165 protein-coding genes and 1 riboswitch (1 of these 166 running past the window's edge) are annotated in these 189,715 nt (G+C 72.0%); of the genes, 104 read left to right on the top strand and 61 right to left on the bottom strand.

All coding sequences use genetic code 11. From position 1 onward, the window contains the following. The 3 genes from IO24_RS0107405 to truA form a co-directional block, all read left to right on the top strand. Positions 1 to 318: DNA-directed RNA polymerase subunit alpha C-terminal domain-containing protein (locus IO24_RS0107405; RefSeq protein WP_030173928.1), on the top strand; the 318-nt coding region annotated here is incomplete at its 5' end. A 182-nt stretch (positions 319 to 500) separates the two neighbouring features. Beyond that, positions 501 to 986, top strand: a complete 486-nt coding sequence (rplQ, locus tag IO24_RS0107400) for a 50S ribosomal protein L17 (RefSeq protein WP_031133136.1) — start codon at positions 501 to 503, stop codon at positions 984 to 986. A 143-nt stretch (positions 987 to 1,129) separates the two neighbouring features. Beyond that, on the top strand, positions 1,130 to 1,984 hold the full coding sequence (truA, locus tag IO24_RS0107395; protein WP_031133134.1) for a tRNA pseudouridine(38-40) synthase TruA: 855 nt from the start codon (positions 1,130 to 1,132) through the stop codon (positions 1,982 to 1,984). Positions 1,985 to 1,991: 7 nt separating this feature from the next. On the opposite strand, the gene IO24_RS0107390 is transcribed toward truA, so the two are convergent. After that, complete coding sequence (locus IO24_RS0107390) at positions 1,992 to 2,861, bottom strand: hypothetical protein (protein WP_031133132.1); 870 nt, start codon at positions 2,859 to 2,861, stop codon at positions 1,992 to 1,994. A gap of 74 nt (positions 2,862 to 2,935) precedes the next feature. On the opposite strand from IO24_RS0107390, the gene IO24_RS0107385 reads away from it, so the two are divergent. The 4 genes from IO24_RS0107385 to glmM all read left to right on the top strand — a co-directional run bounded on the left by IO24_RS0107385 (position 2,936) and on the right by glmM (position 5,989). Further along, a complete protein-coding gene (locus tag IO24_RS0107385) occupies positions 2,936 to 3,247 on the top strand; it encodes a hypothetical protein (RefSeq protein WP_031133130.1) in 312 nt (103 codons plus the stop codon). 217 nt (positions 3,248 to 3,464) lie between these two features. Further along, positions 3,465 to 3,908, top strand: coding sequence for a 50S ribosomal protein L13 (rplM, locus tag IO24_RS0107380; RefSeq protein ID WP_010036634.1), 444 nt, complete (start codon positions 3,465 to 3,467; stop codon positions 3,906 to 3,908). A gap of 43 nt (positions 3,909 to 3,951) precedes the next feature. Beyond that, on the top strand, positions 3,952 to 4,464 hold the full coding sequence (rpsI, locus tag IO24_RS40400) for a 30S ribosomal protein S9 (RefSeq protein WP_031133128.1): 513 nt from the start codon (positions 3,952 to 3,954) through the stop codon (positions 4,462 to 4,464). Positions 4,465 to 4,630: 166 nt separating this feature from the next. Next, positions 4,631 to 5,989: a phosphoglucosamine mutase gene (gene glmM, locus IO24_RS0107370; RefSeq protein WP_031133126.1), complete on the top strand. Its 1,359-nt coding sequence runs from the start codon at positions 4,631 to 4,633 to the stop codon at positions 5,987 to 5,989. Between the two features lie 79 nt (positions 5,990 to 6,068). Here glmM and IO24_RS0107365 read toward each other — a convergent pair whose 3' ends face one another. Together IO24_RS0107365 and coaA are read right to left on the bottom strand one after the other, a co-directional pair. Then, positions 6,069 to 7,007: a DUF389 domain-containing protein gene (locus IO24_RS0107365; protein WP_031133124.1), complete on the bottom strand. Its 939-nt coding sequence runs from the start codon at positions 7,005 to 7,007 to the stop codon at positions 6,069 to 6,071. Between the two features lie 31 nt (positions 7,008 to 7,038). Then, complete coding sequence (gene coaA / locus IO24_RS0107360) at positions 7,039 to 8,007, bottom strand: type I pantothenate kinase (protein ID WP_031133122.1); 969 nt, start codon at positions 8,005 to 8,007, stop codon at positions 7,039 to 7,041. A 209-nt stretch (positions 8,008 to 8,216) separates the two neighbouring features. On the opposite strand from coaA, the gene glmS reads away from it, so the two are divergent. Continuing rightward, the gene (gene glmS / locus IO24_RS0107355; protein ID WP_031133120.1) at positions 8,217 to 10,064 is read left to right on the top strand and encodes a glutamine--fructose-6-phosphate transaminase (isomerizing); all 1,848 of its coding nucleotides are present in this window, start codon (positions 8,217 to 8,219) and stop codon (positions 10,062 to 10,064) included. 121 nt (positions 10,065 to 10,185) lie between these two features. Here the strand turns inward: glmS and IO24_RS0107350 are convergent, their stop codons facing one another. Continuing rightward, on the bottom strand, positions 10,186 to 10,536 hold the full coding sequence (locus tag IO24_RS0107350; RefSeq protein WP_031133118.1) for a hypothetical protein: 351 nt from the start codon (positions 10,534 to 10,536) through the stop codon (positions 10,186 to 10,188). Positions 10,537 to 10,691: 155 nt separating this feature from the next. On the opposite strand from IO24_RS0107350, the gene IO24_RS0107345 reads away from it, so the two are divergent. Beyond that, complete coding sequence (locus IO24_RS0107345) at positions 10,692 to 11,063, top strand: holo-ACP synthase (protein WP_031133117.1); 372 nt, start codon at positions 10,692 to 10,694, stop codon at positions 11,061 to 11,063. Between the two features lie 103 nt (positions 11,064 to 11,166). Here the strand turns inward: IO24_RS0107345 and IO24_RS0107340 are convergent, their stop codons facing one another. Beyond that, the gene (locus tag IO24_RS0107340) at positions 11,167 to 12,321 is read right to left on the bottom strand and encodes a right-handed parallel beta-helix repeat-containing protein (protein WP_031133115.1); all 1,155 of its coding nucleotides are present in this window, start codon (positions 12,319 to 12,321) and stop codon (positions 11,167 to 11,169) included. Positions 12,322 to 12,497: 176 nt separating this feature from the next. Here IO24_RS0107340 and IO24_RS0107335 point away from each other — a divergent pair, with 176 nt between their 5' ends. The 6 genes from IO24_RS0107335 to IO24_RS45575 all read left to right on the top strand — a co-directional run bounded on the left by IO24_RS0107335 (position 12,498) and on the right by IO24_RS45575 (position 18,524). Next, a complete protein-coding gene (locus IO24_RS0107335; RefSeq protein ID WP_031133113.1) occupies positions 12,498 to 13,928 on the top strand; it encodes a bifunctional ADP-dependent NAD(P)H-hydrate dehydratase/NAD(P)H-hydrate epimerase in 1,431 nt (476 codons plus the stop codon). Positions 13,929 to 14,245: 317 nt separating this feature from the next. Next, positions 14,246 to 15,133: a L,D-transpeptidase gene (locus tag IO24_RS0107330; protein ID WP_031133111.1), complete on the top strand. Its 888-nt coding sequence runs from the start codon at positions 14,246 to 14,248 to the stop codon at positions 15,131 to 15,133. 38 nt (positions 15,134 to 15,171) lie between these two features. After that, positions 15,172 to 16,341, top strand: a complete 1,170-nt coding sequence (gene alr / locus IO24_RS0107325; RefSeq protein WP_031133110.1) for an alanine racemase — start codon at positions 15,172 to 15,174, stop codon at positions 16,339 to 16,341. Between the two features lie 125 nt (positions 16,342 to 16,466). Beyond that, the gene (locus IO24_RS0107320; protein WP_031133109.1) at positions 16,467 to 17,726 is read left to right on the top strand and encodes an alpha/beta fold hydrolase; all 1,260 of its coding nucleotides are present in this window, start codon (positions 16,467 to 16,469) and stop codon (positions 17,724 to 17,726) included. Then, positions 17,695 to 18,213 (top strand): tRNA (adenosine(37)-N6)-threonylcarbamoyltransferase complex ATPase subunit type 1 TsaE, encoded by a 519-nt coding sequence (gene tsaE / locus IO24_RS0107315; protein WP_031133108.1) that lies wholly within the window; start codon positions 17,695 to 17,697, stop codon positions 18,211 to 18,213. Before IO24_RS0107320 ends, tsaE begins: the two co-directional genes overlap by 32 nt. Before the next feature lie 143 nt (positions 18,214 to 18,356). Beyond that, positions 18,357 to 18,524 carry a hypothetical protein gene (locus tag IO24_RS45575; protein ID WP_167551593.1) on the top strand — a complete coding sequence of 56 codons (168 nt, stop codon included), beginning with the start codon at positions 18,357 to 18,359 and terminating at the stop codon, positions 18,522 to 18,524. A 22-nt stretch (positions 18,525 to 18,546) separates the two neighbouring features. Here the strand turns inward: IO24_RS45575 and IO24_RS0107305 are convergent, their stop codons facing one another. Beyond that, positions 18,547 to 19,113, bottom strand: a complete 567-nt coding sequence (locus IO24_RS0107305; RefSeq protein ID WP_031133105.1) for a hypothetical protein — start codon at positions 19,111 to 19,113, stop codon at positions 18,547 to 18,549. Between the two features lie 113 nt (positions 19,114 to 19,226). On the opposite strand from IO24_RS0107305, the gene tsaB reads away from it, so the two are divergent. From tsaB to IO24_RS0107285, 4 genes are read left to right on the top strand one after another with little or no spacing between them, the layout of a single operon-like run. Continuing rightward, the gene (tsaB, locus tag IO24_RS0107300; RefSeq protein WP_031133103.1) at positions 19,227 to 19,880 is read left to right on the top strand and encodes a tRNA (adenosine(37)-N6)-threonylcarbamoyltransferase complex dimerization subunit type 1 TsaB; all 654 of its coding nucleotides are present in this window, start codon (positions 19,227 to 19,229) and stop codon (positions 19,878 to 19,880) included. A gap of 29 nt (positions 19,881 to 19,909) precedes the next feature. After that, on the top strand, positions 19,910 to 20,383 hold the full coding sequence (gene rimI, locus IO24_RS0107295) for a ribosomal protein S18-alanine N-acetyltransferase (protein ID WP_037667514.1): 474 nt from the start codon (positions 19,910 to 19,912) through the stop codon (positions 20,381 to 20,383). Next, on the top strand, positions 20,376 to 21,467 hold the full coding sequence (gene tsaD / locus IO24_RS0107290; protein ID WP_031133099.1) for a tRNA (adenosine(37)-N6)-threonylcarbamoyltransferase complex transferase subunit TsaD: 1,092 nt from the start codon (positions 20,376 to 20,378) through the stop codon (positions 21,465 to 21,467). The genes rimI and tsaD overlap by 8 nt, the downstream gene beginning before the upstream one ends. Beyond that, a complete protein-coding gene (locus IO24_RS0107285; RefSeq protein ID WP_031133097.1) occupies positions 21,464 to 21,721 on the top strand; it encodes a hypothetical protein in 258 nt (85 codons plus the stop codon). Before tsaD ends, IO24_RS0107285 begins: the two co-directional genes overlap by 4 nt. Here the strand turns inward: IO24_RS0107285 and IO24_RS0107280 are convergent. Then, the gene (locus IO24_RS0107280) at positions 21,672 to 22,202 is read right to left on the bottom strand and encodes a hypothetical protein (RefSeq protein WP_031133095.1); all 531 of its coding nucleotides are present in this window, start codon (positions 22,200 to 22,202) and stop codon (positions 21,672 to 21,674) included. The two genes, IO24_RS0107285 and IO24_RS0107280, sit on opposite strands and share 50 nt — an antisense overlap. A gap of 45 nt (positions 22,203 to 22,247) precedes the next feature. After that, positions 22,248 to 24,557 carry a beta-xylosidase/alpha-l-arabinosidase gene (locus IO24_RS0107275; protein WP_031133093.1) on the bottom strand — a complete coding sequence of 770 codons (2,310 nt, stop codon included), beginning with the start codon at positions 24,555 to 24,557 and terminating at the stop codon, positions 22,248 to 22,250. A gap of 137 nt (positions 24,558 to 24,694) precedes the next feature. Between IO24_RS0107275 and IO24_RS0107270 the strand changes: the two genes are divergently transcribed. The 5 genes from IO24_RS0107270 (at position 24,695) to IO24_RS0107250 (ending at position 30,184) form a co-directional block, all read left to right on the top strand. Next, positions 24,695 to 25,759, top strand: coding sequence for a LacI family DNA-binding transcriptional regulator (locus IO24_RS0107270; RefSeq protein WP_031133091.1), 1,065 nt, complete (start codon positions 24,695 to 24,697; stop codon positions 25,757 to 25,759). An 87-nt stretch (positions 25,760 to 25,846) separates the two neighbouring features. Continuing rightward, positions 25,847 to 27,199, top strand: coding sequence for a glycoside hydrolase family 10 protein (locus tag IO24_RS0107265; protein WP_031133089.1), 1,353 nt, complete (start codon positions 25,847 to 25,849; stop codon positions 27,197 to 27,199). Positions 27,200 to 27,272: 73 nt separating this feature from the next. Continuing rightward, the gene (locus IO24_RS0107260) at positions 27,273 to 28,322 is read left to right on the top strand and encodes an LCP family protein (RefSeq protein ID WP_031133088.1); all 1,050 of its coding nucleotides are present in this window, start codon (positions 27,273 to 27,275) and stop codon (positions 28,320 to 28,322) included. 129 nt (positions 28,323 to 28,451) lie between these two features. Next, a complete protein-coding gene (locus tag IO24_RS0107255; RefSeq protein ID WP_031133086.1) occupies positions 28,452 to 28,808 on the top strand; it encodes a YciI family protein in 357 nt (118 codons plus the stop codon). 113 nt (positions 28,809 to 28,921) lie between these two features. After that, entirely contained in the window at positions 28,922 to 30,184 is a 1,263-nt protein-coding gene (locus tag IO24_RS0107250) for an RNA polymerase sigma factor (protein WP_031133084.1), read from the top strand. 3 nt (positions 30,185 to 30,187) lie between these two features. On the opposite strand, the gene IO24_RS0107245 is transcribed toward IO24_RS0107250, so the two are convergent. After that, on the bottom strand, positions 30,188 to 31,357 hold the full coding sequence (locus IO24_RS0107245; protein WP_031133082.1) for a THUMP-like domain-containing protein: 1,170 nt from the start codon (positions 31,355 to 31,357) through the stop codon (positions 30,188 to 30,190). Between the two features lie 119 nt (positions 31,358 to 31,476). On the opposite strand from IO24_RS0107245, the gene IO24_RS0107240 reads away from it, so the two are divergent. The 5 genes from IO24_RS0107240 to IO24_RS45570 all read left to right on the top strand — a co-directional run bounded on the left by IO24_RS0107240 (position 31,477) and on the right by IO24_RS45570 (position 36,608). Beyond that, positions 31,477 to 32,415 carry a polysaccharide deacetylase family protein gene (locus IO24_RS0107240; RefSeq protein ID WP_167551592.1) on the top strand — a complete coding sequence of 313 codons (939 nt, stop codon included), beginning with the start codon at positions 31,477 to 31,479 and terminating at the stop codon, positions 32,413 to 32,415. After that, complete coding sequence (locus IO24_RS0107235) at positions 32,412 to 33,161, top strand: polysaccharide deacetylase family protein (protein WP_037667462.1); 750 nt, start codon at positions 32,412 to 32,414, stop codon at positions 33,159 to 33,161. The genes IO24_RS0107240 and IO24_RS0107235 overlap by 4 nt, the downstream gene beginning before the upstream one ends. Positions 33,162 to 33,330: 169 nt before the next feature. Next, on the top strand, positions 33,331 to 33,639 hold the full coding sequence (gene groES / locus IO24_RS0107230) for a co-chaperone GroES (protein WP_003974211.1): 309 nt from the start codon (positions 33,331 to 33,333) through the stop codon (positions 33,637 to 33,639). 121 nt (positions 33,640 to 33,760) lie between these two features. After that, positions 33,761 to 35,386, top strand: coding sequence for a chaperonin GroEL (gene groL, locus IO24_RS0107225; protein WP_031133076.1), 1,626 nt, complete (start codon positions 33,761 to 33,763; stop codon positions 35,384 to 35,386). A 172-nt stretch (positions 35,387 to 35,558) separates the two neighbouring features. Continuing rightward, positions 35,559 to 36,608 carry a hypothetical protein gene (locus IO24_RS45570; protein ID WP_031133074.1) on the top strand — a complete coding sequence of 350 codons (1,050 nt, stop codon included), beginning with the start codon at positions 35,559 to 35,561 and terminating at the stop codon, positions 36,606 to 36,608. A 323-nt stretch (positions 36,609 to 36,931) separates the two neighbouring features. Here IO24_RS45570 and IO24_RS0107215 read toward each other — a convergent pair whose 3' ends face one another. The 3 genes from IO24_RS0107215 to IO24_RS0107205 form a co-directional block, all read right to left on the bottom strand. Continuing rightward, a complete protein-coding gene (locus IO24_RS0107215; RefSeq protein WP_031133072.1) occupies positions 36,932 to 37,639 on the bottom strand; it encodes an ester cyclase in 708 nt (235 codons plus the stop codon). A 110-nt stretch (positions 37,640 to 37,749) separates the two neighbouring features. Beyond that, positions 37,750 to 38,523, bottom strand: a complete 774-nt coding sequence (locus tag IO24_RS0107210) for an SDR family NAD(P)-dependent oxidoreductase (RefSeq protein ID WP_031133070.1) — start codon at positions 38,521 to 38,523, stop codon at positions 37,750 to 37,752. A 94-nt stretch (positions 38,524 to 38,617) separates the two neighbouring features. After that, positions 38,618 to 39,286, bottom strand: coding sequence for an MOSC domain-containing protein (locus tag IO24_RS0107205; protein ID WP_031133069.1), 669 nt, complete (start codon positions 39,284 to 39,286; stop codon positions 38,618 to 38,620). Between the two features lie 80 nt (positions 39,287 to 39,366). Between IO24_RS0107205 and IO24_RS0107200 the strand changes: the two genes are divergently transcribed. Further along, the gene (locus IO24_RS0107200; RefSeq protein ID WP_031133068.1) at positions 39,367 to 40,263 is read left to right on the top strand and encodes a LysR family transcriptional regulator; all 897 of its coding nucleotides are present in this window, start codon (positions 39,367 to 39,369) and stop codon (positions 40,261 to 40,263) included. A gap of 64 nt (positions 40,264 to 40,327) precedes the next feature. Here the strand turns inward: IO24_RS0107200 and IO24_RS0107195 are convergent, their stop codons facing one another. Next, positions 40,328 to 40,657 carry a WhiB family transcriptional regulator gene (locus tag IO24_RS0107195; RefSeq protein ID WP_031133066.1) on the bottom strand — a complete coding sequence of 110 codons (330 nt, stop codon included), beginning with the start codon at positions 40,655 to 40,657 and terminating at the stop codon, positions 40,328 to 40,330. A gap of 380 nt (positions 40,658 to 41,037) precedes the next feature. Here IO24_RS0107195 and IO24_RS0107190 point away from each other — a divergent pair, with 380 nt between their 5' ends. The 4 genes from IO24_RS0107190 (at position 41,038) to IO24_RS0107175 (ending at position 45,610) form a co-directional block, all read left to right on the top strand. Beyond that, positions 41,038 to 41,649, top strand: coding sequence for a response regulator transcription factor (locus IO24_RS0107190; RefSeq protein ID WP_003948568.1), 612 nt, complete (start codon positions 41,038 to 41,040; stop codon positions 41,647 to 41,649). 484 nt (positions 41,650 to 42,133) lie between these two features. Then, positions 42,134 to 42,721 carry a sigma-70 family RNA polymerase sigma factor gene (locus IO24_RS0107185; protein ID WP_031133064.1) on the top strand — a complete coding sequence of 196 codons (588 nt, stop codon included), beginning with the start codon at positions 42,134 to 42,136 and terminating at the stop codon, positions 42,719 to 42,721. A 155-nt stretch (positions 42,722 to 42,876) separates the two neighbouring features. Further along, positions 42,877 to 44,382, top strand: coding sequence for an IMP dehydrogenase (guaB, locus tag IO24_RS0107180; RefSeq protein WP_031133062.1), 1,506 nt, complete (start codon positions 42,877 to 42,879; stop codon positions 44,380 to 44,382). A 103-nt stretch (positions 44,383 to 44,485) separates the two neighbouring features. After that, positions 44,486 to 45,610: a GuaB3 family IMP dehydrogenase-related protein gene (locus tag IO24_RS0107175; RefSeq protein ID WP_031133060.1), complete on the top strand. Its 1,125-nt coding sequence runs from the start codon at positions 44,486 to 44,488 to the stop codon at positions 45,608 to 45,610. 542 nt (positions 45,611 to 46,152) lie between these two features. Here the strand turns inward: IO24_RS0107175 and IO24_RS0107170 are convergent. Beyond that, entirely contained in the window at positions 46,153 to 47,361 is a 1,209-nt protein-coding gene (locus tag IO24_RS0107170; RefSeq protein ID WP_031133058.1) for a nucleotide sugar dehydrogenase, read from the bottom strand. A gap of 269 nt (positions 47,362 to 47,630) precedes the next feature. On the opposite strand from IO24_RS0107170, the gene IO24_RS0107165 reads away from it, so the two are divergent. Next, on the top strand, positions 47,631 to 49,337 hold the full coding sequence (locus IO24_RS0107165; RefSeq protein ID WP_031133055.1) for a glycerol-3-phosphate dehydrogenase/oxidase: 1,707 nt from the start codon (positions 47,631 to 47,633) through the stop codon (positions 49,335 to 49,337). 73 nt (positions 49,338 to 49,410) lie between these two features. On the opposite strand, the gene IO24_RS0107160 is transcribed toward IO24_RS0107165, so the two are convergent. Beyond that, on the bottom strand, positions 49,411 to 50,454 hold the full coding sequence (locus tag IO24_RS0107160) for a serine hydrolase domain-containing protein (RefSeq protein WP_031133053.1): 1,044 nt from the start codon (positions 50,452 to 50,454) through the stop codon (positions 49,411 to 49,413). Between the two features lie 171 nt (positions 50,455 to 50,625). Between IO24_RS0107160 and IO24_RS0107155 the strand changes: the two genes are divergently transcribed. From IO24_RS0107155 to IO24_RS0107120, 8 genes are all read left to right on the top strand, one after another. Then, on the top strand, positions 50,626 to 52,671 hold the full coding sequence (locus tag IO24_RS0107155; RefSeq protein WP_031133052.1) for a serine/threonine-protein kinase: 2,046 nt from the start codon (positions 50,626 to 50,628) through the stop codon (positions 52,669 to 52,671). Between the two features lie 153 nt (positions 52,672 to 52,824). Continuing rightward, positions 52,825 to 55,305 carry a protein kinase gene (locus tag IO24_RS0107150; RefSeq protein WP_063768066.1) on the top strand — a complete coding sequence of 827 codons (2,481 nt, stop codon included), beginning with the start codon at positions 52,825 to 52,827 and terminating at the stop codon, positions 55,303 to 55,305. 167 nt (positions 55,306 to 55,472) lie between these two features. Then, positions 55,473 to 57,212, top strand: a complete 1,740-nt coding sequence (locus tag IO24_RS0107145; protein ID WP_031133049.1) for a serine/threonine-protein kinase — start codon at positions 55,473 to 55,475, stop codon at positions 57,210 to 57,212. 92 nt (positions 57,213 to 57,304) lie between these two features. Further along, positions 57,305 to 58,477 carry a serine/threonine-protein kinase gene (locus tag IO24_RS0107140; protein WP_031133047.1) on the top strand — a complete coding sequence of 391 codons (1,173 nt, stop codon included), beginning with the start codon at positions 57,305 to 57,307 and terminating at the stop codon, positions 58,475 to 58,477. Positions 58,478 to 58,596: 119 nt separating this feature from the next. Continuing rightward, complete coding sequence (locus IO24_RS0107135) at positions 58,597 to 60,252, top strand: serine/threonine-protein kinase (protein WP_031133045.1); 1,656 nt, start codon at positions 58,597 to 58,599, stop codon at positions 60,250 to 60,252. 71 nt (positions 60,253 to 60,323) lie between these two features. Then, the gene (locus tag IO24_RS0107130; protein WP_031133043.1) at positions 60,324 to 62,192 is read left to right on the top strand and encodes a serine/threonine-protein kinase; all 1,869 of its coding nucleotides are present in this window, start codon (positions 60,324 to 60,326) and stop codon (positions 62,190 to 62,192) included. A 137-nt stretch (positions 62,193 to 62,329) separates the two neighbouring features. Next, complete coding sequence (locus IO24_RS0107125) at positions 62,330 to 63,967, top strand: succinic semialdehyde dehydrogenase (protein WP_031133041.1); 1,638 nt, start codon at positions 62,330 to 62,332, stop codon at positions 63,965 to 63,967. An 81-nt stretch (positions 63,968 to 64,048) separates the two neighbouring features. Further along, a complete protein-coding gene (locus IO24_RS0107120; RefSeq protein WP_031133039.1) occupies positions 64,049 to 65,836 on the top strand; it encodes a GMC family oxidoreductase N-terminal domain-containing protein in 1,788 nt (595 codons plus the stop codon). Positions 65,837 to 65,926: 90 nt separating this feature from the next. Here the strand turns inward: IO24_RS0107120 and IO24_RS0107115 are convergent, their stop codons facing one another. Beyond that, positions 65,927 to 66,907: an LAETG motif-containing sortase-dependent surface protein gene (locus IO24_RS0107115; RefSeq protein ID WP_031133037.1), complete on the bottom strand. Its 981-nt coding sequence runs from the start codon at positions 66,905 to 66,907 to the stop codon at positions 65,927 to 65,929. 213 nt (positions 66,908 to 67,120) lie between these two features. Here IO24_RS0107115 and IO24_RS0107110 point away from each other — a divergent pair, with 213 nt between their 5' ends. Continuing rightward, positions 67,121 to 68,263 (top strand): hypothetical protein, encoded by a 1,143-nt coding sequence (locus tag IO24_RS0107110; protein ID WP_031133035.1) that lies wholly within the window; start codon positions 67,121 to 67,123, stop codon positions 68,261 to 68,263. A gap of 517 nt (positions 68,264 to 68,780) precedes the next feature. Here the strand turns inward: IO24_RS0107110 and IO24_RS0107105 are convergent. Continuing rightward, positions 68,781 to 69,068: a chorismate mutase gene (locus IO24_RS0107105; RefSeq protein ID WP_267886809.1), complete on the bottom strand. Its 288-nt coding sequence runs from the start codon at positions 69,066 to 69,068 to the stop codon at positions 68,781 to 68,783. 340 nt (positions 69,069 to 69,408) lie between these two features. Here IO24_RS0107105 and guaA point away from each other — a divergent pair, with 340 nt between their 5' ends. Next, positions 69,409 to 70,989 carry a glutamine-hydrolyzing GMP synthase gene (gene guaA / locus IO24_RS0107100; protein WP_031133031.1) on the top strand — a complete coding sequence of 527 codons (1,581 nt, stop codon included), beginning with the start codon at positions 69,409 to 69,411 and terminating at the stop codon, positions 70,987 to 70,989. Between the two features lie 9 nt (positions 70,990 to 70,998). On the opposite strand, the gene IO24_RS0107095 is transcribed toward guaA, so the two are convergent. Continuing rightward, positions 70,999 to 71,472, bottom strand: a complete 474-nt coding sequence (locus IO24_RS0107095; protein WP_031133029.1) for a pyridoxamine 5'-phosphate oxidase family protein — start codon at positions 71,470 to 71,472, stop codon at positions 70,999 to 71,001. A 189-nt stretch (positions 71,473 to 71,661) separates the two neighbouring features. Between IO24_RS0107095 and IO24_RS0107090 the strand changes: the two genes are divergently transcribed. The 3 genes from IO24_RS0107090 to IO24_RS0107080 all read left to right on the top strand — a co-directional run bounded on the left by IO24_RS0107090 (position 71,662) and on the right by IO24_RS0107080 (position 74,730). Next, positions 71,662 to 72,456 (top strand): class II aldolase/adducin family protein, encoded by a 795-nt coding sequence (locus IO24_RS0107090; RefSeq protein WP_031133027.1) that lies wholly within the window; start codon positions 71,662 to 71,664, stop codon positions 72,454 to 72,456. Positions 72,457 to 72,681: 225 nt separating this feature from the next. Then, the gene (locus tag IO24_RS0107085; RefSeq protein WP_234335148.1) at positions 72,682 to 74,058 is read left to right on the top strand and encodes a hypothetical protein; all 1,377 of its coding nucleotides are present in this window, start codon (positions 72,682 to 72,684) and stop codon (positions 74,056 to 74,058) included. A gap of 141 nt (positions 74,059 to 74,199) precedes the next feature. Next, positions 74,200 to 74,730 (top strand): DoxX family protein, encoded by a 531-nt coding sequence (locus IO24_RS0107080; protein WP_037667456.1) that lies wholly within the window; start codon positions 74,200 to 74,202, stop codon positions 74,728 to 74,730. 14 nt (positions 74,731 to 74,744) lie between these two features. Here IO24_RS0107080 and IO24_RS0107075 read toward each other — a convergent pair whose 3' ends face one another. Continuing rightward, complete coding sequence (locus IO24_RS0107075) at positions 74,745 to 74,969, bottom strand: hypothetical protein (protein ID WP_031133023.1); 225 nt, start codon at positions 74,967 to 74,969, stop codon at positions 74,745 to 74,747. Next, positions 74,956 to 76,329, bottom strand: coding sequence for a PspC domain-containing protein (locus IO24_RS0107070; protein WP_031133021.1), 1,374 nt, complete (start codon positions 76,327 to 76,329; stop codon positions 74,956 to 74,958). The genes IO24_RS0107075 and IO24_RS0107070 overlap by 14 nt, the downstream gene beginning before the upstream one ends. Before the next feature lie 176 nt (positions 76,330 to 76,505). Between IO24_RS0107070 and IO24_RS0107065 the strand changes: the two genes are divergently transcribed. Continuing rightward, a complete protein-coding gene (locus tag IO24_RS0107065) occupies positions 76,506 to 77,798 on the top strand; it encodes an ATP-binding protein (RefSeq protein ID WP_031133019.1) in 1,293 nt (430 codons plus the stop codon). Continuing rightward, on the top strand, positions 77,795 to 78,535 hold the full coding sequence (locus tag IO24_RS0107060; protein ID WP_031133017.1) for a LuxR C-terminal-related transcriptional regulator: 741 nt from the start codon (positions 77,795 to 77,797) through the stop codon (positions 78,533 to 78,535). The genes IO24_RS0107065 and IO24_RS0107060 overlap by 4 nt, the downstream gene beginning before the upstream one ends. A gap of 9 nt (positions 78,536 to 78,544) precedes the next feature. On the opposite strand, the gene IO24_RS0107055 is transcribed toward IO24_RS0107060, so the two are convergent. After that, on the bottom strand, positions 78,545 to 79,603 hold the full coding sequence (locus IO24_RS0107055) for a C40 family peptidase (protein ID WP_031133015.1): 1,059 nt from the start codon (positions 79,601 to 79,603) through the stop codon (positions 78,545 to 78,547). Between the two features lie 421 nt (positions 79,604 to 80,024). Here IO24_RS0107055 and IO24_RS0107050 point away from each other — a divergent pair, with 421 nt between their 5' ends. Further along, positions 80,025 to 80,378, top strand: a complete 354-nt coding sequence (locus tag IO24_RS0107050; RefSeq protein WP_031133013.1) for a membrane protein — start codon at positions 80,025 to 80,027, stop codon at positions 80,376 to 80,378. Here IO24_RS0107050 and IO24_RS0107045 read toward each other — a convergent pair. Further along, a complete protein-coding gene (locus IO24_RS0107045) occupies positions 80,356 to 81,297 on the bottom strand; it encodes an SLAC1 family transporter (protein WP_031133011.1) in 942 nt (313 codons plus the stop codon). The two genes, IO24_RS0107050 and IO24_RS0107045, sit on opposite strands and share 23 nt — an antisense overlap. 78 nt (positions 81,298 to 81,375) lie before the next feature. Then, positions 81,376 to 82,554: a C40 family peptidase gene (locus IO24_RS0107040; protein ID WP_031133009.1), complete on the bottom strand. Its 1,179-nt coding sequence runs from the start codon at positions 82,552 to 82,554 to the stop codon at positions 81,376 to 81,378. Positions 82,555 to 82,562: 8 nt separating this feature from the next. After that, a riboswitch (cyclic di-AMP (ydaO/yuaA leader) is annotated at positions 82,563 to 82,735 on the bottom strand. Positions 82,736 to 83,049: 314 nt separating this feature from the next. On the opposite strand from IO24_RS0107040, the gene pcrA reads away from it, so the two are divergent. Beyond that, a complete protein-coding gene (gene pcrA / locus IO24_RS0107035; protein ID WP_031133007.1) occupies positions 83,050 to 85,527 on the top strand; it encodes a DNA helicase PcrA in 2,478 nt (825 codons plus the stop codon). Between the two features lie 101 nt (positions 85,528 to 85,628). After that, entirely contained in the window at positions 85,629 to 86,162 is a 534-nt protein-coding gene (locus tag IO24_RS0107030) for a GNAT family N-acetyltransferase (protein ID WP_031133005.1), read from the top strand. A 28-nt stretch (positions 86,163 to 86,190) separates the two neighbouring features. Here IO24_RS0107030 and IO24_RS0107025 read toward each other — a convergent pair whose 3' ends face one another. Both IO24_RS0107025 and IO24_RS0107020 read right to left on the bottom strand, forming a co-directional pair. After that, positions 86,191 to 87,729, bottom strand: a complete 1,539-nt coding sequence (locus IO24_RS0107025) for a M23 family metallopeptidase (protein WP_078898869.1) — start codon at positions 87,727 to 87,729, stop codon at positions 86,191 to 86,193. Positions 87,730 to 87,948: 219 nt separating this feature from the next. Continuing rightward, positions 87,949 to 88,812, bottom strand: coding sequence for a lipase family alpha/beta hydrolase (locus IO24_RS0107020; protein ID WP_031133001.1), 864 nt, complete (start codon positions 88,810 to 88,812; stop codon positions 87,949 to 87,951). 524 nt (positions 88,813 to 89,336) lie between these two features. Here IO24_RS0107020 and icmB point away from each other — a divergent pair. Then, positions 89,337 to 89,753 (top strand): coenzyme B12-dependent isobutyryl CoA mutase small subunit, encoded by a 417-nt coding sequence (icmB, locus tag IO24_RS0107015; RefSeq protein WP_031133000.1) that lies wholly within the window; start codon positions 89,337 to 89,339, stop codon positions 89,751 to 89,753. Positions 89,754 to 89,923: 170 nt separating this feature from the next. On the opposite strand, the gene IO24_RS0107010 is transcribed toward icmB, so the two are convergent. Both IO24_RS0107010 and IO24_RS0107005 read right to left on the bottom strand, forming a co-directional pair. Next, complete coding sequence (locus IO24_RS0107010; protein ID WP_031132998.1) at positions 89,924 to 91,603, bottom strand: DUF5691 domain-containing protein; 1,680 nt, start codon at positions 91,601 to 91,603, stop codon at positions 89,924 to 89,926. 136 nt (positions 91,604 to 91,739) lie between these two features. Then, entirely contained in the window at positions 91,740 to 93,095 is a 1,356-nt protein-coding gene (locus IO24_RS0107005; RefSeq protein WP_031132996.1) for an SWIM zinc finger family protein, read from the bottom strand. A gap of 145 nt (positions 93,096 to 93,240) precedes the next feature. On the opposite strand from IO24_RS0107005, the gene IO24_RS0107000 reads away from it, so the two are divergent. The 6 genes from IO24_RS0107000 to sucD all read left to right on the top strand — a co-directional run bounded on the left by IO24_RS0107000 (position 93,241) and on the right by sucD (position 102,098). After that, positions 93,241 to 94,371 (top strand): ATP-binding protein, encoded by a 1,131-nt coding sequence (locus tag IO24_RS0107000; protein WP_031132995.1) that lies wholly within the window; start codon positions 93,241 to 93,243, stop codon positions 94,369 to 94,371. 85 nt (positions 94,372 to 94,456) lie between these two features. Then, positions 94,457 to 96,853, top strand: coding sequence for a DUF5682 family protein (locus IO24_RS0106995; RefSeq protein ID WP_031132994.1), 2,397 nt, complete (start codon positions 94,457 to 94,459; stop codon positions 96,851 to 96,853). A gap of 139 nt (positions 96,854 to 96,992) precedes the next feature. Then, the gene (locus tag IO24_RS0106990; protein WP_031132992.1) at positions 96,993 to 98,159 is read left to right on the top strand and encodes a VWA domain-containing protein; all 1,167 of its coding nucleotides are present in this window, start codon (positions 96,993 to 96,995) and stop codon (positions 98,157 to 98,159) included. 888 nt (positions 98,160 to 99,047) lie between these two features. After that, entirely contained in the window at positions 99,048 to 99,497 is a 450-nt protein-coding gene (locus tag IO24_RS45115; RefSeq protein WP_157851238.1) for a hypothetical protein, read from the top strand. 516 nt (positions 99,498 to 100,013) lie between these two features. Then, entirely contained in the window at positions 100,014 to 101,192 is a 1,179-nt protein-coding gene (gene sucC, locus IO24_RS0106980; protein ID WP_031132988.1) for an ADP-forming succinate--CoA ligase subunit beta, read from the top strand. Positions 101,193 to 101,213: 21 nt separating this feature from the next. Further along, a complete protein-coding gene (gene sucD / locus IO24_RS0106975) occupies positions 101,214 to 102,098 on the top strand; it encodes a succinate--CoA ligase subunit alpha (RefSeq protein WP_031132986.1) in 885 nt (294 codons plus the stop codon). A gap of 108 nt (positions 102,099 to 102,206) precedes the next feature. On the opposite strand, the gene IO24_RS0106970 is transcribed toward sucD, so the two are convergent. Continuing rightward, on the bottom strand, positions 102,207 to 103,472 hold the full coding sequence (locus IO24_RS0106970; protein WP_031132984.1) for a helix-turn-helix domain-containing protein: 1,266 nt from the start codon (positions 103,470 to 103,472) through the stop codon (positions 102,207 to 102,209). 96 nt (positions 103,473 to 103,568) lie between these two features. Between IO24_RS0106970 and IO24_RS0106965 the strand changes: the two genes are divergently transcribed. Beyond that, a complete protein-coding gene (locus tag IO24_RS0106965) occupies positions 103,569 to 105,452 on the top strand; it encodes a cell division protein PerM (RefSeq protein WP_031132982.1) in 1,884 nt (627 codons plus the stop codon). Positions 105,453 to 105,456: 4 nt separating this feature from the next. On the opposite strand, the gene IO24_RS0106960 is transcribed toward IO24_RS0106965, so the two are convergent. Next, positions 105,457 to 106,260, bottom strand: coding sequence for a hypothetical protein (locus IO24_RS0106960; protein ID WP_031132981.1), 804 nt, complete (start codon positions 106,258 to 106,260; stop codon positions 105,457 to 105,459). A 305-nt stretch (positions 106,261 to 106,565) separates the two neighbouring features. Between IO24_RS0106960 and purN the strand changes: the two genes are divergently transcribed. Then, complete coding sequence (purN, locus tag IO24_RS0106955) at positions 106,566 to 107,204, top strand: phosphoribosylglycinamide formyltransferase (protein ID WP_031132979.1); 639 nt, start codon at positions 106,566 to 106,568, stop codon at positions 107,202 to 107,204. Continuing rightward, complete coding sequence (gene purH, locus IO24_RS0106950) at positions 107,201 to 108,763, top strand: bifunctional phosphoribosylaminoimidazolecarboxamide formyltransferase/IMP cyclohydrolase (protein ID WP_031132977.1); 1,563 nt, start codon at positions 107,201 to 107,203, stop codon at positions 108,761 to 108,763. Before purN ends, purH begins: the two co-directional genes overlap by 4 nt. A 39-nt stretch (positions 108,764 to 108,802) precedes the next feature. Here purH and IO24_RS0106945 read toward each other — a convergent pair whose 3' ends face one another. The 5 genes from IO24_RS0106945 to IO24_RS0106925 all read right to left on the bottom strand — a co-directional run bounded on the left by IO24_RS0106945 (position 108,803) and on the right by IO24_RS0106925 (position 114,406). After that, positions 108,803 to 110,548, bottom strand: coding sequence for a protein kinase domain-containing protein (locus IO24_RS0106945; RefSeq protein WP_078898871.1), 1,746 nt, complete (start codon positions 110,546 to 110,548; stop codon positions 108,803 to 108,805). A gap of 229 nt (positions 110,549 to 110,777) precedes the next feature. Then, positions 110,778 to 111,386: an ALF repeat-containing protein gene (locus IO24_RS0106940; protein WP_031132973.1), complete on the bottom strand. Its 609-nt coding sequence runs from the start codon at positions 111,384 to 111,386 to the stop codon at positions 110,778 to 110,780. A 97-nt stretch (positions 111,387 to 111,483) separates the two neighbouring features. Further along, a complete protein-coding gene (locus IO24_RS0106935; protein ID WP_031132971.1) occupies positions 111,484 to 112,833 on the bottom strand; it encodes a serine/threonine-protein kinase in 1,350 nt (449 codons plus the stop codon). Next, positions 112,830 to 113,570, bottom strand: coding sequence for a hypothetical protein (locus IO24_RS0106930; protein ID WP_031132969.1), 741 nt, complete (start codon positions 113,568 to 113,570; stop codon positions 112,830 to 112,832). Before IO24_RS0106930 ends, IO24_RS0106935 begins: the two co-directional genes overlap by 4 nt. Positions 113,571 to 113,827: 257 nt before the next feature. Next, on the bottom strand, positions 113,828 to 114,406 hold the full coding sequence (locus tag IO24_RS0106925; protein WP_031132968.1) for a hypothetical protein: 579 nt from the start codon (positions 114,404 to 114,406) through the stop codon (positions 113,828 to 113,830). A gap of 278 nt (positions 114,407 to 114,684) precedes the next feature. Between IO24_RS0106925 and IO24_RS0106920 the strand changes: the two genes are divergently transcribed. The 9 genes from IO24_RS0106920 to IO24_RS0106880 all read left to right on the top strand — a co-directional run bounded on the left by IO24_RS0106920 (position 114,685) and on the right by IO24_RS0106880 (position 126,750). After that, positions 114,685 to 115,539: a bifunctional methylenetetrahydrofolate dehydrogenase/methenyltetrahydrofolate cyclohydrolase gene (locus IO24_RS0106920; protein ID WP_031132966.1), complete on the top strand. Its 855-nt coding sequence runs from the start codon at positions 114,685 to 114,687 to the stop codon at positions 115,537 to 115,539. Positions 115,540 to 115,648: 109 nt separating this feature from the next. After that, a complete protein-coding gene (locus IO24_RS0106915) occupies positions 115,649 to 116,074 on the top strand; it encodes a DUF3017 domain-containing protein (protein WP_045295962.1) in 426 nt (141 codons plus the stop codon). Positions 116,075 to 116,458: 384 nt separating this feature from the next. Continuing rightward, the gene (locus IO24_RS0106910) at positions 116,459 to 117,769 is read left to right on the top strand and encodes a helix-turn-helix domain-containing protein (RefSeq protein WP_234335149.1); all 1,311 of its coding nucleotides are present in this window, start codon (positions 116,459 to 116,461) and stop codon (positions 117,767 to 117,769) included. A 349-nt stretch (positions 117,770 to 118,118) separates the two neighbouring features. Further along, positions 118,119 to 119,108 carry a malate dehydrogenase gene (locus IO24_RS0106905; RefSeq protein ID WP_031132963.1) on the top strand — a complete coding sequence of 330 codons (990 nt, stop codon included), beginning with the start codon at positions 118,119 to 118,121 and terminating at the stop codon, positions 119,106 to 119,108. Between the two features lie 463 nt (positions 119,109 to 119,571). Continuing rightward, positions 119,572 to 121,092, top strand: coding sequence for an aldehyde dehydrogenase family protein (locus IO24_RS0106900; protein WP_031132961.1), 1,521 nt, complete (start codon positions 119,572 to 119,574; stop codon positions 121,090 to 121,092). A 115-nt stretch (positions 121,093 to 121,207) separates the two neighbouring features. Beyond that, positions 121,208 to 122,740: a GMC family oxidoreductase gene (locus IO24_RS0106895; RefSeq protein ID WP_031132959.1), complete on the top strand. Its 1,533-nt coding sequence runs from the start codon at positions 121,208 to 121,210 to the stop codon at positions 122,738 to 122,740. Between the two features lie 32 nt (positions 122,741 to 122,772). Next, entirely contained in the window at positions 122,773 to 123,843 is a 1,071-nt protein-coding gene (locus tag IO24_RS0106890; RefSeq protein ID WP_045295963.1) for a quaternary amine ABC transporter ATP-binding protein, read from the top strand. Beyond that, on the top strand, positions 123,843 to 125,792 hold the full coding sequence (locus IO24_RS0106885; RefSeq protein WP_031132955.1) for an ABC transporter permease: 1,950 nt from the start codon (positions 123,843 to 123,845) through the stop codon (positions 125,790 to 125,792). The genes IO24_RS0106890 and IO24_RS0106885 overlap by 1 nt, the downstream gene beginning before the upstream one ends. A gap of 1 nt (position 125,793) precedes the next feature. Next, positions 125,794 to 126,750 carry an ABC transporter substrate-binding protein gene (locus IO24_RS0106880; RefSeq protein WP_031132953.1) on the top strand — a complete coding sequence of 319 codons (957 nt, stop codon included), beginning with the start codon at positions 125,794 to 125,796 and terminating at the stop codon, positions 126,748 to 126,750. Between the two features lie 6 nt (positions 126,751 to 126,756). Here IO24_RS0106880 and IO24_RS0106875 read toward each other — a convergent pair whose 3' ends face one another. From IO24_RS0106875 to IO24_RS0106865, 3 genes are read right to left on the bottom strand one after another with little or no spacing between them, the layout of a single operon-like run. Then, a complete protein-coding gene (locus IO24_RS0106875) occupies positions 126,757 to 127,476 on the bottom strand; it encodes an isocitrate lyase/PEP mutase family protein (RefSeq protein ID WP_031132951.1) in 720 nt (239 codons plus the stop codon). Then, positions 127,473 to 127,919 carry a carboxymuconolactone decarboxylase family protein gene (locus IO24_RS0106870; RefSeq protein WP_031132949.1) on the bottom strand — a complete coding sequence of 149 codons (447 nt, stop codon included), beginning with the start codon at positions 127,917 to 127,919 and terminating at the stop codon, positions 127,473 to 127,475. Before IO24_RS0106870 ends, IO24_RS0106875 begins: the two co-directional genes overlap by 4 nt. Next, positions 127,916 to 128,425 (bottom strand): carboxymuconolactone decarboxylase family protein, encoded by a 510-nt coding sequence (locus IO24_RS0106865; protein ID WP_031132947.1) that lies wholly within the window; start codon positions 128,423 to 128,425, stop codon positions 127,916 to 127,918. Before IO24_RS0106865 ends, IO24_RS0106870 begins: the two co-directional genes overlap by 4 nt. A gap of 47 nt (positions 128,426 to 128,472) precedes the next feature. On the opposite strand from IO24_RS0106865, the gene pdxR reads away from it, so the two are divergent. Both pdxR and IO24_RS0106855 read left to right on the top strand, forming a co-directional pair. Next, positions 128,473 to 129,861: a MocR-like pyridoxine biosynthesis transcription factor PdxR gene (gene pdxR / locus IO24_RS0106860; protein WP_031132945.1), complete on the top strand. Its 1,389-nt coding sequence runs from the start codon at positions 128,473 to 128,475 to the stop codon at positions 129,859 to 129,861. Between the two features lie 49 nt (positions 129,862 to 129,910). Further along, entirely contained in the window at positions 129,911 to 130,378 is a 468-nt protein-coding gene (locus IO24_RS0106855; RefSeq protein WP_031132944.1) for a carboxymuconolactone decarboxylase family protein, read from the top strand. A gap of 59 nt (positions 130,379 to 130,437) precedes the next feature. On the opposite strand, the gene IO24_RS0106850 is transcribed toward IO24_RS0106855, so the two are convergent. The 7 genes from IO24_RS0106850 to IO24_RS0106820 all read right to left on the bottom strand — a co-directional run bounded on the left by IO24_RS0106850 (position 130,438) and on the right by IO24_RS0106820 (position 139,568). Then, entirely contained in the window at positions 130,438 to 131,238 is an 801-nt protein-coding gene (locus IO24_RS0106850; protein WP_031132942.1) for an aminotransferase class IV, read from the bottom strand. 13 nt (positions 131,239 to 131,251) lie between these two features. After that, positions 131,252 to 132,430: an FAD-dependent monooxygenase gene (locus IO24_RS0106845; protein WP_031132941.1), complete on the bottom strand. Its 1,179-nt coding sequence runs from the start codon at positions 132,428 to 132,430 to the stop codon at positions 131,252 to 131,254. Continuing rightward, positions 132,427 to 133,986, bottom strand: coding sequence for a class I adenylate-forming enzyme family protein (locus IO24_RS0106840; protein WP_031132939.1), 1,560 nt, complete (start codon positions 133,984 to 133,986; stop codon positions 132,427 to 132,429). The genes IO24_RS0106845 and IO24_RS0106840 overlap by 4 nt, the downstream gene beginning before the upstream one ends. Before the next feature lie 23 nt (positions 133,987 to 134,009). Continuing rightward, on the bottom strand, positions 134,010 to 135,533 hold the full coding sequence (locus tag IO24_RS0106835; protein ID WP_031132937.1) for an AMP-binding protein: 1,524 nt from the start codon (positions 135,531 to 135,533) through the stop codon (positions 134,010 to 134,012). Then, positions 135,530 to 137,986 carry a chorismate-binding protein gene (locus IO24_RS46215; protein WP_045295950.1) on the bottom strand — a complete coding sequence of 819 codons (2,457 nt, stop codon included), beginning with the start codon at positions 137,984 to 137,986 and terminating at the stop codon, positions 135,530 to 135,532. Before IO24_RS46215 ends, IO24_RS0106835 begins: the two co-directional genes overlap by 4 nt. Positions 137,987 to 138,016: 30 nt before the next feature. Next, positions 138,017 to 138,595, bottom strand: coding sequence for an antibiotic biosynthesis monooxygenase (locus IO24_RS0106825; RefSeq protein WP_031132933.1), 579 nt, complete (start codon positions 138,593 to 138,595; stop codon positions 138,017 to 138,019). 127 nt (positions 138,596 to 138,722) lie between these two features. Next, the gene (locus IO24_RS0106820; protein WP_031132931.1) at positions 138,723 to 139,568 is read right to left on the bottom strand and encodes a DMT family protein; all 846 of its coding nucleotides are present in this window, start codon (positions 139,566 to 139,568) and stop codon (positions 138,723 to 138,725) included. A 124-nt stretch (positions 139,569 to 139,692) separates the two neighbouring features. Between IO24_RS0106820 and IO24_RS0106815 the strand changes: the two genes are divergently transcribed. From IO24_RS0106815 to IO24_RS0106795, 5 genes are all read left to right on the top strand, one after another. Next, entirely contained in the window at positions 139,693 to 140,004 is a 312-nt protein-coding gene (locus tag IO24_RS0106815; RefSeq protein ID WP_031132929.1) for a hypothetical protein, read from the top strand. Between the two features lie 16 nt (positions 140,005 to 140,020). Beyond that, positions 140,021 to 141,196: a glutathionylspermidine synthase family protein gene (locus IO24_RS0106810; RefSeq protein WP_031132927.1), complete on the top strand. Its 1,176-nt coding sequence runs from the start codon at positions 140,021 to 140,023 to the stop codon at positions 141,194 to 141,196. Between the two features lie 265 nt (positions 141,197 to 141,461). Further along, on the top strand, positions 141,462 to 142,910 hold the full coding sequence (locus IO24_RS0106805; protein ID WP_031132925.1) for a glycine hydroxymethyltransferase: 1,449 nt from the start codon (positions 141,462 to 141,464) through the stop codon (positions 142,908 to 142,910). A 137-nt stretch (positions 142,911 to 143,047) separates the two neighbouring features. Then, positions 143,048 to 144,061, top strand: coding sequence for a tryptophan--tRNA ligase (gene trpS / locus IO24_RS0106800; RefSeq protein WP_031132923.1), 1,014 nt, complete (start codon positions 143,048 to 143,050; stop codon positions 144,059 to 144,061). 139 nt (positions 144,062 to 144,200) lie between these two features. Continuing rightward, positions 144,201 to 144,779: a 2'-5' RNA ligase family protein gene (locus IO24_RS0106795; RefSeq protein WP_031132921.1), complete on the top strand. Its 579-nt coding sequence runs from the start codon at positions 144,201 to 144,203 to the stop codon at positions 144,777 to 144,779. Between the two features lie 12 nt (positions 144,780 to 144,791). On the opposite strand, the gene dprE2 is transcribed toward IO24_RS0106795, so the two are convergent. Both dprE2 and dprE1 read right to left on the bottom strand, forming a co-directional pair. Further along, positions 144,792 to 145,547: a decaprenylphospho-beta-D-erythro-pentofuranosid-2-ulose 2-reductase gene (dprE2, locus tag IO24_RS0106790; RefSeq protein ID WP_031132919.1), complete on the bottom strand. Its 756-nt coding sequence runs from the start codon at positions 145,545 to 145,547 to the stop codon at positions 144,792 to 144,794. Positions 145,548 to 145,569: 22 nt separating this feature from the next. Further along, entirely contained in the window at positions 145,570 to 146,952 is a 1,383-nt protein-coding gene (gene dprE1 / locus IO24_RS0106785) for a decaprenylphosphoryl-beta-D-ribose oxidase (protein ID WP_031132917.1), read from the bottom strand. A 133-nt stretch (positions 146,953 to 147,085) separates the two neighbouring features. On the opposite strand from dprE1, the gene IO24_RS0106780 reads away from it, so the two are divergent. The 4 genes from IO24_RS0106780 to IO24_RS0106765 are packed head-to-tail and all read left to right on the top strand — an operon-like array spanning position 147,086 to position 149,910. Beyond that, positions 147,086 to 147,607, top strand: coding sequence for a phosphatase PAP2 family protein (locus IO24_RS0106780; RefSeq protein ID WP_031132915.1), 522 nt, complete (start codon positions 147,086 to 147,088; stop codon positions 147,605 to 147,607). Further along, entirely contained in the window at positions 147,600 to 148,544 is a 945-nt protein-coding gene (locus tag IO24_RS0106775; protein ID WP_031132913.1) for a decaprenyl-phosphate phosphoribosyltransferase, read from the top strand. Before IO24_RS0106780 ends, IO24_RS0106775 begins: the two co-directional genes overlap by 8 nt. Beyond that, positions 148,541 to 148,993: a GtrA family protein gene (locus tag IO24_RS0106770; RefSeq protein ID WP_045295951.1), complete on the top strand. Its 453-nt coding sequence runs from the start codon at positions 148,541 to 148,543 to the stop codon at positions 148,991 to 148,993. Before IO24_RS0106775 ends, IO24_RS0106770 begins: the two co-directional genes overlap by 4 nt. Beyond that, on the top strand, positions 148,981 to 149,910 hold the full coding sequence (locus IO24_RS0106765) for a YihY/virulence factor BrkB family protein (RefSeq protein ID WP_031132911.1): 930 nt from the start codon (positions 148,981 to 148,983) through the stop codon (positions 149,908 to 149,910). The genes IO24_RS0106770 and IO24_RS0106765 overlap by 13 nt, the downstream gene beginning before the upstream one ends. Here the strand turns inward: IO24_RS0106765 and IO24_RS0106760 are convergent. After that, the gene (locus tag IO24_RS0106760; protein WP_031132909.1) at positions 149,846 to 151,222 is read right to left on the bottom strand and encodes a D-alanyl-D-alanine carboxypeptidase family protein; all 1,377 of its coding nucleotides are present in this window, start codon (positions 151,220 to 151,222) and stop codon (positions 149,846 to 149,848) included. The genes IO24_RS0106765 and IO24_RS0106760 overlap by 65 nt on opposite strands. A 91-nt stretch (positions 151,223 to 151,313) precedes the next feature. Here IO24_RS0106760 and IO24_RS0106755 point away from each other — a divergent pair, with 91 nt between their 5' ends. The 3 genes from IO24_RS0106755 to IO24_RS0106745 all read left to right on the top strand — a co-directional run bounded on the left by IO24_RS0106755 (position 151,314) and on the right by IO24_RS0106745 (position 155,010). Then, positions 151,314 to 151,553 (top strand): SCO4848 family membrane protein, encoded by a 240-nt coding sequence (locus IO24_RS0106755; protein ID WP_031132907.1) that lies wholly within the window; start codon positions 151,314 to 151,316, stop codon positions 151,551 to 151,553. Between the two features lie 29 nt (positions 151,554 to 151,582). Further along, positions 151,583 to 153,265, top strand: a complete 1,683-nt coding sequence (locus IO24_RS0106750; RefSeq protein ID WP_051905865.1) for a metallophosphoesterase — start codon at positions 151,583 to 151,585, stop codon at positions 153,263 to 153,265. Between the two features lie 191 nt (positions 153,266 to 153,456). Next, positions 153,457 to 155,010: an ABC transporter substrate-binding protein gene (locus tag IO24_RS0106745; RefSeq protein ID WP_031132903.1), complete on the top strand. Its 1,554-nt coding sequence runs from the start codon at positions 153,457 to 153,459 to the stop codon at positions 155,008 to 155,010. A 17-nt stretch (positions 155,011 to 155,027) separates the two neighbouring features. Here the strand turns inward: IO24_RS0106745 and IO24_RS0106740 are convergent, their stop codons facing one another. The 8 genes from IO24_RS0106740 to IO24_RS0106700 all read right to left on the bottom strand — a co-directional run bounded on the left by IO24_RS0106740 (position 155,028) and on the right by IO24_RS0106700 (position 161,495). Further along, entirely contained in the window at positions 155,028 to 155,774 is a 747-nt protein-coding gene (locus IO24_RS0106740) for a TetR/AcrR family transcriptional regulator (protein WP_031132901.1), read from the bottom strand. 32 nt (positions 155,775 to 155,806) lie between these two features. Further along, positions 155,807 to 156,301 (bottom strand): thiol-disulfide oxidoreductase DCC family protein, encoded by a 495-nt coding sequence (locus IO24_RS0106735; RefSeq protein WP_031132899.1) that lies wholly within the window; start codon positions 156,299 to 156,301, stop codon positions 155,807 to 155,809. 27 nt (positions 156,302 to 156,328) lie between these two features. Beyond that, positions 156,329 to 156,736 (bottom strand): hypothetical protein, encoded by a 408-nt coding sequence (locus tag IO24_RS0106730; RefSeq protein ID WP_031132897.1) that lies wholly within the window; start codon positions 156,734 to 156,736, stop codon positions 156,329 to 156,331. 644 nt (positions 156,737 to 157,380) lie between these two features. Next, entirely contained in the window at positions 157,381 to 158,160 is a 780-nt protein-coding gene (locus IO24_RS0106720; RefSeq protein ID WP_031132895.1) for a succinate dehydrogenase iron-sulfur subunit, read from the bottom strand. Continuing rightward, on the bottom strand, positions 158,160 to 159,914 hold the full coding sequence (gene sdhA, locus IO24_RS0106715; protein ID WP_031132893.1) for a succinate dehydrogenase flavoprotein subunit: 1,755 nt from the start codon (positions 159,912 to 159,914) through the stop codon (positions 158,160 to 158,162). Before sdhA ends, IO24_RS0106720 begins: the two co-directional genes overlap by 1 nt. 19 nt (positions 159,915 to 159,933) lie before the next feature. After that, the gene (locus IO24_RS0106710) at positions 159,934 to 160,416 is read right to left on the bottom strand and encodes a succinate dehydrogenase hydrophobic membrane anchor subunit (RefSeq protein WP_031132891.1); all 483 of its coding nucleotides are present in this window, start codon (positions 160,414 to 160,416) and stop codon (positions 159,934 to 159,936) included. Between the two features lie 5 nt (positions 160,417 to 160,421). After that, positions 160,422 to 160,802 (bottom strand): succinate dehydrogenase, cytochrome b556 subunit, encoded by a 381-nt coding sequence (gene sdhC / locus IO24_RS0106705; RefSeq protein ID WP_031107855.1) that lies wholly within the window; start codon positions 160,800 to 160,802, stop codon positions 160,422 to 160,424. A 201-nt stretch (positions 160,803 to 161,003) separates the two neighbouring features. Further along, positions 161,004 to 161,495, bottom strand: a complete 492-nt coding sequence (locus IO24_RS0106700) for a 2-oxo-4-hydroxy-4-carboxy-5-ureidoimidazoline decarboxylase (protein ID WP_037667442.1) — start codon at positions 161,493 to 161,495, stop codon at positions 161,004 to 161,006. Positions 161,496 to 161,785: 290 nt separating this feature from the next. Between IO24_RS0106700 and IO24_RS0106695 the strand changes: the two genes are divergently transcribed. The 4 genes from IO24_RS0106695 to IO24_RS0106680 all read left to right on the top strand — a co-directional run bounded on the left by IO24_RS0106695 (position 161,786) and on the right by IO24_RS0106680 (position 165,202). Next, positions 161,786 to 163,387 (top strand): beta-N-acetylhexosaminidase, encoded by a 1,602-nt coding sequence (locus tag IO24_RS0106695; RefSeq protein WP_031132886.1) that lies wholly within the window; start codon positions 161,786 to 161,788, stop codon positions 163,385 to 163,387. A 95-nt stretch (positions 163,388 to 163,482) separates the two neighbouring features. Then, entirely contained in the window at positions 163,483 to 163,989 is a 507-nt protein-coding gene (locus IO24_RS0106690) for a hypothetical protein (protein ID WP_031132884.1), read from the top strand. 108 nt (positions 163,990 to 164,097) lie between these two features. Continuing rightward, positions 164,098 to 164,652, top strand: a complete 555-nt coding sequence (locus IO24_RS0106685) for a hypothetical protein (protein ID WP_031132882.1) — start codon at positions 164,098 to 164,100, stop codon at positions 164,650 to 164,652. 154 nt (positions 164,653 to 164,806) lie between these two features. Beyond that, on the top strand, positions 164,807 to 165,202 hold the full coding sequence (locus IO24_RS0106680; protein ID WP_078898877.1) for a hypothetical protein: 396 nt from the start codon (positions 164,807 to 164,809) through the stop codon (positions 165,200 to 165,202). Between the two features lie 2 nt (positions 165,203 to 165,204). Here the strand turns inward: IO24_RS0106680 and IO24_RS0106675 are convergent, their stop codons facing one another. After that, positions 165,205 to 166,386 carry an N-acetylmuramoyl-L-alanine amidase gene (locus tag IO24_RS0106675; protein ID WP_045295952.1) on the bottom strand — a complete coding sequence of 394 codons (1,182 nt, stop codon included), beginning with the start codon at positions 166,384 to 166,386 and terminating at the stop codon, positions 165,205 to 165,207. A 217-nt stretch (positions 166,387 to 166,603) separates the two neighbouring features. On the opposite strand from IO24_RS0106675, the gene IO24_RS0106670 reads away from it, so the two are divergent. The 4 genes from IO24_RS0106670 (at position 166,604) to IO24_RS0106655 (ending at position 170,224) form a co-directional block, all read left to right on the top strand. Continuing rightward, positions 166,604 to 167,221, top strand: a complete 618-nt coding sequence (locus IO24_RS0106670; RefSeq protein WP_031132877.1) for an RNA polymerase sigma factor — start codon at positions 166,604 to 166,606, stop codon at positions 167,219 to 167,221. Between the two features lie 153 nt (positions 167,222 to 167,374). Continuing rightward, a complete protein-coding gene (locus IO24_RS0106665; RefSeq protein WP_031132876.1) occupies positions 167,375 to 168,154 on the top strand; it encodes a hypothetical protein in 780 nt (259 codons plus the stop codon). 382 nt (positions 168,155 to 168,536) lie between these two features. Then, on the top strand, positions 168,537 to 169,211 hold the full coding sequence (locus tag IO24_RS0106660; RefSeq protein WP_031132874.1) for an RNA polymerase sigma factor: 675 nt from the start codon (positions 168,537 to 168,539) through the stop codon (positions 169,209 to 169,211). Continuing rightward, on the top strand, positions 169,211 to 170,224 hold the full coding sequence (locus IO24_RS0106655) for a hypothetical protein (RefSeq protein ID WP_051905863.1): 1,014 nt from the start codon (positions 169,211 to 169,213) through the stop codon (positions 170,222 to 170,224). The genes IO24_RS0106660 and IO24_RS0106655 overlap by 1 nt, the downstream gene beginning before the upstream one ends. A gap of 202 nt (positions 170,225 to 170,426) precedes the next feature. Here IO24_RS0106655 and IO24_RS0106650 read toward each other — a convergent pair whose 3' ends face one another. Beyond that, a complete protein-coding gene (locus IO24_RS0106650) occupies positions 170,427 to 171,275 on the bottom strand; it encodes a L,D-transpeptidase family protein (RefSeq protein ID WP_031132870.1) in 849 nt (282 codons plus the stop codon). A gap of 140 nt (positions 171,276 to 171,415) precedes the next feature. Between IO24_RS0106650 and IO24_RS0106645 the strand changes: the two genes are divergently transcribed. Together IO24_RS0106645 and leuE are read left to right on the top strand one after the other, a co-directional pair. Further along, on the top strand, positions 171,416 to 172,996 hold the full coding sequence (locus IO24_RS0106645; RefSeq protein WP_031132867.1) for an acyl-CoA mutase large subunit family protein: 1,581 nt from the start codon (positions 171,416 to 171,418) through the stop codon (positions 172,994 to 172,996). Between the two features lie 62 nt (positions 172,997 to 173,058). Further along, on the top strand, positions 173,059 to 173,706 hold the full coding sequence (gene leuE / locus IO24_RS0106640; RefSeq protein ID WP_031132865.1) for a leucine efflux protein LeuE: 648 nt from the start codon (positions 173,059 to 173,061) through the stop codon (positions 173,704 to 173,706). Positions 173,707 to 173,772: 66 nt separating this feature from the next. Here leuE and IO24_RS0106635 read toward each other — a convergent pair whose 3' ends face one another. From IO24_RS0106635 to IO24_RS0106620, 4 genes are all read right to left on the bottom strand, one after another. Next, entirely contained in the window at positions 173,773 to 174,693 is a 921-nt protein-coding gene (locus tag IO24_RS0106635) for a class I SAM-dependent methyltransferase (protein WP_031132863.1), read from the bottom strand. A gap of 63 nt (positions 174,694 to 174,756) precedes the next feature. Further along, positions 174,757 to 175,911, bottom strand: coding sequence for an acyltransferase family protein (locus tag IO24_RS0106630; RefSeq protein WP_031132861.1), 1,155 nt, complete (start codon positions 175,909 to 175,911; stop codon positions 174,757 to 174,759). A 169-nt stretch (positions 175,912 to 176,080) separates the two neighbouring features. After that, the gene (locus tag IO24_RS0106625; protein ID WP_031132859.1) at positions 176,081 to 177,412 is read right to left on the bottom strand and encodes an alpha-2,8-polysialyltransferase family protein; all 1,332 of its coding nucleotides are present in this window, start codon (positions 177,410 to 177,412) and stop codon (positions 176,081 to 176,083) included. Then, on the bottom strand, positions 177,412 to 178,398 hold the full coding sequence (locus IO24_RS0106620) for a glycosyltransferase family 2 protein (protein WP_031132858.1): 987 nt from the start codon (positions 178,396 to 178,398) through the stop codon (positions 177,412 to 177,414). The genes IO24_RS0106625 and IO24_RS0106620 overlap by 1 nt, the downstream gene beginning before the upstream one ends. 198 nt (positions 178,399 to 178,596) lie before the next feature. Between IO24_RS0106620 and IO24_RS0106615 the strand changes: the two genes are divergently transcribed. From IO24_RS0106615 to IO24_RS0106580, 8 genes are all read left to right on the top strand, one after another. Then, positions 178,597 to 179,943: a DUF6716 putative glycosyltransferase gene (locus tag IO24_RS0106615; RefSeq protein WP_031132857.1), complete on the top strand. Its 1,347-nt coding sequence runs from the start codon at positions 178,597 to 178,599 to the stop codon at positions 179,941 to 179,943. Positions 179,944 to 179,987: 44 nt separating this feature from the next. Then, entirely contained in the window at positions 179,988 to 181,235 is a 1,248-nt protein-coding gene (locus IO24_RS0106610; RefSeq protein WP_031132855.1) for an acylneuraminate cytidylyltransferase, read from the top strand. A gap of 13 nt (positions 181,236 to 181,248) precedes the next feature. Beyond that, positions 181,249 to 182,187, top strand: a complete 939-nt coding sequence (locus IO24_RS0106605) for an N-acetylneuraminate synthase family protein (RefSeq protein ID WP_031132853.1) — start codon at positions 181,249 to 181,251, stop codon at positions 182,185 to 182,187. A 46-nt stretch (positions 182,188 to 182,233) separates the two neighbouring features. Continuing rightward, on the top strand, positions 182,234 to 183,448 hold the full coding sequence (locus IO24_RS0106600; RefSeq protein ID WP_078898879.1) for a ferritin family protein: 1,215 nt from the start codon (positions 182,234 to 182,236) through the stop codon (positions 183,446 to 183,448). Between the two features lie 417 nt (positions 183,449 to 183,865). Then, positions 183,866 to 185,098, top strand: coding sequence for a M20 family metallopeptidase (locus tag IO24_RS0106595; RefSeq protein WP_031132850.1), 1,233 nt, complete (start codon positions 183,866 to 183,868; stop codon positions 185,096 to 185,098). A 1,193-nt stretch (positions 185,099 to 186,291) separates the two neighbouring features. Further along, the gene (locus tag IO24_RS0106590) at positions 186,292 to 187,335 is read left to right on the top strand and encodes a BMP family lipoprotein (protein ID WP_031132848.1); all 1,044 of its coding nucleotides are present in this window, start codon (positions 186,292 to 186,294) and stop codon (positions 187,333 to 187,335) included. A gap of 283 nt (positions 187,336 to 187,618) precedes the next feature. Continuing rightward, entirely contained in the window at positions 187,619 to 188,668 is a 1,050-nt protein-coding gene (locus tag IO24_RS0106585) for a BMP family lipoprotein (protein WP_031132846.1), read from the top strand. Positions 188,669 to 188,878: 210 nt separating this feature from the next. Next, positions 188,879 to 189,715, top strand: partial view of an ABC transporter ATP-binding protein gene (locus tag IO24_RS0106580; RefSeq protein ID WP_031132844.1) — the 5' portion only. Its footprint extends 735 nt past the window's final position; 837 of the gene's 1,572 nt are visible here — the first part of the coding sequence; it begins with the start codon at positions 188,879 to 188,881; the stop codon falls past the right edge of the window.

The following is a 189,715-nucleotide window of genomic DNA, read 5'->3' as shown; positions in this document are numbered from 1 at the left end:
CCGTCCCCCACGGACGCCGCCCTGGCCGCCGATCTGGCGCTGCCGATCGAGGAGCTCGAGCTCACCGTTCGGTCGTACAACTGCCTCAAGCGTGAGGGCATCCACTCCGTGGGTGAGCTCGTCGCGCGTTCCGAGGCGGACCTGCTCGACATCCGCAACTTCGGTGCGAAGTCGATCGACGAGGTCAAGGCGAAGCTCGCGGGTATGGGCCTCGCGCTCAAGGACTCGCCTCCCGGGTTCGACCCGACCGCCGCGGCGGACGCGTTCGGCGCGGACGACGACGCGGACGCGGGCTTTGTGGAGACCGAGCAGTACTAAGAGCTCGGGCCATCCGGTCCGTTCTCGGGTGCGGGAGCGCTGTGCTTGATCGCGCAGTTTCCCGCGCCCCTTCCGGACGGGCCCCTGCGGGGGCCTCGTCCGGATCTCCGACGGGCAACCGCCTGCTCGGATACTGACCCCGGTACCTGATACGGCCGGGGCAGACACCTAGGAGAAACACCATGCCGAAGCCCACCAAGGGTGCCCGTATGGGCGGCGGCGCCGCGCACGAGAAGCTGCTCCTCGCGAACCTCGCGAAGGCGCTGTTCGAGCACGGTCGCATCACCACCACCGAGGCGAAGGCCCGCAGGCTGCGGCCGTACGCCGAGCGTCTGGTCACCAAGGCGAAGAAGGGCGACCTTCACAACCGCCGTCAGGTGCTCCAGGTCATCACGGACAAGAGCATCGTGCACACGCTCTTCACCGAGATCGGCCCGCGCTACGAGAACCGTCCGGGTGGCTACACCCGCATCACCAAGATCGGTAACCGCCGTGGCGACAACGCGCCCATGGCTGTCATCGAGCTGGTCGAGGCGCTGACCGTGGCGCAGGAGGCGACGGGCGAGGCCGAGGCCGCGACGAAGCGTGCGGCGAAGGACAGCGAGGCTGTCGAGGCTCAGGTCGACACGACCAAGGCTGATGACGCCGAGGAGTCCAAGGACGCGTAAGCGTTCTGCCGGGGGCTTGCGCTTGCGGCTGCGGGTTCGCCGTGGCTTGTCACGCAGTTCCCCGCGCCCCTCGAAGGGCGTTGGCGGGTCCGTTCCCTTTGGGGGGAGCGGGCCCGCCTTTGTGTTGGTGAGAGGATCCTGGGGTGAGTGACGAAGTAGAGGCCGGCCACGTCCGGGTCCGGCTCGATCTGTCGTACGACGGGAGTGAGTTCTCCGGGTGGGCCAAGCAGGCCGGGGGGCGGCGGACCGTGCAGGGGGAGATCGAGGACGCCCTGCGGACCGTGACGCGGTCGCGGGAGACCCACGAGCTGACCGTCGCGGGGCGTACCGATGCGGGCGTGCACGCGCGGGGGCAGGTCGCTCATGTCGATCTGCCGCGTGAGGTGTGGGCCGAGCACCACCAGAAGCTGCTCAAGAGGCTCGCGGGGCGGCTGTCCCGGGACGTACGGGTCTGGGCGCTGAGGGAGGCGCCCAGTGGGTTCAACGCCCGTTTCTCGGCGGTCTGGAGGCGGTACGCGTACCGGGTCACCGACAACCCGGGGGGTGTCGATCCGCTGCTGCGCAGTCATGTGCTGTGGCACGACTGGCCCTTGGACGTGGACGCCATGAACGAGGCTGCCCGGGGGCTGCTGGGCGAGCACGACTTCGCCGCCTACTGCAAGAAGCGGGAGGGCGCGACCACCATCCGCACGCTCCAGGAGCTGAGCCTGGTGCGGGGGGACGACGGGATCATCACCGCCACCGTGCGGGCCGACGCGTTCTGCCACAACATGGTGCGCTCGCTCATCGGGGCGTTGCTGTTCGTCGGGGACGGGCACCGGCCCGCCGACTGGCCGGGGAAGGTGCTGGCAGCCGGCGTACGGGACTCGGCCGTGCACGTCGTACGGCCGCACGGGCTGACGCTGGAGGAGGTCGGCTACCCGGCCGACGAACTGCTCGCCGCGCGCAGCAAGGAGGCGCGGAACAAGCGGTCGTTGCCGTCGGCGGGCTGCTGCTGACGTCCGGTCATCCGTCGGCCGCGGCCGAGGCCTGGACCTCGCCGCGGCGCCGGATCTGGTCGAACGTGAACTGGGCCAGGTCGTCCCCGGTCTTGTAGACCGGAATGTCCTTGGGCGTGACGTCCTTGCCGTTGGTGAAGCCGGCGTTGGTGAAGTAGGCGTAGCGGCCGTAGGAGTTGCTGGTCGTGCGGCAGAACCCGGATTCGCAGAAGGGCTTCACGCCGCCGCCGGAGAGCGACTTCACGAAGCTCTTCTTGGTGGACTGGCCCTTGGCCTTCACGGCCTGTGCCTCGGTGTCGAAGACGGCCACGCCGACCGTCACCGCGATGCCGTCCTTGACGTAGGTGGCGCGTATCAGGCGCGTGCAGTCGTTCGCCGTGAGGATCTTGGGGAGCGTGCCGCCGGCCGCCGAGGCGCAGTTGCGGGTGTCGGCGGTGGGGCCCTTCTTGTACACCGTCCCGGCCTCGGTCAGCTGGGTGCCCGGGAAGAAGGTGGCCGGGCTGAGCGGGGCCTTGTCCTTCTTCGCGCTGGCGATGAAGTCCTTCGGGTCCAGCGGCGGAGGGGCGCTGGTCGGGGCGAACGACGGGGCCGAGGCGGACTGGCTCGGGATGTCGGCCGACGGCAGGGAGGCCGGGTTCCCCTGGTTGTCGCCGCCCGCCGAGACGACGGCCACTGCGACGGCGGTGCCGATCGCGACGGTGGCGAACGCGCCGCCGCCGATCAGCAGCAGCCGGCGTCGCCTGTTGCGGGCCTCGGAGGCTTCAGCGAGCGCTGCCCAGTCCGGAGACTGGCCGCCCCCGCTGTTCCAGGGCTGCTGCGACTGCGGTTTCCAGGGATCCCACTGGGACTGAGGTCCCCCCTGCTGCCCAAAGCTCATGGGCCGCATCTTAGACGGGACAAGGGGCGTGCTGGTCCGCCCGGATCGGCTCTCCAGCCCCTAGCGTTCCTCCCATGCGCACGGGCAAAGGGGACATCTTCGGGTGGTTGGGGCGACTGCTGCCGACGCTGGTGCTGCTGGGGTGCCTGCTGTCGTGGCCGGCCCCCGCGGCCGGGGTGTGGCCGTCGGTCGTGGTGGGGGCGCTGGGGGCGTGCCGTCGTCCGCGCGGTGGCCGGTCCGTGGTGCGGTGGGGCGCCGCGGCTGCCGTCGATGTGGCTCTCTCGTCGGTGTTCCCGTATGCGCGCCCGCTGCGGCGGCGGGTACTGCGGAAGGCCGTCACGCTCTGTGCCGTCCTGTACGTATCGGTGACCGAGCGGCTGCGGTGATACCGCGTTTTGACCCTTGTGGTGTACCCCGGTATTCTGCTTGTTCGTTGTGTATTGGCTTGCTCATTCTCACGGGACGGGCCCTTACACCGGTCCACCGGGCCGATGACCAGCGACCCCACGTACGCGGTATGCGTCGCCGCAGTGCGGTCCAGGCTGTCGTGATCGTTTCGGTGACCAGTTATGGACCATTCACTCGAAGCGAAGGCTACGAACCGTGCGTACGTACAGCCCCAAGCCCGGCGATGTGACGCGCCAGTGGCACGTCATCGACGCTCAGGACGTTGTCCTGGGTCGTCTCGCCACCACTGCCGCGACGCTCCTCCGGGGCAAGCACAAGCCGATCTACGCGCCGCACGTCGACGCTGGTGACTTCGTCATCATCATCAACGCCGACAAGGTGCACCTCTCCGGCAACAAGCGGACCCAGAAGATGGCGTACCGCCACTCCGGCTACCCGGGTGGTCTGCGCTCCGTCCGTTACGACGAGCTGCTGGACAAGAACCCGGAGAAGGCCATCGAGAAGGCCGTCAAGGGCATGCTCCCCAAGAACACGCTGGGCCGTCAGATGCTCTCGAAGCTGAAGGTCTACAAGGGTGACCAGCACCCGCACGGCGCGCAGCAGCCGCAGCCGTACGAGATCACCCAGGTCGCGCAGTAAGTCCGGCCACCACCCCTAGACCGAACAGAATCTGAGGAGAATCGTGGCCGAGACCACTGCCGAGCAGCCGCTCGAAGAGCTTGACATCGACAGCTACACCACCGAGTCCGAGGCCCCCGTCGAGGGTGAGTACACCTCGGAGTCGATGGCCTCCCGCTTCGGTGAGCCCCAGCCGGCCGCCGGCCTGGGCCGTCGCAAGAACGCCATCGCCCGCGTCCGGATCGTCCCGGGCACCGGCAAGTGGAAGATCAACGGTCGCACCCTCGAGGACTACTTCCCGAACAAGGTGCACCAGCAGGAAGTCAACGAGCCCTTCAAGGTGCTCGAGCTCGACGACCGCTACGACGTCATCGCCCGCATCTCCGGTGGCGGTGTCTCCGGTCAGGCCGGTGCGCTCCGTCTCGGTGTCGCCCGTGCGCTGAACGAGGCGGACGTCGACAACAACCGCGGCCCGCTGAAGAAGGCCGGCTTCCTCAAGCGCGACGACCGTGCGGTCGAGCGCAAGAAGGCCGGTCTGAAGAAGGCCCGCAAGGCCCCGCAGTACAGCAAGCGCTAATCGCGTCGCCCGTCCTTGCGACTGGCTTCGCAACGATCGCCCCGGCGGCACGGACTGTGCTGCCGGGGCGGTCTGTTTACACAACCCCTACAGCTCCCGGACAGTCTCAGGGGATGTACTCGGGGATGTGAGCCGCATTCTCTTCAGCAATTCGGAGGACACCACTGTGGGACGACTCTTCGGCACGGACGGCGTGCGCGGTGTGGCCAACGCGGATCTGACGGCGGAGATGGCCCTGGGCCTCTCCGTGGCCGCGGCGCACGTACTGGCCGAGGCGGGCACGTTCGAGGGGCACCGGCCGAGGGCCGTGGTCGGGCGTGACCCCCGTGCGTCCGGGGAGTTCCTGGAAGCCGCCGTGGTCGCGGGTCTCGCCAGCGCCGGCGTGGACGTCCTGCGGGTCGGCGTGCTGCCGACGCCCGCCGTGGCCTACCTGACCGGAGAGCTCGGCGCCGACCTCGGTGTGATGCTCTCCGCGAGCCACAACGCCATGCCCGACAACGGCGTCAAGTTCTTCGCCCGCGGTGGGCACAAGCTCGCCGACGAGCTGGAGGACCGGATCGAGTCCGTCTACGAGGAGCACCGCACCGGCGCCCCGTGGGACCGGCCGACCGGGTCCGGGGTGGGCCGCGTGCGCGCGTACGAAGAGGGCTTCGACCGGTACGTCGCGCATCTGCTGGGTGCCCTGCCGAACCGGCTCGAGGGGCTGAAGGTCGTCCTCGACGAGGCGCACGGCGCCGCCGCCCTGGTCTCGCCCGAGGCGTTCCAGCGGGCCGGTGCCGACGTCGTCACGATCGGGGCCGAGCCGGACGGGCTCAACATCAACGACGGGTGCGGTTCGACGCACCTGGACAAGATCAAGGCCGCGGTCATCGAGCACGGGGCCGATCTCGGCATCGCGCACGACGGTGACGCCGACCGGTGCCTCGCCGTCGACCACACCGGCGCCGAGGTGGACGGGGACCAGATCCTCGCGGTGCTCGCGCTGGCGATGCGGGAGCGCTCCGCGCTGCGGGCCGAGACGGTCGTGGCCACGGTGATGTCGAACCTCGGGTTCAAGCTCGCCATGGAGCGCGAGGGCATCCGCCTGGTGCAGACCGCTGTCGGTGACCGGTACGTGCTCGAGGAGATGAAGGAGCACGGGTTCGCCCTCGGGGGCGAGCAGTCCGGGCACGTGATCATCCTCGACCACGCGACGACCGGGGACGGGACGCTGACCGGGCTGCTGCTGGCGGCCCGGGTGGCGCAGAGCGGACGCACGCTGCGGGAGCTCGCCGCCGTCATGGAGCGGTTGCCGCAGGTGCTGATCAATGTCCCGGATGTCGACAGGACGCGGGTGGGGACGTCCGCGGAGCTTTCCACGGCCGTCGCGGATGCGGAGCGGGAGCTCGGGGCGACCGGGCGGGTGCTGCTGCGGCCCTCCGGGACCGAGCCGCTGGTCCGGGTGATGGTGGAGGCCGCTGACATCGAGCAGGCTCGGTCTGTCGCCGGGCGGCTGGCCGATGCCGTGAAGTCCGCGCTGGGCTGATGAACGGGCCGGGGGCGGGGACTGCGGTTGTTCGCGGGCCGCGGGTCGTGTGCGGCTTGGCGCGCAGTTCCCCGCGCCCCTAGGGCTTGATCGTCTTCTGGCGTTGTTGCGACCAGAGCCGTTTCTGGACCAGCAGGGTCGCTGTGCCCGCGATGATGATGCCCAAGAGGTTCAGCAGGAGCTGCTCCGTGGAGCCCCAGGTCTGCTTCATGTCGCCGTAGCTCAGGGCTACGGCCGCGTTCGCGGCGGCCGGGATCGTGGTGACCGAGATGGCCACGCCGACCAGGGCGCCCGACTTGGCCGAGGTCAGGGAGAGGGTGCCGGCGATGCCGGCCAGGACCGCCACGACGAAGGAGAACCAGTCGGGGGCGTAGATGAAGCCCGTGTTCGGGCGGTCGGCACTGAGCTGGTGCTCGCTGAACAGGTCGACGGCGTCCATGAAGAGGCTGAAGGCGACCGTCACCGCCATCGCCGCCGCGAAGCCCGCCAGCAGGGCGATCAGTGAGCGCAGGGCGAGGCGGGGGCGGCGCCGGACGATCGCGGTGCTGAGGCCGGCGAGCGGGCCGAACTCCGGGCCCACCGCCATGGCGCCCACGATCAGGATCGCGTTGTCCAGGACCACACCGCAGGCCGCGATCATCGTGGCGAGCGTGATGAAGGCCAGGTAGGTGACGGAGAGGGTCGACTCCTCGTGCGTCGCCTCCGTCAGCTGTTCCCACAGGACCGCGTCCGCGCCCTCGCCCGGGGCGTCCGCCTCGGCCTTGTCGGCCCGCTCCGACAGGGACAGGTCGATGGACTCGACGGCGATGGAACCGGTGGTGTCGATGCCCAGTTCCCGCAGACCGGCGAGCAGTTCGTCGCCCGCCTCGCGGGCCACGTCGCACATCACCACGTCCCCGGCGGGGTCACGGGCGGCGTCCGGCAGCACGACGAGGTGGGTGGTGCCGACCGTCTTCCCGATCAGCAGGACGACCTCGTCGGTCCGGTCGGATGGTGTGATCAGACGCAGATGGAGCATGGCGCCCATCTAACCGCCCATTCTCCCGGCGTCACAGCTTGCGCAGACTGAGCCGCTGCACCTTGTGGTCCGGGCCCTTGCGCACGACCAGGGTGGCGCGGCCGCGGGTGGGGGCGATGTTCTCGACCAGGTTGGGCCGGTTGATCGTGCGCCACATCGTCCGGGCGTAGTCGAGGGCCTCCTCCTCCGAGACCTGCGTGTACTTGCGGAAGTACGAGGACGGGTTCTGGAAGGCGGTCGCCCGCAGCTTGCGGAAGCGGTTGAGGTACCAGGTCTCGATGTCCTCGACGCGGGCGTCGACGTACACGCTGAAGTCGAAGTAGTCGGCGAGTCCGACGCGGGTGCGGCCGTCCTTGCCGGGCAGGGCCGGCTGGAGGACGTTCAGGCCCTCGACGATCAGGATGTCGGGGCGGCGGACCGTCAGCCTCTTGTCGGGGACGATGTCGTAGATCAGGTGGGAGTAGACGGGCGCGGTGACCTCGTCCTTGCCGGCCTTGATGTCGGCGACGAAGCGCGTCAGGGCGCGGCGGTCGTAGGACTCCGGGAAGCCCTTGCGGGACATCAGGCCGCGGGCCCGGAGTTCCCGGGTGGGGAGCAGGAAGCCGTCGGTGGTGACCAGCTCGACGCGCGGGTGTTCGGGCCAGCGTGAGAGCAGGGCCTGGAGGAGGCGGGCGACCGTCGACTTGCCGACGGCGACCGAGCCGGCCACGCCTATGACGAACGGGGTGCCCGACTGGGAGCCCTGTTCGCCCAGGAACGTGTTCAGCGCGCCTCTGAGGCCGTCGGTGGCGCCGACGTAGAGGTTGAGAAGCCGGGACAGCGGGAGGTAGATGTCCCGCACCTCGTCGAGGTCGATCACGTCGCCGAGACCGCGCAGCTTCTCGACCTCCTCGGCCGTCAGCGGCAGCGGCGTCTTGTCACGCAGCGCGCTCCACTCGGCTCGGGTGAGGTCGACGTAGGGAGTCGCCTCCGGGCGGGGCCGGTGGGCGCTCCGGGGCATCGAGGAGACCGGAGAGATCACAGTCCATTGTTACGGGCGTACGAACGGATGGTGAGGTGGGATCCGTCACGCGGCGGCTTTACTCGTCACTGTTCGGGCGGAACCCGGCCAAGCCTCCCCGGCTCCGGGCTTCGTACCCCGGTGGGAATTTCCGATTTCGGGCACGCTTTGGCCGGTTCGGTACGGGAATCGACCCTAAGCTGCCGCCCATGTGTGGAATCGTGGGATACGTGGGGCCGCAGTCCGCGCTCGAGGTCGTGATGGCCGGGCTGAAGCGGCTGGAGTACCGGGGCTACGACTCGGCGGGCGTCGCCGTCCTGGCCGACGGCGGGCTGGCGACGGCGAAGAAGGCCGGCAAGCTCCTCAACCTGGAGAAGGAGCTGGACGGCAGGCCGCTGCCGGCCGGCGCGACGGGCATCGGGCACACCCGCTGGGCCACGCACGGCGGGCCGACGGACACCAACGCCCACCCGCACATCGACAACGCGGGGCGGGTCGCGGTGGTGCACAACGGCATCATCGAGAACTTCGCCCTGCTGCGGGCCGAGCTGGCGGAGCGCGGCCACGAGCTGTCCTCCGAGACGGACACCGAGGTCGTCGCGCATCTGCTCGCCGAGGAGTTCTCCTCCTGCGCGGATCTCGCCGAGGCGATGCGGCTGGTGTGCCGGCGGCTGGAGGGCGCGTTCACGCTGGTCGCGGTGCACGCCGACGAGCCGGACGTGGTGGTGGGCGCGCGGCGGAACTCGCCGCTGGTGGTCGGCGTCGGCGAGGGCGAGGCCTTCCTCGCCTCGGACGTCGCCGCGTTCATCACCCACACACGCTCGGCGATCGAGCTCGGCCAGGACCAGGTGGTGGAGCTGCGCCGGGACGGCGTGACGGTGACGGGCTTCGACGGCCGCCCGGCCGACGTGCGGTCCTACCACGTCGACTGGGACGCGTCGGCCGCCGAGAAGGGCGGCTACGACTACTTCATGCTCAAGGAGATCGCCGAGCAGCCCAAGGCGGTCGCCGACACGCTCCTGGGCCGGATCGACGGTTCCGGTTCGCTGAGGCTGGACGAGGTGCGGATCCCTGCGGGGGCGCTGCGGGAGATCGACAAGGTCGTCATCGTCGCGTGCGGCACGGCCTTCCACGCCGGGATGATCGCCAAGTACGCGATCGAGCACTGGACGCGGCTGCCCTGCGAGGTGGAGCTGGCGAGCGAGTTCCGCTACCGGGACCCGATCCTGGACGCGCAGACGCTCGTCATCGCCATCTCCCAGTCCGGCGAGACCATGGACACGCTGATGGCGCTGCGGCACGCCCGCGAGCAGGGCTCCAGGGTGCTGGCGATCTGCAACACCAACGGCTCGACGATTCCGCGCGAATCGGACGCGGTGCTGTACACGCACGCCGGTCCCGAGGTGGCCGTCGCCTCCACCAAGGCGTTCCTGACGCAGCTCGTGGCGTGCTACCTCGTCGCCCTGTACCTGGGCCAGGTGCGCGGCACGAAGTGGGGTGACGAGATCCGGGCGGTGATCCGCGACCTGTCCTCGATCGCCGGTGCGGTGGACCGGGTGCTGGGCACTATGGAGCCGGTGCGGGAGCTGGCACGCACGCTGGCTTCGAAGAAGACGGTGCTGTTCCTCGGACGGCACGTGGGGTATCCGGTGGCGCTGGAAGGTGCGCTGAAGCTCAAGGAACTCGCCTACATGCACGCGGAGGGGTTCGCGGCCGGGGAGTTGAAGCACGGGCCGATCGCCCTCATCGAGGAGGACCTGCCGGTGGTCGTGGTGGTGCCGTCGCCGCGTGGGCGGTCGGTGCTGCACGACAAGATCGTGTCCAACATCCAGGAGATCCGGGCCAGGGGGGCGCGGACGATCGTGATCGCGGAGGAGGGCGACGAGGAGGTCGTGCCGTACGCGGATCACCTGATCCGGATTCCCGCCACACCGACCTTGCTGCAGCCGCTCGTCGCGACGGTTCCGCTTCAGGTGTTCGCGTGTGAGCTGGCGACGGCTCGGGGGAACGAGGTGGATCAGCCCCGGAACCTGGCCAAGTCGGTGACCGTGGAGTGAGGGCGGGGATGTGAGCGCGGGGGAGTGAGCGGGCCGCGTTGCCCGGGCGCGTGCGAAGGGGCGAACGGCTGTGTTCCGTTCGCCCCTGCGGTCAGCCGGCCGGGCCGTCTGGTGCTCCGGCTCAGATGGGCAGGCAGGTCGCCGGGACCCAGCCTTCCTTGCTGGTGCTGTTCGGGCCGCCGAAGTACCACTTGTTGCTCGTCTTGCCGCAGGCCGTGTAGCTGCCGCCCGTGGTGGGCTTGCCGTCACCGAAGCAGACACCGCCCTTCTGGCCCTTGCCCCAGGTGCCGAGAGCCGTGGAGCTCGTCTTGGGCGCGCTGCGGAGGTTGACGGTCGCCTTGGGCTTCACGTTGACCAGCGCGCTGCTGCAGTCCGGCTTCGTCGCCGCGGCGGCGGTGCCGGCGGTGCCGGTGAGGGCCGTGGCGAAGAGAGCTATGGCGGTGGCCGCGGTCCCCAGCGACGTGAACTTCATGGTCGGTGTCCTCCCGTATGTGCGATGCGGTTTGCTCATCGCGGTCAGCGCGAACTCTATAGAGGGGAGGTGGAGTTGAGGATCACGGGGTCGCCCGGGCGGTGCATCGGGCGCCGTTGCCGCCGGATCCCGCCCGTCACCGTAGGGTGCTGCCCATGAGCATCATCGGGGTCGGCATCGACGTTGCCGAGATCGAGCGGTTCGCGGCTTCACTGGAGCGTACGCCCGCGCTGGCCGGTCGGCTGTTCGTGGAGCGGGAGCTGCTGCTGCCCAGCGGGGAGCGGCGGGGGGTCGCCTCGCTCGCCGCGCGGTTCGCGGCCAAGGAGGCGCTGGCCAAGGCGCTCGGTGCGCCGCCCGGGCTGCTGTGGACCGACGCCGAGGTGTGTGTCGAGGACAGTGGGCGACCCCGGCTGCGGGTGACCGGGACGGTGGCCGCGCGGGCCGCCGAACTCGGGGTGCGGACGTGGCATGTGTCGCTGAGTCATGACGCGGGAGTGGCCTCGGCCGTGGTGATCGCGGAGGCGTGAGAAGTGCCCCTGCACAGACCCCGGGCGCGGGGCCGCGGCCGGAACCCCGAAGCCCCCGGCCGGGGGCCGAGGGCTTCGGAGCATGGGGGCTCGGGGGCTCCGGTCAGCAGATCGACTGGCTGCTGTTCACCCGCGTGATGTTCCGGAACGTGGTGTTCTCACCGCACGGGCTCTCCCTGATGGCCGAGTTGGTGACCGTCAGGTTCTGGATGGTGATGTCCCTGTTGTTGGGGAACTCCGAGCGCGCGGCGAGGCGCAGTTCGCCGCCGCCCGTGATCGTGCCGCTCTGGGCCGCGAGGTTGACGTTGTAGCAGTTCTCGATCAGGACCGAGTTGTTGCCGGTGCTGGACAGCGTCACCTTGTCGATGACGGCCCCACCGCTCTCCGAGACGCAGAACACGCCGCGTCCGCCGCCGCGCGCGACGACCTCGCCGACGCGGATGTTGGTGGGGTAGCCGCTGCCGACCCGGCCGTTGCGGTTGGCCATGCGGAAGGCGGCGTAGCCGGTGCCCGTGCCGGCGTTCTCGGCGTCCACCTTGGTGACCCGGGCGTTGATGGTCTGGTTGAGCAGCAGGCCCGACTCGCCGACGTTGCGGGCCGTCACCGTGCCGATGGTGAGGCCGTCGACGCCGTAGGTCTCGACCGCGTGGCTGGACGCGCCGGAGACGTAGACGTTGTCGATGCGGACGTTGCGCGTCCACTGGCTGGTGTCGCCGCGGTTGTCGATGCGGACGCCCAGACCGCGGGAGAGGCGCATGTCGATCTGGCCGAGCACCACGTTCTGGACGTTGCGCAGGAAGATGCCGTACAGCGGGGTGCCGGTGAGCTTGAGGTTCTGGACCTCGACGTCGCGGGTGCCGCGCGAGTAGACCGGCGCCTGGTCGCCCGAGCCGCTGCCGGTGACGTTGATCGTGCCGCAGACGTCGAGGACGGTGTAGCTCGGCAGCGAGATGCGTGAGCCCGCCGAGACCGAACCCGAGCCGCGGACTACGACCCGTTCCTTCGATGTGCGCCCGGACGTGAGGCTGTTGACGGCCGCCTGGACGGCCGCGCGCATGTCGGTGCCCGTGTAGACCGTGCTGCCGCCGCGCCGGGCGGTCCAGTTGCCGCCGCTCTGCACGGCCTCGGCCTGGTAGGAGCCGTCTCCGCAGGCCAGTGCTCGCGTGGGGGCGGCCGTGGCGGGGGCGGTCAGGGTGCCGGCGGCGGTGAGGAGGGCAGTGGCACCGGCGGCGGCCAGTAATGCGGCTCTGCGTCCCATGGGGGGCCTCGGTTTCGTCGAACGTGGGGGAGTGTGCAAGCGCTTTCTGCGCGGCCGGGAGTCTGGCAAAGGCACGGCAGAGCGTCAATGGATGCGACACGGTTCGCAGATGAGGGAGATGCGGGTAACGCGTGTGAAGGGGAGTGGCCCCGCGGTCGTACGGGAAACTCGACCGCATGCGTACTGCGTACAGCGTGGAGACGGTCCGGAACGCCGAACGGGAGCTGATGGCGCGGCTGCCGGAGGGGGCGCTGATGCAACGCGCCGCCGCCGGGCTCGCCGCGGCCTGCGCCGACCTGCTGGGGCGGGTGTACGGGAGCAGGGTCGTACTGCTGGTCGGCAGCGGCGACAACGGGGGTGACGCCCTGTACGCCGGGGCCCGGCTGGCCCGCCGGGGGGCCGGGGTCACGGCGGTGCTGCTCGCGCCGGAGCGGACGCACGCGGCCGGACTCGCGGCGCTGCGGCGGGCCGGCGGGCGGGTCGCGCGGACCGGCGAGGGCGAGGCACTGGCCGAGGACGCGGACCTTGTCGTCGACGGGATCGTCGGGATCGGGGGGAAGGGCGGCCTGCGGCCGGAGGCGGTGCCGCTGGCGGCCGCCGCCGGGCGGTCGCGGGGGGCCGTCGTCGCCGTCGATCTGCCGAGCGGTGTCGACGCCGACACCGGGGAGGTGCACGGGGTCGCCGTGCGGGCCGACCTGACCGTGACGTTCGGGACGCACAAGCCCGGGCTTCTGATCGATCCCGCGCGCGAGTACGCGGGGTCGGTGCGGCTGGTCGACATCGGACTGGAGCTGCCGGCCGAGCCGGAGCTGGAGGCGTTGCAGCACCACGATGTGGCTCGGCTGCTGCCGGTGCCGCGGGCGGAGAGCGACAAGTACCGGCGGGGCGTGGTCGGGATCGCCGCCGGGTCGGCGCGGTATCCCGGGGCCGCTGTGCTCGCCGTCTCGGGGGCGCTGCGGGGCGGGGCCGGGGCCGTGCGGTACGTCGGGCCGGCCGGGGACGCGGTCATCGCGCGGTTTCCCGAGACGCTCGTGTCGGATCAGGGGCCGAAGCATGCCGGGCGGGTCCAGGCGTGGGTCGTCGGGCCGGGAGCCGGGGACGACGCGGCGACGGTGCGGGAGGCGCTGGCGGCGGAGGTGCCGGTACTGATCGACGCGGACGGGCTGCGGCTGGCGGACGCGGAGGCCGTACGGGGGCGGCGGGCGCCGACGCTGATGACCCCGCACGCGGGGGAGGCGGCGGCACTGCTGGGTGTGGAGCGGGGGGAGGTCGAAAGGGGCCGGCTGACCGCGGTGCGGGAGCTGGCGCGGCGGTACGGGGCGACCGTGCTGCTCAAGGGGTCCACGACGCTGGTGGCCGACTCGGGGGGCGGTGCGGTGCGGGTGAATCCGACGGGGACGGGGTGGCTGGCCACGGCCGGGAGCGGGGACGTGCTGTCCGGGCTGGGCGGGTCGTTGCTGGCGGCGGGGCTGTCCGCGGTGGATGCGGGGAGTGTCGGGGCGTATGTGCACGGGCTGGCCGGGCGGTTGGCGGCGGAGGGGGCGCCGGTGGGGGCGCACGATGTGGCCGCCGCGGTTCCGGACGCTTGGCGGAATGTTGTGGGGTGAGGGGCGGGGCTGGGCTGGGGCTGATCGCGGGCGCGGGGCGATGGGGGTGGCTGGGGGAGTGTGTCGCCCCCTCCGCTCCTTCCCGTCCCGACTCCGGAGGCTGCCGCCCCCCGGGGCCCCCGCTTCGGCCTGAACGGCCTCGTCCTCAAGCGCCGGACGGGCTGGTGGTGGCTGGACGGTGTCGTCGGGTGCGGCAGCCTGGTGGGTGGCCGGGCGGTGCCGTCGGGTGCGGCAGTCGGGCTGTGGCTGATGCCTCCGGGTGACCCCGGCCGCGCGGCAACACCGGCCCGGCCCGTGCCCCGCGCTTGTCTGGGCGCATGAGCCGCAGACGTACCGCCGGGCGGGTCCTCGCCCTCCTGCTCGCCGCTGTCGCCGTGCTGCCCGTCGGGGTCGCCGGGGCCGCTCCCGTGCCGCCGGCTCCAGGGCCCCCGGCCGAGCTGGTGCCCGGAGTCGCGCCGGGGCCCGCGCAGCCCTGGTCGCTCGACACGCCCGACCAGGCTCTGCCGCCCGTGGTGTACACGCCGACCGCCGAGGAGGATGCCGTCGAGCCGCGGAGCGCGGTGGCGGGGACGTACGCGCTCGTCGAGTACGTGCCGCTGGGTGAGGCGGTCGCGCAGGTGAGCTGCACCGCGAAGACGGGGCCGTACCAGCGGCAGGTCGAGCGGTGGCTCGGGCTGCGGGTCGACGGAAGGCAGTCGGCGGGCGACTGCCGGGTCATCCGGGCGTTCCAGGTGAAGCAGGGGATCAAGCCGGCCATGGGGTTCGCGGGGCCGGTCACGTGGTCGCGGATGCGGTATCTGTCGGCCCGCCGGAATCCGAACGCCGCCGGGAACTGCCCGGTGCGGACCCACCCCGTGGCGTGTGTGGATCTCAGCCGTCAGCTGATGTGGGTGCAGAAGGGCCGGCAGGTCGTGTTCGGGGCGGTGCCCATCCGCAGCGGGCGGGCCGGGTACCGGACCAGGGCCGGGTGGCACAAGGTCTACTGGCGGCACAAGAACCACTGGTCGACGCTGTACAACACGCCCATGCCGTACTCCCAGTTCTTCAGCGGCGGGCAGGCCTTCCACGGCGTCTACGGCTCTCTCCACACCGCCGTCGGCTCGATGGGCTGCGTCAATCTCACCGTGGGTGACGCACGGCGGCTGTGGGGGGTGCTCAGGAAGGGCGACCGGGTGTTCGTGTGGGGGCGGCGGCCCGGGACGTAGCCGACCTGCCGCCGGAGCCCTCTGAGACACTGGGCGCGATGAGCGAGAGAACAGCCCCGCGGGCCGCGCCCCTGCGGGCCCGTGCCGAGATCGACCTGGCCGCCCTGCGGGCCAATGTGCGGGTCCTGCGTGCCCACGCGCCGGGCGCGGCCGTGATGGCCGTGGTGAAGTCCGAGGCGTACGGCCACGGGGCTGTGCCGTGTGCCCGCGCGGCCGTCGCCGCGGGGGCGAGCTGGCTGGGCACGGCCACGCCCGAGGAGGCCCTCGCCCTGCGGGCCGCCGGGCTGCCGGGCCGCATCATGTGCTGGCTGTGGACGCCCGGCGGGCCGTGGCGCGAGGCCATCGAGGCCGAGCTGGACGTGTCCGTCAGCGGGATGTGGGCCCTGGCGGAGGTCGTCGAGGCGGCCAGGGGAGCCGGCCGGCCCGCTCGCGTGCAGCTCAAGGCCGACACCGGGCTCGGGCGCAACGGGTGCCAGCCCGGGGACGACTGGGCCGCGCTGGTCCGCGAGGCGCTGCGGGCCGAGGCCGAGGGGCTGCTGCGCGTCACGGGGCTGTGGTCGCACTTCGCCTGCGCCGACGAGCCCGGGCACCCCTCCATCGCCGCCCAGCTCGCCGTGTTCCGGGAGATGGTCGGCTATGCCGAGGGGCAGGGCGTGCGGCCCGAGGTCCGGCACATCGCCAACTCTCCGGCCACGCTCACGCTCCCCGAGAGCCACTTCGACCTGGTCCGCACGGGCATCGCCACCTACGGCATCTCGCCCAGCCCCGAGCTCGGCACCCCGGCCGACTTCGGGCTGCGCCCGGTGATGACGCTGTCCGCCTCACTGGCCCTGGTCAAGCACGTCCCGGGCGGGCACGGCGTCAGCTACGGCCACCGGTACGTGACACCCGGCGAGACCACCCTCGGCCTGGTGCCGCTGGGCTACGCCGACGGCATCCCGCGGCACGCCTCCTCGGCCGGGCCGGTCCTGGTCGAGGGCAAGTGGCGCACGATCGCCGGGCGGGTCGCCATGGACCAGTTCGTGGTGGACCTGGGCGGCGACGAGCCCGCGGCGGGGGCCGATGCGGTCCTCTTCGGCCCGGGGGACCGGGGCGAGCCCACCGCGGAGGACTGGGCCCAGGCGGCCGGAACCATCGCCTACGAGATCGTGACCCGGATCGGAACGCGTGTTCCTCGCGTCTATGTGAATGAGGAACAGGACGGGTAACTCGCACAGGGAACCCGTCACGCGAGGAACAACAGACACCCGGGCAACAGCGGCACCATCCGGCCCACCGATTCACCCGACCCGGTGAGTCACCCGACCAGCACCCCGGCGAAGAGGAGCGGTACGTGAGCGAGAGCAGTGCGGAGGTCGTCGCGGACGTCGCCTCCGCGGCCGTCGCGGCCTCCGCCGCGGGGGCGGCGGGAGGCTGGCGCCGGGCGACCGGTCTCGCCGGTGTGGCGATAGGCGTGGTGGCCGCGGGCGCGGCCGCCGGTGTCGCCCTGGAGCGGATGACGGTCGGCCGCGGCATGCGTCAGAAGGCCCGGCTAGCCCTGGACTCGGCGGGGCCGTACGGCTCGCTGCGCGGCATGCCCGGCAAGGCGTTCTCGGACGACGGCACGGAGCTGTACTACGAGGTCGACGACCTCGACCCGGAGGCCGCCCCGGCGGCCATCGGCCCGCGCCGCCGCAGGCTCTTCGGCCGCAAGTCCCCCGCGCCGGTCACGGTCGTCTTCAGCCACGGCTACTGCCTGAGCCAGGACTCCTGGCACTTCCAGCGGGCGGCTCTGCGGGGCGTCGTACGGACCGTGCACTGGGACCAGCGCAGCCACGGCAGGTCCGGGCGGGGCGTGGCCCAGGGCCGGGACGACGAGCCGGTGACGATCGAGCAGCTGGGCCGGGACCTGAAGGCCGTCATAGACGCGGCCGCGCCCGAGGGGCCGCTCGTGCTCGTGGGGCACTCCATGGGCGGCATGACGGTGATGGCGCTGGCCGACCAGTACCCCGAACTGATCCGGGAGCGGGTCGTCGGGGTCGCCTTCGTGGGGACGTCCTCGGGGCGGCTCGGCGAGGTCAACTACGGCCTGCCCGTCGCCGGGGTCAACGCGGTGCGGCGGGTGCTGCCCGGGGTGCTGAAGGCACTGGGGCAGCGGGCCGAGCTGGTGGAGAAGGGGCGCCGGGCCACGGCCGACCTGTTCGCCGGGGTCATCAAGCGGTACTCGTTCGCGTCCCGGGACGTCGACCCGGCCGTCGCCCGCTTCGCCGAGCGGATGATCGAGAGCACGCCGATCGACGTGGTCGCCGAGTACTACCCGGCGTTCAACGACCACGACAAGACCGAGGCGCTCGTCCACTTCACGGACATGCCGGTGCTCGTCCTGGCCGGGGTGCAGGACCTGGTCACGCCGAGTGAGCACAGTGAGGCCATCGCCGATCTGCTCCCCGACGCCGAACTGGTGCTGGTGCCGGACGCGGGGCACCTGGTGATGCTGGAACACCCGGAAGTGGTCACCGACCGCCTCGCCGACCTGCTCACCCGCACGGGTGCCGTGCCCGCAGGAGCTACCGTGAAGGGCTATGGAAGCACCAGTACCGCACAGCCCGGCTGAGCCCGGATCCGTCCAGATCGTCGTCACGTCCCCCGAGCAGATGCGGGAGCTGGGCCGCCGGCTCGCGAAACTGCTGCGCGCGGGTGACCTGGTGATGCTCAGCGGGGAGCTCGGCGCGGGCAAGACGACGCTGACCCGTGGGCTGGGCGAGGGGCTCGGCGTGCGCGGGGCCGTCACCTCGCCGACGTTCGTGATCGCCCGGGTGCATCCCCCGCTGGGCGACGGGCCGCCGCTCGTCCATGTCGACGCCTACCGGCTCTCCGGCGGTCTCGACGAGATGGAGGACCTCGACCTCGACGTCTCGCTGCCCGACTCCGTGGTCGTCGTGGAGTGGGGTGAGGGCAAGGTCGAGGAGCTGACGGAGGACCGGCTCCAGGTCCTGATCCACCGGGCGGTGGGCGACACGACCGACGAGGTCCGGCAGATGACGGTCACCGGTGTGGGGGAACGCTGGGCCTCGGCGGACCTGAGTGTGCTCGCCGCCTGAGCCCTGATGTGCGCTCATTTGATGAACGTTCCGACAAGACGTCGGCAAGATGTTGCGTTCGGCGTCTCGTGCGTGGTCACATGGTATCCAGTTCGAAGTTAGGTGTACCTAACTTCTTTGCCCCGGCCCTTCGGGAGGCGTCCATGTCGGCTACAGAGAGCAAGGGGCCGCCGCAGCGGTTCGCGGTCGCCGGGGTGTCGATGCGCGACCTGCTGGCGGCCGGTGAGGCGGCGGCGCTGATCTCCACGCCCCCGCGCCCTCCCGAGCCGGAGTTCTCCGAGCGGGCGCCCGAACATCGCGAAGCGGCCTGAGGCCTGCCGTTCGGAGCGGGCGTCAGCGGACGACCACGACCTTGCGGCCGATCGTCGCGAACGTCCACATCGCGTCACCGTCCGCGCGGGACTCGCGGATGCCGCCCGTGCGGACCTTCGGGGTGGGGGCGGGGGCGGGGGCGGTCGAGCCGTCCACGGCCGCGCTGAAGCCGATGACCACACCGTCCACCGTGGCGAAGCGCACCACGTGTTCGACCGGGACGCCGTCGGACCCGGTGACCGTGTTCGAGCGGGACGTCACCGAGTAGCTGCCCGGGGCCGGGTCCACCGTGCTCGGGTCGACCTCGAACGTGCGGCTGACCGCCTCGTCCGCGGCGACCAGCCACACCCGGTCGCCACGCAGTGAGTACACGACCCGGGCGCCCTTGCCGGAGTCGCCGGGCAGCGCGGCGGGGTCCTTCCGGACCTGGGGCGCCTTCGACGTTCCGGCCGCCGGTGTCACGCCCGCCGGCGCCGCCCCGCCCAGGCCGGCCGGGAGGGTCTGGGCCGCCTGGTGGGCGAGGTAGCCGACCGTCGCGAGGGCCGCGGCGGTGAGCCCGGCCACGATTCCCGAGCTGCTAGCTGCCACCGGCGTCCACCTCACGTCGTACATCCCTGTCGTGACGGTAGGTGACGGTAGCAGCAGGTGACGGCCCGACAGGCGCGACCGACACGGGCCCCGGAGAGCCGTAGGCTGTTTGCGTGCTCTTGCTCGCTCTGGATACCGCCACGCCCGCTGTCACCGTCGCCCTGCACGACGGACGCGATGTCATCGCCTCGTCGAGTCAGGTGGACGCGCGGCGGCACGGGGAACTGCTGCTGCCGGCGATCGACCGGGTGCTCGCCGAGGCCGGTCTGCGGCTCGACGCCGTCACCGGGGTCGTCGCCGGGATCGGTCCGGGACCGTACACCGGGCTGCGCGTCGGTCTGATGACCGCGGACACCTTCGGGCTCGCGCTCGGCGTCCCCGTGCACGGCGTGTGCACGCTGGACGGCCTCGCCTACGCCGCCGGCCTGGAGGGCCCGTTCGTCGTCGCGACCGACGCCCGCCGCAAGGAGGTCTACTGGGCCCGCTACACCGACTCCCGCACCCGGGTCACCGAACCGGCCGTGGACCGGCCCGCCGACATCGCCGAGCAGGTCGCGGGACTGCCCGCGGTCGGCGCGGGCGCGCTGCTGTACCCGGAGACCTTCCCCAAGGCGCACGAGCCGGAGCACGTGTCCGCCGCCGCCCTCGCCGGGCTGGCCGCGGAGAAGCTGGCGTCCGGCGAGGAACTCCCCGCGCCCCGGCCGCTGTACCTGCGCCGCCCCGACGCGCAGGTCCCCAAGAACTACAAGGTGGTCACCCCCAAGTGACCGAACCCGAGACGTGCGCGCTGCGCGAGATGCGCTGGTGGGACATCGACGCCGTGCTGGGTCTGGAGCGGGACCTGTTCCCCGAGGACGCCTGGTCCCGGGGCATGTTCTGGTCCGAGCTGGCCCACGCGCGCGGGCCCGAGGCCAACCGGCGGTACGTGGTCGCCGAGGCCGGCTCCCGGATCGTCGGGTACGCCGGTCTGGTCGCCACCGGTGAGCAGGCCGACGTCCAGACCATCGCCGTCTCCCGCGACCTGTGGGGCACCGGCCTCGGCGGACGGCTGCTGGCCGAACTGCTGCGGGCGGCCGGTGCCTTCGAGTGCGCCGAGGTGATGCTGGAGTGCCGGGTCGACAACGTCCGCGCACAGAAGCTGTACGAGCGCTTCGGCTTCGAGCCCATCGGTTTCCGGCGCGGCTACTACCAGCCGGGGAACGTGGACGCCGTGGTGATGCGCCTGACCGCCCCCGAGAACTCCGTACAAGGAACCGAGATCAATGGCTGACGAACCCCTCGTGCTGGGAATCGAGACCTCCTGCGATGAGACGGGCGTCGGCATCGTGCGGGGCACCACCCTGCTGGCCGACGCCGTCGCCTCCAGCGTCGACGAGCACGCCCGCTTCGGCGGTGTCGTCCCGGAGGTCGCGAGCCGCGCCCACCTGGAGGCGATGGTCCCCACCATCGACCGCGCCCTGAAGGAGGCGGGCGTCACCGCCCGCGACCTCGACGGCATCGCCGTCACCGCCGGTCCCGGTCTCGCCGGTGCCCTGCTGGTCGGCGTCTCCGCGGCGAAGGCCTACGCGTACGCGCTCGGCAAGCCCCTCTACGGCGTCAACCACCTCGCCTCGCACATCTGCGTGGACCAGCTGGAGCACGGCGCGCTGCCCGAGCCGACCATGGCCCTGCTGGTCTCCGGCGGCCACTCCTCGCTGCTGCTGTCCTCGGACATCACCTCCGACGTCCGCCCGATGGGCGCCACCATCGACGACGCGGCCGGGGAGGCCTTCGACAAGATCGCCCGCGTGCTGAACCTCGGCTTCCCGGGCGGGCCGGTCATCGACCGGTACGCGAAAGAGGGCGACCCGAACGCCATCGCCTTCCCCCGGGGTCTGACCGGCCCGCGCGACCCGGCCTACGACTTCTCCTTCTCCGGGCTGAAGACCGCCGTGGCGCGCTGGATCGAGGCCAAGCGGGCGGCGGGGGAGGAGGTGCCGGTGCGGGACGTGGCGGCCTCCTTCCAGGAGGCGGTCGTGGACGTGCTGACCCGCAAGGCCGTCCGCGCCTGCAAGGACGAGGGCGTCGACCACCTGATGATCGGCGGCGGCGTGGCCGCCAACTCCCGGCTGCGCGTCCTCGCCCAGGAGCGCTGTGAGGCCGCCGGGATCCGGCTGCGCGTGCCGCGGCCCAAGCTGTGCACGGACAACGGCGCGATGGTCGCCGCCCTCGGCGCCGAGATGGTCGCCCGGAACCGGGCGGCGTCGTCCTGGGACCTGTCGGCCGACTCGTCCCTGCCGGTGACCGAGCCGCACGTGCCCGGGACCGACCACGACCATGTGCACGAGGTCAGCAAGGAGAACCTCTACTCGTGACGGTCGCGTTGATGTGGGAGGCCCGGGCGTCCGAGGGGCGGGGCGAGGAGCTGCTGGCCTGGGCGCGCGCCCAGGAGCTCCCCCGTGAGCCGCTGCGCCGGGAGACCCTGCGCGCTCCCGGGGACCGGGTCCTCGTCATCACCTGGTGGGACGCCCCCTACGACGCCGAGCTGCCCGAACTGCCGGAGCCGGACGGGGAACTCGTCACGCGGGCTGTGCACCGGTGGCGGTTCGAGTCGGTGGACGCCGGCTGACCGAGAGCTCCCAGGGCCTGCTCCCGACCCGTCCCCGCCACAGCAGCACGCCGTGTCTGCGCTCCCAGCGGGCGGCGATCGCGGCCTGGCCCAGCCAGTCGAGAGCCGACCACAGGGGCAGCACGGCCGCCCACGGTTCCCACAGGGACAGGGGCACCGTGAACAGCAGGTACAGCACGAAGAGCCGCGGGCTGAACGGCTGGTCGCGCAGGAAGCGCTCGGCGGGCAGGGCCGGGCCGGTGCCCTCGACGGGTATCGCCTTCTCGAAGTCCCGTACCTCGCCGACCCACTTGAGCCTGGTCGCCTTCAGGAGCGTCCAGAGCAGCAGGAACGCGAGCACGCCGGCGGCATGGAGGCCGAGCCGGCCGGGTTCGGACGGCGCGGCGAAGCCGCGGACCAGGCCCACGGTCGTCAGGGCCAGGGCCGTGGCGGCCAGGACCGACACGACGGCCCGCAGTTCGTGGTGCACCAGCCTGTCCATGCGTCCCCCGCGTCCCCCGCGTCCCCCGAGTTCCCGCACGGCGCCTCACACCGCCCCCGACACCTCCGTCTCGCACCGCAGCCGCCGGTCGGGGCCGGCCTCGCGGACCGGGCCCGTGAGCGTGAGGTGCGCCGTGTGGCGTACGTCCGTGCTGGACGCCGCCAACCGTAGTTCCAGGGCGCCCGGTTCGACCACCCTGCGGCCGGAACGGTCGGTGAACGCCGAAAGGTCCGTGTGGAAACGGAACGTGACCCGGGCCGCCTCGCCCGGGGCCAGCTCCACCCGCTGGTAGCCGATCAGCCGGACGTCGGGGCGGGTCACCGAGGCCACCGGGTCGTGCAGGTACAGCTGCACGACCTCCGCGCCCCCGTGCCCGCCCGTGTTCCGGACGGTCACCGACACGTCGTAGGAGCCGTCCGTGCCGAGCTCGGCCGGTTCGGTCGCGGTGCAGTCCTCCCAGGTGAACGCCGTGTACGAACGGCCGTGGCCGAAGGCGTACAGCGGGGTCGGGTCGAGGCTGCTGACCTCGCCCGCCAGGCCCAGGGGCGGCTGGAGGTAGGTCCAGGGCTGGCCGCCGGGGACCTGCGGGACGCTGACGGGCAGGCGGCCCGAGGGGTTCACCCGGCCCGCCAGGACGCCCGCGACCGCCGGCCCGCCCTCCTCGCCCGGGAAGAACGCCTGGACGGCCGCGCCGAGGCGGCCGTGCCAGCGGCCCAGGGCGTAGGGGCGGCCGGTCAGCAGCACCAGCACCACGGGGACGCCCGTGGCGACCAGCGCGTCCAGCAGCTCGCCCTGGGCGCCCGGCAGGCCCAGGTCCGTCGCGTCGCAGCCCTCGCCCGAGGTGCCGCGGCCGAACAGGCCCGCCCGGTCGCCGAGGACCGCCACGCACACGTCCGCCTCGGCGGTGCGGGCGACGGCCTCCTCGAAGCCGGCGGTGTCCGGGTCCGTCACGTCGCAGCCCTGTGCGAACGTCACCTTGGCGTCGGGGAGTTCGGTGCGCAGGGCCTCCAGCACCGTCGGGATCTCGATGCCGGCCGGCACCCCGGGGTGGTGGGTGAGGACGTGGGACGGGAAGGAGTAGCAGCCCAGCATGGCCAGGGCGTCGGCCGCCCGGGGCCCGACGACCGCGATCCGGGTGTCGGGGGCCAGCGGGAGCAGTCCGTCGGGGTTGTCGAGCAGGACCACCGACTCCTCGGCCAGGCGGCGGGCCAGGATGCGGTTGCCCGTGGAGTCCAGGTTGATCGTGGTGGCCGGCTCGGGGGTCCAGTCCTCGTCCAGCAGGCCCAGTTCGCACTTCTGGAGCAGGACGTGGCGGGCCGCCCGGTCCACGAGTTCCTCGGGGACCTCGCCCGAGCGGACCGCTTCCAGCAGCGGCCGGCCGTAGCACTTGACGGTGGGGAGTTCGACGTCGATGCCGGCGCTGAGGGCCGCGTGGGCAGCCCCGGCGGGGGTGCCGGCGACGCGGTGGAGGGTCTGGAGGAAGCCGATGCCGAAGTAGTCGGCGACGACCGTGCCGGTGAAACCCCACTCCTCGCGCAGCAGACGGGTCAGCAGTGCGGGGTCCGCGGAGGCCGGGACGCCGTCCGTCTCGGTGTAGGCGGCCATCACCGAGCGGGCGCCGCCCTCGCGCAGGGCCATCTCGAAGGGCGGGAGGGTGACGTCGGCGAACTCGCGGACGCCGGCCCGTACCGGGGCGAGGTTGCGGGCGCCGGCCGAGGAGGCGTACCCGGCGAAGTGCTTGAGCGTGGCGATGACACCGGCCGACTCCAGGCCCCGCACATACGCGGTGCCGACCGTGGCGACCAGATACGGGTCCTCGCCGATCGTCTCCTCCACGCGGCCCCAGCGCGGATCGCGTACGACGTCCAGGACGGGCGCGAGGCCCTGGTGGACGCCGGCCGAGCGCAGGTCGTCGCCGATACGGCGGGCCATCTCCTCGACCAGCGGCGGGTCCCAGGTCGCGCCCCAGGCGAGCGGAACCGGGTAGGCCGTGGCCTGCCAGGCGGTGAAGCCGGCCAGGCACTCCTCGTGCGCGATCGCCGGGATGCCGAAGCGGCCGGCCTCGGTGATACGGCGCTGGGCGCGGGCCAGGGCCTGCGCGCCCAGCGCCGGGTCCACGGGGGCGGTGCCGAAGGAGCGCGTCAGCTGGCCGAGACCATGGGTGATCAGCTCGGCCCAGTCGTAATCGACGGTCATGTCGTGCTGGTGCGGAGCGACTCCGTCGCCGTCCGTCGCGGCGCCCACCCACACGCCGTACAGCTGGGCGGTCTTCTCCTCCAGGGTCATCCGGGAGAGCAGGTCGTCGACGCGGGCGGCGGCGGGCAGCGCGGGGTCACGCCAGGGCACGGTGGTCATGAAGCTCCTGTCGGGTGGACGGACGGCCCTCTGACGAACGTTCTTACGAATGTTTCGTTATAAACTTCGAATGTTCCGGGAACCTATGGCGGTGCGAGGACTTCGTCAAGGGGGCCCGCAGGGTTACGATCGCCGCCATGACATCCCCGGAGCCCGTTGAAAGCCGGACGCAGACCCGGACGCAGGGGCGCACCGCGCAGACCGCGACACTTGCCGAGATCGCCCGCGAGGCGGGCGTCTCGGCACCGACTGTTTCGAAGGTCCTCAACGGCCGGGCCGACGTCGCCCCGGCCACCCGGTCCCGCGTCGAGGACCTGCTGCGCGCCCACGGCTACCGGCGCCGCCGTGCCGAGGCGACCCGTTCACCCCTGATCGACCTGGTCTTCCACGAGCTGGAGAGCGCCTGGGCGATGGAGGTCATCCGGGGCGTGGAGAACGTGGCCCGGGACGCCGGGCTCAGTGTCGTGCTGTCCGAGAGCGCGGGGCGGCTCACCCCCGGGCGTACCTGGGCCGACCAGGTCGCCGCTCGCCGGCCGCACGGTGTGATCCTGGTGCTGTCCGGGCTGGACGAGTCGCAGCGGGCCCTGCTGACCAGCCGCTCCATCCCGTTCGTGGTGATGGACCCGGCCGGCGACCCCGGCGCCGACGTGCCGTCGATCGGCGCGACCAACTGGCAGGGCGGTCTCGCGGCCACCCGGCATCTGGTCGAGCTGGGGCACCGCAGGATCGGTGCGATCAGCGGGCCCTCGCAGATGATGTGCAGCCGGGCCCGGATCGACGGCTACCGGGCCGCCCTGGAGACGGCCGGTCTGCCCGTGGACCCCGCGCTGATCGCGACCGGCGACTTCCACCACGAGGCCGGCTACCGGCGGGGCCTGGAACTGCTGCGCCGCCCGGACCGGCCGACCGCCGTCTTCGCCGGGAACGACCTCCAGGCGCTCGGGCTCTACGAAGCCGCGCGTGAGCTGGGGCTGCGTATCCCCGAGGACCTGAGCGTGGTCGGGTTCGACGACCTGCCGGTGGCGCCCTGGGTCGGGCCGCCGCTGACGACCGTACGGCAGCCGCTCACCGAGATGGCCGAGGCGGCGGCCAAGCTGGTCCTCGACCTCGGGCGGGACGGGGGCACCCCGGCGGCGACCCGGGTGGAGCTGGCGACGAGCCTGGTGGTGCGCAGCAGCACGGCGGGACCGGCGGACGACTAGGTGCTGTATTGACGGGTGTTGCGGACGCCTCCACACTGCACCGAAGCCAATCGGTTGCACCACCGAAACTTTCGGAGGCACCCGCACATGAGATCCCTGAGATCCGGCTTACTGACATCCCTGCTGGCCTCAGTCGTCACGGCCGGCTCCCTGCTGCTCGCGGCCCCCGCCTCGCACGCCGCCGACACACCCCTGCGCGGCCTCGCCGAAGCCAAGGGCAAGGTCATGGGCACGGCCGTCACCGGCTCCAAGCTCACCGGCACCTACGGCGAGATCGCCGGGCGCGAATTCAACTGGCTCACCCCCGGCAACGCCATGAAGTGGGCCTCGGTCGAGCCGAGCCGGGGCAGCCACAACTGGGGCGAGGCCGACCGGATCGTGAACTTCGCCGAGTCGCACGGCCAGCAGGTCCGCGGCCACACCCTGCTCTGGCACCAGCAGAACCCGGACTGGCTGACGAGCGGCAGCTGGACCCGGGACCAGCTCAGCGCCATCGTCCAGGACCACATCGCCACCGAGGTCGGCCGCTACAAGGGCCGGCTGGCCGCCTGGGACGTGGTCAACGAGCCCTTCAACGAGGACGGCACCCACCGCCCGACCCTCTTCCACGACACCCTCGGCCAGGACTACATCGCGCAGGCCCTCACCTGGGCCCGGGCCGCCGACCCGAGCGCGAAGCTGTACATCAACGACTACAACGTCGAGGGCGTCAACGCGAAGAGCACCGCCCTGTACAACCTGGTCAAGTCCCTGAAGGAGCGAGGGGTTCCGATCGACGGGGTCGGACTGCAGGCCCATCTGATCGTCGGCCAGGTGCCCTCGACGCTCCAGCAGAACATCCAGCGCTTCGCCGACCTGGGGATCGACGTGGCGATCACCGAGCTCGACATCCGGATGCAGCTGCCGTCGACCCAGGCGAAGCTGACCCAGCAGGCCGCCGACTACCAGGCCGTCATGAACGCCTGTGTCGCGGTCGCGCGCTGCACCGGCGTCACCGTCTGGGGCTTCACCGACTCCGACTCCTGGATCCCGGACACCTTCCCCGGCCAGGGCGCGGCCACGCCGTACGACGAGAACTACCAGCCGAAACCGGCGTACCACGCCATCGCTGAGGCGCTCGGCGGGACGACGACCCCGCCGCCGACGGACGCCTGCACGGCGACCTACGGCGTCACCAGCCAGTGGAGCGGCGGTTACACGGGCCAGGTGCGGATCGCCTGCTCGGGCGCCTCGCTGTCGTCATGGAAGGCGAACTGGACGTTCGGCGCCGGGCAGCGCATCACCCAGGCCTGGAACGCGAACTGTACGCAGTCGGGCGCGGCGGTCAGTTGTACCAACGCCCCCTACAACGGCTCCGTGCCGGACGGTGGTTCCGTGACGTTCGGGTTCAACGCCTCGTGGAACGGGAGCAATCCGGTGCCGGTGGTGACGCTGGGGTGAGTCACGGTCCTGAAATCTGAGAATTTCCGAAGAAAAGGCGCCCTGAGCTCCCTGCCCGTAATAATTCGGACTTATGTTCCTGCCCGTGACGGGACACCACGGGGACGAGGGCAGTGAAGTGGGCCGGCGGTCGAGAGCGCTGAAGATCGCCGGCCTCGCCCTGGCGGGGACGCTGGTGCTGGGCGCCGGTGCGGCGGGCTGGGCCTACTGGCACCTCAGCGACAACATCACCGGCGTCGACATCGACAACGCGCTGGGCGACGACCGGCCGCCGAAGCCGGTGACGACACCGTCGCCCTGGGCCCCGGCCCTGCCGAGTGAGGCCCTCAACATCCTGGTCCTCGGCTCGGACTCGCGCAGCGGCAAGGAGAACCGCAGGCTCGGCGGCGGCGACAGCTCCGGCGCCCGCTCCGACACGGCGATGGTCGTCCACCTCGACGCCGGGCGGACCAGCGCGACGGTGGTGAGCATCCCCCGCGACACCCTGGTCACCCGCCCGTCCTGCCCGCGCCCGTCCGGCGGGTCGACGGCAGTCGCTCACCGCTCCATGTTCAACAGCGCGTACGACGTGGGCGGCCCGGTGTGCGCGGTGAAAACGGTCGAGGCGATGACGAACGTCCGCATGGACCACTACCTCGAGATCGACTTCTCCGGCTTCGCCCGGCTGGTCGACGCACTCGGCGGTGTCACCGTCACCACGGACGAGGACATCGCCGACGAGGACAGCCGTCTCCGGCTGAAGGCGGGCACCCACCATCTGGACGGCACCCGGGCACTCGCCCTCGCCCGTACCCGGCACGGCATAGGCGACGGCAGTGACCTGGGCCGCATAGGCCTCCAGCAGAAGCTGGTGAAGGCCCTGCTGGAACAGATCGCCTCCCAGGACCTGCTCACCGACCCGGCCAGGCTGTACCGCGTCGCGGACACGGTCACCGCCGGCCTCACCACCGACACCGGCCTGGACTCCCTCACCGAACTGACCCGGCTCGGACAGAGCCTGAAGGGCCTCTCGGCGAGTGGGGTGCGGACGGTGATGATGCCCGTGGTGCGGGCGCCGTCGGACCCCAACCGGGTGGTGGCGGAGGAGCCGGAGGCGGGGAAACTGTGGGAGTCGCTGCGCTGACCTGCGCAAACGAGGCGCCGAAAAATTCCCCGAAGAAAATTCCGCGAGCATGTCGATCCGGCCGTCTCCCGATCGACGCAGGGGTGAGAGCGGGGAAGAGCCCCGCCTGGAAGACCCCGAGGAGTCACCATGCCGCGCTTTCTCACCCTGATCCGCATCGACGAGAAGAACGCCCCCGCCGAGGGACCGAGCCCCGAACTCATGGAGCGGATGGGCAACCTGCTGGAGGAGATCACCAAGGCGGGCGTCATGCTCGACACAGCAGGGCTCACGCCGACCTCGGACGGCAGCCGGGTGACCTGGGAGGGCGGGCAGCTGTCCGTCACCGACGGGCCGTTCACCGAGTCCAAGGAAGTCATCGGCGGCTACTCGATCAGCCAGTGCAAGGACAAGGCCGAGGCGATCGAATGGACCAAGCGGTTCCTGTCCCTGCACGAGGACTACTGGACGATCACCGCCGAGGTCCGGCAGATCACCGAGGACTGACCGGTCCCGCTTGGCCGGGCGGCACCACGGGTGTCTGATGGTGGGCTGTGACCCCGCAGCCCACCCCGGCCGCCCCGCAGCCGACCCCGGATCCGCAGCCGACCCAACCCCCTATGCCCCGGCCCGACCGGGCCGTCGAGGCCATCGAGACCGTCTTCCGTATGGAGTCGCCCCGGATCATCGCCGGCGTCACCCGGGTCGTCCGGGACGTCGGCATCGCCGAGGAACTCGCGCAGGACGCGCTGGTCGCGGCGCTGGAGCAGTGGCCGCGGGACGGGGTGCCCGAGAACCCGGGCGCCTGGCTCATGACGACCGCCCGCCACCGCGCCGTCGACCTGGTCCGGCGCCGGGAGAACTACGCCCGCAAGCTGGCGGAGATCGGCCGGGACCTGTCGGCCACGGCTCCCCCGGAGGAGCCCGGGGTTCTCCATGACCCTGACGGCATCGACGACGATCTGCTCCGCCTGGTCTTCACCGCCTGCCACCCGGTCCTGTCCACCGAGGCCCGCACCGCCCTGACGCTGCGGCTGCTCGGCGGCCTGACCACGGCCGAGATCGCCCGCGCCTTCCTGGCCCCGGAAGCGACGATCGCGCAGCGCATCGTCCGCGCCAAACGCACCCTCGCGACGAGGAACATCGCCTTCGAGGTGCCCCACGGCCCCGACCGCGAGGCCCGCCTCGGCTCGGTCCTCGACGTCATCTACCTGATCTTCAACGAGGGGTACGCCGCCACGGCCGGCGACGACTGGCTCCGCCCGTCCCTGTGCGAGGACGCGCTGCGTCTGGCCCGGGTGCTCTCGGCCCTCATGCCGAAGGAACCCGAGGTGCACGGCCTCACCGCGCTCCTGGAGCTGCAGGCGTCCCGTACGGCGGCCCGCACCGGCCCCTCCGGCGAGCCGGTCCTCCTCAAGGACCAGAACCGCTCCCGCTGGAACCGCATGCTCATCGCCCGCGGCATCGCCGCACTGGGCCGGGCCGAGGCCACCTCCTCGGGCGCCCCGGGCCCGTACCTCCTCCAGGCGGCCATCGTCGCCTGCCACGCGTACGCGTACACGTACGAGGAGACCGACTGGTCCCGCATCGCCACCCTTTACGGCCTCCTGGCCGCCCGCTCCCCGTCCCCGGTCGTGGAACTGAACCGCGCGGTGGCCGTCTCGATGTCCGAGGGCCCGGCCGAGGCCCTCCCCCTGGTCGACGCCCTGGCCGGCGACCCCGCCCTGCGCGACTACCACCTGCTGCCCAGCGTCCGCGGTGACCTCCTCGCCCGCCTCGGCCGCTTGGCAGAGGCCCGGGCCGAGTTCGAACGGGCGGCGTCCCTGACCCGGAACGAGCGGGAGCGGGAACTGTTGCTGAGGCGGGCGGCGGAGCAGTCCTGACGGCTACGCCCGGGCCGGGTGCCCGATGAGCATCGCCGGTGCTCCCGCGACCCGGGTCAGGAACACCGTGGCCGCGTGCGGGCCCTGCGGCTTGACCTTCTTGCGGAGCTCCTCCGGCTCGACCGCCGAGCCCCGCTTCTTCACGGTCAGCGTGCCGACCTGCCGCTCCCGCAGCAGCGCCTTCAGTTTCTTGACGTTGAAGGGCAGATGGTCGGTGATCTCGTAGGCCGTGGCGTACGGGGTCGGGTGCAGGGTGTCGGCCGTGACGTACGCGATGGTCGCGTCGAGCAGCCCGCCCTCGACCTGGTCGGCCACCTCGGCCACCAGGTGGGCGCGGATGACGGCGCCGTCGGGTTCGTAGAGGTAGCGGCCGGGCGGGCGGACCTCCGGGTCGGGCAGGCCGCGGGAGAGCAGGGTACGGGGGCCCGGCAGGAGGGTCGCCCGGACAGCCCCCGGCTCGGTGCCGAACCACAGCACCGCCTCCTTGACGTCCCCGCCGTCGGAGATCCACTCGGCCTCGGCGTCCTCGGGGACCGCCTCGTGCGGGACGCCGGGGGCGATCTTCAGCGCGGCGGCCCGGGAGGCCCGGCGGGCGGCGGAGACCGCCCAGGACAGGGGCGGTGAGTAGGCCTCGGGGTCGAAGATCCGGCCGCGGCCGCCACGCCGGGCGGGGTCGACGAACACGGCGTCGAACCCGGCCGTGTCCACGTCCGTGACGTCCGCCTCGCGCACCTCGACGAGGCCGGCCAGCCCCAGCGCGTCGGCGTTGGCCCGCGCCGCTGCGGCCGTCCGCGGGTCCCGGTCCACGGCCAGTACCCGGATTCCGGCGCGGGCCAGCGCGATCGCGTCGCCGCCGATGCCGCAGCACAGGTCGGCGACCGAGGTGATGCCCAGGTCGGCCATGCGACGGGCCCGGTAGGCCGCGACACTCGCCCGGGTCGACTGCTCGACCCCGTTCGGCGTGAAGAACATCCGGGCCGCGTCCTCGGCCCCGAACTTCACCACCGCCCGCTGCCGCAGCCGCGCCTGGCCCAGCGCCGCCGACACCAGCTCGGCGGGGTGCTCGCGGCGCAGCCGGGTCGCGACGGCCAGCTCCTGCGCCGGGTCGGTGTCCCGCACCTCGTCGAGGAGGGCGCGGCCTTCGGGCGTGAGGAGGGGAGCGAGGTCGTTCACCGGATCATTGTCGGCCACGGCGGCGGGCGGGAGGCGTGTGGGCCAGTCGGTGGATGGTGGGGCACCGGCCGCGGTGTCGGGCCGGGTCCGGCGGGAGGGGGCTGCGAGGATCCGGCATCATGCGAGCAGTCGTACAAAATGACAAAAGCCGGGCATCGGGGCGTGTGCCCGCAGGCGTACGGATCGGCGTCGCCGTGCTCGTCCTCGCCGCCATCGCCTCCGGCTGTGCGCAGGACGGCGGCAGCGACCAGGTCGCCCCGGCCGGCGGCCAGCAGCCCCTCGACGCGCCCCCGGCCCGCGCGCTCGACTCCTACGCCACCAAGCTGCGCGCCGCGCACGCCGCCCGGGTCGCCGCCGCGCACCGCTGGGACCTGCGCAAGGTCCCGCTGGCCGCGCCGCCGGCCCCCGCGAGGAAGCCCAGGATCAAGACCCGCAAGGGGTTCGAGGTGGACGGCCACCGGGAACGGAAGCTCCCGCCCGTCTTCACCACGGTCCCCACCCGGGACAAGGTCGTCTTCCTCACCATCGACGACGGCGCCGAGAAGGACCGGGCGTTCCTGCGGATGATGAGCGACCTGGACATCCCGTACACGGCCTTCCTCAGCGGCTACCTGGTCAAGGACGACACCCGCTACTTCCGGAAGATGCAGTCCAGGGGCGTGGTCCTGAACAACCACACCCTCCATCACCCCAACCTGCGCGGCCTGTCGTACCGCGCGCAGAAGCGTGAGATCTGCGGCATGCAGCGCTACATGCAGAAGCGGTTCGGCAAACGCCCCGCCCTCTTCCGTCCGCCCTTCGGCAGCTATGACCGGGCGACCCTGCGCGCGGCCAAGGCCTGCGGCATCACGCACGTGCCCCTGTGGAACGAGGAGGTCTTCGCCGACCGCTGGGAGTACCGCGAGGCGGACCGCAGGCTGCACCCGGGCGACATCGTCCTCACGCACTTCCGCGGCCGCGACCAGTGGAAGGGCTCGATGGCCGACATGATCCGCCGCTTCCTGAACAAGGTCACGGCTCAGGGGTACGCGGTGGGACGGCTGGAGGACTACCTGTGAGGCGGCCGGCCGCCGCCGCCCTGTGCGCGGCTCTGCTGGCCGGCTGCGCAGGCGCGGCGGGGGAGCGGCCGGGCGTCGCCGACGGCCGGGCGCAGGACCCGGCACGCGTGGTGGGCGATCCCCGCCGGCTGCCGCCCGTCGTGGACCGCGTCCCCACCCGCGACCCGGTCGTCTTCCTCACCTACGACGACGGCGCCGAACGCGACCCCCGCTTCGTCGGCCTCGTCCGCGAACGGCGGCTCCCGGTCAGCATGTTCCTCACGGACAGCGTCGTGGGGCCCGGCTACGGCCACTTCGCCCGGCTGCGCGCGGTCGGGGTGTCCATCCAGAACCACACCCTCGACCACTCCGCCCTGCGCGGCCTGCCCTTCGCAGGGCAGCGTGCGGAGATCTGCGGCCAGCAGCACAAGCTCCGCTCCCGCTTCGGCATCAGCCCCCGCCTCTTCCGCCCGCCCTACGGCACCTACGACACGACGACCCTGCGCGCCGCCGCCGACTGCGGCATCACCGCCGTCGTCCTGTGGCGCGCGTCCCTGAACGCCGCCGGAGAACTGACGTACACCCGGGGCGAGCCCGGCCTGCGCCCCGGCGACATCGTCTCGGTGCCGTCCGCCGAGACCGGGTCCCTGACCCTGACGGAACGGACCGAACGCCTGCTGCGGGTGATCGGGAAACGGGGGCTGCGGGTGGGGCGGCTGGAGGACCACCTGGAGAGAAGACCTGGCCGACGCGCGGGCGGCAATTAGCAGTCCGCTTGACCGAGTGCTAATCGCAGTCATAGTCTCGGCTCTGGCACTCCCCACTGGAGAGTGCCAACACAGCGACGGGCAGGTCCGGCACCCGCGACGACGGATCCACCTGGTCGCCACCTCAGACAGTTAACCCCGTGAGATCTCCGAAGGGGGAGGTCGGATCGTGACGACCACCAGCTCCAAGGTTGCCATCAAGCCGCTCGAGGACCGCATTGTGGTCCAGCCGCTCGACGCCGAGCAGACCACCGCCTCTGGCCTGGTCATCCCGGACACCGCCAAGGAGAAGCCCCAGGAGGGCGTCGTCCTGGCCGTGGGCCCGGGCCGGTTCGAGGACGGCAACCGTCTTCCGCTCGACGTCTCCGTCGGTGACGTCGTGCTCTACAGCAAGTACGGCGGCACCGAGGTGAAGTACAACGGCGAGGAGTACCTCGTCCTCTCGGCCCGCGACGTGCTCGCGATCGTCGAGAAGTAATTCACCCGGCATCACCAGCATTGCAGCGAACTGCGCCCCTGGCCCCCGCGACCTTATGAAGCCGGGCGTCGGGGGCGCGGTTCGTTTCACCCACGTTTTCCGAGAGGGCTGAACCGCTCCCATGGCGAAGATCCTGAAGTTCGACGAGGACGCCCGTCGCGCCCTCGAGCGCGGCGTCAACAAGCTTGCCGACACGGTCAAGGTGACGATCGGCCCCAAGGGCCGCAACGTCGTCATCGACAAGAAGTTCGGCGCTCCCACCATCACCAACGACGGCGTGACCATCGCCCGCGAGGTCGAGGTCGAGGACCCGTACGAGAACCTCGGTGCCCAGCTGGTCAAGGAGGTGGCGACCAAGACCAACGACATCGCGGGTGACGGTACGACCACCGCGACCGTGCTCGCCCAGGCGCTCGTACGCGAGGGCCTGAAGAACGTCGCCGCCGGTGCCTCCCCGGCCGCCCTGAAGAAGGGCATCGACGCGGCCGTCGCCGCGGTCTCCGAGGAGCTCCTCGCGACCGCCCGGCCCATCGACGAGAAGTCCGACATCGCCGCCGTCGCCGGCCTGTCCGCGCAGGACAGCCAGGTCGGCGAGCTCATCGCCGAGGCGATGGACAAGGTCGGCAAGGACGGTGTCATCACCGTCGAGGAGTCCAACACCTTCGGTCTGGAGCTGGACTTCACCGAGGGCATGGCCTTCGACAAGGGCTACCTGTCGCCGTACTTCGTGACGGACCAGGAGCGCATGGAAGCCGTCCTGGACGACCCGTACATCCTCATCACGCAGGGCAAGATCTCCGCCATCGCGGACCTCCTGCCGCTGCTGGAGAAGGTCATCCAGTCCAACGCCTCCAAGCCGCTGCTGATCATCGCCGAGGACGTCGAGGGCGAAGCCCTGTCCACCCTCGTCGTGAACAAGATCCGCGGCACCTTCAACGCCGTCGCCGTGAAGGCCCCCGGCTTCGGCGACCGCCGCAAGGCGATGCTGCAGGACCTGGCGGTCCTCACCGGCGCCACGGTCGTCTCCGAGGAGGTCGGCCTCAAGCTCGACCAGGTCGGTCTCGACGTCCTCGGCTCCGCCCGCCGCGTCACCGTCACCAAGGACGACACCACGGTCGTCGACGGCGCCGGCAACAAGGACGACGTGCAGGGCCGCGTCGCCCAGATCAAGGCCGAGATCGAGTCCACCGACTCCGACTGGGACCGCGAGAAGCTCCAGGAGCGCCTCGCGAAGCTGGCCGGCGGCGTGTGCGTCATCCGCGTCGGTGCCGCCACCGAGGTCGAGCTCAAGGAGCGCAAGCACCGTCTGGAGGACGCCATCTCCGCGACCCGCGCCGCGGTCGAGGAGGGCATCGTCTCCGGTGGTGGCTCCGCGCTGGTCCACGCCGTCAAGGTCCTCGAGGGCAACCTCGGCAAGACCGGCGACGAGGCCACCGGTGTCGCGGTCGTCCGCAAGGCCGCCGTCGAGCCGCTGCGCTGGATCGCCGAGAACGCCGGCCTGGAGGGTTACGTCATCACCTCCAAGGTCGCCGAGCTCGACAAGGGCCAGGGCTTCAACGCCGCCACCGGCGAGTACGGCGACCTGGTGAAGGCCGGCGTCATCGACCCGGTCAAGGTCACCCGCTCCGCCCTGGAGAACGCCGCCTCCATCGCCTCCCTCCTCCTCACGACCGAGACCCTGGTCGTCGAGAAGAAGGAAGAGGAGGAGCCGGCCGCCGGTGGTCACAGCCACGGCCACGCGCACTGACGCATGACGGCTGAGGGCTGACGACGTCAGCTCGCCCGAGCCCGAGCGAAGGCCCGGCACCCCGAAGACGGGGCTGCCGGGCCTTCGCCGTGCCGTCCCGCGCCGGTCAGGGAACCGCACCGGGGGCGGCGGCGGTCTACCCACACAGCAGTCGGATCATGAGGGGGTAGGGATGAACCAGGTGCTCTACGGGGAACGGTCCCGCAACCCGCTGGCGCGGACGGTGCGGCTCACCGAGGACGGACTGCGCAGAGGCGGCAGGACGACCCTGCTGGACGAGCTGAACCTCGCCGCCATGGCAGAAGCGTTCCTGCGGGGCTGCTGGCTCGGCGGCGGGGGCGCCGAACGCCCCTTGGGCGCGTTGCCGCAGGGCCCCGGCGTCGTCCCGGTCACCCGCGTGACCGGCACCACCACCCCCCTGAAAGCCCGTCAGGCTGCCGACTTCGCCCACGCGCTGGGCGAACTGGCGGTGCGCAGGTGCGGCGGGCCGGACCACGTGGCCGACCTCGCCGCACGGGCGCAGGCGGAGGGCGTACCGCTGTGGATCGCGCGCCGCCACGCGCCCGGCCCTGCCGGACGGGTGACCGTCGCCGTGGACCGGCGCTCGGTACGCGTGGACGTCTGGGGCCCGCACGCCCCCGCCGTGCGCCTGTGGGCGCCGTACGGCTACCGCCCCGACACCGCCGACCCGGCCAACGGCCTGGTCATGGCCGTCGGTGACGTCACCGCACGGCTCGAACTGCGCAAGAAGGTGCGCAAGTCCAAGAGCAAGGTCGAGATCCGCCTGCCGGGCCTGCTCTGGACCCTGCGCCGCGAGAACGCCGAGAGCTCGTGGCTGCTGCGCGACGACCAGCGGGTCGCGCTGCTGACCCGCCCCTCGCGATGGCCCGGCCCCCCGCCCGGCTCGGTGCTGCTGCCGCTGGCCGACGTACGCCACGAGAGCCCCGACCCCCTGGACGCCGTGATGGCCCACGCGGTCGCGGTGTCCTTCGGCCTCGGCGACACGACGGGCCTGGCCAGGTTCCGCGCTGTGAGCTCCCGCCGGAACACGGGCGACGACACCTGGGAGCGCCCCTGGTTCAGCAACCTCGGCAGGGACCGCGACGACAACGAACCCGGCGGCGGCGACGGCTGGGGCAGCGACGGCGGGGACGGGGGCGACGGGGGCGGCAGCGACGGCGGTGGTGGCGGGGACGGAGGAGGCGGTGGCGGAGGCGACTAGGCACGAGACGCCGTCCCCGTCAGGACCGGCGTCGGTGAGGCGTCGCTGCCATGGTTCGGTGATGCCGGGCGGGATTTCTGATCGGTGACGTGTACGCGGCGCGTGGTGCCTCCGAACCGGAGGGTGAAGTCCCGATCCTCGTTGCCGTCCGCCCATGGGTCGCCGCCTGCCCGCCCTCCACCGGCTGCGGCGGGACGACGACGGGATGCGGAGGTGGCCCCGTCCGGCTCGCTGACCCACAGGTCCCGGGCCCGGCCGCGGACTGCCGCGGCCGGTCGGTGGCTGGCTGCACATGGACCGAAAGGGGCTTGTGGGCCGCGGGGTCAGAGCTCCGTAGGCTCCAGCGCCCCGAGCTGCTGCATCAGCCCCAGCCGGTCGTACTGCCACCAGCCCTCGGCGATCTTCCCGTCCGGCGTGCACCGGTGAATGGTCGTCCCGGTCATGGTGACGTCCTGCCCGGTCGGCGGGATCCCGAGGAAGTCGCCCGTGTGGCGCCCGTGGAAGGTCCACCGGGTGCACACCCGGTCGCCCTGCGCCATCTGGTCCTCGATGGTGAACGAGAAGTCGAACCCGCCCCGCCACTCCTCCACCTCGCGCCGGACCGCGTCCAGCCCGATGACGTCCTGCACGTTGGCGGGATCGTGGTCGTGGTAGTCCTCGATGAACACGTCGTTCATCGGCGGCGCGTCACCCTGGCCGGGCGCGAGCTCGAAGAACCTGCGCGCGGTGGCCGTGTACAGCTGCTCGTCCCGCACCACGTCCAGGTCCGTGAAGGTCGGCGTCTCGTCACAGAGCGCCACCATGTCCTGGAAGATCCGGTCGGTCTCCGGCAGCCCGGAGTTGCGCATCGCCTCCTCGTACGACGGGAACTCCACGATCTCGACGATGTGCGAGCCGTCGGAGCGGTCCTTCGCCACGACACTGTGCGACGCGGTCCGCTTCCCCTTGGTCTGCTCGACCCACCGGTCCATCAGCCGGTTCATCTCGTCGAGCCGGCTGGTCCTGCATTCGATGAGCTGTACGAAGGTCATGGCCTCGCCTCCGGCCCCTGGGTCCGGCTGAACAGCTCCATTGTCCCAAGGGGAAAGGACGGGTGCCTCCCGGCGGGCCGGCGAGAGCGGGCCGGGCCGGCCGCCCGCCCCTACTGCGGCCCGTACTTCCGGCCCGTCCTGGACGACACCGCCCCGAGCATCCCCCGCGGCACCAGCTTCGCCGCCCCCATCAGGGCCTTGTAGCGCGGGTCCGGGATGGACAGCGTCTTGCCGCGCGCCAGATCGTGCAGCGCCGCCGCCACCAGCTTGTCCGCGTCGAGCCACATCCAGCCCGGGATGGTGTCGGTGCCCATCCCGGCCCGGTCGTGGAACTCGGTGCGCACGAACCCCGGGCAGAGCGCCATCAGCCGTACGCCGCTGCCGGCCAGGTCGCGCGCCGCGCCCTGCGTGAACTGCACGACCCAGGCCTTGGACGCGCCGTAGGTGCCCCGGGGGACGAAGGCGGCCACCGAGGCGACGTTGACGACGCCGCCGCGGCCGCGCTCGCGCATGGCCGCGGTCGCCGCCGACGTCAGCCGCAGCACCGCCTCGCAGTGCACCTTCAGCATCCGCAGCTCGTCGGCCATGGAGACGTCGAGATAGCGGCCCTTGTTGCCGAAACCGGCGTTGTTGATCAGGAGGTCGACGGCGTTCTTGCGGTCGCCGAGGCGTCCGGCCACCGCCTCGATGCCCTTGTCCTCGGCCAGGTCGGCCGTCAGCACCTCCGCCTCGATGCCGTGCCGGTCGTGCAGCTCGGTCGCCTGTTCCCGAAGCCGCTTGGTGTCGCGGGCCACCAGCACCAGGTTGTGTCCGTCGGACGCCAGTCGCCGCGCGAACGCGGCCCCGATGCCTGCCGTCGATCCCGTAATCAGAGCCGTTGTCATGGCAGAAGGTTAGTGACCCGGACGGTGTGCATCCGCTTCCCCGTGGGGCCGGCCGTGGTGAAGGGTCGGTGGAGACGGGCGTGGTGAGCGGCCGTCAGGCCCCGTACTCCTCCTCGTACTCCCGTGCCGTCCTCAGCAACTCCGGATGCAGGGCATCGCCCGCAGCCAGCAGCCGCGGCAGCAACGTCCGTTCGGTCGTCACCGCCCGGAACTGCAGGGCCACGGTCACGTCGTGGCCGGGCCGGTGCACGATCTCGACGGCATCGCCCGCGCGGATCTCCCCGGGAGAGATCACCCGCAGGTACGCCCCCGGCGCGCCCCGCTGCGTGAACCGCTTCACCCAGCTCTTCTCGTCCATATGGCCCTGGAACGTACGGCACGGGATCCGCCCGGAGGTGACCTCCAGCACCACCTCCGGCCCGATGCGCCAGCGCTCCCCGATCAGCGCCCCGGAGACGTCCAGGCCCCGGGTGGTGAGGTTCTCGCCGAAGGCGCCGTCGGCCAGTGTGCGGCCCAGCTCGCGCTCCCACTCGTCCAGGTCCTCACGGGCCATGGCGTACACGGCCTGGTCGTCGCCGCCGTGATGCTCCAGCTTGCACACCGCGTCACCGGCCAGCCCGCTCCCGCCGACGCCCTTGGGCCCGGGCGCGGACACCCGCACCGGCCCGACCACCGGCCGCTTGTCGATCCCGGTCACGCCCTCCGGGTTGTCCGTGTACGGCACGGCCTCGGCACGGCCCAGATTCACTGACAGAAGCTTCATGCCCGCACGGTAGGCGACCGGTCCCCAAAGCGTCGACGCAATATTGGGAGCGGTATCAAAGGGTCCCTTATCCTCGAAGGGTGATCGAAGCTCGTCATCTCCGCGTCCTGCGCGCCGTCGCGACCACCGGCTCCTTCTCCGCCGCGGGCCGCGAGCTGGGCTGCACCCAGCCCGCCGTCAGCCAGCAGATGAAGGCCCTGGAAACCTCCGTCGGCACGCCTCTGCTCATCCGCACCGGACGGGAGATGCGCCTGACCCAGGCCGGCGAGGCCCTGGTGCGGCACGCCGCCGGGATCCTCGCCGGGCTCACGGCCGCGGAGGAGGAGGTCGCCGCCATCGCCGGGCTGCGCGCGGGCCGGGTCCGGCTCGTCTCCTTCCCCAGCGGCAGCTCCACCCTCGTCCCCACGGCCCTCGCCGCCCTGCGCGAGGCGCACCCCGGCACCCGCGTCTCCCTGGAGGAGGCCGAGCCGCCCGCCTCCGTCGGCCTGCTGCGGGAGGGCGACTGCGACGTGGCGCTCGCCTTCCGCTACGAGGGGGCGGCGGGCGCCGAGGAGTGGGACGACCTGGTCGTACGGCCGCTGCTGTCGGACCGGCTGGTCGCACTCGTGCCGGAGCGGCACCGGCTCGCGGGCGCGGAGTCCGTCGACATCGGTGAGCTCACCGAGGAGCCGTGGATCGCGGGCTGTCCGCGCTGCCGCGGACAGCTGGTCGAGGTGTGCGCGGCAGCCGGCTTCACCCCGCGCATCGACTTCGCGACCGACGACTACCCGGCCGTCGTCGGCCTCGTCGGCGCCGGTCTGGGCGTGGCCGTGCTGCCCCAGCTGGCCGTCGAGTCGGTACGGCCCCGGGGGGTGCGCACCGTGCGGCTCGAACCGGCGGTGCGGCGGGAGATCGTCGCGCTCACCCTGCCCGACCTCGCGCAGGTTCCGGCCGTGGCGGCGACGCTCGACCAGCTGGCCCGGGCCGCCCGCCGCTAGCGCGGCCCACGCGCGCCAAAAACCAACGGCACGCGTGCGCGTGCCTGTTCGCAGAAACGTTCCTTCAGTTGTTCGAGGCGGTGTGCCCGCTCGATGCCGACGCCGACACCAGCCGGTTGCGCGCCCGCCCCATCAGCTCTTCGCGCTCGTCCTCGGTCAGCCCGCCCCACACGCCGTACGGCTCACGCACCGCCAGCGCGTGGGCGGCGCACTCGGCACGGACCGGGCACCTCATGCAGACCTCTTTGGCCGAGTTCTCACGAGCGCTCCTCGCCGCACCGCGCTCACCCTCCGGATGGAAGAAGAGCGAGCTGTCCACCCCGCGACAGGCAGCCAGCAGCTGCCAGTCCCACAGGTCCGCGTTCGGTCCGGGAAGGCGGGAGAAATCTGCCATTGCGTGACCCCTTGTAGCCGTTTTGGGCGGATCCGGTGTCTACGACCGTACAACTACGATCTAAGGAGATGAAAATATGACTCATTGCGAATCTAGCCCCAGACACCGGCAAAGCGGAAGAAATGGGTCTGAATGGGGCATAGGTTGTGATGAAAGTTCGAGGGTCCGTTGCGCATGTCTGCACCGTGTCCGCCCCCTCACGTAGAGTGCCGAAGATGGCAGCCGCCCCCGTAACTCTTTCGAGTGACCGTCGTTGAGAGTGTGAGGCGGTTGAAGGAACAAGTGCTCGGGCGGGCGTCCGAGCCGGTCGACCGCACAGGTGACGATTTCGTACCAGCCTGGAGGCTCAAGGTGACGCGCATCAGCTGCGGAGGGCGGTCATGACATCCGTCCTCGTCTGCGACGACTCCCCGCTTGCCCGAGAGGCGCTCCGTCGTGCGGTCGCGACCGTGCCCGGCGTAGAGCGCGTGACGACGGCGGCCAACGGCGAGGAAGTCCTCCGCCGCTGGGGGGCCGACCGCTCGGACCTGATTCTGATGGACGTACGCATGCCCGGCCTGGGCGGCGTCGAGACGGTCCGGCGGCTGCTGTCCGCCGACCCCGGTGCGCGCATCATCATGCTCACCGTCGCCGAGGACCTGGACGGCGTGGCCCTCGCGGTCGCCGCCGGTGCCCGCGGCTATCTGCACAAGGACGCCTCCCGCGCGGAACTGCGCGCGACGGTGACCCAGGCCCTGGCCGACCCGACCTGGCGGCTCGCCCCGCGCCGGCTGCGCTCGGCCGAGATGGGTGCGGCGCCCACGCTCACGGCGCGTGAGATCCAGGTCCTCGAAGGCATGAGCCACGGCCGCTCGAACGCGGAGATCGGCCGTGAGCTGTTCCTCTCCGAGGACACCGTCAAGACACACGCGCGGCGCCTGTTCAAGAAGCTCGGCGCCTCGGACCGGGCCCACGCCGTGGCGCTCGGCTTCCGGTGGGGTCTGGTGCGCTAGGGCCTGTCGTTCGGATCGCGCCCGTCCTTCGGACCGGGCCGGCTTCGACGCGCGGCCCGCGGCCAGGGCCGGAGGGCGGGGGCATGCGGATGTCCCCGCGCGAGCCGCACCCGCGTGGACCGAAGCCGACGGCGGGCGACAGTGCCGTCAGGGATCTGCCCCTGCCCGAGCCAGGCCGAGAGCTCGGGAGGGCGCAGGCGGGGATCCACATCCCCGGGATGATCCGAACGGCAGGTCCCAGCGGTCGAGGTGAGGGCACGGAAAGCCAGGTGGGCGCGGGTGCACCGGGGGGCCACCGGGTGCCCGCTGCTCGTTTCGCCGCGGATGCCGCATCCTTGAGGGTGTGGAGTTCCTCGGGGACGAGTCGGTCGAGCGGAAGGGGAGGGCGCAGGGGATGAGTGCCGGCGCACCTGCTCATAACGCTTCGGTGCACAACAACGGGCGCGGTGCCGCGGAGCCGGCGGCCGCAAGGCACCATGGACCGATGCGCGACGACGAGGCGGCCCAGGCCCAGGGCGCGATCGGTGCGCTCGTCCACCGCGCGGTCGACGGGGACGAGCAGGCGACGCACGACCTGCTCGCCCATGTCCACCCCCTGGCCCTGCGCTACTGCCGCACCCGTCTGTCCCGTCTCCCGGGCGACGCCCGGCACTTCGTGGAGGACCTCGCCCAGGAAGTCTGTGTGGCGGTGCTCCTCGCACTGCCCCGCTACCGGGACACCGGCCGCCCCTTCGAGGCGTTCGTCTTCGCCATCGCCGCGCACAAGGTCGCCGACCTGCAGCGCGCGGCGATGCGCCACCCCGGCTCGACGGCCGTCCCCTCCGACGAGATGCCCGAGCGCCCGGACGACTCCCTCGGCCCGGAGGAGCGCGCCCTGCTCAGCAGCGACGCGGAATGGGCCAAGAAGCTGCTGGCCAACCTCCCCGAGAACCAGCGGGAGCTGCTGCTGCTGCGGATCGCGGTGGGACTGACGGCCGAGGAGACCGGCCAGATGTTGGGAATGTCACCCGGAGCGGTCCGGGTGGCTCAGCACAGGGCGCTGAGCCGGCTGCGCGCGCTGGCCGAGCAGTAGCCCTGTGCTTGAACAACCCCTCAGTTGAACAGGCGGTGCGCCGCTTCCGTACGAACATACGAGGCCCGGAGCCGGGCGGAACCGTGGAATGAGACAGCCGTGCTTCCCGTTAGCATGGACATCCGCACCGATCAAGGCCATTTGGGGAAGGTGTCATGACTGCCAACGTCGACGGAGTGCCCGGTAAATTCGCGACACTCGGGCTGACCTACGACGACGTGCTGCTGCTGCCGGGTGCATCCGAGGTGCTCCCCAACGCGGTCGACACCTCGTCCCGCATCTCCCGCAACGTCCGGGTCAACATCCCGCTGCTCTCGGCGGCGATGGACAAGGTGACCGAGTCCCGCATGGCGATCGCGATGGCCCGCCAGGGCGGCGTCGGCGTGCTGCACCGCAACCTCTCCGTCGAGGACCAGGTCAACCAGGTCGACCTGGTGAAGCGCTCCGAGTCCGGCATGGTCACCGACCCGATCACGGTGCACCCCGACGCGACGCTGGGCGAGGCCGACGCCCTGTGCGCCAAGTTCCGCATCAGCGGCGTCCCCGTCACCGACGGCAACAAGAAGCTGCTCGGCATCGTCACCAACCGTGACATGGCCTTCGAGACCGACCGCACGCGTCAGGTGCGCGAGGTCATGACCCCGATGCCGCTGGTCACCGGCAAGGTCGGCATCTCCGGCGCCGACGCCATGGAGCTGCTGCGCCGCCACAAGATCGAGAAGCTTCCCCTGGTCGACGACGCGGGTGTCCTCAAGGGCCTCATCACGGTCAAGGACTTCGTCAAGGCCGAGCAGTACCCCAACGCGGCGAAGGACGCCGAGGGCCGGCTGCTGGTCGGCGCCGCGGTGGGCGCCAGCCCCGAGGCACTGGAGCGCGCCCAGGCGCTCGCCGGTGCCGGTGTGGACTTCCTGGTCGTCGACACCTCGCACGGCCACAACAGCAACGCCCTCAGCTGGATGGCGAAGATCAAGTCGAGCGTGGGCGTCGACGTGATCGGTGGCAACGTCGCCACGCGTGACGGCGCCCAGGCGCTGATCGACGCCGGTGTCGACGGCATCAAGGTGGGCGTGGGCCCCGGCTCCATCTGCACCACCCGCGTGGTCGCCGGTATCGGCGTCCCGCAGGTCACCGCCATCTACGAGGCGTCCCTCGCGGCCCGTCCGGCGGGCATCCCGCTGATCGGCGACGGCGGCCTGCAGTACTCCGGCGACATCGGCAAGGCCCTGGCCGCCGGCGCCGACACGGTGATGCTGGGCAGCCTCCTCGCGGGCTGCGAGGAGTCCCCGGGAGAGCTGCAGTTCATCAACGGCAAGCAGTTCAAGTCGTACCGCGGCATGGGCTCGCTCGGCGCGATGCAGTCCCGCGGCCAGGGCAAGTCGTACTCCAAGGACCGCTACTTCCAGGCCGAGGTCGGCGCCGACGACAAGCTCGTGCCCGAGGGCATCGAGGGGCAGGTGCCCTACCGCGGTCCGCTGGCCAACGTCCTGCACCAGCTCGTCGGCGGTCTGCGCCAGACGATGGGCTACGTGGGCGCCGCCTCCATCGAGGAGATGGAGACCAAGGGCCGCTTCGTGCGCATCACGTCGGCCGGCCTCAAGGAGAGCCACCCGCACGACATCCAGATGACGGTCGAGGCGCCGAACTACAGCCGCAACAAGTAGGCCCGGCCTTCCGAGGGCGGCTCCGGAGCATCCGGGGCCGCCCTCGCCGTGCCCGTCGGCGATACTGGAAGACGCTGCAACGCATCAGGGAAAGGCCACAGACGTGACTGAGATCGAGATCGGGCGCGGCAAGCGCGGCCGCCGGGCGTACGCCTTCGACGACATCGCCGTCGTCCCCAGCCGCCGTACGCGGGACCCGAAGGAGGTCTCGATCGCCTGGCAGATCGACGCCTACCGCTTCGAGCTGCCCTTCCTGGCCGCCCCCATGGACTCGGTCGTCTCCCCGGCCACCGCGATCCGCATCGGCGAGCTCGGCGGCCTCGGCGTGCTGAACCTCGAAGGCCTGTGGACGCGCTACGAGGACCCGCAGCCGCTGCTCGACGAGATCGCGGAGCTGGACTCGGAGACCGCGACCCGCCGCCTGCAGGAGATCTACGCGGCCCCCATCAAGGAGGAGCTGATCGGGCAGCGCATCAAGGAGGTGCGCGACTCCGGCGTCGTCACCGCCGCCGCGCTCTCCCCGCAGCGCACCGCCCAGTTCTCCAAGGCCGTCGTGGACGCGGGCGTGGACATCTTCGTCATCCGCGGTACGACGGTCTCGGCGGAGCACGTCTCCGGCGCGCACGAGCCGCTGAACCTGAAGCAGTTCATCTACGAGCTGGACGTCCCGGTGATCGTCGGCGGCTGCGCCACGTACACCGCCGCCCTGCACCTGATGCGCACCGGCGCGGCCGGTGTGCTGGTCGGCTTCGGCGGCGGCGCGGCACACACCACGCGCAACGTGCTGGGCATCCAGGTCCCCATGGCGACGGCGGTCGCCGACGTGGCCGCGGCGCGCCGTGACTACATGGACGAGTCCGGCGGCCGGTACGTGCACGTGATCGCGGACGGCGGTGTCGGCTGGTCCGGCGACCTGGCCAAGGCGATCGCCTGCGGCGCCGACTCCGTCATGATGGGCTCCCCGCTCGCGCGGGCGACGGACGGCCCGGGCAAGGGCCACCACTGGGGCATGGAGGCCGTGAACGAGGAACTCCCGCGCGGCAAGAAGGTCGCCCTCGGCACCGTCGGCACGCTGGAGGAGATCCTCACGGGCCCGTCCCACACTCCCGACGGCTCGATGAACCTCTTCGGCGCCCTGCGCCGCGCCATGTCCACGACCGGCTACAGCGAGCTCAAGGAGTTCCAGCGCGTCGAGGTGACGGTGGCGGACTCACAGCACCGGCGGTAATCCGTCTCGACGCTGAGAAGGGCCTGGTCACTCGGGGGAGTGGCTGGGCCCTTTTGCATGTCCACCGGCTTGAGGGGCGCGTGTTGCCGTCGGGGGGCGCTCGGATGCCTTCAGGGCGGTTGACCCCGTTGAGGGCGGTTTCGAGGCGCTAGTGTCCTGATCGGCGCCCAGATTCTTCTGGGTGCCCCCTTCCAAGGACACGGTCCGGACCCCGCCCTCGGGGCCCGGACCGAATTCCGACGTGCCGTCCACCGGGTCAATGGGCGGCGTCGTGGAAGGGGGCGCCCATGGGACGTCACCGCAAGCCCACCCGCTGGGACCGATGCCGTCTTCGGATGGTGCAGTGCCGGAGGAGGTGGATCTTGCGGATTTTCGGATGGTGAGTGTCCGCCCCCAGAAGACGTAGGGGCGGACACTCCGTGATCCATCCAGGAGCCTGCCGCAGTGACCGCTGAGGTGGGCTCCACCTGCTTCCGTAAGGTACCCGCGCCGTGCGTCGCATGCCACCAGCCCAAGGGTTCACGCACCCCGCGCGCCCCCCTTCACAACCGATGCGCCGCCCCAGTAGGGGCTGCCCCCCGCGTGTCCAGCAGCAGCTGGGCCTTCACCGACAGGCCCTGCAGGTCGTACGTGCGGTGCTGCTGGAGCAGGATGGTCAGGTCCGCGTCGGCCGCTGCCTCGTAGAGGGAGTCCACGCGGGGGATGGGGCGGTCGAGGACGCTCCAGGCGGGGACGTACGGGTCGTGGTAGCTGACCGCCGCGCCCAGTTCCATCAGGCGCAGGGCGATCTCCTGGGCGGGAGTGCCCTGGAGGTCGGCGAGATCGGGCTTGTAGGTGACGCCGAGGAGGAGCACGCGCGCGCCCCGGGCCGACTTGCCGTGTTCGTTGAGGAGTGTGGCGGCGCGCTGGACGACGTAGCCGGGCATGCGGCTGTTGACCTGCTGGGCCAGTTCCACCATGCGCAGGCCGCGGCCGCCGGGGGTGGTCATGTCCTGGGGGACGGAGTGGCCGCCCACGCCGGGGCCCGGGCGGAAGGCCTGGAAACCGAACGGCTTCGTCTCCGCGCAGCGGATGACGTCCCAGAGGTCGACGCCCAGGTCGTTGCAGAGGACGGCCATCTCGTTGACGAGGGCGATGTTCACGTGCCGGTAGTTGGTCTCCAGCAGCTGCACGGTCTCCGCTTCGCGGGGTCCACGCGCGCGTACCACCTTGTCGGTCAGCCGTGAGTGGAACGCGGCGGCCGACTCGGTGCAGGCCGGGGTGAGGCCGCCGATGACCTTGGGGGTGGTGGCGGGCGTGACGTCGCGGTTGCCGGGGTCGACGCGGCTGGGGGAGTACGCGAGGTGGAAGTCGCGGCCGGCGCGCAGGCCGGAGCCCTCTTCGAGGAGCGGACGCAGGAATTCCTCGGTCGCCCCCGGGTACACGGGTGACTCCAGGATCACCGTGGTGTGCGGGCGCAGGTGGGCGGCCAGAGTGCGGGCGGCTGTTTCCAGCTGGCTCAGGTCGAGCTCGCCGTCCGCCCCCCGCGGGGTCGGTGCGCAGATGACCGCGGTGCGCACCCGGCCGAGCTCGGCCGGGTCGGTGGTCGGCCGGAAGCCCCCCGAGAGCATCCGGCGCAGTTCGGCGGGGCTGAGCGAGCCCGCCTCGGGTCCGGTCCGGTAGCCGATGGTGGGGATGCCGGCGGCGACGGCGGCCTGGGCCAGGGGCAGGCCGTACGCGCCGAGTCCGATGACGGCGAGATCTGCGGGCATGGCGGCCGTCCTTCCCGATAGCCGAAGTGGGACAGGTGCGCAAGCCCTGTGGACAGGACAGGCGAGCGCAATGTCAGACTAGGAGTAAATATGACCGATATGCGGGATTGCCTGGCCGAGTTTCGGTGAGTGTTCCGTGAGCGTTGTCCACAGGCTGCGGGCCCGTGGTGGCTGAAGTCGGGCAACCCGGTCAGAATCTGGGCAGGGGGAAAGGGACGAGGCCGCACCCGACGGGCGCGGTCGGCGTGACCGACGAGCGGGAGGCAGCGGTGAGGACAGCGACACTCGGACCGGCGCAGCGCGCCGAGTCACTCGCATCTATGGCCGAGCGCGAGCTGGACGTGCTGGTCGTGGGTGCAGGCGTGGTCGGTGCGGGCACCGCGCTCGACGCGGTGACTCGGGGTTTGTCCACCGGTCTGGTCGAGGCGCGTGACTGGGCGTCCGGCACCTCCAGCCGGTCCAGCAAGCTCATCCATGGCGGGCTGCGCTATCTGGAGATGCTCGACTTCGCGCTGGTCCGCGAGGCCCTGAAGGAGCGCGGCCTGCTGCTGGAGCGGCTCGCCCCGCATCTGGTGAAGCCCGTGCCGTTCCTGTACCCGTTGCAGCACAAGGGCTGGGAGCGGCTGTACGCGGGTTCGGGCGTCGCGATGTACGACGCCATGTCCATGGCGCGCGGTCACGGCCGGGGTCTGCCGATGCACCGCCACCTGACCCGCTCTCACGCCCTGCGCGTGGCCCCCTGCCTGAAGAAGGACGCCCTGGTCGGGGCGTTGCAGTACTACGACGCCCAGATGGACGACGCCCGGTACGTGACGAACCTGGTGCGCACGGCGGTGGCGTACGGCGCGAAGGCCGCCAACCGCGCGCGGGTGACGGGCTTCCTGCGTGAGGGCGAGCGGGTCGTCGGCGCGCGGGTGCAGGACGTCGAGGCGGGCGGCGAGTACGAGATCCGCGCCAAGCAGGTCGTCAACGCGACCGGCGTGTGGACGGACGACACCCAGGCGATGGTCGGGGAGCGCGGCCAGTTCCACGTCCGGGCGTCCAAGGGCATCCACCTGGTCGTGCCGCGCGACCGGATCCACTCCACGACCGGCCTGATCCTGCGCACGGAGAAGTCGGTGCTGTTCGTCATCCCCTGGGGCCGGCACTGGATCGTCGGCACCACGGACACCGACTGGGACCTCGACAAGGCCCACCCGGCCGCGTCCAGCGCGGACATCGACTACCTGCTGGAACATGTGAACTCGGTGCTCTCGGTGCCGCTCACGAGGGACGACGTCCAGGGCGTGTACGCAGGGCTGCGACCCCTGCTCGCGGGCGAGTCGGACGCCACCAGCAAACTGTCGCGCGAGCACACCGTGGCGCATCCGGTGCCCGGGCTGGTCGTCGTGGCGGGCGGCAAGTACACGACGTACCGGGTCATGGCCAAGGACGCGGTGGACGCGGCGGTGCACGGGCTCGACATGCGCGTCGCCGAGTGCGTCACCGAGGACGTGCCGCTGCTGGGCGCCGAGGGCTACCGGGCGCTGTGGAACGCGCGGGCGCGGATCGCCGCCCGGACCGGACTCCATGTGGTGCGCGTCGAGCACCTGCTGAACCGCTACGGGACGATGACCGAGGAGCTTCTCGCGCTCATCGCCGAGGATCCGTCGCTGGGCGAGCCGCTGGTGGCGGCCGACGACTATCTGCGCGCCGAGATCGTGTACGCGGCCTCCCATGAGGGGGCGCGGCACCTGGACGACGTGCTGACCCGCCGGACGCGCATCTCGATCGAGACCTTCGACCGGGGCGCCCGCAGCGCACGCGACGCCGCCGAGCTGATGGCGCCCGTGCTCGGCTGGGACAAGGACCAGATCGAGCGCGAGGTCGAGCACTACCAGAAGCGGGTGGAGGCCGAGCGGGAGTCACAGCGGCAGCCGGACGACCTGACGGCGGACGCGGCGCGGCTGGGGGCGCCGGACATCGTGCCTCTCTGAGCGTGCCGGGTCCGGCCGGACATCACCCGAACGAGTGTCTGGAAACGGGATCTCCGTCCGGAACCCGGTCGTTCTACGAGGTGCGGGGGCAGAACTCGGCGGCGAGCACCGCGGGTTCGAGACCGGGATCTGCGATCGCGTCCGTGTTCACGCGGAAGGTGAGGACACGCCGGCCGTCGACGGTGGCTGCGGTGCGCACGTAGCTGCCGGATATGTGCCCGTTGTGCCCCCACACCGTCGTGCCGCACGGAAGCTTCTCGGGAAACAGGCCCATGCCGTACGCGCCGTGTGCGGCTCGGGTGTCGAGCATCTCCCGCAGCCGGCGCGGGGGCAGCAGCCGGCCGCCGAGCAGGGCCTTGTAGAAGTGGTCCAGGTCGGCGAGCGTGGTCACCAACTCGCCCGCGGCGCCGGCCGCCCGCGGGTCGAGTTCGGTGACGTCGGTTCCGTCGGCGGCGTAGGCGCGGCCGTGCGGAGAGGGCAGCGAGGAGCGGGATCCGGGGAAGGAGGTGCCCGTCAGACGCAGGGGAGTGATGATGCGGCGCTCCGCCTCCGTGGCGTACGAGTGGCCGGTGACCTGCTGGATGACCATGCCGAGCAGGACGTAGTTGGTGTTCGAGTAGGAGAAGCGGCCACGTTCGGCCGGGGGGTGGGTGAGAGCGATGTTCACGGCCTGACGGGGCGTGACGGGTGCGGTCCCGTCGGTGGCCGCGGTGAAGTCGGGCAGGCCGCTGGTGTGGGTGAGCAGGGAGCGCAGGGTCAGCGCGCGGCCGTCGTTGCCGGCTCCCCGCACCAGGCCCGGCAGGTGCTGCTCCACCGTGTCGGACAGCGACAGCCGGTGCTCGGCGTCCAGTTGCAGCACGACCGTCGCGATGAACGTCTTCGTGATGCTGCCGGCGCGGAAATGGTCCGGCCGGGCGATTCCCGAACCGGCAGCGGCATAGTGGGTGGTGGCGCCCTCCCGGGCCAGCAGGGCCGCGGCCGGGGCTCTGCCCTGGGTCACCATCAGCCGCAGCACCGCGTCGGTGGGCGGCATCGAGAGGGCGGACGAGTCGGCCGGCGGCAGACCGAGGAGGGCGACGGCCACCGGCAGGGCCAGCGATGTCCGAAACGGCGGCATGCGGGTTCCTCCCTGGTCAGGGCCCATCATGCAAGGCCTCGTGGGGCGGGCCGCACCCGGGTTGCCGGGGGGCGGTGCCGCGGGCGCACGCCAGGGGGCCCCTGGGCACCGGGCACTTGTCGGGTGAGAGACAATGGAGGCTCTGTCAGGGCGGGTTGCATGAGGGGACGCATGTCGGAGGCGGAGCGGGCGGGCACATCTCGTCAGGACACTCGTCAGGACAACAGGGAGCGTCTCCTCGCGGGGCGTTACCGGCTGGGCAACGTACTGGGCCGCGGAGGCATGGGCACGGTGTGGCGGGCCCAGGACGAGACCCTCGGGCGGACGGTCGCCGTCAAGGAGCTGCGGTTCCCGACGAACATCGACGAGGAGGAGAAGCGGCGGCTGATCACGCGGACGCTGCGCGAGGCCAAGGCGATCGCGCGCATCCGCAACAACAGCGCCGTGACGGTCTTCGACGTCGTCCAGGAGGACGACCGGCCCTGGATCGTCATGGAACTCGTCGAGGGCAAGTCGCTCGCCGAGGTCATCCGGGAGGACGGCCTCCTCGAGCCGAAGCGCGCCGCCGAGGTCGGGCTCGCCGTCCTCGACGTGCTGCGGTCGGCCCACCGCGAGGGCATCCTGCACCGCGACGTGAAGCCGTCGAACGTGCTGATCGCCGAGGACGGCCGGGTCGTGCTCACCGACTTCGGCATCGCCCAGGTCGAGGGCGACCCGTCCATCACCTCGACCGGCATGCTCGTCGGCGCGCCCTCCTACATCTCCCCGGAGCGGGCGCGCGGGCACAAGCCGGGCCCGGCGGCCGACCTGTGGTCGCTCGGCGGGCTGCTGTACGCGGCGGTGGAGGGTGCGCCGCCGTACGACAAGGGGTCGGCCATAGCGACCCTCACGGCCGTGATGACCGAGCCGCTGGAGGAGCCGAAGAACGCGGGCCCGCTGAAGGACGTCATCCACGGGCTGCTCACCAAGGACCCCGCGCAGCGGCTCGACGACGCGGGGGCCCGGGCGATGCTGAACTCGGTCCTGCACGCGCGCGAGACGGCCGAGCCCGAGCCGATGGACGCGACGAAGGTCGTGCCGCTGCCGGCGCAGCCGGACAGGTCCTCGGGCAAGAGCGGTTCCTCCGGGTCCGGGGGCAAGCGGGGCGAGGAGGCCGGGGAGCGGTTGCGCGGCGCGCTGCGTTCCGTGCGCAAGGCCGCTTCGGGATCGGTTGCCGCGGGATCGGCCGCCGCTGCCGAGTCCGGTGCCGGCAAGGGCTCTACAGGACCGGCGGACACGGCCTCCGCCGAGTCGGACGGCGGCGCGGGCCGGGCCGGGGCCGCGGGTGCGTCCGGGGCGAAGTCGGGCTCGGCGGCTGCCGGCGCCGGTGGGCGGAGTGGGTCGGAGGCCAAGACGGCATCCGGGGGGCGCAGTTCGGGATGGCCCGTCGTGCCGCCGCCGGACCTGCCGCCGAGGCCGGTGCCCCGGGCGCCGCTCACCGACGTGGTGCCGCGCCGGACATTGATGATCATCGCGGTGGTCGTGGTGCTCGCCGTGATCGGCACCGTGCTCGCCATCGCGCTCAGCGGTGACGGCAATGACGCCGAGGGGGCCTCCGGCAAGGGCGGCGGGAAGAGCGTCGCCACGGCGTCCGGCAGCGCCGACACCAAGGGCGACGATGCCGACGGCACCGGCACGGACGGCGGGGAGACCCGGTCCACGCCGTCCGACCCCGCCTCGGACAGCACGCCGAGCGGCCAGGCGAGCGGTTCTTCGGGCGAGGGCGGCTCCGGCGCCAAGGGCACCGCGGCGGAATCGACTCACCAGGGGAACCAGGGGTACTCGATAGGCCTGCCGAAGGGGTGGAAGTACCAGTCCACGGGTGCGGCGGGCGACCGCTTCACCGGGCCCGACGGGCAGAAGCTGCTCATCGCCTGGACGTCCACGCCCAAGGGCGACCCGGTGGCGGACTGGAAGAGCCAGGAGCGCTACATGGTGCGCGCGCAGTACAAGAAGATCCGCATAGAGAAGGTGGACTACCGAGGCTGGAACACGGCCGACTGGGAGTTCACCTACACGGAGGGCGGCACCAAGTACCGGACCATCGACCGGGGTTTCGTGGTCGACGACCGGCAGGGGTACGCGCTGATGTACACGGCGAAGGCGGCCGGCTGGGACGGCGAGTCGCGCAAGGAGACGTGGCGCACGCTGACGAAGACCTTCGAACCCAAGTCCTGAGCATGAGGCGCCCCGGGTTTGGGGAGTGAGATCTGGCATCCCCGCAATGCGGGTTGCCTGCGGCACGTATCGTAAATGTTTGCGGACCGTGCGCAGCCGGACCGGACCGCGGGGCGAACGGATGTGACCGACCGGGCTGCCGGGGGAGGCAACGTGGACGACTACGCGGGCCGGGTACTCGCCGACCGCTACCGCCTGCCGCTGCCGCCGTCCGACGAGTACGAACTCACCGAGACCCGGGCCTTCGACACCTACAGCGGACAGGAAGTCCTGGTCCGGCAGGTGCCGTTGCCGGAGGTGGTCGAGGCCGAGGTCCTCGACGCGGAGGGGCTGCCCGACGGTTTCACGGCACGTGACGGCGGCGCGCGGCGGCCCGGCGGCCGCGCGGGCACCCGGCGGCCCGCGGACCCGGTGGTGCGACGCGCGGTGGAGGCGGCCCAGGCCGCTGCGGCCATTCCCGACCACCCCCGGCTCGACCAGGTCTTCGACGTGTTCGCCGAGGGCGGTTCGCTGTGGATCGTCAGTGAGCTGGTGGCCGCGCGCCCGCTGGCGGCGCTGCTCGCCGAGAAGCCGCTGACGCCGTACCGGGCGGCAGAGGTGGCCTCCGACGTCCTGATGGCCCTTCGGGTGCTGCATGCGCACGGCTGGGTGCACCGGAACATCACCGCGCGGACGGTGCTCGTCTGCGACGACGGCCGGGTGATGCTGACCGGGCTGGCGGTGGGCGCGGCGGAGGAGGCGTTGTGCGGGTACGACCCGGTCCCGGAACCGCTCTTCGAGGAGTCCGGGCAGGAGGGCGGCGGCCCGGCGGGTCCCGGGACGGCCGGTGGTGTCGGTGGCGCGGGTGACCCCGAGGCCGCGCGGCGCGCTGCCATAGAGGCGCGGGAGTCCAGGGGACTGCCCTCGGCAGCGGGCGAGACCGCGGGCGGTGGCCAGGTGGTGCCGGCGCGCGGGCCGGTGGACGAGAGCGGGGACCCGCGGGCGGCGCGTGCCGGGGCGATCGCGGCCTACCGGGCCGGTGCCCGGGCTGCCGCACGGGTGCAGGAGGCGCAGCAGGGCGGGCGGGCGGCCCTGCCCGGAGCCCGCCCCGCCCCGGACGGCGGCGCCGCGCCCTACGGCGACGGGTCGGCGCAGTCGCCGTACATCCCCGCGCAGGGCACCGCCCCCGGTGCCGTACCGCCCGGGCGGATCGCGGACCCCTACGGTGTGGGCGGCAGCCCGCGGACGACGGCATGGCATGGTGCCGCGCCCCGCGGCAGGACCGGCGGGGCACCGGCCCCGCACAGCGGGGAGCAGGCGGCGCTTCCCCCGGCCCCGGACACCGCGGCCCACGGCGAGCCCACCCGCTGGGACGACCTGGTCGCCGACACCCCCGCCCCGCGGCGCGGTCCGGCCACGGCGCTGGCCGCCGAGCGGGCGCGGCAGGCGCGCATGGCCGTGGTCGGGCCCGTGACCGAGCGCTGGGCGCCGGAGCAGGCCGGACCCGTGCACGAAAACTGGCAGTTGGCTGCGCCGATCGGTCCCGCGACCGACCTGTGGGCGCTCGGCGCCCTGCTCTTCAGGGCCGTGCAGGGGCATGCGCCCTACCCGGAGGAGTCGACGGCCGAGCTGGTGCAGATGGTGTGCGCGGAGCCGCCCGCGTACGCCGAGGAGTGCGGGCCGCTGCGGCCGGTCGTGGAGTCGCTGCTGCGGCAGGACCCCACCGAGCGCCTCGACTTCGAGGAAGTGCGCGGCTGGCTGCGCTCGCTGGTGCGCTCGGCACCCGAGCCGGAGGCCGGGGTGCATGTCGTCCCGGCGCCGCCCGTGGACGCCGGCCGGCTGCCCGTCGTACGGCGCCGGGGTGAGCTCGTGCGCCGGCGGAAGGCCGGGCTGCCCGCGCATCACGGGCGGCACAAGCGGGCCAGGAAGGAGACCGGTTCGCCGCACCGCCTCGGCCGCACCCTGCTCGTGCTGATCCTGCTCGCGATGGCCGCGGCGATCGCCTACGCCATGCTCTTCATGCCCAAGTCGGGGAGCGAGGGCGCGGGCGGCGCGGACCGCACCGGTGCCGCCGGTGAGGTGGGCGAGGCGCCCGAGCCGGACGCCAGCAGCGAGCCCCGGACCGACCAGACGTCGCCCGAGCCGGAGAAGAGCCCCTCGTCGTCGGCCGGCACCGCCGAGACGCAGACCACCGGCCCGGACGTCGCCGACGGTTTCACCCTGCGCAAGGACTCGGCGGGCTTCCGGGTCGCCGTCGCCAAGGGCTGGGACCGCACGCCGCGCAATGGCAGCGGCCAGGTCGTCTACTCCAAGGGCGACTTCGAACTCATCGTCGTGGCGGGCCGGGACAGCGCGTCGGAGTTCGGCAGTGACCCGATGGCCTACCAGCGGGAGCGGGAGCGCGAGTTGCAGCCGTACCGCGACTCCAGCTGGGCCACCTCCACCGGGTTGAAGACGATCGAGGTGGGCGGACGGACCATGGCCGAGGGGCAGTTCACGTGGACCGGCGACGGGGGCGAGCTGTACGTCCGCAACCTCGCGATGCTGGTCGACGGGCGCTACCACGTGGTCCAGGTGCGCGGCCCGGAGTCCGAGCGGGACGAGGTGACGCGGCTGTACGAGCAGGCGGCGGCGACCTACAGGGCGACGGGGTGAGCGACCGGCGCGCCGCCTGTACGCCACGGTTCACACTCTGGTCTCCTCCCGTCTCGGCAGACGACAACCGTCACAGTGCGGTCACCGTGGTACCCCGCTTGTTCCCCGGGTGAGGGCGGGTCCTTACGCTGACCCTGTCAAGACCATTGCGGGGCAACGTGAATCAGATGCAGGGCCTGCTCGTCGCGGGCCGCTACCGGCTGGCCGAATCCATCGGCAGTGGCGGCATGGGCCGGGTCTGGCGTGCACATGATGAGGTGCTGCACCGGTCCGTCGCCGTCAAGGAGTTGACGGCCGCCCTCTACGTCTCCGAGAGCGAGCAGGCGATCCTGCTGGCGCGCACCCGGGCGGAGGCCAGGGCAGCCGCGCGGATCAACCACTCCGCGGTCGTCACGGTGCACGACGTACTGGAGCACGACGGCCGCCCGTGGATCGTGATGGAGCTGGTCGAGGGCCGCTCCCTGGCCGACGCGGTCAAGGAGGAGGGGCGCGTCGAGCCGCGCGAGGCCGCGCGCATCGGCCTCTGGGTGCTGCGGGCCCTGCGCGCCGCACACACCGCCGGAGTCCTGCACCGCGACATCAAACCGGGCAACGTCCTCCTCGCCCGGGACGGACGCGTGCTGCTCACGGACTTCGGCATCGCCCAGATCGAGGGCGACACGACCATCACGCGTACCGGAGAGGTCGTCGGCTCGGTCGACTACCTGGCGCCCGAACGGGTGCGCGGCCACGACCCGGGCCCGTCCTCCGACCTGTGGGCGCTCGGCGCGACGCTCTACACGGCGGTGGAGGGCCGGTCGCCGTTCCGCCGCACCACACCGCTGAGCACCATGCAGGCCGTGGTGGAGGAGGAGGCCGCCGAGCTCCGGCACGCCGGTCCGCTCGCGCCCGTCATCACCGCCCTGCTGCGCAAGGACCCGGCCACCCGGCCCGACGCGTCCGCGGCCGAGCAGATGCTCGCCGAGGCCGCGGAGGGGCGGCGGCCGAACCGGGCGCAGGCGTATGTGCCGACACAGTACGGGGGGACGACGCCGTACCGGGACGCCCACAGCGGTACGGGCACGGGGACGGCCGCCGCAGGTACATCCGGTAGCGGCTCGGCCGGTACGGGTCCGGTCGGCACCGGGTCGGGGTCGCACACCGGGACGCCGCTCCCGCCGCTGGCCGGCACCCCGGGCACCGGGGCGTCCACGGCCGGCACTCCGCCCTACGGCCCCATCGGCCCGACCGTCGTCGGGCCGATGGCGACGGGTCCGCAGCCGGCCGGTTCGGGCAAGCGCCGCCGACTGCGCACCCTCGCTCTGGTCGTCGCGCTCGCGGCCATCATCGGCGGGGGCACGGCCGTGGTGCTCCAGCAGTGGAACGAGAGCCGGCAGTCGCAGGGCGGATCCGGCTCGCCGACGTCCGAGGGCACGGAGCGGCCCGGCGGGTCGGTTCCGGCCAGCTGGACCCGCTACGACGACCCCGCGGGGTTCAGCCTCTACCTGCCCAAGGGCTGGAAGCGCAAGCCGTACGGCCCGCAGGGCGAGCTCAAGCAGATCGACTACTCACCGGACGGCGGGCGGCACTTCGTCCGCATCGCCATCGACGCGTCACCGGACTTCGCCGACCCCTACGCGCACCAGCTCGACCTGGAGCAGCAGATTCAGGGGCTGGTCGCCTACAAGCGGATCGGGCTGGAGCGCAACGTCTTCCGCGACCGGGAAGGCGCCCTCTGGGAGTACACCTGGACCGCCCAGGCCAAGGACACGCCGTTCCCCGGCCCGCGGCGGGCCATCGAGGAGACGTACGTCGCCCGCGACGGCACCGAGTACGCGCTCTACATGTCGGCCCCCGCCGCGGACTGGGCGACGGCGCGCAAGCAGTTCACCTCGCTGCTGCAGGGCTGGCAGGAGAAGACCTCCTGAGGCGCGGGCACTTCTGACGAGGGGTTGTCTGTTTCGGCCACCCGCACCTCGCCGCCCCGGAGTGGTTCCGTCCGTTGGGGCATGATTGCCGTATGGGGACCGAGGGGCACACCAGCCGTGTCATCGCGGGCCGTTACCGGCTCGAGGAGAAACTCGGTCGCGGTGGCATGGGTGTGGTCTGGCGGGCGACCGACCAACTGCTCGGCCGGAGCGTGGCCGTCAAGGAACTCCCCTACGACGAGACGCTCTCCGCGGCGGAGGCACGCCGGCAGCGGGACCGTACGCTGCGCGAGGCCCGGGCCGTCGCCCAGCTGAGCCACCCGCACATCATCGTCGTCCACGATGTCGTCGAGGACGACGAACGCCCCTACATCGTCATGGAGCTGATCGAGGGCGGCTCGCTCGCCGACCGGCTCGGCCAGCGGCGCCCGGTCGACGCCGCCGAAGCGGCCCGCATCGGCATCGCCCTGCTCGGCGCTCTGGGCGCCGCGCACGCCGCCGGGGTGCTGCACCGTGACCTCAAGCCGGACAACGTGCTGCTGGAGAGCGGCACCGACCGGGTCGTCCTCACCGATTTCGGCATCGCCCAGGTCGCGGGCGCCCCCACGCTCACCGAGAGCGGCGGCTTCGTCGGATCGCCCGAGTACACCGCGCCCGAGCGGATGTCCGGGGTGAGGACCGGGCCCGAGTCCGACCTGTGGTCACTGGGCGCGCTGCTGTGCGCGGCCCTCAGCGGGGAGTCGCCGTTCCACCGCGACTCGCTGGGCGGCATCCTGCACGCGGTCGTCGTGGGCGACATCCAGCCGCCCGCGCAGGCCGGGCCGCTCCTGCCCGTCGTACGCGGCCTGCTGGAACGCGATCCGGACCGGCGGCTGGACGCGGACCGGGCGGAGCGGATGCTCCGGGCCTTCCGCGACACGGGCCGGACCCCGCTGTCGCCGCCGCCGGGATACGCACCGACGGTGGGGGACGTACCGGGCCGACGGCCGCAGAGCCTCCCCGGCCTGCGATCGCCCGTGCCGCCGCTGGACCCGCCCGGCCGGGACCGGGCGGAGGAACCCTTCCTCCGGCAGCCCACGCGGCGCGTGCTCATCGCGGCGCTGCTGGTCGCCGCGATGGCGGGGGCGGGCGTGTCCGCGGCGGCGCTGCTGAGGGAGGAGAGCACCGGCGACGGCGGCCCCACGCCGACGAGTTCCGCGACGACGACGGTGAAGACGCCGACGACCCGGCAGGCCTCCCCGAGCACCTCCGCGCCCGGCCCGTGACCGCCGGAGCCTCGAACCGCCATAAAGAGGGAGAACAGCCCCACCTCGAAGTCACGGGTCTGTGACCGGCTCGCGTCCTTTGTGGATCCACGGGCGGTTGGCGCGATATGGATGAGCCCATGAGCAATGACGGGGGAGCCCGATCCGGGGCCGACGAGCCGACGAGTTTTGTACTGCAACCACCGAACCAGCAGGCACCGGTACCGGGCAACCCGTACGCGGCGCCGGCCGCGTCACCCACCCGGTTCGTGCCGGCCCAGCCGGCCCAGGCGCCCGAGGTCCCCGGTGCCGGGCGGCTCATCGCCGGTCGCTACCGGCTTCTGGCCAAGCTCGGGCACGGCGGCATGGGCACGGTGTGGCGGGCCAAGGACGAGGCGGTGGACCGGGAGGTCGCCGTCAAGGAGCCCCGCGTCCCGGATCATCTTCCCGAACGCGAACGCTCCAACGCCTTCGAGCGGATGCGTCGCGAGGCCCGTGCGGCGGCCCGGCTCGACCACCCGGCGGTGGTCGACGTGCACGACGTCGCGGTGGTGGAGGGCAAGCCCTGGATCGTGATGGAGCTGGTGCGGGGCCGCTCACTGGGCGACGCGCTCCAGGAGGGCACCCTGTCCGCGCGCGAGGCAGCCCGCATCGGCATGGAGGTGCTCGGCGCGCTGGAGGCCGCGCACGCGGCGGGCATACTGCACCGTGATGTGAAACCGGACAACGTGCTGCTCGGCCGGTACGACCGGGTCGTCCTCACGGACTTCGGCATCGCCCAGATCGAGGGCGAGACCAACCTGACCGACACCGGCGGCTTCGTCGGCTCGCCCGAGTACATCGCGCCCGAGCGCGTGCTGGGGCAGCGCCCGGGCCCGGCCAGCGACCTGTGGTCCCTCGGCGTGGTGCTCTACGCGGCGACGGAGGGCGTCTCGCCGTTCCGCCGCAGCAACACCCCCGCCACGCTCCAGTCCGTCCTCAACGCCGCGCCCGCGCCGCCCGCCACCGCCCAGGGCCCGCTCGCCGAGGCCATCAACGGTCTGCTGGACAAGGACCCGGCCCGCCGCCCGGATGCCGCGCGGGTGCGGGTTCTGCTGGAAGCGGCCGCGAACCCGCCCGCCACCCGGCCCACGCAGGTCGTCCAGGCCTTGGGCCAGGGCGGTGACGGCCGGGGCATCCGGCTGGGCCGCAAAACCTGGACCGCGCTGGGCGCCGCGATCGTCGCGGCGGCGGTGACGGCGTACCTGGTGATCGCGAACCCGTTCGCCGGGCCACTGCCCGAGGGCTGGGAGATCAAACAGGAGAAGGAACTCGCCGCGTCGCTCGCCGTCCCCGCCGAGTACCAGCGGACCGTGCCCGACCGGGAGTCCGACCAGGGGCACTGGGTCAGGTACACCGACTGGAGCGGCAGCATCTGGATCGGCCTGTCCCTGGAGAAGAAGGCAGAGGACACCGGCGGCAACATCGCGGGCTCCGCGGCCGCCGAGATGTACGACGACGACACACGGTTCAAGGAGAGCGGCAGCTACGAACTGGACATGGACGAAGGGCCGAAGAAGACGGACCCCAGGGAGACCACGTACAGAGACAAGGAAGCGGCCCGGAACACCGTCCCCTTCACGACCGACGACAGCGAGAACCCGCGCCCCCGGGAGGTTCAGATCTTCTACTACCGGGCCCCCGGCGGCGACATGTACAAACTCACCGTCAGCTACCCGGGCAAGGGCGACTTCACGGCCCGTGGACGCGAGGTGGCGAGCGCGGCGATCACGAACCTCGACATCGACAAGACCTGATCCCGCCGGTCCAACTCCCCCGGAAACGATCCGCGTCGACAAGGCCCCGCCTCGCGGGGTACTGATGGGTCATGAGCAACGACGGGGGCGGGACGGACGACACCCGGGGCCGGCTGGTCGGCGGGCGTTACCGGCTGATCGAGCGCATCGGCTCCGGTGGGACGGGCACCGTCTGGCGGGCCCGCGACGAGCTCGCGCAGCGTGAGGTCGCCGTGAGACAGCCCCGGTTGCCGGGCGACCCGGACGACGAGAGTTACCGGCGGGCCGCCCACCGGCTCCACCGCGAGGCCCGGGCCGCCGCCCGCGTCGATCATCCCGCTGCCGTCGCCATCCACGACGTGGTCGTGGAGGCCGAGCAGCGGGACGAACGCCCGGGCCCCATAGGCCCCGACGAGCTCGACGCGGCCGAGGCGCTGGACGGACTCCCTTGGATCGTCATGGAGTTGGTGCCCGGCGAGTCCTTGCAGGCCAGGCTCCGGCGCGGCCCGGTCGACGTGCCCGAAGCCGCCCGGATCGGCCTCGCCGTGCTCGGTGCCCTGCGCGCCGCGCACTCCGTCGGCATCGTGCACCGGGACGTGAAGCCGGCCCATGTGCTGCTCGGTCCGCACCGGCGCGTCGTCGTCACCGACTTCGGCATCGCCCATGTGCAGGGCGAGGACCTGCCCACCGCGAGCGGGGAGTCCGCTGCCGGCGCGCTGGAGTTCGTCGCCCCCGAGCGGATGACCGGCCGCATCGCCGGGCCCGCCTCCGACCTGTGGTCCCTGGGCGCCCTGCTGTACGCGGCCGTCGAGGGCTCGTCCCCGTTCCTGCGGAGCACGCCGGAGGCCACGCTCGCCGCGATCCTCGCCGCCGAGCCTCCCGAACCGCCCGAGCCGGCCCGGGCCGGCCCACTCGGGCCGCTGATCGCACGGCTGCTGGTGCCGGACCCGGGCCGGCGGCCGGACGCGGAGGAGGTCGCGAAGGAGCTGGAGGCGGTGGCCGGGCCCACACCGGCCGGGGCCATCCCAAAGCCCGACGACCAGACCGCACCACAGCCCGGCCAGGTGTCCGGCGCCGAGTCCGCTGCCGCGCTCGCGGCGCAGTCCGGCCCGGTGTCCGGTGCCGCGTCCGGCCCGGAGTTCGCGGCGCAGTCCGGCCCTGGGACCGGCGCCCTGCCCGGTCCCGCGCTCGCAGCACGGCCCGGCCAGGTGTCCGGCGCCGAGTCCGCTGCCGCGCTCGCGGCGCAGTCCGGCCCGGTGTCCGCCGCCGCACCATCCGCTTCCGGGCCCGCCACCCCATCCACCCCGGGACCCGCCGCACAGCCCCGCCCCCTGTCCGCCACTCCACCCGCACCCCAAGCGCAGCACGACCCCATACCCCCCAAACGCCAAAGCCTCTTCCGCCCTGGCCCCCTCGCCCTCCTCTCCGCGCTGCTCGCCGGGGGCATAGGGGCCGTCACCCAGCTCGCCGACACCAGCAGCGCGGAGAGCGCCGGGCAGGCTGCCGACGCGACCGACGACTGGAGCCCGCATCCCGAGCCGGACATGGCGGCCGTCCTCCACCTGCCGCGCCACTACCACCCGCTCGGCCGGACCGGCAGCGCGGCCGTCCAGCCCCGCACGGTGCTCTACGGCGACGAGCGGACCGGCACGATCCAGGTCGGTCTCCTCTCCTGGGACAGGGCCCCGGCCTCCCCGATGGACCAGGCCGGCGAGGTGCCGGGCGCCGGGGGAGAAACCCGGTACACCCGCACCGGCTTCCAGGGCCACGAAGCCGCCCTCGCCGACACCACGTACCGCCGGGGCGAGGTCACCAGGCGGCTCATGCGGCTGGTGATCCGCACCGATGACGACCGCATGTACGAACTGCGCGCCGACATGCCCGAGGGCACACCGGAGGAGGAAGAGGGCACCTCGGTGTTCGAGGGGGCCCGGGACCGGCTGGGGATCGTAAAAGGCTGAATCACCCTCACGGGTCACCGCACAACGTCCTGATCAGCGCGTTTGTTGCCAGCAGTCACTGGCGTCGTGTGTGCACTCGGTGAAGCCGTATTACCGACGGGTACCCAAAGGCTCCGCCGCGGCATACCCTGCGCCTCATGACGGACGCGCAGGCCGCCGAGAAGACGGCAGAGACCGGCACGGCACAGACCGGCACGAACCCCCTGGCCCCCGCCCCGGAGGGCGCCCGCACCGCCGCGGACGTGGTCACGCCCGAGCTGGTCGCCCAGCTCACCAAGGGCGTGGCAGGCTCCGGCCGGACCGCCAACCACACGCCGTTCACCGGCGAGAAGCTGGCGGACCTCCCCGAGTCGACGCCCGAGGACGTGGCCAAGGCCTTCGAACTGGCCCGCGCCGCCCAGGCCGTGTGGGCGCAGACTCCCGTACGGCAGCGCGCCGCCGTCCTGCTCCGCTTCCACGACCTGGTGCTGGAGCGCCAGGCCGAGGTGCTCGACCTGATCCAGCTGGAGACCGGCAAGGCCCGCCTGCACGCCCACGAGGAGGTCCAGGCCGTCGCGGTCGCCGCCCGGCACTACGGACGCAAGGCCCCCGCCTACCTCCGGCCGAAGCGGCACGCGGGTGCCATGCCGACCCTCACGAAGGTCACCGAACTGCGCCACCCGCGCGGGGTCGTCGGCCAGATCGCCCCCTGGAACTACCCCCTGGAGCTGTCGGTCGGTGACGCGCTCCCGGCTTTCGTCGCGGGCAACGCCGTCGTCATGAAGCCGGACACCGAGACCTGCCTGACCGCCCTGTGGGCCCGTGACCTGCTCATCGAGGCCGGGCTGCCCGCCGATGTCTTCCAGGTCGTCCTGGGCGACGGCCCGGTCGTCGGCCCGGAGGTCGTCCGGCACGCCGACTACGTCTCCTTCACCGGCTCCACCCGCACCGGCCGTGAGGTCGCCCAGGGCGCCGCCGCGCGGCTGGTCGGCGTCTCGCTCGAACTCGGCGGCAAGAACGCCATGCTGGTGCTGGAGGACGCCGACATCGAGAAGGCCGCGGCCGGAGCGGTCCGCGCCTGCTTCTCCTCCGCCGGCCAGCTCTGCATCTCCATCGAGCGGCTCTACGTCCACGAGTCGATCGCGGACACGTTCCTGGAGCGCTTCGCCGCCCGCACGAAGGCCATGCGCCTCGGCACGTCCCTGGCGTACGGCGCCGACATGGGTTCCCTGGTCGGCGAGCGGCAGCTCGAGACGGTCACGCGGCACGTCGAGGAGGCCGTCGCCAAGGGCGCGAAGGTCGTCGCGGGCGGCGTGGCGCGCCCGGACATCGGCCCGTACTTCTTCGAACCCACGATCCTCGACGGGGTCGCCACGGACATGTCCGTCTGCGGGGAGGAGACCTTCGGCCCGGTCGTCTCGGTCTACCGCTTCACCGACGAGGACGAGGTGATCGAGCGTGCCAACGCGACGGCGTACGGCCTGAACTCCTCGGTCTGGACGAGGAACGGCCGCCGCGGCCAGGAGGTCGCCGCCCGTCTGCGCACCGGCACGGTCAACATCAACGAGGGCTACGCCCCCGCCTACGGCAGCGTCCAGTCGCCCATGGGCGGCATGAAGGAATCGGGCCTGGGCCGCCGTCACGGCTCCGAGGGCATCCTCAAGTACACCGAGGCCCAGACGGTCGCCCACCAGCGCGTGCTCCCCATGGCCCCTTCGCTGGGCATGGACGATGAGAAGTACGCCCAGTTCATGAGCAGGAGCCTGCGCCTGATGAAGGCGTTCCGCTTCCGCTGACCGACGTTCTTCCAAGGGGCGCGGGGAACTGCGCGAGCAACCACACACGGCCCGCACGGACACTCAAAGGGGAGACGGCACGTGCCCAAGGACGCTTACGACTACGACGTCATCGTCGTGGGATCCGGCTTCGGCGGCTCCGTAACCGCCCTTCGCCTCACGGAGAAGGGCTACCGCGTAGGCGTCCTGGAGGCCGGCCGCCGCTTCACCCGCGAGACCCTCCCCAAGAACTCCTGGGACCTCAAGAACTACCTCTGGGCCCCGAAACTCGGCATGTACGGCATCCAGCGCATCCATCTGCTGGGCAACGTCATGGTCCTGGCCGGCGCGGGCGTCGGCGGCGGCTCCCTCAACTACGCCAACACCCTCTACGTCCCGCCGCAGCCGTTCTTCGAGGACCCCCAGTGGCGTGACATCACCGACTGGCAGGACGAGCTGGCGCCGTACTACGACCAGGCCCGGCGCATGCTCGGCGTACGGCTCAACCCGACCATGACCCCCTCTGACGTCCATCTGAAGGCCGCGGCGGAGCGGATGGGCTGCGGCGACTCCTTCCACCTGGCTCCGGTCGGCGTCTTCTTCGGCGACGGCGAGGACGCCGACGGCACGGCGAAGGCCAAGCCGGGTCAGGAGGTGCCCGATCCGTACTTCGGCGGGGCGGGCCCGTCCCGCAGGGCCTGCGCGGAGTGCGGCGAGTGCATGACCGGCTGCCGCCACGGCGCGAAGAACACCCTCAACGAGAACTACCTCCACCTCGCCGAGAAGGCCGGTGCGGTCGTCCACCCCATGACGACGGTCGTGTCGGTCACCGACGACTCGCGCGGCGGCTACGCCGTCGCCACCCTGCCCACCGACGGCCGCGGCAGGAAGAAGGGCCGCACCTACACGGCCCGCCGGGTCGTCCTCGCGGCCGGCACCTACGGCACCCAGACGCTGCTGCACCGCATGAAGGCGGGCGGGCAGCTGCCGTACCTCTCGGACAAGCTGGGTGAGCTGACCCGCACCAACTCCGAGGCACTGGTCGGCGCCCAGACCGACGACCGGCGCTACCGCAAGGCCCACGGCGCACCCAAGGCCGACTTCACGCGGGGCGTGGCCATCACGTCCTCGATCCACCCCGACGCCAGCACCCACATCGAGCCGGTCCGCTACGGCAGGGGCTCCAACTCGATGGGCAGCCTGTCCATCCTCCAGGTCCCCTACGCCGGGAGGAACTCCGGCACGTCACGGGTGCTGGGCTTCCTCGCCCACGCGGCCAGGCATCCCCTGCTCGTGCTGCGCTCCCTGTCCAACCGCCGCTGGTCGGAGCGGACCATCATCGGCCTGGTGATGCAGTCGCTGGACAACTCCCTGACGACGTACGTGAAACCATCGGGTGTCGGCCGGGGCCTGCTCACCGCGCGCCAGGGCCACGGCGCCCCCAACCCCAAGCAGATCAAGGCCGCGACGGAGAGCGCGTCGGCACTCGCCGCCGAGATCAACGGCTTCGCGGGCTCCAACGTCGGCGAGTTGATGGGCACCCCGCTCACGGCCCACTTCCTGGGCGGTTGTCCCATCGGCGACTCCCGCGAGACCGGGGTGATCGACCCGTACCACCGCCTCTACGGCCACCCCGGCATCTCGGTCGTCGACGGCGCCGCGGTCTCCGCCAACCTGGGCGTCAACCCGTCCCTCACCATCACCGCCCAGGCGGAGCGGGCGATGTCGTACTGGCCCAACAAGGGCGAGCCCGACCCGCGCCCCCAGCAGGGCACGGCCTACGCGCGTCTCCAGCCGGTCGAGCCGAAGTCCCCGGCGGTGCCGGCGGAGGCGTTCGGCGCGCTGCGGCTGCCGTTCCTCGGCATGCCGGCGGTACCGCCGAAGACCTGAGCGTCAGCGGATACAGAAGAGGGACCTGCGCCCCCCTCCGAGCGCAGGTCCCTCTTCTGCTTGGTGCAACGGCCCGGCGGCCGCTATGGCTTACGCCTGCACGCCGGCCTTGCGGCGACGGACGACGAAGATCGCACCGGCACCGGCGACGACCGCGGCACCGCCGACCAGGCTGATCATCGGCAGGGCGGAGCTGGAGCCGGTCTCGGCGAGGCTGCCGGTGACCTCCGGCGTGTCGCCGCTCGGCTTCTCGTCGGTGACGGGCGCCTTGCCGCCTTCCTGCGGCTTGGTGCCGTCGGTGTCCGTACCGGCGGAGACGATCTGGAACTTGTACGACACGTCACCGAAGCCGACGCACTCGCCGTCGCTGTCACCGTAGATCGTCGCGCCGAGCGAGAAGCCGGCGCCGACCGGGGCGGACGGCTTGACGTTGAGGCGCAGCGGGATGTTCACCTCGTACTCGGGCTCCAGCTCGTCGGTGTAACCGACGTAACCGACCGCGAGGCCGCCCTCGTTGAGGTCGACCCAGATCTTGTCCTGGGGGTCCCAGGCCTGGAGCTGGACCTGCTTGCTGGTGAACAGCTCCTCGCCGTTCTTGTCGGGGGAGGCCCCGGCGAAGAAGTCGAGGTCGTTCAGCGTGGAGTCGGAGTTGTTCGCCACGTTCAGCGAGAACTTGTGCCAGCCGCTGCCCGCCGCGATCTTGCCGGGCAGGCCGGAGATGCTGACGTCGACCTTGGTGTCCTCACACACGGAGGGCTCGGGGTCCGGGGACTCCGACTCCTCGGGCTCGGATGCGCTGGGCGCGGGGGAGGACTCGCTCGCGGACGCGCTCGGCGAGGGAGACGTCTCGGGAGCGGACTCGCTCACCGACGCGCTCGGGCTCGGCGGCGCCTCGGGCGTGGATTCGCTCACCGACGGCGAGGGAGACGTCTCGGGAGCGGACTCGCTCACCGACGCGCTCGGGCTCGGCGTCGTTTCGTCGGTCGCGTACGCGGCCGGTGCCGCGAGCAGTGCCACCGGGGCTATGACCGCCGTAGCGGCCGCTGCTGCCATGGCGCGGCGAAGCTTCATGAAGACCTCGGAGAGTCCGGCGTACCGCGGGCTGCGGTACGAACGTTGGGGGAGGCCTCCGCGTGTGGGGCGCGGGAGTGGCCCTTGGTTCGCATGTTTGATCCGTGAAACCTGTGAATGGTTGTACTGGCATTCACAGAATCCTTATGTGGGCTGAGTCACATCCATGACCTTCTTGTGAAGGCGCTTTCCACCCGCTTAGATCTTTGCTTCGTGTCTGAAAAGCCGTCCGACGATCAGCCGTCGGCCCCGCAGATCCCCGACGACGTCTGGGAACAGTTCACCCGCGACACCGAGCGGGACATCCGTTCCTCCGCCCCGAAGGAGCCGTCCGCGCGGGCCCGCATGGTGACCGAGCGGCTGCGCGAGCAGGAGGCCCGGGGCGAGCTGCCGCCGGGGTGGCGCACCGGACCCGCCTGGCAGGAGATGAACGGCCGTGCGGCGCGCCGCCGCAAGCTGTGGGCGATCCTCGGTGTGCCCGTCGCGGTGGCCGTGGCCCTGGTGGCGCTGAAGCCGTCGCTGCTGCCCGGCGACCCTTTCGGCACCGGGGAGTCCCGGGCCGCCGAGGCCTCACCGCTGCCCGAGGAGACGGCGGCACCCACCGCCGCGCCAGGGGCGTCCGACCCGGAAGAGCCCACTCTCGACCGGCCGTTCGCCGGTTCCCCGGCCCTGCGCTGGGCCGACGGTGAGGCCGGCATCGTCCTGCCCGAGGCCGAGGCGGTCGGCCCGGTCTCCGCGGATCGAGTGGAACAGGCACTGAAGCTGACGAAGAAGCTGCTGGTGGGTGCCAACCTCGATCCGAAGACCGTGCGCGGGGCCCGGCCCGCGGCCGCGCTGTCCGTGCTCGATCCCCAGCAGCCCGAGCTCCTCGACGAGCTCGACACCGGACTGCGCTCCCCGGGCAGGGAGCACGACCCGGTGACGCTGTTCAGCCGCTTCGACCCCGACGAGGTGCGGCCGGTCGGCGACGTGATCAAGACCCGCGGGCGCATGACGTTCAAGAAGGGATCGCACGGAGGCGTGGCGGTGCGCGCCGACTACACCTTCGTCTACCCCGTGGTGCGGGCCGACGGCCCCACCGAGGTCACCCGCACCATCGTCCGCCGGGTCCTCGACGTCGAACTCGCCGACCCCACCCGGTACCGGGTCACGCCGGGCCGGCTGCTCCTGCTCGACTACGACCAGGAGATAGGCAACTCCTCCTGCTTCGTCTACGACGGCTACCTGCACCCGGAGTTCTCCTCGAGCGCGTCCGCGGGTCCGTCCCCGAGCGGCCCGGCGACGGACCCGTACGACCGCAGCAAGGACATCGACCAGGGCGACGATGACGACTGCGGCACGGTGACCCGCACCTGAGCAGAGCGAAGGGCCCCGCGGGGTGGAGCCGCGGGGCCCTTCTTCTCGTCAGCACCGACGTCAGGGCAGCGTCGGTGCCTGGAAGCGGTGCCGGGGGGTTGCACCGCTGGGTCTGTACCTCTGGCAGTGGGGCAATGCGGGTACCCGCGGGGGGACTTGGACTGTGTACGCATCGTGCTGGATGAACGCGGCACCCGCAACCGTTTGACCCAGACTTGTGCATTTATGCAAGGTCCGCCGGTCGGCCCCGGGCGTCCCCGGAGCCGACCGTTCTCTTGGGTGACCGGGCTGCTGTCCCCTGCCGTCCGGTCACTTCCCTGGAGCGAGGTCCCACGACACACGGCACGATCCGTGCGTCTCATCGCCCCAGTGAGCCACGCGTGGTTCTTTCGGGCCCGCCCCTGGCTGGCACGGACACCGGGACCAACGAGGCAGCGCGGAGGCGGTCACGCGCCGTACGGGTGAGAGGGATGCGCACGTCTGTCCCGGGAACACCGGCCCCGGCCGCGGGGCGGCGTCAGATCTTGCCGCGGCACAGTTCCAGCAGGGTCATCGCGAGCGCGGTGCCCGGCTTGCCCAGCGCCTCCCTGTAGTGGCCGAGGACGTCCATCTCGCGGGACAGGTTCACGCGCCGGCCGCCGGAGGTGATCCGCGCCTCCTGGATGACGGCGGAGACGGCCACCCGTTCCTGGATCAGGCCGATGATCCGGTCGTCGAGCGTGTCGATCCGCTCGCGCGCGCCGGTGATCACGTCGGCGGCCTCGGGGGTGCGGGCGCCGGTCACGTCGGTGGCGGTCATGTCGATGGCGGTCACAGGGGGCTCCTCGTCGTCGGGGGGGCTGCCCCGGGGCGGCACGGCCCGGACGACGACAGGCGCCCCGGGCCTTGTCGGCCCGGGGCGCCTGGGAAGTCGCTTGTCAGTAGCTCAAGCAGCACGACCATGGCGTCCGGCGGGCCGGATGCCATAGGTAAAGACGAACGTCTGGTGCTTGAACATGGGGCCAAGTATGCACCGCGTCCCCGGGGCGTCCAAGCCGGTTCGCATCCTGAGACGGGGCGGGTATCCGGCACACGGAAACAGCCGCACGACCCCCCGGTAGAATCGGTTGGCACAAGACCCCCGCCCCACCGCCGGAAGGCACCCCGTGTCATCAGCGACTCCCGCTGCCACCGCCGCCGACACCGTTCTGGTCGTCGACTTCGGCGCGCAGTACGCCCAGCTCATCGCCCGTCGTGTCCGCGAGGCGCGGGTCTACAGCGAGATCGTGCCGAGCACCATGCCGGTCCAGGAGATGCTCGCCAGGAACCCCGCGGCGATCATCCTCTCCGGCGGCCCCTCGTCGGTCTACGAGGAAGGCGCGCCCAGCCTGGACCGCGCCCTCTTCGAGGCCGGCGTCCCCGTCTTCGGCATGTGCTACGGCTTCCAGCTGATGGCGCGGACCCTCGGCGGCACCGTCGACAACACCGGCGCCCGCGAGTACGGCCGCACCGACCTGCACGTCTCCAAGGTGTCCTCCACCCTCTTCGAGGGCACCCCCGCCGAGCAGGCCGTCTGGATGTCGCACGGCGACGCCTGCTCCGCCGCCCCCGAGGGCTTCTCCGTCACGGCCTCCACGGACGTCGTACCGGTCGCCGCCTTCGAGAACGACGAGAAGAAGCTGTACGGCGTCCAGTACCACCCCGAGGTGATGCACTCCACGCACGGGCAGCAGGTGCTGGAGCACTTCCTCTACCGGGGCGCGGGCCTGACGCCCTCCTGGACCACGGGCAGCGTGATCGAGGAGCAGGTCGCCGCCATCCGCGAGCAGGTCGGCGACCGGCGGGCCATCTGCGGCCTCTCCGGCGGCGTGGACTCCGCGGTCGCCGCGGCCCTTGTCCAGAAGGCCATCGGATCCCAGCTGACCTGCGTCTATGTCGACCACGGCCTGATGCGCAAGGGCGAGACCGAGCAGGTCGAGAAGGACTTCGTGGCCGCGACCGGCGTGCAGCTGAAGGTCGTGGACGCGGAGGAGCGGTTCCTCGAGGCGCTGGCCGGGGTCTCCGACCCCGAGGAGAAGCGGAAGATCATCGGCCGCGAGTTCATCCGGGTCTTCGAGCAGGCCCAGGCCGAGATCATCGCCGACCAGGGTCCCGCCGTGGAGTTCCTCGTGCAGGGCACGCTCTACCCGGACGTCGTCGAGTCCGGCGGCGGCACCGGCACGGCCAACATCAAGTCCCACCACAACGTGGGCGGCCTGCCCGAGGACCTCGAGTTCCAGCTGATCGAGCCGCTGCGCAAGCTCTTCAAGGACGAGGTCCGCATGGTCGGCCAGGAGCTCGGCCTGCCGGAGGAGATCGTCCAGCGCCAGCCGTTCCCCGGCCCGGGCCTCGGCATCCGGATCGTCGGCGAGGTCACCAAGGACCGGCTGGACCTGCTGCGCGAGGCCGACGCCATCGCCCGCGAGGAGCTGACGGCGGCCGGCCTCGACCGCGACATCTGGCAGTGCCCGGTGGTCCTGCTGGCGGACGTCCGCAGCGTCGGCGTCCAGGGCGACGGCCGCACCTACGGCCACCCCATCGTGCTGCGCCCCGTCTCGTCCGAGGACGCCATGACGGCCGACTGGTCGCGCCTGCCGTACGAGGTCCTCGCCCGGATCTCCACGCGGATCACCAACGAGGTGAAGGACGTCAACCGCGTCGTCCTCGACGTCACCTCGAAGCCGCCGGGGACGATCGAGTGGGAGTGACCCCCGTGCCTACGTGCGCTTGATCGTGCGCAGGGGCTCGCCGGGCGTCCAGACCTGGACGACGAGGTACGTGTCGTCCTCGACGTAGGTCCGTACGACCTCCGTCAGCTCGGTGCGGAAGAGGTGGAACGGCTCCGGCGGCTCCACCTCTTCGACGTATCCGGCCTTGGTCTCCACATCGTCGACCTCGAGCGCCCGGCCGCTGATCCGGACGTCGCCGCCGCCCATGCCCGTGCCCTCCCCGGGGTTCGCCTGGAGGGCGAAGCGCGGATCGCGGCGCAGGTCGAGGGCCTTGACCGAGGCCGGCATCATGCCGAGCCACAGTTCGCCGTTCAGGAACCGCACCTCCAGGCCGCTGGTGCGGGGCGAACCATCCTTGCGGAGGGTGGCGAGGATGTGGTGGGTGTAGGCGCCGAAGCGCTTCTCGACGGTGCCGGCCAGATCCGGTTCGGCGGTGGCGAAAGCCGCCCAGTTCGCTGTCATGGGGAGAGTGTCGCGCCGAACCCCGACATCTTCTGTCGGCTATTCGTGGGGTTGGGGAGCCAGGGGGCACACGAGTGGGCACAGGGTGCTCACAGGGGCGCTCGGGTCATCTTCACGAAACGCTTCTGTTCTTCCCGGTCTCACGGACGGTAACTTCCGCCCGTACGCAGAACCAGTGCTGGAGGACCTATGCACGGGCCCACCCCGCCCCTGCCGTTGCCCACCGACCGGCTGCAATTCGCCATGCCGCCGATGCACGAGTCGGTCGAGGACGAGCGCCGGCACCGCAAGGAGCGGCTCGCGGGCGCCCTGAGGATCTTCGGGCGGCTCGGCTTCGAGGACGGCGTGTCCGGGCACATCACCGCCCGCGACCCGGAGTTCAGCGACTGCTTCTGGGTCAACCCGTTCGGGATGCCGTTCCGGCACGTCACCGTGAGCGACCTGGTGCTCGCCAACCAGGACGGCCAGGTCGTCGAGGGCCGCTACCACGTCAACCAGGCGGCCTTCACCGTGCACGCCCAGGTCCACGCGGCCCGGCCCGACGTGGTCGCCGTCGCCCACTGCCACTCCGTGCACGGCCGGGCGCTCGCGGCGCTCGGCGAGCTGCTGGAGCCGATCACCCAGGAGAGCTGCGCCTTCTACGAGGATCACGCCCTCTACGACTCGTACACCGGCGTCTCCGTCGACGCCGAGGAGGGGCGGCGCATCGCGGCCGTGCTCGGCTCCCGCAAGGCGCTCGTGCTGCGCAACCACGGGCTGCTGACCGTCGGCGACTCGGTGGACGCGGCGGCCTGGTGGTTCGTGTCGATGGAGCGCTCCTGTCAGGTGCAGCTCACGGCCCAGGCGGCCGGGCGGCCGGTCCGGATCGATCACCGGATGGCGGTGGCGACGCGGGAGCAACTGGGCGGAGACCTGGTGGCGTGGATCAACTACCAGCCCATGTGGGAGGACGTCAGCCGGAGCGAGCCGGGTCTGCTGAGCTAGCCACTCGCCCCGCACCGGGTCGCCCATGGTGGTGATCCGCAGAGGGACATCTCCCGGCCGGGTCAACAGGACACGCCGAAGTTCACCCGTGTTGACCAGACCGGGCAGACGCGAACCGGGTGGTATAGGGCACAATTCGCTGTCGTCGCACGGGAGTTGCGCAGCGGTGTTTCCGGGGTCCGGAAGACCGGCGGTGGTTGGGTCGCGGGAAGGCGGGCGTCGGACGTGGCGGTGCGGGAGGCGGGACAGGGCGGCGCGGACGCGGGCGGGTACGCGGGTGCGCATGCGGGTGCCTACGCCGAGGGGTACGCGGGCGGCTACGCCGGTGGTCACACCCGTGGGCACCCGGGCGGACCCGGAGGCGCCCACGGGGGCGGGTGCGCCTGCGGGGACTGCCCGCACGGGGCGCGCGAGGGACACCGGCGGGCCGTCGCCGCGTTCCTGCGCCTACGGGACGGGTTCGCGGCGGGGCAGGGGCTGCCGGCCGCGGTGGCCCACTCCGCGTCGGCCTCCCGCCAGTGGGTCTCCGAGGAACTGGCCCAGTCCGCCGAGCACGTCGCCGAGCGGGGGCGGGCCGAGGGGCAGGCCTGGCTGACGTGCCTGTGGCGGCGCACGGCGGGTGTCGTGTGGGCCGCCGTGGTGCTGTTGCTGCTCGGGCAGGCACTCACGGCGGTCGGTGCCGGCTGGACGGCGGCCCGTTCGGCCGCGCTGGCCGCGGCGCTGGTGCTGGCCTCGTCGCTGACCGCCGCCTCGTGGTTCCACCGGGCGAAGGGCGGAGTGCTGGCACCCCTGATCGGCGAGGACAACCGGCTGTCCACGTCCCGCACGGTCGCAGCGGCGTGGGTACTCTTCGTGGCCTACTCGGTGCTCGTCCTCGCGGGGCGGCTGGCCGCCGCCTCCCGGCATCAGGAGCGGGACGCGCTGATCTCCGGGCTGGGACTCGCCCGGGGCGCCGGGGCCGTGACCGTGCTCGCCGTGCTGTGCGGGATCGCCGTGCTCGTGCGGCGGGTGGTCGGGCTCCGGGTGCTGGGGCAACGGCTGCAGAAGGTACCCGCCGACCGGCCCCGGGCCGCCGACCTGCTGACCGACGACGCGGGGCGGGGCACCTTCGCCGACATCCAGTACGTCGTGGTCAGCTCGGTCGCCCTGGTCTTCGCGGCGGTACGGCTGGCCAGGCGGCCGGAGCAGCTGCCGGACCTGCCGTGGGGGCTGGCGGTGGTGGTACTGGTATCGGCGGCGACCTATCTGGCCGGCAAGTACGCGGAGGGCGGCCGGCCGGTCATCCTCTCCGTGGTCCGGGCCCGGGAGGCGGGTGACCTGGACGGGCCCATCCGCACGGGGGACGACATCGAGATCCGGGGTGCCGGATTCGTGCCGCCGGGGGCGCAGGGGGCCGATCGGCTGGCCCGGATGGTCGTGCGCGTGGGCGCGGTGCATGTCCACGTGCCGCTGGTGCCCGTGCCCGGGGGATTCCGCAATCCCACCGACACGCTGCTGACGGTGCCCGTGCCGGCGGATGTGGAGCCGGGAAGGGTGGAGGTGCAGGTGGTCACGGCGGCCGGGGTGGAGACGAACCGGTACGCGGTCGACGTGACGGAGTGAGCGACCGCGCCCCCGAAGGCACCCCGCACCACCGGCGTGACGGACAAAAGCGGGCCGCGCAGGATTGAGCGCGGTCCGTTTGTCGTACGTATGGTCTGTTGAGGGGGTCTCGGCACCGGCGGCGAGAGGCGGCTAGCAGCGATGACTCACGGTATGCGCACGGACACGCACACCCCCCACTTCGGCGACGGGGGAGGCTGGCGGGACAACGCCACCCGCTACGCCCTGCTGCCGCTCCGCATCTTCCTCGGCGTCACCTTCATCTACGCCGGCCTGGACAAACTCACCGACAGCGGTTTCATGAAGGACTCCGGTGCCGGGTCGATCGGCGACATGATGCGTGCCGTACGTGACTCCTCCGCCATCCCCGCCCTGGTCGACCTCTCCCTCAAGAGCCCCGCCGGTTTCGGCTACGCCATCGCCTTCGGAGAACTGGCCGTCGGCATCGGCACGCTGCTCGGGCTGTTCGCCCGCCTGGCCGCACTGGGCGGCGCGCTGATCTCCCTCAGCCTGTGGCTGACCGTGAGCTGGGCCTCCGACCCGTACTACTACGGCAACGACCTCGCCTACCTCATGGCCTGGATCCCCCTGATCCTGGCGGGCGCGCCTCTGCTGTCCCTCGATGCGGCGCTACGGTCGCGCCGACGGCAGCGGAGCGGCGGCTACCGGTAACGGGCCGCTCACCGTCACGCCGGGTCCGCGCCCGTACGACCTCTCCGGCGGCGTCGGCGTACGCGGCCCGTCAGGAGTGCCACCGCACCCGCCAGGCACAGCCCGCCCGTGACGAGGGGGATCGCCACGAACCACGGGATCTCCCAGGCGCCGCCCGCGTCACCGGCGTAGAGGACGCCCGCCAGGATGAGGACGGGGCCGGCGATCAGCTTTCCGGGCTGGAATTCATGACGTGGCACGGGTCACCTCCGCCTGTCCCATGCCGACCTGGAGATCCAGGTCGATGGTGCCGGACTTCTCGGTGCCCTCGGCGGGGGCGAGGGTGATCTTCTTGTGCCGGCCCGGCTGTACGTCCACGTCCTTCGGGTCGTCGCCCGGCAGCTGGAGGTCGCCCACGCCCACCTCGACGTTCAGCCGCACGGTCACGTCCTCGGGTACGAGGACCCTGATCCGGCCCATGCCGACCTCCGCCCGTGTCGTGACCGTCTGCTTCCCGGACACGTCCAGCTTGCTCAGATCCAGGGTGCCCACGCCTGTCCCCAGGTCGTAGCGCTGCCGTACGTCCGCCGCGGTGGCGGGCCGCCAGGTGGTGCGCGCCCAGTGGGTGTCGATGTCCTTGGGCAGGGCCGCCGCCCCGGCGAGCAGGCCGGCCGTGATGATCGCCAGGAAGATCGAGCCGGCGCCGGTCCGGCCCAGGAAGGCGCTGACGGCTATGCCCAGACCGATGACGGCGAGCGCACAGGACAGGCCGGTCTGCAGGCTGGTGCCGAGCGGATGCCCGTCCCATGTGCGGCTCGTGCCCAGGGCCCCCGCGAGCAGGGCCAGCAGGAAGACCCAGCCGCCGATCGAGCGCGGGTTACGCGGCCGGGGGTGCCGGGCGGGCCGGTCCTCGCGGGTGCCGGACTGCGTGCCGAGGCTGATGTCGACGGCGGCGGCGACATCCAGGTCGTGGGTGTCGCGCGGGCCCCACAGGTAGCCCGTGCCGCCGATGTGGGTGCCGTCCTTCACGATCGGGTCGCGCCACCAGGAGGGGGAGGTGAGGAGCACCGGCGGCGCCTGGGGCTCCGGCGGGGCGTCCGCGGCGGCCTGGGCGGCCAGAGGGTCGGGGCTGGGGGTGCCGCGCTGGCGCGACCAGTAGCCGGCGCCCGCGAGGAGGAGGGAGAGGACGACGGCGAAGGTCAGCACCCCGCCGTTGTTCAGCATCGTCAGAAACACCCCGCAGCCGACCAGCGCGAACAGCACGGCTGCCAGGGCCTGGCCGTCGACGCGGCCGGTGAGCAGTTTGCGGACCTCGTTCTCCTCTTCGTCGTACGGCACGAAGAGCCAGGCGAAGCCGTAGAAGATGAGGCCGATGCCGCCGGTGGCGGAGAGCACGGCGAGGGTGATGCGGAAGATCACCGGGTCCATGTCGCACTGCCGGCCGAGTCCCGCGCAGACGCCGGCCAGGGTCTTGTGGCGCCGGTCGCGGCGGAAGGCGTGGGGCGGCCCGGGCGGGACGGTCTCCTCGGCCGGGGCGGCCGTACCGGGTGCTCCTCCCCGCTCGTGTGCCTCCGCCCGCCCGGGTCCCGGACCCGTCGCGGCGTGCTGGTGATCGGTCATGGGTCCATGGTGACGGGCGCGGCGCCCCGGCGGGAGTCCGAACGACCCTGGCCGGACCCTGATATCGGCCCTGAGGGGCGGTTCGGGAAGCGTTCGAGGGGCGGGCCGGGGAGATCAGGGAAGCCCTAGGGTCGACCCTGATGCTCCGGGCTCCCGCACATGTGACCATCAATGGCATGTCGGAAGCCGCAGCAGCGCCCCTCGCCGATCCGCGGCCGCCGCGCAAGCTCTACCGCAGCAGTGACGGACGCTGGCTCGGGGGCGTGGCGCGGGGCCTCGCCGGACACCTCGGGCTGCCCGTGATCTGGGTACGGCTCGTCTTCGTCGGCCTGTTCATGGCCGACGGCCTCGGCGCGCTGCTGTACGCCGCGTTCTGGTTCTTCGTCCCGCTCGGCGTCGGCGGTGTCGAGGCGCAGAGGCCGCCGTCGCCGGTGACCGCGGAGACCTCGCCCGACGGACGCCGCAGACGCGTCGCGCGCAGGCCCGACAAGGGCCAGATCGTGGCCCTGCTCCTCATGGTCGTGGTGGCCATGGTCTTCGTGGGCAATGTGAACCTCAGCGGCGGAGCCAGGGTGTACCTCTGGCCGATGGTGCTCGTCGGCGCGGGCGTCGCCCTGGTCTGGCGGCAGGCGGACAACGCCCGCCGGGCCCGCTGGGCCGAGGTCGGCCGCCGCCGGCGCACGGTCACGCTGCTGCGCTCGGTGGGCGGGGTGCTGCTGGTGACGGCCGGCGTCTCCGGCATCTTCGTCCTGCAGGGTTCCGCGGCCCACCTCGGCTCGGTCCTGCAGGCGGCCCTCGCGGTCCTCGTCGGGACAACGCTGCTCGCCGGGCCGTATCTCGTCCGCATGACGCAGGACCTCTCCGAGGAGCGCCTGATGCGCATCCGTGCCCAGGAGCGCGCGGAGGTCGCCGCCCATGTGCACGACTCGGTGCTGCACACCCTCACGCTGATCCAGCGCAACGCGGAGAACGCGAGCGAGGTCCGCCGCCTGGCCCGCGCCCAGGAGCGCGACCTGCGCACCTGGCTCTACAAGCCCGAGGGCACCGGCAAGGACGAGGCCGACGAACCCGCCACCCTCGCCGACGCCGTCCGGCGCAACGCGGCCGAGGTGGAGGACAAGCACGGTGTGCCCATCGAGGTCGTGGTCGTGGGGGACTGCCCGCTCGACGAGGGGATCGCCGCACAGATGCAGGCCGCGCGCGAAGCAATGGTGAACGCCGCCAAGTACGGTGGCGAGGGCGGCGCCGTACAGGTCTTCGCCGAGGTCGAGGGGAAGACGGTCTTCGTGTCCGTCCGGGACCGCGGCCCCGGCTTCGACCTCGACTCGATACCCGCCGACCGGATGGGTGTCAGGGAATCGATCATCGGCCGTATGGAACGCAACGGCGGCACGGCGCGGCTGCGCGCGGTGCCGGACGGCGGCACGGAGGTCGAGCTGGAGATGGAGAGGGCGGAGAAGACGTCATGAGCGACCCGACCGAGGCGAACGGTACGACGGGACCGGCGGAGGCGGCCGGGCCCGCGGCGTCGGGCGGTGGCCCCGGGCGTCATGCGCGTGTGGTCCTCGTGGACGACCACCGCATGTTCCGTACGGGGGTCCAGGCCGAGATCGGGCAGACCGAGCAGACCGGTGTGGAGGTCGTCGGCGAGGCCGCGGACGTCGACCAGGCGGTCACGGTCATCACCGCGACCCGGCCCGAGGTGGTCCTCCTCGACGTGCACCTGCCGGGTGGGGGCGGCGTCGAAGTGCTGCGGCGCTGCGCCCCGTTGATGGGCGACACCGAGCAGCCGGTCCGCTTCCTCGCGCTGTCCGTGTCGGACGCGGCGGAGGACGTGATCGGCGTGATCCGCGGCGGGGCCCGCGGATACGTCACCAAGACCATCACCGGCACCGACCTGGTGGACTCGATCTTCCGCGTCCAGGAGGGCGACGCGGTGTTCTCCCCGCGGCTGGCCGGGTTCGTCCTGGACGCCTTCGCCTCCACGGACGCGCCGCCGGTCGACGAGGACCTGGACCGCCTGACCCAGCGCGAGCGTGAGGTGCTGCGGCTCATCGCGCGGGGCTACGCGTACAAGGAGATCGCCAAGCAGCTGTACATCTCCGTGAAGACGGTCGAGTCGCATGTCTCGGCGGTTCTGCGCAAGCTCCAGCTCTCCAACCGGCACGAACTGACGCGGTGGGCGACGGCTCGCCGGCTGGTCTGACGGCGGCGCTCACACCACCCGCGTCGCCCCCGCGTACGGCATCTCGTCGAGCGGGGCGACGCGTACCGGCGCCGAGGAGTTCGGCGCGTGGATCATCCGGCCGTTGCCCACGTAGATGCCGACATGGCTGATGCCGGCGTAGAAGAAGACCAGGTCGCCGGGGAGGAGTTCGGAGCGGGAGACGCGGCGGCCCGCGGCGATCTGGGAGTACGTCGTGCGGGGCAGGGAGACGCCGGCGGCGCGGTACGCGGCCTGGACGAGGCCCGAGCAGTCGAAGGCGTTCGGGCCGGTGGCGCCCCAGACGTAGGGACTGCCGAGCTTCTGGTACGCGTAGGCGACGGCGGCGGACGCACGGGAGCTGGGCGCCTGGGACGGGGCGGCGCCGGGGGCCGTCAGGGTGTCCCGCGGGCCCGTCGAGCGGGTGGCGCGGTCCGGTGACACGCCGGGCCGGGAACGTTCCTGCGGGTCCAGCCGGGACAGCAGCTGCCGGGCGGAGCCCAGCTTGCCGGTGATGGTCTTCTTGTGCTGCTTCAGCTCCGTCCGGCGTGACTTCAGGGAGGTCAGCTCGATGTGGGCGGCCCCGCGCAGCTGCTCGATCTCCCGGAGCTGCTCGCGTACGCCCGCGACGGTGGCGTTCTGCCGGTTGCCGGCCCGCTCGACGAACTCGGCGTTCTCCAGGTAGCGGTCGGGATCGTCGGACAGGGCGAGCTGCATCGCGGGGTCGAGGCCGCCGGCGCGGTACTGGGCGGCGGCGACCGAACCCAGGGCGTCACGGGCGGAGTTGAGCCGCTCTTCCTTGCGTGCCGCCTGGTCCTGGAGGTCCTTCAGCCGCTGCCCGGCCGCTTCGGCCTTCTCCTTCGCGCCGTTGTACTTCTCGGTGGCGGCCTCAGCCTCCTGGTACAGCTTGTCCACCTTGGCCTTGACCTGGCCGGGGGTGAGCTGTGGTTCGGCGTGTCCGGTTCCGTCGAAGCCCGTCGCCGTCGCCGCGCCCGCGAGGGCGATCGTGGCGGCCGTACGGGCCTTGCCGCCACCCGTCGAGCGCTGTCGGGGCTTGCGGTGCGCTGCCACCTGGAGGCCACGTCCTTTCCTCGACCGCCGACCGGTGCGTGCGGCCGCCGGGGGAGCGGACGGGCGGCCTGCGCGTCCGGCGACGGCCCGCACCGGGGGGAGCGGATCGCCGCCGGACTTTTCGGCGGTGGTGTCCGACTGCCGCCCCTGGCCCGGGCGGCGGTGGGGAGCCGGGCACCTGGTGGAGGACGCTAAACCTCGCCGTGGCGGGCCGGTGGCAGGTGTGCGGAAGTGTCTGGAGAGGACCGGCGGTGACCGTATGCGACCGTGGTCCCGCACCGGCGCCGTCGACTTCACTCAGCGTGATGACCGATGCGCCGAACCCTGGGCGAGTGACCGTGATCGGGTGCTATGGGGCGCATATATGCATCACCGGGCCGGTGTCGGGTGGCCTCGGAGCCGCTGATTAGGCTCCGGCCTCATGGACGTACTCATCCACCTCTTCGTCGGCCTTCACATCATCGGCATCGCCGCGCTCCTGGGCGGCTTCCTCACCCAGATGAAGGCGATGGGCGAGGGTACCGCCCGCTACACCCCCGCGATGCTGCACGGCGCGCTCACGATGCTGGTCACCGGCGTGATCCTGATCGGTCTCAACCAGGCCGGCGACCAGTCGGTGAACAACATCAAGATCGGGGTGAAGCTGGCGCTGCTGATCGTGATCCTCGGCCTGGTCTATGTGAAACGGGACGACGAGAAGGTGGACAAGGGCCTCTTCGGCCTGGTCGGTCTGCTGACCACGGCGAACATCTTCATCGCCGTGCTCTGGACCTGACCCGGGGGCGCCCGGCGCCGGCCCGGGCCGAGGCGAGGGCCCAGGCGGTGCACCCGAGCCAGGCGGCCACCGCGATCCACAGCAGCGCCTGCCCGGCGACGTCGAGCCAGCGGGCGTCCAGGGCGTCGGCCACCGCCAGGGCGGCCGCGGCCGTCACGGCCGCGGCGAACACGGTCGCCCAGCGCCGCACGTCGTAGTGGTGCCGGGGCCAGAAGAGCTCGGCGAGGAGCAGGGCGACGCAGGCGATCAGCGCGAGCACGAGCAGCGTGACGGTGGTCGTGCGCAGGGCGCCGGTGTTCTCCTCGTTCCACAGATACAGGCGTGCGCTGTCGGCGCTGAGGAGTTTCGCCCCGGCCAGTGACGAGACGGCGAGGGCGCCGGCCGCGAGCCAGTGGTCGCCGCGGCCCTCCTCCACCTGCCGGGGCTGGAAGCGGAACAGGGCGAAGCCGTAGAGCGCGAGGCCCAGCCAGAACAGCACCAGGGCCGCGTGGGCGAGCCAGGCCGCCGCCTCGGCCGCGGCGAGCGTGGCGCCGAGCACGGCGAGCCCCTGGGTGGCCACACAGCGCAGGAACACCGTTCCGCGCCGCCCCCTGTCCTCCACGGTGAGCAGCACCGCCCAGAGCAGCAGGGCGAGAGCCAGCAGCGCCCCGGCGAGGGAGTGCCGGCCGGCCGCGGAGAAGCCGGTGCCGAGGACGGCGGCCGCCGCCACGGTGGTGAGCGCGGCCGGCGTCTCCGCCCGCCATCCGCCGGGCGCCCGCCGGGCGAGGCCCGCGGCCGCCGCCGGCCAGGCCGCGCAGGCCGGGACGAGAGCGATGCGGGAGAGGACCTCGTGGCCCGCCGAGTCGAGACCGACCGACACGATGCCGGTCGCCAGCGCATAGGTCGCCCACCAGGCGGCAAACGGAGAGGGACCGGACATAGCGCCGATGCTAGAGAGCGCCGCACGCGTTACGAGAGGGGCACGCGCGCGTGCCCCTCAAAATCGCAACGAGACCGCTCAGGCCGGGCGTACCACGCTGTGGATCGCCGACTCGCCGTCGTAGTAGATCGACTCCTCGCGCACATACGTGCCGGGCTTCGGGGCGTGGATCATCATGCCGTTGCCGATGTAGACCCCGACGTGGGTGACATCGTCGTAGAAGAAGACCAGGTCACCGGGCTGGGCCTGGGAGAGCGGGACCGTGGTGCCCGCGTTCACCTGGTCGTAGGTCGTGCGCGGCAGGGTGACGCCCGCGGCCTTCCAGGCGGCCTGGGTGAGGCCCGAGCAGTCGTAGGAGCCGGGGCCGACGGCGCCCCACACGTACGGCTTGCCGATCTGGGCGCGGGCGAAGGCGAGCGCCTTCTCGGCCTTGGTGGCGTACGAGGAGTCGGCCGGGGGCGTCGAGGAGGACGAGCCGGTGCCGGACGACCCCGACGACGATGATCCGCTGTCCTGCTGCCGGGCGGCCTCGTCCTGCGCCCGCTGCTGCGCGGCCTGCTGCCGGGCCAGCTCGTCGGCCTTGCGGGCGGCCTCCTCCCGCTTCTCCTTCTCGATCGCCGCGAGCCGGGCCTTCTCCTCGGCGGTCAGCTTCGACATCAGCTCGCGCGCGTCGGCGAGCTTGCGCTGGACGGTGGCCTTCGCCGTCTTCAGGTCGCCCTGCGAGTCGGTGAGCGTCTCGAGGCTCTCGGTGGCCTCCTGGCGCTTCTCCATCGTCTCGGACTGCTGCGTGACGTAGTCGTCGACCGCGACCTTCTGACGGCCCGTCATCCGGTCCATCAACTGGGTCTGGTCGAAGTAGTCCTGCGGGGTGTCGGCGAGCAGGAACGTCGCCGTGTCCGGGGCGGCGACGCCGGTGCGGTACTGGGCGGAGGCGAAGGAACCCAGCTGCTCGCGCGCCTCGTTGAGCTTCTGGGTGCGCTGGGCGACGTCGTCGAGGAGGGCGTCGGCGCGCTTGCGCTGCTTCGCGGTCTTCTCCTTGGCCGCGTTGTACTTGTCGGTCGCCGACTCGGCCTGGCGGTACAGGTCGTCGACCTTCTTCTCGACTTCCTCCAGGCTGGGCTTGTCGTCGGCCTCGGGGGCGGCGTTGGCCGACTGGGACAGCAGGGCCACGGACGTGAGGGCCGCCGTTGCGAGGGCGGGGGTCCGTATGCCTGCCACGCGCGTACCCGTAGGACGCGACTTGCGGTGCGACGCCAAGGGAGGCGACTCCTTCCATGTTCCGCCTACCGGGTTAGCTGTCGGGTTCGGGCGGGTGGTTCGGAAGGTTTGCCCTACGGCCTTCTCCGCGCAGGGAGTCGGGCCGATTCACCCCAGGTTCACGGTTGGGTCCCCGGCTCCGGCTGCCGCTGCGGCACGCCGGACTCGGCGGAGGCCGCGCGGCCCGGCGACGTTCGCCGGTGGGGGTCATGCGGCCTGGTCGCACCGTAGCCAATTCGTGTGGCCTCTGTGAAGGTTGATGGGTGATATGCCCGATACATTTTCGTGACCTTGCTCATGAGCATTGCAGAGGGTGAACAATCGAGGGGGGTTGGTCCTGGAAGATGCATGAATGCGGGGGCTGTAGCAGGGCGTGATCAGGTGGTCATGGACGGCGACAATGCGCCGCCCGGCGGGCGGCGTGATCCCTGGCGCGGGGCGATGTTCTCAGGGCGGCGGCGGGCTGTCAGTGGGGCGCCCTAGACTCGGAGAGCGATGAGCAGCCTCTTTGACGACAGCTTCCTGGCGAACCTCCAGGCCCAGCGGGGCCCCGCGGACGAGCCCCCGCCGCCACCCGAGGACGAGCACGTACCGGAGCCGATTCCGGACGATCTGTTCGGCGGGAAGTTCGACGCGCCCCCGGACCGGGACGCCTACTACCGGGACGGCGCCCCGCGCCCGGTGGTGGACACCGCCGCCCTCCTGCAGGGGCTGAACGACAACCAGCGCGCCGCCGTCGTCCACTCCGGCTCCCCGCTGCTCATCGTGGCCGGCGCCGGCTCCGGCAAGACCCGGGTGCTCACGCACCGCATCGCCCACCTCCTCGCCGAGCGGGACGTGCACCCGGGCCAGATCCTCGCGATCACCTTCACCAACAAGGCCGCCGGCGAGATGAAGGAGCGCGTCGAGCAGCTCGTGGGCCCGCGCGCCAACGCCATGTGGGTCATGACGTTCCACAGTGCGTGCGTGCGCATCCTCCGCCGGGAGAGCAAGAAGCTCGGCTTCACGTCCTCCTTCTCGATCTACGACGCCGCCGACTCCAAGCGCCTGATGGCCCTGGTCTGCCGCGACCTGGACCTCGACCCCAAGCGCTTCCCGCCGAAGTCCTTCAGCGCCAAGATCAGCAACCTGAAGAACGAGCTGATCGACGAGGAGGACTTCGCCGCCCAGGCCGCCGACGGTTTCGAGAAGACCCTCGCCCAGGCCTACGCGATGTACCAGTCACGGCTGCGCGAGGCGAACGCCCTCGACTTCGACGACCTGATCATGACGACGGTCAATCTCCTGCGCGCCTTCCCGGACGTCGCAGAGCACTACCGCCGCCGCTTCCGGCACGTCCTCGTGGACGAGTACCAGGACACCAACCACGCCCAGTACGCCCTCGTGCGGGAACTCGTCGGCACCTTCGAGCATCCCGTCGACGTACCGCCCGAGGCCGAGGTCCCGCCCGCCGAGCTGTGCGTGGTGGGTGACGCCGACCAGTCGATCTACGCCTTCCGTGGCGCGACGATCCGCAACATCCTCCAGTTCGAGGAGGACTACCCGGACGCGACGACGATCCTGCTCGAGCAGAACTACCGCTCCACCCAGACGATCCTCAGCGCGGCCAACGCGGTCATCGAGCGCAACGAGTCCCGCCGCCCCAAGAACCTGTGGACCAACGCGGGCGCGGGCGCCACGATCACCGGCTACGTCGCCGACACCGAGCACGACGAGGCGCAGTTCGTCGCCGACGAGATAGACCGCCTCACGGACGCGGGCGAGGCCAAGGCCGGCGACGTCGCCGTCTTCTACCGCACCAACGCCCAGTCCCGTGTCTTCGAAGAAATCTTCATCCGCGTCGGCCTGCCCTACAAGGTCGTCGGCGGTGTCCGCTTCTACGAGCGCAAGGAGGTCCGGGACGTCCTGGCCTACCTGCGCGTGCTGGCCAACCCGGAGGACTCGGTGCCGCTGCGCCGGATCCTCAACGTCCCCAAGCGGGGCATCGGCGACCGCGCCGAGGCGATGATCGACGCCCTGTCCCAGCGGGAGAAGATCAGCTTCCCGCAGGCGCTCAAGCGCGTCGACGAGGCGTACGGCATGGCCGCGCGCTCCACCAACGCCGTCAAGCGGTTCAACACGCTGATGGAGGACCTCCGCACCATCGTCGAGTCCGGCGCCGGACCGGCCACGGTGCTGGAGGCCGTCCTGGAGCGCACCGGGTACCTCGCCGAGCTGCAGGCCTCCACCGACCCGCAGGATGAGACCCGGATCGAGAACCTCCAGGAACTCGCCGCCGTCGCCATGGAGTTCGAGCAGGAGCGCGGCGAGGGGGAGCAGAGCACCCTGTCCGAGTTCCTCGAACAGGTCGCGCTGGTCGCCGACTCCGACCAGATCCCCGACGAGGAGGACGGCGACGGCGTCATCACGCTGATGACCCTGCACACCGCCAAGGGCCTGGAGTTCCCCGTCGTCTTCCTCACCGGCATGGAGGACGGCGTCTTCCCGCACATGCGCGCCCTCGGGCAGGCCAAGGAGCTGGAGGAGGAGCGGCGCCTGGCCTACGTCGGCATCACGCGCGCACGGGAGCGGCTGTATCTGACGCGGTCCACGCTGCGCAGCGCCTGGGGCCAGCCGTCGTACAACCCGCCCTCCCGGTTCCTGGAGGAGATCCCGCCGACCCACCTGGAGTGGAAGCGGACGGGAGCGACCTCGCCCGCGTCCTCCGGGCCGGTCTCGGCGGTGGCGGCCTCGCTGTCCTCGTCCCGCTCACGCTCGTCGGCGTCGGGAGCCTCCGGTTTCGCCACGCGCCGCTCCTCCGAGAAGCCGGTGGTGTCCCTGGCCGTCGGGGACCGGGTCACGCACGACCAGTTCGGGCTCGGGACCGTCGTCGCGGTCAAGGGGACGGGCGGGAACGCCGAGGCGACGATCGACTTCGGCGAGACCAAGCCGAAGCGGCTGCTGCTGCGGTACGCGCCGGTGGAGAAGCTGTAGTTCTGTGAGGTGAGCCCCGGACGGCACGGGAAGGAAGACCGGTCGCCGGTTGAGGCTTACGGAGGTGACAACGCCCGAGGCCATACGCGACGCTCGTCGACATGGAGATCAGAACGGGTACGCGGGGCGATGTGGAACAGATCGCGGCGCTTCACGCGGAGAGTTGGCGTACGGCGTATGCGGGGATCATGCCGAGTAGTTTCTTGAGCGGCCCCCTGCTCGAGGACCGGCTGGCGCTATGGCACGGACGAATTCTGGAGCCGCAGCCGGCTGCAGGACTGTTCGTGGCCGTGAGCGGAGGCGAGATGGACGGTTTCGCGTACCTCGTTCCGCGCCCCGACGGCCGCATCCTTCTCGACAACTTGCATGCCCGGCCAGGCCGTACGGGTTCCGGCATCGGCGGCCGACTGCTCCGGCACGCTCTCGCGTGGGCTGCCGCCGAGCATCCCGGGCGGGATGTCTGTCTGGAGGTACTGCGCGCCAACACACACGCCATTGCCTTCTACGAGCGACACGGCGCTCTGCGTACCGACGAGCGCGTCTGCCTGTTCGAGCAGGGCTTTGCACTGCCCGAGTTCGAGTACACCTGGGCGGCCGGGTCCGTGCCTATGGCTTCGGGCCCGTTGTCACAGTAATCGCGTCCCACATCAGGAGCGATGGGCGTTACGCCGGGTCGACGCCGTGGCTGCGCAGCCACGGGAGCGGGTCGATCGCCGATCCGCCGGCCGGGCGCACCTCGAAGTGCAGGTGCGGGCCGGTGGAGTTGCCGGAGTTGCCGGAGCGGGCGATGGGATCGCCGGCCTTCACGGTCGTACCGGAGGGGACCGTGTAGGTGGAGAGATGGCAGTACCACGTCTCCGTGCCGTCCTTCGCGGTCACGATCATCATGTTGCCGTACGCGCTGTTCCACTGCGTGCGCACGGTGCCGTCGGTCGCGGCCATCACGGTCGTGCCGTACGAGACGGGGAAGTCGATGCCTGTGTGCAGGGACATCCAGTTGATGCCGGACTGGCCGTAGTAGGCGCTGAGTCCGTGCCGCGCGACCGGCAGGGCGAACTTGGGGCGCAGCCGCTCCTTGCGGGCCGCCTCCTCCGCCGCGCGCTTCTTCTCGGCCGCCTGCTGGGCCTTGAGGTCGATGCGCTCCTGCGTACGGCTGGCCCGGTCGGCGAAGTCGTCGGCGCCGGCGGCGAGGCTCTGCAGCTGTGTGTCCAGCCTGTTGTTGGCGGCGGCCGGCTTGACCGGCTGCGCGTCCGCCGCGGTCGTCTGCGCCTCCGCGGCACTGTCTTCGGCGAAACTGCCGACGGAGGCGGCGGCGATCCCGGCGACACCCATCACGCACGCCGACGGCACCGCGATGGTCATCAGTGCCGAGCGCTTGGGGGGCGTACGGCGGCGGGAACGGGACCCGGCGCGTGAGGCCGCTCGGGAGGACGGTGCGGCAGCGACGTCCTCCTGACCGTCCAGGAGCGGGGCAACGACGGGCAGTTCACCGGTGGCGGCCGGCTCCCCGCCGTCCGCGGCGGGGTCGTGGTAGCCGGCCCCGTCGGATGCGTGGTACGTGACCTGGTCGAACGTCGCGGTCTCGTGCTGGTCGATGGTTTCGGCGGGGTGCTCGTACGCCTCGGGAGCCGGTGCGGCGGTGCCGTCGGAGTTCCACTGCGTGGCGTCGTAGGCACCCGTGTCGAACGTCTGCGTGCCCCATTCCCACTGCTGGGTGTGGTCGGCGGGGTTGCCGGACTGGTCGGGCTGGAGCCAGGAACCGGCCTCCCACTGGCCGGTGGCCTCGGGAGACGGGGCCTGGGACGGGATGACCGGCATCGGCTGCTGCTCGGCCGTCCAGGAAGTCGTGTCGTAGACGCCGGTGTCGTAGGCGGCGTGGTGCTGGGCCGCGTACGCGTCGTAGTGCACGTTCTCGTGCGTGCCGGTGGGCCAGTGGCCGGTGTCGTAGGTTCCCGTGTCCTGGCCGCTGCCCGGCATGTCCCCGAAGAGGGGGTCGGTCGCGAAGCTCGCGGTGGCGTGCCCGGTGGCATCGAAACCGGTGCCGTGTGTACCGGTGGAGTCGAATCCGGTGGCGGCGTAGTCGCCGTACGTGGTGAAGTCGCCGTACTGGGCTTCCTGGGTGCCGTACGGCGCGCAGGGCGCGGAGGCGGCGTCGGAAGCCGGAGCCGGGGTCATGGTCCCCGACGGGTGACGGTCGTTCACCAACTTCTCTTTCGCCTCGACAACAGGGGCTGCCAGAGCAGTGCGGCGACTGTACCCGGCGGTACGCGGGCACGACAATCTTCCGCAGGTTTCGCGCACGCAGGAAACGGGCATTCGGCCGTGTTTCGGCGGACGGCGGGCACGGGTTTGGCCCTGTGTTCGAAGTTTGTTCGAAGTTGATCGGTACTTCGGCGTGGAGTGATCGCTGTATGACGAGTCTCAGGCGACCGTCAGACCATTGGTGTGTTCAACGGACGGTTCACCCGGCTGGGCCGTGTCGAGGACCTGCCGTATGCCGTTCGCGACGGCGGGGTGCACGGGCAGCGCGAGATGGCCGATGCCGGTCACGCGCACGTTCTGCGCCGTCAGATCGGGATGGTCGATGCAGGCCGTCTCCGGTGGGTCCATCACATGGTCCAGATCGCTCCAGAAGCTGACGAAGTGCGTACGGCAGTCAGGGGCGGGCGCAGTGAGCTCCTCGAGCACCGATGAGCCGGGGCGCATCTGGCGCACGATGGGGTGCGCGTTCGCCACGGGCATCACTCGGGTTCCGGAGTGCGGCGTGCCGAGCGTGACAAGGGTCCGTACGCGTGTGTCGCCGCCGAGCCGCTGCACGTAGTAACGCGCTATCAGGCCGCCGAGGCTGTGCCCGACGACATCGACCCGGTCGGCCCCCGTGCGCTCGCAGATCTCCTCGACGCGCCGGCCGAGCAGCTCGGCGGCGGCGCGCATGTCGCAGGTCAGCGGCGAGTAGTTGAGGGACTCGATCTGCTGCCTGCCGTGCTGGGCGAGGCTGCGGCGCAGCAGGACGAAGACCGAGCGGTTGTCGATGAACCCGTGCAGCAGGAGGACCGGCGGCTTGGCCTCCGTGGGCAGTTGGGCGGTGCCGTCCGCGGGCAGCGCCGGGACGGGGGCGCGCCGCTCCTGGGTGATGCCGGACGGGTAGAGGAGGAGATGCCCGGCCAGGATCGCGATCTCCAGGGCGGTGGCCTTCAGCAGAGCCATGGAGAGTCCGGCCAGTCTGCCCGGCAGCAGCCGCTCGCAGAACGGAAGAAAGGGCAGAGCAGCCCTGGTGACCTTCATGGCCGACCTCCTGTCGGCACGCGGGAGGACGGCTCCGCCCCCCGTGTGCCCTCGTGGAAAGCAGCTGCGAAGACGGCCGGCCGAGACCGCGAAAGCGGCGTGAGCCGCGTGAGCTGCGGGGGCAGAGCGCGGCGTGTGGCGTGTGTGACGCCGGTGGTGCGACGGAGGTCCCCGATCGGTGGGGTGACGAGGCTCCCCGATGGTGCGCCGTGTCTGCCCTGCATGCCGTGCGTGCGGTGCTTGCCCTGCGTGCCTTCGCGGAGGTGTCCGACCGCCGCAGTGTGTGGTGGACGGCGCGGCGGTACGGCAACCTCGGTGCGGCTCCCCTTGCGCTTGTCCCATCGTGTGATTTCCCCCTCGGTATGCACCCCGAAACTGCCGGTTGCGGGATGCTGGAGATAACGTTCGTTCACTTGCCCGGACGGTTCGGGGCGGGGTGTCCGTGCGGTGCGGCGTGTACGGCTTGCCCGATGTGTGCGGTACTTGTCGGTACGGATGGATGTAGTCGCTTCATGGAGGCAGTGATGGGTGTGGCAGCCGGTCCGATCCGCGTGGTGGTGGCCAAGCCGGGGCTCGACGGCCACGATCGCGGGGCCAAGGTGATCGCGCGGGCCCTGCGCGACGCCGGTATGGAGGTCATCTACACCGGGCTTCACCAGACTCCCGAGCAGATCGTCCACACGGCGCTCCAGGAGGACGCCGACGCGATCGGGCTGTCCATCCTCTCCGGAGCGCACAACACGCTCTTCTCGGCGGTGATCGACCTGCTCAAGGAACGGGACGCGGAGGACATCCTGGTCTTCGGCGGCGGGATCATCCCCGAGGCGGACATCCCCCTGCTGAAGGAGAAGGGCGTCGCGGAGATCTTCACTCCGGGCGCGACGACGGCATCCATCGTGGACTGGGTCCGGACCAACGCGCGCCAGCCCGCGGAGGCGTAGCCCTCCGGCGTCTCGGCCCGGGGCACCTTGTCCGGCCGGGACCGGCGCCTTCTCGCGCCGGTGGAGATCTTCCGGCGGGACGGCTGCCCCCGGAGGCCGTCCCGGCCGCCGGCACGCCCGGCGGCAGCCGGTTGCCGGAGGGCACCCGTCGCCGGACGGGCGGACAGGGGTCAGGCCGCTCCCAGCTCCTCCGCCATCGCCGCGCGCAGACGCAGGGTCGTGACCAGGCGCTGGAAAGCCTCCGCCCAGTAGCCGCCGGCTCCCGGGGACGCGTTCTCCGGTTCGTCCGGCACGGCCAGCAGGGCGTCGAGCCGGGAGGCCTCGGACGGGTCGAGGCAGCGCTCGGCCAGGCCCATGACTCCGCTGAAACTCCATGGATAACTCCCCGCGTCCCGAGCGATGTTGAGCGCGTCCACCACGGCCCCGCCGAGCGGCGCTGTCCACGGCACCGCGCACACCCCGAGCAGCTGGAAGGCCTCGGACAGGCCGTGCGCGGCGATGAAGCCGGCCACCCACGCGGCCCGTTCGGCGGCGCCCAGTGTGCCGAGCAGCTTGGCGCGTTCGGCCAGGGACACCGCACCCGGACCGCCCGCCTCCGGTGCCGACGGATCGCCGAGCAGCGCGCGTGACCACTCGGCGTCCCGCTGGCGCACCGCCGCCCGGCACCACGCCGCGTGCAGTTCACCCTGCCAGCCGTCCGCCACCGGCAGCGCCACGATCTCCCGGGGCGTGCGCCCGCCGAGCCGCCGCGACCAGGTCCCGAGCGGCGCCGCCTCCACCAGCTGACCGAGCCACCAGGACCGTTCACCGCGCCCTGCCGGGGCCTTCGCCACGACGCCGTCGCGTTCCATGCCCGGATCGCACTCGTGCGGCGCCTCGACGGCGATCGTCGGGGTGGTCTTCGTGGTTCCCCCGGCTCGCCCGTACTCGATGCCCGTCCCCGGCGACTGCGCGCCCTGAAGGTGGTCGATGGCGACACACGCCTCCGCCCTGACCGCCATCCGCGCGGCGAGCGCCGAACCGGGCAGGGCCGACAGCAGTTCCGCCGCCGTCGCCCGGACGTTGCGGCTGCGGTCGGCCAGGGCCTGTTCCAGGAACGGCTCGTCGTCCGGGCCCAGGCCCGCGCGCAGGGAGTCGAGGAACATCAGCCGGTCCTCCGCCCGTTCCGTCGCCCACGTCGTCGCGAGCAGGTCGCGTGCGGCAGCCGGTTCGCGCGAGCGCAGGGCGGACAGCAGGGCGACGCGTTCGGCGAACAGGCCCTCCTGCCACAGCTGCTGAATCCCGTCGTCGTCCTCGAGGTGCGGCAGGGCCGCTCCGCCGCCCGGGGTCGCGCGCAGGGCGAACCGCCAGTCCGGGTTCAGCCGGGCCAGCCACAGGGCGCGCGGGCCCGCGAACTCCAGCGCCGCCGGACGCAGGTCGGTACGCCCCCGGGCCGCGTCCAGCAACGCCGGAAGCACCTGCGGAGGCGGTGCAAAACCACGGGCGTTCGCCGCCGCCAGCCACTGCGGCAGCAGCTCCGTCAGGTCGGGCGCGGCGCCCCGCCGGCCGCCGCCGGAGGGGCCGGGGCGGTCGGCGAGCAGCATGGCGAGCCTGCGGGCTGCCGCCGGCGGCAGCGCCGGTCGCGCGTCCCCGGGGGCCGGCTGCGGACGCTCGGCCGCCCGCACCGGGCGCAGACCGGCCCGCCGTCGTACGGTCTCCACGGCCGCCGCGTCCAGCAGGGCCACGGGGGCGTCACGGCCCGGCGCCGTGACGGGCGGGGTGCGCCGGTCGGTGCCCAGCAGCGCGGTGGTGACGAGCTCCTCCCAGGCGTCCGCGCCGGGCGCGGCCACAGAAGCGGAGGTCCTGGTCATGAGCTTCCTTTCCGCGGGGCGCCCGGTTGTTGAAGGCTCGCCCTTACCGGTTGTCCCGTGATGCCTGAAAGATTCGTGGACCTGTGGGGTGGGCGGGGCAGGGCGAACTCCCGTGGGCGGGACCGCTGTCGCCGGCTCAGCACAGCGCGACCGCGTCGCCCGGGCCCTCGGGCCAGGCCGTCAGTGGGGTGAAGCCCTGGTGGCCGCATTCGCCGAAGACCCTGACCGGGGCCCCGCCCGACAGGGCGACGAGCTGCCACAGGCCCGCCCGGGAACGCGCGGCGGGCGTGAGCGGCAAGGCCGCGTCCTCGTCGGCGTCCGCCAGCAGCCAGGAGTCGCCGTCCGGGATGGGAACGACCCGGTCCAGGGTCACCGGCACGGACTCCAGCCACGGATCCTCGCGCAGTGCGTCGCCGTAACGGGCCGCGGCTCGAGACGTCGTCATCCCCGGCGGGCGTATCGCCGCGGGCGTGGGCGGGGCGAACTGTTCGCCCAGGGCCACTCGCGGCTGCCCGGCGCCGGGGTACGCGGACACCTCGGCCTCCAGGCTCAGGCCCACCGGCAGCGCCAGCTCCGGGGCGCGGCCCGCGGCGCCGTAGGAGAGGAGCAGCACGGTGCGGTGCGAGGCGGCGCCGTGCAACCAGATCCGGCGGGTCGTCAGACGCGGGTCCGTCGTGTCGTACTGGGCGAGGACCAGCCAGTGATCGCGCAGCGGCGGGCCGTCCGCGGAGGCCGGGAGGCCCATGCGGGAGCGGACCGTGGCGGCGAGGCCGTCCGGGAGCCGCTCGCGGCGCAGCCAGCCCCGGCCGAGGAGATGCAGCAGCGCGCACTCCTCCAGCAGCCGCACCGGCCAGCCCGGGCCTGTGGACGGGACCGCCCCCAACTCCCGCACCCGGCCCGCCAGCCCCTGGGCCTGTGCGTCGACCATCCTGGCCGCCGTCTCCTCCCACAGGCCGTACCCCGCCTGCTCCGCGGTCGCCAGGCCGCCGCGCAGCAGATCGACCAGGCGCTGCTCCAGCTCCACCGCGCCCGCCGTGACCCGCTCGGCGCGGCGCTCCGCCCGGCGTCGCGCCGCCTCCGGATCAGCGGACCCGGACGGCGCACCGGCGCCCTCCCCGGCCTCCTTCTCCTCTGTGCGCCTGCGCCGCCCCGCTGTCCACTGCGCGGCCCACCCCGGCGCCTGCCCCGACGGCACCGCCGCGTCGTCGGCGGCCCAGAGCAGCAGCAGCCCCAGCGCGTGCTTGCACGGGAACTTGCGGCTCGGGCAACTGCACTTGTACGCGGGCCCGGCGGCATCCGCGATGTCCACGACCGTCTGATACGGCTTGCTTCCGCTGCCCTTGCACAGCCCCCACACCGTCCCCTCGTCGGCACACCCCGCCTCGGACCACGGCCCCGCCGCGCCGAGTTTGCTTCCCGCTTTGCGTGATGCCGCGTCAGGCGCCAGTGCCAGTACCTGGTCCGCGGTCCAGCGCACCCCCTGCTGAGTCATGCCACCGAAGGTAGATCCCACCACTGACAATCGGGTCCGCGAGCGCCTCCGGCAGGGCGTTTGCGCAGGTCGGAACGCATTGTCAGTGGTGTGGTGCAACGTTGGTGCCAGATCCGAACCGGCTGAGCTGGAGGGGGACTTTGCCATGACCGTGTCCGTGGAGCCGACGTCCGTCGAAGCGGGGGAGACGGAAGCGAGCGAGGCGTTGCGACCGCACGCCGAGGACGCCTTCGCTCATGAACTCGCCGTGCTGGCCGCGCAGGACGACCGGCCGCGCCCGGCCCGCTGGAAGCTGTCGCCCTGGGCCGTCGCGACGTACCTGCTCGGCGGCACCCTGCCGGACGGCACGGTGATCAGTCCCAAGTACGTCGGCCCGCGCCGCATCGTCGAGGTCGCCGTCACCACGCTCGCCACCGACCGCGCCCTGCTCCTGCTCGGCGTCCCGGGCACGGCGAAGACGTGGGTGTCCGAGCACCTGGCCGCGGCGGTCAGCGGCGACTCCACGCTGCTGGTGCAGGGCACCGCCGGCACCCCGGAAGAGGCCATCCGCTACGGCTGGAACTACGCGCAGCTGCTCGCCCACGGCCCGAGCCGCGACGCCCTCGTGCCCAGCCCGGTCATGCGGGCCATGGCCGAGGGCATGACGGCCCGCGTCGAGGAACTGACCCGGATCCCGGCCGATGTGCAGGACACGCTCATCACGATCCTGTCGGAGAAGACCCTGCCGATCCCGGAACTGGGCCAGGAGGTGCAGGCGGTCCGCGGCTTCAACCTGATCGCCACGGCCAACGACCGCGACCGCGGGGTCAACGACCTGTCCAGCGCCCTGCGCCGCCGCTTCAACACCGTGGTGCTGCCGTTGCCGGAGAGCCCCGAGGCCGAGGTCGACATCGTCTCGCGGCGGGTCGACCAGCTCGGCCGCTCCCTCGACCTGCCGGCCGCGCCCGAGGGACTCGACGAGATCCGCCGGGTCGTCACGGTCTTCCGTGAGCTGCGCGACGGGGTCACCGCCGACGCCCGGACGAAGCTGAAGTCGCCCAGCGGCACGCTGTCCACGGCGGAGGCGATCTCCGTCGTCACCAACGGGCTCGCCCTGGCCGCCCACTTCGGCGACGGCGTGCTGCGGCCGGGCGATGTGGCGGCGGGCATCCTCGGCGCGGTGGTCCGCGACCCGGCGGCGGACCGGGTCATCTGGCAGGAATACCTGGAGACGGTCGTCCGCGAGCGCGACGGCTGGAAGGACTTCTACCGGGCCTGCCGCGAGGTGAGCGGGTGAGGGACGCGGGGCGGCGGCCTCGGGTGGTGCGGCGGCGGTCGCCGGCGGGTTCGGGGCGGGACGTGCGGGACGGGAGGGGGATGAAATGACCGGTGTGGAAAGGGCCGCGGGCCAGGGGGCCGGGTCGGGGCCGGTGCTGCTCGGGGTGCGGCATCACGGGCCGGGCTCGGCGCGGGCGGTGCGGGCGGCGCTGGAGGAGGTCCGGCCGCGGGTCGTGCTGATCGAGGGACCGCCCGAGGCCGACGCCCTGATCCCGCTCGCCGCCGACGAGGAGATGCGGCCGCCGGTCGCCCTGCTCGCCCACGCCGTGGACGAGCCCGGCCGCTCGGCGTTCTGGCCGCTGGCCGGTTTCTCCCCGGAGTGGGTCGCCCTTCGCTGGGCCCTGGAGCACGACGTCCCGGCCCGCTTCATCGACCTGCCGGCCACCCACACGCTGGCGTGGGGAAGGCAGCAGGACGAGGCAGAGGCAGAGGGCGAACGCCCGCTGGACGCCGAGACGGCGGCGGACGGGGACACCGGGTCCGGCTCCGCCGGCCTGCGGATCGACCCGCTCGGTGTGCTCGCCGACGCCGCCGGTTACGACGACCCGGAGCGGTGGTGGGAGGACGTCGTGGAGCACCGGGGCGTGGGGGAGGGTGACGCGCTCGCGCCGTTCACCGCGCTGGAGGAGGCCATGGGCGCGCTGCGGGAGACCTACGGCAGCGGGGGCCACGACCGGGACCGGGTGCGGGAGGCCTGCATGCGGCTCCAGGTGCGGGCCGCGCAGCGGGAGTTCGAGGGCGGCGTGGCCGTCGTCTGCGGGGCCTGGCACGTGCCCGCCCTGCGGCAGAAGACCACCGTCGCCGCCGACAAGGCGCTGCTCAAGGGCCTGCCCAAAGTCAAGACGGACATGACGTGGGTGCCGTGGACCCACCGCCGGCTGTCCCGGACCAGCGGGTACGGGGCCGGCATCGACTCCCCGGGCTGGTACGGGCACCTGTTCAGCGCCCCGGACCGGCCTGTGGAGCGCTGGCTGACCAAGGTGGCGGGGCTGCTGCGCGCAGAGGACCGGATGGTTTCCTCCGCGCATGTCATCGAGGCGGTGCGGCTGGCCGAGACGCTCGCTGCGATGCGCGGCCGTCCGCTGCCCGGCCTGAGCGAGACGACCGACGCGGTGCGGGCGGTGATGTGCGAGGGCTCGGACGTGCCGCTGGCGCTGGTGCGGGACCGGCTGGTCGTGGGGGACGTCCTGGGGGAGGTGCCGCCGTCGGCGCCGGCGGTGCCGTTGCAGCGGGACCTCACCCGGCTGCAACGCCGGCTGCGGCTGAAGCCGGAGGCGCTGGAGCGGGAGCTGGAGCTCGACCTGCGCAAGGAGAACGACGCCGCCCGCAGCAGGCTGCTGCACCGGCTGCGGCTGCTCGGCATCGCGTGGGGTGACCCGGCCGTCTCGCGGGGCAGCACCGGCACCTTCCGGGAGACGTGGCGGCTGCGCTGGGAACCCGAGCTGTCCGTGCGGGTCGCCGAGGCCGGAGTGTGGGGGACGACCGTCCTGTCCGCCGCGACCTCCAAGGCCGAGGCCGACGCCGTCACCGCGGACGGCCTCGCCGACGTCACCGGGCTCGCCGAGCACTGCCTGCTGGCCGAACTGCCCGACGCGCTGCCCACGGTGATGCGGGTCCTCGCCGACCGGGCGGCTCTCGACACGGACGTCGGCCAGCTCGCCCAGGCGCTCCCGGCCCTGGTCCGCTCCCTGCGCTACGGCGACGTGCGCGGCACGGACACCGGCGCCCTGGCGGAGGTCGCCGTGGGGCTGGCCGAGCGGGTCTTTGTCGGCCTCCCCCCGGCCTGCGCCGCGCTCGACGCGGACGCCGCCGAGGAGATGCGGCGCCATGTGGACGCGGTGCACGGGGCCGTCGGCCTCCTGGGCGACGCCGCCGCGGCGGGACACGGCCAACTGAGAGGCCGCTGGCAGTCGGTGCTGCGGGTGCTGTCCGGGCGGGACACCGTGCCCGGGGTCATCCGGGGGCGGGCCGTGCGGCTCCTGCTCGACGACGGGGAGCTGGCCCAGGACGAGGCGGCACTGCTGATGGGACTCGTCCTGTCACCGGGCACACCGCCGGCGGACGCGGCCGCGTGGATCGAGGGCTTCGTCGGAGGGGGCTCCGGGGGCGGAATGCTCCTGGTGCACGACGAACGGCTGCTCGGCCTGGTCGACGCGTGGCTCACCGGGGTGCCGGCCGAGGCGTTCACGGACGTACTGCCCCTGCTGCGGCGGACGTTCTCGGCGTACGAGCCCGGAGTGCGCCGGACCCTCGGCGAACTGGTCCGGCGTGGGCCGGGAGCCGGTGGCGGCGCGACAGCCTCCGGCTCCGGGATACCCGGCTTCGCGGCCGACGTCGACCTGGTGCGCGCGGACGCCGTGCTGCCGGTCGTGCGGTTGCTGCTCGGGCTGGACGAAGTGGACGAGAACACCGGCAACGACATGGCGGGGGTGACGGGATGACGACCGAGGCACTGAGGCAGCGGACGACGGCACCGGAAACGGGAGCCACCGTGACGGGGCGACTCCGGGCGGAGCGTCCGCCGTCGACGACCGTGCCGGTGATTCCGCTGTGGGAACGGCCGCGCAAGGGAGGACGGGGATGACGTCCGGGATCACGGACCCGGCGCAGGAGCGGTTGCGGCGCTGGCGCCTCGTCCTCGGGGGCGACACGGCGGACGGCACCGGCTGCGCGCTGTCGGGGCAGGACGCGGCGATGGACGGAGCGCTCACCGCGCTCTACGGCAGGAAGGACGGCAGGTCACAGGGGGGCCGGGACCGTTCGGCGGGGCTCGGGGCGTCGGCACCGTCGGTGGCGCGCTGGCTCGGGGACATCCGGACGTACTTCCCCTCCTCCGTCGTGCAGGTCATGCAGCGCGACGCCATCGACCGGCTCGGCCTCGCCGCGCTGCTGCTGGAGCCGGAGATGCTGGAGGCGGTCGAGGCCGACGTGCACCTCGTCGGCACGCTGCTGTCACTCAACAAGGCGATGCCGGAGACGACGAAGGAGACGGCCCGGGCCGTCGTGCGCAAGGTCGTCGAGGACCTGGAGAAGCGGCTCGCCACCCGCACCCGGGCCACTCTCACCGGCGCGCTCGACCGCAGCGCCCGGATCAGCCGGCCGCGCCACCACGACATCGACTGGAACCGCACCATCGCGGCCAACCTCAAGCACTACCTGCCCGAGTACCGAACGATCGTGCCGGAGCGGCTCATCGGGTACGGGCGGGCGACCCAGTCCACGAAGAAGGAGGTCATCCTCTGTATCGACCAGTCGGGATCCATGGCGGCATCGGTTGTGTACGCCTCGGTGTTCGGGGCGGTGCTCGCCTCGATGCGGACGATCTCCACGCGACTCGTCGTCTTCGACACGGCGGTCGTCGACCTCACGGACCAGCTGGACGACCCGGTCGACGTGCTGTTCGGCACGCAGCTCGGCGGTGGCACGGACATCAACCGGGCACTCGCGTACTGCCAGTCGCAGATCACCCGGCCCGCGGAGACGGTGGTCGTACTGATCAGCGACCTCTACGAAGGCGGCATCCGCAACGAGATGCTCAAGCGGGTCTCCGCGATGAAGGCGTCGGGCGTGCAGTTCGTGACGCTGCTGGCGCTGTCGGACGAGGGGGCACCGGCGTACGACCGGGAGCACGCGGCCGCGCTCGCGGCGCTGGGGGCACCGGCGTTCGCCTGCACGCCCGACCTGTTCCCGGAGGTGATGGCGGCGGCGATCGAGAAACGGCCGTTGCCGGTACCGGAGGCGGCGTGAAGCGCCTGGCGTGAAGGGACGGATGACGACTTGTCGCCGTGCCGCGGTCCGACGTGGAGCAGCAAAACGGACATGACGGTCCATCGGTAAGCAAGGGCTTGCGCAACCTCCGCACTCCCGTGCGAGGATCGGCGCCTGCTCGGCCGTGCGTGTGCCGGCCGGGCAGTACCGCTTCCGTCGCACGGGAGGAAGCTTCCCCCCTTGAGCTGGTCAGCAGCCCTGCCCGATGCCGCGTTGCGCATGCCGCGCACAGCGGCCGGGCGGCGTGCGCTTCAAGTAGCCCTGCTGTTGAGCGGGTTGCTGGCCATCGGACTGCTGTGGGGGGAACGGGCCCACGCGACTGACGGTGCAGGGGTGGTGCCGGAGGGGCGGGCCGGGCAGGCCGTCAGTGGCCAGAGGCTCGTTCGGGCTGCCGGTGACGTGGAGGAGACGGCGAGCGGGGAGTCGGCGGGCACCCGTGTGAAGGTGTCGCCGTCCTCGTCGTCCCCGCGGTCGCACTCGCCCCAGCGGCTCCGGGAGCAGCCGACGCTGCCCAAGCCCCCCGCGCACCCGGCGCTGCCCGACCTCCCGGTTCCAGCCGGCTCGCGGGCCTTGCCCACTTGGCCGGAGCAGCCGGAGCAGCCGGAGCAGCCGGCGCCGCCCTCCTCGTCAGGGCTGCCGGACGCACCGCTGCCCGCCTTGCTCGAGCTGCCCAACCCACCCGCGTTGCCGGACCTCCCCGGCCTGCCGGACCTCCCTGGCGTGCCGGACGTTTCCCCGTTCCCCGTCGGTGACGCCCCGCTCCCGGGAACGCCCGCCCTCCCCACACTTCCCGCTCTCCCCAGCCCCGTGACGCCTCCGAGTCGCCCGTTCCCCACCCCGGTCACGGCTGAGCCGCAGCCTGGCGGGGTGGCGGTGCCGGCGGACAAGACCGGCTCTCCGCGGCAGCCCCGCACGTCCGGCCCCGCGGCCCACGGCAGCGAGCCCCACACCATCCACGCAGGCCCGATGGTCCCCGGCATTCACGCGCACCACGTCAGACACCTACACCGCCGCCTCGGCCACGCACACCACCCCAGCCACGCCAGCCACCAGCCCGCCCACGCCGGCCACCCCAGTCACCCCGGCCCGTCCCCGCACGCCGGACACCCCCCGGCCGGCCACTCGCCCGGCGGCCGTCCCGACGGCGTGCTCGGCAACCGGTCCATGGCGGACAGCGGCTCGTCGCGGCACGGTGACGCCCATGCCGTCACCCTGAGCCTCGCGGCTCCGCTCACGCTCATGCCCGGTGCCGGGGCCCCGGCCCTCGCGGCCGGTACCGCGTGCGGCCACCGGGACATCCCCCTCTTCCCCGGCTAGCACGGACAGACCGCCGAGGCTTCCCGTCGTGGGCCCGCCCCGAGGGCGGACGCCCGGGGTGCCTCACCGCCCCCTCCCATGCTTCACGAGGCGTCACGCCCGGACGGCCGAAAGCCGTCGGTGGTCCGCGGCCGCACCCTCGTGGATAGGGCGGGTGGTCCCCATCGGGGTGGGGACCACCCGGCCCGCGCCCCGGAGAGCCGGGCCCTGAACAGGGCTTTCGTGCTCCTTCGGGGGTGCCCTGGGGGCCTCACCGGGTCAACCCCAGCCCGGTGAGGCCCCTCACCCCCGGCACGCCGTGCCAGAGAGCGCGGCATCATGTGACAGGTATCACCGCTCAGGTGTGACCCTCGATTTAGAGGCCCCCCGGAAGCAGCGATAACCTGCGAGACGGACATGCCGCGCGCTCGGACACCGTGTGCGCCTCCCTTGTGACAGACAGCGGACGTCACGTTGCCCTCGCGGCACGCCCACGCAGACAACGAACCGCGAGATCACTGATAGGGACGGAAGCGCGTGGACCTGTTCGAGTACCAGGCGAGGGACCTCTTCGCCAAGCACGATGTACCGGTGCTGGCCGGTGAAGTCATCGACACGCCTGAGGCGGCCCGCGCAGCCACCGAGCGCCTCGGTGGCAAGTCCGTCGTCAAGGCCCAGGTGAAGGTCGGCGGCCGTGGCAAGGCCGGCGGCGTGAAGCTGGCGGCGACCACCGACGAGGCGGTCGAGCACGCGACCAACATCCTCGGCATGGACATCAAGGGCCACACGGTCCACAAGGTGATGATCGCCGAGACGGCTCCGGAGATCCTGGAGGAGTACTACGTCTCCTTCCTCCTGGACCGTGCCAACCGCACCTTCCTCTCCATCGCGTCCGTCGAGGGCGGCATGGAGATCGAGGAGGTGGCGGAGACCCGCCCCGAGGCCGTCGCCAAGACGCCGATCGACGCCAACGAGGGTGTGACCCCCGAGAAGGCCCGCGAGATCGTCGAGGCCGCGAACTTCCCGGCCGAGGTCGCCGACAAGGTCGCGAACATCCTCGTCACCCTGTGGAAGACCTTCGTCGAGGAGGACGCCCTCCTGGTCGAGGTCAACCCGCTGGCCAAGGTGGCCTCCGGTGACGTCATCGCCCTGGACGGCAAGGTCTCCCTGGACGAGAACGCCGAGTTCCGTCAGCCGGAGCACGAGGCCCTCCAGGACAAGGAGGCGGCCAACCCGCTCGAGGCCGCCGCCAAGGAGAAGAACCTCAACTACGTCAAGCTCGACGGCGAGGTCGGCATCATCGGCAACGGCGCGGGTCTCGTCATGAGCACCCTGGACGTCGTCGCGTACGCCGGTGAGGCGCACGGTGGCGTCAAGCCCGCCAACTTCCTCGACATCGGCGGTGGCGCCTCCGCCGCCGTCATGGCGAACGGCCTGGAGATCATCCTCGGCGACCCGGACGTCAAGTCCGTCTTCGTCAACGTCTTCGGTGGCATCACCGCCTGCGACGAGGTCGCCAACGGCATCGTCCAGGCGCTGCAGCTGCTCAAGGACAAGGGCGAGGACGTCACCAAGCCCCTCGTCGTCCGTCTGGACGGCAACAACGCGGAGCTCGGGCGCAAGATCCTCTCCGACGCCAACCACCCGCTGGTGCAGCGTGTGGACACCATGGACGGAGCGGCCGACAAGGCCGCCGAGCTCGCGGCTGCGAAGTAAGGGACGAGGGACTAAACAGCCATGGCTATCTTCCTCAACAAGGACAGCAAGGTCATCGTCCAGGGCATGACCGGTGCCACGGGCATGAAGCACACCAAGCTCATGCTGGCCGACGGCACGAACATCGTCGGTGGCGTGAACCCCCGTAAGGCGGGCACGTCGGTCGACATCGACGGCAACGACATCCCGGTCTTCGGGACGGTCGCCGAGGCGATCGAGAAGACGGGCGCGAACGTGTCCGTCCTCTTCGTGCCGCCGGCCTTCGCCAAGGCCGCCGTCGTCGAGGCCATCGACGCCGAGATCCCGCTCGCGGTCGTCATCACCGAGGGCATCGCCGTCCACGACTCGGCCGCGTTCTACGCGTACGCCGTGTCCAAGGGCAACAAGACCCGGATCATCGGCCCGAACTGCCCCGGTCTCATCACGCCGGGCCAGTCCAACGCCGGCATCATCCCGGGCGACATCACCAAGCCGGGCCGTATCGGCCTGGTGTCGAAGTCGGGCACGCTGACGTACCAGATGATGTACGAGCTGCGGGACATCGGCTTCTCCTCCGCCGTCGGCATCGGTGGCGACCCGGTCATCGGGACGACCCACATCGACGCCCTCGCCGCGTTCGAGGCCGACCCCGACACCGACCTGATCGTCATGATCGGTGAGATCGGCGGCGACGCCGAGGAGCGGGCCGCGGCCTTCATCAAGGAGAACGTGAAGAAGCCGGTCGTCGGCTACGTCGCGGGCTTCACCGCGCCCGAGGGCAAGACCATGGGCCACGCCGGCGCCATCGTCTCCGGCTCCTCCGGCACGGCCGCCGCGAAGAAGGAGGCCCTCGAGGCCGCCGGCGTCAAGGTCGGCAAGACCCCGACCGAGACGGCCAAGCTGGCGCGCGCCATCCTCGGCAGCTGAGGACAGCCTCCCCGGCTGAACCGGCTGAACCGACGCCGTAGCGCAGCACCGGTGGGCCCGCTTCCCTCATGGGGAGCGGGCCCACCGCCGTGTCCGCCCGGTCACCCGTCACCGTGGTTGCGGCAGCAACCGGTCCGGTCCCTTCTGCTCCTCCTTGCGCAGCTTCGCGCGCAGGTCCCGCTCCGACTCCGACAGCGGGCCGGGCGCGACCGGTGGCGGCACACCCTGAACCGTTTCTCCCGCCGGCACCGGCGGCTCGTAGCGGGTGGGGGCCGTGCGCACGGTGAGAGCCGTCGTGCCGATCAGGACGACCGTGAAGGCGATGGCGGCCCGGGTCCAGAAGCGGGCCCGGCGTTCCCCGCCCTTCCGTACGACCAGCGGCTTGGCGGCCCGCAGCCGCTCGGTGGAGGCCAGTTCGACCAGCCGCCAGTGCAGCGTTTCGGGGTCCGCCAGCTCCGGCAGCCGCTCCGCGACCGCCTCGCGCGCGTGCGCCAGCCGGTTCACGGCCGCGCGGGTGCTCGCCTCCGTCTCCGCCGCCGTCTCGGGCAGGCCGAGCCCGACCCCGTCGTGGAGCACCAGCGTGCGGCGGTAGGACGGCGGGAGCTTCAGCAGGGTGTCCATCAGCGCGCGGTCGAACGCGTCCGGTGGCGGCGGCTCGGGGTGCCGGTAGCGCGGCCGGAAGCGGTGCCACGGGGAGAGCGCGCACTCGTAGGCCATCGCGCGCACCCAGCCCGCCGGGTCGCGGTCGCGGGCCACCTCGGGCCAGCGCTGCCAGGCGATCTGAAAGGCCCGCTCCACCGACTCCCGGGCCACTTCACGGCGGCCGGTCAGCAGATAGGCCTGCCGGACGAGCGCGGGGGCGCAGAAGGCGTACAGCGCGTCGAAGGCCTGATCGGGAGTCAGGGCGGCGATGGCGTCCTCAGGCCGGTACGGGGGCTTCGTACGCGGGCGCTCGGTGAGGATGACGCGGTGCCCGTGCGGGGCGGGAGTGCGGCTCCGGTCGGGGACGGTGACGGGGCCGCGGCCACGGTCCTTCGCGGCGGGTCGTTTCCGGTCGGTGGCGGCGGTCTTGCGCCGGGCCCGGGCGGCTCTGTGCGAGGCCGCCGCCCCGGGCGCCGGTTCCGGGTCGTCGGAGTCGGCGGCACCGTCCTGAAGGGGCGTCATCCCCGCCTCGTCGTCCAGCGCGACGAGCAGCTTCGCGTACTTCTCCCCTTTGCGGCCGCGCGGCGTGGAGCGGCCGGTCTCCCACGCGCGCACCGTCTCGCTGGTGACGCCCACCCGGGAGGCCAGCTGAGCCCGCGTCAGCGAGGCGGCCTCGCGCAGGCGTCGGCGTTCCTTGGGTGGGGGGAGCGGGATGGCAGGGCTCTGTGTCACAGGGCGCCCCTCCGTCCGGAAAAGTACATAAACGTATATTGAGCGACACAGCGATGGTTCGCCTGTTACGACGGGAAAGCGCGTGTCGTTGGGAGCATGGCGGTCGTGATCGAGATGACCGCTCGCAGACATTCGCCGTCGCCCCTGCTCACCCCGATGCGCGACCGTTCGCCCGGACTGGTCGGCGGCCTCATGGGTGGTGCGTTCGCGGCGGGCCTCGGGCTCGCGTCGTTCGCCGTGCTCGTGATGCTGCTGTGGATCAGCTCGCCCTACCCGGACAGCGGGCCCGGTGGCGCCCTGCACGTGGCGGCGGCGCTGTGGCTGCTGTCGCACGGCGCCGAACTGGTCCGCACCGACACGCTCTCCGGCGTCCCCGCCCCCCTCGGCCTTCCGCCCCTGCTGCTGCTCACGCTGCCGGTGTGGCTGCTGCACCGGGCGGCGCGGGACGCCACGGACGGCGGGGGAGGAGACGCGGACGACGACTTCGAGGACGGCTTCGAGACGGTCGCGAGCCCGCCCCTGGTCTCCCCTCGCGTCGCGTGGACCGGCGTCGTCCTCGGCTACCTCGCCGTCGCCGCGCCCGCCGCTCTGTACGCCGCCGGCGGTGTGCTGCGGCCGTCGTGGCTGTGGACGGGGGTGTCGGTCCCGCTGATCGCCGTCGTGGCGGCGGGGGCGGGTGTGTGGTCGGCGTACGGACGTCCCGGCCGGCCGCTGCGGCGGCTGCTGGGCGTGCTGCCGGGGGGAGTCCGTCCGCTGGTGCTGGGCCCGGACGGGTGCCCGGGTGTCGCGGCCCGGGCCGCGGCCGCCGGGGTGGCGGTGCTCCTCGGGGGTGGTGCGCTGCTGGTGATGGTGTCGCTCGTGGGCCATGGTGCGGCGGCCCAGGCGTCGTTGCTCCGGCTGACCGAGGGGTGGTCGGGGCGGTTCGCGGTACTGCTGCTGTGCGTGGCCCTGGTCCCGAACGCGGCGGTCTGGGGCGCCGCCTACGCCCTCGGCCCGGGCTTCGCCCTCGGCGCCGGCCACGCGGTCGGCCCGCTCTCCTCGGCCCCGGCTCCGCTCCTGCCGCCGTTTCCGCTGCTGGCGGCGGTGCCGGAGGCGGGGAAGGGGGTGCCGGTGCACTGGGCGGCCGGGGCGGTGCCCGTGGTCGCCGCGGTGGTCATGGGCTGGACGGTGGCCCAGGGCGCGGCATCCGCGGAGCGTGGCGGGACCGGCCCGGGCGGCACGCGGGCCGAGGTCTGGACGGCCGGCCGCACCGCCCTTGCCGCCGCACTGGCTGCGGTGCTGTGCGCGGTCGTGCTCGCGGGGCTGGCCGCCCTGTCGGGCGGTCCCATCGGTTCTGCCGTGCTGTCCCGCTTCGGCCCGGTGTGGTGGCAGGTCGCCGCCGCGACGCTGGCCTGGCTGGGGCTGCTGGCGGTCCCGACGGCGGTGGGAGTACGGGCCCGGCGGCGCCGCTCGCCCCGGGCGGAGGTGCCGGAGAACGGCATGCGGCGGGAGGAAACGGCCGGGCGGCCGCGCAGGGGGGCCCGGGCCGGCCGCGGTTGGTTCACGCGTACCGGAGTCGCCGGAGTCGCGGGGGTGGCCGGGGGCGCCGGGGCCGTCGACGGCACCCGGGGCGATGGGCGAGCCGGGGGTGACCGGGGCGGCCGAGCCGCCGGGGGCACCCGGGGTGCCGGACGAGCCGGGAGCGAGGAGGACACCGGAGGCTTCCGGGGGGAGGAAGATCGCGGCGTCGCCTGGGGCGCCGGGGACGTCGCACGTACGGGGCACGACGCCTCACCGGCGGACGGCACCCGGGCGGCTCACGCCTCGGCCGGCCCGGACACGTCCTACGCGCCCTTCGAGCACAACGCCCTGTACGGCCTGCGCGACCAGGGCCGCGGGACGGACTTCGAGCTCTACGACTTCCTGCCGTCCGACCCGGCCCGTGAACCGTACGAGGCGCCGGCCCCGCCCTACCGGCCCGCCCCGCCGGAAAGCCCCTGAACCGTCAGCCGTCCGTCTCCAGGAACCCCCGGAGCTGCTCCGGCAGAAGCTCGGAGCAGGACTGCTTCGCCTGGTTCGTGAGGGCGTCGTTGGTGCACGTGTAGTAGTCGCGGTAGACCAGCTGCGCCGTGAAGGACGCGGCGACCAGGGCGATCGCCAGGGACGCCGTGACCAGGCCGCTCACCGCCGCCGTCGTCTGGGGGCGGCCGCCCTGCTGTTCCGGGGCCGGGGTGTCCGGGTCGGCGGCCCTGCGGGGCTTGGCACGCAGGGAGCTGATGGCCCAGTAGAGAGCGAGCGCGCCGAGCAGCAGGGCCACGTACGGCCAGCTGAAGAGGGCGAAGAAGAAGGCCCACATGCCCGACAGCAGGGCGTAGCGCGCCCGGCGCTGCGCGGGATCCGTCGGGTCCCAGCGCCCGTTCGGGCCGCCGCCCTGGGGGCCGCCCTGGCCCTCGGGCCCGCCGCGGGGGCGATTCCCGAAGCCGTCGGGGGAGCGGCCGGGCTGCTGGTCGCTCCACTGGCTGCCCCAGGGCGAGCGGCCGCGCCCGCCACCGTCCGGAGAGTCCGGGGAGTCCTGGGAGTCGTCACCCGACGGGCGCCGCGGCTGCCAGGGCCGGTCCGGTGTGCCCTCGGGCGGCGGGGCGAAGGGGTTGTCCTCCTGGGGCCCGCGCCCCCGCTCCTGGCCGCCGTCGCCGCCCGAAGGTGCGTCGGGCGGTGAGCTGGGGCGCTCCCGCAGCAGCACGGCGCCGCGCTCCCCTCCCTGCGTCGACAGCTGGGGGAACGTGAGGAGTCGCAGGCTGCGGTCCGGCATCAAGTGAGCGTCTTCCCGTTGGTGAGGAGGAATGGGTGGACAGAACGGAACGGCGTCGGACCCGGGTCCGTCACCTCCTGAACGCACCACGTCCGGACGTCGTTCCCGAACCGGCTCCGCCCAGACGCTACCTTCCGGCCGTGCCCCCGTCCCGTGGGGGCCGCCCGGTGTGCCGGTATCGTTGCTGACGGCCGGCCGGTTCGTAGGCTTCCCCGTATCCGGGGACGCAAAGCATTCGTATGAATGTACAAAACGTCAAGCGCCGGCCACCTTGGACAGACGCTCCCCCGAGAAAGGCCCCCACCGTGGCCGCCAAGCCCGTGGCCCCGCGCGCCAAGCGCCTCGTCGTGCTGGTCTCCGGATCCGGCACCAACCTGCAGGCGCTGCTCGACGAGATCGCCGCCGTCGGCGCGCAGGAGTACGGGGCCGAGGTCGTCGCCGTCGGCGCGGACCGCGAGGGCATCGAGGGGCTGGCGCGTGCCGAGCGGGCCGGGCTGCCGGTCTTCGTGTGCAAGGTCAAGGACCACGGCAGCCGCGAGGAGTGGGACGTCGCCCTCGCCGAGGCCGTGGCGGCCTTCGAACCCGACCTCGTCGTCTCCGCCGGCTTCATGAAGATCGTCGGCAAGGAGTTCCTCGCGCGGTTCGGCGGGCGGTTCGTCAACACGCACCCCGCCCTGCTGCCCAGTTTCCCCGGAGCTCACGGCGTGCGGGACGCGCTCGCGTACGGCGCCAAGGTCACCGGCTGCACCGTCCACTTCGTCGACGACGGCGTCGACACCGGGCCGATCATCGCGCAGGGCGTGGTGGAGATCCGGGACGAGGACGACGAAGGCGCTCTCCACGAGCGCATCAAGGAAGTCGAGCGAAGGCTGCTCGTCGAGGTCGTGGGGCGCCTCGCCCGCAACGGCCATCGCATTGAGGGACGAAAGGTAGTTATCCAGTGACCGCCGACAGCAACAAGCGGCCCCTTCGCCGGGCGCTCGTCAGCGTCTACGACAAGACCGGGCTCGAGGACCTCGCGCGCGGGCTCCACGAGGCCGGGGTCGAGCTCGTCTCCACCGGCTCCACCGCCGCGAAGATCGCCGCTGCCGGCGTCCCCGTCACCAAGGTCGAGGAGCTCACCGGCTTCCCCGAGTGCCTGGACGGCCGCGTCAAGACCCTGCACCCCCGGGTCCACGCCGGCATCCTCGCCGACCTGCGCCTGGAGGACCACCGGCGGCAGCTCGGCGAGCTGGGTGTCGAGCCGTTCGACCTCGTCGTCGTCAACCTCTACCCGTTCCGCGAGACCGTCGCCTCCGGTGCCACGCCCGACGAGTGCGTCGAGCAGATCGACATCGGCGGGCCGTCGATGGTCCGGGCCGCCGCCAAGAACCACCCGTCGGTCGCGGTCGTCACCAGCCCCGCGCGCTACGCCGACGTCCTGTCCGCCGTGCAGAACGGCGGCTTCGACCTCGCCACCCGCAAGCGGCTGGCCGCCGAGGCCTTCCAGCACACGGCCGCCTACGACGTCGCCGTCGCCTCCTGGTTCGCCTCCTCCTACGCGCCCGTCGACGAGTCGCGGTTCCCCGACTTCCTCGGCGCCACCTGGGAGCGCGAGCACACCCTGCGCTACGGCGAGAACCCGCACCAGCCCGCCGCGCTCTACGTCTCCGGCACGGGTGGCCTCGCCCAGGCCGAGCAGCTGCACGGCAAGGAGATGTCGTACAACAACTACACGGACACGGACGCCGCCCGCCGTGCCGCGTACGACCACGCCGAGCCGTGTGTCGCGATCATCAAGCACGCCAACCCCTGCGGCATCGCCGTCGGCGCGGACGTCGCCGAGGCCCACCGCAAGGCGCACGCCTGCGACCCGCTGTCGGCGTTCGGCGGCGTGATCGCCGTCAACCGCCCGGTCAGCAAGGAGATGGCGGAGCAGGTCGCGGAGATCTTCACCGAGGTCATCGTCGCGCCCGGCTACGAGGACGGGGCCCTGGAGGCCCTCACCAAGAAGAAGAACATCCGCGTGCTGCGCTGCGCCGACGGCCCGGCCGCCCCCGTCGAGGTCAAGCCGATCGACGGCGGCGCGCTGCTCCAGGTCACCGACCGCCTCCAGGCCGACGGCGACGACCCGGCCAACTGGACGCTGGCGACCGGCGACGCGCTGAGCGCCGACGAGCTGGCCGAGCTGGCCTTCGCCTGGAAGGCCTGCCGCGCGGTGAAGTCCAACGCGATCCTGCTCGCCAAGGACGGTGCCTCGGTCGGCGTCGGCATGGGGCAGGTCAACCGGGTGGACTCCGCGAAGCTGGCCGTCGAGCGGGCGGGTGCCGAGCGCGCCGCGGGCGCGTACGCCGCGTCCGACGCGTTCTTCCCCTTCCCGGACGGCCTGGAGATCCTCACCGAGGCCGGCGTGAAGGCCGTGGTCCAGCCCGGCGGTTCCGTCCGCGACGAGCTGGTCGTCGAGGCCGCGCAGAAGGCGGGCGTCACGATGTACTTCACGGGGACGCGGCACTTCTTCCACTGACGGGCACCTGACCCGGGTGGCGCCGCGCCGGATCGGCACTCACGTCGAACTGCGCAGCGCCGCCCAGGTGCCGGGTCCCACCTTGCCGTCCGCGGCGAGGCCCTTGGCCCGCTGGAACTTCTTGACGGCGGCCAGCGTGCCGCCGCCGAACTGTCCGTCCACGCCCGCGTCGCCGACCTTGAAGCCGCGCTGGGTGAGCATGCACTGCACCTGGACCACGCGCTGCCCCTTGTCGCCGCGGACGGTGAGCTCGGTGCCGGAGTAGTGCGTGCACCGCGAGTTCCAGGGAGGGCCTGCGGGCGTGGTGGCCGTCTTGCCGGGCGAGGCGGCCGGAGGGATGCCCTCGTCACTGCCGCCGCCCTCGCCGTTCTCCGGGGCGGCGGTGGGAGTGGTCTCGTCTCCGTTCGTCCTCGGGTCAGGTGACGCCTCGTCCGCTGCCGCCCCCGAGGTGGCTGCCTTCCCCCGCCCGCCCTCCTCCTTCGTCTTCTCCCTGTCGTCGGCGCCGGAGGGTGAGGCGGAGGAACCGGGAACAGGAGAGGTCCGAGCGCCGTCGCGGGCGGTGCCGCCGGCCACCGTCGGTGCGGCCGAGGCGGTTCCGCCGACGGACGGACGGGTCAGGAAGAAGGTTCCTGCAACGACGGCGCACGCGGCGAGACCGGCGGCAAGGGCGAAAAACACCTTCCGCTTCCCGCGCCCGGCGCCGCTCTCGCGGGCGGGACCCCGCGCGGGGCCGGCGGCCGGGGCGGCCGAGCCCTGCGCGGGCGTACGTAACCGGCCGGTCTCCTGGACGGCCTCCTGCACGACCGACCCTTCCAGTACGTCGCAGGCCTGCCGCCGGGCGAGCAGCCGGCCGCCCAGCGGCTCGTGCCAGCAGGGGGAGTGGCGGCCCCCTGCGGCCTCGGCGGCCTCGGTCAGGTGCCGGGGAGTGGGGCGGCCGGCGGGATCCTTGGAGAGACAGGCGGACAGCAGCGCGGCCAGTCCGGCGTCCCGAGCCGCGAGCCCGGCCATGATGCCGGGTCTGGGTTCCTCGAACGCGACACGGTGCATCACGTCGACACCCGTCCCGTCACCGAAGGGCGCGTGTCCGGTGGCGGCGTAGATCAGGCTCCCCGCGAGCGAGAAGACATCGGAGGCGGTGTCGCAGCGGCCCTCGCGCAGATGCTCGGGCGCCATGAAGGCGGGCGTGCCGACCCGGCTCCCCGACGCGGTGATCGCGCTGCTGTCGGTGGCCTGCGCGATGCCGAAGTCGATGACGTGCGCGCCCTGCTGGGTGAGGACCACGTTGGACGGCTTGAGGTCCCGGTGCACGATACCGGCGACGGCCAGTGCCGACAGGGCTCGCCCGAGATCGGAGACCAGCCGCCACACCCCGGCCACGTCCAGCGGGCCGCACTCGCGGACGGCGTCGGCGAGGTTGAGGCCGGGCAGGTACTGCGTCGCCATCCACAGTAAGGAGTCGTCGAATCCGGTGCCGAGCAACTGCGGCGCCCTGGCGCTGCTCACCCGGCCGTGCAGCGATGCCTCCCGCTCGAAACGCCGCCGGAACCGGGGGTCGTCGGCGTACTCGGGGCGGATCACCTTGACGGCGGCGAGGCCCGGGGTGCGGTCGGCGGGGCGGGCGAGGTAGACACGGCCCATGCCGCCGCTGCCGAGCCGTCCGAGCGGTACGTACGGTCCGATGCGCCCCGGATCCGGCGGCTGGAGGGGTAACGCCCCCACCTGCCTCACAGTGGCGTCACCGGACGCCGGGGTGTACGACGGCATGGGCTGCCGCTGGTCTGTCATCGATCCCCCGAGTGCCGTCTCTTCCCAACACGCTGCCGTACCGAGTCAGTTGGGTGAGGCTATCGCGTGGGGCGAGGGAGTGACCCGATGTTCCGGTTCAGCCGTTCTTCGGATACACGATGTACGCGCAACAGTCGGCGCACCCCTTGACCAGCGCCTTGCCGAACTCGCCGCCCGGGGCTGGTGAGGGTCACCTGCCCCGGGCGGCCGCCAGGTGGATCAGCAGCTGTCAGCCGTCCACCTCGTACTGACCCACCTCGAGGAAGTACCGCAACTCCTCCGGCGTCCCGTCGACGGCGTCCTCCGCCGCGGCCCGCAGCGCGTCGCTGATCGTCGGGTCGGCGAGGATGCGGGCGATACGGACGCGGTCGTCCTCGGCCCGGGCGAGGCGGTGACCGGTCTCCAGGAACGCGCGCAGCGTTTCCGGGGTGTTGGCGTCGAGGGCCTCGTTGGCTTCCCGGATGACCGCCCTGTCGGACTTCGGATCGGCGGAGGCGAGGATGCGGGCGATGGCGACGCGGTCGTCCTCGGCCTGGGCTGTCCGGCGCCCTGTCTCCAGGAAGTACCGCTGGTCCTCGATGGTGCCGTCCATGGCCTTCTGGGCGGCGGCGTAGACGGCCTTGCCGGTGTTCGGATCGGCGATGATGCGCATGATCGCGACCCGGACGTCGTCGTCGGACATCTCGTCGACGCTCGAACCGGCCGGGTCGGTCGCGGTCGCCACGGCGACGGCGGACGATGCGGCCGGGCCGGCGGCGAAGGCCGGGCCGGTCAGCAGGAGCGCCGGGGCCAGGGCGGCGGTTGCCACGAGAGTCAGGGCGGTACGGGTCGGTCTCATGTGTGAACCTTCCTTGGACTTGATCACGTCAGGTGCCGGTGGGCGTATCCTCCCCGCGGCCGCGCCGGCGAGCACCCCAATATCCAAGTCCCGCGGGTCACACCTCCCCGCCCTTGCGCAGCGCCTCCCACGTGCCCGGACCCACGACTCCGTCCGCGTCCAGCTTCGCCCGCTTCTGGAAGGTGACGACCGCCCCGTGCGTCATCGGGCCGAAGTCGCCGTCCACTTCGCCGACCTCGGTGATGCCGTGCAGATGCCGGAGCAGGCACTGGGCCTCACGGACCTGGCTGCCGCCGTCACCCTGCTTGATGGTGAAGTCCCACGTGCTGTTCCAGCCCGCGGTGTAGCCGCGGCCGTGGGTCTCGTCCTCGTACACCGCCGGCTTCTCGCAGCTGGGAGGCGCCGCGGTGGCAGGGGGCTCGTCGCGCAGTGCGTACGTCACCGCCGTCGCGCCCAGCAGCGCCGTCGCCACGAGCGCCGCGGCGAGCACCGGACGCCGCCACCGCCGGGGCCGCAACCTCGGCAGACGGGCCGACCGGGAGGCCCCGGCCGCGTCCTCCACCCGGCGCAGGAGCGCACCGGTGTCAGGGATCCGGGCGGCGCGTTCCGTGTGCGTGGGGGCCAGGCAGTCCCGGACGATCTCCCGCCAGGTCTCGGGGAGTTCGGGGGACAGGCGCAACTCCTCGGCGCCGCGCGCGTAGCGCGTCGCGGCGTCGCTTCGCGCCTCCGTGCTTCCGCCCGGCAACGGAAAGGAGCCCGTGAGGGCGACATGGGCGAGGACGCCGAAGGCCCAGACGTCGGCGGAGGGGCGGATGCGGGTGCCCCGCTCGTCGATCTCGGGCCACAGCAGTTCCGGCGGGGTGTAGTCGGGCGTGGCGAAGGCGGGTGCGTAGGCGTGGGTGCCCTCCAGCTCGGCGGCCATGTTGAAGTCGGCCAGGCGTACCGAGCCGTCCTTCAGCAGCAGCACGTTGGCGGGCTTCAGGTCGCCGTGCACCCAGCCGGCGTGGTGCAGCTGGTGCAGGCCCTCGCAGATCTGGGCCAGCAGGGCGGGGCCCGACTCCGGCTTCGGCGAGTGTTCCAGTACGACGTCCAGGGAGCCCTCGGCCTGCTCCAGCACGAGCACGGTGGCACCGTCCAGCTCCGGGTGCCCCGGATCGTCGACCGTCAGGGTGTCGTACATGCGGATCAGCCGGGGTGCGCGCAGGCGGCCAAGCAACTCCACCTCGCGCTCGGCGAGTTCGCGCATGTGCCGCAGCTGCCGAGGTGTGCGGGTGCCGGTGGGCAGGAACTTCAGGGCGGCCCGGCCGGGCATCTCAGGGTCCCCTTCCCCGACGAGCCGCGCCGCGTACACGGTGGCGAACGCGCCGGAGGCCAGAGCCTCGCGCACCTCCCACGGGCCGACCCGGTAGCCCTTAGGGACGGGGACGGCGTACGACCGGCCGGTCACCGGACCATCTCCCCCGCCGGGGTGGCCAGCACCACCAGGTCGTCCTCGCGGACCAGGTCGAAGCGGAGCGCGAGTGAGACCAGCGACTCCTTCTTGCCGTTGACGCGCAGGCCGGGTGCGGCGGTGTCGGGGCCGGGGCGCAGCCGGAGTTTGAGGGCCAGGTAGTCGATGTTCCAGTAGACGGACGAACGGCTGACCGCCGGCCAGACCGGGTGCAGCCGCTGCACCAGCTGTTCCACTGCCGGAAGCGGCGCGTGCGGTTCCCCGCGCAGCCGGGGCTCGCACAGGGCGGCCAGCACCGCGAAATACCGGCTGGTGCGGTCCAGAGCGAACGCCGGTGCCGTGGCGGCGCCGGGGAGCGAGCGGCGGTCGGCGCTGCGGAAGGCGTGGCGTGGCGCCCAGACATCGAAGGTGAGCAGGTCTCCCGCGGCGGGCAGCACCACCCGCGAGAACTCGAACGGTACCGGGGCTTCCATACGGCCAGGCGCGATCTTGAGGTGCTCTCCCGCGCCCTCCGGGTTCTCCACCACGTAGGTCTGGTCCTCGCTGAGGTTGCTCAGCAGCCAGAAGGACCGGTGTGCGGTGATCTCCCCGGCGGCCCGGGGCACCCCCGAGTGGTCGATGGTGAGTCCGCCGCCGGTCCCGGCCCTGCCGAACGCCAGCCGTTCGCCCGCGGCGATCCTGACCTGCCCCTCCGTGCTGCCGCACGTCGGTGGTACGACGATGACGCTGTACATGGAGTGGTCCCCCTCCTCCTGTGAGGCTCGGGGCGCAGCCCCCGGGCCGACGAGAGGCAGGGTATGGGACGTTTTCGAACGAGTACGAAGCATCGCGCCTGATACGGCGCGTCTGTGAAAGCTTTGTGAGAAAAGGCCGGGGCGGCCGGGGCACCGCAGGCCTCGGGGTCACGCACCAGGGCCGTGCCCCCCTTGTTCGGGTGAGGCACGGCCCTTGGCAGCGATCGGTGTGAACCGGTCCGGTGGACCGGGTCCGTTCAGTAACGGGGACGGTTGAACCAGGCCTTGCCGTTGGCGTTGCCGACGAAGACGGCCACCAGGATGGCGAGGACGGTGTGCACCAGGCCCACGATGACGAACGGGTAGATGCCGAGGACGGCCGTGATGATGGCGAAGACCAGGATGGTGATCCGGGCGCCGTTGCCGCCGTTCTTGAACTTCGTCGCCAGGACGGCCGCGAACACCAGCCAGGCCAGGCCGAACACCACGTAGCCCCAGATCAGGCCGGTCGAATCGCCGACCAGGTCCTGAAGAGCGGGGTTGTCCTGCACGGTCGCGTCGTCCTTCGCGGCGTTGATGGCCGCGGCGCCGATCCCGAGGATCACCACGGCGACGACCTGCAGACCGACGATGACCCACATCATCACGCGGGCCGCGCTCACCGAGCCGGGCATCGTGGTCGGCGCGGCGGGGCCGCCGTAGGGGGAGACCGGAGGGGCCTGCGGATAGCCGTAACCGGGGGCCTGTCCCTGGTCCTGCGGGTATCCGTAGCCCGGCTGCTGCGGCTGCTGCCCCTGGGGAGCGCCGTAGGGGTTGTTCGGGTCGCCGTAGCTCATAGGGGACTTTCCTCCGTTGAAATCCGAGTGCGGGGACGACGCGTGACATCCGCACGGAGGAGAGTTCTTCAGTATTGCGACCGTCCCCCCGTTGAGCTGTCCGCGGCACTTGTCAGGTCATCGTTCTTCACCACTGACCGGCTTGTCCAGCCGCATTCCCGATGTGTTGTGCAAGTGCAACATCGCTGATCATGGGCGGATACGGGAGGACGGGCCCCCCGGTGCCCGGATTGCGGCCGGATTGGAACCGTGGCGGGGTCATCCGCGAGGATGGGGCCATGACCGCCCAGATTCTCGATGGCAAGGCCACCGCAGCCGCGATCAAGTCCGATCTGACCGCCCGCGTGGCGGCGCTGAAGGAGAAGGGCGTCACGCCCGGCCTCGGCACGATCCTGGTCGGGGACGACCCCGGCAGCCAGAAGTACGTCGCCGGCAAGCACCGCGACTGCGCGCAGGTGGGCATCGCCTCCATCCAGCGTGAACTGCCCGCCACGGCGACCCAGGAGGAGATCGAGCGGGCCGTCCGCGAGCTGAACGAGGACCCGGCCTGCACCGGGTACATCGTGCAACTGCCGCTGCCCAAGGGCATCGACGAGAACCGCATCCTCGAGCTGATGGACCCCGACAAGGACGCGGACGGGCTGCACCCGATGAACCTGGGTCGCCTCGTCCTCAACGAGCCCGCCCCGCTGCCCTGCACCCCGAACGGCGTGCTGACGCTGCTGCGCCGCTACGGCGTGGAGATCAAGGGTGCCGAGGTCGTCGTGGTCGGACGCGGTGTGACCATCGGCCGGCCGATGCCGCTGCTGCTCACCCGCCGCAGCGAGAACGCGACCGTGACCCAGTGCCACACCGGCACCCGTGATCTGTCGGCGCATCTCAAGCGCGCGGACATCATCGTGGCCGCCGCCGGTTCCGCCCATCTGATCCGCGCCGAGGACGTGAAGCCCGGCGCGGCCGTCCTCGACGTCGGTGTCTCCCGCAGCGCCGAGGGCAAGATCGTGGGCGACGTCCACCCCAGCGTCGCCGAGGTCGCCGCCTGGATCTCCCCGAACCCGGGCGGAGTCGGCCCGATGACCCGTGCCCAGCTGCTCGCCAACGTGGTCGAGGCGGCGGAGCGCAGTGTCGGCTGAGCACCGGACCCCGAGGGGGCACGAGGCGCCGGGCGGGCATGAGACGCCGAGCGGGCCCGAGACGCCGAGCGGGCCCGAGGCGCCCGAGGACCTCACCGTCCGGGACCCCATCAGCGCGCCCGACGCCGAAGGGCGGCCGCGGCGGGTCACCCGGCGCTTCCCGCTGTTCACCCGGGACACCGCACGGCCCGAGGGCGGTGGCCGGGCAGCGTCCGGGGACGCTCCCGCTCCCGCGCGGCAGTGGCCCGTGCTCGCCGTGCTGGGGCTGGCCGGGCTCGGGCTGCTGATCACCGCGTTCGGCCAGTTCCGGCTGGGGACGCTGCTGATCGGCGTCGCCCTGCTGGGCGGTGGCGCGATGCGCTGGCTGTTGCCGGACGTCGGCATGCTCGCCGTCCGCTCCCGCTTCACGGACATCGTCACGTACGCGGTGCTGGGGCTGGTGATCGTCATGCTGGCGCTGATGGCACAGCCGGAACCATGGCTGCAGATCCCGTTCCTGAAGGACACCCTGCACTTCACGGTCACCAACGAATGAAGAGACGACGGCCCGTCCCCTCCCCCGAGGAAGGACGGGCCGCCGTCACGCGCCCCACCCTCCTGCACGGCGAACGGCCTGTTCAACGGCTGTCAGTGCGCTGTGGCACGGAAGTGACGGTTCCGGTACGTCTTGCTTCCGATATCGCACAAAGTGGTGCGACAGCGGGGTTGGCAGGGACAATCAGGACGGTCCAGGGTGTATCGCGCGCGGTCACCATGCTCCTGTGCGCCCCCCTTCAGGGAACTGAGATCCTGAGTGGGCGCATCCCTGTGGGTATCCAGAACGGGGACTCGGCCAAGGCCGCCACGCGCGGGGCGAACAGCGCGAGAAATATCAGCACGACCGGGGGGAAGAGGGGGAGCAATGCCTCGTTGGAGGGCCTTGCCGGATGAGCTCGATCCGCAGATCAGGGAGTTCACCAGCCAACTGCGCAGGCTCGTGGACCGCAGTGGTCTGAGCATCGCGTCGGTGGCGGACCGCACGGGTTACAGCAAGACGTCGTGGGAGCGTTACCTGAACGGCCGGCTGCTCGCGCCGAAGGGCGCGATCGTGGCCCTGGCCGAGGTGACCGGCACCAATCCGGTGCACCTGACCACGATGTGGGAGCTTGCCGAGCGCGCCTGGAGCCGCTCGGAGATGCGGCACGACATGACGATGGAGGCCATCCGGATCTCCCAGGCGCGCGCCGCGCTCGGGGAGTTCGGCGGGCAGGACTTCACCGACCCCTCGGCCGGTGGCAAGGCGGCCTCGGCGGGTCAGGGCAGAGCGGCCTCCGCGGGCAGCGGCAAGCCCGCCCGCCGGAGCGGCAGCACCACGGTCACGCCGGGCATCGCCGGGCCGGCCGGTGTGGCCCCGACCGTGCCTCCGCAGCCGACGGCCCCCGAGGTCCAGGACTCCACCACCGGCGCGGGTGTGCGGGAGGAGAGCGGCCGGGCCGCCGAACCCGAGGTCAACTCGTGGGGAATGGCCGGGTACCAGGGCCCGTCGTCGACGGGCGGGCGCTCCGCCGGACCCGGCACCGGCCGGGGGTCCCGGCCCGGTTCGGCTCCTGGGACCCCCGCCGGGTCGCCCGGCGGCCCCGGCTGGACTCCCGGCGCCGGGTCGGACCCGTACGGCGAGCCGCAGGACGCCGTCCCGGCACGGGCCGGTGGTGCCGGTGCGGGTGGCGCCGGCGGGACCCGCCGCGCCTCCTCCGCTTCCGCGGGCAAGAAGCGGACCGCGACCTTCCTTGCGGGCGTCGTGGGCGTGCTCGTGGTGATCGCCGGCGCGTTCTACCTCACTGGCGGCGGTGGCGACGAGACCGAGGGCGGCGCCAAGTCCCCCTCGCCGACGGTCAGCACCGATCCGAAGCTGCCGCCCGGTGTGAAGTGCAGCGGCGACAGCTGCACCGGCAAGGACGCCGAGGCCATGGGGTGCAGCGGTGACCTGGTGACCACCGCCCGGACCGCGACCGTCGGCACGACCGCCGTCGAGGTCCGCTACAGCGAGACCTGCAAGGCGGCCTGGGGGCGTATCACCCAGGCGGCACAGGGCGACGAGGTCCAGATCAGCTCGGGCAAGGCGAAGCAGACCGGCAGCATCACCGCGGCCGGAGACACCATCGCCTACACCCCGATGGTGGCCGTGAAGAGCGCGGCCGACGCCAAGGCCTGCGCGACGCTGACGGCCGGGCAGCAGGGCTGCACCGACTAGGAGGCCGAGAGGTCCGCCCGGGACGGGGGAAGAATTTCCGAAGGGGAGGAATGCCCGCCGGAAACGGGGGCACGCGAACCGTACCCCCACGGGAGTCCGGCACGGTCGGTATCCCCCAGGCGGCCGCCTTCGTCCTCCTCTCCCGGACGGGCGGCCGCCTTTTGCGTCGGGGCTGGAACGCGCGTGCGGGCGGGGTCGGGGTTGTGGGCTGGGCCACACCGACCCGGACGTCCGGGATCCCGGATGCGCGGTAGCCTGACGGCTGGATGGATCTCTTGATGCCAAGAGATCGATCAAACGTCCGGGGCAGGGACTCCGCCCCACCGCCAGCTGTCATACGGAGAACGCCATGACCCGCACTCCCGTGAACGTCACCGTCACCGGCGCGGCCGGCCAGATCGGTTACGCCCTGCTCTTCCGCATCGCCTCCGGCCAGCTGCTCGGCGCGGACGTGCCGGTGAAGCTGCGCCTGCTGGAGATCACGCCCGCCCTGAAGGCGGCCGAGGGTACGGCCATGGAGCTGGACGACTGCGCGTTCCCGCTCCTGCAGGGCATCGACATCACGGACGACCCGAACGTCGCCTTCGACGGCACCAACGTCGGCCTGCTCGTCGGCGCCCGCCCCCGCACCAAGGGCATGGAGCGCGGCGACCTGCTGGAGGCCAACGGCGGCATCTTCAAGCCGCAGGGCAAGGCCATCAACGACCACGCCGCGGACGACGTCAAGATCCTGGTGGTCGGCAACCCGGCCAACACCAACGCCCTGATCGCCCAGGCCGCCGCGCCGGACGTACCGGCCGAGCGGTTCACCGCGATGACCCGCCTGGACCACAACCGCGCGCTGACCCAGCTCGCGAAGAAGACGGGCTCCACGGTCGCCGACATCAAGCGCCTGACCATCTGGGGCAACCACTCCGCCACCCAGTACCCCGACATCTTCCACGCCACGATCGCCGGCAAGAACGCCGCCGAGGTCGTGAACGACGAGAAGTGGCTGGCCGAGGACTTCATCCCGACCGTCGCCAAGCGCGGCGCCGCCATCATCGAGGCCCGTGGCGCCTCGTCGGCCGCCTCGGCCGCCAACGCCGCCATCGACCACGTCCACTCCTGGGTCAACGGCACCGCCGACGGCGACTGGGTCTCCATGGGCATCCCCTCGGACGGTTCCTACGGCGTGCCGGAGGGGCTCATCTCCTCCTTCCCCGTCACCACCAAGGACGGCAAGTACGAGATCGTCCAGGGCCTGGAGATCAACGAGTTCTCCCGCGCCCGGATCGACGCCTCCGTCAAGGAGCTCGAGGAGGAGCGCGAGGCGGTCCGCGGCCTCGGCCTCATCTGACCGGAGCCGCACAGAACTCCGTACGCGGGCCCCGCACCGGCTTTCCGGTGCGGGGCCCGCGCGCTTTCCAGGGGCCGGCAACGCCCGTTGCGTCAATGGGCCACCCCGGCCGGCTCGCCGCGTTCACCACCCGTGACGGGCGCTTCCCGGGCGTGCGGCGTGTTCTCGGCGGCCTGATCGGGGAGTACGCCGGGCACGCCCGGCCACGCCGATCCGCCGCGCGGGACGATCGCCGGGAGGGTGGGGGAGGACCCGCCCGAAAGCTTCAAGCCACCGGCATCCTGACGCCGACGACCACATCTCCGTACGTTTCGTTCCGATTTGCCCGCATCTCCCGTGACACAGCGCACTTTCGGCCACGGACGCGCATGCATCCGGGGGAGTCGGGCAGGCGAACTCGGTCTCTTAGTGACACGTGTGTGACACAGGGGCGCTGATCAGGAACGGAAGGCGAAGAGCGATCATGGCGGAAAGTACCGAACTTCAGGCGCGTGAAACCATCCATGCGGGAGGAGTGTGGCGTGCGGCCACCTCCGGGGCCACTCGCGAGATCCTCGACCCCGCGGACGCCCTGCCCTTCGCCGTGGTCGCGGAGGGTGACGAGAAGGACGCCGATCTGGCGATCGCCGCAGCCCGGCGCGCCTTCGACGAGGGGCCGTGGCCACACACGCCGGTCACCGAGCGGGCCGCGCTGCTCAGGCGCGTCGCCGACCTGCTCGTGCGGGACCGCGAGGAGCTGGGCCGGCTGGAGGCCCAGGACGCGGGCAAGACCGTCGAGGAGGGCCGCGTCGACATCGACTGCGTCGCCGACGCCTTCCGCTACTTCGCCGACCTGGTCGCCGGCGAGGCCCCCGGCCGGGTCGTGGACGCGGGCTCGACCGACATCCACAGCGTCGTCGTGCACGAGCCCGTCGGCGTCTGCTCGATGATCACGCCCTGGAACTACCCCCTGCTTCAGGCCAGCTGGAAGATCGCCCCCGCCCTCGCCGCCGGCACCACCTTCGTCGTCAAGCCGAGCGAGATCACGCCGATGACGACGATCGCGCTCATCGAGCTGCTCGTCGAGGCCGGACTCCCCGAGGGCGTCGCCAACATCGTCACCGGCCCGGGGCATTCGGTCGGCGCCCGCCTGTCCGAGCACCCCGACGTCGACCTGGTCTCCTTCACCGGCGGCCTGGTCAGCGGCACCAAGGTCGCCCAGGCGGCAGCCCCGACCGTCAAGAAGGTCGCCCTCGAACTCGGCGGCAAGAACCCCAACGTCGTCTTCGCCGACGCCTGCGCCACCGAGGAGGGCTTCGACACCGCCGTCGACCAGGCCCTCAACGCCGGCTTCATCCACAGCGGCCAGGTCTGCTCGGCCGGCGCCCGCCTCATCATCGAGGAGTCCGTCCGGGACCGCTTCGTCACCGAACTCGCCCGGCGCGCCGAGAAGATCCGCCTCGGCCGCGGCACCGAGGACGGCGTCGAGTGCGGCCCGCTCGTCTCCGAGCAGCAGCGCGCCAAGGTCGAGATGTACGTCGAGTCCGCCCTGAAGGAGGGCGCGGTGCTGCGTTCCGGCGGCAAGCGTCCCGAGCCGTCCCCGCAGCGTCCGGAGAACGGCTACTTCTACGAGCCGACCGTCCTCGACCACTGCCACCGCGAGATGCGCGTCGTACGGGAGGAGGTCTTCGGGCCGGTCCTCACCGTCGAGACCTTCCGTACCGAGGACGAGGCCGTCGCCCTCGCCAACGACACCGAGTACGGACTCGCGGGGGGTGTCTGGACCTCCGACGCGGGCCGCGCCCGCCGCGTGGCCGGGCGGCTGCGCCACGGCACGATCTGGATCAACGACTTCCACCCCTACCTGCCGCAGGCGGAGTGGGGCGGATTCGGCAAGAGCGGAGTGGGCCGCGAACTCGGCCCCGCCGGGCTCGCCGAGTACCGGGAGACCAAGCACGTCTACCAGAACCTCGCTCCCCAGCCGGTGCGCTGGTTCGCGGGCTGACCCCCGTCCCCTGCGGGGCTGCCGACCCCCCATCCCGGGCTGACCCCCACACCCCGGGCTGGCGTCCTCCTCCCCGCGAGCCCGTCCACTTCATCCCCACTGGAGCAAGCACGCCATGTCCCACACCAGTCATGAGTACGACTATGTCGTGATAGGCGGCGGAACCGCAGGTTCCGTCATCGCCTCCCGCCTGACCGAGAACCCGGACGTCACCGTCGCCGTCATCGAGGGCGGCCCCAGCGACGTCGGCCGCGACGACGTGCTGACCCTGCGCCGCTGGATGGGCCTGCTCGGCGGCGAGCTCGACTACGACTACCCGACCACCGAACAGCCACGCGGAAACTCGCATATCCGGCACAGCCGGGCCCGCGTCCTGGGCGGCTGCTCCTCGCACAACACCCTGATCGCCTTCAAGCCGCTGCCGGCCGACTGGGACGAGTGGGAGGCCGCCGGCGCCAAGGGCTGGGGCGCGGTGCAGATGGAGGCGTACTTCGCCCGGCTGCTCAACAACATCGTCCCGGTCGACGAGAAGGACCGGAACGCCATCGCCCGCGACTTCGTCGACGCGGCCCAGGAGGCGCTGGGAGTGCCGCGGGTCGACGGCTTCAACAAGAAGCCCTTCACCGAGGGCGTCGGCTTCTTTGACCTCGCCTACCACCCCGAGAACAACAAGCGGTCCTCGGCGTCGGTGGCCTACCTCCACCCGGTCATGGAGGAGCGGCCCAACCTGACGATCCTGCTGGAGACCTGGGCGTACAAGCTGGAGCTGGACGGCAACCGCGCCGAGGGCGTGCACGTGCGGACCAAGGACGGCGAGGAGATCCTCGTCAAGGCACGCCACGAAGTGCTGCTGTGCGCCGGAGCCGTCGACTCGCCCCGGCTGCTGATGCACTCCGGCATCGGCCCGAAGGCGGACCTGGAGAAGCTCGGCATCCCGGTGGCGCACGACCTGCCGGGCGTCGGCGAGAACCTGCTCGACCACCCCGAGTCGGTCATCGTGTGGGAGACGAACGGCCCCATCCCGGAGAACTCCGCGATGGACTCCGACGCCGGCCTGTTCGTGCGCCGCGATCCCGAACTGGCGCACCCCGACCTGATGTTCCACTTCTACCAGATCCCGTTCACGGACAACCCGGAGCGACTGGGCTACCAGCGGCCGGAGTTCGGCGTCTCGATGACCCCGAACATCCCCAAGCCGAAGAGCCGCGGCCGGCTGTACCTGACCAGCGCCGACCCCGAGGCCAAGCCCGCGCTGGACTTCCGCTACTTCACCGACGAGGACGACTACGACGGCAGGACCCTCGTCGACGGCATCAAGATCGCCCGCGAGATCGCCAAGACGGAGCCGCTGGCCGGCTGGCTCAAGCGCGAGGTGGCCCCCGGCCCGGACGTCACCAACGACGAGGAGCTGGGCGAGTACGCCCGCAAGGTCGCGCACACCGTCTACCACCCCGCCGGCACCTGCAAGATGGGCGGCGCCGACGACCGGCTGGCTGTCGTCGACCCCGAGCTGCGCATCCGAGGCCTGGAGGGCATCCGCATCGCCGACGCCTCCGTCTTCCCCACCATGACCACCGTCAACCCGATGATCGGCGTGCTCATGGTCGGGGAGAAGGCCGCCGAGCTGATCGGTGGTGGTTCCCAGTGACCGCGACCCTCGAACCCCCCACGGAGCAGACCATGGACACCACGCCCGTCTTCTCGGTGGAGGGACTGTGGAAGGTGTTCGGCCCCAAGGCCGACCGCGTTCCCGCCGACCCCGAGCTCACCGCCCTCGACCCCGCCGAGCTGCGCTCCCGCACCGGCTGCACGGCCGCCGTCCGGGACGTCAGCTTCGACGTGCGCAAGGGCGAGGTCTTCGTCGTCATGGGCCTGTCCGGCTCCGGCAAGTCCACGCTGGTGCGCTGTCTGACCCGGCTGATCGAGCCGACCGCCGGCACCATCGCCATCGACGGCGAGGACGTCCGCGCCATGGACCGCTCCCGGCTGCGCGAACTGCGCCGCCACCGCGCCGCGATGGTCTTCCAGCACTTCGGCCTGCTGCCGCACCGCACCGTCCTCGACAACGTCGCCTACGGCCTGGAGATCCAGGGCATGGGCAAGGCCGAGCGGCGCGAACGGGCCGCCGAGGTCGTCGCCAAGGTCGGCCTCGAAGGCATGGAGCACCGCCGCCCCGGCCAGCTCTCCGGCGGCCAGCAGCAGCGCGTCGGCCTTGCCCGTGCCCTCGCCGTCGACCCCGAAGTCCTCCTCTTCGACGAGCCGTTCAGCGCGCTCGACCCGATGATCCGGCGCGACATGCAGGAGGAGGTCGTCCGGCTGCACCACGAGGAGGGCCGCACGATGGTCTTCATCACGCACGACCTCCAGGAGGCCCTCAAGCTGGGCGACCGCATCGCCCTGATGCGCGACGGCCGGGTCGTGCAGCTCGGCACGCCCGAGGAGATCGTGGGCTCGCCGGCCGACGACTACGTCCGCGAGTTCGTCCGGGACGTCCCGCGCGAGCAGGTCATGACCGTCCGCACCGCCATGCGCCGCCCCTCGGCGGGCCAGGACGGCAGCGGACCGGCGGTGCGGCCCGACGCGACGGTGTCCGAGGCGATCGAGGCGGTCGCCCGCGCCGGCGCACCGGCCCGGGTCGTCGACGAGGGCCGGTGCGTGGGCGTGGTCGACTCCGACACGCTCCTGGGCGTCGTCGCCGGCACGGAGCAGCCCGCCCCGCCGGGCACCCCGCAGCCCAAGGAGGCGGTGTGATGGCGACCATCACCGCGTCCCCGCCGCGCCTCGGCCTGCCCGGGCTGCTGCGGAACCGTGCCGTCCAGAAGCTCCTTCTGTTGGCCCTCGCCGCCGTGATCCTCGTCCCGCTGGCCAACGCCCGCTGGGCGAGCGGCGCCTGGCCGAACGCGCTCACGGTGGACCTGTCCGAGCCGCTCGCCAAGACCAGCGACTGGATCATCGACAACCGCGACAGCCACCCGCTGTTCCTGTACTTCTTCGGCCACGTCAGCAACGTCGTCGTCATCGCCGTACGGGCCGTCTACCTCACCCTCCTGGCCATCGGCTGGGCGGGCGTCACAGCCCTCGGCGCGCTGGTCGCCTGGCGGGCGGCGGGCGTGCGGCTGGCGCTCGGCACGGCCACCGCTTTCCTCGCCTGCGGGCTGCTCGGCATGTGGGTGCCCACCATGCAGACGCTCGCCCTGATGGTCGCCGCGGTCCTCGCCTCGGTCGTCGTGGGCGCGCTGCTCGGGCTCGCCGCAGGGCTGTCCGACCGCATGGACCGTGTGCTGCGCCCGGTCCTGGACACCATGCAGGTGCTGCCCGCCTTCGCCTACCTCCTGCCGGTCGTGCTGGTCTTCGGCATCGGCGTCCCGGCGGCCGTCCTGGCCACCGTCGTCTACGCCGCCCCGCCCATGGCCCGCCTGACCTCGCTCGGTCTGCGCGGCGCCGACAAGGGGGTGCTGGAGGCCGTCGAGTCGCTGGGCTCCACCGCACGCCAGCGCCTGCTGACGGCCCGCATCCCGCTGGCCCGCAAGGAACTCCTCCTCGGCCTCAACCAGACGATCATGATGGCGCTGTCCATGGCCGTGATCGCGGCCGTCATCGGCGCGGGCGGTCTCGGTGACCGCGTCTACCAGGCGCTGGCCTCCGTCGACGTCGGTGCCGCGCTCGCCGCCGGTATCCCGATCGTGCTGCTGGCCGTCGTCCTGGACCGGGTCACGGCAGCGGCGGGGGAGCGGCTCGGCGCCGACCCCGAGCCCCGCAGCGGCCTCGGCTGGCTCTACGCCCTCGCCGGCGTCGTCGCCGTGGCGGTCGCCGGGCGGCTCGCGGGCCGCCTCGACTGGCCCGACCCCTGGGTCGTCGGCATCGCCGAGCCCGTCAACCGCGCCGTGGACTGGATGACCGCGCACCTGTACTCGGGCGTCCCCGTCATCGGCGGCACCGCCGACTGGGCCGGACACTTCACCACCTGGGTCCTCGACCCGATGCGCGACGGCCTGCAAGCGCTGCCCTGGTGGTCGGTGCTGCTGATCGTCGCCGCGCTGGCCTGGGTGATCGGCACCTGGCACACCGCGCTCACCGCCGTCCTCGCCATGGCCGCGATCGGCGTCCTCGGCGTCTGGAAGCCGTCCCTGGACACCCTCTCCCAGGTCCTCGCGGCCGTCGCCGTCACCCTCGTCGTCGGCTTCGCCGTCGGTATCGCCGCGGCCCGCAGCGACCGCCTGGAGCGGGCGCTGCGCCCGGTCCTCGACGTGTTCCAGACGATGCCGCAGTTCGTGTACCTGATCCCGGTCGTCGCCCTGTTCGGCGTCGGCCGCGCCCCGGCCGTCGCCGCGGCGATCGTCTACGCGCTGCCGGCCGTCGTCCGCATCACCACCCAGGGCCTGCGCCAGGTCGACCCGGCCGCCATGGAGGCCTCCGGTTCGCTCGGCGCGACCAGCTGGCAGCAGCTGAAGCAGGTGCAGCTCCCGCTGGCCCGCCGTGCGCTGCTGCTCGCCGTCAACCAGGGCCTCGTCCTGGTCCTCGCCGTCGTCGTCATCGGCGGCCTGGTCGGCGGTGGCGCCCTCGGCTACGACGTCGTCTTCGGCCTCGCCCAGGGTGACCTGGCGACCGGTCTGGTGGCCGGCGCGGCCATCGTCTGCCTCGGCCTGATGCTCGACCGGGTGACCCAGCCCACCGAACGCCGCGCGAAGAAGGGAGCGTGACATGCGCGTCCGTACGACCGCGATAGCGGCCACCGTGAGCTCCCTGGCGCTGCTCACCGGCTGTGGTGCCGCCGACATGACCAAGCAGGCCTCGCCCTTCGCCAACGCACAGGGCGCCAAGACCGTGACCATGTCCGTGCAGTCCTGGGTCGGCGCGCAGTCCAACGTGGCCGTCGCCCAGTACCTCCTGGAGCACGAGCTCGGCTACCGCGTCGACACCGTCCAGGTCGACGAGGTGCCCGCCTGGGACGCACTCAGCCAGGGCCGCGTCGACGCGCTCCTGGAGGACTGGGGCCACCCCGAGCAGGAGCAGCGGTACGTCAAGGACAAGAAGACGATCGCGCCCGCCGGCGAACTCGGCGTCACCGGCCACATCGGCTGGTTCGTCCCGACGTACCTCGCCAAGCAGCACCCCGACATCACCGACTGGAAGAACCTCAACAAGTACGCCGACCTCTTCCGCACCCCGGAGAGCGGCAACAAGGGCCAGCTGATGGACGGTTCGCCGTCCTACGTCACCAACGACAAGGCGCTGGTGAAGAACCTGAAGCTGGACTACCAGGTGGTGTTCGCCGGGTCCGAGGCGGCGCAGATCACGCAGATGAAGCAGTTCGCCAAGGAGAAGAAGCCCTTCCTCACCTACTGGTACTCGCCGCAGTGGCTCTTCAAGAAGGTCCCGATGACCGAGGTGAAGCTGCCGGCGTACAAGGAGGGCTGCGACGCCGACCCGGAGAAGGTCGCCTGCGCCTACCCGCACACGCCGCTGCAGAAGTACCTCAACTCGGACTTCGCGAAGAACGGCGGCAAGGCGGCGGCGTTCCTGAAGAAGTTCAAGTGGACGACCGAGGACCAGAACGAGGTCTCCCTGCTGATCGCCGACAAGAAGATGACGCCGGAGGACGCGGCGAAGAAGTGGGTGGACAGCCACAAGTCCACGTGGAAGAAGTGGCTGCCCTGAGCGTCCCTACGGTCGCAGGCCTTCGGCGATCTCCCGCAGGGCCCGGGCGGCCCGTCGCTGGAGTCCCGGCCCGAAGGTGATCCGGGTGGCCCCTCGCGCGCCGAGTTCGGCGGGTGAGGGGCCACCGTCGGCCGGGGCCCCCACGTTGACCGGACCCCGGATCCCGGCCCGCAGCAGCGGCAGGACGCCCGGCGGGGCCCCGATCGGGTACACGCAGTCGGCGCCCGCCGCGACGTACAGCGCGGCCCGCTCGATGGCCGGGCCGGGATCGTCCACCCCGCAGGCGAAGGTGTCGATGCGCGCGTTGACGAAGAGCCGGTCACCGGCCGCCTCCCGCACCTCGGCCAGCCGGCCGGCGTGCGCGCGGGGGTCCTTGAGCACCCCGTCCTCGGAGTCCTCCAGGTTGCAGCCGACCGCCCCCACCTCCAGCAGCCGCTCCACGAGGTCCTTCGGCGCGAGCCCGTATCCGCCCTCCACATCCGCCGACACGGGCACGTCGACGGCCCGGGCGATCCGGGCGACCGCCGCGAACATCTCGTCGGCCGGGACCTGCCCGTCCTCGTAGCCGAGCGAGGCGGCGACCCCGGCGCTGGGCGTGGCGAGCGCGGGGAACCCGGCCTCGGCGAACACCCGCGCGCTGGCCGCGTCCCACGGCCCGGGCAGCACGAGCGGATCACCGGGCGCCCGGTGATGATGCAGGGCACGGAACACGTCGGCCTTGCTCATGGCGTGTAACCCCCTGGCGGAATCCGGTGGCTCACCATCACCCGGTTCCAGTTGTTGATGGCGACGATCAGCCCGAGCAGATGGGCGAGCCGGGCCTCGTCGAAGTGCTTCGCGGCGTTGTCGTACACCTCGTCCGGCACGAAACCGGCCGTCAGCACCGTCACCGCTTCCGTCAGGGCCAGCGCGGCCCGCTCCCGCTCGTCGAAGACGTCCCCGGCCTCCTCCCAGGCCGCCAGCAGACCGAGCTGCTGCTCACTCACCCCGTCCTCACGGGCGATCGTGAGGTGCATGTCGAGGCAGAACGCGCAGTGGTTGAGCTGAGAGGCCCGGATCACCACGAGTTCGGCCAGGGCCGGGTCGCCCAGGCCCTTCTTCGCCGCCGCGCTGAGGGCGGACATGGCCCGGCCGGCCGCCGGGTCGAGCAGCCGGGTCCGAGCCGTCACTTGTACTGCCCCGGCTCGTAGTGCCCGGGCGCCATGCGGCAGGTCACCCCGAACCGGTTCCAGGCGTTGATCGCCGTGATCGCGGCGATGACCTGCGCCAGCTCGGCCTCGTCGAAGTGCTTCGCGGCGTTGTCGTACACCTCGTCCGGCACGAAACCGGCGGTCAGGACCGTCACGGCCTCCGTCAGCTCCAGGGCAGCGAGTTCCTTCTCGGTGTAGAAGTGCCGCGACTCGTCCCAGGCGCTGAGCTGGAGGATCCGCTGCACGCTCTCACCCGTCGCGAGGGCGTCCTTGGTGTGCATGTCGATGCAGAAGGCGCAGTGGTTGATCTGGGAGGCGCGGATCTTCACCAGCTCGTACAGCTTGTGGTCGAGGCCCTGCCGGGCGGCGATCTCCAGCCGGACCATCGCCTTGTACACCTCGGGCGCGTGCTTGGCCCAGTCCAGGCGGGCTGGCTGCTCAGGGGCGTACTCCCCGGTCGTCGTGTCAGTGGTGTGCGTCGTCATGCCCTCGACCCTAGGAAGGAAGCAGCCCAGGGGTATGGTCCATTTCCATGGTGGAACAGTGGGCCACTTTGGGCATCGACCTACATCTGGAGCCGACCGGCCCGGGCCTGCGCCGGGGGCTGACCGACGCCCTGCGCGAGGCGGTGCGCTCCGGCCGGCTGGCACCCGGCACCCGGCTGCCGTCCTCCCGTGCGCTCGCCGCCGACCTGGGCCTCGCCCGCAACACGGTCGCCGACGCCTACGCCGACCTGGTCGCCGAGGGCTGGCTCACCGCCCGGCAGGGCTCGGGTACCCGGGTCGCCGCGCGCGAGGTCGTCCCGCCGTCCGGCACGGCACCCCACCCCCGCGCACCCACCCGTCCGACCTACGATCTGCGCCCCGGCAGCCCCGACCTCGCGTCCTTCCCGCGCGCGGAGTGGCTCAAGGCCGCCCGCCGCGCCCTCACCACCGCCCCGTACCACGCGCTCGACTACGGCGACCCGCGTGGCCGCCCCGAGCTGCGGGCCGCGCTCGCCGGCTACCTCTCCCGGGCCCGGGGCGTGCGCGCGGACCCCGGCCGGATCGTGGTGTGCGCCGGGTTCGCGCACGGCCTGAAGCTGCTCGGCACGGTCCTGCGGGCCCGCGGGGCGCGCACGGTCGCGGTCGAGTCGTACGGTCTCGACGCGCACTGGAGGATCCTGGCCGCCTCCGGCCTGGACACCGCCCCGCTGCCCTTCGACCGGCTGGGCACCGACCCGGGCGGATTGCCCGGAGCCGACGCGCTGCTGCTCACCCCCGCCCACCAGTTCCCCATGGGCGTGCCCCTGCACCGCGACCGCCGTACGGCCGTCGTGGACTGGGCCCGGCGCACCGGCGGACTGGTGCTGGAGGACGACTACGACGGCGAGTTCCGCTACGACCGGCAGCCCGTCGGCGCGCTCCAGGGCCTGGACCCCGACCGGGTCGTCCACCTGGGCACCGCCAGCAAGTCCCTCGCGCCCGGCCTCCGGCTGGCCTGGATGGTGCTGCCGCCGGGCCTCGCCGAGGAGGTCGCGGCGGCGAAGGGCGGCGTCGACACCTGCGGGGTGCTGGACCAGCTGACCCTGGCCGAGTTCCTCACGTCCGGCGCCTACGACCGGCACCTCCGGGCGCGACGCCTGCGCTACCGGCGCCGCCGGGACGCCCTGGTCGCCGCTGTCGCGTCCCGGGCCCCGGAAGCCCGCGTCACCGGCATCGCGGCCGGTCTGCACGTCCTGCTGCGGCTGCCGCCCGGCACCGAGCAGTCGGTGGTCCAGGCGGCGAACTGGCGGGGGCTCGCGCTCCACGGACTCGACCGCTACACCCACCCCGCCGCCCGGACCGAGCCCGTCGACGCCCTGGTCGTCGGATACGGCACCCCGCCGGACCACGCCTGGTCGGGAGCGCTGGACGCGCTGGGCGCGGTATTGCCCGGATAATCGCGCGCATTCCCCCTCCGAATTGCGTTCCGGTGGATATGGTCGCTCCATGAGTGAAAATTCCTCCCCGTCCCGCGTGGCCCTGAAGAAAATCACCCCCGACGTCTCCGCGGCCATGGGTTCCCTGCACGCTGCCGCCGTTTCTGCGGCCCAGGAGGCAAAGCTCGAACCGGAACTGCTGGAACTGGTCAGGATCCGCGCCTCGCAGATCAACGGCTGTGCGTTCTGCCTCGACATGCACACCCGGGACGCCCGCGACCAGGGCGAGACCGAGCAGCGCATCCACACGCTGAACGCCTGGCGGGAGACGCCCTTCTTCACCGAACGCGAGCGCGCCGCCCTGGCGTTGACCGAGGCGGTGACGCTGGTCCACGACGGCCGCGTCCCCGACGCCGTCTACGCCGAGGCGGCCGGGGTCTTCGACGAGAACCAGATAGCCGCCCTCATCTGGTCGGCCACCGTCATCAACGCCTACAACCGCATCGCGATAGCGACCCGTATGGTCCCGAAGAGCTGAAAAGGCAGAAGGAAAGCCGCCGGGTCGAATTCGGCCCGGCGTCTCTTTTCTCCCGCAATTCAGTCGGCCGGCAGTGGCTCCACGGCGCTGTCCAGCCATGCCCGCCATTCCCCGGCCCGTTCCGCCGGAGGCACCCGCATCGGCCGTCCGAGCCAGCCCGTCACGGGCCGAATTCCGTGCAGCGCGTTCACCAGCCACACCTCACGGCCGTCCAGCTCGGCCACGGTCCGCTCCCGGTGCGCGATCCGGAACCCGGAGCGCAGCGCCCGTTCCTGGACCAGCCCGGCCGTCACACCCCGCAGGACGGGCAGCCGCGGCGGGGGCAGGCACAGGGTGTCGTCCTCCCACCACAGGACACTGGCGGTGGCCGACTCCAGGACCGTGCCCGAGGGGGCGATCAGCACCGCCTCCTCCGCGCCCTCGCCCGCGGCCCGGCGGCGCACCCGGGCCAGGGTGTCCAGGTCCGGGCCCTTGCGGCGGGGCACGGTCCGCGGATCGGACTGGCCCGCCGCCCAGAGGCGCACCCCCGCGCCCAGCGGCGGAGCGGGCCGCAGCAGCAGCCGCAGCTCAAGGGAGCCCGCCGCGAGTTCCACCCGCGGGAACCACGCTCCCGTGCGCGGCAGCGCGGCGGTCACGTCCCGCCAGAACGCCACGAGACGGCGCGACTCCGGCCCGCCGCACTCACCGCAGGACCGCGAGAACCGCTCCCGGTGCCGGGCGTAGGCCCGCACCCCGCCCTCGCGCAGCAGCCACGAGTCCGCGACGAGAAGCCGCCCCCCGGCCGTCCGCTCCGGGGCCGGGGCCAGGCCACGTCCGGGCGTCCACGCCCACAGGCCCTCCGCCACCGCCGGTTTTGTCACCACGAGGTCCTCCTCAGTACGTGCGGCCCGCGACGGCGGGCGCCCCGTGCCGGGGCCCGTACGGCGCGTGCTCCAGCCAGGATCCACACCACGGCAGTACCGGCGCCAGGGCCGCCGCGGCCCGCTGCCTGAGCCGGACGGTCCGGCGGCGCGGCCGCAGATGGTCCAGGGCCGTACCGGCGGCGGCCATGTTGAACAGGCCCGCCGCGCGCCGCACCTCGGCGAAGCGCGCGACCGCCTCGCCGGTCCCGGCGGCGATCGCCTCGGCGGCGGCCGCCGCGTCCGCGATCCCGCTGTTCATCCCGCGCGCCCCGAACGGCGGGAAGAGATGCGCCGCCTCACCGGCCAGCAGCACCCGCCGGTGCGGATCGGTGAACGAGGCCGCCACCTTGCGCAGGAAGCGGTACGTCGACACCCACAGGATCCTCTCGCCGTAGCCGTCCCCGACGATCGCGGGCAGCCAGCGCCGTACGGCCTCCTCGGTGCCGAACTCCTCCGGCCGGTCGTCGTCGCGGCACTGGAGGTCGATCTGGAAGCCTCCGGTGAACGGCACCCGCATGACACTGCGCCCGCCGGCCCCGGGATGCTCGTAGTGGAAGACCCGCTCCCACGGCAGTTCGGCGCCCGGCACATCGGCGACGTCCACGACGACGTGGAAGCCCTCGCCGCGGGTGCCCTCCAGCTCGATGCCCAGCTCGCGCCGGACCGCCGAGCGGGCCCCGTCGGCGGCGACGACGTGGGAACCGCTCCACTCCCGCCCGTCCGCCCCCGTCAGCCGGACCCCGCTTTCCGTGCTGTGCACGGCCGTCACACGGGCGCCCCACACGAAGCCGGTCCCGGCCCGCTCACAGGCCGCCCGCAGGAAGCGTTCGGTGTCCGTCTGGCGCAGGCTGGTGAAGGGCGGCGGGCCGGACGGGGGCGGGAAGGTCCGGGCGTAGACCTCGCGTCCCCGGTAGAGGGTGCGCCTGGTGTGCCAGGTCCGTCCGTACGAGGTGAACTCCGCGGCGAGGCCGGGCAGCATCCCGTCCAGCAGGGCGAGGGTCTCCCGGTGCACGAACAAGGCCCGGCTCCCGGGCCGTTCACGGTCCTGCGGATCGGCCTCCAGCAGTGTGACCGGCAGACCGTGCGCCCGTAGCGCGAGGGCCGCGGACAGGCCCACCGGTCCGGCCCCCACCACCAGGACCGGGGTCATGCCCCGACCCGTTGGCCGAGCATCCGGGCGATCTCCATCCGCTTCACCTTCCAGGTCGCCGTCATCGGCAGATCCTCGAACCGCCACTGCCGCGGCTCGGCCATCGGCGGCAACCCGGCCGTGGCCCGCCGCCAGCGCTCCGGATCCAGCGGCCGATCGCCGCGCACGCACACCACCGGCACCGGCTCACGGTCCGCCCCCGGCACGATCACGACCTCGCGCAACTCCTCCAGCCGGGACATCAGCGTGTCCTCGACCTCCAGGTTGCTGTGCACCGCGTCGATCCGGTCGGCCTCCCGGTCGATCAGGTACAGCGCGCCCAGGCGGCTGCGGTAGCCCAGGTCGCCCATCTCCCACCAGCCGTCGGTGAGCTGGCGGTCGTAGCGCTCCGGCATGCCGAGGTAGGTGAGGATCCGGCCCCGGGTGCGCGCCTCGATCCGGCCCGGTGTGCCGGGCGGCACCCGCCCGCCCCCGGCGTCGGTCACCCGGACCCGGGTGAAGCCGGGTATCCCGAACCCGACCCGGCGGCCGTCCGCCCGGGCGGCACCGCGCCGGGTCACCACCTGGAACGCCACCGGGCCCGTCTCGCTCTGCCCGTACAGCTGGATCAGCCAGGGCGTACGGCGCCGCGACGCGTCCAGCAGCCGCCGCACGGTACGCGGATGGATCGCGTCGAACGTCGAGCCGTACGACCGGACCCGGGACAGCGGCGCACCGGGCGCACCGGCCAGCTCCTCCCACAGCACGAACGTGTTGGGATGCGTCTCCACGATGCCGGGCCGGTGCCGGACCAGCAGCGGGCCGACCGAGGCCGGGTCCGGGTCGGTGATCAGCACGAGCGGGCTGCCGAAGTGCAGCAGGACCCCGAGCAGATGGTAGAAGCGCGAGTGCACGAAGGACATGTGCAGCGCGGCGGTCTCACCCCGGGTGGGCCAGCCCATCGCCTGCTGCGGCACGAGCCGGTTCCACATGGTCAGCGCGCAGTGCACGGCCAGTTTGGGGACGCCGGTGGTGCCCGAGCTGTGGGTGATCAGGGCGGGTTCACGGGGGTGGAGCCGGACCGGCGGGGGCGGTTCGGCGCCGGTGTACTTCGCCAGGGGCTCGGAACGGGGCGCGCCGTCCACGGACAGCGTCCGCCGCACCAGCCCGGACAGGTCGATGTCCTTCAGGCCGTCGAGCGTCGCGCCGTCGGTGATCAGCCAGGGCTGCCGCAGCCGTTCGAGGAGCTGACCGGCCACCTCGGGGGCCAGCGCGGGCGACAGCAGCACGGGCACGGCCCCGATGCGGGAGACAGCGCAGGTCAGCAGCATGATGTCGACGTTGTCGGCCTTGTGTACGACGACCTGCTCCGAGGGTCGCACCCCGGCCTCCCACAACCGGCCGGACAACTCCTCGACCACATCGGCCAGCACGCTGTAGCTCAGGTCGACGCCCAGGGAGGGGGCGACGTCGAGCGGCCGGTCGAGGGTGACGAAGACGGCCCCGTGCCGGTCGGCCGCACGGCGGAAGACCGGCCCCAGATAGAAGCCGCGGTCCGCGAGCAGGGGCTGTCGCATGGGCTCATTCCTCTCCGTGGTGTTCACCAGGCGCCCTTGCGCACCAGGTGGCGGCGGAGCTTCCCGGTCGCGGTGCGGGGCAGCGACGGGACGAAGCTGACGCTGCGGGGGACCTTGAACGCGGCGAGGCTCTCGCGCGCCAGGCCGGTCAACTCGTCGGCCAGTCCGTCCCGAAGGGGCGGGACGGGGACCACGAAGGCCCGCAGCCGGCTCGCGCCGCGCCCGTCGGGAACGGCGGCGACCGCCACCTCCCGCACCGCCGGATGGCCGCGCAGAACGGCCTCCACCTCCAGCGGGGAGACGGTGATGCCGCCGACCATCTCCATGTCGTCGGCGCGGCCCAGATGCCGGTAGGTGCCGTCCGGTTCGCGGCGGGCCCGGTCCCGCGTGGCCAGCCAGCCGCCGGCCAGCGCCCGGGCGGTCTCCTCCGGCCGGTTCACATAGCCGGGCGTCACCGTCGGCCCGCGCACCCACATCTCACCCTCGTCGCCGTCCGGCACCGGACGCCCGTCACGGTCGCGCAGCTCCACCTCGAAGCCGGGCACGGGCCGGCCCACGGTGCCCGGGTGGTTGTGGGAGAAGCCGTTGGCGCAGAACGCGTGACCGGCCTCGGTGGAGCCGATCTGCTCCAGCACCGGCGCGCCCAGCAGTGCGGTCAGCTGCCCGGCCAGCCCCTCCGGCAGGCCCTCGCCGGCCGACACCGCGGCCCGCACCGAGGCGAAGCAGCCCTCGTGCCCCTGCCCCCGCTCGGCGATCAGCGCGGCGTACGCGGACGGCACCGAGTACAGCAGCGTCACCCGGTGCCGGGCGACGAGCTCGTCGACGGTGGCCGGTCCGGGCCGCCGGTCCACCAGCACGGCGGACGAGCCGGAGAACAGCGGGAAGACGAACGCGTTGCCGAACCCGTAGGCGAAGTACAGCTTCGACACCGACAGGGTGACGTCCTCCGCGGTGATCCGCAGCACCCGCCGCCCCACCAGGTCGTGGTACGTCCGTGGATCGCCGTGCGTGTGCACGACGCCCTTGGGACGGCCCGTGGTGCCGGAGGTGTACTGCACGTAGAGCGGGCTGTGCGCGTCGACCTGGTGCGCGGGGGCGAGCTCGGCGGCGGGGGCGACGGCCATCAGCTGGTCGGCGCCGAGCCCCGTCCGGCCGGCGAACCGGTCCTCCAGGCCCGGTCCCGTCACACACAGCACGGCGTCGGTGTCCTCGGCCAGGAACGCGTGGTCGGCGGCGGGGAGTTCGGGGTTGACCAGGACCGCCACGGCACCGAGCCGGGCGGTGCCGAGGAACGCCGTCACCCAGGCGAGGGAGTCCGGCAGCGCGAGCAGCACCCGGTCTCCCGGGCGCACCCCGTGCCCGGCCAGGACCGTGGCCGCGCGGGCGGCGAGGCCGTGCACCTCACCGTGGGTCCAGGCCCGGTGCCCCTGGTGGAAGGCGGTCCGGCCGGTCCACCCGCGCCGCTCGGCCAGCTCCGCCAGGTGGGCCGCGAGGTTCCCGGGCGCCCCGGCCTCGGGCGGGCTCGGTGCGACCTGCGGACTGGTCATCGCCGGGCCTCCCCGGCCGCCCCGGCCTTCTGCCCCGGTGGGCCCTGCTGCCGCATCCGGTCGGCCGTGTGCCGCTGGAGGGCGCGCATCGGGGCCGCCGTCTTCAGCAGCATCTCCTCGTACTCGGCGTCCGGATCGGAGCCGAGCACGATCGCACCGCCCGCCCCCAGATGCATCGCACCGTCGGCGAAGACGGCGGTCCGGATCACGATGCCGAGGTCCGCACCGCCACCGCACCCGAAGTAGCCGAGGGCGCCGGAGTAGACGCCGCGGGCCTCGGTCTCCAGCGAGTCGATGATCTCCAGCGTGCGCAGCTTCGGCGCGCCGGTCATCGACCCGCCCGGGAAGCAGGCGCGCACACAGTCCACCGCGTCCGTGCCGGCCCGCAGCCTGCCCTGCACGGTGGACACCAGCTGGTGGACGGTGGCGTACGTCTCCGTGGCCATCAGCCGGGACACCCGCACGGTCCCGGTCCGGCAGACCTGCCCCAGGTCGTTGCGCAGCAGGTCCACGATCATCAGGTTCTCGGCCCGCGTCTTGGCGTCCGAGGCGAGCGCGTCCCGCAGCCGGGCGTCCTCCTCCGGCCCGTCGCCCCGGGGCGCGGTGCCCTTGACGGGCCGGGCCTCGGCGGTGCCGTCCCGGCCGATCCGCAGGAACCGCTCGGGCGAGGAGCCGGCCACCTCCAGCTCCCCGAATCTCAGGAACGCGGCGTACGGGGCCGGGTTGTCGCGGCGCAGCGTCCGGTAGAACTCCAGCGCGTCGGGCGGAGCGGGTAACCGGGCGGCGTTCGTCAGGCAGACCTCGTAGCTGATGCCGGACCGCAGGGCCCGCCGGCAGGCCTCGATGTCCTCGAGATACGTCACCCGGTCGCGCACCAGCCACGGCTCGGCGGCGCCGGGGTCGGCCGGGGCAGGCTCCCCGGGCAGCGGCGGGCGCTCCGTCGCCACGCAGGAGAGTCCGGCCAGTACGCCCTCCAGCCAGTCGGCGGCCTCCCGCGCGGCCTGCGGGGTGTCCTCCGCCAGGCACACGGCGTAGGTGAAACCCTCCTCGTGGTCCACCGCGATCACCCGGTCGGCGAACAGCCAGGCGGCGTCCGGGGTGGGGGAGCGGTGCCGGTTGGGCGAGCCGCAGTCCGCCTTCATCTCGTAGCCGAAGTAGCCGACGTAGCCGCCGGTGAAGTCGAACGGCAGCCCGGTCGCGTCCACCCGGCGGTTGCTCAACTGCCGCTTCAGATAATCGAAGACACTCGCCCTCACCCGCCGCACGGGCCGCCCCGCCCGCTCGATCTCACACCGCCCGGCAGCGACGTCGTACCGCACGAACTCGGCGAGCGGCCCCTGGTCGTCCCCGAGGAACGAGAACCGCGACCGCCCCGGCTCGACCAGCGAACTGTCCAGCCAGAAGGACCGCGGCGACCCCGAGAACATCCGGCTGAAGACCGCCTCGGCGTCCACGGCCCCGGTGACCCGCCGGGTGTGCAGCCGATACCCGACCCGCCCGGGCCGGCGGGGGCGGGGGATGGCGGCGGACGCGTCGACCTCGGCGTGCGTCTCCCGCTCCCCGGCCGTGCCGGCCCGGGCCGGCACAGTGACCGAACCGGCCTCGCTGGACACGACCTGCCCAGGCCCGCCGGGTACGACCGTCCGGGGCTCACCGGACACCACCACCCCGGCCCCGCCGCTCGGGCGCGCCGTGGCCTGCCTGAGTGCGGCGGCCTGGAAGGCGGCCGCGGCCACGGGACGACGTAGACCGCCGAGGTCGAGAACACCCCCCGGCATCCGCCGGGCCCCCGTGTCGCACTCCGGGACGAGCGGTCGCCGTCGGAACCCCTCGTGCGACGGCACCGCCGTGTTCTTCGTGCGCAGCTTGCCCGCCCGCTCGGCGGTGAGGTTCCGGAAGTTCACGAGCATGCGGTGCCCGTACTCCGTGAGGACCGACTCCGGATGGAACTGCACCCCCCACAGCGGCCGGCTGCGGTGCCGGAGTCCCATCAGGACGCCGTCCTCCGCCCAGGCCGTGGCCTCCAGCGTCTCCGGCAGCGGTTCGCGCACGGCCAGTGAGTGGTAGCGGACGGCGGTGAAGTGCTGCGGCAGGCCGTGGAACAGGTCCCGTCCGTCATGGCGGATCGTGGACAGATGCCCGTGCCGCGGCTCCGGAGCGGGCCCCACCAGCCCGGCCTCCCCGAGCGCGATGCCCTGATGTCCCAGACACACACCGAGCACGGGAACGGGGGAGGTCGCGAGCAGCCTGCCGCCGATGCCGAAGTCACGGGTCTCGCCCGGATGCCCGGGGCCGGGGGACACCACAAGGTTGTCGAACGCCCGGAGATCAGGAAGACCGTCGACGGGCGCGTCGTTGCGGATCACCACCGGCTCCTCGCCGTTGACCTCGGCGATCAGCTGGAACAGGTTGTACGTGTACGAGTCGTAATTGTCGATGAGCAGGGTCTTCACCCGCCCACCTCCCTCTGTTCGTTCGCGGGCCTATGTGGCCCGGCGTTTGTGCCGCCCGCGCAGTGCCTGGAGCGACGGGTACAGCCATTTCCGGAAGAAACGCTGGAGCCGCGGCATGAGAATCCAGGTGACAAGGGCTGTCACACACAGACACAACAACAGCGTGCGAAACAGTGCATTGAGGTCACCGAGATAGGGAAGCACCGTCAGATTGAACAGGAGCACCGGTGGGAAAACCGCGCTCATATTCACGAACCACAGTTTCCATTTCGACGGCGGAGCGGGCGGCGCGGGTGTGAGGGTCTGCGCGTCGAACCAGGCCCGGGTGCCCGGCACCCTCCGGCGCTCCGCCTCCCGGGCGACCCCATCGAGCTGGGCGTCCCACTGTTCCCGGGAGGGTGATCTCTCCCAGGCCAGGGCCGAACCCTCGCTTGCGAAGCGATAGACGACATGCCACTCCGCCCCTCCGTCGACAAGTACGCCACCCCCCAGAAACCCCGGCTGCCGCGCGGTCGCCCCCAGCATGGCCCACCCCCAGGAGTGGAAGTCGGCCGCACGGCCCGGCGCCACGCGATAGGCCACGGTGACCGTGACGGGTTTACTGGTCACGCCGTCCCATACGGAAAGCGCTCACCGCGCGTTCAAGATTCAACAAACAATTTTCCGGTTGCCCGCAGGACGCCTGGAAGATTGTCCGCGAGGTGAAGACTTTCGGCAGCTCGTAAAGCCCTTCCGCTCACCGCGGTGCGACGGCGCTCTCCTCCGCCTCCACCGGCGCCTCCCCGAACCGCGACAACGCCAGCGCCCCCACCACCGCCACCGCGAAACCGAGGATCGCCAGCCACCCCAGCCCGGGCCGCGTCCGGTCCCCGAGCCACACCACACCGATCAACGCGGGCGCGACGGTCTCCCCGAGCACCAGCCCGGCCGTCGCCGTCGTCACCGACCCCCGCTGCAGGGCCGAGGTCAGCAGCAGGAACGCCGCCCCGCCGCCCAGCAGCAGCGCGTACGTCGCCGGGTTGGGGAACAGCTCACCGGGCGACAGCCCGTCGATGAGCCGCACCGACACCTCCACCACCCCGAAACCGAGCCCCGCCCCCAGCCCGAGCGCCAGCGCCCGGCCCCGCTCCGGCAGCCGCCCGCCCGCCGCACCGAGCAGCAGCACCCCGGCCGCCGCCCCGAGCATCGCCCACTTCAGCCCGGCCGGTCCGGCCTCGTCGCCCTCCGCCCCGGACGCCAGCCCCAGCAGCGCGAGCCCGGCGCACACCACCGCCACCGCCGCCCACTCGACGCGGCTCAGCCGCACCTTGAGCAGCCGCGCCGCGACCACGGCCGTCACGGCGAGGCTCGCGGCCATCGCCGCCCCCACGGCGTAGATCGGCACGGACCGCAGGGCGAGGATCTGGAGCACGAAACCGAGCCCGTCCAGCGCGAGGCCGGCCAGATACCGCCACTGCCGCAGCGCCCGCCACAGCAGTGCCACGTCCCCGCCCGGGCCGGTCGCCGCCGCCGACCGCGCGGCGATCGCCTGCAGCACCGTCGCCGTACCGAAGCAGACGGCCGCACCAAGGGCACACGCCATTCCAAAAAACACAAATCGACAGTAGGGGAGCGGCTGCCGACGGGGGGTCATGCGCGCCCGTTCACACCGATCTCTAGGCTGACCGTCTGTCAGTGCACAACGGGGAGACTGGGGGAGCACGCACATGGCTGAAACACGGCGAAGGCTGCGCTCGAGCACGGTGGTGCTGGGGGGTATGGGTGTCCTCGCGGCGGCCCTGTCCGCGTGCGGTTCGGACCCCGACCGCCGCTGCGTGGACCGGGACAGTCACGACTACATCAACGGCTACAAGATCGTCGCCGACAAGAACTGCTCGTCCGGCACGACCAGCGCCACCGACGCCGACTGGTACTACGACGCCGACGTCAGCGGCGGCTACGCCGACGATGGCACCTTCAGCCGCAGCGAGGCCGTCGACCGGGGCGGCTTCGGCTGCTCCGGCAGCGGCGGCGGCTGACGGGCGGGCACGGCAGATGGAACGCCGGACCATGGAGCCCCGCCCCGGCTGGCAGCAGACCGTCGAGGAACAGGGCCTGATCTACCCCCTCACCCGCTACCCCGACGACTCCCTGCGCCCCTACTGGGACGAGAGCGCGTACTACGTCTTCTCCCTGGAGGAGATCGAGGCCCTCGAAGAGGTGGTCGAGGACCTCCACCGCATGTGCCTGGCGGCCGCCGGCCACATCGTCACCGAGGACCGCTTCGCCGACCTGGGCATCACCGACCCCCGCGTCGCCCGCACGGTCGCCGAGGCCTGGCACCGCCGTGCCGAACTCCCCTCCGTCTACGGCCGCTTCGACCTCCGCTACGACGGCACCGGCCCGGCCAAGCTCCTAGAGTACAACGCCGACACCCCCACCTCACTGGTCGAGGCGGCGTCCCCCCAGTGGTTCTGGATGGAGGACCGTTTCCCCGGCGCCGACCAGTGGAACTCCCTCCACGAACGCCTGATCGACGCCTGGAAGAAACAGGCCGCCCTGCTCCCGCCGGGCAGCCCCCTCTACTTCGCGTACTCCTCCGCCGACGAACTCGGCGAGGACATGATGACGGTCGCCTACCTGAAGGAAACCGCCGAGCAGGCCGGCCTCGCCACCGACTGGATCTCCATGGAGGAGATCGGCTGGGACCGCCTCTCCGGCCGCTTCGTCGACCAGCGCCTCCGCTTCATCCGCAGCGTCTTCAAGCTCTACCCCTGGGAATGGCTCACCACCGACCGCTTCGCGGACCACGTCCTGGACACCCTCGACAACGGCGGCGGCACCGGCTCCACCCTGTGGATCGAGCCCGCCTGGAAGATGCTCCTCAGCAACAAGGCCCTCCTCGCGATCCTCTGGGAGCTGTACCCCGGTCACCCCAACCTCCTCCCGGCGTACCTGGACGGCCCGCGAGACCTGCCGGGCTGGGTCGCCAAGCCCCTCCTCGGCCGAGAGGGCGCGGGCGTCACCGTCCACGAGCCCGGATCCGCCCCCACCGTCCGCGACGAGCCCTGCTGCTACCAGCAGCTGGCACCGCTGCCCGACTTCGACGGCAACCGAGTGGTCCTGGGCGCCTGGGTGGTCGAGAACGAGTCGGCGGGCCTGGGCATCCGCGAATCATCGGGCCTGGTTACGGACGAGTACGCAAGGTTCCTGCCCCACGTGATCCTCTGAAACAGGGCGCAGCGGCTCGTCCCTCAGGGGCGCGGGGAACTGCGCGACCAGCCACGACGCACCCGCGCCCGGCGACGCCCACCCACCCGGCACACGCTTCCCCGGCCCACCCGGTAGGCTGATCGCCGGGCCGTGACTGGCGTGCTGGGATGGGACCGACCATCGGGAAGCGGCCCCCGGACCTGGCTGAACGCCGGGGACCGGAACCGTGCCGTGCGCCTGGGCCGTACCGTGAACGCTGAACGCAACGTCCGGAGGTCCACACATGTCAGCCGAGCCCCTCTCCCCCGCTTCCACCGCCTACCGCGCCGCCCTCGACGTGATCCGCGCGGTGGAACCCCGCGTCGCGGACGCCATCGGCCAGGAGGTCGCCGACCAGCGCGAGATGCTCAAGCTGATCGCCTCCGAGAACTACGCCTCCCCGGCCACGCTCCTGGCGATGGGCAACTGGTTCAGCGACAAGTACGCCGAGGGCACCATCGGCCGCCGCTTCTACGCCGGCTGCCGCAACGTCGACACCGTCGAGGGTCTCGCCGCCGAGCACGCCAAGGAACTCTTCGGCGCCCGCCACGCCTACGTCCAGCCGCACTCCGGCATCGACGCCAACCTCGTCGCCTTCTGGGCCGTCCTCGGCGCCCGCGTCGAGGTGCCCTTCCTGGAGAAGACCGGCGTCCGCCAGATCAACGACCTGACCGACGCCGACTGGGCCGAGCTGCGCCAGGCCTTCGGCAACCAGCGCATGCTCGGCATGTCCCTGGACGCCGGCGGCCACCTCACCCACGGCTTCCGCCCGAACATCTCCGGCAAGATGTTCGACCAGCGCTCCTACGGCACCGACCCGGCCACCGGCCTGATCGACTACGAGGCCCTGCGCGCGAGCGCCCGTGAGTTCAAGCCGCTGATCATCGTTGCGGGCTACTCGGCGTACCCCCGCCTCGTGAATTTCCGGATCATGCGCGAGATCGCCGACGAGGTCGGCGCGACGCTCATGGTCGACATGGCGCACTTCGCCGGCCTGGTCGCGGGCAAGGTCCTGACCGGCGACTTCGACCCGGTCCCGCACGCCCAGATCGTGACGACGACCACCCACAAGTCGCTGCGCGGCCCCCGCGGCGGCATGGTGCTGTGCGACGACTCCCTGAAGGACCAGGTCGACCGCGGCTGCCCGATGGTCCTCGGCGGCCCGCTCCCGCACGTCATGGCCGCCAAGGCCGTGGCCCTGGCCGAGGCCCGCCAGGAGTCCTTCCGTGACTACGCCCAGCGCATCGTCGACAACTCCCGGGCCCTCGCCGAGGGCCTGATGCGCCGCGGCGCGACCCTGGTCACCGGCGGCACGGACAACCACCTGAACCTGATCGACGTCGCCTCCTCCTACGGTCTCACCGGCCGCCAGGCCGAGGCCGCCCTGCTCGACTCGGGCATCGTCACCAACCGCAACGCCATCCCCGCCGACCCGAACGGCGCCTGGTACACCTCCGGCATCCGCATCGGCACCCCCGCCCTGACCACCCGCGGCCTGGGCACCGCCGAGATGGACGAGGTCGCCGGCCTCATCGACCGCGTCCTCACCACGACGGAAGCGGGCACGACCAAGTCGGGCGCCCCCTCCAAGGCCCAGCACGTCCTGGACGCGAAGATCGCCGACGAGATCTCCCACAGGGCGACGGACCTGGTAGCGGGCTTCCCCCTGTACCCGGAGATCGACCTCGGCTGACGAACGCCGTCAGGGCAGCGTCCTCAGGGGCGCGGGGCCGCATCGTTATGCGGCCCCGCCGCGGGGCGCGACCAGCCCCAAACGTCCGCAGTTCCCCACGCACAGAGCCCCCCGAGCTCTCTGAGACAATAAGAAACATGGCCTCTGACCGTCCCCGCGTGCTCTCCGGGATCCAGCCCACCGCCGGCTCGTTCCACCTCGGCAACTACCTCGGCGCCGTCCGCCAGTGGGTGGCCCTCCAGGAGACCCACGACGCGTTCTACATGGTCGTCGACCTGCACGCGATCACCATCCCGCAGGACCCGAAGGACCTGCGCGCGAACACGCGCCTGGCCGTGGCGCAGCTCCTCGCGGCGGGTCTCGACCCGGACCGCTGCACGCTCTTCGTGCAGAGCCACGTCCCCGAGCACGCCCAGCTCGCCTGGATCATGAACTGCCTCACCGGCTTCGGCGAGGCGGGCCGGATGACCCAGTTCAAGGACAAGTCCGCCAAGCAGGGCGCCGAGCGCGCCTCGGTCGGCCTGTTCACGTACCCGATCCTCCAGGTCGCGGACATCCTGCTCTACCAGGCCCACGAGGTCCCGGTCGGTGAGGACCAGCGCCAGCACATCGAGCTCACCCGCGACCTCGCCGAGCGCTTCAACGGCCGTTTCGGCCCGACCTTCACCGTGCCGAAGCCGTACATCCTCAAGGAGACGGCGAAGATCTATGACCTTCAGGACCCGTCGATCAAGATGAGCAAGTCGGCGTCCACGCCGAAGGGCCTCATCAACCTGCTCGACGAGCCCAAGGCCACGGCCAAGAAGGTCAAGAGCGCCGTCACCGACACGGACACCGTCATCCGCTACGACGTCGCCGAGAAGCCGGGCGTCAGCAACCTCCTCAGCATCTACTCGACCCTCACCGGGGCGGGCATCGCCGAGCTGGAGGAGAAGTACGAGGGCAAGGGCTACGGCGCTCTCAAGACGGACCTGGCCGAGGTCATGGTCGACTTCGTGACGCCGTTCCGGGAGCGCACCCAGCAGTACCTGGACGACCCCGAGACGCTCGACTCGATCCTCGCCAAGGGCGCCGAGAAGGCCCGCGCGGTGGCCGCGGAGACCCTCGCGCAGACGTACGACAGGGTCGGCTTCCTGCCCGCCAAGCACTGAACCCACCCCCGCGCACAGCCGTACCACCGAACAGCGCTGTACATCACTCCGGTTGCGCCTGCCCGTAACCCGGCCGTGGCCGTACAGTCGATAACCGGGTGGTCGTATCAGCGGCCACACTGACACGACAGGAGACGACGTGGGGACCGTAACGATCGGTGTCTCGATCGCGGTCCCGGAGCCTCACGGCAGCGAGCTCCAGCAGCTGCGCGCGGGCTTCGGCGACGCCGCTGCTCACGGCATCCCCACGCACGTCACCCTGCTGCCGCCGACGGAGGTCGACGAGGCCTCCCTGCCGGCCGTCGAGGCGCATCTGGCCGAGGTCGCCGCGGCCGGCCGCGCGTTCCCCATGCGGCTGTCCGGCACCGGCACCTTCCGGCCCCTGTCACCGGTGGTGTACGTCCGGGTCGTCTCGGGTGCGGAGGCCTGCACGCGGCTCCAGCAGCAGGTCCGCGACCCCGCCGGGCCGGCCGCACGCGAACTGCAGTTCCCGTACCACCCGCACGTCACCGTGGCACACGGCATCGACGAGGCGGCCATGGACCGCGCCTTCGAGGCACTCGCCGGCTACGAGGCCGAGTGGCCCTGCACCGGCTTCGCCCTCTACGAGCAGGGCGCCGACGGCGTCTGGCGCAAGCTGCGCGACTTCCCCTTCGGCGGCTCGGTGGTACCCCCGCAGGCCGGGCGGGTGGAGCGCGGCTCGGTCCCCACCCGCTGACCCGTCCCCGGGTCAGACCGGCAGTCGCCGGAACACCCCGCGCGGCAGGTGCCGCAGCGCCGCCATCACCACGCGCAGCGCCCCCGGCACCCACACCGTCTCCGAGCGGCGCCGCAGCCCCAGCTCGACGGCCGTCGCGACCGCCTCGGGTGTGGTCGCGAGCGGCGCCTCGGGCAGGCCGGCGGTCATCCGCGTCCGGACGAAGCCGGGGCGTACGACCATGACGTGCACGCCCGTGCCGTGCAGTGCGTCGCCCAGGCCCTGCGCGAAGGCGTCGAGGCCGGCCTTGCTGGATCCGTAGATGAAGTTCGCCCGGCGGGCCCGCTCGCCCGCGACCGAGGACAGCACCACCAGGGAGCCGTGCCCCTGGGACTGGAGCGAGCGGGCGCACACCAGGCCCGCCGAGACCGCGCCCGTGTAGTTGGTCTGCGCGACCCGTACCGCCGCCTGCGGTTCGCGTTCGTCGCGGGCCTGGTCGCCGAGCAGCCCGAAGGCGAGCAGCACCATGTCGATGTCGCCCTCGGCGAAGACCTTGCCGAGCACGGCCTCGTGGGAGGCCGGGTCGAGTGCGTCGAACGCGACGGTGTGGACATCGGCACCGAGCCCGCGCAGCTGCCCGGCGGCCTCTTCCAGCGCGGGGGAGGGGCGGCCGGCGAGCCAGACCGTGCGGGTGCGGCGGGCGATCAGCCGGCGGGCGGTGGCGAGCGCGATCTCGGACGTACCGCCGAGGACGAGCAGGGACTGGGGGAGGCCGAAGGCGTCCTTCATGACAGCAGCTCCTAGAGGTTGCTCAGAGACTGAGGCGGCGGGCCAGGTCGGACACGAACACCCCGCGCGGATCCAGCCGGGCGCGCAGTTCCCGGAAGTCGTCGAGGCGCGGGTACATGGCCGCGAGCAGCTCCGGGCGCAGCCGGGCGTCCTTGGCGAGGTAGACGCGGCCGCCGGCGGTGGCGACCTCCTCGTCGAGTTCGTCGAGGAACGCGCCGAGGCCGGGCAGGCCCGCCGGGATGTCCAGCGCCAGCGTCCAGCCCGGCACGGGGAAGGACAGCCAGCCCGGGTCGGACTCCCCGAAGCGCTTGAGGACGGCCAGGAAGGACGGGCAGCGGCGTTCGGAGATGCGGCGCACGATGCGGCGCAGCGCGTCCTCCCGGCCGTGGCCGACGACGAACTGGTACTGCACGAAGCCGCCGCGGCCGTAGACGCGGTTCCAGTGCGGCACGCCGTCCAGGGGGTGGAAGAAGGCGGAGATGCGCTGGAGTCGGCCGGTGCGGGCACGGGGGGCCTTGCGGTACCAGAGCTCGTTGAACAGGCCCACGGACGTCCGGCTGAGCAGGCCCTCGGGGAGGATCGCGGGGGCCGCCGGGAGACGGGGGGTGCGGAAGGCGAGCGGGTCGCGGCGCAGGCGGGCGGGGAGCGCGTCCAGCGGCGCGTGGTCGCCGCGGGTGAGGACCGCCCGGCCGGTGGCGGCGCCCCGGGCCAGCAGGTCGATCCAGGCGACCGAGTAGCGGTAGCGGTGGTCGGTGGCCGCCAGCCGGGCCATCAGGTCGTCGAGGTCCGTGGCCCGCTCGGTGTCGACGGACATCAGCGACGTCTCGACGGGCTGGAGCCGGATGGTGGCGGTGAGGATCACGCCGGTCAGACCCATGCCGCCGGCGGTGGCGTCGAAGAGCGGCGTGCCGGGGACGACCGTGCGGATCTCGCCGTCGGCGGTGAGCAGTTCGAAGGCGAGGACATGCCGCGCGAAGGAGCCCGAGACGTGGTGGTTCTTGCCGTGGATGTCGGCGCCGATCGCCCCGCCGACGGTGACGTAGCGCGTGCCGGGAGTGACCGGCACGAACCAGCCGAGCGGCAGCAGCACCTCCATCAGCCGGTGCAGGGAGACGCCCGCGTCGCACAGCACGGTCCCGCCGTCGGCGTCGATCGCGTGCACACGGTCCAGGGCCGTCATGTCGAGCACGGACCCGCCCGCGTTCTGCGCCGCGTCCCCGTACGCCCGCCCCAGGCCCCGGGGGATCCCGCCGCGGTCTCCGCAGTCCCGGACGGCTGCCGCGGCCTCCTCGTACGTGCGGGGGCGGATCAGCCGGGCGGCGGTGGGGGCGGTGCGGCCCCAGCCCGTGACAGTGGTGTGGTCCAGGCCCATGACGTCCGGGTCGGAATCGGTGTCGGCAGACATGCCTGTGACCGTATCGCCCTAGTGTGAGCGATTAGTTCGAGAACATGGCACCTCTCCCCGAAATGGGTGATTAATGGGATGTCGCTCAATATTGCCGGAGTTCAGGCCGTATGGGCGTGAACAGTGAGTCCACATGGACGACCTCGACGACCTGCACGACATGGACCACCGGATCGTTTCGGCGCTCAGGGAGTGCGGCACCGACCCGCGTGTGGCCGGCGCCGCGCGTGCCCTGTCCTGGGCGGGCGAGCACGCGGCACTGTGGCTGGCGGCGGGGCTGGCCGGAGCCGCCGTCGACGGCAGGCGGCGCGGCGCCTGGCTGCGCGGCACGGCCCTCACCGCCGGGGCACACCTCGTCAGCATGGGAGTGAAACGGGTCGTGCGCCGACCGCGCCCCGCACACGTCGTGCCCCTGGTACGCACCGCCGGCCGGCACTCCTTCCCCAGCTCGCACGCCAGTTCCGCCGCGGCCGCCGCAGTGGCCTTCGGCGCCCTGGGTGCCAGCGCGGTGCCGCCGCTCGCCGCCGCCGTGTGCCTCTCGCGCCTCGTGGCCGGCGTCCACTACCCCTCCGACGTGGCAGCCGGCGCGGCCCTGGGCGCCCTCACGGCCCGGCTGGGCGCCCGCTGGATGCGAGGAGGCGCCCACCATGACTGAGACGGCCGTCCTGCGGCAGCGCACCCCCCAGGAGCGCCCCGCGCCACCCCGTGGGGGTGGTCTCCTGGCCGGTCTCCTCAGGACCGCGCGCCCCAAGCAGTGGATCAAGAACGTCCTCGTGATCGCCGCCCCGGCCGCCGCCGGCGAGCTCTTCTCCCGCCACGCCCTGATGCAACTCGCCCTGGTCTTCGCCCTCTTCACCGCCTGCGCCGCCGCCGTCTACCTCGTCAACGACGCCCGCGACGCCGACGCCGACCGCGCCCACCCCGTCAAGCGGCACCGCCCGGTCGCCACCGGGCAGGTCCCGGTGCCCGTCGCCTACGCCGTCGGCGGCTGCCTCGGCATCCTCGCGCCCACCACCGCGGTCTGGCTGTGCGGCCCCGCCGTCGCCACCCTCCTGACCGCCTACCTGGCCATGCAACTGGCCTACTGCGTCAGCCTCAAGCACGTCCTCGTCGTCGACCTCGCCGTCGTCACGACCGGCTTCCTGATGCGGGCCATGGTCGGCGGATTCGCCCTCGGCATCCCGCTGTCGCGCTGGTTCCTGATCACCACCGGCTTCGGCGCGCTGTTCATGGTGTCGGCCAAGCGCTACTCCGAAGCCGTCCAGATGGCCGGAAAGGAGGGCGCCACGCGCGCGTTGCTCACCGAGTACACCACCGGCTACCTCCGCTTCGTCTGGCAGCTCGCGGCCGGAGTCGCCGTCCTCGGCTACTGCCTGTGGGCCATGGAGGAGGGCGGCGTCCCGCACACCAGCGTGCTGCCCTGGCGCCAACTGTCCATGGTCGCCTTCGTCCTCGCGATCCTCCGCTACGCCGTCTTCGCCGACCGCGGCACCGCCGGCGAACCCGAGGACGTCGTCCTGCGCGACCGCGCCCTCGCCCTCATCGGCATGGTGTGGGTGGCGATGTACGGCCTTGCGGTGGCGAACTGGTGACCACGCGCGCGTGGCGGAGCCCCACGCTCCCGTGCCGCCGGGAGCTGATCGGCTTCGCCACCGTCGGCCTCCTCGCCTACGCCGTCGACCTCGCCCTGTTCACCGGCCTGCGCGGCCCCGCCGGACTCGACCCGCTCACCGCCAAGTCCCTGTCCTTCCTGGCCGCCTGCACGGTCGCCTACGCGGGCAACGCCCTCGGCACCTACCGGACCACGCGCACACCGGGCCTGCGCCCCTACGCCGTGTTCTTCGCGGTGAACCTCGCCGGAGCCGCCGTCCAACTGCTCTGCCTGGCCGTCAGCCACTACGGCCTCGGCCTCACCTCGCAGCGCGCGGACACCGTCTCCGGAGCGGTCATCGGTATGGCGCTGGCCACAGTCCTGCGGTTCTGGGGTACTCGCACATGGGTGTTCCGGGCGGAGGGCAGAGTCGGATCATGGACTGGCTGAAAAAGCTCCCAGTGGTCGGGCCGTGGGCGGAGCGGCTGATGATCACGCACGCGTGGCGGTCGTACGAGCGGCTGGACCGCGTGAAGTGGACGCGGCTGGCCGCCGCGATGACCTTCAGGAGCTTCGTCGCGCTGTTCCCGCTGCTGACGGTGTCCGCCACCATCGCCGCCGCCACGCTCAGCAAAGATCAGGAAGGCAAGCTGCAGGACAAGATCGCCGAGCAGGTGCCCGGCATCTCCGACCAACTCGACATCGCCGGCCTGGTGGACAACGCCGGCACCATCGGACTCATCGCGGGCGCCCTGCTGTTCTTCACCGGTGTCAGCTGGGCCGGGTCCATGCGCGAGTGCCTGCGGGCGGTGTGGGAGCTGCCCGACGAGGAGGAGAACCCCGCCCTGCGCTACGGCAAGGACGCGGGTGTCCTCATCGGCCTCGGCGGTGCGCTCCTCGTCACCATCGCCGCCTCCGCCGTCGCCTCCGCGATGATCGGCTGGATCACCCGCGGACTCGGTGTCGACGAGGGCGGCTGGGGCGGGGTCCTGCTGCACGTCGTCGCGTTCCTGATCGCCGTCCTCGCCAACTTCCTGCTCCTGCTCTACGTCCTGACCCTGCTGCCCGGCGTCGAGCCGACGCGCCACCGCCTGTTCGTGGCGGCCCTGACCGGCGCGATCGGCTTCGAACTGCTGAAGCTGCTGCTGAGCGGCTATCTGCAGGGCGTGGCCGCGAAGAGCATGTACGGCGCGTTCGGGGTGCCCGTCGCACTGCTGCTGTGGATCAACTTCACCTCGAAGCTGGTGCTGTTCTGCGCCTCCTGGACGGCGACGCAGAGCAAGGAGGAGGAACTCCCGGACGTCACTTCTCGTCGTCCGGGCGAGTCCGGCGGCGCACCAGATCCGGCAGCGGCCAGCGGCGGTTGACCAGGAACGCGCCGCCCGCGAGCAGCACCAGCACCCCGCCCGTGATGCCGAGCGCGGTCCCGATGCCGCTCGAGCCGTCCGCGGCCGGGGCACTGGCCACCGGCTTCGAACCGGTCCCGGCCGTGCCGCCGCCGTCCCCGGAGCCGCCTGCTTCGCCGGACGGGTTCGCGCCGGGCTGGGCATTGGCCTGCGCGGCGCCCTTCGGCGGCACCAGCTCGCCGACCGGCTGCACCTTCCCGGCCGCCTTGAAGCCCCAGTCGAACAGCCGGGCCGTCTCCTTGTAGACCTCGTTGTGCTCGTCCTTCTCCGGGTTCATCACCGTGACGAGCAGCACCTTGCCGTTCCGCTCGGCCACGCCCGTGAAGGTGGCGCCCGCGTTGGTGGTGTTGCCGTTCTTGACGCCGGCGATGCCCTGGTAGACGGGCACGTCCGAGTCACCGGCCAGCAGCCGGTTGGTGTTCTGGATCTCGAAGGACTTGCGGACCGGCTTCCCCTTCTTGCCCTTCTTCGTCTCGCCGGGGAACTTCGTGCTGACCGTCGAGGCGTACTCCCGGAAGTCCTTCTTCTGCAGTCCCGACCGGGCGATCAGCGTCAGGTCGTACGCGGAGGAGACCTGCCCCTCGGCGTCGTAGCCGTCCGGGCTGACGACGTGCGTGTCGAGGGCCTGGAGCTCCTCGGCGTGCTCGTTCATCTCCTCGACGGTGTTCTCGACGCCCTTGTTCATCGCGGACAGCACGCGCACGGCGTCGTTGCCGGAGCGCAGGAAGACGCCCAGCCACAGGTCGCGGACGGTGTACGTCTCGTCCTCCTTTATCCCGACCATGCTGGAGCCCGGGCCGATGCCCGCCAGGTCGGAGGGGGCGACCTTGTGCTTGGTGTCCTTCGGAAACTTCGGCAGCAGCGTGTCCGCGAACAGCATCTTCAGGGTGCTCGCCGGGGCGAGGCGCCAGTGCGCGTTGTGCGCGGCCAGCACGTCACCGGACTCGGCGTCGGCGACGATCCAGGAGCGGGCGCTCACGTCCTTCGGCAGCACCGGCACGCCGCTCGCCAGGTTCACCTGCGGGCCCGGCTGCCCGAGCCGGGCACCGCCCACGGTCGACATCGACGCCGGCGGAGTGGCCGACGGACTGCCCGAGGGGCTCGCCGACGGACTGCCCGAGGGGCTCGCCGACGGACTGCCCGAGGGGCTCGCCGAGGGACTGCCCGAGGGACTCGGGGCCGCGACGGCGGCGGGAGCGGCCAGGGCGAGGGACGACAGGACGGCGGAGGTGACCAGCAGGGATCGCCTGACGGTCTTCTTCGGAGCGGGCACGGTCGGAAACGTACATGCAGTACGCAGGGAAGTCCCGCCTCCGCCCCCACCCCGCGAACGGAACCGGACAGGCTCTGGCGATACTGGTCTCATGAAGCTCAGCCGCCCCGTCTCCTGGTTCCTGCTCGCCTTCGGGGTGTGGAGCTGGGTCATCTGGATCACTTTCGTCAAGAACCTTGTCAAGGACGGCAGCGGGCTCGCCTTCGACGACGGTCATCCCACGGCGTACTTCTGGGTGCACCTGCTGCTCGCGGTCGTCTCCTTCGTATTGGGGACGGTCATCGGGGCCATCGGGTTGCGTGGTCTGCGCGCACTGCGCCGGACGTCATAACGGCAATCGGGAGACACAACACCGTGGCCATGGTCTTCGTGCTCGTCGCAACTCTCGTCCTGGCCGTCATCGTGACGGCCAACTGGTACGTGTGGCGCCGCCTGTTCCGCGACACGACCCGCGGCCCGGGCCTCACCCGCCGCGCGGGCGTGGTCCTGATCGCCGGCGGCTGGACCCTGGCGATCACGGCCCTGGTCGCCGAACGCTCGGGCGCCCCGTTCTGGCTCCAGCAGCTCCTCGCCTGGCCGGGCTTCCTGTGGCTGGCCCTGTCGATATACCTGCTGCTGGCGGTGGTCGCCGGGGAGATCGTCCGACCGCTCCTGCACCGCTTCCTCGAACACCGCGCGAGACGCGACGGCCGGGCCCCGCAGCCCGGCCCGACGACCACCGGGGAGCCGGCTGCGACCTCCCAGCCCGGCGCCGCCGCGGCGGGGGCACCCGGCTCACCCGCGGGCCGTACTCCCGCGACCGGCCCACAGCGGAACGGCAGCGGCACGGTGGCCCCGGCGGCCACACGACCGGCGGACGGCACCGGCACGACTCCCGCGCCCGCGACCGCCTGGCAGGCGGACGGCGCCGGTGGGGCGGCCGCTGCTTCCGCGACGGTGGCAGGCCCGCAGCCGGACGACGACGCGACCCGGGCACCTGCGCCCGCGACGGCGCCCTCCCAGCCCGCCCACGGCCCCGACGCGCCCACGCCCGCGACCGCCTCGCAGGCGAACGGCGGCGGCGTGACCCCCGAGCCCGCACCCTCCGCACCCGCGGCCACCTCCCAGCCCGCCCCCAGCCGTGGCACCACCGTCTCCGCGACCGCCCTCCACCCGCAGGCCGACCCCGCGCCGCTCGCCCCGGAGGGCTCCCCGCAGCCCCCCGCCACCCCTGCCGGGCCCTCCCGCCGTCTCTTCGTCTCGCGGGTCGTCGCCGGGGCCGCCGCGGCCGCCGCCGTCGGGACCGTCGGGTACGGGACGTACGGTGTGCTGCGCGGGCCGCAGGTCAAGCGGGTCACCGTGCCGATGGCCAAGCTGCCGCGGGCCGCGCACGGGTACCGGATCGCCGTGGTCAGTGACGTGCACCTCGGCCCGGTCCTGGGCCGCGGCTTCGCCCAGAAGGTCGTCGACACGATCAACTCGACCCAGCCCGACCTGATCGCGGTCGTCGGTGACCTGGTGGACGGCAGTGTGAAGGACCTCGGTCCCGCAGCGGCCCCGCTCGCCCAGCTGAGGGCCCGTCACGGGTCCTACTTCGTCACCGGCAACCACGAGTACTTCTCCGGCGCCGGGCAGTGGGTCGAGGAGGTCCGCCGCCTGGGCCTGGACCCCCTGGAGAACGCCCGCAGGGAGATGCCGCACTTCGACCTCGCCGGAGTCAACGACGTCGCGGGCGAGGACGAGGGCCAGGGCCCCGACTTCGCGAAGGCGCTCGGCGACCGGGACACCGCGCGCGCGTGCGTGCTGCTCGCGCACCAGCCGGTCCAGATCCACGACGCCGTCGAGCACGGCGTCGACCTCCAGCTGTCCGGCCACACCCACGGCGGCCAGCTCTGGCCCGGCAACCTCATCGCCGCGGGCGCCAACCCCACCGTCGCGGGCCTGGAGCGCTACGGCGACACCCAGCTCTACGTCTCGCGCGGCGCCGGCGCCTGGGGCCCGCCCACCCGCGTGGGCGCACCGTCGGACATCACCCTGATCGAGCTCGCGTCGAAGCAGGCCTGACGGCACGCACCTCCTGTGAGAGTGCTGTGAAACCGGACCGAAAGGCCCATCGGTAAGTTCTTTCCCAACTCGTCGGATGTCCCTTCCCTCTGCCCGAAATCCTGTGATTGTGTGAGCCCGCCACGAAGGGGTGTGGCATATACGTGCAAGGGCCCCGAAGGGCCGCAAAAGGCCTGGGGAGGGCGCAGCCGATGCGATCGGTTCGCATACGGATACTCGCGGGGCTGCTGGTCCTGGCCGCCGCGGGCGTGGGCGCCTGGCAGTTCCTGCCGTCGAAGGGCGAGGAGAGGACCATCACGGTCGGCACGACGGACGGCGTCACCTCGCTCGACCCGGCCGGTGCCTACGACGCGGGCTCCTGGGCACTGTTCAGCAACGTCTTCCAGTCACTGCTGACCTTCGCGCCGGGCGGCACCGCCCCCGTGCCGGACGCGGCCAAGACCTGCGCGTTCGCCCACGGCGACCTCACCACCTACCGCTGCGAGCTGCGCGACGGCCTCACCTTCCCGAGCGGCCGGGCGATGAACGCCGAGGACGTGAAGTACTCCTTCGACCGGATCCTGAAGATCAAGGCCCCGGTCGGCCCGGCGTCCCTGTTCGGCACGCTCTCTTCCGTGGACGCCGACGACATGACCGTCACCTTCCACCTGACCTCGCCGGACGCGACGTTCCCCTTCAAGGTGGCCACCGGCGCCGGTTCCATCGTCGACCACACCGCGTATCCGGCCGGCGAGCTGCGCACCGACGACGGCGTGGACGGCACCGGCCCGTACACCCTCACCTCGTACACGAAGAACCACGACGCGGTCCTCGCACCCAACCAGCACTACCAGGGTGCCGTCAGCGGCACCGGCCGGCCCGTCGAACTGCGCTACTACGCCACCCCCGAGGCCCTGGACACCGCCTGGAAGGACAAGCAGGTCGAGGTCGCGACCGACCAGCTGCCGCCCGGCGTCCTCGCCGACCTCAACCCGAGCGACCCCACCCAGCGCGTCTACGAGGCGGACGGCTCCGAGACCCGGAACCTGTACTTCAACACCCGAGCGGGCAAGCCCCTGCACGATCCGAAGGTCCGGCAGGCCATGGCCTGGCTGATCGACCGCGAGCAGCTGGCCGCCACCGTCTACGACGGCACCGTCGACCCCCTGTACTCCCTGATCCCGGCCGGTCTCACCGGGCACACCGCCTCGTTCTTCGACGACTACCCCGAGCAGGACCCGAAGAAGGCCCGGCAACTGCTCACCCAGGCCGGTGTGAGCCTGCCGGTGCACTTCACCTACGGCTACGCCAAGGGCCGCGGCGCCGGTGAGCAGGAGGCGGCCGAGATCAAGAAGGAACTGGAGGCGAGCGGCCTGTTCCAGGTCACCCTCAAGGGCTACGAATGGACCGCCTTCCAGAAGCAGTGGGCGACCGGCAAGCTCGACGCGTACGCCGTCGGCTGGGTCGCCGACTTCCCCGACCCGGACACCTTCGGCGCCGCGCTCGTCGGCACCGGCAGCGCGATGAACACCGGCTACAGCAGCAAGACCGTCGACCGGCTCATCAAGGACAGCCGGCGCTACGCCGAGCGGACCGAGGCCGACCAGGACTTCCGCTCGGTGCAGCAGACCGTCGCCCAGGACGTCCCGGTGCTGCCGCTGTGGCAGGCCAAGGAGTACGTCGTCACCACCGAGGACGTCGGCGGCGGCCAGTACCTGTCGGACGGCACGGGCGTGTTCCGCCTGTGGAGCCTCACCGCGCTCTGACCCCGCCGGGCCGCGGCTCAGGAGCCGGTGCGCCGCCGGGCCGCCGGATCCGGGATGGCGTTCGTCATCCCCGGCAGGAACTCCGTGAACAGCTCGTGCACCTCCCGCACGAGCGGCCGCAGCACCCGGAAGCGGGCCAGGGCGACGCCCCGCGCGGTGAGCCGGGCACCGCGCTCGGCGAGCCGGTAGCTGCGCTCGCGCCCCTCCGTGCGGTCGAAGATCCAGTACAGGACGAGCCCCATCTGGGACAGCCACATCAACTCGGGCAGGATGTCCCGCAGTTCCTCGGGCACCTTGGTCTTCGTGGCCCCGGCGAGCACCTCCCGGTGGACGCTGATGGCCTCCTCGCGCGCGTGCTCCGACTCGGGCGAGAACGGGCTGAGCGGACTGTCCGGGTCGGCGGCGTTCTTGAAGAACTGCACCGCGAACTCGTGGTAGGGCGCGGCGATGTCCAGCCAGGCCCGCAGCACCCCCGCCAGACGGGCCTCCAGCTCGCTCTCCCGGTCCAGGATCTCCCGGACCGCCACCTGGTGCTCGGCGGCGATCCGGTCGTAGAAGCCCTGGATCAGGTGCTCCTTGCCCGCGAAGTAGTAGTACGCGTTGCCGACGGAGACCCCGGCCTCCTTGGCGATGGCCCGCATCGTCGTCTTGTCGTAGCCGCGCTCCTGGAACAGCCGCATGGCCGTCTCCAGGATCAGGGCGCGGGTCTGCTCGGACTTGGTGGGGGTGGCGCCGTCGTCGGGGCCGTCGTTCTTCGCGGGCACGGGAAGAGAGCCTAACGTCAGCCGGGGTGCGCCTACCGCGGGGCACAGGTGCCGTCGGCGCAGCCCGGCGCGGTGTAGCTCCAGCCCCTGTCGGGGGCGTACGACCAGCCGTCCGCCCGCCGGTACACCCGGCCACCCCACTGCGCCCCGCCGCGCTGCCCCCGAGGCCACTGCGCCCCGCGCCACTTGGCGGCGGCGAGCACCGCCCCCTTGGCGAGCCGGGCGCCGGACGGGGTGCTCAGCCGGTGGGCGAGCGGCCGGTGCTCGCGCAGCGCCCACAGGGTGACCACCCAGGCGGCGGGGCCCCGGTAGACCTGCCCGGCGTCGCCGACGACGGTGATCTCGTCGAGGGTGGCGCCGTGGTCGAGGGCGGGGAAGCGCCGCCGGGCCTCCTCGGAGCCGGCCGGGACCGGCTCCAGCGGCACCAGTTGCGGCTGCCGCAGGAGCCAGTCGCGCAGGAACGCGCACAGGGAGCACTCGGCGTCGTACAGGACGGTGAGCCGGCGGACCGGTGCGGTCGCGTTCATGCCGGTCGCGTTCACGCGGGCCTCCGCTCAGGCCTGCGCCGACGGGGCGACCCAGCCCTGCGGCGGCACCGGCGGCACCTGCTCCCGTTCCATGGCACCCCGGCGCCGGATCCGGTTGAGCACGTAGACGTTGGCCAGGTGCATCACACCGAGCACCAGCAGCACCACGCCGAGCTTGGTCGACAGGGCCTCGAAGATGCCGCGGGCGTCGGTGATGGTCTCGTCGTCGCTCAGGTACAGCGCGACGAAGCCGAGGTTGACGAGGTAGAAGCCGACCACCAGGAGGTGGTTGACGGCGTCGGCGAGCTTCTCGTTGCCGTGCAGCACGTCGGCGAGGAAGACCCTCCCGTTACGGCTGAGCGTGCGGGCCACCCAGATGGTCAGACCGATGCTGACCAGCAGGTAGATGACATAGGAGATGACCGTGCGGTCCATTGCCCCACCCTTCTTGAACACGTTCAAAACGCTGTCGGGATGACTCTAGACCCATTTTTGAACGTGTTCAACACTCGGTCCCGGGTAACACAAGAAGGGCCGGGGCCGCCTTCGACGAAGACGGCCCCGGCCCCACACGTCAGGGAGTCACCCGATGGCGACGCGGGTCCAGCAGTCGGCGCGACTGATGATCTCGGTGCCGGAGCCGGTGAGGGCGGTCTTGCCGCCCGCGTGGAAGCGAACCGATCCGTCGGCGCGGACGGCCCAGATATCGGGATGAGGGCGACTTTCTGGAGGGCCGTGCCGGCGTCGCCGTCGATTCCGGCATTCAGGCAGGTCAGCATGACGTCCGTCAGGAGCCTGGCATGGGGGCCGTCGGGGACCTGTGTCACCAGCAGCAGGCCGTCGATGTTCGCGAAGCGAGCGCCCGGCGTGCGTTCCATGAGCCAGTCGGCCCACTTCGTGAGTGAACGGTCTGCCGGCACACGTGAGTCCTCCACCTGGTCGGGGCGCTCACGTCCTCTCCGTGCCGATGCCCGGCGTCCTGGTCGACCGCGGGCAACTCACTCGAACGAGGCACGACGAGGGCCCCGCCCCGGTGTGGAACCGGAGACGGGGCCCTCGAAAGCCTGCGGAGGAAGATTTCAGAAGCGGCGCGTGATCAGCGCCCGCTTCACCTCCGCGATCGCCTTCGTGACCTCGATGCCACGCGGGCACGCGTCCGTGCAGTTGAACGTCGTGCGGCAGCGCCACACGCCGTCGCGGTCGTTGAGGATCTCCAGGCGCTGCTCGCCGGCCTCGTCACGCGAGTCGAAGATGAAGCGGTGCGCGTTGACGATGGCGGCCGGGCCGAAGTACTGGCCGTCGTTCCAGAAGACCGGGCACGACGTGGTGCAGGCCGCGCAGAGGATGCACTTCGTCGTGTCGTCGAAGCGCTCGCGGTCCTCGGCCGTCTGGAAACGCTCACGCGTCGGCTCGTTCGTGTCCTTCGTGATGAGGAAGGGCATGACGTCGCGGTACGCCTGGAAGAACGGCTCCATGTCGACCACGAGGTCCTTCAGGACCGTGAGGCCCTTGATGGCCTCGACCGTGATCGGCTTCTCCGGGTTGATGTCCTTGATCAGCGTCTTGCAGGCCAGACGGTTCTTGCCGTTGATCCGCATGGCGTCGGAGCCGCAGATGCCGTGCGCGCAGGAGCGGCGGAACGTGAGCGTGCCGTCGAGCTCCCACTTGATCTTGTGGAGGGCGTCGAGGACACGCTCCTTGGGGTCGATCTCCACCTGGAAGTCTTCCCAGACCGCTTCCGCCGCGACCTCGGGGTTGAAGCGGCGGATGCGGAAGGTGACCGTGATGTAGGGGGAGTCGGCGAAACCGGGCTCGGGCTTGCCGGCCGCGTCTTCCTTGTCCAGAACGGGGGTAGCCATCAGTACTTACGCTCCATCGGCTGGTAGCGGGTCTGGACGACCGGCTTGTAGTCGAGACGGACGGTTTCGGAGCCGTCGGCGCCGACCTCGCGGTACGCCATGGTGTGCCGCATGAAGTTGACGTCGTCGCGGTTCGGGTAGTCCTCGCGGTAGTGACCGCCGCGGGACTCCTTGCGGGCGAGCGCGGAGACGGCCATGACCTCGGCGAGGTCGAGCAGGTTGCCCAGCTCGATGGCCTCCAGCAGGTCGGTGTTGAACCGCTTGCCCTTGTCCTGGATCGAGACGTTCAGGTACCGCTCGCGCAGCTCCGCGATCTTCTCGACCGCCGTCTTGATCGTCTGCTCGGTGCGGAACACCATGACGTTCGCGTCCATGGTCTCCTGCAGCTCGCGGCGCAGGACCGAGACCCGCTCGGTGCCCGTCGCGTCCCGCAGCCGCTCCACCTGCGCGACGACCAGCTCCGCCGGGTTCTCCGGCAGCTCGACGAAGTCCGCCTTCTGCGCGTACTCCGCGGCGGCGATGCCCGCGCGCTTGCCGAAGACGTTGATGTCCAGCAGCGAGTTCGTGCCGAGGCGGTTGGCGCCGTGCACGGACACGCAGGCGACCTCGCCGGCCGCGTACAGACCGGGGACGACCGTGGTGTTGTCCGCCAGGACCTCACCCTCGACGTTCGTCGGGATGCCGCCCATGGCGTAGTGCGCGGTGGGCTGGATCGGAATCGGGTCCGTGTAGGGCTCGATGCCGAGGTAGGTGCGGGCGAACTCCGTGATGTCGGGCAGCTTCGCGTCCAGCTGCTCCGGCGGGAGGTGGGTGAGGTCGAGGTAGACGTGGTCGCCCTCGGGGCCGCAGCCGCGGCCTTCACGGATCTCCGTGTAGATGGAGCGGGACACGACGTCACGGGACGCCAGGTCCTTCATGACCGGCGCGTACTTCTCCATGAAGCGCTCGCCGTCCTTGTTGCGGAGGATGCCGCCCTCACCGCGGGCGCCCTCCGTCAGCAGGATGCCCATGCGCCAGATGCCGGTCGGGTGGAACTGGAAGAACTCCATGTCCTCCAGCGGCAGACCGCGGCGGTAGACCGCCGCCTGGCCGTCGCCCGTCAGCGTGTGCGCGTTCGACGTCACCTTGAAGAACTTGCCGCAGCCGCCGGACGCGTAGACCACGGACTTCGCCTGGAAGACGTGGATCTCACCGGTCGCCAGCTCGTACGCCACGACACCGGCCGACTTCTTGACGCCGTCGACCTCGGTGATCAGCTGGTCCAGGACGTAGAACTCGTTGTAGAACTCCACGCCCTCCTTGACGCAGTTCTGGTACAGCGTCTGGAGGATCATGTGGCCGGTGCGGTCGGCCGCGTAGCAGGAGCGGCGGACCGGGGCCTCGCCGTGGTTGCGGCTGTGACCGCCGAAGCGGCGCTGGTCGATCGTGCCGTTCGGGGTGCGGTTGAACGGCAGGCCCATCTTCTCCAGGTCGAGGACCGAGTCGATGGCCTCCTTCGCGAGGATCTCGGCGGCGTCCTGGTCGACCAGGTAGTCACCGCCCTTGACCGTGTCGAAGGTGTGCCACTCCCAGTTGTCCTCCTCCACGTTGGCGAGCGCGGCGGCCATGCCGCCCTGCGCGGCGCCCGTGTGGGAGCGGGTGGGGTACAGCTTGGTCAGCACGGCGGTGCGGCTGCGCTTCGTGGACTCGATGGCCGCGCGCATGCCCGCGCCACCGGCGCCGACGATGACGGTGTCGTACTTGTGGATCTTCATGATTCTCGCAGCCCCGTGCCTAGCGGATGTTCGGGTCGAAGGTGAAGATCACCAGCGTGCCCAGCAGGATGGTGAACACCGTGGCGGTGTAGAGCAGGCCCTTGAGCCAGAGCCGGGTGTTCGCGCGCTCCGCGTAGTCGTTGATGACCGTGCGCAGGCCGTTGGCGCCGTGCAGCATGGCGAGCCACAGCATCAGCAGGTCCCAGACCTGCCAGAACGGGGACGCCCAGCGGCCCGCCACGAAGGCGAAGCCGATCTTGGAGACGCCGCCGTCCAGCACGAGCTGGATCAGCAGGTGGCCGAGGACCAGGACGACCAGCACCACGCCCGACAGGCGCATGAACAGCCAGGCGGCCAGCTCGAAGTTGCCCCGGGTGCTCTTCGGGGTCTTCTTGGTGCGCTGGCGCGGGGCCTCGATGAAGGGCGCCGGGTTGTCGACGGTGTAGACGGCGCCGCCCTCTACGGGGCCGACGCCGGCAGCGGTCTTTTCAGTCGTGGACATTGGCGTCAGCTCCCGAAGAGTTCACGAGCGGCGTGACCGAGGACGGGGTAGATGGCCCCGAGCATCAGTACGACCCACAGGGCGACGACGGTCCAGAGCATCTGCTTCTGGTAGCGGGCGCCCTTGATCCAGAAGTCGACGGCGATGACGCGCAGGCCGTTGAGCGCGTGGAAGAGGATGGCGGCGACGAGGCCGTACTCCAGAAGCGCGACGATCGGCGTCTTGTACGTGGCCACGACGGTGTCGTAGGCCTCGGGCGACACACGGACGAGTGCGGTGTCCAGCACGTGAACGAACAGGAAGAAGAAGATGAGGACGCCGGTGACTCGATGAGCCACCCAGGACCACATTCCTTCCCGGCCGCGGTACAGCGTTCCAGCCGGCACGGAAGTTTCCTCCGGGAGCGGGGATTGGGGCCGCGCCGGCTTGGTGTGTCGGTCGGGCCCGGCCGGGTACGGTCCACCGGCCCCCAGCATCGTAGCGATGCGCTGCCGCCGGGCTGAGCCCGGGGCCCGGGGTGTGATCAAACTGGCACGCAAAGAGGTACTGGTGGGCTAGCGCGGCCAGGGGTGTGGGGTGCTCCGTGATCAGCCGGGTGCGGGTTCGCTGTGGTTGATCGCGCAGTTCCCCGCGCCCCTGAGGGCATCGATCAGCCGTTCTCTCGCCAGACGCCGCAGCTCATCGGCCACCACCGCCCGCTCCTCTTCCGGATCGTTGGTCAATCGTGACCGGATGGCTTCGAGGAGGCGGTCCAGGGTCTCGGACGGGGACAAACCCTCCAGGCAGATGACGAACACGTGTCCGAAGCGGGCCTCGTAGGCGGCGTGGGCCGCACTCAGGGCGGTGTGGGCCGCGGAGTAGGTGTCCGGCGGGAGCGCGGGCAGGGTCTCGGCCGCCAGTGCTTCCGTGAGGTCGGCCCAGGTCAGGTCGTATGCCGCCTCGTCCGCGGCGGCCAGCAGGGAGTCCAGGCCCGGGTAGGGGCGGTGCTCCACGACACGCCGGGCCCAGCGGTGGCTGCGCAGGCAGGGCAGGAGGGCCTGCTCCAGGTCCTCCTCGGAGGCTGCGTTGAAATGCTCCACCGGTATGGCGAGCCGACCGGGGAGGTCTGGGAGACGGTGCGCAGGCAGCGTGGGTCCTCGTGGGCGTCACGTGTGTCGGCAGGGCAAGTTGTGAGAGATGTGACGTCACGCTATCGAGTACGACCATGACGTGTCCGAAGGATGCCTGAATTTCACCCGGGAGAGAGAGTTTCGGAACGCGTGGTGGACGCGCGCCAAGAGGCCTCGGGTCTTAGGTTGGCGGTGTGAGTCAGCACAGGCGCCGGACCTCGGCGAAGCAGGAGAAGCAGCGGCAGGTGCTGGTCGTGACCATGGCTGTAGCCCTGGTCGTGGTCGCGGCCGGGGTGAGCCTCGGGCTCTGGGCGGCCTCGGGCGGCGACGGCGGGTCAACGGCCTCGGAGGCCGGATCCTCGCGGGGGGCCACCGCGGCAGCGCCGCCGGACAGAGCGCCCGGGACGAGCCCCACCCCCGGTCCGACCCGCTCCTATGCCCTGTCCGAGACGCCCCGCACCATCCCCGCCGTCCGTGACCACGAGCCGGCGCGGGGCCCGGGCTGGCGTCCCGAGAAGGGCAACCGGGTGGTCGTGGACGACCCGGCGCTGGCCGACGAGGGGCGGCTGGTCGCCGGCGAGCTGGGAATGGCGTACGCGGGCGAGAAGAGCGACAGGCGAGCCGGGGACCTGCGGCTGGCGCTGAACGCCGGCGAGGGCGCGAACCCGGAGTCGTACGTGATGACCGTGCGCGGCGGGCGGGTGGAGATCGCCGGGCCCTCCGACGCGGGCGTCTTCTACGGCACCCGCACGCTCAAGCAGGAGACGCACGACGGCGGCACCGCCCCCGAGGGCGTGGTGAAGGACGAGCCGGCCAAGGCGCAGCGCGGCTTCATGCTGGACATCGCGCGCAAGCACTTCACGGCCGGCTGGATCGAGGACCGGATCCGGGAACTGGGCGATCTGAAGTTCAACCAGCTGGGGCTGCACTTCTCCGACGACCAGGGCTTCCGGATCGAGTCCTCCTCGCACCCCGAGATCGTGTCCCGGCAGCACCTGACCAAGGCGCAGGTGCGGAAGATCATCGACCTCGCGCGGAGCCGGCACATCACGATCGTGCCCGAGATCGACTCGCCCGGGCACCTCGGCGCGGTCCTCGACGCCCACCCCGACCTGCAACTGCGCACCGCGCAGGGGTCGGCGGTGCAGGGCGCCATCGACATCTCCAAGGCCGAGAGCGCCCAGATCGTCGACGATCTGCTCGACGAGTACGCGGACCTCTTCCCCGGCGGGCCGTGGCACCTCGGCGGCGACGAGTACCAGGCGCTGACCCGGTCGAACCCGGAGGCGTCGTTCCCGCAGCTGGCCGCCGCCGCCCGGGAGAAGTACGGCTCCGGTGCGACGGTCGCCGACCTCACGACCGGCTGGCTCAACGACCGGGCCGACACCGTCCGCAGGCATCAGCGCGTCCCGCGCGCCTGGAACGACGGCTTCTTCCGCGGCACCTCGGTGCAGGCCGCGAAGGACATCCAGGTCGCCTACTGGACCGGCAAGGAGATCGGCGCCCGGCCGCCCCTGGAGTACCTCCAGGCGGGCCGCAAGGTGATCAACTACAACGACGAGTTCCTGTACTACGTGCTCGGCGAGCCGCAGACGTTCGTCTACCCGACGGGTGAGCGGATCTACCAGCAGTGGACGCCGCGGGTGCTGCGCGGCACCGAGGCGGTGCCGGCGCGCTACGACGGCCAGATCCTCGGCGGGTCCTTCGCGGTGTGGTGCGACCTCGCGAACTCCCAGACGGAGGACCAGGTGGCGGCCGGAATCCGGATGCCGCTGCGGGCGACCGTGCAGAAGCTGTGGGACCCCGACAAGCCCGAGCTGTCCTGGGCGGAGTTCCGGGCGCTGGCGGACAGGCTCGGCTGACCGGCGCGAATTGGCGTATACGGCTGCGAACCCCCGTACGGCTGTGGTGGTCTTCTGACGCGGGGGGAAACGAATATGCCAGGGGGAACCGGGACATGGGCTACTGGGGATACTTCGTCGTGGGCCGGGGGGAGCGGCCGCTGCCGGAGCTGGACGCGCTGGCGGGGGCCGGGGACGGTCCCACGCGGCGCGCCTCGGCGCCGGGCGGCTGGCAGGTGTGGGAGTTCCCGAGCAGCGACGGCGACATCGGGAACATGAACGCCCTCGCGCGGGAGACCGGGGCGCCCGCGCTCTTCGGGTACGTCATGAACAGCGAGTGCGTGGTGCTGGAGGCCGCGGCTCCGGAGAGCGGGGCGTGGACGACCTGCCTCGCGCGGTCCGCGATGGCCGGGTATCTGGGGGCGGACCGGGAGGGCCTCACGCTGGAGGACTACTTCCTGGAGCCCGCTGACGCCGCCGAGCGTGCCGTGCGCTGGGCCGCCGAGGCCGGGTGTGAGGTGAACGCCGGCGCGCTGGTGGACGTACTGACGTCAGACCCCGATCCCCTGGCCGAAAACCTGTTGTTCCGCTTCCTCGACGAACTGGGCGTCGGGCCCCTGTGACACTCGAGGGCCGTTGCGCGCAGTAAGGGGAAGTGCGGGTTCCGTGAGGGGCGAGGGTCGGCAGCGGCCTGGTAGGGCCCCTGAGTAGGCCCGCGGAGGGAGGCGTGGATGAGCCTGGTGGAGTTGATCGCACAGGCCGACGAACGCGGGCTGGCCGCGAGCGGGCTGGCTTGTCTGGACCGGTGCGTGCCCCTGCTGGGCGGCGACGACGAGCTCCTGAGACCGGTGTGGGCGAGCCTCGCTGACGACGCCGGTGCCGGTGACTGGGGCGAACGGCTGGAGCAGGCCCGCAGCAAGCTCGACACGGCCGGAGCCGGGGACGAGGCGGCCGTGCTCGCCCACCGGATGCTCGAGGCCGCTCCCGCGGACCGGTCCGCCGCCGGAGTCCGGGTGTGGGCCGACGCCTGCTCCGTCGCCTCCCTCCAGATCCACCGGCTCCTGGACACGGCCGAGGACGAGGCCTCGTCCGTCGCCTCCCGCCGTGAGGGCCGTACGGACGGCATGTCCCCGCTCGTCGCCGCCGAACTGCGCCGCCAGGTCATCGTCCTGGAGGTCCTGGCCGGTCACGGCCCGGCCGGGCTGCGCCGGGCGCTGGAGGTGTCGACCGAGGGCCGTCGGGTGCTGCGCGCGGTGGTGTCCCGCCGGACCCGGCAACAGGGCTGAGGGAGAGGGCTGCTGGGGGCCCGACCGCCCTAAACCCCGCTTCCTGGAAGGGTCCTGTGACTGTCCCTTGAGCGAGCTGGGGTGGTCCTGCGCCGCTTCGGGGAAGCCGCCGATTTCGGGTGACGAAACGCTTCGCCGCAGCGCTTTCCGGGATGTGACGACTCAAGCGGAGACCAGGCCATCGGCGGCTGCCAAGCCGCTGCGATGGGCGGCGGACACTGTGGCGACGATGCGCGAGGGAGCACGGCTGCGCCTCGACTACTCGGCACAGAGTCTGTGGAGCATCGACCGGATGATCGAGGGGATACGGCGGGAAGGGGCACCGGACGCCGCCGTCCAGCAGGTACTGCGCGGCTTCGGCGCCTACGCGGGTGAGGTGATGGTGCGCCAGACCGGCGCCGAGTGGTGGGCGACCGGCGGTGACCACTGGATCCGCACCCCCGACGGGCGCCTGTGGGACCCCATCGACGAGGCCCGCCGCTGCTACTCGGGCCATGGATCGCTGCGGCTGCTGTGCCGGGACGCGGTGAGCACCGCGCCCCGGCGATAGCGTCAGCGCCCGAGCACGTCCTCGTCGTCGTCCAAGAGCGCCGGCGGTTCCGCGGCGGGCTCGGCGGACTTCCCGGCGTTCGCGGCCAGGGTGCGGATCTCGGGCAGGTCGCCGTAAAGGTGCTGGCCGGGGCACTCGGTCGGGTAGCCGTCACGGTGCCCGGAGATGCGGTGGAACATGGCCTTCTGTCCCAGCTTGTACTTGCCGTTGTCGGCACCGGAGGTCAGGACGACCGTCCCCGTCGGGTCGATGCCGTAGAGGCCGAGCTTCCACGCCGCGACCTTCGCGACCGACTCGCGCACCACGGCGTCGGTGGCCGCCTTCGAGTAGTCGCCGAGCACCGAGACGCTACTGGTGGCGGTGTTGAATCCGTAGGAGTGCGCGCCGAGGACGGGCTTGTCGATGCCACCCGCACGGCCCTCGAAGACGGTGCCGCACTTGTCGACGAGGAAGTGGTAGCCGATGTCGTTCCAGCCGTTGCTCTGCACGTGGTAGAGGAACACGCCGCGCACGATCGACGCCGACTCGGAGCAGGCGTAGTCGTTGGTGCCCGCCGTGTGGTGGACGAACATCGCCTTGGTGTCGCCGGTGTACGTCGGCGGGTCCTTCACCAGGGACTCGTCGGCGCCCCAGGCGGAGCGCGACGTCACGACGGGACGCTCGGCCGAGTACGGGCCGGCAGCCGGCCCGACGACGTCCGGCTCGACGGTCGCGGTGTGCACGGCGCCCGACCCGGCCTCCGGGTCGACCAGTTCGACGCGCAGCCCCTCGGGCAGGCGCGAGCCCGAGACGCGCATCTGGACGCCGTCCGAGGGCCCGGTCCACAGCGGCTGGGTGCTGCCCCGCACGCCGGCCCGGTCGCGGTCGGGGCCCGCCTCGGGCGTCCGGACATCGGTCTCCAAGGGGCGCCACGCGCTCCACGTGCCGCTCTCCCGGGAGCGGGTGCGCACCTGGGCGGTGCCGGTCAGCGCCGCGTCCGGGTCGTCCCACGTGACGCCGATCAGGCTGAACGGCTCGGTGGTGCGCGGGGCGAGGGACCGTTCGTGGGGGTCGCCGTCCGGCACCCGGACGGTGTGCACACCGTCCGAGGAGGCGGCCCGGGCGGGCTCGGTCAGACCGAGGGCACCGAGGGCGCCGAGGGCCAGGGCGGTGGCGACGGCGGTGCGCAGGAGGCGGGGTGTCATACGGCGCTCGCCTTTCGTGGGCGGTGACATCGCGAGCAGAGGTCCCCGGTACATCACTTGGCCGAAACCTCCGCGGGGCCGGGCTCCCGAGGACGGCGGGCGGGGTTGACCCGAACGGTCGTCGGCACCCGGCGGCCTGACGCGCTGTGACACTTCCGCGCCGATCGGCGCTGATGACCGTGGGAGGGCGCGCACTCGGCACGGACGAGGACGGTACTTGGGTCAGGGAGCGGAACCCCGGCGCGGACAGGCGTACGACGGGGAACTGGGCGCGGCCGTCGCGCGGGCCCAGCAGGGTGACGAGGCGGCCTTCGCGGTCGCCTACCGGTTCGTGCAGCCCGGACTGCTCGGCTATCTGCGCGGCCTGGTCGGGGACGACGCGGAGGACGTGGCGTCCGACGCCTGGCTGGAAATCGCCCGGGACCTCGGGCGGTTCCGGGGTGACGGGGCCGGCTTCCGCGGCTGGACGGCGACCATCGCCCGGCACCGGGCCCTGGACCATCTGCGCCGGCAGCGGGTACGGCCCCGGCCGTCCGCGCTGGAGCAGGACCTCCTGGACCTGCCAGGACCGCAGAGCACGCACGACCAGGCGCTGGAGGCCATCTCCACCGAGCACGCCCTGGAGCTGGTCCGGGGGCTGCCGCGCGACCAGGCCGAGGCCGTGCTGCTGCGGGTGGTGGTCGGCCTCGACGGCCCCGCGGCCGCACGGGTGCTGGGCAAGCGGCCCGGCGCGGTACGCACGGCCGCCCACCGGGGCCTGAAACGCCTCGCCGGGCAGCTGGGCGCGGCGAGTGTGACGGATGAGGCTCCCCGGACGCTGGGGGAGTCGACGTGAGCGGAACCGGCGGTTTCGCGGACGGTGCGGGCAGCTCCCGCGGGCCCGGCGCCCTGAACAGGGCGGACCGGCGGGACGTACTGGGGCGCGGCGGGCCGGCCGGCGCCGGTGGAGCGGACGGATCGATCGGATCGAGCAGGAACGGAAACGGACATGGGTGAACGGCGCAGCGACGGCGGGCTTTCCGGCCGTGGTTCCCGTCACGCCCTCCTCGACTCCGACGTGGAGGCGCTGATCGTCGCCTCCCTCATCCGGGACGGTGTCGACGCGGAGGCCGAGCAGCGGGCCGTGGCCGCCTTCCGGGCCGCCCGGGACGCCGGTGCCCTGCGGACGCGCACCCGACGCCGGGACGACTGGCGTGCCCGGGAGCGGCGCCACCTGGGACGGTCCCTGAGGACGACGCTCTCCGTGCTGCTCGCGAGTCTCACGCTGGGCGGTGTCGCCGTGGCGGCGATCGGCGCGGCCGGATCGCCCGAGGAGGGCCCGAAGAACGCCCCCGAGCACCCGCCAGCCCCGAGCAGCGCCCCGCGGGACCCGGCCGGGGAGCCTCCCCGCGGAAGCCACAGCCACAGCCCCGGCGACGGCACCGGCTCCGCCCCCGCTCGCCCGGACCGGCCGGCCCCCGCGCAGGACACCGAGTCCCACTGCCGCGCCTACGAGCGGGCCGGGGAACGCGGCAAGGCCATGGGGGCGACGGCCTGGCAGCGTCTGGTGGCCGCCGCGGGCGGTGAGAGGAACGTCACGGCGTACTGCGCCGGGCTACCGGCCGGGCCGAAGGGCGGGAGCGGCGGCTCCGGGAACGGCGATCCCGCCGAGGACGACGGCACACCCGCCGCGGGCGACGGGCCGGACAGCGGCGCGGGCAAGAGCGGGAGCGAGGGCAACAGCCGGGGCGAGGGCAAGCGCTCCCAGCCCAACGGCCGTCAGCGGTAAGGGATCGCGCGAACGCCGCCCGGCACCGCCGGGCGAGTGCCGGGCATCCGCCGGTACCCGCCATGGCAACGGCCGAGGCCGCCACCCCCCACAGGAGAGGCCCCGGCCGTCGCGCGGCACGGGCCGCGCGGCGGCCCGTACTTCCTACAGCGCCCGGCGTGCGTTTTCTGTCACACCCGCGGCGTCACGGCTTAGTTGCATCTCGGACGGACATGGACGGGGAGTGGTTTCAGGTCGTAACGTGCCATTCGCGCCAACGCGAAAGCGGTGCGACCACCGCAACCACCTGCGGGCTTGTAACCGCAACCACCAATGGAGCAACCACGACGGCGAGAACCCGGTCCGCGAGAGCGGCACCGGTTTAGGCGCAGAAGGGCGCGCGGTGCTGGGGGACGACGCGGAGCTGACCGCCGCGGTGCGCGCGGCACAGGACGGAGACGAAAACGCGTTCCGGACTGTCTACCGCACGGTGCATCCGCGGCTGCTCGGGTACGTACGCACGCTGGTCGGCGACCCCGACGCCGAGGACGTGGCGTCCGAGGCGTGGCTTCAGATAGCCCGCGATCTGGAGCGGTTCACCGGTGACGCGGACCGGTTCCGTGGCTGGGCCGCCCGGATCGCCCGCAACCGCGCGCTGGACCACATACGCATGCGCGGCCGCCGGCCCGCGATCGGCGGTGACGAGACCGAGCTGACCGGCCGGGCCGCCGAGTCGGACACCGCGGGCGAGGCCATGGAGGCGCTCGCCACCGACGGTGCGTTCTCCCTGATCTCCCGGCTGCCGCAGGACCAGGCCGAGGCGGTCGTGCTGCGCGTGGTGGTGGGGCTCGACGCGAAGACCGCCGCCGAGACGCTCGGCAAGCGCCCGGGCGCGGTCCGCACGGCGGCGCACCGGGGTCTGAAGCGGCTCGCCGAACTGCTCGGCGACAACCCGCAGGCCGATCCGGAATCGGCCGGGGTGCTCGACGCCCTGCCGCCCCAGCGAGAACCGCGCGGCGGTGCGGTGACGTCCGCAGGTGTGACGAATGGCGTTGCGCGGACGCAGAAGGATGTGTGATGGCCGACGAGCAGTACAGGTGGCTGGACCGCGAAACGGCGGAGCGTTTGCTGAGCGGAGAGCCACTCGGAGCTGTCGAAGGCGCCGGCCGGGACCAGGCCGAACACCTCGCCAGGACCCTCGGCGCACTGTCCGCCACACCCCCGCTGACCAGCGATGAACTCCCCGGCGAGGCCGCGGCGATGGCCGCTTTCCGCAAGGTTCGCGCGGAACGCGCCGACGCGGCCGCGACCCGCCCGGCCACCGGCCGGCAGGACGCGGCCGAGGCCGCCGACGCCGGGCTGGTCCGGATCGGAGCCCCCGGCGACAGCGGCACCGTCGTCGCCCGGCGGCCCCGCTGGGCCCGTCCCGCCCGCCTAGGTCTGGCCGCCGGGCTGGCCGTCGGCATGGTCGGCGGGGTCGCCCTCGCGGCCGGAACCGGAGCCCTGAGGGCACCGTTCGGCGACGGCGAGCCCGGCCCCGGCGCCTCCGTCTCGGCCGCCGTCACCCACCCGGAACGCCCGCTGGTGTCACCCTCGCCGAGCGACGCCGCGCAGGGCGGCTCCACCCCCGACGACGCCCCGAACGGGTCGTCGACGGGCGGGTCCGGTACTCAGGGCCGGGACAAAGACAACGACGGCGCGGACCCGGAGCCGGACGACCGCAGGGACCGCTCCGGCGGCCACCGCGAGGAGATCACCTCCGCCTGCCGCGACCTCCGCGACGGCAAGCGGCTGGACCCTGACCGCAGGCGCGCCCTGCGGGACGCGGCGGGCGGCCTGCGGGCGTGGAAGTACTGCAAGGGCGTCCTGTCCTCGGCCGGCCCCCGCTCGTGGGAACGCGGGGACGACGACCACGCGGACCAGGACCGCCCTCGGGGCAAGGGCACGGACCGGGGCCCCGACCGGGACCGCGACCAGGACCCGAAGCGGGACAAGGCCGACCGGAAGGCCGGCAAGCGGGCCGAGAAGAAGGACGACCACGAGGACACCGCGGATCGTGGCCGGTTCCGGAGCTTTCTCGCACCGCTGTGACCTGCGGTTTCACACTCCGTGGAAACTTCCTGGCCGAGGGTGTGACGTTTTCGGCCGCCCCGGCGCAGTAATGAGTGAGCCGACTGGTCATCGGCCGTCGCACAGAGCCGGGGTTCCCCCCGTACCTACGGCTCGTGCACCTGAGCGCGGGCGGGACACGTTCCCCCGGTCCCGCCCGCGCCCCAACGTCTCTTCCCCGCCGTCACCAGGACACGACGACCTTGTCGCCGTTGCGGACCTGCGCGTACAGCTCCGCGATCGCCGCCTCGTCCCGTACGTTGACGCAGCCGTGGGAGGCGCCGGCGTAGCCCCGGGCGGCGAAGTCCGCCGAGAAGTGCACGGCCTGGCCGCCGCTGAAGAACATCGCGTAGGGCATGGGCGAGTCGTAGAGCGTCGACACGTGGTCGCGGGACTTCCAGTAGACGGAGAAGACGCCCTCCCGGGTCGGCGTGTACTGCGAGCCGAAGCGGACCGCCATCGTCGACACGGTCCGCCCGTCGACCATCCAGCGCAGCGTCCGACTGGTCTTGTCGATGCAGAGCACCCGGCCGGTCCGGCAGCGCGCGTCCGGCGGTTCGGCCGGCTGGCCGCCCATCAGGTACAGGTCCCACCGGCCCGGCTCGCGCGTCATGCGCAGCAGCCGCTGCCAGGTGACGGCGTCGGTCTTCCCGGTGCGGGGGAGCCCGCGCTTGCCCTGGAACCCGCTCACCGCCCGCTCCGTCGGCTCGTCGTACGTGCCGGTCGGCCCGTCGAACAGCCAGGCGACCTGCCGGAGCCGGGCCTGGAGCTCCCGGACGTCCCGGCCGGTGTCGCCGCGGGACCACAGCACGCGGGGCGGGGCGGGAGCCGCACCGGGCTTGTCGTCGTGCGACGGCGGCCCCGGCTTCGGCTCGTCGCCGTCACCGGCGGGCGGGCGGTCCGGGGACGGGGTGGCGTCGGGCAGCTCGATGTGCACCGGCGAGCGGCGCTTGCCCTCGCTGTCGGGGGCCTGCACCGTGCAGCCGGTCAGCGCGGCCACCACGGCCAGTCCCGCCACGAACGCTCTCCCCATGCCCGTAGTACGCACACGGCCCCCGCTCGTCTCACCCTTGTGCCCGGATGTCACCTGAGATGCTTCCCCGGGCGTGACCCGTCGCGAACCAGGGGGCATGGTGGTGAGCGAGGTCACTGCTCTGCGGGAGGCAACCCACCATGGCGCGTGAGTCGGAGTCCGGACTGCCCATCGAGCCGGTCTACGGGCCGCAGTCCCTCGATGGCTGGGATCCGGCGGAGAAGCTGGGGGAGCCGGGGGCGTTCCCCTACACCCGTGGTGTGTATCCGACGATGTACACCGGCCGTCCCTGGACGATGCGCCAGTACGCCGGATTCGGTACGGCCGCGGAGTCCAACGCCCGCTACCGGCAGCTGATCGCCCACGGCACCACGGGTCTGTCGGTCGCCTTCGACCTGCCCACCCAGATGGGCCACGACTCCGACGCCCCGATCGCGCACGGCGAGGTCGGCAAGGTGGGGGTCGCCATCGACTCGGTGGAGGACATGCGGGTGCTGTTCGGCGGGATCCCGCTGGACCAGGTCTCGACGTCGATGACGATCAACGCCCCCGCGGCCCTGCTGCTGCTGATGTACCAGCTGGTCGCCGAGGAGCAGGGGATCGGCGCGGAGAAGCTGACGGGCACGATCCAGAACGACGTCCTGAAGGAGTACATCGCCCGGGGCACCTACATCTTCCCGCCCAAGCCGTCGCTGCGGCTGATCGCGGACATCTTCCGGTACTGCCGGGCCGAGATCCCGAAGTGGAACACCATCTCGATCTCCGGCTACCACATGGCCGAGGCGGGTGCCTCGCCCGTGCAGGAGATCGCCTTCACCCTCGCCGACGGCATCGAGTACGTCCGCACCGCTGTCGCGGCGGGCATGGACGTGGACGACTTCGCCCCGAGGCTGTCGTTCTTCTTCGTGGCCCGCACGACGCTCCTGGAGGAGGTCGCCAAGTTCCGTGCCGCGCGCCGCATCTGGGCCCGGGTGATGCGCGAGGAGTTCGGCGCGCGGGACCCCAAGTCGCTGATGCTGCGCTTCCACACCCAGACGGCGGGGGTGCAGCTGACGGCGCAGCAGCCGGAGGTGAACCTGGTCCGGGTCGCGGTGCAGGGTCTGGCCGCGGTGCTGGGCGGCACGCAGTCCCTGCACACCAACTCCTTCGACGAGGCCATCGCCCTGCCCACCGACAGATCAGCCCGCCTCGCCCTGCGCACCCAGCAGGTCCTCGCCCACGAAACGGACGTGACGGCGACCGTCGATCCGTTCGCCGGGTCCTACGTCATCGAGAAGATGACCGACGACGTCGAGGCCGCCGCGACGGAGCTGATGGCCAAGGTCGAGGAACTGGGCGGCGCCGTCGAGGCCATCGAACGCGGCTTCCAGAAGAACGAGATCGAACGCAACGCCTACCGCATCGCCCAGGAGACCGACTCCGGCGAACGCGTCGTCGTCGGCGTCAACCGCTTCCGGCTCGACGAGGAAGAGCCGTACGAGCCGCTGCGCGTCGACCCCGCCATCGAGGCCCGGCAGGCCGAACGCCTGGCCGAGCTGCGCGCGGAGCGCGACCAGCCGGCCGTGGACGCGGCCCTGGCCGCGCTGAAGAAGGCCGCCGAGGGCGAGGACAACGTCCTCTACCCGATGAGGGAGGCCCTGCGGGCCCGGGCGACCGTCGGCGAGGTCTGCACCGCACTGCGCGAGGTGTGGGGGGCCTACGTCCCGTCCGACGTCTTCTGACCGGACGACTTCCGACCGGACGCCGGGGCGGGATGTCAGACCCGCGTGCCACACTCATTCGCATGTTCGGTGTCGTTGATCTGCCCACCTACCTGGCGGGCCTCGTGCTGATCGTCCTGCTGCCCGGCCCCAACTCGCTGTACGTGCTGTCCGTGGCCGCCCGCCGTGGCGTGCGTGCCGGGTACAGCGGCGCTGCCGGAGTCTGGTGCGGGGACACGGTGTTGATGACGCTGTCCGCAGCCGGAGTCGCCTCGCTGCTCCAGGGGAACGCCGTGCTGTTCGCCGTCGTCAAGTACGCGGGGGCCGGATATCTGACCTGGCTGGCCATCGGCATGCTGCGGGCCGCGTGGGGCATGTGGCGGACGCGTGGGGAGCGGACCGGCAGTGACGGGGTGCCCGGGCCCGCCGAGGAGCGGCCCTTCCGCCGTGCCTTCGTCGTCAGCCTGTTCAACCCGAAGGCGATCCTCTTCTTCGTCGCCTTCTTCGTGCAGTTCGTGGATCCGGGGTACGCCTATCCCGCCCTGTCCTTCGTGGTCCTCGGCACCCTCGCCCAGCTCGCCAGCGTGCTCTACCTCAGCGCGCTGATCTTCGGCGGCACCAGGCTGGCCGCCGCCTTCCGCCGCCGCAGGCGCCTGTCGGCAGGGGCGACTTCGGCGGCGGGTGCGCTGTTCCTGGGCTTCGCGGTGAAGCTGTCGCTGGCGGGTCCGTAGAGCACGCGCGCCGGCACCGGCCGAAGCGGGCCGGGCAGTCCGCGTCTCATGACGTGGTGCGGCGCATCAGGACCGTTTCGCGCGGGCCCGCCGTACGGCCCGGGTGATCACCGGCGGCAGCAGGTCCTTGGCGAGCCGGCGGGCCCGGGACGGAGCGGGCCGGGCCGGGCGCGCCGCACGCGACTCGGCGACCCGGGCGGCGGGGTCCGGCGTGGCCACGGGCTCCACGTAGTGCCGTGAGGGCGGGAAGGACGGCGGCTTCATGCCCCGGGAACGGGCCCGGATCAGCCGGTGCCCGGCCGCCTCCTGCACGCTCAGCCCCACGTCGGAACGCTGCCGCAGCATCTGAAGCAGTTCCTCCTGGAGCGACTCGGGATCGCCCCAGGTGGCGTACAGCTTCTGCGTGCTGAGACAGATCGGGTGCAGACCGCGGTTGAGGACGGCCTCCCAGGCGGCGACCGAGACACCCGGGGTGTGCTCGGACCGGAAGTCGTCGAGGACCACGATGCCCTCGGGCAGCAGGATGTCGTGGGCCGCGCCGATGTCGCCGTACACGTGCTCGTACAGGTGCGAGGCGTCGATGTGGATGAATCGGCAGGTGTCCGCGGCCACCTTCTCCGGCACCAGGGAGCTGGGGCCGGTGATGACCGTCGGCAGGGTGTCGTGGAAGGAGAGGTAGTTCCGCTCGAACGCCTGCTGGGTGAGCGAGGCATACGACTTGGCGGCCTCCGCCTGGTTGGCCCCGTCCGGGGCGTCGCCCTCGAACAGGTCGCAGACGGTGAAGTGCTCGCCGTCCTGGAGGTGGTGGCCGAGGAGGATCGCGCTCTTGCCCATGTAGACGCCGAGTTCCAGCAGGTCGCCCTTCATGCCGGCCTTGTTCTGCTGTTCGAGGAACCAGGTGAACAGCATCTGGTCCAGCGGCGGGAACCAGCCGGGGACGTCCATGAGTTCGCCGGGGTGCGTGTCGGTCGCTTGTGCGTTGGTCATGAGACGAGCCTTCTCTCTGAGCGTTGCCCGAACCGACGGCCGGCTGAACGTCTCGTGAACAGCTCAGCGGGCCTTCGCCAGGGCCGCCCGCAGCAGGGGCGTCAGCGGCTTCTCCACATACTTGTTCAGCAACCACGCCAGCAGCAGCATTGACGCCACCGTCAGCGCGAAGGTCACCCCGGACGCCAGTCCCAGACCGCGGTGCAGGGCGTGGATGACCACCCAGCCGAGGTGCTCGTGGACCAGGTAGAAGGGGTACGTCAGCGCGCCCGCGACCGTCAGCCACCGCCAGTTCACCCGGTTGAGCAGGCCCAGCGCGATCGCGGCGACCGCCACGAAGCCGAACGTCACGACGGCGATGATCCCGAACGAGGAGCGGTAGGAGAAGGCCTCCGGGTCGGGGGCGTGCCACAGCCCCTGCACCGCGTAGTGCTGGCCGATCAGCCAGCTGACGGCCACGATGCCCCACCCGTAGACGTCCCGCCGGTCGCGGTGCACGAGGTAGAGGCCGATGCCGCCGATGAAGAAGGGCGCGTACTCGGGCATCAGGACGATGTCGAGCAGCGGCATGTTCGCGTTCTCGGCGATCACCGCCGCCAGCATCCAGCCCGCGCAGAACATGATCACCCGGCGGCGGTTCGCCCCGGGCAGGACGACGCACAGGGCGAACAGGGCGTAGAAGCGGACTTCCGCCCACAGGGTCCAGCACACGCCGAGTACCCGGTCGACGCCCAGCGGCATCTGCAGCATGGTCAGGTTGACCAGGGCGTCGCTGGGCGAGACCGCCTTGTAGGCCACCATCGGCAGCGCGAACACCGCCGTGACGATGAGTACCGCCACCCAGTAGGCGGGCAGCAGCCGGGAGGCGCGGGAGGCGAAGAACGACTTCAGAGGACGGCCCCAGCCGCTCATGCAGATGACGAACCCGCTGATCACGAAGAACACCTGGACGCCGAGGCAGCCGTAGGCGAACAGGGAGTGCAGGGTCGGGAACTGGTCCTCGGGTGAGGTGCCCCAGGCCTGGGCGACCTCACCGCCGCGTCCGCCGTAGTGGTACAGCGCCACCATCAGCGCGGCCACCAGCCGCAGTCCGTCGAGGGCGCGCAGCCGCCCGGCGGAGTCCTTTCTGCGCCGTGGGACGGTCGTGGCGCCCGGTGGTTCGACCAGCACGGCGACACCGGGCTGGGGCTTGTGGGTGCTGACGGCCGTCTCGGTCACGCTGGAAACCTCTGTGTGGCTCGTATGTCCCTTGCCTGAGCCGCCTGTGGGCGGGCGCCTGTCACCCTAGGACGAGAGTTGACGGAATTACGTTCGACGGCGACAGGCTTCGCCTGCCGGTCCCCATGGGTTCATCCGGATGTCGCCCGGGCCGCCCGGCGGGACCGGCTCAGCGGCGTACCGCCTTGCGCAGTGCCCGGGCCCGCCGGACCACCCGGCGTGCCGTGGAGTTGCGCGGCAGGAACGCCAGCCGCTGCGGAATGCCGCCGGGCAGCCCGAGCGCGGTGAGGCGCCGCTTCTTGAAGTAGCGCCGGGTGCGCGGGCCGAGATGCCGGGCGAGGAACTGCTCGGCCTGCGGGCGCAGATCCGGGTAGATCTGCGGCTGCATGGTGAATCCGAGGGCTGTGAGGAGGGCGGACAGCCGCTCGGCGGGCAGCACGTCATCGTCCGTGCCGCTCTCCAGGTCGGGCAGCAGCGCGTCCGCCAGGGTGGTCGGGACCCGGTTGCTGTTCTGATACGGCGTCAGCCGCTCCAGCAGCAGCTCGGTTCCGATGCGGGCGACCGGCAGGTCGTAGAACGCGGAGGCCGTGAACAGCGCGGTCGAGAAGCAGCCGACGACCAGCGCGGGCCGGGCGCGGTCGAACAGCACCTCGGCGAGCACGGGCGTGTCCAGGACCGTGAGGTCCACGCCGAGCTTCTCGGCCTCGGTCTCCAGGGCGCGGCTGTAGCGGGCCGGGGCGGTCGGGTGGGGCTTGAAGACGACCGTGCGGTGGCCACGGGCGACGGCGCCCCGCATCATCCGCACGTGCAGGTCCTCTTCCTCCTCGGGGGAGAGGATGTTCAGCGCGGACAGGTACTGGCCGAGCAGCAGCGCCGACTCGTCGGGCAGGACGGGCAGTTCGGGCACGGTCTCGGTGACCTCGCCGAGCACCTTCAGGAACGCGGGCGAGGGCACCAGGTGCGCCGGCACGCCGAACTCGGTGAGCAGCATCGGCGTGAGCCCCGGCACCAGATCGAGGTGCAGCAGACGCCGTACACGGGTGCCGACCAGCGGGTCGAGCTTGTTGCGCGTGGGGCCGTAGCTCATCAGCCCGTCGGCGTAGACGTCGATGGGGGCGTCCGTGAACAGCTGCGCCACCGTCAGCGCGGGCGCCACCTGGATCGACTCCAGCACCAGGCTCACCCGGTCGTCGCCGAGGCCCCACAGCAGCCGCAGGTAGCGCTCGAAGAGGGGGATGTCGTCGGCGCGCGGCGTCCAGGCCCCGGGGTGGAAGGGGCGGATGGCCTCGTTCCAGGACAGCACGTCGTCGAAGTGCTCACGCAGCGGGGCGAAGCCCGGCATCTCGTCGAGAGCCGGAGTGGTCTCCGGGGTCGCGGAGTTGTTGAACACCAGAAGCACCCGGCGGTCCGGTTCCTCGAAGAGGTCGGAGTCGATCGCGGCGGCCAGGGTGGCGACGCCGTACAGCGTCGAGGCGCAGAAGATCTGAGTGGTCCCGGGCATCAGGCGGCCGCTCCCGTCGTGGTGACCCGGCGCCGCAGCCGCCGCAGCTTGGACGAGCGGTCCATGTCCATGGCCTCCAGTGCGTCAGCGAGTGCGTCCTGCGGCATGCGCTTGATGGCCGCCGCGCTCATCGACCGCAGCTGCCTGGCCACGGCCGGTTCGAACCTGTCTTCGTTGGAGAGGTGGTGGGCGATGATCGCGCAGTACGTCCGCACCGCCTTGGGCAGCAGCCGGCCGGCGTCGCGGTCCGCGGCGGTCTCCTCGATCACCTGGTCGAAGGCGCGGATGAAGTCGAGCTGGCGGACATCGCCGATCTGCGTCAGGGACGAGGCCACCCCGCGCCGGTAGAACACGCCCAGCAGGCTCACCACGGCGAACGACTCCGCCTCGCGGTGCAGCTTCCAGATCCACGGCCGGTCCTCGGCCGTGCGCAGCCCGTCGGTGAAGTGGAGCACGCCCTTGTCGACGAGACGGCGGTGGTACGCGCCGGCCCAGGCGTAGGCGTAGTCCACCGACGTGGAGCGGTGGGCCGGGAGGATCGCCTCCCGCGGGTCGAAGGCCTCCCAGCGCCGTCCGACCGGGACCCGGTGCACGGAACGGGCGCGCGCGGTGGCCTGGACATGGTCGGTGCGCACGAAGTCGCACCCCAGGTCGTCCATCGCGGACACCAGTTCGGTGAGGTAACCGGGAGCCAGCCAGTCGTCGCCGTCCAGGAACGTCAGGTACTCGCCCTGCGCCGCGTCCAGGCCGGTGTTGCGCGCGGTGGCGAGACCGCCGTTCTGCTCATGGCGGATGTACCGCACCTGCGCGACATCCGAAAGGTCCTCGGCCGCTCGTTCGAGAATGGCCGGAGTTTCGTCCTTGGAACGGTCGTCGACCAGGATGAACTCGAAATCGCGGTCCGCGTTCAACCGAAGGCTTCTGAGGGTGTCCGGGGCATATTGCTGCACGTTGTAAAACGGCACGATCACGGAAAGCTTAGGCACCCGCAAAACGTTAGGAGGCCGCCCGGCAGCGGAACTTTCCTACGAAGGTACACCGGGTGAACTCAATGTGTCAGAACGGTGCACCCCGTGTACTTCCCGCCCCCCAGCAGGCCAGTTCGGCTCTCGGTGGGCTGTTGTTAACTTTTCGTTGATTCGCGGTTCCGCCATACCTAGCATTCGCTTCCTAGCGTCTTCGGTGTGCCAGTAAGTACACCGAAGCGCCCGCGCATCGCGGTCCTCGCGGACTCCGACACCCGATGGAAATGGGGTGCGCTGACCGCCGCCCGCATCGCCCCGGGACCGTCCATGGAAGCCGCACCGAGCGAGGGCGCGCAAGCCGGCCCCCTCCTCGACGGATTCCTGCTGCGCGGCCGGGCGACGCCCACCCCCCGCCAGCTTCAGGAAGTGGGCGTGCCCGCCGACTCGCTGCGGGAGGTCACCGCCGTCGAGTTCCTGCGCGCCATGGCCCAGGGGTCCTACGACGTCCTGGTCCTCTCCCTGGTCGGCGGCGGTGTGCAGGCGATGCTGCACGGCCTGGCACGCGTCTGGGAGAACCGCACCGAGCGGCCCGTCGTCGTCACCGGCTACGTCGGTGTCGTCTACGAGAAGCTCGCCGACGGCCTGCTGCTGCGGCACGGAGCGGACCTGGTCCTCGCCAACTCCCGCCAGGACGCGGACCGTTTCCGGGCCGTCTACGAAGGGGTCGGCGCCGACGCCTCCGCGGTCACCGAGGTGGCCCTGCCGTTCCTCGGGGGAGCGCCGTACGAAGGCGAGCACGACCCCTACACGGTCGTCTTCGCCGCCCAGCCCTCCGTCCCGGAGAGCCGCAAGGACCGTACGTACCTGCTGAACCGGCTGGTGCAGCACGCCCGCCGGCACCCCGAGCGCGAGGTGCTGCTGAAGCTGCGCTCCAAGCCCGGCGAACACACCACCCACATCGAGGAGCTGCCGTACCAGAGGCTGGTGCAGCGCCTCGATCCGCCGGACAACTTCCGCCTGGTGTACGGAAACATGGGCGAGGTCCTCGACCGCACCGACCTGCTGGTGACGGTCAGCTCCACGGCCGCCCTGGAGTCGCTGCACCGCCGTATCCCCACGGTCGTGCTGACGGACCTCGGCATCCGCGAGTCGCTCGGCAACCACCACTTCGTGGGCTCCGGCTGCCTCGCCTCCTGGGACCAGCTCGACGCCGGGCACCGGCCCGCGCCCGCCGAGGACTGGGTCTCGCGGCAGGGCGTCGCGGTGGACGGCTCCTACGACTCCGCCTTCGACGCGGCCCGCGAACGCATCGCCGAGCTGCTCGACCGGCCCGGCGGCCTCCCCTCGCTGACCCCCTACTACACCCCCGTCACCGCGCCCGGCTATCTGCCCGGGATCCTCGCCCGCCACCACCTCGGCCCGGACGGCACCCCGCTGCCCGGCGCGCCCGCCGCCGACGAGGAGCCCGGACCGGTCCGGCAGATCGTGCGCCGGGCGGCGCGCGGCGCCTACCGGCACGGCGTGCAGCGCGTGGCGCCCGTCATCCGGCGGATGGGCGAGCTGTGAGCCGCCCCGAACCCTCCGTCCACGGAGCCCAAGGAGAAGACCCCATGTCCCACCCGGAAGCGGGCCGAGGCGCCCCGGTGCGCCGCGTGCTCGCGGTGATCCCCGCGCGCGGCGGCTCCAAGGGCGTGCCCGCCAAGAACCTCCTCCCCGTCGGCGGAGTCCCGCTGGTGGCGCGGGCGGTCCGCGAGTGCCGGGCCACCCGGCTGGTGACGGACGTCGTCGTCTCCACCGACGACCAGGCCATCGCGGCCGCCGCCCGTGAGGCCGGCGCCGAGGTCGTGTTGCGGCCCGCCGCCATCGCCGGCGACACGGCCACCTCCGAGGCCGCCGTCCTGCACGCCATGGACACCCACGAGGCCCTGCACGGGGCGCCGGTGGACGTGGTGCTGCTCGTGCAGTGCACCAGCCCCTTCATCGTCCGCGAGGACATCGACGGGGTCGCGGGCGCCATCGCCGAGGACGGCGCCGACACCGCGGTGACCGTGGCGCCCTTCCACGGGTTCATCTGGCGGGACGCGGACACCGAGGCCACCTCCGGTGTGACGGCCGGCGGCTACGGCGTCAACCACGACAAGTCCTTCCGGCCCCGCCGCCAGGACCGCCCCCAGGACCTGCTGGAGACCGGCGCCGCCTACGCCATGGAGGCGACCGGCTTCCGCAAGCACCAGCACCGCTTCTTCGGCCGCACCGAACTGGTCCGCACCGACCCCGCGCGCGTCCTGGAGATCGACGACCCGCACGACCTCGCCCGCGCCCGGGCCCTCGCGCCGCTCTTCGACGCGGACCGCCCCGGCGCCCTCCCGACCGCCGACGACATCGACGCGGTCGTCCTCGACTTCGACGGCACCCAGACCGACGACCGGGTGCTCGTCGACTCCGACGGACGGGAGTTCGTCTCCGTGCACCGCGGGGACGGACTCGGTATCGCGGCCCTCCGTGCGAGCGGTCGCCTGAAGATGCTGATCCTGTCCACGGAACAGAACCCTGTGGTCGCCGCCCGGGCCCGGAAGCTCAAGCTCCCGGTGCTGCACGGCATCGACCGCAAGGACCTCGCGCTGAAGCAGTGGTGCGAGGAGCAGGGCATCGCGCCGGAGCGCGTGCTCTACGTCGGCAACGACGTCAATGACCTCCCGTGCTTCGCCCTCGTGGGCTGGCCCGTGGCGGTCGCGAGCGCCCACGACGTCGTGCGCGGCGCCGCACGCGCGGTCACCACCGTCCCCGGTGGCGACGGCGCGATCCGAGAGATCGCCAGCTGGATCCTCGGCCCCTCTCTCGATTCCCTCACCAAGTAAGGACATCTCTGCCATGAGCACCAACTCCCGTATCCGCACGTTCGGTTCGCGCGAGGTCGGCCCGGGCCGTCCGGTCTACGTCTGCGGTGAGATCGGCATCAACCACAACGGCGATCTCGAGAACGCCTTCAAGCTGATCGACGCCGCCGCCGAGGCCGGCTGCGACGCCGTCAAGTTCCAGAAGCGCACCCCGGAGATCTGCACCCCGCGCGACCAGTGGGACATCGAGCGCGACACGCCCTGGGGCCGGATGACCTACATCGACTACCGCCACCGTGTGGAGTTCGGCGAGGACGAGTACCGCGCGATCGACGACTACTGCAAGTCGAAGAACATCGACTGGTTCGCCTCCCCGTGGGACACCGAGGCCGTCGCCTTCCTCGAGAAGTTCGACGTCCCCGCCCACAAGGTGGCCTCCGCCTCCCTCACCGACGACGAGCTGCTGCGCGCCCTGCGCTCCACCGGCCGCGCCGTGATCCTCTCCACCGGTATGTCGACGCCGAAGCAGATCCGCCACGCGGTGGAGGTCCTCGGCTCCGACAACATCCTGATGTGCCACGCCACGTCGACCTACCCGGCGAAGGCCGAGGAGCTCAACCTCCGTGTGATCAACACGCTGGAGAAGGAGTTCCCGAACGTCCCGATCGGCTATTCCGGCCATGAGACCGGCCTGCAGACCACCCTCGCCGCGGTCGCCCTGGGCGCCACCTTCGTCGAGCGCCACATCACCCTCGACCGCGCCATGTGGGGCTCGGACCAGGCCGCCTCCGTGGAGCCGCAGGGCCTCACCCGCCTCGTCCGCGACATCCGCACCATCGAGGCCTCCCTCGGCGACGGCGTGAAGAAGGTCTACGACTCCGAGCTGGCCCCGATGAAGAAGCTGCGCCGCGTCGCCGGCGTGGTCGCCGAGGCGGAGATCGCCGACGCGGCGGGCGAGCCGGTCGGCGTCTGAGCGCACCACCCCACAACCCCCCTTACGACGGGACGGTCGTACGTCGATGAGCCCCCGCGCCGGGAACGCCGGCCCCCACACTCTCGCCTTCGTCGAGAGCCCGGTACAGCTGCTGAACGTGCTGGAGTGGGCGCACGCGCATGCGCCCGGCGTGGGGCTCACCCTCGTGGTGCTGTCACCCGTCGACCCGATGACGCGCGGCCAGCTGCGGCGGATGTCCGACCTGGCCCGCGACGAGGGGCACCAGGTCCGCTGGGAGGAAGCGCGCGGCGGGCCCCTGGCGCCCTTCCAGACCATCGGCGGGCTGACCGGCCTGCTCCGCAGGGCACGCCGGGTCGTGCTGGGGGACCCCTTCTCCCGCTACGTCCAGCTGCTGCTGACGATCACCCGCGCCCGTGACCTGGTCGTCGTCGACGACGGCACGGCCACGATGGAGTTCGTCGGGCAGCTGGCCCGGGGGGAACGCCTGGTGCGCTGGCACCGCAAGGGCGGCCGCCCCGGCCCCCGCGATCTGATCTTCGCGCCGGTGTCCTCCTCCGCCCGCCGCCGCCTGACCCCCTCCGGCGACCGCCGCATCGAGATCTTCTCCTCCATGCCGATGGCGCAGACCCCGGCGGGCGTCACGGTCGCCGCCAACTCCTTCGCCTGGACCCGGGCCCGCTTCGGCCCGCCCCGCATCACCAAGGGCGCGGACCTGGTGGGCACGTCCCTGGTGGAGACCGGCGTGGTGGACGACGGCCGCTACCTGGAGGCCGTCCGCGCCCTGGCCAGGACCCACGGCGCCACCCGGTACTTCGCCCACCGCCGCGAGAGCACGGACAAGCTCCACCGCCTCGCGGTCGAGACGGGCCTGGAGATCGTCCGCCCCGAACTCCCCCTCGAACTGATCGCCCGCCGCGGCCCCATCGGCCGGACGATCCTCAGCTTCCCCTCCACCGTCGTCCACACCCTCCCCCTCGCCCTGTCCGGCACGGAGGTACGGGTCGCGGTGTGCGACATCGACCCGGCCTGGCTGACCGAGACCGCCTCCCCACGAGCCCAGGGCTTCCTGTCCGGGGTCACGGGCACGGCCCGCGACGTCCACCGGCTGCCTTCGACGGCCTCGACGGACCCGGCAGCGCCGTCGCACCCGGACCCGCCCAAGCCGGTCGACCCCACGGAATCGGCAGGCACGGCGAGCTCCACAGCCTCAGCGGCCCCGGCAGGCCTGACGGGGCCGACCGCGACGCCGGGGGCCGCGGGGGCCGTGGCCGCAGGCTGAGGCGAACCCGGCGGACGGCCACAGGGGCCGACGGGCCGCCGGTCGGCAGGAACCGGCGCGGGTGTCCCGACCCCGAGCCGCGGGCGGCTGGTTCCGGTGAGAACCCGGGGACGCGCACGAGGCGCGTACTGGCGGGGGCGCACGTCCGGCAGATGAACACGCCCGTGTTCGCCGCGCAGGGCGTGGTATCCGTGGAGAGGATGGATGGATACCGGAGTCGTGACGCGCATGTGGTCGAAGTCACGCTCTGGGGGATGGGTGGCCCGGTTCGGCCCAAAAGGCAGGCCAGTTTACCCGTCTCACCCGACAGCTATGCGCCCGGCGGTCATATTTTCTTCCCCTATCGGGTTGAAGTTTTGTTGATCCAGGGTCGGAAGACCGCCCCGGCGCCCTACCCTTCAAAGGGTGAAGCAACTGATGTCACTGGAGTCCGAGGTCGATCTTCCCGGGGGAGCCGTACTCCCCGGTGCGCTGCCCGACGCTCTGCGGGCCGAGCTCATCGCGTTCCGACGCGACATGCACATGCACCCGGAGCTCGGCAACCAGGAGTTCCGCACGACCGCCGCGATCAAGGAGCGGCTCGAGCAGGCCGGCCTCAAGCCGCGCGTCCTCGCCGTAGGGACCGGACTCGTCTGTGACATCGGCGTGGAGGGCGAGCAGTGGGACGGCGGTCCCAGCATGCTCGCCCTGCGGGCCGACATCGACGGCCTGCCCATCCCGGACACCAAGACCGAGTGCTCGTACCGCTCGACCGTGCCCGACCGCGCGCACGCCTGCGGCCACGACGTGCACACCACCGTCGTCCTCGGCGCCGGCCTGGTCCTCGCCGAACTGCACCGGCAGGGCACGCTGCCCCGCCCCGTCCGGCTGATCTTCCAGCCCGCCGAGGAGGTGCTGCCCGGCGGCGCCGCCGACGCCATCAAGGGCGGGGCGCTGGAAGGCGTCGGCGCGATCATCGCCGTGCACTGCGACCCCCGCGTGGACGCCGGCAGGATCGGGCTCCGTGAGGGCCCCATCACCTCCGCCTGCGACCGGCTGGAGATCGGCCTCGACGGCCCGGGCGGTCACACCGCCCGCCCCCACCTCACGACCGACCTGGTCACCGCCGCGGCCCGCGTCGTCACCGACGTCCCCGCGCTGGTCGGCCGGCGCTTCGACAGCCGCAGCGGGATCGCCATCACCTGGGGCCGCGTCGAGTCGGGCCACGCGCCGAACGTGATCCCGCAGCACGCCGAGCTGTCCGGCACCGTGCGCTGCCTCGACATCGAGGCGTGGCGGCAGGCCCCCGACGTCGTCGTCGCGGCCATCGACGAGATCGCCAACCTGTACCGCGCCAAGTCGGAGATCAACTACGTGCGCGGCGTCCCGCCCGTCGTCAACGAGCCCGGCGTCACCGAACTGCTGCGCGAGGCCATGATCGCCCGGCGCGGCGTCGAGTCCGTCGAGGGCACCGAGCAGAGCCTCGGCGGCGAGGACTTCTCCTGGTACCTGGAACACGTCCCCGGCGCCATGGCCCGCCTCGGCGTCCGCACCCCCGGCGAACGCCAGATCCGCGACCTCCACCAGGGCGACTTCGACGTGGACGAGTCGGCCATCGCGGTCGGCGTGGAGCTCTTCACCGCGGCGGCGGTGCTCGACGCCTACCTGTAGCCGGAGACGTGCGGGGACCTCGGCTCGGACCCCGAGAGCTGGAGCGGCGGGGCGGATGCCTGTCGCTCCACGCTCTGAGCCCCGCACATCTCCGCCCGTGCTTGGCCAGTTCTTGTCCAAAGCAGTAGCGGAACCTGAAATCCGCTCGCCGTAGCCGATCAGCTTGGCTTATATTTTGATCGCCCGCTGGAGCATATTTTGCGCCGTGCAGGCTAGTTCATGGTCGTTTCCATCCGCTGGGTTCTCTCGACCTTGTGAGGTCTCCATTGAGCGAACTGAGAAAGTACGCGACGGGCTTGAGGCTCTGCCTAGTGGCTGCCCTTGCAGGCGGTTTGGTGACCGCCTTCGGCGGCACCGCGCAGGCAGCCGTGTCCAACTGTGACGTGGGTCGGTCTACCGCCGGCAACCAGGCGTGGGCGGGTTGCCTGAAGGGATTCGGGTCATATCGGGTAGCGGCCAAGTGTGATTCGCCCACTTATCCCTACTCCATCACCATCTACGGCCCTTGGAAGAGCCGCGCATCGGGGGATTCGCATACCTCCTACTCAGAAGTCTTCGGTGACGCTTACGCCTGCCATATCGTGAAGGCTTGGGCAGACACGCGTTAATCTATCGCAGTCTCGGCCTTTCGTAACGGCTCGCCAATTCACTTGGCGGGCCGTTTCGACTTGTCCGGGGAGTCGCTCCGGCCGGTCAGGGTGAGCGATGGTATCCAGCCAAAAGCAGGTCGAGAGCCCGCCTCCCCGGCAATGTCGGCGACGGCACCGCCTTCTCTCCGCACTGGCCGCCCGGCGGTCGCATCGTGCGGGATCGGCCCCGGCGCGCGTGTGTGCACTCTCGTCGGCGGCCGCGTCCTCGGCGGCGGCATTCGGCCAACGCCGTGCCTTGACGCAGGGCGACCGGCGGCCCTCTCCGGGTTGCGACCGCAGTGGCTCCGGGGCAGCCTGGACAGCGAAGGTGTACATACCTGAGTAGCCTCACGCTGAGGTACTCCATCGATACACAGCGTGGGGGATTGAAGGGTGCGCTGCCCCGAGTGCACCTTTCGATCGGGTAGTTCACACGGGCTTAATCAGCGATCGGCACGAATGGATAACGGCAAGGCGAGGCCTGGTTCCCAGGAGTGTCTACGCGCGTTAATGTGCGCCGAACCGAGCACCCACTGCGGGGCTTTGGAGAATGGGGAACTTCAGATGCGTCGGATTTCCAAACTGACCCGCGTCGCGGTGGGGGTCGCGTCGCTCGGGCTCGTCGCCACGGCCTGCGGCGGCACCAGCAGCGACAGCGGCGACAGCGACACCAGCGAGCGCGGCGTCGCGATCGCGTACGACGTCGGCGGCAAGGGCGACCAGTCCTTCAACGACGCCGCCTACGCCGGCCTGACGAAGGCCAAGGACGAGTTCGGCTACAAGACGGCCGACATCGAGCCCACCGAGGGCGAGACGGACGCCGACAAGGAGCAGCGCCTGGCGTCGCTGGCCAAGCAGGGCTACAACCCGGTGATCGGCGTCGGCTACGCCTACGGCCTCGCGATGGAGGCCGTGGCCAAGAAGTACCCGGACACCACCTTCGGGATCGTCGATTCCACGGTCGAGGGCGGCAACGTGGCATCCCTCATCTTCGCCGAGGAGCAGGCCTCGTACCTGGCCGGTGTCGCCGCCGCCAAGGCCACCAAGACGAACACGGTCGGCTTCGTGGGCGGTGTGGACGTCCCGCTGATCCACAAGTTCGAGGCCGGATACAAGCAGGGCGTGCTGGACACCGACCCCAAGGTCAAGGTCCTGTCGCAGTACCTGACGCAGACCGCCGAGGAAGGTGGGTTCGCCAGCCCCGACAAGGGCAAGGCCGCCGCCGAGGGCCAGATCGAGAAGAAGGCCGACGTGCTCTACGCGGCCGCCGGCCTGTCCGGACAGGGCGTCATCGAGGCCGCCGCCAAGGCGAAGGTCTGGGCGATCGGCGTCGACTCCGACCAGTACAAGCAGGCCGCTCTCGCCCCGTACAAGAATTCCATCCTCACCTCCGCGCTCAAGGATGTCGGCGGTGCGGTCTATGCCCTGTCCAAGTCGGTCCAGGACGACAAGCCGCTGACCGGCACCCAGACGTTCGACCTGAAGGTCAACGGCGTGGGCCTGTCGGAGTCCAACCCGGAGTACGCGAAGGTCGCCGGTCTCCAGGACGCCGTGAACAAGGTCAAGCAGGAGATCATCGACGGCAAGATCAAGGTCAACACCGAGTGAGCCGACCGGTCTGACCAGCCGAAGCGGGCGGGCACCCCTCTGGGTGCCCGCCCGCTTCGCGTTTCCCGGCTCTCCCGAAACCGGATCACCCAGCGCCACTCCCCGTTTGCGGTCGGCAATGCCCGGACCAAGGCCCGGTGATGGCTTGGCCACGGGCGCATAACAAGGTGGACAGAAGGGGTTTTCAGGCAGGTCTACGCGCGTTAATCTGCGGCGAAGCCAGCGCTGAAGCTGAACCGTCCCGGCGCTGTGCGACCTCGTTGTACGACAGGAGCACCCACACATGCGCCGGATTTCCCGGATCACGGTCGCAGGCGCAGCGACCGCCTCCCTGGCCCTCGCGCTCTCCGCCTGCGGCGGCACCTCGACCTCCGCCGGGTCGTCGGACTCGAAGGGCGACAAGGGTCTCGCCATCGCCTACGACGTCGGCGGCAAGGGCGACCAGTCTTTCAACGACGCCGCCTACGCCGGCCTGGAGCAGGCGAAGAAGGAGTTCGGGTACCAGACGGCCGACGTGGAGCCCACCGAGGGCGAGACGGACGCCGACAAGGAGCAGCGCCTGGCCTCCCTGGCCAAGCAGGGCTACAACCCGGTCATCGGTGTCGGCTACGCGTACGCCTCGGCCGTGAAGGGTGCCGCCGAGAAGTTCCCGGACACCACCTTCGGCATCGTCGACGACGCCACGATCAACACCAAGAACGTGGCCGACCTGGTCTTCAACGAGGAGCAGGCCTCCTACCTGGCCGGTGTCGCCGCCGCCAGGACGAGCAAGACCAAGGTCGTCGGCTTCGTCGGCGGTGTGGACATCCCGCTGATCCACAAGTTCCAGGCGGGCTTCGCGCAGGGTGTCAAGGACACCGACCCGAAGGTCAAGGTGCTCTCCCAGTACCTCACCCAGACGGCCGAGGAGGGCGGTTTCGCCAGCCCTGACAAGGGCAAGACGGCTGCCGAGGGCCAGATCGAGAAGAAGGCCGACGTCGTCTACGCGGCCGCCGGCCTGTCCGGTCAGGGTGTCATCGAGGCCGCCGCCGCCAACAAGGTGTGGGCCATCGGTGTCGACTCGGACCAGTACCAGCAGGAAGCCCTTGCCAAGTACAAGGACTCCATCCTGACCTCGGCGATGAAGGACGTCGCCAAGGCGGTGTACAACCTGGCGAAGTCGGTCGAGGACGGCAAGCCCGAGACCGGTATCGTTCGTGGCGATCTGAAGACCGGCGAGGTGAGCCTGTCGAACTCCAACCCGAAGTTCGCGGACGACGCCGAGCTCCAGGCAGCCATCAAGACGGCCAAGGAGAAGATCATCAGCGGCGAGATCAAGGTCAAGAGCAGCTGACGAGCGACTGCCTCGAAGCAGGCGGTAACCCCCGGGGTTACGTCCGCTCGACGGGGTACGGGGAGCTGCTCCTCGTACCCCGTTGCCGCGGGGCGTCGGCCCCTTTGTATGCCGTAGGGGCGCTACGCGCGTAGACGGCCCCCGTCCCCAGGAGAGTGCGCCATCAACGCGTCCAGCAGCCCTCCGGCCGGAGCGGCGGTCAACGATTCGGTGACCGCCGTCGAACTCGCCGGGATCACCAAGCGTTTCCCCGGAGTCGTGGCCAACCACGACATCCACCTCAGCGTCCGCAAGGGCACCGTGCACGCCCTCGTCGGCGAGAACGGCGCCGGCAAGTCCACGCTGATGAAGATCCTCTACGGGATGCAGAAGCCGGACGAGGGCACCATCGCCGTCGACGGTCAGCAGGTCAGCTTCTCCTCGCCGGCCGACGCCATCGTCCGCGGCATCGGCATGGTCCACCAGCACTTCATGCTCGCCGACAACCTCACGGTCCTCGAGAACGTGGTCCTCGGCAGCGAGAAGCTCTACGGCATCGGAGCCAGGGCCCGCCGCAAGATCAAGGAGCTCTCCGAGCGCTACGGCCTCGACGTCAAGCCCGACCTCCTCGTCGAGGAACTCGGCGTCGCCGCCCGCCAGCGCGTGGAGATCCTCAAGGTCCTCTACCGCGGCGCCACCACCCTCATCCTCGACGAGCCGACCGCCGTGCTCGTGCCGCAGGAGGTCGACGCGCTCTTCGCGAACCTGCGTGAACTGCGCGCCGAGGGCCTGTCGGTCATCTTCATCTCGCACAAGCTCGGCGAGGTGCTCTCCGTCGCCGACGAGATCACCGTCATCCGCCGCGGCACCACCGTCGGCACGGCCGTCCCCGCCGAGACGACGCCCCGTCAGCTCGCCGAGATGATGGTCGGCAGCGAGCTGCCCACGCCCGAGACGGCCGAGTCCACGGTCACCGACCGCCCCGTCATCAGCGTCGACAAACTGCGCCTCGCGGCCCCCGGCGGCAAGGCCCTCCTCGACGACATCAGCTTCACCATCCACGCGGGC

It is taken from the genome of Streptomyces flavovariabilis, from assembly GCF_000725785.1.
Taxonomy (GTDB): domain Bacteria; phylum Actinomycetota; class Actinomycetes; order Streptomycetales; family Streptomycetaceae; genus Streptomyces; species Streptomyces hawaiiensis.
This window is presented reverse-complemented; position numbering and strand designations above follow the sequence as displayed.

Bases quoted from the DNA above. Each gene is read 5' to 3' on its own strand.
- IO24_RS0106780 (WP_031132915.1), top strand. From the start codon at position 147,086: ATGGACGACCTCGACGACCTGCACGACATGGACCACCGGATCGTTTCG.
- IO24_RS0106925 (WP_031132968.1), bottom strand. From the start codon at position 114,406: ATGAGCTACGGCGACCCGAACAACCCCTACGGCGCTCCCCAGGGGCAG.
- IO24_RS0107020 (WP_031133001.1), bottom strand. From the start codon at position 88,812: ATGAAGGTCACCAGGGCTGCTCTGCCCTTTCTTCCGTTCTGCGAGCGG.
- coaA (WP_031133122.1), bottom strand. From the start codon at position 8,007: ATGCCCCGGAGCGCCCACCGGCCCCGCCCGGAGGCGACTCCCTACGTC.
- IO24_RS0107390 (WP_031133132.1), bottom strand. From the start codon at position 2,861: ATGAGCTTTGGGCAGCAGGGGGGACCTCAGTCCCAGTGGGATCCCTGG.
- IO24_RS0106650 (WP_031132870.1), bottom strand. From the start codon at position 171,275: ATGGGGAGAGCGTTCGTGGCGGGACTGGCCGTGGTGGCCGCGCTGACC.
- IO24_RS0106995 (WP_031132994.1), top strand. From the start codon at position 94,457: ATGACCGGTGTGGAAAGGGCCGCGGGCCAGGGGGCCGGGTCGGGGCCG.
- IO24_RS0107140 (WP_031133047.1), top strand. From the start codon at position 57,305: ATGGGGACCGAGGGGCACACCAGCCGTGTCATCGCGGGCCGTTACCGG.
- IO24_RS0107195 (WP_031133066.1), bottom strand. From the start codon at position 40,657: ATGGCAGATTTCTCCCGCCTTCCCGGACCGAACGCGGACCTGTGGGAC.
- IO24_RS0107135 (WP_031133045.1), top strand. From the start codon at position 58,597: ATGAGCAATGACGGGGGAGCCCGATCCGGGGCCGACGAGCCGACGAGT.
- tsaE (WP_031133108.1), top strand. From the start codon at position 17,695: ATGGAAGCACCAGTACCGCACAGCCCGGCTGAGCCCGGATCCGTCCAG.
- IO24_RS0106895 (WP_031132959.1), top strand. From the start codon at position 121,208: ATGTCCCACACCAGTCATGAGTACGACTATGTCGTGATAGGCGGCGGA.
- IO24_RS0106685 (WP_031132882.1), top strand. From the start codon at position 164,098: ATGAGCCTGGTGGAGTTGATCGCACAGGCCGACGAACGCGGGCTGGCC.
- IO24_RS0106835 (WP_031132937.1), bottom strand. From the start codon at position 135,533: ATGACCAGTCCGCAGGTCGCACCGAGCCCGCCCGAGGCCGGGGCGCCC.
- IO24_RS0106990 (WP_031132992.1), top strand. From the start codon at position 96,993: ATGACGTCCGGGATCACGGACCCGGCGCAGGAGCGGTTGCGGCGCTGG.
- IO24_RS0106625 (WP_031132859.1), bottom strand. From the start codon at position 177,412: ATGCCCGGGACCACTCAGATCTTCTGCGCCTCGACGCTGTACGGCGTC.
- IO24_RS0106635 (WP_031132863.1), bottom strand. From the start codon at position 174,693: ATGACCAACGCACAAGCGACCGACACGCACCCCGGCGAACTCATGGAC.
- IO24_RS0107045 (WP_031133011.1), bottom strand. From the start codon at position 81,297: ATGTCCGGTCCCTCTCCGTTTGCCGCCTGGTGGGCGACCTATGCGCTG.
- IO24_RS0106880 (WP_031132953.1), top strand. From the start codon at position 125,794: ATGCGCGTCCGTACGACCGCGATAGCGGCCACCGTGAGCTCCCTGGCG.
- rplQ (WP_031133136.1), top strand. From the start codon at position 501: ATGCCGAAGCCCACCAAGGGTGCCCGTATGGGCGGCGGCGCCGCGCAC.
- trpS (WP_031132923.1), top strand. From the start codon at position 143,048: ATGGCCTCTGACCGTCCCCGCGTGCTCTCCGGGATCCAGCCCACCGCC.
- IO24_RS0106750 (WP_051905865.1), top strand. From the start codon at position 151,583: ATGGTCTTCGTGCTCGTCGCAACTCTCGTCCTGGCCGTCATCGTGACG.
- IO24_RS0107385 (WP_031133130.1), top strand. From the start codon at position 2,936: ATGCGCACGGGCAAAGGGGACATCTTCGGGTGGTTGGGGCGACTGCTG.
- IO24_RS0106765 (WP_031132911.1), top strand. From the start codon at position 148,981: ATGGACTGGCTGAAAAAGCTCCCAGTGGTCGGGCCGTGGGCGGAGCGG.
- IO24_RS0106875 (WP_031132951.1), bottom strand. From the start codon at position 127,476: ATGAGCAAGGCCGACGTGTTCCGTGCCCTGCATCATCACCGGGCGCCC.
- IO24_RS0107280 (WP_031133095.1), bottom strand. From the start codon at position 22,202: ATGGACAGGCTGGTGCACCACGAACTGCGGGCCGTCGTGTCGGTCCTG.
- IO24_RS0107010 (WP_031132998.1), bottom strand. From the start codon at position 91,603: ATGACCAGGACCTCCGCTTCTGTGGCCGCGCCCGGCGCGGACGCCTGG.
- IO24_RS0107260 (WP_031133088.1), top strand. From the start codon at position 27,273: ATGTTCCTGCCCGTGACGGGACACCACGGGGACGAGGGCAGTGAAGTG.
- IO24_RS0106730 (WP_031132897.1), bottom strand. From the start codon at position 156,736: ATGGACCGCACGGTCATCTCCTATGTCATCTACCTGCTGGTCAGCATC.
- IO24_RS0106820 (WP_031132931.1), bottom strand. From the start codon at position 139,568: ATGGCGTGTGCCCTTGGTGCGGCCGTCTGCTTCGGTACGGCGACGGTG.
- IO24_RS0107130 (WP_031133043.1), top strand. From the start codon at position 60,324: ATGAGCAACGACGGGGGCGGGACGGACGACACCCGGGGCCGGCTGGTC.
- IO24_RS0107005 (WP_031132996.1), bottom strand. From the start codon at position 93,095: ATGACTCAGCAGGGGGTGCGCTGGACCGCGGACCAGGTACTGGCACTG.
- rimI (WP_037667514.1), top strand. From the start codon at position 19,910: ATGCGCTGGTGGGACATCGACGCCGTGCTGGGTCTGGAGCGGGACCTG.
- IO24_RS0106885 (WP_031132955.1), top strand. From the start codon at position 123,843: ATGGCGACCATCACCGCGTCCCCGCCGCGCCTCGGCCTGCCCGGGCTG.
- IO24_RS0106840 (WP_031132939.1), bottom strand. From the start codon at position 133,986: ATGCGACAGCCCCTGCTCGCGGACCGCGGCTTCTATCTGGGGCCGGTC.
- IO24_RS0107145 (WP_031133049.1), top strand. From the start codon at position 55,473: ATGCAGGGCCTGCTCGTCGCGGGCCGCTACCGGCTGGCCGAATCCATC.
- IO24_RS0107030 (WP_031133005.1), top strand. From the start codon at position 85,629: ATGGAGATCAGAACGGGTACGCGGGGCGATGTGGAACAGATCGCGGCG.
- IO24_RS45570 (WP_031133074.1), top strand. From the start codon at position 35,559: ATGAACCAGGTGCTCTACGGGGAACGGTCCCGCAACCCGCTGGCGCGG.
- IO24_RS0107095 (WP_031133029.1), bottom strand. From the start codon at position 71,472: ATGACAGCGAACTGGGCGGCTTTCGCCACCGCCGAACCGGATCTGGCC.
- IO24_RS0107155 (WP_031133052.1), top strand. From the start codon at position 50,626: ATGTCGGAGGCGGAGCGGGCGGGCACATCTCGTCAGGACACTCGTCAG.
- IO24_RS0107265 (WP_031133089.1), top strand. From the start codon at position 25,847: ATGAGATCCCTGAGATCCGGCTTACTGACATCCCTGCTGGCCTCAGTC.
- IO24_RS0106775 (WP_031132913.1), top strand. From the start codon at position 147,600: ATGACTGAGACGGCCGTCCTGCGGCAGCGCACCCCCCAGGAGCGCCCC.
- IO24_RS0107160 (WP_031133053.1), bottom strand. From the start codon at position 50,454: ATGCCGCCGTTTCGGACATCGCTGGCCCTGCCGGTGGCCGTCGCCCTC.
- IO24_RS0107275 (WP_031133093.1), bottom strand. From the start codon at position 24,557: ATGACCACCGTGCCCTGGCGTGACCCCGCGCTGCCCGCCGCCGCCCGC.
- IO24_RS0106940 (WP_031132973.1), bottom strand. From the start codon at position 111,386: ATGAGACCGACCCGTACCGCCCTGACTCTCGTGGCAACCGCCGCCCTG.
- IO24_RS0106890 (WP_045295963.1), top strand. From the start codon at position 122,773: ATGGACACCACGCCCGTCTTCTCGGTGGAGGGACTGTGGAAGGTGTTC.
- IO24_RS0106710 (WP_031132891.1), bottom strand. From the start codon at position 160,416: ATGTCCACGACTGAAAAGACCGCTGCCGGCGTCGGCCCCGTAGAGGGC.
- IO24_RS0106965 (WP_031132982.1), top strand. From the start codon at position 103,569: ATGGCGGTCGTGATCGAGATGACCGCTCGCAGACATTCGCCGTCGCCC.
- IO24_RS0107170 (WP_031133058.1), bottom strand. From the start codon at position 47,361: ATGCCCGCAGATCTCGCCGTCATCGGACTCGGCGCGTACGGCCTGCCC.
- IO24_RS0106590 (WP_031132848.1), top strand. From the start codon at position 186,292: ATGCGTCGGATTTCCAAACTGACCCGCGTCGCGGTGGGGGTCGCGTCG.
- IO24_RS0106600 (WP_078898879.1), top strand. From the start codon at position 182,234: ATGAGCCCCCGCGCCGGGAACGCCGGCCCCCACACTCTCGCCTTCGTC.
- IO24_RS0107350 (WP_031133118.1), bottom strand. From the start codon at position 10,536: ATGAAGTTCACGTCGCTGGGGACCGCGGCCACCGCCATAGCTCTCTTC.
- IO24_RS0107240 (WP_167551592.1), top strand. From the start codon at position 31,477: ATGCGAGCAGTCGTACAAAATGACAAAAGCCGGGCATCGGGGCGTGTG.
- pdxR (WP_031132945.1), top strand. From the start codon at position 128,473: ATGGTGGAACAGTGGGCCACTTTGGGCATCGACCTACATCTGGAGCCG.
- IO24_RS0106745 (WP_031132903.1), top strand. From the start codon at position 153,457: ATGCGATCGGTTCGCATACGGATACTCGCGGGGCTGCTGGTCCTGGCC.
- IO24_RS0106690 (WP_031132884.1), top strand. From the start codon at position 163,483: ATGGGCTACTGGGGATACTTCGTCGTGGGCCGGGGGGAGCGGCCGCTG.
- dprE2 (WP_031132919.1), bottom strand. From the start codon at position 145,547: ATGAAGGACGCCTTCGGCCTCCCCCAGTCCCTGCTCGTCCTCGGCGGT.
- IO24_RS0106810 (WP_031132927.1), top strand. From the start codon at position 140,021: ATGGAACGCCGGACCATGGAGCCCCGCCCCGGCTGGCAGCAGACCGTC.
- IO24_RS0106845 (WP_031132941.1), bottom strand. From the start codon at position 132,430: ATGACCCCGGTCCTGGTGGTGGGGGCCGGACCGGTGGGCCTGTCCGCG.
- IO24_RS0106605 (WP_031132853.1), top strand. From the start codon at position 181,249: ATGAGCACCAACTCCCGTATCCGCACGTTCGGTTCGCGCGAGGTCGGC.
- IO24_RS0107190 (WP_003948568.1), top strand. From the start codon at position 41,038: ATGACATCCGTCCTCGTCTGCGACGACTCCCCGCTTGCCCGAGAGGCG.
- IO24_RS0106720 (WP_031132895.1), bottom strand. From the start codon at position 158,160: ATGGCTACCCCCGTTCTGGACAAGGAAGACGCGGCCGGCAAGCCCGAG.
- IO24_RS0106945 (WP_078898871.1), bottom strand. From the start codon at position 110,548: ATGACAGACCAGCGGCAGCCCATGCCGTCGTACACCCCGGCGTCCGGT.
- IO24_RS0107185 (WP_031133064.1), top strand. From the start codon at position 42,134: ATGCGCGACGACGAGGCGGCCCAGGCCCAGGGCGCGATCGGTGCGCTC.
- IO24_RS0107345 (WP_031133117.1), top strand. From the start codon at position 10,692: ATGAGCATCATCGGGGTCGGCATCGACGTTGCCGAGATCGAGCGGTTC.
- IO24_RS0106930 (WP_031132969.1), bottom strand. From the start codon at position 113,570: ATGTACAGCGTCATCGTCGTACCACCGACGTGCGGCAGCACGGAGGGG.
- pcrA (WP_031133007.1), top strand. From the start codon at position 83,050: ATGAGCAGCCTCTTTGACGACAGCTTCCTGGCGAACCTCCAGGCCCAG.
- IO24_RS0106865 (WP_031132947.1), bottom strand. From the start codon at position 128,425: ATGACGACGCACACCACTGACACGACGACCGGGGAGTACGCCCCTGAG.
- IO24_RS0107335 (WP_031133113.1), top strand. From the start codon at position 12,498: ATGCGTACTGCGTACAGCGTGGAGACGGTCCGGAACGCCGAACGGGAG.
- IO24_RS0106735 (WP_031132899.1), bottom strand. From the start codon at position 156,301: ATGAACGCGACCGCACCGGTCCGCCGGCTCACCGTCCTGTACGACGCC.
- IO24_RS0106960 (WP_031132981.1), bottom strand. From the start codon at position 106,260: ATGCCGGACCGCAGCCTGCGACTCCTCACGTTCCCCCAGCTGTCGACG.
- dprE1 (WP_031132917.1), bottom strand. From the start codon at position 146,952: ATGTCTGCCGACACCGATTCCGACCCGGACGTCATGGGCCTGGACCAC.
- icmB (WP_031133000.1), top strand. From the start codon at position 89,337: ATGGGTGTGGCAGCCGGTCCGATCCGCGTGGTGGTGGCCAAGCCGGGG.
- IO24_RS0107125 (WP_031133041.1), top strand. From the start codon at position 62,330: ATGACGGACGCGCAGGCCGCCGAGAAGACGGCAGAGACCGGCACGGCA.
- IO24_RS0106645 (WP_031132867.1), top strand. From the start codon at position 171,416: ATGGCGCGTGAGTCGGAGTCCGGACTGCCCATCGAGCCGGTCTACGGG.
- IO24_RS0107340 (WP_031133115.1), bottom strand. From the start codon at position 12,321: ATGGGACGCAGAGCCGCATTACTGGCCGCCGCCGGTGCCACTGCCCTC.
- IO24_RS0107330 (WP_031133111.1), top strand. From the start codon at position 14,246: ATGAGCCGCAGACGTACCGCCGGGCGGGTCCTCGCCCTCCTGCTCGCC.
- IO24_RS0107215 (WP_031133072.1), bottom strand. From the start codon at position 37,639: ATGACCTTCGTACAGCTCATCGAATGCAGGACCAGCCGGCTCGACGAG.
- IO24_RS0106815 (WP_031132929.1), top strand. From the start codon at position 139,693: ATGGCTGAAACACGGCGAAGGCTGCGCTCGAGCACGGTGGTGCTGGGG.
- IO24_RS0107270 (WP_031133091.1), top strand. From the start codon at position 24,695: ATGACATCCCCGGAGCCCGTTGAAAGCCGGACGCAGACCCGGACGCAG.
- IO24_RS0106595 (WP_031132850.1), top strand. From the start codon at position 183,866: ATGTCACTGGAGTCCGAGGTCGATCTTCCCGGGGGAGCCGTACTCCCC.
- IO24_RS0107115 (WP_031133037.1), bottom strand. From the start codon at position 66,907: ATGAAGCTTCGCCGCGCCATGGCAGCAGCGGCCGCTACGGCGGTCATA.
- IO24_RS0107365 (WP_031133124.1), bottom strand. From the start codon at position 7,007: ATGCTCCATCTGCGTCTGATCACACCATCCGACCGGACCGACGAGGTC.
- alr (WP_031133110.1), top strand. From the start codon at position 15,172: ATGAGCGAGAGAACAGCCCCGCGGGCCGCGCCCCTGCGGGCCCGTGCC.
- groL (WP_031133076.1), top strand. From the start codon at position 33,761: ATGGCGAAGATCCTGAAGTTCGACGAGGACGCCCGTCGCGCCCTCGAG.
- IO24_RS0106805 (WP_031132925.1), top strand. From the start codon at position 141,462: ATGTCAGCCGAGCCCCTCTCCCCCGCTTCCACCGCCTACCGCGCCGCC.
- sucD (WP_031132986.1), top strand. From the start codon at position 101,214: ATGGCTATCTTCCTCAACAAGGACAGCAAGGTCATCGTCCAGGGCATG.
- IO24_RS0106920 (WP_031132966.1), top strand. From the start codon at position 114,685: ATGACCGCCCAGATTCTCGATGGCAAGGCCACCGCAGCCGCGATCAAG.
- IO24_RS0107210 (WP_031133070.1), bottom strand. From the start codon at position 38,523: ATGACAACGGCTCTGATTACGGGATCGACGGCAGGCATCGGGGCCGCG.
- IO24_RS0107070 (WP_031133021.1), bottom strand. From the start codon at position 76,329: ATGACCGATCACCAGCACGCCGCGACGGGTCCGGGACCCGGGCGGGCG.
- IO24_RS0106695 (WP_031132886.1), top strand. From the start codon at position 161,786: ATGGCTGTAGCCCTGGTCGTGGTCGCGGCCGGGGTGAGCCTCGGGCTC.
- IO24_RS0106755 (WP_031132907.1), top strand. From the start codon at position 151,314: ATGAAGCTCAGCCGCCCCGTCTCCTGGTTCCTGCTCGCCTTCGGGGTG.
- IO24_RS0107050 (WP_031133013.1), top strand. From the start codon at position 80,025: ATGGACGTACTCATCCACCTCTTCGTCGGCCTTCACATCATCGGCATC.
- IO24_RS0107255 (WP_031133086.1), top strand. From the start codon at position 28,452: ATGCCGCGCTTTCTCACCCTGATCCGCATCGACGAGAAGAACGCCCCC.
- sdhA (WP_031132893.1), bottom strand. From the start codon at position 159,914: ATGAAGATCCACAAGTACGACACCGTCATCGTCGGCGCCGGTGGCGCG.
- tsaD (WP_031133099.1), top strand. From the start codon at position 20,376: ATGGCTGACGAACCCCTCGTGCTGGGAATCGAGACCTCCTGCGATGAG.
- guaB (WP_031133062.1), top strand. From the start codon at position 42,877: ATGACTGCCAACGTCGACGGAGTGCCCGGTAAATTCGCGACACTCGGG.
- glmS (WP_031133120.1), top strand. From the start codon at position 8,217: ATGTGTGGAATCGTGGGATACGTGGGGCCGCAGTCCGCGCTCGAGGTC.
- IO24_RS0106665 (WP_031132876.1), top strand. From the start codon at position 167,375: ATGGGTGAACGGCGCAGCGACGGCGGGCTTTCCGGCCGTGGTTCCCGT.
- IO24_RS45575 (WP_167551593.1), top strand. From the start codon at position 18,357: ATGTCGGCTACAGAGAGCAAGGGGCCGCCGCAGCGGTTCGCGGTCGCC.
- IO24_RS0107250 (WP_031133084.1), top strand. From the start codon at position 28,922: ATGCCCCGGCCCGACCGGGCCGTCGAGGCCATCGAGACCGTCTTCCGT.
- IO24_RS0107065 (WP_031133019.1), top strand. From the start codon at position 76,506: ATGTCGGAAGCCGCAGCAGCGCCCCTCGCCGATCCGCGGCCGCCGCGC.
- IO24_RS0107080 (WP_037667456.1), top strand. From the start codon at position 74,200: ATGACTCACGGTATGCGCACGGACACGCACACCCCCCACTTCGGCGAC.
- IO24_RS0107000 (WP_031132995.1), top strand. From the start codon at position 93,241: ATGACCGTGTCCGTGGAGCCGACGTCCGTCGAAGCGGGGGAGACGGAA.
- IO24_RS0106905 (WP_031132963.1), top strand. From the start codon at position 118,119: ATGACCCGCACTCCCGTGAACGTCACCGTCACCGGCGCGGCCGGCCAG.
- IO24_RS0106675 (WP_045295952.1), bottom strand. From the start codon at position 166,386: ATGACACCCCGCCTCCTGCGCACCGCCGTCGCCACCGCCCTGGCCCTC.
- IO24_RS0106610 (WP_031132855.1), top strand. From the start codon at position 179,988: ATGTCCCACCCGGAAGCGGGCCGAGGCGCCCCGGTGCGCCGCGTGCTC.
- IO24_RS0106900 (WP_031132961.1), top strand. From the start codon at position 119,572: ATGGCGGAAAGTACCGAACTTCAGGCGCGTGAAACCATCCATGCGGGA.
- IO24_RS0107205 (WP_031133069.1), bottom strand. From the start codon at position 39,286: ATGAAGCTTCTGTCAGTGAATCTGGGCCGTGCCGAGGCCGTGCCGTAC.
- leuE (WP_031132865.1), top strand. From the start codon at position 173,059: ATGTTCGGTGTCGTTGATCTGCCCACCTACCTGGCGGGCCTCGTGCTG.
- IO24_RS0107090 (WP_031133027.1), top strand. From the start codon at position 71,662: ATGCACGGGCCCACCCCGCCCCTGCCGTTGCCCACCGACCGGCTGCAA.
- IO24_RS0106585 (WP_031132846.1), top strand. From the start codon at position 187,619: ATGCGCCGGATTTCCCGGATCACGGTCGCAGGCGCAGCGACCGCCTCC.
- IO24_RS0106655 (WP_051905863.1), top strand. From the start codon at position 169,211: ATGGCCGACGAGCAGTACAGGTGGCTGGACCGCGAAACGGCGGAGCGT.
- IO24_RS0107060 (WP_031133017.1), top strand. From the start codon at position 77,795: ATGAGCGACCCGACCGAGGCGAACGGTACGACGGGACCGGCGGAGGCG.
- IO24_RS0106855 (WP_031132944.1), top strand. From the start codon at position 129,911: ATGAGTGAAAATTCCTCCCCGTCCCGCGTGGCCCTGAAGAAAATCACC.